Source organism: Streptomyces sp. NPDC085866 (assembly GCF_044541035.1).
Lineage (GTDB): Bacteria > Actinomycetota > Actinomycetes > Streptomycetales > Streptomycetaceae > Streptomyces.
In genome coordinates, this window is the sequence record NZ_JBITSQ010000001.1 from 349,702 (window position 1) to 532,619 (window position 182,918).

At 71.3% G+C, this 182,918-nt stretch carries 152 protein-coding genes, 3 tRNA genes and 4 pseudogenes (1 of these 159 running past the window's edge); 93 read left to right on the forward strand and 66 right to left on the reverse strand.

The window, feature by feature from the left end; translation table 11 throughout:
* The 4 genes from ACIF83_RS01580 to ACIF83_RS01595 form a co-directional block, all read left to right on the forward strand.
* Positions 1-2,613: the 3' portion of a CocE/NonD family hydrolase gene (locus ACIF83_RS01580; protein WP_399722725.1), read on the forward strand. It extends 75 nt beyond the left edge of the window; 2,613 of the gene's 2,688 nt are visible here — the last part of the coding sequence; the start codon falls outside the window, past its left edge; its stop codon occupies positions 2,611-2,613.
* Positions 2,610-3,473, forward strand: coding sequence for an ABC transporter permease (locus ACIF83_RS01585; RefSeq protein WP_393464439.1), 864 nt, complete (start codon positions 2,610-2,612; stop codon positions 3,471-3,473). Before ACIF83_RS01580 ends, ACIF83_RS01585 begins: the two co-directional genes overlap by 4 nt.
* Positions 3,474-3,630: 157 nt before the next feature.
* Positions 3,631-5,163, forward strand: coding sequence for a von Willebrand factor type A domain-containing protein (locus ACIF83_RS01590; RefSeq protein ID WP_399722727.1), 1,533 nt, complete (start codon positions 3,631-3,633; stop codon positions 5,161-5,163).
* Positions 5,164-5,249: 86 nt separating this feature from the next.
* Positions 5,250-7,169 (forward strand): AMP-dependent synthetase/ligase, encoded by a 1,920-nt coding sequence (locus ACIF83_RS01595; protein ID WP_393464444.1) that lies wholly within the window; start codon positions 5,250-5,252, stop codon positions 7,167-7,169.
* Positions 7,170-7,226: 57 nt separating this feature from the next.
* Here ACIF83_RS01595 and ACIF83_RS01600 read toward each other — a convergent pair whose 3' ends face one another.
* Complete coding sequence (locus ACIF83_RS01600; protein WP_399722730.1) at positions 7,227-7,637, reverse strand: rodlin; 411 nt, start codon at positions 7,635-7,637, stop codon at positions 7,227-7,229.
* 227 nt (positions 7,638-7,864) lie between these two features.
* Entirely contained in the window at positions 7,865-8,275 is a 411-nt protein-coding gene (locus ACIF83_RS01605) for a rodlin (RefSeq protein WP_145878170.1), read from the reverse strand.
* 261 nt (positions 8,276-8,536) lie between these two features.
* Between ACIF83_RS01605 and ACIF83_RS01610 the strand changes: the two genes are divergently transcribed.
* From ACIF83_RS01610 to ACIF83_RS01620, 3 genes are all read left to right on the forward strand, one after another.
* Positions 8,537-8,947, forward strand: coding sequence for a rodlin (locus tag ACIF83_RS01610; protein ID WP_398138910.1), 411 nt, complete (start codon positions 8,537-8,539; stop codon positions 8,945-8,947).
* 290 nt (positions 8,948-9,237) lie between these two features.
* Entirely contained in the window at positions 9,238-9,465 is a 228-nt protein-coding gene (locus ACIF83_RS01615; RefSeq protein WP_393466899.1) for a chaplin, read from the forward strand.
* Between the two features lie 121 nt (positions 9,466-9,586).
* On the forward strand, positions 9,587-10,387 hold the full coding sequence (locus tag ACIF83_RS01620; protein WP_399722732.1) for a chaplin family protein: 801 nt from the start codon (positions 9,587-9,589) through the stop codon (positions 10,385-10,387).
* Positions 10,388-10,474: 87 nt separating this feature from the next.
* Here the strand turns inward: ACIF83_RS01620 and ACIF83_RS01625 are convergent.
* A pseudogene (locus ACIF83_RS01625) lies at positions 10,475-10,899 on the reverse strand (dimethylaniline monooxygenase); the annotation flags it as partial.
* Positions 10,900-11,556: 657 nt separating this feature from the next.
* On the opposite strand from ACIF83_RS01625, the gene ACIF83_RS01630 reads away from it, so the two are divergent.
* From ACIF83_RS01630 to ACIF83_RS01665, 8 genes are all read left to right on the forward strand, one after another.
* On the forward strand, positions 11,557-11,796 hold the full coding sequence (locus ACIF83_RS01630) for a chaplin (protein ID WP_393464453.1): 240 nt from the start codon (positions 11,557-11,559) through the stop codon (positions 11,794-11,796).
* 169 nt (positions 11,797-11,965) lie between these two features.
* Complete coding sequence (locus ACIF83_RS01635; protein ID WP_399722735.1) at positions 11,966-12,799, forward strand: hypothetical protein; 834 nt, start codon at positions 11,966-11,968, stop codon at positions 12,797-12,799.
* A 191-nt stretch (positions 12,800-12,990) separates the two neighbouring features.
* Positions 12,991-13,284 (forward strand): hypothetical protein, encoded by a 294-nt coding sequence (locus ACIF83_RS01640; RefSeq protein WP_393464459.1) that lies wholly within the window; start codon positions 12,991-12,993, stop codon positions 13,282-13,284.
* A 104-nt stretch (positions 13,285-13,388) separates the two neighbouring features.
* Complete coding sequence (locus tag ACIF83_RS01645; RefSeq protein ID WP_398138907.1) at positions 13,389-13,889, forward strand: DUF5949 family protein; 501 nt, start codon at positions 13,389-13,391, stop codon at positions 13,887-13,889.
* Positions 13,889-14,473: a vitamin K epoxide reductase family protein gene (locus tag ACIF83_RS01650; protein ID WP_393464464.1), complete on the forward strand. Its 585-nt coding sequence runs from the start codon at positions 13,889-13,891 to the stop codon at positions 14,471-14,473. The genes ACIF83_RS01645 and ACIF83_RS01650 overlap by 1 nt, the downstream gene beginning before the upstream one ends.
* A gap of 147 nt (positions 14,474-14,620) precedes the next feature.
* A complete protein-coding gene (locus ACIF83_RS01655; protein ID WP_398138906.1) occupies positions 14,621-15,133 on the forward strand; it encodes a hypothetical protein in 513 nt (170 codons plus the stop codon).
* A gap of 112 nt (positions 15,134-15,245) precedes the next feature.
* A complete protein-coding gene (locus tag ACIF83_RS01660; RefSeq protein WP_398138905.1) occupies positions 15,246-15,740 on the forward strand; it encodes a tyrosinase cofactor in 495 nt (164 codons plus the stop codon).
* Entirely contained in the window at positions 15,724-16,590 is an 867-nt protein-coding gene (locus ACIF83_RS01665) for a tyrosinase family protein (protein ID WP_393464473.1), read from the forward strand. The genes ACIF83_RS01660 and ACIF83_RS01665 overlap by 17 nt, the downstream gene beginning before the upstream one ends.
* 65 nt (positions 16,591-16,655) lie before the next feature.
* Here ACIF83_RS01665 and ACIF83_RS01670 read toward each other — a convergent pair whose 3' ends face one another.
* Positions 16,656-17,195: a chaplin gene (locus ACIF83_RS01670; protein WP_399722739.1), complete on the reverse strand. Its 540-nt coding sequence runs from the start codon at positions 17,193-17,195 to the stop codon at positions 16,656-16,658.
* A gap of 183 nt (positions 17,196-17,378) precedes the next feature.
* Here ACIF83_RS01670 and ACIF83_RS01675 point away from each other — a divergent pair, with 183 nt between their 5' ends.
* Positions 17,379-17,957 (forward strand): DUF2087 domain-containing protein, encoded by a 579-nt coding sequence (locus ACIF83_RS01675; RefSeq protein WP_393464478.1) that lies wholly within the window; start codon positions 17,379-17,381, stop codon positions 17,955-17,957.
* A gap of 51 nt (positions 17,958-18,008) precedes the next feature.
* On the opposite strand, the gene ACIF83_RS01680 is transcribed toward ACIF83_RS01675, so the two are convergent.
* Positions 18,009-18,968: a D-2-hydroxyacid dehydrogenase family protein gene (locus tag ACIF83_RS01680; protein ID WP_398138901.1), complete on the reverse strand. Its 960-nt coding sequence runs from the start codon at positions 18,966-18,968 to the stop codon at positions 18,009-18,011.
* Between the two features lie 196 nt (positions 18,969-19,164).
* On the opposite strand from ACIF83_RS01680, the gene ACIF83_RS01685 reads away from it, so the two are divergent.
* The 3 genes from ACIF83_RS01685 (at position 19,165) to ACIF83_RS01695 (ending at position 22,687) form a co-directional block, all read left to right on the forward strand.
* Positions 19,165-21,183 carry a hypothetical protein gene (locus ACIF83_RS01685; protein WP_393464484.1) on the forward strand — a complete coding sequence of 673 codons (2,019 nt, stop codon included), beginning with the start codon at positions 19,165-19,167 and terminating at the stop codon, positions 21,181-21,183.
* A gap of 254 nt (positions 21,184-21,437) precedes the next feature.
* Positions 21,438-21,890, forward strand: coding sequence for a GNAT family N-acetyltransferase (locus ACIF83_RS01690; protein ID WP_399722741.1), 453 nt, complete (start codon positions 21,438-21,440; stop codon positions 21,888-21,890).
* Between the two features lie 305 nt (positions 21,891-22,195).
* Positions 22,196-22,687, forward strand: coding sequence for a VOC family protein (locus ACIF83_RS01695; protein WP_399722743.1), 492 nt, complete (start codon positions 22,196-22,198; stop codon positions 22,685-22,687).
* A gap of 87 nt (positions 22,688-22,774) precedes the next feature.
* Here ACIF83_RS01695 and ACIF83_RS01700 read toward each other — a convergent pair whose 3' ends face one another.
* Positions 22,775-23,440, reverse strand: coding sequence for a class I SAM-dependent methyltransferase (locus ACIF83_RS01700; RefSeq protein ID WP_393464493.1), 666 nt, complete (start codon positions 23,438-23,440; stop codon positions 22,775-22,777).
* 196 nt (positions 23,441-23,636) lie between these two features.
* On the opposite strand from ACIF83_RS01700, the gene ACIF83_RS01705 reads away from it, so the two are divergent.
* The 3 genes from ACIF83_RS01705 (at position 23,637) to ACIF83_RS01715 (ending at position 26,927) form a co-directional block, all read left to right on the forward strand.
* Positions 23,637-23,888, forward strand: coding sequence for a hypothetical protein (locus ACIF83_RS01705; protein ID WP_393464496.1), 252 nt, complete (start codon positions 23,637-23,639; stop codon positions 23,886-23,888).
* Between the two features lie 694 nt (positions 23,889-24,582).
* Positions 24,583-25,098 carry a hypothetical protein gene (locus ACIF83_RS01710; protein ID WP_399722746.1) on the forward strand — a complete coding sequence of 172 codons (516 nt, stop codon included), beginning with the start codon at positions 24,583-24,585 and terminating at the stop codon, positions 25,096-25,098.
* Between the two features lie 554 nt (positions 25,099-25,652).
* Positions 25,653-26,927, forward strand: coding sequence for a peptidase S8 (locus ACIF83_RS01715; protein ID WP_399722748.1), 1,275 nt, complete (start codon positions 25,653-25,655; stop codon positions 26,925-26,927).
* Positions 26,928-27,408: 481 nt separating this feature from the next.
* Here ACIF83_RS01715 and ACIF83_RS01720 read toward each other — a convergent pair whose 3' ends face one another.
* Positions 27,409-27,876, reverse strand: coding sequence for an NUDIX hydrolase (locus tag ACIF83_RS01720; protein WP_399722750.1), 468 nt, complete (start codon positions 27,874-27,876; stop codon positions 27,409-27,411).
* Positions 27,877-27,894: 18 nt separating this feature from the next.
* Between ACIF83_RS01720 and ACIF83_RS01725 the strand changes: the two genes are divergently transcribed.
* From ACIF83_RS01725 to ACIF83_RS01745, 5 genes are all read left to right on the forward strand, one after another.
* Positions 27,895-28,674 carry a GntR family transcriptional regulator gene (locus tag ACIF83_RS01725; RefSeq protein ID WP_389174924.1) on the forward strand — a complete coding sequence of 260 codons (780 nt, stop codon included), beginning with the start codon at positions 27,895-27,897 and terminating at the stop codon, positions 28,672-28,674.
* Between the two features lie 139 nt (positions 28,675-28,813).
* On the forward strand, positions 28,814-29,170 hold the full coding sequence (locus tag ACIF83_RS01730; RefSeq protein ID WP_399722753.1) for a hypothetical protein: 357 nt from the start codon (positions 28,814-28,816) through the stop codon (positions 29,168-29,170).
* A 2-nt stretch (positions 29,171-29,172) separates the two neighbouring features.
* Positions 29,173-30,525, forward strand: coding sequence for an FtsK/SpoIIIE domain-containing protein (locus ACIF83_RS01735; protein ID WP_399722755.1), 1,353 nt, complete (start codon positions 29,173-29,175; stop codon positions 30,523-30,525).
* Positions 30,526-30,607: 82 nt separating this feature from the next.
* Positions 30,608-30,880 carry a hypothetical protein gene (locus tag ACIF83_RS01740; protein WP_384462486.1) on the forward strand — a complete coding sequence of 91 codons (273 nt, stop codon included), beginning with the start codon at positions 30,608-30,610 and terminating at the stop codon, positions 30,878-30,880.
* A gap of 64 nt (positions 30,881-30,944) precedes the next feature.
* A complete protein-coding gene (locus tag ACIF83_RS01745) occupies positions 30,945-32,015 on the forward strand; it encodes a tyrosine-type recombinase/integrase (RefSeq protein ID WP_399722757.1) in 1,071 nt (356 codons plus the stop codon).
* Positions 32,016-32,102: 87 nt separating this feature from the next.
* On the opposite strand, the gene ACIF83_RS01750 is transcribed toward ACIF83_RS01745, so the two are convergent.
* A tRNA-Arg gene (locus ACIF83_RS01750) sits at positions 32,103-32,178 on the reverse strand.
* Positions 32,179-32,449: 271 nt separating this feature from the next.
* Between ACIF83_RS01750 and ACIF83_RS01755 the strand changes: the two genes are divergently transcribed.
* The 9 genes from ACIF83_RS01755 (at position 32,450) to ACIF83_RS01795 (ending at position 44,770) form a co-directional block, all read left to right on the forward strand.
* On the forward strand, positions 32,450-34,057 hold the full coding sequence (locus tag ACIF83_RS01755) for a dynamin family protein (protein WP_393464628.1): 1,608 nt from the start codon (positions 32,450-32,452) through the stop codon (positions 34,055-34,057).
* 3 nt (positions 34,058-34,060) lie between these two features.
* Entirely contained in the window at positions 34,061-36,355 is a 2,295-nt protein-coding gene (locus ACIF83_RS01760) for a GTPase (protein WP_399722760.1), read from the forward strand.
* Between the two features lie 356 nt (positions 36,356-36,711).
* On the forward strand, positions 36,712-37,182 hold the full coding sequence (locus ACIF83_RS01765; protein WP_398138896.1) for a single-stranded DNA-binding protein: 471 nt from the start codon (positions 36,712-36,714) through the stop codon (positions 37,180-37,182).
* 370 nt (positions 37,183-37,552) lie between these two features.
* Positions 37,553-38,905, forward strand: coding sequence for a Cys-Gln thioester bond-forming surface protein (locus tag ACIF83_RS01770; RefSeq protein WP_399722762.1), 1,353 nt, complete (start codon positions 37,553-37,555; stop codon positions 38,903-38,905).
* 52 nt (positions 38,906-38,957) lie between these two features.
* Positions 38,958-39,503 (forward strand): putative immunity protein, encoded by a 546-nt coding sequence (locus tag ACIF83_RS01775; RefSeq protein WP_393464639.1) that lies wholly within the window; start codon positions 38,958-38,960, stop codon positions 39,501-39,503.
* A 287-nt stretch (positions 39,504-39,790) separates the two neighbouring features.
* Positions 39,791-41,812 carry a hypothetical protein gene (locus ACIF83_RS01780; protein WP_399723139.1) on the forward strand — a complete coding sequence of 674 codons (2,022 nt, stop codon included), beginning with the start codon at positions 39,791-39,793 and terminating at the stop codon, positions 41,810-41,812.
* A 199-nt stretch (positions 41,813-42,011) separates the two neighbouring features.
* Entirely contained in the window at positions 42,012-43,676 is a 1,665-nt protein-coding gene (ettA, locus tag ACIF83_RS01785) for an energy-dependent translational throttle protein EttA (protein ID WP_145878239.1), read from the forward strand.
* A gap of 6 nt (positions 43,677-43,682) precedes the next feature.
* A complete protein-coding gene (locus ACIF83_RS01790; RefSeq protein ID WP_386581202.1) occupies positions 43,683-44,096 on the forward strand; it encodes an acyl-CoA thioesterase in 414 nt (137 codons plus the stop codon).
* Positions 44,093-44,770 carry a hypothetical protein gene (locus ACIF83_RS01795; protein WP_399722765.1) on the forward strand — a complete coding sequence of 226 codons (678 nt, stop codon included), beginning with the start codon at positions 44,093-44,095 and terminating at the stop codon, positions 44,768-44,770. Before ACIF83_RS01790 ends, ACIF83_RS01795 begins: the two co-directional genes overlap by 4 nt.
* Before the next feature lie 20 nt (positions 44,771-44,790).
* On the opposite strand, the gene ACIF83_RS01800 is transcribed toward ACIF83_RS01795, so the two are convergent.
* The 4 genes from ACIF83_RS01800 to ACIF83_RS01815 all read right to left on the reverse strand — a co-directional run bounded on the left by ACIF83_RS01800 (position 44,791) and on the right by ACIF83_RS01815 (position 52,395).
* Positions 44,791-45,747, reverse strand: a complete 957-nt coding sequence (locus ACIF83_RS01800; RefSeq protein ID WP_399722767.1) for an ABC transporter ATP-binding protein — start codon at positions 45,745-45,747, stop codon at positions 44,791-44,793.
* 29 nt (positions 45,748-45,776) lie between these two features.
* Positions 45,777-48,473, reverse strand: a complete 2,697-nt coding sequence (locus ACIF83_RS01805; protein WP_399723141.1) for an FtsX-like permease family protein — start codon at positions 48,471-48,473, stop codon at positions 45,777-45,779.
* A gap of 10 nt (positions 48,474-48,483) precedes the next feature.
* Positions 48,484-51,837, reverse strand: a complete 3,354-nt coding sequence (locus ACIF83_RS01810) for an FtsX-like permease family protein (RefSeq protein WP_399722769.1) — start codon at positions 51,835-51,837, stop codon at positions 48,484-48,486.
* Positions 51,838-51,990: 153 nt separating this feature from the next.
* Positions 51,991-52,395 carry a globin gene (locus ACIF83_RS01815; RefSeq protein WP_393464656.1) on the reverse strand — a complete coding sequence of 135 codons (405 nt, stop codon included), beginning with the start codon at positions 52,393-52,395 and terminating at the stop codon, positions 51,991-51,993.
* Between the two features lie 101 nt (positions 52,396-52,496).
* Between ACIF83_RS01815 and ACIF83_RS01820 the strand changes: the two genes are divergently transcribed.
* Positions 52,497-53,474 carry a methyltransferase domain-containing protein gene (locus tag ACIF83_RS01820; RefSeq protein ID WP_393464659.1) on the forward strand — a complete coding sequence of 326 codons (978 nt, stop codon included), beginning with the start codon at positions 52,497-52,499 and terminating at the stop codon, positions 53,472-53,474.
* A 22-nt stretch (positions 53,475-53,496) separates the two neighbouring features.
* On the opposite strand, the gene ACIF83_RS01825 is transcribed toward ACIF83_RS01820, so the two are convergent.
* The 7 genes from ACIF83_RS01825 to ACIF83_RS01855 form a co-directional block, all read right to left on the reverse strand.
* A complete protein-coding gene (locus tag ACIF83_RS01825; protein WP_399722772.1) occupies positions 53,497-55,071 on the reverse strand; it encodes an FHA domain-containing protein in 1,575 nt (524 codons plus the stop codon).
* 49 nt (positions 55,072-55,120) lie between these two features.
* Positions 55,121-56,464, reverse strand: a complete 1,344-nt coding sequence (locus tag ACIF83_RS01830; protein ID WP_399722774.1) for a VWA domain-containing protein — start codon at positions 56,462-56,464, stop codon at positions 55,121-55,123.
* A 101-nt stretch (positions 56,465-56,565) separates the two neighbouring features.
* Positions 56,566-57,873 (reverse strand): PP2C family serine/threonine-protein phosphatase, encoded by a 1,308-nt coding sequence (locus ACIF83_RS01835; RefSeq protein WP_399722776.1) that lies wholly within the window; start codon positions 57,871-57,873, stop codon positions 56,566-56,568.
* A 3-nt stretch (positions 57,874-57,876) separates the two neighbouring features.
* The gene (locus ACIF83_RS01840; RefSeq protein WP_398140922.1) at positions 57,877-60,345 is read right to left on the reverse strand and encodes a tetratricopeptide repeat protein; all 2,469 of its coding nucleotides are present in this window, start codon (positions 60,343-60,345) and stop codon (positions 57,877-57,879) included.
* On the reverse strand, positions 60,342-61,652 hold the full coding sequence (locus tag ACIF83_RS01845) for a hypothetical protein (RefSeq protein WP_399722778.1): 1,311 nt from the start codon (positions 61,650-61,652) through the stop codon (positions 60,342-60,344). The genes ACIF83_RS01840 and ACIF83_RS01845 overlap by 4 nt, the downstream gene beginning before the upstream one ends.
* A gap of 57 nt (positions 61,653-61,709) precedes the next feature.
* Positions 61,710-62,741: a glutamate ABC transporter substrate-binding protein gene (locus ACIF83_RS01850; RefSeq protein WP_393464677.1), complete on the reverse strand. Its 1,032-nt coding sequence runs from the start codon at positions 62,739-62,741 to the stop codon at positions 61,710-61,712.
* A 14-nt stretch (positions 62,742-62,755) separates the two neighbouring features.
* A complete protein-coding gene (locus tag ACIF83_RS01855; protein WP_399722780.1) occupies positions 62,756-64,180 on the reverse strand; it encodes a hypothetical protein in 1,425 nt (474 codons plus the stop codon).
* 212 nt (positions 64,181-64,392) lie between these two features.
* On the opposite strand from ACIF83_RS01855, the gene ACIF83_RS01860 reads away from it, so the two are divergent.
* Positions 64,393-64,803, forward strand: a complete 411-nt coding sequence (locus ACIF83_RS01860) for a VOC family protein (protein ID WP_398140925.1) — start codon at positions 64,393-64,395, stop codon at positions 64,801-64,803.
* On the opposite strand, the gene ACIF83_RS01865 is transcribed toward ACIF83_RS01860, so the two are convergent.
* The 7 genes from ACIF83_RS01865 to ACIF83_RS01895 all read right to left on the reverse strand — a co-directional run bounded on the left by ACIF83_RS01865 (position 64,788) and on the right by ACIF83_RS01895 (position 72,592).
* Positions 64,788-65,771: an N-acetylglucosamine kinase gene (locus ACIF83_RS01865; RefSeq protein WP_399722783.1), complete on the reverse strand. Its 984-nt coding sequence runs from the start codon at positions 65,769-65,771 to the stop codon at positions 64,788-64,790. The genes ACIF83_RS01860 and ACIF83_RS01865 overlap by 16 nt on opposite strands.
* Positions 65,762-67,027, reverse strand: a complete 1,266-nt coding sequence (locus ACIF83_RS01870) for a 6-phospho-beta-glucosidase (RefSeq protein WP_399722785.1) — start codon at positions 67,025-67,027, stop codon at positions 65,762-65,764. Before ACIF83_RS01870 ends, ACIF83_RS01865 begins: the two co-directional genes overlap by 10 nt.
* A 6-nt stretch (positions 67,028-67,033) precedes the next feature.
* Positions 67,034-67,927: a carbohydrate ABC transporter permease gene (locus ACIF83_RS01875; protein WP_399722787.1), complete on the reverse strand. Its 894-nt coding sequence runs from the start codon at positions 67,925-67,927 to the stop codon at positions 67,034-67,036.
* A 2-nt stretch (positions 67,928-67,929) separates the two neighbouring features.
* Positions 67,930-68,898, reverse strand: coding sequence for a carbohydrate ABC transporter permease (locus tag ACIF83_RS01880; RefSeq protein ID WP_393464706.1), 969 nt, complete (start codon positions 68,896-68,898; stop codon positions 67,930-67,932).
* 2 nt (positions 68,899-68,900) lie between these two features.
* The gene (locus tag ACIF83_RS01885) at positions 68,901-70,244 is read right to left on the reverse strand and encodes an ABC transporter substrate-binding protein (protein WP_399722790.1); all 1,344 of its coding nucleotides are present in this window, start codon (positions 70,242-70,244) and stop codon (positions 68,901-68,903) included.
* Between the two features lie 58 nt (positions 70,245-70,302).
* Positions 70,303-71,514, reverse strand: a complete 1,212-nt coding sequence (locus tag ACIF83_RS01890) for an ROK family protein (RefSeq protein ID WP_393464712.1) — start codon at positions 71,512-71,514, stop codon at positions 70,303-70,305.
* Positions 71,515-71,764: 250 nt separating this feature from the next.
* The gene (locus tag ACIF83_RS01895) at positions 71,765-72,592 is read right to left on the reverse strand and encodes a hypothetical protein (RefSeq protein ID WP_399722792.1); all 828 of its coding nucleotides are present in this window, start codon (positions 72,590-72,592) and stop codon (positions 71,765-71,767) included.
* A gap of 197 nt (positions 72,593-72,789) precedes the next feature.
* On the opposite strand from ACIF83_RS01895, the gene ACIF83_RS01900 reads away from it, so the two are divergent.
* Together ACIF83_RS01900 and ACIF83_RS01905 are read left to right on the forward strand one after the other, a co-directional pair.
* Positions 72,790-73,329 carry a hypothetical protein gene (locus ACIF83_RS01900; RefSeq protein ID WP_399722794.1) on the forward strand — a complete coding sequence of 180 codons (540 nt, stop codon included), beginning with the start codon at positions 72,790-72,792 and terminating at the stop codon, positions 73,327-73,329.
* Complete coding sequence (locus tag ACIF83_RS01905) at positions 73,326-73,964, forward strand: hypothetical protein (protein WP_393464721.1); 639 nt, start codon at positions 73,326-73,328, stop codon at positions 73,962-73,964. Before ACIF83_RS01900 ends, ACIF83_RS01905 begins: the two co-directional genes overlap by 4 nt.
* Here ACIF83_RS01905 and ACIF83_RS01910 read toward each other — a convergent pair.
* Positions 73,933-75,033: a mechanosensitive ion channel family protein gene (locus ACIF83_RS01910; RefSeq protein ID WP_393464724.1), complete on the reverse strand. Its 1,101-nt coding sequence runs from the start codon at positions 75,031-75,033 to the stop codon at positions 73,933-73,935. The two genes, ACIF83_RS01905 and ACIF83_RS01910, sit on opposite strands and share 32 nt — an antisense overlap.
* Positions 75,034-75,350: 317 nt before the next feature.
* Between ACIF83_RS01910 and ACIF83_RS01915 the strand changes: the two genes are divergently transcribed.
* Positions 75,351-75,887 (forward strand): HNH endonuclease, encoded by a 537-nt coding sequence (locus ACIF83_RS01915; protein ID WP_393464726.1) that lies wholly within the window; start codon positions 75,351-75,353, stop codon positions 75,885-75,887.
* Between the two features lie 98 nt (positions 75,888-75,985).
* On the opposite strand, the gene ACIF83_RS01920 is transcribed toward ACIF83_RS01915, so the two are convergent.
* From ACIF83_RS01920 to ACIF83_RS01930, 3 genes are read right to left on the reverse strand one after another with little or no spacing between them, the layout of a single operon-like run.
* Entirely contained in the window at positions 75,986-77,365 is a 1,380-nt protein-coding gene (locus tag ACIF83_RS01920) for an ABC transporter permease (protein ID WP_399722797.1), read from the reverse strand.
* Positions 77,362-78,060, reverse strand: coding sequence for an ABC transporter ATP-binding protein (locus ACIF83_RS01925; RefSeq protein ID WP_393464732.1), 699 nt, complete (start codon positions 78,058-78,060; stop codon positions 77,362-77,364). The genes ACIF83_RS01920 and ACIF83_RS01925 overlap by 4 nt, the downstream gene beginning before the upstream one ends.
* Positions 78,057-78,590, reverse strand: coding sequence for a PadR family transcriptional regulator (locus tag ACIF83_RS01930; protein ID WP_393464735.1), 534 nt, complete (start codon positions 78,588-78,590; stop codon positions 78,057-78,059). Before ACIF83_RS01930 ends, ACIF83_RS01925 begins: the two co-directional genes overlap by 4 nt.
* Before the next feature lie 185 nt (positions 78,591-78,775).
* On the opposite strand from ACIF83_RS01930, the gene ACIF83_RS01935 reads away from it, so the two are divergent.
* From ACIF83_RS01935 to ACIF83_RS01945, 3 genes are read left to right on the forward strand one after another with little or no spacing between them, the layout of a single operon-like run.
* On the forward strand, positions 78,776-79,030 hold the full coding sequence (locus ACIF83_RS01935) for a hypothetical protein (RefSeq protein WP_393464739.1): 255 nt from the start codon (positions 78,776-78,778) through the stop codon (positions 79,028-79,030).
* Positions 79,031-81,112, forward strand: a complete 2,082-nt coding sequence (gene malQ / locus ACIF83_RS01940; RefSeq protein WP_399722800.1) for a 4-alpha-glucanotransferase — start codon at positions 79,031-79,033, stop codon at positions 81,110-81,112.
* 47 nt (positions 81,113-81,159) lie between these two features.
* Positions 81,160-81,426, forward strand: a complete 267-nt coding sequence (locus ACIF83_RS01945; RefSeq protein WP_398140932.1) for a hypothetical protein — start codon at positions 81,160-81,162, stop codon at positions 81,424-81,426.
* Between the two features lie 492 nt (positions 81,427-81,918).
* Here ACIF83_RS01945 and ACIF83_RS01950 read toward each other — a convergent pair whose 3' ends face one another.
* Entirely contained in the window at positions 81,919-82,515 is a 597-nt protein-coding gene (locus ACIF83_RS01950) for a TetR family transcriptional regulator (RefSeq protein ID WP_399722803.1), read from the reverse strand.
* A gap of 114 nt (positions 82,516-82,629) precedes the next feature.
* On the opposite strand from ACIF83_RS01950, the gene ACIF83_RS01955 reads away from it, so the two are divergent.
* From ACIF83_RS01955 to ACIF83_RS01965, 3 genes are all read left to right on the forward strand, one after another.
* Positions 82,630-84,102 carry an FAD-dependent monooxygenase gene (locus ACIF83_RS01955; RefSeq protein ID WP_399722805.1) on the forward strand — a complete coding sequence of 491 codons (1,473 nt, stop codon included), beginning with the start codon at positions 82,630-82,632 and terminating at the stop codon, positions 84,100-84,102.
* Between the two features lie 704 nt (positions 84,103-84,806).
* On the forward strand, positions 84,807-85,553 hold the full coding sequence (locus ACIF83_RS01960; protein ID WP_393464754.1) for an IPT/TIG domain-containing protein: 747 nt from the start codon (positions 84,807-84,809) through the stop codon (positions 85,551-85,553).
* Between the two features lie 575 nt (positions 85,554-86,128).
* Complete coding sequence (locus tag ACIF83_RS01965) at positions 86,129-87,874, forward strand: beta strand repeat-containing protein (RefSeq protein WP_399723143.1); 1,746 nt, start codon at positions 86,129-86,131, stop codon at positions 87,872-87,874.
* Positions 87,875-88,180: 306 nt separating this feature from the next.
* Here the strand turns inward: ACIF83_RS01965 and ACIF83_RS01970 are convergent, their stop codons facing one another.
* Positions 88,181-88,699, reverse strand: a complete 519-nt coding sequence (locus ACIF83_RS01970; RefSeq protein ID WP_393464762.1) for a MarR family winged helix-turn-helix transcriptional regulator — start codon at positions 88,697-88,699, stop codon at positions 88,181-88,183.
* Between the two features lie 107 nt (positions 88,700-88,806).
* On the opposite strand from ACIF83_RS01970, the gene ACIF83_RS01975 reads away from it, so the two are divergent.
* From ACIF83_RS01975 to ACIF83_RS01990, 4 genes are read left to right on the forward strand one after another with little or no spacing between them, the layout of a single operon-like run.
* Positions 88,807-90,105 (forward strand): MFS transporter, encoded by a 1,299-nt coding sequence (locus tag ACIF83_RS01975; protein ID WP_399722808.1) that lies wholly within the window; start codon positions 88,807-88,809, stop codon positions 90,103-90,105.
* 34 nt (positions 90,106-90,139) lie between these two features.
* Positions 90,140-91,069, forward strand: a complete 930-nt coding sequence (locus ACIF83_RS01980; RefSeq protein ID WP_393464768.1) for an EamA family transporter — start codon at positions 90,140-90,142, stop codon at positions 91,067-91,069.
* Between the two features lie 28 nt (positions 91,070-91,097).
* Entirely contained in the window at positions 91,098-92,015 is a 918-nt protein-coding gene (locus ACIF83_RS01985; protein WP_399722810.1) for a DMT family transporter, read from the forward strand.
* 56 nt (positions 92,016-92,071) lie between these two features.
* A complete protein-coding gene (locus ACIF83_RS01990) occupies positions 92,072-92,986 on the forward strand; it encodes a LysR family transcriptional regulator (protein ID WP_399722812.1) in 915 nt (304 codons plus the stop codon).
* Positions 92,987-93,235: 249 nt separating this feature from the next.
* On the opposite strand, the gene ACIF83_RS01995 is transcribed toward ACIF83_RS01990, so the two are convergent.
* The gene (locus ACIF83_RS01995; RefSeq protein WP_393464777.1) at positions 93,236-93,712 is read right to left on the reverse strand and encodes a DUF1203 domain-containing protein; all 477 of its coding nucleotides are present in this window, start codon (positions 93,710-93,712) and stop codon (positions 93,236-93,238) included.
* Between the two features lie 171 nt (positions 93,713-93,883).
* Between ACIF83_RS01995 and ACIF83_RS02000 the strand changes: the two genes are divergently transcribed.
* Entirely contained in the window at positions 93,884-95,155 is a 1,272-nt protein-coding gene (locus ACIF83_RS02000; protein WP_399722814.1) for a M14 family zinc carboxypeptidase, read from the forward strand.
* An 81-nt stretch (positions 95,156-95,236) separates the two neighbouring features.
* On the opposite strand, the gene pepN (ACIF83_RS02005) is transcribed toward ACIF83_RS02000, so the two are convergent.
* The gene (pepN, locus tag ACIF83_RS02005; protein ID WP_399722816.1) at positions 95,237-97,837 is read right to left on the reverse strand and encodes an aminopeptidase N; all 2,601 of its coding nucleotides are present in this window, start codon (positions 97,835-97,837) and stop codon (positions 95,237-95,239) included.
* A gap of 163 nt (positions 97,838-98,000) precedes the next feature.
* Entirely contained in the window at positions 98,001-99,020 is a 1,020-nt protein-coding gene (locus ACIF83_RS02010) for an aspartate-semialdehyde dehydrogenase (RefSeq protein ID WP_393464786.1), read from the reverse strand.
* Between the two features lie 333 nt (positions 99,021-99,353).
* Between ACIF83_RS02010 and ACIF83_RS02015 the strand changes: the two genes are divergently transcribed.
* The gene (locus tag ACIF83_RS02015; RefSeq protein WP_393464790.1) at positions 99,354-99,899 is read left to right on the forward strand and encodes an RNA polymerase sigma factor; all 546 of its coding nucleotides are present in this window, start codon (positions 99,354-99,356) and stop codon (positions 99,897-99,899) included.
* Position 99,900: 1 nt separating this feature from the next.
* The gene (locus ACIF83_RS02020) at positions 99,901-100,767 is read left to right on the forward strand and encodes a hypothetical protein (protein ID WP_399722819.1); all 867 of its coding nucleotides are present in this window, start codon (positions 99,901-99,903) and stop codon (positions 100,765-100,767) included.
* 49 nt (positions 100,768-100,816) lie between these two features.
* Here the strand turns inward: ACIF83_RS02020 and ACIF83_RS02025 are convergent, their stop codons facing one another.
* Positions 100,817-104,119 carry a S8 family serine peptidase gene (locus ACIF83_RS02025; RefSeq protein WP_399722821.1) on the reverse strand — a complete coding sequence of 1,101 codons (3,303 nt, stop codon included), beginning with the start codon at positions 104,117-104,119 and terminating at the stop codon, positions 100,817-100,819.
* 157 nt (positions 104,120-104,276) lie between these two features.
* On the reverse strand, positions 104,277-104,819 hold the full coding sequence (locus ACIF83_RS02030; RefSeq protein WP_399722823.1) for a CGNR zinc finger domain-containing protein: 543 nt from the start codon (positions 104,817-104,819) through the stop codon (positions 104,277-104,279).
* Positions 104,820-104,925: 106 nt separating this feature from the next.
* Between ACIF83_RS02030 and ACIF83_RS02035 the strand changes: the two genes are divergently transcribed.
* The 6 genes from ACIF83_RS02035 to ACIF83_RS02060 all read left to right on the forward strand — a co-directional run bounded on the left by ACIF83_RS02035 (position 104,926) and on the right by ACIF83_RS02060 (position 111,533).
* Positions 104,926-105,372, forward strand: coding sequence for a VOC family protein (locus ACIF83_RS02035; RefSeq protein WP_393464803.1), 447 nt, complete (start codon positions 104,926-104,928; stop codon positions 105,370-105,372).
* 2 nt (positions 105,373-105,374) lie between these two features.
* Positions 105,375-106,352 (forward strand): pyridoxamine 5'-phosphate oxidase family protein, encoded by a 978-nt coding sequence (locus tag ACIF83_RS02040; RefSeq protein WP_399722826.1) that lies wholly within the window; start codon positions 105,375-105,377, stop codon positions 106,350-106,352.
* Positions 106,353-106,361: 9 nt separating this feature from the next.
* Positions 106,362-106,850, forward strand: coding sequence for an NUDIX hydrolase (locus tag ACIF83_RS02045; protein ID WP_393464809.1), 489 nt, complete (start codon positions 106,362-106,364; stop codon positions 106,848-106,850).
* Between the two features lie 199 nt (positions 106,851-107,049).
* Complete coding sequence (locus ACIF83_RS02050) at positions 107,050-108,804, forward strand: TIGR03767 family metallophosphoesterase (RefSeq protein WP_393464812.1); 1,755 nt, start codon at positions 107,050-107,052, stop codon at positions 108,802-108,804.
* Between the two features lie 94 nt (positions 108,805-108,898).
* A complete protein-coding gene (locus tag ACIF83_RS02055) occupies positions 108,899-110,014 on the forward strand; it encodes a serine hydrolase domain-containing protein (protein ID WP_393464815.1) in 1,116 nt (371 codons plus the stop codon).
* Positions 110,015-110,165: 151 nt separating this feature from the next.
* Positions 110,166-111,533, forward strand: a complete 1,368-nt coding sequence (locus ACIF83_RS02060; RefSeq protein WP_399723145.1) for a glycosyltransferase — start codon at positions 110,166-110,168, stop codon at positions 111,531-111,533.
* On the opposite strand, the pseudogene ACIF83_RS02065 reads toward ACIF83_RS02060, so the two are convergent.
* The 3 genes and pseudogenes from ACIF83_RS02065 to pepN (ACIF83_RS02075) form a co-directional block, all read right to left on the reverse strand.
* A pseudogene (locus ACIF83_RS02065) lies at positions 111,483-111,890 on the reverse strand (GNAT family N-acetyltransferase); the annotation flags it as partial. The gene ACIF83_RS02060 and the pseudogene ACIF83_RS02065 overlap by 51 nt on opposite strands.
* Before the next feature lie 68 nt (positions 111,891-111,958).
* Positions 111,959-112,996, reverse strand: coding sequence for a hypothetical protein (locus tag ACIF83_RS02070; RefSeq protein WP_393464818.1), 1,038 nt, complete (start codon positions 112,994-112,996; stop codon positions 111,959-111,961).
* A gap of 207 nt (positions 112,997-113,203) precedes the next feature.
* Positions 113,204-115,783: an aminopeptidase N gene (pepN, locus tag ACIF83_RS02075; RefSeq protein ID WP_393464821.1), complete on the reverse strand. Its 2,580-nt coding sequence runs from the start codon at positions 115,781-115,783 to the stop codon at positions 113,204-113,206.
* 139 nt (positions 115,784-115,922) lie between these two features.
* Here pepN (ACIF83_RS02075) and ACIF83_RS02080 point away from each other — a divergent pair, with 139 nt between their 5' ends.
* A complete protein-coding gene (locus ACIF83_RS02080) occupies positions 115,923-116,585 on the forward strand; it encodes a DsbA family protein (protein ID WP_393464824.1) in 663 nt (220 codons plus the stop codon).
* Between the two features lie 51 nt (positions 116,586-116,636).
* Here the strand turns inward: ACIF83_RS02080 and ACIF83_RS02085 are convergent, their stop codons facing one another.
* From ACIF83_RS02085 to ACIF83_RS02120, 8 genes are all read right to left on the reverse strand, one after another.
* Positions 116,637-118,064 carry an FGGY family carbohydrate kinase gene (locus tag ACIF83_RS02085; RefSeq protein ID WP_399722830.1) on the reverse strand — a complete coding sequence of 476 codons (1,428 nt, stop codon included), beginning with the start codon at positions 118,062-118,064 and terminating at the stop codon, positions 116,637-116,639.
* Between the two features lie 208 nt (positions 118,065-118,272).
* A complete protein-coding gene (locus tag ACIF83_RS02090) occupies positions 118,273-119,295 on the reverse strand; it encodes a 2-hydroxyacid dehydrogenase (protein WP_393464830.1) in 1,023 nt (340 codons plus the stop codon).
* Positions 119,292-120,368: an ABC transporter ATP-binding protein gene (locus ACIF83_RS02095; protein WP_399722832.1), complete on the reverse strand. Its 1,077-nt coding sequence runs from the start codon at positions 120,366-120,368 to the stop codon at positions 119,292-119,294. The genes ACIF83_RS02090 and ACIF83_RS02095 overlap by 4 nt, the downstream gene beginning before the upstream one ends.
* Complete coding sequence (locus ACIF83_RS02100) at positions 120,346-121,170, reverse strand: DeoR/GlpR family DNA-binding transcription regulator (protein WP_393464836.1); 825 nt, start codon at positions 121,168-121,170, stop codon at positions 120,346-120,348. The genes ACIF83_RS02095 and ACIF83_RS02100 overlap by 23 nt, the downstream gene beginning before the upstream one ends.
* Positions 121,170-122,261, reverse strand: a complete 1,092-nt coding sequence (locus tag ACIF83_RS02105) for an ABC transporter ATP-binding protein (protein WP_399722834.1) — start codon at positions 122,259-122,261, stop codon at positions 121,170-121,172. The genes ACIF83_RS02100 and ACIF83_RS02105 overlap by 1 nt, the downstream gene beginning before the upstream one ends.
* Complete coding sequence (locus ACIF83_RS02110) at positions 122,258-123,088, reverse strand: carbohydrate ABC transporter permease (protein ID WP_393464842.1); 831 nt, start codon at positions 123,086-123,088, stop codon at positions 122,258-122,260. Before ACIF83_RS02110 ends, ACIF83_RS02105 begins: the two co-directional genes overlap by 4 nt.
* Positions 123,085-123,966, reverse strand: coding sequence for a carbohydrate ABC transporter permease (locus ACIF83_RS02115; protein ID WP_398140953.1), 882 nt, complete (start codon positions 123,964-123,966; stop codon positions 123,085-123,087). The genes ACIF83_RS02110 and ACIF83_RS02115 overlap by 4 nt, the downstream gene beginning before the upstream one ends.
* A 5-nt stretch (positions 123,967-123,971) precedes the next feature.
* Complete coding sequence (locus ACIF83_RS02120; RefSeq protein WP_399722837.1) at positions 123,972-125,408, reverse strand: ABC transporter substrate-binding protein; 1,437 nt, start codon at positions 125,406-125,408, stop codon at positions 123,972-123,974.
* Positions 125,409-125,589: 181 nt separating this feature from the next.
* On the opposite strand from ACIF83_RS02120, the gene ACIF83_RS02125 reads away from it, so the two are divergent.
* Together ACIF83_RS02125 and ACIF83_RS02130 are read left to right on the forward strand one after the other, a co-directional pair.
* The gene (locus ACIF83_RS02125) at positions 125,590-127,032 is read left to right on the forward strand and encodes an FGGY-family carbohydrate kinase (protein WP_399722839.1); all 1,443 of its coding nucleotides are present in this window, start codon (positions 125,590-125,592) and stop codon (positions 127,030-127,032) included.
* The gene (locus ACIF83_RS02130) at positions 127,029-127,637 is read left to right on the forward strand and encodes a histidine phosphatase family protein (protein ID WP_399722841.1); all 609 of its coding nucleotides are present in this window, start codon (positions 127,029-127,031) and stop codon (positions 127,635-127,637) included. Before ACIF83_RS02125 ends, ACIF83_RS02130 begins: the two co-directional genes overlap by 4 nt.
* Before the next feature lie 175 nt (positions 127,638-127,812).
* On the opposite strand, the gene ACIF83_RS02135 is transcribed toward ACIF83_RS02130, so the two are convergent.
* The 8 genes from ACIF83_RS02135 to ACIF83_RS02170 all read right to left on the reverse strand — a co-directional run bounded on the left by ACIF83_RS02135 (position 127,813) and on the right by ACIF83_RS02170 (position 136,346).
* A complete protein-coding gene (locus ACIF83_RS02135; protein ID WP_399722843.1) occupies positions 127,813-128,460 on the reverse strand; it encodes a superoxide dismutase in 648 nt (215 codons plus the stop codon).
* Between the two features lie 120 nt (positions 128,461-128,580).
* On the reverse strand, positions 128,581-129,972 hold the full coding sequence (locus ACIF83_RS02140) for an amino acid permease (protein WP_393464860.1): 1,392 nt from the start codon (positions 129,970-129,972) through the stop codon (positions 128,581-128,583).
* A gap of 122 nt (positions 129,973-130,094) precedes the next feature.
* On the reverse strand, positions 130,095-130,985 hold the full coding sequence (locus tag ACIF83_RS02145) for a TauD/TfdA dioxygenase family protein (protein WP_393464863.1): 891 nt from the start codon (positions 130,983-130,985) through the stop codon (positions 130,095-130,097).
* Between the two features lie 25 nt (positions 130,986-131,010).
* On the reverse strand, positions 131,011-132,342 hold the full coding sequence (locus ACIF83_RS02150; RefSeq protein ID WP_399722846.1) for an LLM class flavin-dependent oxidoreductase: 1,332 nt from the start codon (positions 132,340-132,342) through the stop codon (positions 131,011-131,013).
* Positions 132,339-133,073 carry an ABC transporter ATP-binding protein gene (locus tag ACIF83_RS02155; RefSeq protein WP_398140960.1) on the reverse strand — a complete coding sequence of 245 codons (735 nt, stop codon included), beginning with the start codon at positions 133,071-133,073 and terminating at the stop codon, positions 132,339-132,341. Before ACIF83_RS02155 ends, ACIF83_RS02150 begins: the two co-directional genes overlap by 4 nt.
* A complete protein-coding gene (locus tag ACIF83_RS02160) occupies positions 133,049-133,897 on the reverse strand; it encodes an ABC transporter permease (protein ID WP_393464872.1) in 849 nt (282 codons plus the stop codon). The genes ACIF83_RS02155 and ACIF83_RS02160 overlap by 25 nt, the downstream gene beginning before the upstream one ends.
* Positions 133,894-134,937 carry an ABC transporter substrate-binding protein gene (locus ACIF83_RS02165; protein WP_399722848.1) on the reverse strand — a complete coding sequence of 348 codons (1,044 nt, stop codon included), beginning with the start codon at positions 134,935-134,937 and terminating at the stop codon, positions 133,894-133,896. Before ACIF83_RS02165 ends, ACIF83_RS02160 begins: the two co-directional genes overlap by 4 nt.
* Before the next feature lie 209 nt (positions 134,938-135,146).
* Entirely contained in the window at positions 135,147-136,346 is a 1,200-nt protein-coding gene (locus tag ACIF83_RS02170; protein WP_399722850.1) for an ROK family protein, read from the reverse strand.
* A gap of 443 nt (positions 136,347-136,789) precedes the next feature.
* Between ACIF83_RS02170 and ACIF83_RS02175 the strand changes: the two genes are divergently transcribed.
* Positions 136,790-137,371, forward strand: a complete 582-nt coding sequence (locus ACIF83_RS02175; protein ID WP_399722852.1) for a biotin transporter BioY — start codon at positions 136,790-136,792, stop codon at positions 137,369-137,371.
* Here ACIF83_RS02175 and ACIF83_RS02180 read toward each other — a convergent pair.
* Both ACIF83_RS02180 and ACIF83_RS02185 read right to left on the reverse strand, forming a co-directional pair.
* Positions 137,358-138,610: pseudogene (locus tag ACIF83_RS02180) on the reverse strand (FAD-binding oxidoreductase). The gene ACIF83_RS02175 and the pseudogene ACIF83_RS02180 overlap by 14 nt on opposite strands.
* Before the next feature lie 173 nt (positions 138,611-138,783).
* Positions 138,784-139,458: an LPXTG cell wall anchor domain-containing protein gene (locus tag ACIF83_RS02185; RefSeq protein ID WP_399722854.1), complete on the reverse strand. Its 675-nt coding sequence runs from the start codon at positions 139,456-139,458 to the stop codon at positions 138,784-138,786.
* A gap of 294 nt (positions 139,459-139,752) precedes the next feature.
* Between ACIF83_RS02185 and ACIF83_RS02190 the strand changes: the two genes are divergently transcribed.
* Positions 139,753-141,399 carry a serine/threonine-protein kinase gene (locus ACIF83_RS02190; RefSeq protein ID WP_399723147.1) on the forward strand — a complete coding sequence of 549 codons (1,647 nt, stop codon included), beginning with the start codon at positions 139,753-139,755 and terminating at the stop codon, positions 141,397-141,399.
* A gap of 57 nt (positions 141,400-141,456) precedes the next feature.
* Here the strand turns inward: ACIF83_RS02190 and ACIF83_RS02195 are convergent, their stop codons facing one another.
* Positions 141,457-142,884: an amino acid permease gene (locus tag ACIF83_RS02195; RefSeq protein ID WP_393464892.1), complete on the reverse strand. Its 1,428-nt coding sequence runs from the start codon at positions 142,882-142,884 to the stop codon at positions 141,457-141,459.
* A 203-nt stretch (positions 142,885-143,087) separates the two neighbouring features.
* On the opposite strand from ACIF83_RS02195, the gene ACIF83_RS02200 reads away from it, so the two are divergent.
* Together ACIF83_RS02200 and ACIF83_RS02205 are read left to right on the forward strand one after the other, a co-directional pair.
* On the forward strand, positions 143,088-143,573 hold the full coding sequence (locus ACIF83_RS02200; protein ID WP_393464894.1) for a ribose-5-phosphate isomerase: 486 nt from the start codon (positions 143,088-143,090) through the stop codon (positions 143,571-143,573).
* 164 nt (positions 143,574-143,737) lie between these two features.
* Positions 143,738-144,547, forward strand: a complete 810-nt coding sequence (locus tag ACIF83_RS02205) for an Fpg/Nei family DNA glycosylase (protein WP_399722856.1) — start codon at positions 143,738-143,740, stop codon at positions 144,545-144,547.
* A 10-nt stretch (positions 144,548-144,557) separates the two neighbouring features.
* Here ACIF83_RS02205 and ACIF83_RS02210 read toward each other — a convergent pair whose 3' ends face one another.
* The gene (locus tag ACIF83_RS02210) at positions 144,558-145,799 is read right to left on the reverse strand and encodes a GNAT family N-acetyltransferase (protein ID WP_399722858.1); all 1,242 of its coding nucleotides are present in this window, start codon (positions 145,797-145,799) and stop codon (positions 144,558-144,560) included.
* A gap of 175 nt (positions 145,800-145,974) precedes the next feature.
* Between ACIF83_RS02210 and ACIF83_RS02215 the strand changes: the two genes are divergently transcribed.
* The 4 genes from ACIF83_RS02215 (at position 145,975) to ACIF83_RS02230 (ending at position 151,602) form a co-directional block, all read left to right on the forward strand.
* Positions 145,975-147,150, forward strand: a complete 1,176-nt coding sequence (locus tag ACIF83_RS02215) for a PP2C family protein-serine/threonine phosphatase (protein ID WP_393464902.1) — start codon at positions 145,975-145,977, stop codon at positions 147,148-147,150.
* 134 nt (positions 147,151-147,284) lie between these two features.
* Positions 147,285-148,043, forward strand: coding sequence for an ABC transporter ATP-binding protein (locus ACIF83_RS02220; RefSeq protein WP_399722861.1), 759 nt, complete (start codon positions 147,285-147,287; stop codon positions 148,041-148,043).
* Positions 148,044-148,633: 590 nt separating this feature from the next.
* Positions 148,634-151,126 carry an ABC transporter permease gene (locus ACIF83_RS02225; RefSeq protein ID WP_399722863.1) on the forward strand — a complete coding sequence of 831 codons (2,493 nt, stop codon included), beginning with the start codon at positions 148,634-148,636 and terminating at the stop codon, positions 151,124-151,126.
* Positions 151,123-151,602: an HD domain-containing protein gene (locus ACIF83_RS02230; RefSeq protein WP_393464908.1), complete on the forward strand. Its 480-nt coding sequence runs from the start codon at positions 151,123-151,125 to the stop codon at positions 151,600-151,602. The genes ACIF83_RS02225 and ACIF83_RS02230 overlap by 4 nt, the downstream gene beginning before the upstream one ends.
* Here the strand turns inward: ACIF83_RS02230 and ACIF83_RS02235 are convergent.
* Entirely contained in the window at positions 151,599-152,693 is a 1,095-nt protein-coding gene (locus tag ACIF83_RS02235) for an acyltransferase family protein (RefSeq protein WP_393464911.1), read from the reverse strand. The genes ACIF83_RS02230 and ACIF83_RS02235 overlap by 4 nt on opposite strands.
* A 532-nt stretch (positions 152,694-153,225) precedes the next feature.
* Between ACIF83_RS02235 and ACIF83_RS02240 the strand changes: the two genes are divergently transcribed.
* Together ACIF83_RS02240 and ACIF83_RS02245 are read left to right on the forward strand one after the other, a co-directional pair.
* Positions 153,226-153,420 (forward strand): hypothetical protein, encoded by a 195-nt coding sequence (locus ACIF83_RS02240; protein WP_145878385.1) that lies wholly within the window; start codon positions 153,226-153,228, stop codon positions 153,418-153,420.
* Between the two features lie 56 nt (positions 153,421-153,476).
* On the forward strand, positions 153,477-155,609 hold the full coding sequence (locus ACIF83_RS02245; RefSeq protein ID WP_399722866.1) for a PQQ-binding-like beta-propeller repeat protein: 2,133 nt from the start codon (positions 153,477-153,479) through the stop codon (positions 155,607-155,609).
* Between the two features lie 466 nt (positions 155,610-156,075).
* Here the strand turns inward: ACIF83_RS02245 and ACIF83_RS02250 are convergent, their stop codons facing one another.
* The gene (locus ACIF83_RS02250) at positions 156,076-156,759 is read right to left on the reverse strand and encodes an alpha/beta hydrolase (RefSeq protein WP_361300724.1); all 684 of its coding nucleotides are present in this window, start codon (positions 156,757-156,759) and stop codon (positions 156,076-156,078) included.
* Between the two features lie 518 nt (positions 156,760-157,277).
* Between ACIF83_RS02250 and ACIF83_RS02255 the strand changes: the two genes are divergently transcribed.
* Positions 157,278-158,015, forward strand: a complete 738-nt coding sequence (locus ACIF83_RS02255; RefSeq protein WP_399722868.1) for a dienelactone hydrolase family protein — start codon at positions 157,278-157,280, stop codon at positions 158,013-158,015.
* A 271-nt stretch (positions 158,016-158,286) separates the two neighbouring features.
* Here ACIF83_RS02255 and ACIF83_RS02260 read toward each other — a convergent pair whose 3' ends face one another.
* Positions 158,287-158,769, reverse strand: a complete 483-nt coding sequence (locus ACIF83_RS02260) for a transcriptional regulator (protein ID WP_393464921.1) — start codon at positions 158,767-158,769, stop codon at positions 158,287-158,289.
* A gap of 57 nt (positions 158,770-158,826) precedes the next feature.
* On the opposite strand from ACIF83_RS02260, the pseudogene ACIF83_RS02265 reads away from it, so the two are divergent.
* Together ACIF83_RS02265 and ACIF83_RS02270 are read left to right on the forward strand one after the other, a co-directional pair.
* Positions 158,827-159,012, forward strand: a pseudogene (locus tag ACIF83_RS02265) (excisionase family DNA-binding protein); the annotation flags it as partial.
* A gap of 183 nt (positions 159,013-159,195) precedes the next feature.
* On the forward strand, positions 159,196-159,783 hold the full coding sequence (locus tag ACIF83_RS02270; protein ID WP_399722870.1) for a tyrosine-type recombinase/integrase: 588 nt from the start codon (positions 159,196-159,198) through the stop codon (positions 159,781-159,783).
* Between the two features lie 163 nt (positions 159,784-159,946).
* On the opposite strand, the gene ACIF83_RS02275 is transcribed toward ACIF83_RS02270, so the two are convergent.
* Positions 159,947-160,017, reverse strand: a tRNA-Gly gene (locus tag ACIF83_RS02275).
* Positions 160,018-160,180: 163 nt separating this feature from the next.
* Between ACIF83_RS02275 and ACIF83_RS02280 the strand changes: the two genes are divergently transcribed.
* From ACIF83_RS02280 to ACIF83_RS02305, 6 genes are all read left to right on the forward strand, one after another.
* Positions 160,181-160,257 (forward strand) — tRNA-Pro (locus ACIF83_RS02280).
* A gap of 179 nt (positions 160,258-160,436) precedes the next feature.
* Positions 160,437-161,825, forward strand: coding sequence for a trigger factor (gene tig / locus ACIF83_RS02285; RefSeq protein ID WP_393464927.1), 1,389 nt, complete (start codon positions 160,437-160,439; stop codon positions 161,823-161,825).
* Positions 161,826-162,206: 381 nt separating this feature from the next.
* Entirely contained in the window at positions 162,207-162,812 is a 606-nt protein-coding gene (locus ACIF83_RS02290) for an ATP-dependent Clp protease proteolytic subunit (RefSeq protein ID WP_145878692.1), read from the forward strand.
* A 67-nt stretch (positions 162,813-162,879) separates the two neighbouring features.
* Complete coding sequence (locus ACIF83_RS02295) at positions 162,880-163,545, forward strand: ATP-dependent Clp protease proteolytic subunit (RefSeq protein ID WP_393464930.1); 666 nt, start codon at positions 162,880-162,882, stop codon at positions 163,543-163,545.
* A gap of 183 nt (positions 163,546-163,728) precedes the next feature.
* Positions 163,729-165,015 carry an ATP-dependent Clp protease ATP-binding subunit ClpX gene (clpX, locus tag ACIF83_RS02300; protein ID WP_067003552.1) on the forward strand — a complete coding sequence of 429 codons (1,287 nt, stop codon included), beginning with the start codon at positions 163,729-163,731 and terminating at the stop codon, positions 165,013-165,015.
* 189 nt (positions 165,016-165,204) lie between these two features.
* The gene (locus tag ACIF83_RS02305; RefSeq protein WP_398140975.1) at positions 165,205-165,492 is read left to right on the forward strand and encodes a hypothetical protein; all 288 of its coding nucleotides are present in this window, start codon (positions 165,205-165,207) and stop codon (positions 165,490-165,492) included.
* A gap of 69 nt (positions 165,493-165,561) precedes the next feature.
* On the opposite strand, the gene ACIF83_RS02310 is transcribed toward ACIF83_RS02305, so the two are convergent.
* Positions 165,562-166,527 (reverse strand): hypothetical protein, encoded by a 966-nt coding sequence (locus ACIF83_RS02310; protein ID WP_398140976.1) that lies wholly within the window; start codon positions 166,525-166,527, stop codon positions 165,562-165,564.
* 137 nt (positions 166,528-166,664) lie between these two features.
* On the opposite strand from ACIF83_RS02310, the gene ACIF83_RS02315 reads away from it, so the two are divergent.
* The 11 genes from ACIF83_RS02315 (at position 166,665) to ACIF83_RS02365 (ending at position 182,339) form a co-directional block, all read left to right on the forward strand.
* Positions 166,665-169,316, forward strand: a complete 2,652-nt coding sequence (locus tag ACIF83_RS02315) for a valine--tRNA ligase (RefSeq protein WP_393464937.1) — start codon at positions 166,665-166,667, stop codon at positions 169,314-169,316.
* A 367-nt stretch (positions 169,317-169,683) separates the two neighbouring features.
* Positions 169,684-171,198 carry a bifunctional folylpolyglutamate synthase/dihydrofolate synthase gene (locus ACIF83_RS02320; protein ID WP_393464940.1) on the forward strand — a complete coding sequence of 505 codons (1,515 nt, stop codon included), beginning with the start codon at positions 169,684-169,686 and terminating at the stop codon, positions 171,196-171,198.
* A gap of 9 nt (positions 171,199-171,207) precedes the next feature.
* A complete protein-coding gene (locus ACIF83_RS02325) occupies positions 171,208-171,564 on the forward strand; it encodes a DUF4233 domain-containing protein (protein WP_393464943.1) in 357 nt (118 codons plus the stop codon).
* Positions 171,565-171,627: 63 nt separating this feature from the next.
* Positions 171,628-172,041, forward strand: coding sequence for a nucleoside-diphosphate kinase (ndk, locus tag ACIF83_RS02330; protein ID WP_386571770.1), 414 nt, complete (start codon positions 171,628-171,630; stop codon positions 172,039-172,041).
* Positions 172,042-172,353: 312 nt separating this feature from the next.
* On the forward strand, positions 172,354-173,373 hold the full coding sequence (locus ACIF83_RS02335) for a rod shape-determining protein (RefSeq protein ID WP_031158632.1): 1,020 nt from the start codon (positions 172,354-172,356) through the stop codon (positions 173,371-173,373).
* A gap of 163 nt (positions 173,374-173,536) precedes the next feature.
* Positions 173,537-174,478 (forward strand): rod shape-determining protein MreC, encoded by a 942-nt coding sequence (gene mreC, locus ACIF83_RS02340; RefSeq protein WP_393464947.1) that lies wholly within the window; start codon positions 173,537-173,539, stop codon positions 174,476-174,478.
* Positions 174,479-174,491: 13 nt separating this feature from the next.
* Positions 174,492-175,169, forward strand: a complete 678-nt coding sequence (gene mreD, locus ACIF83_RS02345) for a rod shape-determining protein MreD (protein ID WP_067003571.1) — start codon at positions 174,492-174,494, stop codon at positions 175,167-175,169.
* A gap of 80 nt (positions 175,170-175,249) precedes the next feature.
* Positions 175,250-177,499: a penicillin-binding protein 2 gene (gene mrdA / locus ACIF83_RS02350; protein ID WP_393464950.1), complete on the forward strand. Its 2,250-nt coding sequence runs from the start codon at positions 175,250-175,252 to the stop codon at positions 177,497-177,499.
* Complete coding sequence (gene rodA, locus ACIF83_RS02355; protein WP_393464953.1) at positions 177,496-178,692, forward strand: rod shape-determining protein RodA; 1,197 nt, start codon at positions 177,496-177,498, stop codon at positions 178,690-178,692. Before mrdA ends, rodA begins: the two co-directional genes overlap by 4 nt.
* A 112-nt stretch (positions 178,693-178,804) precedes the next feature.
* Positions 178,805-180,304, forward strand: coding sequence for a CHAD domain-containing protein (locus ACIF83_RS02360; RefSeq protein WP_393464956.1), 1,500 nt, complete (start codon positions 178,805-178,807; stop codon positions 180,302-180,304).
* A gap of 73 nt (positions 180,305-180,377) precedes the next feature.
* The gene (locus ACIF83_RS02365) at positions 180,378-182,339 is read left to right on the forward strand and encodes a TIGR03960 family B12-binding radical SAM protein (RefSeq protein ID WP_399722877.1); all 1,962 of its coding nucleotides are present in this window, start codon (positions 180,378-180,380) and stop codon (positions 182,337-182,339) included.
* 273 nt (positions 182,340-182,612) lie between these two features.
* Here the strand turns inward: ACIF83_RS02365 and ACIF83_RS02370 are convergent.
* On the reverse strand, positions 182,613-182,918 hold a 306-nt coding region (locus ACIF83_RS02370; RefSeq protein WP_399722879.1), incomplete at its 5' end, for a tectonin domain-containing protein.

Here is a 182,918-nt window from a genome sequence, read left to right on the forward strand (position 1 = left end):
TTGAGAGCCTGGGGGACGGCCGCCGCGGCCGCCGTCGTGGTGCTCGCCGGCGCCGGTACATGGACGGCCGTCGCCTCCGACGACGCGCCGCCGGTGCACCGGAGCGACCGGGTCATGACCATGGCCGACGGGACGCGCATCGACACCTCGTACTTCACGGGCGCCGCCGCCGGCCGTCGCCCCGCCGTGCTGCTCGGCCACGGCTTCGGCGGCAGCAAGGACGACGTACGCCGGCAGGCCGAGGACCTCGCCCACGACGGATACGCGGTACTGACCTGGTCCGCGCGCGGCTTCGGCCACTCCACCGGGAAGATCGGGCTGAACGACCCGAAGCACGAGGTCGCCGACGTCTCCCGGCTCATCGACTGGCTGGCGAAGCAGCCCCAGGTCCGCCTCGACAAGCCGGGCGACCCCCGCGTGGGCGTGGCCGGCGGCTCCTACGGCGGCGCGATCTCCCTGCTCGCCGCCGGACACGACCACCGCGTCGACGCCATCGCCCCGGCCATCACCTACTGGAACCTGGCCGACGCCCTGTTCCCGAACGGCGTGTTCAAGAAGCTGTGGGCCGGCATCTTCTTCAACACCGGGGGCGGCTGCGCCAGGTTCGAGCCGGAGCTGTGCCGGATGTACGACCGGGTCGCCGAGTCCGGCACCCCGGACGCGGCCGCCCGCGAGCTGCTGGAGCAGCGTTCGCCGTCCGCGGTGGCCGACCGCATCAAGGTGCCCACCCTGCTGGTGCAGGGCCAGACCGACTCCCTGTTCACCCTCGCCCAGTCCGACGCCGCCGCGAAGGCCATCAGGTCGAACGGCGCGCCGGTCGACGTCGACTGGATCGCCGGCGGACACGACGGCGGCGACCTGGAGAGCGGCCGGGTGCAGGGGCGGGTCCGGACCTGGTTCGACCACTACCTCAAGGGCGACGCGTCCGCCGACACCGGCCCGGCCTTCCGGATCACCCGCACGGGAGGCGTCGACTCCACCGACGGCGCCGCCCAGTTGCGCGGCGCGAGCGCCAAGAGCTATCCCGGCCTGCACGACCACCGACGGACCATCGCCCTGACCGGCCGCGAGCAGCGCTTCGCGAACCCGGCCGGCGCCAGCCCGCCCGGCGTCTCCGCCCTGCCCGGCCTCGGCGGCACCGGCGGCCTCGCCCAGCTCTCCGCGCTCGGCGTCGGCGTCTCCCTCGACTTCCCCGGCCAGTACGCGAAGTTCGACTCGGCACCCGTGACCACCGACCTCAGGATCACCGGCTCGCCGACCGTGACGGCCCACGTCACCTCCACCAGCCAGGACGCCGTCCTGTTCGGCAAGGTCTACGACGTCGGCCCCGACGGCACCCAGCAGGTGCTGCCCGCCCAACTCGTCGCCCCCCTCCGGGTCACCGGCGCCCGCACCGGCAAGGACGTCACGATCACCCTCCCGGCGATCGACCACGCGGTCCAGAAGGGCCACCGGCTGCGCCTGGTCCTCGCCTCCACCGACCTCGGCTACGCCTCACCGGCCGCCCCGGCCACGTACACCGTCTCCCTCCGGGGAGACCTGAGCGTGCCGACGGCCCCCGCCGTCACCACTGCGGCGGCCCCCCTGCCCGCCTGGGTGTGGTGGCTGCCCCTGGCCGGAGCCGTGGGTGCGCTCGCCCTGCTGTTCACCGGCCGCCGCCGTGCGAACGCCCCTGCGCCCGACCCGGCACTCGCCGAAGTCCCGCTGCAGATAACGGACCTGAGCAAGCGGTACGCCAGGTCCACCGACCGGTACGCGGTGCGCGAGCTGTCCTTCCGCGTGGAGAAGGGCCAGGTCCTTGGCCTGCTCGGGCCCAACGGCGCGGGCAAGACCACCACCCTGCGCATGCTGATGGGCCTGATCAAGCCGGACGGCGGAGAGATCCGCGTCTTCGGCCACGCCATCCGGCCCGGCGCGCCCGTGCTGTCGCGGGTCGGCGCCTTCGTGGAGGGCGCGGGCTTCCTGCCGCACCTGTCCGGCCGGGAGAACCTGGAGCTGTACTGGCGGGCCACCGGCCGCCCGCCCGAGGACGCGCACCTGGACGAGGCCCTGGAGATCGCCGGCCTCGGCGACGCCCTCGCCCGCGCGGTGCGCACCTACTCCCAGGGCATGCGCCAGCGCCTCGCCATCGCCCAGGCCATGCTCGGCCTGCCCGACCTGCTCATCCTGGACGAGCCCACCAACGGCCTCGACCCGCCGCAGATCCGCGAGATGCGCGAGGTGATGATCCGCTACGCGGCCGCCGGCCGCACGGTGATCGTCTCCAGCCATCTCCTCGCCGAGGTCGAGCAGTCCTGCACCCACCTGGTGGTGATGGACCGCGGCCGCCTCGTCCAGGCGGGCCCGGTGGGCGAGATCGTGAGCTCAGGCGGCACCCTGCTGGTCGGCACCGGCACGCCGGTGGAGGAGCCGGTCGTGGAGAAGGTGGCCGCGCTGCCCGGCGTCGCCTCCGCCGTGCGCACCGAGGACGGGCTGCTGGTCCGCCTCGAAGCCGGCGGCACGGCCGAGCGGCTGGTCGTGGAGCTGGTGCGCCTGGAGGTGCCCGTCGCCTCGGTCGGCCCCCACCGGCGCCTGGAAGACGCCTTCCTCACCCTGATCGGAGGTTCCGCATGAGCACGCTCGCCGAGCGCACCGAGACGGCCTCCGGCTACCGCGCGGGCCGCACCCTGCCCCTGCGCGTGGAGCTGGTCCGCCAGCTCAAGCGGCGCCGCACGCTGATCATGGGCGGGATCCTGGCCGTCCTGCCGTTCGTGCTGCTCATCGCCTTCGCGATCGGCGGCGACCCGGCAGGGCGCAACGGCCGGGTCACCCTGATGGACACGGCCACCGCGTCCGGCGCCAACTTCGCCGCGGTCAACCTGTTCGTCTCCGCGGGCTTCCTGCTGGTGATCCCGGTCGCCCTGTTCTGCGGGGACACGGTCGCCTCGGAGGCCGGCTGGTCCTCGCTGCGCTATCTGCTGGCCGCGCCCGTGCCCCGGGCCCGGCTGCTGTGGTCCAAGCTCGCCGTGGGGCTCGGGCTGAGCCTCGCCGCGATGGTCCTGCTGCCGGTCGTGGCCCTCGCGGTCGGCACGGCCGCCTACGGCTGGGGCCCGCTGCAGATCCCCACCGGCGGCGCGTTGGACTCCGGTACGGCGGCGCAGCGGCTGGTGGTGGTCGTGGCGTACATCTTCGTGTCCCAACTGGTCACCGCCGGACTGGCGTTCTGGCTGTCGACCAGGACGGACGCCCCGCTCGGCGCGGTCGGCGGCGCGGTCGGTCTGACCATCGTCGGCAACGTCCTGGACGCGGTCACCGCCCTCGGCCACTGGCGCGACTTCCTGCCCGCGCACTGGCAGTTCGCCTGGGCCGACGCCGTCCAGCCGCACCCCGAGTGGTCCGGCATGATCCAGGGCACCGCGATTTCCATAACGTACGCCCTGGTGCTGTTCGCCCTGGCCTTCCGGGGTTTCGCCCGCAAGGACGTGGTGTCCTAGGTCACCGGAAGATCACCCGCCGGTCTCGACGGGCCCCGGCCGTGGCCGGTTCGAGACGCATCCGCAACACCCTGGGGCGCACGTTTCGGCATCCCGCGCCGTCACAGTCGGCAGAGGTCGCACAAGCCGACGTCAACCGACGCAGGGGGAACGTGAGATGGAGCGGAACCGGACACAGCGATCACGGCGAATACACGGCACGCTGCTCGCCCTCACGGCGGCGGGCAGCCTGCTGCTGACGGCCTGCGCGGCGGGCGGCACCGGGGACCACACCAACAACGCCGACAAACACGGCCTGCCCGCCCCCGCCCCCGGTCAGCACGACCGGGGCGACGACAAGGGCTTCGAGACGGCCCCGTCCGACGACCACCTCTCCACCTTCGCCCTCGACGTCGACACCGCCTCCTACACCTACGCCCGCCGCACCCTCGCCGACGGCCGCACACCCGACCCGTCGACCGTCCGCCCCGAGGAGTTCGTCAACAGCTTCCGCCAGGACTACCGCCGCCCCGACGGCAACGGCTTCTCCGTCACCGTCGACGGCGCCCGCACCGCCAGGCCGGACTGGTCCCTGGTCCGCGTCGGCCTCGCCACCCGGGCCGCCGAACCGGCACAGAAGCGCCCCCCGGCCGCGCTCACCTTCGTCGTCGACGTCTCCGGCTCCATGGACGAACCCGGCCGCCTCGACCTCGCCCGGCAGTCCCTGGACACCATGACGGACCGGCTGCGCGACGACGACTCGGTGGCCGTCGTCACCTTCAGCGAACACGCCGAGACCGTCCTGCCGATGACCCGGCTCGGCGGCCACCGCGGCGAGGTCCACGACGCCATCGACGGCCTCGAGGCCCAGTCCTCCACCAACCTCGGCGCGGGCGTCGAGACCGGCTACGCCACCGCCGTCGCGGGTCTGCGCAAGGGCGCCACCAACCGGGTCGTCCTCGTCTCCGACGCCCTCGCCAACGAAGGCGAGACCAGCCCCGACGCGATCCTGCGCCGCATCGACTCCGCCCGCCGCGAGCACGGCATCACCCTCTTCGGCGTCGGCGTCGGCAGCAACTACGGTGACGCCCTCATGGAACGCCTCGCCGACAAGGGTGACGGCCACACCGCCTACGTCTCCGACACCGACGAGGCCCGCAAGGTGTTCTGCCAGCAACTCCCGCAGAACATCGAGCTGACCGCCCGCGACGCCAAGGCCCAGGTCGCCTTCGACCCGCACACCGTCGCCGAGTTCCGCCTCGTCGGCTACGACGACCGCAAGGTCGCCGACGACAACTTCCGCGACGACCGCGTCGACGGCGGCGAGGTCGGCCCCGGCCACACCGTGACCGCCCTGTACGCGGTGCGCACCCGGCCGGGCGCCGACGGGCACCTGGCCACCGCCACCGTCCGCTGGCTCGACCCCACCACCCGGTCCCCGCACGAGGAGACCGGGGCCCTGGAGACCGGAGCCCTCAAGGACTCCGTCTGGGAGGCGAGCCCCCGCTTCCAGGTCACGGCGGTCGCCGCCTACTTCGCCGACGCCCTGCGCGCCGGCGGCACCGACCACGGCCCCGCCCTCCCCGGCGCCCCGAGCCTCACCCGCCTCGCCGCCCGGGCGGCCACGCTGGCCGACGTCACCGAGGACCAGGACGTCCAGGCCCTCGCCGACGCGATCCGGGAGGCGCACGACACGGACACCGGGGACTGAGACACCGCACGTCCCATTGACCGTTCCTTACTTCGGAGTAAGTTGACGTCCCGGCAGGCACCGTCGAGCCACCACCGGGAGCCGTCATGGGCGTACGCAGGGATCTGAAGCGGGCACGGCAGCGCACCGACCTGGCAGCCCGTGGCTCGGTCGAGATCGTCAGGGACACGACGGGCGCCGTGCGCGAGGTGCGGGCGGCGCCCCTGGCGCCGCCGCTCGCCGTCGGCTCCCTGGCCGACCTCCCGTTCACACACGCGGCCGAGACCCCGGACGCGGTGCTGCTGCGCCGCCGTACCGAGGGCGCCTGGCGCCCGGTCACGGCGGCCGCCTTCGCCACCGAAGTCTCCGCCGTCGCCAAGGGGTTGATCGCCGCCGGACTCGAACCGGGCGGCCGGGTCGCCGTGATGTCCCGCACCCGCTACGAGTGGACCGTCCTGGACTTCGCGATCTGGGCGGCCGGCGGCCAGTCCGTGCCCGTCTACCCGACCTCCTCCGCCGAGCAGGTGGAGTGGATCGTCCGTGACTCCGGCGCCCGGTACGTCGTCACCGAGACCGCCGAGAACACCGCCACGGTCACCACCGGCACCGCGGGTCACCCCCGGCCACCGCGCCTGTGGCAGCTGGACGCAGGCGCGGTGGCCGAACTCACCGCTCTCGGCGGCGATCTGAGCGACGAAGAGGTCGCCAAACGGCGCGCCACCCTGGCCCCCGACACCACCGCCACCCTCTGCTACACCTCCGGCACCACCGGGCAGCCCAAGGGGTGCGTCCTCACCCACGCCAACCTGCACGCCGAGGCCGCCAACACCCTCGAACTGCTGCACCCGGTCTTCCAGGCCGTCACCGGCCGGACCGCGTCCACCCTGCTCTTCCTGCCGCTCGCCCACATCCTCGGCCGCACCCTGCAACTCGCCTGCCTGACGGGCCGGATCGAGACCGGCCACTTCCCGAGCGTCAAACCCGACGAACTCCGGCCCGCGCTCAAGGAGTTCCGCCCCACCTTCCTGGTCGGGGTGCCGTACCTCTTCGAGAAGATCCACGACACCGGGCGCGCCACCGCCGAGAAGATCGGCCGCGGCGCCTCCTTCGACCGCGCCGAACGGATCGCCGTGCGCTTCGGCGAGGCGTACCTGAGGAAGTTCCTCGGCACCGGCAAGGGCCCGGGGCCCGGCCTGTACGCCGCCTGGGCCCTGTACGACCTGCTGGTCTACCGGCGCATCCGCACGGAGCTGGGCGGCCGTATGCGGTACGCCATCAGCGGCGGCTCCCCGCTGGACCGCAACCTCAACCTGTTCTTCCACGCGGCGGGGATCGTCGTCTACGAGGGCTACGGCCTGACCGAGACCAGTGCGGCCGCCACCATCGTGCCCCCGCTCGGTCCCCGCCCCGGCACGGTCGGCCTGCCGATCCCCGGTGTGTCCGTGCGCATCGCCGACGACGGGGAGGTGCTGATCAAGGGCGGGGTGGTCTTCGGGTCGTACTGGAACAACCCGGCGGCCACCGACGCCGTCCTCGCCGAGGACTGGTTCGCCACCGGCGACCTCGGCTCCCTGGACGAGGACGGCTACCTCACCATCACCGGCCGCAAGAAGGACATCCTCGTCACCTCCGGCGGCAAGAACGTCTCCCCGTCCGTGCTGGAGGACCGGCTGCGCAGCCGCTCGCCGGTCGGCCAGTGCGTGGTCGTCGGGGACAACCGGCCCTTCGTGGCGGCCCTGATCACCCTCGACCCCGAGGCGGTCGCCCACTGGCTGGCGGTGCGCAGGCTGCCCCCGGACACCCCGCTGTCCGAGCTGGTCCGTGACGAGCGGCTGCGGGCCGAGGTGCAGAAGGCGGTCGACTACGCCAACGAGGCCGTCTCGCGTGCCGAGTCGATTCGTGCCTTCGCGCTCGTCGAGGGGGAGTTCACCGAGGGCAACGGGCTGCTGACCCCGTCCCTGAAGGTGCGGCGGCACGCCGTGACGGCGGCCTACGCCGAGCGGATCGAGGAGCTGTACCGGCGGTAGCGCACGCGAACGGCGAGCCACCGGAGGAACCGGTGACCCGCCGTTGGGGGAGTCTGCTCAGCTGTTGGAGTTGCCGTTCGCCGACAGGGCCGAGATGTCGTCCAGGATGTGCGAGGCCGGCTCGTCGCCCTTGGCCTGGGTCGAGTTCTCCGCGCACTGCTGGTTCTGCGGCGCGGACAGGACCGGGACGTCCTGGACGCCGACGTTCGCGATGAGCGCGGCCACCGACTGGACGTTGACCTTCGCCGGCAGGCCGACACAGGGCTTGTTCAGCGAGCCCTGGACCACTGACAGCTGCGGGCTCTGGTCGCCGAGCGTGCCGGAGTTGCCGAACGAGGACTGGGCTTCGTTGCCGCTCAGGGCCGTGGTGCCGTGGTCGTTGCCGGTGGCAAGGGCCTGGGGGGCGGCCGCACCCGCGAGACCGGCGACGGAGGCGGCGACGGCCGCGGTTGCCCACAGCTTCTTCATGTTCGTTCCCTTTCGAAAGGCGGACTCCGGGAAGGAGTTGCGTGATCGTCAACGGCCCGAGCCGCGCCGGAGTTGCGGACTCTGCCCCGATCGGCGTAGCGCAGTCCGATGAGGTAATAAACGCCCCGCCTTTGACGCATCCGGGTGGGCCGGAACAGGCCGACGGGCCGCCGAGAAGTCGGCGGCCCGTCGGGGAGGGCCCGTGCAGGGCCGGGGCGATCTCCGGATCAGTTGTTGCTGGTGCCGTTGGCGGACAGCGCGGAGATGTCGTCCAGGATGTGCGAGAGCGGCTCGTCACCCTTGGCCTGGGTGGAGTTCTCGACACACTGCTGGTTCTGCGGCGCGGACAGGACCGGGATGTCCTGCACGCCGACGTTGGCCAGGGCCAGGATGGACTGGGCGTTGACCTTGGCCGGCAGTCCGATGCAGGGCTTGTTGAACGAGCCCTGGATGAGCGCCAGCTGGGGGCTCAGGTCCCCGCTCGTGCTGGAGTTGCCGAACGACTGAACGGCGTCGTTGCCGCTGAGGGCGGTGGTGCCCGTGTCGTTTCCGGTGGCGAGGGCCGGCGACGCGGCGGTGGCGGAGAAGCCGACGACGGAGGCGGCGACCGCGGCGGAGGCCAGAACCTTCTTGATCACTTGCAATTCCCTTCTGGAGAAACCCCGTCCATCGGAGCGTCCTGGTCAACTGCCCATCAGACGATGGGTTGCTGTCCTTCACTCTGATGGCCTACAGCGGGGCCTTGGCACATGCGCAGGGGGTGAACGGCAGGGGAATTCCACCGAATCCCCGGAGCCGAACGATCCGATCGGGTGATGCCCCGCAACCAATCGGTACGGGCGCGGTTGATGCGGGGCAGGAACGCGCGTCTTGGCGAGCAGTGAGGAAAGGAAAGCGAAATGCTGAAGAAGGCAATGGCCGCGGCGGCGGTCGCCGCGTCCGTGGTCGGCGTGTCGGCGGCGGTGGCCCCCCAGGCGCTTGCCATCGGCAACGACACGGGCACCACCGCCCTCAGCGGCAACAACGCCCAGGAGGCGTTCGGCAACTCCGCCACGGGCGGGAACATGAGCCCGCAGGCCACGCTGGTCCAGAGCTCGCTCAACAAGCTGTGCGTCGGCCTGCCGGCGAAGGCCAACGCCCAGTCCGTCCTCGCTGCCGTCAACGTCGGCGTGCAGGACATCCCGGTGCTGTCCGCTCCGCAGAACCAGCAGTGCGCCGAGAACTCCACCCAGGCCAAGGACGACGAGCCGCTGTCGCACCTCGTGGACGACGCATCCGTCCTGTCGGGCAACGGCACCGGCAACGGCTGATCCGGTCCGGTCCCAAGGCCGCTCGGGTGGCGCGCGGAGTTTCCCGCCGCTGCCCGGGCGTCTTTCGTCGTCGTTCGCCACCTTTCTCGAAGAAGCGTTTCTCCACGTATACGCCAACTTGTCAATTCTCTGGCGGCGTTCGGGTGAATTCCAGGATGACGCGCGTTCCGTAGTTTCTTCGCCCGTCTATCCCTCGTTTTACAACCTGCCGGTCATGGTGCGAGCCGTTCAAGCTGTGCTCGCTCGGTTTCGGCCGTCATAGGGGCATGACCGCAGAGAAGGGAAAGTCCATGAAGAAGAGCGCTGCCGTCGTTGCCGGCGCCATCCTGGCCCTGGGCGGGGCGGCTCCCGCGTTCGCCGACTCCGGGGCCACGGGCACCGCGACCAACAGCCCCGGCGTCCTCTCCGGGAACGTGATCCAGGTCCCGGTCCACGTGCCGGTCAACGCCTGCGGGGACACGATCGACGTCATCGGCCTGCTGAACCCGGCGTTCGGCAACGCCTGCGTCAACGGCTGACGCACGTAACGCAACACACCAGCCCACCGGCTGTGCCCTGGCCGGCCTCGGACCGTCGATCCTTCGATCTCTTCGTCCCGAGGCCGGCCTTCCCACTTCTTCGAGCAGGAAGACAACGAGATTGCGACAGACCCTCAGCAAGGGCGTGGTCGTGGCCGCCGCCGCGACAGGCATGCTGTCCTTGTGCGGCGGCCATGCGCTCGCCGACACGGGCGCCCAGGGTGCCGCCCAGGGCTCGCCCGGCGTGCTGTCCGGCAACACTGTCCAGGTCCCGGTGGAGGTCCCGGTCAATGTCTGCGGCAACTCCGTGGACGTGGCCGCCGCGCTGAACCCGGCGTTCGGCAACTCCTGTGCCAACACGCACGGTTCGACGAGCAACGGCGGCGTCCGGGCCCCGTCTCCGCGCAGCGGCGGCAGCCACACGACTCCGTCTCCGCACGGCGGTGGCAGCCACACCACTTCGCCTCCGCACGGCGGCGGCAGCCACACCACTTCGCCTCGCCATGCCGGCGAGGATCACAGGACTCCGTCTCCGCACGGCAGCGGTGGCACCAAGGCTCTGCCTCCTTACGGTGGCAGTGGTGGTCCTTCGACTCCGCCTCCTTACGGTGGCGGTGAGCACTCGACTCCGCCTCCTTACGGTGGCGGTGAGCACTCGACTCCGCCTCCTTACGGTGGCGGTGAGCACTCGACTCCGCCTCCCTATGGCGGTGGTGACCACTCGACCCCGCCCCCTTATGGCAGCGGTGACCACACGCCCCCGCCCCCCTACGGCGGCGACCACCACCCGGGGCAGCCACCCAGCCTGGCGCACACCGGTGGTGACGTACGGGCCATGCTGGCGACCTCGGCCGCCAGTGCCGCTCTGATCGCGGCCGGGACGGTTCTGTACCGACGCGGCCGGACGGCCTCCGGTCGGTAGCGCGCGGGGTGTCGGACCCCAGTGCCCGGCACCCCGCGTCTCCTGCCACACGCAGGCGCCCTCCGCAGTGGCGCCGTACCGCATCCTTCAGTTCCGCACCGTCTCCAGCACCTCGCCACGCCGTGCGGCCCGGATCCGCCAGCCCGCCGGCCCCGCGCGCAGCCGTCGCCGTACGCCGCGCACCAGCGCGCCCGCCGTGAAGGTCGCGCCGTGCACGAAGCGCATCGCCGGGCCGAAGCCCGACGCCGTGACCAGACCGGCCAGGAACAGGCCGGGGTGCGACGACTCGAAGTCCATCCCCACCTCCGGAGCGCCGTCGGCCGCCGTCGCCGGCAGGGCGTGCAGCTCGGGGGAGGGCAGCCGCAGCCCGTCGCCGTGATGACGTGCCCGGTCTCCAGCGTCCGCGTCCCGCACTGCCGGGCCACCGTCTCCAGGCGCAGCCCGCCCGGCACCTCACGCTCCGCCGCCACCTCCAGGCCTCGAACGACCAGGTGTGCGGCTGGAACACGGTCGGGATGCGCCCGCGCACGGCGAGCCCCGCCTTGCCGCTGTGTGCGTGTATCGGTTCGGGCCGTACCTCGTCGACCATCCGTGCGAGCTGCCGTACCTCGCCGGCCGGCCCCGGACCCGGCGACCGCCCGGCCCGCCACTCGCGGACCCCGGCGCCCAGGTCCCGCAGGCCCGCGGCGAGTTCGCCGCCGGGACGGTCGACCGTGACTCGCAGACCGGCCGCGAGCCGGGCCCGCACGAGGTCCAGTACGCCCCGGGCGACCCCGCCGTCGACGGGTTGCGCGAGATGCAGGACCCGCGGCCGGAAGTCGGGTGCCGACTGGTGCATTTCGCGGGTTACCTCGCTCATGGGGGCGCTCGGGTGCATACGGGTGGGTACGCGCGTCATGCCCGCGCGTCCACGGTGACGGAAGAGCGCGCCGGTACACGGCGCGTCCCGGCCGGGACGCGAGCCGGAAGCCCGGCTGGTCACCACCGCGGCACGCGGTTGCTGAGCGCGACGGTCGTGGTGAAACCCGGACATATGTGCTGGAATCGTGAAGGCTACTTCTGGAGGGGATCACCCCTTTGGCGGCACAACCGCCAAGGGCTGCCGTGCGTTGACACAGCGCCGGGTATCCCGCCCGGATGTTCGTGTCGATTCCAAGGAGCTCTTCTCCATGTCGCGTATCGCGAAGGGTCTGGTTCTGACCTCCGCCGCCATCGCGGCCGTCGCCGGCGGTGCCGGTGTGGCTGCCGCCGACTCCGGCGCGCTCGGCACCGCCTCCGACTCGCCGGGCGTGGCGTCGGGCAACGTCGTCCAGGTCCCGGTCCACGTGCCGGTCAACGTCTGCGGCGACAGTGTCAACGTCATCGGTCTGCTGAACCCGGCGTTCGGCAACAACTGCGCCAACGGCTGACGTCGGGGCGCAGCCCTTCGGGCCGGCCGTCCACCCGCGCATCGTCCGCGGGTGGACGGCCGGTTCAGGTCTCCCTCGGATGGTTCACGCCAGGTAGGCGAGCGGTTGCGGAACGTCACGGCTGGTTCAACGGTGGGCTCAGGCCCCTGCCCCACCGAAAGGAACCCCCATGCGTGTGCTGCCCGTGCGGCGTCTCGCGTCCACCACCCTCTGCGCCGCCCTCCTGGTCGGCATCGCCGGCCCCGCCGCCGTCGCCGCCGACTCGGCCAGGGAGCGCACCCACGCCGGCTCCCACTCGGCGATCCCCGGCGCCGATGCGCTGCTCGCCCAGGTCAGGTCCCTGCGCAATGTCGACCCCGTGCTCAACCCGGTCGTCGACCTGCTCGACCAGTCCCTCCAGAAGGGCCGGCTGACCCCCGACCAGGCACGGAAGCTCGGCGACGCGGCCAAGGAGGCCATCGCGAAGGCCGCCGCGGCAGCGCCGACGACGCCGGCCACGCCCACCTCCCCGGCGACTCCCACGGCTTCGGCTTCGCCCACCTCGCCGACGACTCCCACGGCCCCTGCGACGAACACCGCTCCGGCCACACCGAATACGTCCGCCTCGCCGAGCACGTCCGCCTCGCCGAGCACGTCGGCCTCGCCGAGCCAGCCCGCCGCCCCGTCCCTGCCGGTCGACCCGAGCGTGGGCGCGCCGACCGTGCCTGCCGCACCGAGCATGCCTGCCACACCGAGCATGCCCCCCGCCTCGGCCGCGCCCCTGCTGACCACGTTCGCCAAGAGCGACGTCAAGGCCACCCAGGCCCGCGACCTCACCGACGACCTGCAGAACGCGATCGATGCGTTGCTCCAGGCCGTCACCTCCAACCTCGACGGGCTGCTGGCCACCGCCACCGGAGCCGTGAGCGACCTGGTCGACCTGATCGCCTCGACCCTCGACGGCCTGCCCCTGCCCCTGCCCCTGCCCAGCCTGCCGGCGGACCCGGCGCTGCCCACCGGCTGATCCGCGCGACCCCCGCTGCCTCGGCCGTCGCGCCCGTCGTCACCGTCGGGCACGACGGCCGAGCGCTGTCCACCGGCGGGAAGGGGATCTCATATGTCTTCTGGGCGCGGGGTTTCCGGCCCGGAGGGAAGTCGTTAGGCACGGCGTCAGAATTCCCTGGGGTGACCTGAGTCGCCGAAGAAAGGAACAGGATGAAGTCCCTGAAGGCTGCCGCTGTCGTTGCCGGTTCCGTGGCCCTTGTCGGCGTCGCCGCGCCCGCGTTCGCCGCCCACAGCACCGCCGACCTCACGCCCACCAGCCTCAACGGCGCCGTGAACACGCTCTCCAAGGGCGGCTTCACCCTGAACGACGTCATGCCACTGAAGCACCAGTCGGACGCGCTCAACACCGAGAACAAGGACTCCGTGCTCAGCACCGTCAAGGGCGCCACCAATGCCCTGAACCAGCACAACCCGTTGCTCGGCGGCCTGCCCCTGCAGAGCTGAGGTTCGAGACCCCTTCCCTCGATCGTGTGGAGCGGCCCCGGGCGCTGGTCCGTATGAGTGAGAAGCCGCCGGGCCGCGCCACACCCCGTCGATAAGGTCGCGCGGTGACCTCAACCTCAAGTGAAGCCCGCCCCTTCCGCGCCGCCGCCCTCGGCACGCTCGTCGTCCTTCCCTGGAGCGGCGAGGCACCCGACGGCAGTGACATGCCCTACCTGCTGGTCTACTCCCTCGGGGACGCCGAGGGCGGCCCGGAGGCCACCGCCGCCGCGGTCGAGCGGCTGCTGGAGGACAACGGCCTGCCGGTCGGCGGTGACCTGGTCGACGGCACCAGCAAGCCGAGTCTGCCCGTCACCCTGCTCGTCGAGGCCGGCCAGGCCGTCCTCAACATGCCGCAGCTGGTCGCCCAGGCCGACGCACCGCCGGAGTGGCTCGCCGCCGTGGCCAAGCGCGGCCACGCCTACCTGGTCTTCACGACCCGCGCCTGGCCCGAGGGCCAGCCCGGCAAGCCCGTCGAGCCCGCCGCGCTGGCCGCCTTCGCCGGTGCGGACGAGACCCTGAAGGCCGCCGCGCACATCGTCCTGCCGGCTCGCAGCCTGCGCCGCTGATGCCCCGGACCCTGGCCGGCGGCAGGGGGTTCGGGCTGCTGCTGGTGATCACCGGGGCGGCCGGACTGCTCGCTTCCTGGGTCATCACCCTCGACAAGTTCAAGCTGCTGGAGAACCCGAACTTCGTCCCCGGGTGCAGTCTGAACCCGGTGGTGTCCTGCGGCAGCGTGATGAAGAGCGACCAGGCCTCGGCCTTCGGGTTCCCCAACCCGATGCTGGGCCTGGTGGCCTACGGCATCGTCGTCTGCGTCGGCGTGAGCCTGCTGGCCGACGCCCGGTTCCCCGGCTGGTACTGGCTGCTGTTCGAGGCCGGGTGCCTGTTCGGCGTGGGGTTCTGCACCTGGCTGCAGTTTCAGTCGCTGTACCGGATCAACGCACTGTGCCTGTGGTGCTGTCTGGCGTGGGTCGCCACGATCGTCATGTTCTGGTACGCCACCTCGCTCGTCTTCGAAAACGGGTTCCTGCCCGCCCCCGGATGGCTCAGGACCTTCTTCGCGGAGTTCACCTGGCTGCTTCCGCTCCTGCACGTCGGTGTCGTCGGAATGCTCGTACTGACGCGATGGTGGGACTTCTGGACCAGCTGATGAATGACGAGCTGATGAATGAACGGCTGATGAGTGACGAGCCGACAATTGCTGCGCCCGGGCGAAATGTGCGCTGATGGCGTTTTCCGGCTCGTTACGCGGTACGGACGTCGAACCCTCCGCATCCTGAAAGGGCCCGTACCTGCAATGAAGTCGACCACCCGAGGAACCCTTGCCGCAGTCGTCACGGGCGTCGCGGCCGTCGTGGGGGCCGCCGGCCCCGCCGCCGCGGTCGGTGCGGTCCCCGTCCCGGTGCCGCTGGAAGGCGTCTCCGACTCCCTGAACATGGAGGTGCCCAAAGCCGGTCTGGAGGTACCGCTGCTGACGCCGGGCGCCCCCGACGGGCCGCGGTACGTCACCGGCCGGCTGCTGCCCGAGCGGGCGCTGCCCCAGCTGCCGGTGACCGGTGCCCTGCCGGGCGCGGACCTCAGGACACCCCTGCCGCACGTCCTCGGTGACGGCCTCGACCACGTCGGCGTGGGCGCACCCGCCTCCGACCTGCGCACCCTCGGCCCCGGCCTGGCGCTCGACGCTCCCCTGACCCAGCCCAACCCGGACAACTTCGGCCTCCCGGACCTCAAGCTCCCCCAGGCCGGCGTCATCGCCCCGGCCCTGCAGACCGTCCCCGGCGCCGACCTGGGCACGGGCTCGGGCCTGTAGCCGACGGTGCGGAGACCGTCGCACCCACCACCGGATGGCCCTGTGCCGGTGACCCCGTCCGTGTTCCGACGGTTATCCGTACGGACATCTGATCCCGGACGAGGAGAGCGCGATGGTCGTCGGTGTCGATGGCGTGGCGGTGGGGACGGAACAGCAGGTCAGAGCGGGCGCGGGGAGAGTGACGCGGAGGGAGATGACGCGGGGACTGCTGGCCTCGGCTGCCGCCCTGGCGCTGGCGCCGGTCGTCGCCGCCTCCCGCCCGGTCCCCTCGGCGGACGGCTCCGAGGACTGTTCCTTCGACGAGACCTACCGGGGCCGCCGCATCCTGGGCATCCTGGTGCCGCTCGCCGGACGTGCCACGCCCGAGAGCGAATGGCAGGTGACCGTCGACGGCCGCCCGCTGCATCTGATGCGCCGGGCCGACGGCACCTGGCTGAGCATGGTCGACCACTACAGCTCGTACCGCACCCCGCTGGAGGCGACCCGCGCCGCCGTCGACGAGATGGGCCCCGGCCAGCGGCTGCGCGACCTCGCCCCGGGTCCGGTCGGTGGTGCGCCGGCGGCGGGACATCTGGACTTGGGGGGTGTGTATGGCGTACGTGCGTAAGGACGTCCGCACGCTCACCCGCACCGAGCGCCGACGGTTCGTGAACGCCCTGCTGGAGCTCAAACGGCGCGGTGAGTACGACGAGTTCGTGCGCCTGCACATCGACTACTACACCGTCGACGGCGAGGACGGCCTGCGCACCGCCCACATGGCCCCCTCCTTCCTGCCCTGGCACCGCAGGTTCGTGCTGGATCTGGAACGGGCACTGCGCCGCGTGGACTCCTCGGTGACGGTGCCGTACTGGGATTGGACCCGGGACCGTACGAAGACGTCCGTGCCCTGGACGAAGGATCTGCTCGGCGGCAACGGGCGGCGCTCCGACCGGCAGGTGATGACCGGTCCGTTCGCCTACTCGGCGGGCCACTGGACCATCAAGGAGGGGATCACGGACGGCAGGTTCCTCACCCGGGACCTGGGCCGCTCCGCCGCCCCCATCGCGCTGCCCACCAAGAGCGAGCTGAAGTGGGCCCTCGACGACCCCGTCTACGACGTCCGGCCCTGGGACTCCACGGTCACCCGGGGCTTCCGCAACAAGCTGGAGGGCTGGGGGACCGGCAGCGGCAGCACCTCCTGGCGCAACCACAACCGGGTGCACCGCTGGGTCGGCGGCGCGATGCTCGGCGGCGCCTCGGTCAACGACCCGGTGTTCTGGCTGCACCACGCCTTCCTGGACCTGCAGTGGTACCGGTGGCAGCGCGCCCACCGCAGCCACCGCTATCTGCCCGCGGACCCGCCCGGCCCGGCCGACCGGCAGCACCAGCGGATCGTCTCCCGGCATCAGAAGCTGCCGCCCTGGAGTGTGACGCCGGACGGGCTGGAGGACATGAGCCGGATCTACCGCTACGTGTGAGCCGTGTGGCGGCATGGAGAGGCCCCGGCGCTCGAGATGCCGGGGCTCTCCTCCGTGCGCTCGGCTCAGTTGCCGTAACTGCCGGGGGCCGGGGCCTTGGGGGTGCCCGGGGCCTTGGGGGTGGTGGGCGTGGTTGGAGCCTTGGGGGTGGTCGGGGCCTTGGGGGTGGTCGGGGTGGTGGGGGTGCCAGGGGCCTTGGGGGTGGTCGGTGTGGCGGGGGTGCCCGGGGCCTTGGGGGTGGTGGGCGTGGTCGGAGCCTTGGGCGTGGTCGGAGCCTTGGGGGTGGTGGGCGTGCCCGGGGCCTTGGGGGTGGTCGGAGTGGCGGGAGTGCCCGGGGCGCCCGGGGTGCCCGGGGTGGTGGCGTTGTTCGGGTTGGCGCAGCCGTTGCCGAAGGCGGGGTTCAGCAGGGCGATCAGGTTGACCGTGTTCCCGCACAGGTTCACGGGCACGTGGACGGGAACCTGGACCACGTTGCCGGACAGGACGCCGGGCGAGTCGGCGGCCCCGCCCTGGGCGCTCGCGTCGGCCAGGGCCAGACCGGCCCCGCTGATCACCACGGCACCGGCGCCGAGAGCGACGGCGGCTGCTTTCGCGATGCGAGACATCACGTTCTCCTTTTGTTGCTCGGTGGATGCGGTGGCAGGACCAGCCACCGCACTTCGCGTTCAACGGCGCGGTCCTGGGCTGGTCACGGTGATCAACGGGGGATCACTCTTTTAACAAGAGGAGCGGTTCAGGCCAGAGTTAATGGGAGGCGTCCGGTGCGGCCGTCCCCCTAACCTCCGGTCATGACCACCGACATCGACACCGATACCGACGCCGGCGCAGACACGACCGAGCGGGCCCGGCAGTTGATCGGGCTGCTGGCCGAGAGGAGCCGGCTGCGCGTCCTCGCCGCCGTGGCACTGGGCGCGGACAGCCCCGAGCGGATCGCCGAGGTGGCCGGGCTGTCGGCGAAGGACACGGCGCTGGCGCTGCTGCGGCTGCGCGAACAGGGCGTGGTGACGGACGGCGCGCAGGGCGGACCGGCCGTCTCCTACGACCTGTTCCGCGAGGTGGCCCGCCGGGAGCGGCCGACGCCACGGGCCGGGGACGGGACGGACTCCGTCCTGGACACCTTCGTCCGGGACGGGCGGCTGGTACGGCTGCCCGCCCAGTGGACCCGGAAGAAGCTGGTACTGCGGCACATCGCCGAGCGGACCTTCGAGCCGGGCGTCGAGTACCCGGAGCGTGTCGTGAACGAGCGCCTGCGTGCCTGGTGCGAGGACTCCGACGAGATCGACCATGTGACGCTCCGACGCCATCTGGTGGACCTCCACCATCTGCACCGGAGCGAGGGGATCTACCGGCGTCCGGTGACTGGTTGACGGTGCGTCAAGCGCTGGTCCGTGCCGGTCCGGCCGTCGTGCGACGGGACGTCAGGGCAGCCGTCGTACCGGAGAACCCGCGAGGTAGGCCTGGATGTCCTCCACCGCCTGGCCGTAGTACGTCGCGTAGTTGGCCCGGGACACATAGCCCAGGTGGGGTGTGGCGAGGAGGCGGGGTGCGGTGCGCATCGGGTGGTCCGCGGGCAGCGGCTCGACGTCGAAGACGTCGACACCGGCGCCCGCGATCCGGCCCTCGTGGAGCGCGGCCAGCAGGGCGTCCTGGTCCACGATCGCCGCGCGGGAGGTGTTGACCAGGTAGGCGGTCGGCTTCATCAGAGCCAGTTCGGCGGCGCCGACGAGGCCCCGGGTGCGGTCGCCCAGGGCCAGGTGCACGGAGACGAAGTCGCTGGTGGTCAGCAGGTCCTCCTTGGAGGCGGCGAGTTCCACGCCCACCTCCCCGGCCCGTTCCTTGGTCAGGTTCTGGCTCCAGGCTGCGACCCGCATGCCGAAGGCGAGCCCGACCTGCGCCACCCGGCCGCCGATCTTCCCGAGCCCGAGCAGCCCGAGCCGGCGGCCGTGCAGGTCGGCGCCGACGGTGGACTGCCAGGGCCCGCCGGAGCGCAGCGCCTCGCTCTCCTCGACGATCCCGCGGGCCAGGCCCAGCAGCAGCGCCCAGGTCAGCTCCACGGGAGGCGTCGACGCACTCGCCGTACCGCACACGGTGACGCCGTGCGCCTCGGCGGCGGCGTAGTCGATGACGCTGTTGCGCATCCCCGAGGCGACGAGCAGCCTCAGCCGCGGGAGGCGGGCGATCAACGAACCGGGGAACGGGACGCGTTCGCGCAGGGTGACGACGATGTCGTAGTCGGCGAGGGCCGTGGCGAGGGCGTCCTCGCCGTCGAGGTGCTCGCGCAGTGCGACGACCTCCACCTGATCCTCGATCACCGACCAGTCGGCCGACTCGGTGGCCACCCCCTGGAAGTCGTCCAGTACCGCGCAGCGAAGTCGCACGTCGTCTCTCCCTTCCCCGCGGCGACTGTACCGGCAGGTCCGGAGCGGGAGCCGGGCGCCGTACACCAGCCAAACGGAACGTGAACTGCTTCTTTCTTCCTGGTGTACAACTCTTCACCCTCTTCTTACGTCGAACTGGCGAACAGCGGCGTTTGCCCCACCACGCGCCTGCCATCCCGGAAGAGGAATCCTGCTCATGACGATCCGTCGGTTGTGTGGTGTCCTGCGCGTGCGCGGGGCGGCCGACCTGCTCCTCGTACTCCTGCTCGGTGCCGGCTTCGCCGCGCTGCCCGTCTTCGCGCTGCTGCCGTCCCTGTGGGGCTTCGCCGCGGCGTCGGCGGTGACGTATCTCGCGGACGAGGTGCTGCACTCCAGGGCTCCGGGCTTCGTGCGCAGGCTGGCGACGCTGCAGCTCACCCGCCCGCTGCGGTTCGCCGTCCGCACGGTGATGCTGCTCGCGCTGGCCAGCCGGATGGATGCGCCGGACGAGGTGCTGGTGGCCGCGCTCGCCGTCTTCAGCGCCCACTTCGCGATGATGATGCTGTACACGGCGGTGCATCACGCGATCCGCCGGCGCCGGGTGCTGCCGCTGGTCGTGCGCAACCTCGACATGAGCGGGCTGCCCGTCCCGAAGCAGCCGCCCGCCGTCCTCTACCGGCGCTTCCTGCGCAAGCTCCTCCACCTGGACCTGCCCGCCCACGCCGGCCTCCTCGCCGCGCTGGCCGCGGGGACCTGGGAACCTGCGTACACCGGCTTCGCGCTCACCGTCGGTGTGACCGTGGCGGGTGTCCTCGCGCTGCTGGGCCAGTACCGCAGGGTCCGCCGCATGCCCGCCCGGGACGAGGTGTTCGCCGAGGTCAACCGCCAACTCGACGGATACCGGCCCGAGGTGGCGCTGTACTTCAGCTTCGCCTCCGTCTCCCGGGACTTCATGTACCAGGTCAACATGTGGATCGAGACGCTGGAGCAGCTCGACCTGCGCCCCGTCATCATCCTTCGGGAGCGGGCCTCGTTCCGCTATCTCAGCCGCACCTGGATCCCGGTGGTCTGCGTCCCCAAGGCCGACGACCTGGCCGAACTGGAGCTGTCCGGCGTCCGGGTCGTCCTCTACCCGGGCAACGCGGGCAAGAACGTGCACATGCTGCGGGTGGCCGAGGCCAAGCACGTCTTCATCGGTCACGGCGACAGCGACAAGCTCGCCAGCAGCAACCGGGTCAGCAAGGTGTACGACGAGATCTGGGTGGCCGGCCGCGCGGGCCGCGACCGCTACCAGCGGGTCCGGCACGCCATCAGCGACAGCGCCATCGTCGAGGTGGGCCGCCCGCAGCTCTCCCCGATCCGCCTGCACGCCGAGCACACACCCGGACCGCTCCCCGTCGTCCTCTACGCGCCCACCTGGGAGGGCTGGAGCGACGACGACTGCCACACCTCGCTGATCCCGATGGGCGTACCCCTGATCGAGCAGCTCCTCGCGCAGAACGTCCGGGTCGTCTACAAGCCGCACCCGCTCACCGGCAAGCGCTCCGCCGAGGCGGCCGCGGCCGACAAGGCGATCCGCGAGCTGCTGCGGGCCGACAACGAGCAGCGCGGCGCAGCGGAGGCGGAGGCCGCGGTCGCCGCGGCGAAGCCCCGGCTGCAGGAGATACAGGCCCGCCTCGACGAGCTGGCCGGCCGGCTCGGCGGCGACGACGCCGAGCAGCTGCGCGAGGCCCGGGTGCCCGACCGCGCGGGGGCGGCCGAGTGGCAGGAGCTGCGCGCCGAGTGGCACCGGATCTTCTGGGCGAGCCGGGGCCCGGTCCGCCACAACGTGATCCTCAAGCAGCTGCCCGCCCTCTACGAGTGCTTCGACCAGGCGGACATCCTCATCAGCGACGTCTCCTCGGTCGTCGCCGACTTCGTGGCCAGCCTCAAGCCGTACGTCCTCACCAACGCCCACGACCTGCCCGACGACGAGTTCCGGGCCGCCTACACCACCGCGGGCGGCGCCTACCTCCTCGACCGCGAGTGCACCCGCCTCCCGGAGATCCTGAACGCGGTCCGGGCTCCGTACACCGACCCGATGACCCTCGACCGCCGCACCCTCAAGGAGTACGTCCTCGGCCCGGACCACCCCACCTCCATGGAGCGCTTCAACGCGGCGGCGAACGCACTGGCGGCGCGGGCGGCGGCGGAACGCGCGGAAGAGGACGAGGGAGGCGCGGAACTGGCGGCCTGAGCGGAGGCCGAGCCGTATCTGAGGCTGTGTCGCCCTGAGCGGGGGCCGAGCCGTGTCCGGGGCCCGCCCGGCGCCGCCTCGGCCGCCGGCACCCGCTGCGGGTGCTCGACGCGGCGGTGGTGCGGGTGGTGGGGACGGAGCTGGTGACGGTGCGAGTGGGTCTCGGGTGGGAGGCCCGGGCGGATGCTGAGGCAGCCCAGGCCATCGCTGCTCCGTCAGAACCGTGCAGTGCGGCGCGCGATAGCCTGGTGATCATGGCGGACTGGGAGATACGACCGGCGTCGATGGCGGACGTCGAGCCGCTGGCCGAGCTGCGGGCCGTGGTGATGCGGGCGGATCTGGAGCGGCTCGGGCGCTACGACGAGCGGCGGGTGCGGCAGCGGCTGAGGGACAGGTTCGTGCCGGCGCACACCTGGGTGATCGAGACGGGCGGCGCGTTCGCCGGCTGTGTCGCGCTGCGCCCGGCCGAGGACGCCCACTGGCTGGAACACTTCTACCTGGCCCCACGCCTGCAGGGCAGCGGCATCGGCGGGGCCGTACTGCGCGAGCTGCTGGAGCGGTGTGACCGTGACGGCACCCCGGTCCGGCTGCAGGTGCTGCAGGGCAGTCCGGCCCGGCGGCTGTACGAGCGGCACGGCTTCACCCTCGAGACCGAGGACCCGGTCGACGTGTTCATGCTCCGCGAGCCGGCCTCGGCCGCGTCCTGACTGTCCCGGGCGTCCCTGAGTGCCCCTGAGCGTCCTGAGCGGCGCAAAGCCTTCCCGATGCCCCGTCCGGGGCACGACCGTGCTGACGAGGAATCTCTGCCGGCCGCTGATCCCACCGGCGCGCTCCCGGCAGGACTCGGCCTTGGGCTGGTGTAGTTCTCACCTGCGCCGACGGTCCGCAGACGTCCGTACTCGTCCGCTGCTGTCTGCTGTTCGGGCAGCCGGCGAAAATCCACCGATGAGTTCCGCCGGCCGGGCCGGTCTACCAGGACGTACGCCATCGAGCTACTGACCGGAGACCCACCATGACCACTTCCGCGCACCCCGGCCGCATGCTGTTCGTGAACATCCCCGTAGCAAACCTCGAGCGCAGCAAGGCGTTCTTCGCGAATCTCGGATTTGGCTTCAACCCGAAGTTCACCGACGAGAGCGCAGCCTGCATGCCGGTCGGCGAGCACGCCTTCGTCATGCTGCTCAGCCGCGAGAAGTTCGCGGAGTTCGCGAAACTGCCGCTGGCCGATCCCACCACGCACACGCTGGCGCTGTACTGCTTCAGCATGTCATCCCGCGATGAGGTCGATACGGTCAGCGCCGCTGCACTCGCGGCGGGCGGCTCCAAGGCGGATGACGCCGAGGACTACGGCTTCATGTACTCACGCAGCTTCTTCGACCTCGACGGCCACGGCTGGCAGGTCATGTGGATGGACCCTGCGGCGGCGGAGCAGGGCCCCGAGGCGTTCGCGGCCTCTGTCCAGGACGCCGACGACCCGGCGTCTTCGCCTGCTGCAACCTTTTGATCCGTAGCTCTTCCCCGTGGTTACAGCGTTACGCGGCCGGGTCAGTGCCGTCGACGGTGATGTCGGCTGCGGGGATCGGGACGGCGCTCACCGGGGCAAGGTCTGCGTGACGCGCCACAGGCGGCGGGGCAATTCACCTTCTTCGAAATCATGCACCTCGTTGAGAGTCCATCCCTCAGCGAGCGAGTCGACAAGGTGACGGGGGAAGAAGTGCACCGCGAAGCCGCCGTGCTCGAAGATGTCGTCACCGTGCGGGGTGCCGGCACCGTAGTGGGCGTCGCCGGTGTGACGGACGGTGTAGACGAATACCCCGCCCGGCCTCAGTACGCGGCTGACCTCGCCGACCAGGGCATGGATCTCCTTGGTCGACAGGGCCATGCACAGCAGCATGTGCGCGAAGACTGCGTCCACCGACGCGTCGGACAGCGGCAGCGGATCCCGCACGTCGTGCACGGCGGTCGTCACCCGATGCTCGACTCCTTGGGAATGGGCGGCGTCCCGCATTTGCTCCAGTCCGACGGGGCTGAAGTCGGTGGCCTGGACGGTGAAGCCCTCACGAGCGAAGAAGAGGGCGTCGCGGCCCTGTCCGGCTCCCAGCTCCAGCACGTCATGAGCTCCGGCCGATCGGAACGTCTCGGCAGCGTGGACAGCGGCCGTGGAAGGCTGATCGCCGTACATGCCCGGATGGGCGGTGTAGGTGTTCTGCCAGTGCTGCCACTGCACGTCGGCAAGCTCCTGCGCGTCGTCGCTCACATCTCTTCGCTCCGCTTCCCGGCTTGCGCCGGACTACGCTGAACAGCCTAAAGGGCCTTGGTCGACAGCGAGGCGCCGCACAGCTCCTCCTTCTCGCAACCCACGCCACTCACGGCCGGTACTCGCGAACGGCGCACGCCTTCTTCGCCACCCTGTAGTACTGCGGCCCACGCCCGAGGAAGTCATGGCCATATGCGTGAAGGACGTGACGCTGCCCGGCCCGGATGCCGACGATCAGTGGTGCGAGCTGTTGATCCACACGGCGACCCCAGAGATCGGCAAGCAGCTCGACGACGGCATCCCGCCCGCGTCGAGGGGCAGCTTCCTGATCTCAAGCGTCGGCTCGAAGCCGCGGGTGATCTCCCCGAGCTGCCGGACGCCGGCTGACTCATTCCCGGCCGAGAACTTCGGCACGTATTCGCCACGGCCACCCGCGAAAACCCGGTGACAGCCGGACGGCCCCGGAGTCTTCCCTTGATCGTCGTGGGAGTGCCCGGGGCTTCGCCGTGTCGGCTGGAACCCGCGCTGACCAGCAAAAAGCCCTCCCGAGCGGGAGGGCGAGGGGTGGCGCCCCCGGCAGGACTCGAACCTGCGGCCAAGCGCTTAGAAGATGTGGGCACGCCTTGGTGGGGCGGTCCGATCGTCCTATGCCGGCCCCGTGCCCGGCCGCCGAGTGCCGCTGCCGTCCGCCGTCGTTGCCGTCAGCACTGCCGTCACCGCCGTCGGCGGCGCCGCCGTGTGACCACCGCATTTGGAGTTCGATTCAAGCCAGCTGCGACTGCGGCCGTCGACTGGTGCCACGGTCGAGCAGAACCGCCGGTGTGCGCCTCCGTTCGGTGCCGTTGATGTCACCCTTGGATGTCAGAAGCCTTCTGATCCGTAGCTCTACGGGGATCGGTAAACGGAGGTCATACAGGTTGATCGTGAGAGCTGATATGGGGCGCTCGCTGTTGGGGGCGCAGTACTTCGCTGCTTTACAGCACGGTCCGATCGTGTCGTGGGGGTCATGGAGCAGGGGTGCCGGCAAGAGGGCAGCATTCACTGGCGTCGCGTACACCCCACGGGCTGTGCAGCTGAATCTCGCCTCTTGGTGGAGAGCCCTTTCCTCCGGGACACTCCTTCGGGGGAGGGAGGGGCTCGATATGTACAACGCCTTGTCACTCGCTATTTCGCTTGTAGCATTAGGGCTCTCGGGATTCGCCACGCTTTGGCAGCTACGCCAGGCACGCTCAACCAGCCACATGACCATGCTGCTTGATGTGGCCCTGCATAACATTCGGGACAGAGATTTCCAGAGAGACCAGCATTACGTTCTGACGCGGCTTGCACAGGAGCATGAGCCTGTTGTTGGCATGGATTCTCTGCCCGAGCCGGTGCGTACGATGACACGCAACGTGGCCTTCAGCTATGAGTACATTGGAGCAATGGTTGCCCTTGGCCTGGTCGACTCAGATTTGGCGCTTAGCGTTTTGCATTTCCGCGTCAGGCAAGTTTGGACAGCACTGGAACCGTATGCGCGCGCGGAGAGGGAAATAAGGAATGCTCCCTTCCTCCCCTTCTTCGAGAATCTCTATCTGGTGTCATTTGCGAACCCCACTGCCGATTTCTTGCGCTCTCTCAATTTGCGCACTTCTGACGGAAATTCACCCTCCCAATAAAGCGTCTGTAAAGTCTGGGTAGGAACCATCGGCGGGCAGTTCATTGATTTCGGGCGTTTACCTAGATCGGCTCGTCCGAGCCTCAGCAGTGAAGTGACGATTGCTGAGGCTCATCTGTTGTTCCTCAACATGGCTTCGCGGATGAACACCTTCGGTGGTACCCGATGCGGCACCTCTGACCAGTGGGAAAGCCGTCGTCGTCTGTCGTTGTTGGCTGCCCTCGCACGGCCCAGAGACGGCCCCGGAGAATGCCGGATCATGGCCCTCGACGCCAGAGGAGAGAGCTTCATCCCCCGCCACCGGAGCTGCCTGCCGGACGTGCGCGTATTGCCGTCTGCCGTACGGGTGGATCAGTGCGTCATTCGACGGGCCGTCAAGTGTCGTTCGCGTTCCGTGCGGTGGACGTCTGATGACAGTGGATCCGCGGCAGACGCCGTGACGGGGTGCGCGGACCGGTGGTGACACCGCGACGGGACGGGTGGCGCCGCGGACCCGGATGTTCGGCGGCGACAGCCTGCCTGAAAGGGGACACCGTCCGGCCCCGGAGGAATGCCATGCATGGTTCCCGTGCGTTCCGGGTGCTGGCGGCCGTGGTGCTGACCTTGACGGGCCTGGCGGCCGCGCCGGTGACCGCGCACGCCCGCCCCTCGGCCAAGGATTCCCGGCCGACTTCCCGGCTCGTCTGCACCCAGCACTCTTCTTTCGACCAAGCAAGTTGTCTGGCGATGGTCCGCACCGATCTGAAACCCCTCCCGTCCCTCCTGCCGAGGGCGAAGCCGCCCGGCCTCAGCCCTGATGACATCCGCAGCGCCTACGAACTGTCCGGCAGCGGTCAGCGCCGTACCGTGGCGATCACCATCGCCCACCATGATCCCAACTTGGAGAGCGACCTGGCCGTCTACCGCCGCCAGTTCCATCTGCCGGCGTGCACCAAGACCAACGGCTGTCTCCGGGTGATCAACCAGCGCGGCGGAACCACCCTGCCGTCCTCCTTCGACCCGACTTGGGCGTTCGAGGAGTCCATCGACGTGGACGCGGTGAGCGCCGCCTGCCCGAACTGCCGCATCCTGGTCGTCGAAGCGGACAGCGCCTTCGCCTCCGACCTGTTCCCCGCGGTCGACCAGGCCGTCGCCCAGGGCGCGAAGTTCATCTCCAACAGCTGGGTCTTCCCCGAGGCCTCGTTCGAGACGAACTTCGATTTCCACTTCAACCACCCCGGCATCGCCTTCACCTTCGGTTCGGGTGACCACGGAGGCGTAACGCAGTACCCGCCCGCGTCCCCCTATGTCACCGCGGTGGGCGGCACGACGCTGACCCGCGCGAACAACCGGCGCGGATGGACGGAAAGCGCCTGGAGCGGTACCGGGTGCGGCTGTTCTCTCTTCGAACCGAAGCCGCCCTTCCAGCACGACACCATCTGCCCCAACAACCGCACCATCGCCGACGTCTCCGCGGTCGCGGATCCCGCCACCGGCCTGGCTGTGTACGACACGGCCCCCACCCCCGGCGGTGGCACGGGCTGGTTCGTCGCCGGCGGCACCAGTGTGTCCGCCCCCCTGGTCGCCGGCATGTATGCCCTGGCCGGAAACCCCGCCCCCGGCACCTTCCCCAACACCTACCCCTACGCCCACCCTCGGGACTTCCACGACATCACCACCGGCAGCGCGGGCTCCTTCTCAGCGGGCCCGGGCTACGACGCCCCCACCGGCATCGGTACGCCCAACGGCGTCGACGGGCTGCGGTCGAGTGACCCCTACGGCTCGCACCGGCGCGCCCCAGAGCCGCTCCGGAAGGTGGAAACGGCAGGCCAGCCACGTAGGTCGGCGTAGCGGCTCTGGGCTGCAGTCCCAATAACCGAGTCAAGCCGACGGGCTGCCGCCCTCGATACCGCAGACGACCGACTTCCTCACACACCCCCTCCCCAGCTCCCATCCCGTACGCCGTCGACCCACACACCGTGGAGCAGGCGTGGTTCATGGCGTCCAGGTGGAGCGCGCCACTGTACGAACGACCTGGACGCCATGGGCCGCGTCTGCTCGGCTCTGCCTGGGTCGATGGCGTACGGGATGGGAGCACCCCGCGCACGCCCCTACGGACCCGCAGCCGGGGACGGCGCCCCCTCCAGCCCGGTGTCGGCCGATCCCCCGCCGGAGGCATCGTTCCGACCGTGGCCTTGCCAGTCCAGGTCTCGACTCAGGGCCGTAGCTCGCTGCGGCCCCAGGGGCCGGCCCCTGCGCCGAAGGCGTGTGGGGGCCGGCCCAAGGGGCCAGCCCGCGCCTCGCGCGGGCCCTTGATGAAGTAGGGAAACTCTTATCCCGCTGGGATGAGCCGCCGTCCGTCATGGCTCCTCACGTGCGGGCCGTTGCCGTCCAGGGCATCCAAGAGCCGGACTGCGAAGACCTCGGACATGCGCTCTGCGACCTCTTCGGGCGTGAGCCAGTCGACGGCTGTCGACTCATTGGACGTGCGCTCGGTGCCGCCAGAGGGCTTGCACCTGAAGACCAGGGCGACGATGCCTCGGGTCGTGTTCTTGTACACGCCAGTGAGTTCGTCCACCTCGACGTGGATGCCGGTCTCCTCCAGGACCTCGCGGGTGACGCCGGCCTCCGGGGTCTCCTCGAGTTCGAGTACACCGCCGGGCAGCTCCCAAGTGCCGTTGTCCGCACGGCGAATCGCCAGGAGTCGGCCGTCTTCGCGTACCACGACCCCGGCGACGGACACGGAGTGCAGTGGCGTTGACTGGCCTTCCTGGGCGCTGTTACTCATGTACAGGAGCATAGGAGGAAGAGAAGGACTATGGGAACCGCGGTAGGAGGTGAGAGGTCCGTACCTCGGTACGTACAGATCGCCGAGGAGATCGTGCAGCAGATCCGGGCGGGTGTCCTCAAGCCTGGTGAGATGGTGCCGAGCGAGTCCGAGCTGGTCGAGCGCTACGGCGTCTCGGGCGGCACGATCCGCAAGGCCATGGTTGAGGTGCGTGCGAGCGGGCTCGTGGAGACCCGGCACGGCAAGGGCTCGATCGTGAAGGATCGCCCGCCGGTGCGGCATCGGTCCTCCGATCGCTTCCGGCGCTCGCATCGCAGGGGCGGCAAGGCCGCCTACCTCGCTGAGTCCGAGCAGTCCGGCGCCACGGCCAAGGTGAGCGTCCTGTACATCGGCCCCATGGAGGCCCCCGAGGATGCAGCCCGGCGACTGGCCGTCCCCGCCGGCACCCAGGTGCTTGCCCGCCGTCGCCTCTACTTCCGCAACGGCACCCCCGTCGAGACGGCGACGTCGTACCTCCCATGGGACGTCGTGAAGGACATCCCTGAGCTGTTCGCCGAGAACCCCGGCGGTGGTGGCATCTACGCCCGACTCGAAGACCACGGGCACGAGTTCGCCGAGTTCGTTGAGACCCTCCAGGCGCGTCCGGCCTCGAAGGCGGAGGCCTCGGAGCTTGCGCTGAGCGCTGGTGCTCCACTGGTTCATCTGATCCGTGAGGCTCGTACGACCGAGGGGCGCGTGGTCGAGGTCTGCGACACCCTCATGGCTGCTGACCAGTTCGTTTTCGAGTACCGGATCCCCGCCGAAGACTGACACGCAGTCAACTCCACTCAGCCCGCCGCGAGTTCTTCTTCGTGGCGGGTTGACTCATGTACAGGAGTGGTGCACTCTTCTTCATGTCACTCATGTACATGAGTGGTGGAGTTCAGCCCCTATAGAGGAGTGATCCGCTGTGCGCCAGATCCCCGTCGATACCTCCGCCGCGACCGTGATGGTCGCCAAGACCCCGCAGATCAAGCTCAAGGACCGCCGTAGCGGCGAGATCGCCACCGACGCTGAGACCGGCGCGAAGCTGATGACCGTGGACGTGATGTTCGCGGCGAACGACGAGGTCGAGATCCTGTCCATCACCGTCCCCGAGCCCGGTATCTCCGGTGAGCTGACCATGGGCACGCCGGTCGCGCTCACCGGGCTTATCGCCCGCCCGTGGGAGAACGACTTCAACGGGCAGAAGCGGCACGGCATCGCCTTCCGCGCCGTCGCGGTCACCTCGCTCGCCGCCGCTGCCGCGAAGCCCAAGGTGGCCTGACCATGACCGGCTTCACGGTCGCTCTGGTGCTGGTTGTCGCCACTGCGGGTCTCCTGCGGTGGCGGCGTCCCGCCTGGTACTGGCTGACCTTCGGCGTCACCCTCGCCGCGCTGCGGGTCCTGGTCCACTACGGCTCCGTCATGGACGCCTGCGGCTTGACCGTTCCGCCGTCGCGTTGGCGGCTGGCGTTAGCCCGCATGACGAACCGGCCCGTGCCGGAATCCCGGCCGCCGCGCATCCTCCGGTTGCGGCCGACCCGGACCGGCCTGGTCCTGCGGCTCAAGCTCCGGCCCGGCCAGGATGCCTTCGATATCGCCGCCGCCTCCGACCGGCTGCGGCACTCGTTCTCGATGTACGGCGTCACCTGCCGGGAACTGCGCTCCGGCGTCGTAGAGGTTCGGATGACCGGCTACGACGTCCTCAAGCGGGTGCAGATGCCCCCCAAGGTCGAAGTCCGTCCGATGCGGGTCCCGGTCGCCCTGCGTGAGGACGGCTCCGTGCATTACCGCGACTACCGGGCGATACCCCACGCGCTGACCCTGGGGGCCACTGAGTCGGGCAAGTCCGTCTACCAACGCAACCTCGTCGCCGGGCTCGCCCCGATGGACGTCGCTCTGGTCGGGATCGACTGCAAGCAGGGGGTGGAGCTGTTCCCGCTGGCCCGCCGGTTCTCCGCGCTCGCCGACAACCCCGACACCGCCGCCGAACTCCTTGATGCCCTCGTGACCCGCATGGAGGACGTCTACCAGCTCATCCGCGCCGAGCAGCGCATCACCTCGGCCGTTCCGGACGCGGAGATCGCCGCCGACATCTGGGACCTGCCCGACCACCTTCGCCCGACCCCGGTCGTGGTCCTGGTCGATGAAGTCGCCGAACTCGCCCTGAGCACGAAGAAGAACGACCCCCGCCGCGATCGGATCATTAGGGCCCTGGTCCGTCTCGCGCAGCTCGGCCGGGCCGCCGGCATCTATCTGGAGATCTGCGGTCAGCGCTTCGGGTCCGAACTCGGCGACGGCATCACCATGCTCCGCGCCCAGCTCACCGGCCGCACCGCACACCGCGTCAACGACGAAGCCTCAGCCAAGATGGCCTTCGGCGACATCTCCCCGGACGCCGTCCTGGCCGCGATCCAGATCCCCGCCGAGATGCGAGGGATCGCCATCGCCGGAGACTCCACCGGCGGCTGGCACCGCATCCGTGCCCCGCACACCTCCCTGCGCCAGGCGGTCAACATCTGCAACCGGCACGCACAGCGCACCCCGGACCTGCCCGAACTGGCCCCCTTCCGGCCCGAGCTGACCGGGACCTCTGGAACTCCGGCGGCGCTGTCCAAGACGGCTCCCGCCGCCGTCTGACCTCCTCGCTCCACGGTTGGCGCGACCAGCTTTCGCGCCAGGTCCCTACCCCTGCCATGCCTGAAGAAGGAGAGGCCCTCTCATGCCCCAGTCACTGACAGCGCTGGATGACCTCCTCCCCGACGACTTCCTCGGTCAGCTCGCTGCCCTGCGGGAGGCACGTGATCAGTTGGACCAGCAGATCCGCGCCTACCTGGCCTACGGACGGGAGTTCACCGGCCCCCGGCCCTACACGCTGGCCTCACTGGCTGAAGCGGCCGGGCTGTCGATCTCCGGAGTCCGTACCGCCTACACAACCGCCGACCGCGACGCCGTGGCTCGCGCCCTGGGCCGAGGCCCCCGGAGCCGGTCATGAGGATGTCCGCCCGCCCGCTCCGCCTGGACGCCGTCCTCGTGCAAGCCGTCATCGCCGGAGCCCGATGCTCGCGAAGAGCGATCAGGGCATCCCTGCGGCAGACACGACGGAAAGCCTTGGCACCTACCTGACCTACTGGCTTGAGCACATCGTGAGCCACAAGGTGCGGCCGTCGACGGTTTACAGCTACAGCAAGTGCGTCAACGCGTACATCATCCCTCGGCTCGGCAAGAAGAAGCTGGCCCGGCTCACCGCCAAGGACGTGCGCCTCTTCCTCGACTGGGCTCGGCAGGCATGCCAGTGCTGTGCTCAGAAGCGCGACGCCGCCCGTCAGGCCGCTACGCGCCGCTGCTGCGCCGCCACCCCCAAGCGGTGCTGTGAGCGTCGGCTGTCTCCCCGCATGGTCCAGTACCTTCACGCGGTGCTGCGGAACGCCCTCCAGCACGCGGTGCGTGAAGAGCTGGTGCAGCGCAACGTCGCCAAGCTCGTCCAGGTACAGACTCCCCGGTACCGAGTCGGCCGCGGCCTGTCCGTCGCCGAGGCCAAGATGCTCCTGGGCGACGTGCGTGATGACCGCCTGAGTGCGGCCTACGTGCTGGCCCTGTACCTGGGGCTGCGGCGCGGTGAGTTGCTGGGGCTTCACTGGTCGGATGTCGACCTGGATGGGGGATCGCTGGAGATCCGTACGGCTCTGCAGCGGGTCAATGGTGAGCTGACGCTGACCGCGCCCAAGACGCGTCGCTCGGAGAGGCCCGTACCGCTTCCCGTCGTGTGCGTCGACGCGCTCCGCCGGCACCATGCGCGCCAGGCCGAGGAGCGCCAGGAAGCGGGGGAGCAGTGGCGGGAAGCCGGTCTGGTCTTCACCACCAGGCGGGGGACCCCGATCGAGCCCCGGAACCTGAACCGACACTTCTACCCGATCCGTGAGCGGCTGGGCCTGGGGGTGCGTTTCCACGACCTTCGGCATACCTGCGTGACGCTGCTTCTCGGCCTCGGTATCCCGCCGCACATCGTTCGCGACATCGTCGGGCACAGCGCCCTGGAGGTGACCATGAACATCTATGCGCACGCCGACATGACCGAGAAGCGGGCCGCTCTGGATCAGCTGGGAAGTCTGCTCGCCGACGACGAGTGACGGGCCCGTTGCCGTCAGCGTTGCCGTCAGAGACACGAAACGCCCTGGAGGGGAGATCCCCTCTGGGGCGTTTTTGCTGGTGACGGCTGGCGCCCCCGGCAGGACTCGAACCTGCGGCCAAGCGCTTAGAAGGCGCCTGCTCTATCCACTGAGCTACGGGGGCCTGGTGCGGGACAAGGATAAAGCTCCCCGTTCCTTGACCCGGATGCTTCGCCTCCGTGGCTCGATGTGGAGGTTCGGTGAAGCGGTCCTGATAATCGCAGGCAGGTACGAATCGTGCACCGCTTTTGGCCCCTGACGCACAGGGTGTTGTGCACTCGTTATGCCTGGACTGTGCCCGTGTCCCAGTCATCCCTTACATCCGATGTGTTCCATCGGCGCGCTGAGATGTCCATATGCTTCAGAATTCCCCTAAAATTGGGCATTCTTCGCATGTGGTGACCTTGGACGTACGGCCTCAGCTGCTCGACACACTCTCCGCGCTGCGCGACCGTGTCGACGCCGCACGCTTTCCGCTGCCCCTGGCCGGGGCCCCACGCGCGCGTGCGAACCGCGACGAACTCCTGGCGCAGCTAGACGACTACCTGCTGCCCCGGCTGCGGGAGCCCGATGCGCCCCTGCTGGCCGTCGTGGGCGGCTCCACCGGGGCCGGCAAATCGACCCTCGTGAACTCCCTTGTGCAGCGCCGGGTCAGCGAGGCGGGCGTGCTGCGGCCGACGACCCGCACACCGGTGCTGGTCTGCCATCCGGAGGACCATCACTGGTTCAGCAGCATGCGTGTCCTCCCCGACCTCACCCGCGTGTGGGTGCCGGACCAGGAGGCGGGCGACGACCTCCTGCTCTCCGGCGAGAACCACGCGCGCGTGCTGCGCGTCGAGACCGCCGACACCCTCCCGCGCGGGCTCGCCCTGCTGGACGCCCCCGACATCGACTCCCTGATCGCCGACAACCGTGTCCTGGCCGCCCGGCTGATCTGCGCCGCAGATGTCTGGGTCATGGTCACCACCGCCGCCCGCTACGCCGACGCCGTCCCCTGGCATCTGTTGCGCACCGCCAAGGAGTACGACGTCACCCTGGTGACCGTCCTCGACCGCGTGCCCCATCAGGTCGTCTCCGAGGTCTCCCGCCAGTACGGCGCCCTCCTCACCAAGGCCGGCCTCGGCGACGTACCCCGCTTCACCGTGCCGGAGCTGCCGGAGTCGGCCTGGGGCGGCGGCCTGCTCCCGGCCACCGCCGTGGCAGCTCTGCGGACCTGGCTCGTCCATCATGCCCAGGACTCGACGGCCCGCCAGCGCGCCATGGCCCGTACGGCGTACGGCCTCCTCGACTCGCTGAAGTCGCGGCTGCCCGAGCTGGCCAGTGCAGCCGCAGCCCAGTACGCGGCCGCCCTCCGGCTCACCTCCGCCGTCGAGAGCGCGTACGACAGCGAGCACGCGCGCGTGCGCGGCCGGCTGCAGTCCGGGGCCGTGCTCGCCGGGGACGCCCTCAAGCGCTGGCGTGCCTTCCCTCTCGACTGCACTCCCGGTGAGCTGCTGGACTCCCTGGTGGAGAGCCTGGCCGCGCTCCTCCTGTGCTCCGTCACCGCCGCCGACGAGCGCGTCGACGAGGCCTGGCGGCGCGAGCCCGCCGCGGGCGCCGCCGGGCTCGCCGACCGGCAACCCTCCCTGGAGAACGCCGAGCACCGCATCGGGCTCGCCGTACGGCGCTGGCGGCGCGAGTTGGAGGAGTACGCCGAGGACGAGGTACGGGAACTCGAGCGCAGCATCGCGCCCGACGCCGAGGTCGTCGCCGCCCTGGTCGCCACCGCGCTGCTGGGCGGGCGCCGGGCGCGCAACGCGGGCGAGGGGCTCGCCGAGCGGATCAGCGCCCACGGCGCGCTGCGGCTGCGCGACCGGGCCGGACGCCTGCTGGCCGAACACGTCGACCGCGTCATCCACGCCGAACGCGAGCGGCGCCTCGCCCCGCTCGACGCCCTGGACGTCCAGGCCGAGCCCCAGGCCGAACTCATTGCCGCGCTGTCCGTACTGCAGAAGGAGAGGTGACCGGTGACCGCCGTCACTGACCACGACCACACGGACCACATGGATCACATGGAACGCATGGAGCACGCGGAGGGGGCCGGGGGAGTGGAGCCCGGCCTCGGGGGCAAGGGCGAGCTGGGCGACAGCCTCCCGCCGGCGGCCGGCGGTTCCGGGGACGGCCTTCCGGGACAGGGCGGCCCGGCCCCGGAGGGGCACAGTGCCGAGGCGGGTGCCGGTACGGACGCCAAGGCCGAGAGCGAGTCCGAGTCCGAGGCCGAGGCCCATGCCGGGGCCGGGGGCCAGGGCGGGGCCGCGGAACGGGACGCCGAGACGGGCCGCGGGCTGCACGCGCGCGTACCCGAGAAGCGCGCGGAGAGCGACCCGCACGTGCGCGTACCCGAGAAGCGCAAGGAAAGTGAGCCCCCCGCGCGCGTACCCGAGCCGAACAGGGACGGGGAGCCGCACGCGCGCGTGAAGACCCCCGAAGCCTATGCCGGCAGTGGGCCGCACACCCGTCCCAAGGACGGCGGCACGCCCGACCCGGCCCCCGGCCCAGCCTCCGACGCGGATCGCGACTCCGACCCCGACACCGAATCCGAGGGCGCCTGGGACGACGGACTCATCGCCCGGCGCGTGACGGAGAGCACCGCCGCCGCCCTCGCCGCCGAGCGTGCCTCCGTACTGGACAGCCCCTCGCGCAGCTCGGGCAGCCACATCCCCGCGCCCCTGGCCTACGACGGCCCCCTGCGCTCCCGTCTCGACGCCCTGCGCGAACTCGTCGGGCTCTCCCGCACCCGCCTGGACGCCCGCACCCTCGCCGAGGCGGGCCGGGTGCTGGACGAGGCGACCGCCCGCCGCAAGCTCTCCGGGCGGCACACCGTCGTCGCCATCGCGGGCGCCACCGGCAGCGGAAAGTCGCAGCTGTTCAACGCGCTCGCCGGAGTGGCCATTTCGGAGACCGGCGTACGACGCCCGACCACCGCGGCCCCGATCGCCTGCAGTTGGAGCGACGGCGCGGCGAGTCTCATCGACCGGCTCGGCATCCCGGGCCGGCTGCGCAGGCGCCCCGTGCAGAGCGCGGAGGCCGAGGGGCAGCTGCGCGGGCTGGTCCTGATCGACCTGCCCGACCACGACTCCGCGGCCGTGGAGCACCGTACGCAGGTCGACCGGATCCTGAAGCTGGTCGACGCGGTCATCTGGGTGGTCGACCCCGAGAAGTACGCGGACGCCGTGCTGCACGAGCGCTATCTGCGGCCCATGGCCGGCCACGCGGAGGTCATGTTCGTCGTCCTCAACCAGATCGACCGGCTGCCCGGGGAGGCCGCCGACCAGGTCCTGGACGATCTGCGCCGGCTGCTCGACGAGGACGGCGTCGCGCTCGGCGAGTACGGCGAACCGGGCGCCACCGTGCTCGCGCTGTCCGCGCTCACCGGCGACGGCATCGGTGAACTGCGCGAGGTGCTCGGCGAGTTCGTGACGGAGCGCGGCGCGGCGGCCCGCCGGGTCGCAGCCGACGTGGATACCGCGGCGGAGGAGCTGCGGCCCGTCTACGCCACCGCTCGGCGCGTCGGCCTCAGCGAGGAGGCACGGGAGGAGTTCGCCGCCCGGCTCGCAGCCGCCGTGGGCGCCACCGCGGCCGGCGAGGCCGCCGAACGCGCCTGGCTGCGCAACGCCAACCGCGCCTGTGGCACGCCCTGGCTGCGGCTGTGGCGCTGGTACCAGGACCGTGGCGGACCCACGACGGGCCGGGTCCGGGTGCGCGCCCAGACGGACGAGGAGGCCACGGCCCGGCAGCGGGTCGAACAGGCGGTCCGTACGGTCGCCGACCGGGCCTCGGCGGGTCTGCCGACGCCGTGGGCGGCGGCGGTGCGCGAGGCGGCCGCACGCGGCTCCCAGGGGCTGTCCGAGGCGCTGGACGAGCTGGCGGCGCGGGCCGGGATGCCGCCGGGGCGGCCGCCGCGCCCGGGGTGGTGGCCGGTGGCCGTGCTGGTCCAGGCGGCCATGACCCTGCTGCAGGTCGTGGGAGGCCTGTGGCTGGCGGGCCAGATCGCCGGCTTCATGGCACCCAACCTGGGGGTGCCGGTACTGCTGATGGTGTGCGGGATCGTCGGCGGGCCGCTCGTGGAGTGGGGCTGCCGGATGGCGGCCAGAGGGCCGGCACGCCGGTACGGCACGGAGGCGGAACGGCGGCTGCGGGAGGCGGCGTCCAGCTGCGGCCGGGCCCGGGTGCTCGATCCGGTGGCGGCGGAGCTGCTGCGGTACCGGGAGGTGCGGGAGCAGTACGGGCGGGTGGTCCAGACCGGGGCCGGGACGGTGTGAGGCCGGCCGGGGCGGCAGTGGTGTGAGGTCGGCCGGGGCGGCAGTGGTGTGAGGCCGGCGGGGGTGGGTGAGGGGATGGGAACGACGTGGGCCACTCGTTCGGGTCACGGGAGTTTCCACAGGCGGGTGGCCGTCCACAGCGCTCAGCGGGCTCGGCCCGGCGGAGGCAGTCTGGTCCCACGGCGATCGCGCCGCACGTCCGGCGAGTGGAGGGCGGGCGGCGCAGGCGATCGGCGTGGCGTGGCGTGTGACGGCGTACCCGGATCGGGTGCGCCGGCACGGCAGACGCAGCCGTACGGGAGGGGCCCGTACGCGTGTCCGCCCGGTCGAAGGGCCGGGCGAGGGAGGGGTTCACGATGAACGAGACCGTGGTGTGCGTGGTGGGCAACGTGGCGACGCAGCCGGTGTACCGGGAGCCGGCGGCAGGCCCGTCGGCGCGGTTCCGGCTGGCAGTGACCTCGCGGTACTGGGATCGGGAGAAGAACGCCTGGACGGACGGGCACACCAACTTCTTCACGGTGTGGGCCAACCGCCAGCTCGCCGTGAACGTGGCGGCGTCGGTGGAGGTGGGGCAGCCCGTCGTCGTCCAGGGGCGGCTGAAGGTCCGCTCGGAGGTGCGCGAGGGGCAGCAGAACTGGGCGTCGGCCGACATCGACGCGGTGGCCATCGGCCACGACCTGGCGCGGGGCACCGCGCTCTTCCGCCGCGCGGCCAGGCCGGAAGCGCCGGCGGCGGTACGTCCGGAGCCGAACTGGGAGACACCGCCCGCCGAAGCCCCGGCCGACGATCCGGCCCAACAGCGCCCGGAACCAGCGGCGGTGACGTGACGTGAGCCGAGCCGTCGGCTCCGTCGACCGCTCCGTCTCCGCCGACGGTGCCCCGGCCTGAGCCTGCACCGAGCTGCGGCTTGTCGGGTCGTCACTTCGAACACCCCGAACGAATCAGTGGATTTGTCGATAAGCCCAGCTCGTGTCCCGTCCGGGCGATAACGATTCCGGATCGGATCGGCTGTCAGACGATCTGACCGGCCGGGCGAGGTCCGCGTGATCCATAGGATGCCGGGCATGCCCTTCGGGGCCGCCGATTCTGCTGGTGGGACCGTCCCCCACGTCCAACGGGTCCTGCTCGAAGGGGAATTCTGTGCTTGCTGCGTTCTCTGGGTTGCCTCGATCCGCCCAAGTGGCCCGCCTCGGCGCCGTGACGCTGGTGTCCGGTCTGGTGGCGGCGAGTGTGCTGGCCGGCTCCGGCGTGGCCGCGGCCGACGGGACACCGCAGACCCAGGGCGGCGCGACGGCCACGATCAACGGTCTGAAGACCTACGGCGAGGCCGTGATCCACGAGGACGGCGGCGACCAGCGGGTGGCCGCGGGTCTGTTCGAGATGTCCGTGGACGGCGGCGGCACCCTGCAGACGTACTGTGTCGACATCCACAACCCCACCCAGCGCGACGCCCGCTACCAGGAGACGCCCTGGAGCGGCACCTCGCTGGGCGCCAACAAGGACGCCGGCCGGATCCGCTGGATCCTGCAGAACTCCTACCCCCAGGTCAACGACCTCGCCGCCCTCGCCCGGAAGGCGGGCGTGAGCGGACTGACCGAGCAGGACGCGGCGGCAGGCACCCAGGTGGCCATCTGGCGCTACTCGGACGGGGCGAAGGTCGACGCCGTCGACCCGCAGGCCGAGAAGCTCGCCGACTACCTGCAGAAGAGCGCCCGCGGCAGCGCCGAGCCGCAGGCCTCGCTGACCCTGGACCCGCCCGCGGTCTCCGGTCGCCCCGGTGATCTGCTCGGCCCGGTGACCGTGCACACCAACGCGGACGGCGTGACGGTGAGCCCGCCCGCGGACCTGGCCGGCAGCGGGGTACGGATCATCGACAGGACCGGCAAGGTGATCACCTCGGCGAAGGACGGCAGCGAGCTGTACTTCGACATCCCCGAGGACGCGGATGACGGGTCGGCCCAGCTGACCGTGCAGGCGTCGACCACCGTGCCGGTGGGCCGTGCCTTCGCCTCCGAGAGCCGCAGCCAGACCCAGATCCTGGCCGGCTCCAGCGAGTCCACGGTCTCCGCGACCGCGAGTGCCACCTGGGCGGACAAGGGCGCCATACCGGCGGTGTCGGCCCGGAAGAACTGCGCCAAGGGCGGCGTGGACATCACCACGGCCAACAAGGGCGACCAGCCCTTCACCTTCGAGCTGATGGGAGCCGAGCACACAATCCCGGCGGGGGCCACCCGCACGGTGACGGTCCCGCTCCAGGAGGACCAGCCCTACGACTTCACGATCACCGGCCCGAACGGCTTCAGCCACCGCTTCACCGGCGTCCTCGACTGTCGGACCCAGGGCGCGCTGACCACCAAGAGCACCCAGACCCTCAGCGAGCCCAGCCCCGCCACGGTCGGCGGCAACACCACCCCGCCGGACACGGACCTCGCCGCCACGGGCGGCTCCGCGATCACCCCGATGATCGCCGGAGTGGCCATCGGCCTGGTGGTGATCGGTGGCGCCGTCCTGGTGATCCTGCGCCGCAAGGAGACGCCCACGGGGGAGTGACGGGCCCCACGGCCTGCCGCGCCCGCCCAGGGGCCTGCGGCAGGATTGAGCCGTGCCAACCAAGTCGGACAAGATCGAGCTGAGCGAAGACGAACTTCGTGAGATCACGGGCTACGCGGCCGAATGCGCGCGCAGGGCGCTGTCGATCTTCGAAGAGAGCCTGCCAGCCGACACCCGCCCCCGCGACGCCATCGACGCGGCGGACGCCTTCGCCGGGGGCGGCCGGCGTACAGGGGCTCTGCGGCAGAGCGCCTGGGCGGCGTTCAGGGCGGCTCAGGAGGCCGATTCACCCGCCGCGGTCGACGCGGCCCGAGCGGCCTGCCATGCGGCCGGTGCGGCGTTCCTTCATCCCCTGGCGGACGCTCATCAGGTGAAGCACATCCTCGGCGCGGCGGCGCATGCGGCGCGAGCCGAGGAGCTGGCATCAGGGGAGCTGGCATCCGAGGAGCAGTCCGTCTCCGCGGGGACCCTTGAATGGGCGCGTCGTCACGCACCGGCGGCGGTCACCGTGGTGCTCGGCAGGCTGCCCGCGGCGCCTCCCGGAGGCGGGCGTGTGGGAGAGTTCATCCGCGATCTCGACGCCGCCCTCCGCTCCTGAGAAACCCCCAGGTCAGAGCGCTCCGCCTGATCGACTTTCCCCGCAGGGCCGGCCGCCTGCGCAAAGCGGGAGGGTGTTCCAGGCCACCCCCGCGGCAAAAGTAGCTGACGCACAGGTAAAGTCCGACCACCTATTTGGAGAACATCCGTGGGCATCGGCTTCCAGTCCGCGGTCATCCGACCGCGCCGGTCAGCGAGTCCGTGCTCAGGGATGTTGAGTTGCCTGGAGCCCGCGAAGTGTCATCGCCCTTGCCCGCTCGGTTGCGTACCGCTGCGGCACGTCTCCTCCTGCCCACGGTGCTCGCTCTGTCGTACGCCGGCCAGGTGGTCGGCGCCCTCCTGTCGAGTGTTCCCCTGCTCGTGGCCTCCGCCGTTGCCGGACTACTGGCTGACATGGCCATGCACCGTTGGCAGCGGGGCATGGCCTCGGCCCTCGGGAAGCTGCATGCGACTGTGTTCGTGCGCCACGTCGTGCGGGATCTTCTGCTGGTGGCCGGTCTGATCCGTATCGAGGACCAGGACTACGAGACGAAGTACCTGGTTCTCGTCTGCGGTCTGCTGGCCTTCTACTCCCTGCACTTCGCCTGCCAGGCGCTCGCGATCCTCGTCCGCCGGTCCCGCACCCTGCCCGTGGTGACCCGGAACATCGACGCCTCGCCGCTGCGGCTGAGCCCCGCTCCTCCGGCGCTGCTGATGAACCGCGCCGGGCAGCGGCTGCTGATGTTCGGTCTGCCCTCGACGGCCGGCCTGCTGGCCACCGCGGCGGGCGTCTCGGCCTGGTCCGCCGCCGCTGGCATCGCCGTGTCCGGCGCCTGCGCGGTGGTCGCCGTCGGCCTGCTGCTGGTGCGGCTGCTGCCGGCCCGCAGGCCGGTGACGAGCGAGCAGGCGCTGGAGTGGTTCGAGGCCTGGCTCGCCGAGTACCGGCCGACGGCGGGCATGTACTTCTCCGGCGGCACCAGCTCGGCCTACCAGGCGAACATGTGGCTGGAGCCGCTGGCCCGGCTGGAGGGCCGTCCGCTGATCGTGCTCCGTGAGCGCTTCATGGTGCGGAAGATCGCGTCGACCGACATCCCGATCGTGTGCCTGCCCAAGGTCGCCGACCTGATGCGGCTCGAGCAGTCCACGCTGAAGATGCTGATCCACCCGTCGAACTCGGGCAAGACCTCGCAGGTGCTGCGGATCCCCACCATCAAGCACGCCTTCGTCAACCACGGCGAGAGCGACAAGCTGTCCAGCTGCAACCCGTACGCGAAGGCGTACGACGAGGTGTGGGTGGCCGGTCCCGCGGCACGCGAGCGGTACGCCCTGGCCAACGTGGGCGTCGACGACCGGGACGTCGTGGAGATCGGACGCCCGCAGCTGGACGCGATCGCGCCGTACGCCGGTGCGCCCACCGGCCTGTACACCACGGTTCTCTACGCCCCCACGTGGGAGGGCTGGGACGGCAACCCGGGCAACACTTCGATCATCGAGGCCGGCGAGAACATCGTCCGCGCGCTCCTGGCCGATCCGGGGGTCCGGCTCCTGTACAAGCCGCACCCGCTGACGGGTTCGGTCGTTCCCCAGGCGGGAGCCGCGAACGCCCGGATCCAGGAGATGATCCGCGCCGCGAACGCCGTCCGTGCCGCGGAGCACGCCCATGAGCGACCGGCGCCCTCCGCGGCGGCGGAGCTGGCCGGCCGGACCGCCGAACTCGACCGGCTGACCACGTCCTCGTTCCGGGCGAGCGCGGACGACGCGGAGCGGATGCTGCTCCAGTCGGTCCCGGAGCCCGGCCGGGCCGCGGCCGTGACCGCCGCGACCGCCGCCTGGGAGACCGCGTTCTGGGCCTCGTTCCCCGCGTGGGAGCACCAGATCGTCACCGGGGCGCGGCCGAACGTCTACGCCTGCTTCAACGTGGCCGACGTGCTGGTCAGCGATGTCTCCAGCGTCATCTCCGACTATCTGGAGAGCGAGAAGCCCTACGCCGTCGCCAACACCAGCGGCCTTCCCGAGCAGGACTTCCGCGCGGCCTTCCCGACGGTCCGGGCGGGCGCCGTCCTCACTCCGGACGCGGCCGGCATACCGGCCCTGCTGGAGTCCGTGCGCCACCCCGAGAAGGACACCTACGCCGAGGCCCGCACCGAGCTCAAGCTGCACCTGCTGGGCCCCTCCGACCCGCCGTCCGTCGTCCGCTTCAACGAGGCGGCCCGTGCGCTGTGCGCGGAGGCCGACGAGCACCGGGCGAGCATGGCGGTGCGCGCCCTCCCGGTGATCCCGACGCAGCGGGACGCCGGGGCGACGCTGGACAACGAGCACGCCAAGGGCTGAGTCCCCAGGGCGGCTACGCCGGACCATCCGGTCCGAGGGGCTGTCACACCCGGGTCCCCGGGTGTGACAGCCCCTCGGCCGTTCCGGGAAACCCCAGGTCAGCGGCGCCCGCTCGCACTGGTTTCCATCCAGGCCTAGCGGTCAGGCAAGATGGGGTGTATCTGCCCACTGCCAGATTCAAGCTGCCGGACGGTTTCTCTTGGCTGAGTTCATTTACACCATGCGCAAGGCGCGCAAAGCGCACGGCGACAAGGTGATCCTCGACGACGTCACCCTGAGCTTCCTGCCGGGAGCGAAGATCGGTGTCGTCGGCCCGAACGGTGCCGGTAAGTCGACCGTGCTGAAGATCATGGCTGGCCTTGAGCAGCCGTCGAACGGCGACGCGTTCCTGTCGCCGGGCTACACCGTCGGCATCCTGCTGCAGGAGCCCCCGCTGAACGAGGCGAAGACGGTCCTGGAGAACGTCCAGGACGGTGTCGCCGAGATCAAGGGCAAGCTCGACCGGTTCAACGAGATCGCCGAGCTGATGGCGACCGACTACTCCGACGCGCTGCTCGACGAGATGGGCAAGCTGCAGGAGGAGCTGGACCACGCCAACGCGTGGGACCTCGACGCCCAGCTGGAGCAGGCCATGGACGCGCTGGGCTGCCCGCCCGGCGACTGGCCCGTCACCAACCTCTCCGGTGGTGAGAAGCGCCGCGTCGCGCTCTGCAAGCTGCTGCTGGAGCAGCCCGACCTGCTGCTCCTCGACGAGCCCACCAACCACCTCGACGCCGAGTCCGTGAACTGGCTGGAGCAGCACCTCGCCAAGTACCCGGGCACCGTCGTGGCCGTCACCCACGACCGGTACTTCCTCGACAACGTCGCCGGCTGGATCTGCGAGGTCGACCGCGGCCGCCTGCACGGCTACGAGGGCAACTACTCGAAGTACCTGGAGACCAAGGCCACCCGTCTGAAGGTCGAGGGCCAGAAGGACGCCAAGCGGCAGAAGCGGCTCAAGGAGGAGCTGGAGTGGGTGCGGTCGAACGCCAAGGGGCGTCAGGCCAAGTCCAAGGCCCGTCTCGCGCGGTACGAGGAGATGGCCGCCGAGGCCGACAAGATGCGGAAGCTGGACTTCGAGGAGATCCAGATCCCGCCGGGCCCGCGTCTGGGCAACGTCGTCGTCGAGGTCGACAAGCTGAACAAGGCCTTCGGTGAGAAGGTCCTCGTCGACGGGCTGAGCTTCACCCTCCCGCGCAACGGCATCGTCGGTGTCATCGGCCCGAACGGCGCCGGCAAGACCACGCTGTTCAAGATGATCCAGGGCCTGGAGACCCCGGACTCCGGCGACATCAAGGTCGGCGAGACCGTCAAGATCTCCTACGTCGACCAGAGCCGCGAGAACCTCGACCCCAAGAAGACGCTGTGGGAGGTCGTGTCCGACGGGCTCGACTACATCAACGTCGGACAGGTCGAGATGCCGTCCCGCGCGTATGTGTCCGCCTTCGGGTTCAAGGGGCCGGACCAGCAGAAGCCGTCCGGTGTCCTCTCCGGTGGTGAGCGCAACCGCCTCAACCTGGCGCTGACCCTGAAGCAGGGCGGCAACCTGCTGCTCCTCGACGAGCCCACCAACGACCTCGACGTCGAGACCCTCAGCAGCCTGGAGAACGCGCTGCTGGAGTTCCCCGGCTGCGCCGTGGTCGTCTCCCACGACCGCTGGTTCCTCGACCGCGTCGCCACGCACATCCTCGCCTACGAGGGTGAGTCGAAGTGGTTCTGGTTCGAGGGCAACTTCGAGTCGTACGAGAAGAACAAGATCGAGCGGCTCGGACCGGACGCCGCGCGCCCGCACCGTGCCACCTACAAGAAGCTGACCCGGGGCTGATCGAACTTGCGTCACATCTACCGCTGCCCCCTGCGCTGGTCCGACATGGACGCGTACGGCCATGTCAACAACGCGGTCTTCATCCGCTACCTGGAGGAAGCCCGGATCAACTTCCTGTTCCGCCCGGACAAGGAGTTCAAGCAGGGGTCCGTGGTGGCGCGCCACGAGATCGACTACAAGCGGCAGCTCGTCCACCGGCACCACCCGGTGGACATCGAGCTGTGGGTCACCGAGATCAAGGCCGCGTCCTTCACCATCACCTACGAGGTGAAGGACGAGGACGTGGTCTACGTACGGGCCTCGACGGTGGTCGTGCCGTTCGACTTCGAGGCCCAGCGGCCGCGCCGGATCACCCAGGAGGAGCGGGAGTTCCTCGAGGAGTACACGGACGCGGCCGACGAGGAGGCCGTCGCCGCATGACGGTGCTGCACCTGGCCGACGAGTCGGAGGCGGCGGACCTCGCCGCCTTCCTCTCCCGGCTGCTCCACTACGACCGTGGAGCCGCGGTGCGCCTGCAGGCGTCCGGAACCGCACTCGCCGTGTTCGGACGGCCGCCGTCCTTCGAGGTGCTGGCGGTCCGCGCGGTGCGCCTGGCGAAGCCGTACGAGAACGGGCTCGAGGTCACGCTCGACGTGACCGTCTCCGCCGGTGAACTCCTGGAGTCCGTGGACGAGCGGGCCGCCACGGCCGCCGTCCCGGCCGCCGTCACCGGGCCGCCGTGGGCCGGTGTGCTGCCGCCGCGCGGCGGCTGGCAGCCCGAGCCGGGGCTGCCCGTACCGGACACGCTGCGTACGACCGTGGCCGCGGCCGTCGCCGAGTTCCGGTCCCGCACCGAGGAGTTGGCGCCGGAGCGGCGTACGCGTACGGAGCTGGACCGGATCGGACGGGACATCTGGTCCCGGGAGATAGGGGAGACCCGGCTGCCGGTGCGGGCCGTGCACGCGGCGCAGTCGCTGGGCTTTCTGCGGCCGGGGACCGGCGCGGCCGAGACCGGGCTGTTCTCCTCCGGGGCGTGGCTGAGGCTGCGCACGCCGTACGGATCCGTCGCGGTGCGGCGGGCCGGGCTCGGCACCCTCGGCGTCAGCGTGCGCTGACCCGGCTTCCTGCTTCTCCGCTACTTCTCCGCGCTGTCGTCCGGCCACACTCCGATGTGGTCCGGCTCCAGTTCCAGGGCCACCCGGTCGCGCATGTTCAGGGCCCTCGTGTACTCCGCGGGCAGCTGGAGGCGGCCCGCGCGGTCGAGCATGGCGTACTCGCGGGCGACCACGGTCTCGTGGCCGGTCGCGGCGTCCACCTCGCTGCGGCGCAGCACCTCGGTGGAGGTGCGGCCGTCGCGGATGGCGACCGTGCGGCGGACCTCTCCGGCCACCGCCTGGTCGTGGGTGACGATCACGATGGTGGTGCCGAGCGTCTCGTTCGCGGTGCGGAACGCGTCGAAGATCTGCGCGCCGGTCTGGGAGTCGAGTTCGCCGGTGGGTTCGTCGGCGAGGAGGACCGCGGGGGCGTTCGCGAGGGCCACCGCGATCGCGGTGCGCTGCTGCTGGCCGCCGGACATCTCGTGCGGGTGGCGGTCGCGGCAGTCGGCCACCTGGAGCAACTCCAGGAGTTCCAGGGCGCGTTCGGCGCGGACGCGGCGGCGGGTGCGGGCGCCGGACAGCTGGAGCGGGAGGGCGACGTTCTGGGCCGCGGTGAGGTAGGGGAGCAGGTTGCGGGAGGTCTGCTGCCAGACGAAGCCGACGACCTCCCGGCGGTAGGCGAGGCGGTCCTTCGCGGTCATCGTGAGCAGGTCGCGGCCGGCGACGCGGGCGGCGCCCGCCGTGGGGGTGTCCAGGCCGGCCAGGATGTTCATAAGGGTGGACTTGCCGCTGCCCGAGGCGCCGACCAGGGCCATCAGCTCGCCCTCACGGACGAGGAGGTCGAGGCCCTGGAGGGCCTGTACCTCCACGCCGTCCGCGGAGAAGATGCGGACGATGCGGTCGCAGGTGATGAGGGCGTCGTGGCCGTAGGCGGGCTGGTTGCGGCTCTCGGTGACCTGGTTGGCGAGGTCGGTGAGGGTGGGATCGGCTGTCATGGGGTCTCCTGGGTGGTTGCCCTGAACGCTCATCGCCCCTCCCCCGCCCGCAACTCCCGTACCGACCCCCGTCTCCCCGTCCACCACGCCTGAGTCCCCGCGACTCCCACCGTCAGCACGACCACCGTGATCGCCGGTGCCGTCAGTGACCAGGTGTCCGGGTGCAGGGTGGCCGAGTTCACGCCGGGCTGGGCGGAGGGCAGGGCGATGGTGGTCAGGTCGATGCCGGGGGAGAGGAGGTGGATGGCGGTCCAGCCGGTCAGGGTGCCGCCGGCCGCGGCGAGGAGGGCCTGGGGGAGGGACTCCAGGACGAGGAGGCGGCGGCCCTGGGCGCGGGTGAGGCCCATCGTGCGCAGGCGGGCGAGGAGCGCGGTGCGTTCGGGTGCCGCCCGCAGCAGCGCGAGGAGCAGGGCGAGGACGGCGAAGCCGGCGCCCGCGGCCACCGCCGCCGTGTAGACGTGCCCGGCGCCGGTCTGCAGGGGCGAGTCGGCGTACCGGGACCGCACCTCGGCCAGGGTCTGCACCGTGACCGAGGCGGGGGACGCGCGGCGCAGCGCGTCCGCGTCCAGGTGGGCGCCGGTCAGCAGCAGTGTCGTGGGGCGGACGGCCGAGTCCGGGAGCCCGGCGCGGTTGACGATCAGGAAGTCGGCGCCGGGCACGGCCGGGGTGCGGTCGAGGACGGTGGTGATCCGGACGGTGACCGCGCTGCCGTCCCCCAGCCGTACCGGGAAGGGGCGCCGGGTGCCGTACGCGTGGGCGATGGAGGGGGAGGCGAGGGCGGGGAGCGTCTTCGCATTCTTCAACTCGCCTGCCGGGAAGGTCCCGAGGCCGGTGTCGGCCGCCAGCCGGCCGTACGCGGCCGGGTCCACCCCGACCAGCGGTACCGTGTCCTCCCCGTCCAGCGGCTTCGCCTCGTACGTGATGCTCGCCGCAGCCACCCCGTGCACCCCGGGCAGCCCGCGTACCCGGGCGGCCAGGTCCGCCGGGAGCGCGGCGGTCGCGTCCATGCGGGCGTCGGCCCCGACCGTGAGCAGGGCCGCACGGTCCCGGGCCTCGGCCACGCCGGCCAGGACCGAGCCACCGAAGGCCGCCGTGGTCAGCGCGGTCAGCAGGGCCAGCAGAGGCAGTACCGCGGAGGCCTGGGCGCGGCCCGCGCGGGCCAGGGACAGATGGCCCACCGCCCCGCGCAGCCGGCCGGCCGGGCGGGCGAGGCGGCGCAGCAGCAGAGGGTGGAGGCGGAGCAGCAGCAGGGCCGCGATGACGCCGGCCAGCACCGGGGCCAGGGACACCAGTTGACCGGCCGACGTGCCGCTTCGGCGCAGGGTCGCCACCGCCCCGGCCGCCAGTGCCAGCAGGGTCAGCTCGGCCACCGTGCGGCGCCGGGAGGGGCGTACGGCCGTCACGTCCTCCCGTGCGGCCGTCACCCGTACCGCGCGGTGGGCGAGCGCGGCGCGCAGCGGGAGGGCGGCGCAGGCGGTGAGCGTGACGGCCAGGGCGGCGGCCACGGCGGGACCGGTACGGGCGCCGGGGAAGAGGAGGAGCGCGACGGCCAGGCCGGCCGCGCCCGCAGGTACGGCGACCACGGCGGTCTCGGCCAGCAGCCGGCCGGTGAGGCCGGGCAGGGAGGCGCCCCGGGCGCGGAGCAGGGCGAGTTCGGTGCGACGGCGGTCGGCGGCCAGGCCGCCCGCCATGAGCAGGACGACGACGGCGACCGTGGCGGTGCCGGCGGCTGCCACCGCGACCAGCGGGGAGATGCCCGAGCGCAGCCGGGAGAACGCGGCGAGGACGTCGTCCAGGCCGGTGCCGACATCGGCGTTCTGGCCCACGGTGGTGCGGGCGTGCTGCAGGCCGGGGCCGGACTCCAGGGAGGCGACGGCGGACCCCAGGTGGTCCAGGTCGTGACCACGCAGACCGCCGAGGTCCGGGGCGAAGTACCAGTAGCGGGCGGGTTCTCCGCGCGTGTTCAGCAGGGCGGGGGCTGCTTCCGGGGACAGCAGGAGTGCGCCGAGCCAGTAGGTCTGCGGCGGGCCGGGCGGGGGCAGCGGGACCAGGCTCGGCGTGCGCAGCAGCGGGACGGTCGACCAGTAGGCGCCGGAGGGGTCGCGCGGGGTGAGGATGCCGGTGACCCGGACGGCGAGCGGGTCGCGGCCGACACAGGGCACGTGGATGACCGAACCCACTTTGATGTGCAGGCTCTTGGCGGTGGCGGCGGTGACGGCGGCCTCCACCTCGGGCGCCATCGGGTCCACCGGGCCCGCGGCGCGCGGCAGCCGGCCCTCGCGGATGCCGGCGTGCCCGGCCAGGCCGCTCTGCGCGACCAGCTGGACATGGGCGAGCAGACCGCTCGGACGCGGGATGAACGGATCGGGCACGGCCGCGTCGGTCTGGGTCGCGATGCCGTACGCCGACTGGCCGCGGTCGACGGACAGTGCGCCGCCGACCGTGCCCAGCAGCTTCTCGTACTGCCGTTTCAGCACGTCTGGGCTGAACATCGTGCCAGGGTCGTCGCCGAACAGGGGCAGCGGCGCGCTCACCCGCAGGGTGGTGCGCTCGGGGCGGGCCTGGCGGAGGGTGTGCACCAGACCCGCGTCCTCGTACCGGTCGACCGCACGGGGAAAGGCCCCTGCCAGACAGGCGGTCACCACGACCAGCAGCGCGAGCGCGAGCGCGGCACCGGGCGCGGCCCGCAGCCGGGTACGCACCCAGGGAGCGACCACGGCGGGCACGTAACTCACCTCACTCACCTCTCTGTTCGCGCAGTGCCCGCGCCGGGGCCGCGCGGTGCACGGTCGCCGTCGCCGCGACCGCCAGCGGAGCCGCGGCGACGGCGGCCAGCAGCAACGCCACACGGACGGGCGGAAGTTGGACCAGCAGGCCGGGCACGGGCCGGGTGGCGTCACCGGTCAGGACGATCAACGGGAGCACGCCACGGGCCAGTACGGTGCCGAGGGCGACGCCGACCGCCAGGGCCAGGCCCACCAGGACGGCCTGTTCGACGGCGACCGTGCGGGCCAGCCGGCGGCGTGGGGCGCCGAGGGCGCGCAGCACGGCGAAGTCCGCCTCGCGCGCCCGCAGCGACCCGGCGGCGCCCACCGCGAAGCCGACCGCGGCGAGGGCCGCCGCCACCACGGCCGCCGCGGCGAACGCGGCCGTGGGCCCGGCGCCGAAGGGGTCGTCGCGCAGTTCGGCGGCGATCTCGTCCCGGACCACCACCTGCCCCGGGTCGAGGACGTCCGGCAACGCCCGCACCTCGCCCACGACCTGGGCCGCACGGCCCGGAGCCGTGCGCAGCCACCACTCGGTGGGTGTGAGGCTCTCCCCGTACCGCGCCTGCAACACCCGGTTCGCGGCCCGCAGATCGACCAGGACGGCGCCGCCGTCATGGCTGCCCGAGCCGCCGGTCGTGGGCAGCGCGCGCACCGCCCGGACGATCCGCACCGGGATGCTCTGGTCGCCGATCTGCACGTCCACGCGCTGCCCGGTGCGGGCGCCCGACGAGTCCAGGAACCGGTCGGTGGCGACGGCCGTCACCTCGGGCGGCGCGGGACGCGCCACCTGGAGCTGGACGGACAGCGTGGCGACCGTGTCCGCGTCCGCGTCCGGGGAGTATCCGGTGCGGTAGGAGACGGTCAGCGGCCGGGTGGAGACGATCCGGGGCCGGGTGGGGTTGGTGGCGGGGGTCGTGACAGCCGCGCCGCCGGTGTGCACGGCCGTGGTCCAGGACGGGGGCAGCGCCAGCGGGCGCCGGGTCCCGTCGGTCCCGTCGGCGGTCAGATCGCGGAACGTGAGCCGGTGTTGCTCGGCCCGCGCGGACGGCTGGGGCATGTCCAGCTGGAGTGCGGTGAGGAGCGCCGGGCCGGGGGCGGAGCCCAGGTCGAGGGTGAGGGTGTGCGGGCGGCCGTCGGCGGGGAGCCGGCCGAACGGCACCTGGTACGGCACCCCGGACCGGTCCTCGAGCCCGACCGTGACGTCGGCGGCCGTCCCGGGTCCCGCGGAGCTGTGCAGGCTCGCCGTCAGCCGCAGCCGCGCGGTGTGCGCCGGTACCCGGGTCCCGGCCGGGGAGTCCTTCGGCGTCAGCGCGGCCAGCAGCGGCCGCACCGGTACGGCCGCCAGGTCCGGGCGCATCAGCATCGCGTCGCCCGCGTGCGCGGTGTCCGCGGCCAGCACGGTCGCCGTACGGTCGCCGGACAGCGGCTCCTCGGCGCGTGCGGCGGGGACCACCCCGCGTACGTGCGGCAGCGCCGCGTACACGTCCGTACGGCCGAGTTCGCCGTCCCCCGCGGACAGAACCCGCATCGGCGCTCCGGCGCGGAAGTCGGCCTGGTCGTCCTGCGAGCGGTCCCAGGAGGACGCCTGCCCGATGGCCAGCATGCCGAGTGCGACGGCCAGCACGAGCAGCAGCACCGGACCCGCGGCGCGTGCGGTACGGCGGCTGAACTGCCAGCCGGCCAGCGCCGTCGGCAGTCCCCGCCCGGCCGCCGCCCACCGCTCGGCGAGCCGCGCCACGGGCGGCAGCAGCCGCAGCGTCAGCACGGTACCGGCGAGCAGCGCCAGCGCCGGCGCGGCCACCAGCAGGGGATCCACCCCGAGCGTCCCCGACCGGTCGGCGGCGACACTTCCCGAGTCCTGCTGCGCCAACTGCCAGTAGGCCACCGCAGCTACGGCGAGCAGGCCCAGGTCGCCTCCGGCGCGCAGCGGGGTGGGGAGCAGACCGGCGCCGGTGCGGCGGGCGCGAGGGCGGGAGCCGCCGGGCGAGGCTCCCGAACGGCCCTTCCCGAAGCGGGAGACGAGCGGCCGTCGTGCCCGGCCCGGCTCCGCCCGCCGTGCACGCCGCTCCGTCTCCGCCCCCGTCAGCGCCGGTGGTGTCACCGTCAGCGCGCAGCCCAGGGCCACGGCGGCGGCCACCAGCCAGACTCCGGGGCTGCCGCCGGGCGGGAGGTCGAGCCGCAGGTCGAGCCGGGCCAGCGGGCCGTGGGCGGTCAGCAGGGTGGTGAGCGGTCCGGCGAGCAGGGGCGCGCAGACGGCGGCCGGGAGGGCGAGCAGCAGCGACTCGGCCGCGGCGAGGGCCGCGATCCGGGCACGAGAGGCGCCCCGAGCCCTCAGCAGCCTTGTCTCGGCCGCCCGTTCGGCGCCGAGCAGCCGGGCCACCAGCAGCAGCGCGTACCCCGCGAGCAGCACCAGCTGGAGCGCGACGATCAGCAGGGTCGAGCGGGAGACCAGCAGCGACCGGTCGGCCCGGTCCAGGACGTCCGGCAGCGAGGTCGCCGACGCGGTCACCCCGCTCAGGGCGTGGGACGTGCGCAGCGCCGTGCTCCCGGTCCGCGCCGCGTCCCGCAGCGCCCCGATGCGCCCGGTCGTCACCGAGCCGAAGTCGGCCGACGCCAGCCAGGCTGTCGGCCCGGTGCTCACCCGTCCGCCGGCGAGCACCGAGGGGTCGGCGAGCAGCGGCCCGTACGTCGTGAAGCCGGACTCCTTCACACCGCGCCCGAGCAGGTCGTCCAGCTGCCAGTACGGCGCGTTCGCCGACGCGGGCCGGTACAGCCCGCTGATCCGTACCCGGACCGTCCCGTCGCCCAGCCGGTCGGCCAGGGTGAGGCGGTCGCCGGGCTTCAGGCCGAGCGGCCGGGCGGCCGCCTGGGGGAGTGCCACCTCGATCTCGCCGCCCGTCCGGCCGGGAAGCCGGCCGGCGACCGGCCGCACCTGCGTGCGGTCCAGCGCGGCGAAGAAGGCCAGATCCGGGTTGCCCGACCGCTCGGCGGGCGGCCGCAGCGAGCGGGGCAGCGCGTACGGGCCCGAGCGGCGCAGCGTCCGCACGGTCACCGGTAACCCGTCGAAGGTCCGGCGCGCGCCCTGTCGTACGGCGGTGTCGGCGGCGGCGCGCCCGTCCGCCGGCACCTCGGCCTTGACGATCAGCGAGGTGGCGGTCGCGTTGCGCGGGTCGTTCAGCACATGGCGCAGCGCCGCGTCCCCGATCGCGCCCGAGTACGCCGTGAGCGTCGCCAGCACCGCGGTGGTGAGCAGCACCGTGAGCACGGTGGAGCCGAGCAGCAGGCGATGTGCCCGCGCGCGTGCAAAGACGAACCCCGTCACCCTGCCCCCGTGTCGTCCGGACTTCCAGAACTTCCAGACCTTTGGGTGATGCTGGCAGAGGTGACAGCTCGCGGGTAAGCGTTTCTCGATCGGTCTATACCGGATCGTGACCGGATTCCGGCGTCAGACGACCGGAATCCGGCGTTCAGCGGGTCATTCGGGGGTGTTCACCATCGACTGGGCCGCGTACGTCAGGTAGTTCCACAGCGTCGTCCCGTGCTCCTCGGAGAGCCCCAGTTCGTCGACGGCCACCCGCATGTGCCTCAGCCAGGCGTCGTGCGCGGCCCGGTCCACGGTGAACGGGGCGTGCCGCATCCGCAGCCGGGGGTGGCCGCGGTTGTCGCTGTAGGTGGTGGGGCCGCCCCAGTACTGCATCAGGAACAGGGCCAGCCGCTCCTCGGCCGGGCCCAGGTCCTCCTCCGGGTACATCGGCCTGAGCAGCGGGTCCTCGGCGACTCCCTCGTAGAAACGGTGGACGAGCCGGCGGAAGGTCTCCTCCCCGCCGACCTGCTCGTAGAAGGTCTGCTCCTGAAGCGTGCCGCGCCGAATCTCTTTCACCCGTCCATGGTCTCAGACGGGGTGACCCAGGACTCAAGGCTTAGGACCGGCTCCCGCCGGGACAGCCCCGCCGCGGGCAGCGGCAGCCCTACTGTGGGCACATGGGCGCCTACGACACCGAGATCGACGTGCTCGCCGCCGTGGCGCGGGCCGCGCTGGTGCGGGAGATCGACGCCGAGGGGGTCTGGGCCGAGGAACCGGTGTGGCGGGAGGCGTTCTCCGAGGTGCCGCGGCACCTGTTCGTGCCGTACTACTACGTCGGCGTCCGGGACGGTTACGAGCGCCGCTGGCGGGAGAGCCCGGACCCCGAGGACCGCAGACGCTGGGTGTTCGGTGCCTACGCCGACACCCCGCTGGCCACGCGGCTGCGCGACGGCGAGCTGCTCTCCTCCAGCAGCCAGCCCTCGCTGATGGCGAGGATGCTGGTCGCCCTGCGGGTCGAGGACGGCAACCGGGTCCTGGAGGTGGGGGCCGGGACGGGGTACAACGCGGCGCTGCTCGCCCACCGGCTCGGCGACGACGACCTCGTCACCACGGTCGACCTGGAGCCGGAGATCACCGAGTCGGCCCGGCAGCACCTGGCCGTGGCCGGGTACCACCCGGCGGTCGTCACCGGCGACGGCGCGCGCGGGGTGCCCGAACGCGCCCCGTTCGACCGGATCATCGCCACCTGCACGCTGTCCACGGTGCCGCGCGCCTGGCTCGACCAGTGCCGCCCCGGCGCCCGCATCCTGACCCCGTTCGCGACCGGGCTGCTCGCCCTCGACGTCTTCGACACCGGGCACGCCGAGGGCCGTTTCCTGTCCACGGCCGCCTACTTCGTGCCCCTGCGGGGCGCGGGCCGGGTGGAACCCGGGGCGGTGTCCCTGCACGGGGTGCCGCGCCCGGCCCGCGAGCACGAGCTGTTCCGCTTCCTGCTCGCCCTGACCCACGGCGCCTTCGACCCGCAGGAGGCCTACGCCCTGTGGGAGCGCGAGGGCAGACCGGAGCGCGCACGGTACGGCGTCACGGTCAGCGGCGAGCGCGTGTGGGCGTGGCTGGACGACCCGGAGGGGCCGTACACCTGGCCCCTCCCCTAGCGCCTGTCGTCACATTCCCGGCTCAGCCCCGGCGGACGGTGATCGTCGTCCAGGCGCCCACGTGCACCCGGTCGCCGTCCTGCAGCGGTACCGGCACGAACGGCTGGATCGGTTCGTCCGAGCCGTTGACCGTGGTGCCGTTCGTCGAGTTCTGGTCGACGACCGCCCAGGTGCCGTCCGGCTGCTGGACCAGCACCGCGTGCTGGTGCGAGACGCCCGGGTCCTCCGGCGGCACCGACAGGTCGATGTCGGGGGTGTCGCCGGTGGAGTGCCGGCGGCGGCCGATGGTGACCTGGTTGCCGCTGAGCGTGCGCTGCTGCTCGGGCGAGTACGCGGGCAGGTTGAGGCCCGCGGCCTCGGGACCCGAGCGGTGCATCATCGCCATGAAGTACTCGCGGTCCGGGCCGATGGTCGCGATCCACGTCGTCGGACCCTGTGGCGCCGACGGGAAGCCGGAGCCGGGCGGGGCCTGGGTGACGCCGGGCGGCGGGTAGCCGTAGCCGCCGCCCTGTCCGGCGCCGGGACCACCGGGGCTTCCGGCCGACGGCGGGGAGAGCACCCAGTCGTCTTCACCGCCGCCGAAGGCCGGACCGCCGCCGAAGGCCGGACCGCCGGCCGGGGGCCGGCCGGTCTCCCGCGGGAACGCGGGCGGCGCGGGCGGGCCGGACTGCTGGAAGGCCTGCGGCGCACCGCCGGCCGTGCCGCCGGGACCGCCGGCCGTGCCGCCGGGACCGGCGGGCGGGGTCGGCCCGGGCGGCGGCGGAACCGGACGCGAGGGGTCGCCACCGAAGCCGGAGGGGCCGCCGGGACCACCGGGGCCACCGGGACCGGAGGGTTCACGGCCGAAGGGCGGCGGGCCGGAGGGGCCACCCTGGCCCTGCGTACCGCCGAAGCCCGAAGGACCACCAGGGCCGCCGGGGCCCTGTCCCGGGCCGCCACCGAAGCCGGACGGACCGCCGGGGCCGCCGGGACCGCCCTGGCCCTGCGCACCGCCGAAGCCCGAAGGACCGCCGGGGCCGCCAGGACCGCCCTGGCCCTGACCCGGACCGCCGCCGAAGGCCGACGGGGGACCGGAGGGACGCTGGTTGCCGCCGAAGCCGCCCGGGCCGCCCGCGGTGGGCGGCGGGCCGGACGGGCCGCGCTCGCCGGCGAACGGCGTCGGGCCCGAGGGCTCGCTGCCGAACGACGGGATCGGCTCGGCGGGACGGTTCACCTGCGAGGGCCGCGAGCCCTGGTACTCGTACGAGTCACCGCCGCCGTACGTCGCGCTCGGCGGCTGGAAGCGCGGCTGGGCCGGCCGCGGCGCGGCCGGGGTGTACGAGGTGGCCGTGTTGGTCAGGAAGTTCCACCGGCACTCCTCGCAGAAGGGCGCGCCGCCCTCGCGGGGCGTACGGCACTGCGGGCACAGCTCGGGCTCGGGCGCACCGGCCCCCTGCGGGCGGCCGCCGGCCTGGGTGCCCTGCGGGGGCGGGAAGCCGTAGCCGCCGGCGGCCGGTGGCGGTGGCGGGGGTGGAGGTACGGCACCGGCCATGCGGTGACCGCAGACCTCGCACCAGTCGTCGGAACCCGACTGGTGTCCGTTCGGGCAGGTCGGCATGTCGGCGCTTCCCCCTCTCCTTCAGGTCCTACTCGGTACTGCTGGGTCACTACTTCTTTACACGAACAGTCTTTGTGGACCGTGTCTCGAGAGTCATCTCGTCGGCCTCTTCGACCTTCGCCTTCAGTCGCACAGTACCCGTCGCTGCATCGACCACGTCCACCACCTTCGCAAGCAGTTTCGCAGTATCGGCGTTCCCGGAGGCACTCGCGAGCTGAACAGCGCGGCCCAGTTTGGCCGTTGCTCCATCGAAATCGCCCGCTTTGCGGAGATCGAGCCCCTGCTGGATGGCTTGTGCCAGTTCGGCCTGCCCGGTGTAGTGGGCGACTTGGGGGTTGATCGAGGTCGAGGCCGTCATGTCGTCGGTCCATACGGCCCGTACGAGCCCCTGGGCGCCGAGGTTCTGTACCGATCCGTCCGGTTGTGGGACGATCAGCGAGACCCGGGCGGCGAGCATCTCCTGGCCGAGACCCGCCGCCGGGACCTCGACGCACAGGTGGTAGTCGCGGGACTCGTCGCCCCAGGACCCGGTGGGGTAGTCCCCGGCCCGGGGCCCGGCCTCCGTGCGCCGACCGGTCAACTCCTCCACCGTGGGTGCGACTTGCTTGACGAACCTGATGGTCGTGCCGACCGGGGTCCACACCCGCAGGGCGACGTCGGCGACCTCCTTGCCCATCGCCGCCTCCATCATCTGCGTGAAGTCGGCGGCCAGGCCGGCCGGGTCGGCGACGATGTCGGCGGTGCCGAGCAGTGCGGAGGCGATGCCTGTGACTTCTTTCACTTCCCAGTCGGTGCCCACACCGCGCGCGTCACAGGTGAACCGCCCGGCACACTCGTCCAGCGCGGCCCGCAGGTCCTCAGGCGACTCGTGCTCGTTGCGTCCGTCGGTGAGCAGGATGCCGTGCCGGATGGCCACGTCCGCCGAGGACAGCAGCCGGTCGGCCAGCCGCAGCCAGGTGCCGATGGCCGTACCGCCGCCCGCGCTGAGCCGGCGCAGCGCCTGCTTGGCCTCCTCGCGGGTCCGGGCGTCGGCGACCGCGAGCCGTCCGCCGCCCGGGTAGACCTCCTTGGCGACGTGCGTGCCGCCGATCACCGCGAAGCGGGTGCCGTCGCGCAGGGTGTCGATCGCGGCGGCCGTGGCGTCCCGGGCGTTGCGCATCTTGGTCGGCGGGTAGTCCATGGAGCCCGAGCAGTCGACCATGATCGCCACGGCGGCGGAGGGCCCGTGGCCCGGTGCGTACACGGGCGCGGCGACCGCGCTCCCGATCGTGCCGCCGCCCGTCGCCGTCACCGTGACGATGGCGTTGACCTCACGGCCGCCCTCGGGCAGGTACTCGTTCTGGTAGACGTCGACCGAGAACTGCGGCGCGTGGGACTTCGCGAAATTGGCCATGTTGGTTCAGATCCCCCTCGGACACCCCGCCGGAGCGGAGCAATGCGTGTGGACGGACCGGTCCCCTCCGGTCCGTCGAGGCTTCCCCGTTTTGTACGGCCTCAGGCCGATCCTGCCCCCTGCGAGGGCGCCGGGAACGGCAGGACGGCCACTGTTACGTTGTCGTGGCCCCCGCCGTCCAGGGCGTGGCCGACCAGAACGCGGGCGCTGTGCAGCGGCCGCTCGGCCGCGTCGGCCGGTACCGCCTCGGACATCTCCTCGGCCGTCTCCGCGTAGTTCCACAGGCCGTCGGTGCACACCACCACGACACCGGGCCGGTCCGGCTTGAAGGAGGCGGTGTGCGGCTCCAGTTCGTAGGCGTCCGCGCCGAGCCAGCCGGTGATCGCGTGGGCGCGCTCGTCGGCGTACGCCTCCGCCTCGTTCATCAGGCCGGCCGCGACCATCTGCGCCGCCCAGGAGTCGTCCTCGGTCAGCCGGGCCGCGGGCGCGCCGCGGTCCGCCGGCACCCAGTAGGCGCGGCTGTCACCGACCCAGCCGACCACCAGCAGCCCGGAGGTGACGATCGCGCCGACGATGGTGCACGCCGGGGCGTTCTGGTGCGGGGCGTGCTCGCGGTCCGCGGCGGGCTTCTCGACGAGCGCGTTGACGGCCTGGGCGGCGGCCACGATCGCCTCGTGCATCGCCTGCTGCGGGTGGGTGCCGCGCGGCAGGGCGGCCAGCAGGGTGTCACCGGCCGCCTGCGCGGCGGCCGTCGAGGCCTCGTCCGGGCGGGTCGCCGAGGACACGCCGTCGCAGACGATCGCCAGGGCGGCGGGCGCGCCGTCGGGCAGCGCGGTGTGGCCGACCGTGAAGGCGTCCTCGTTGCGGTGGTGGCGCAGGCCGCGGTCGCTGACCGCGGCGACCGGGCCCGACTCCCGCTCCATGTGGTCGCGTTCGCGGGGCTGGGCGTGCCCGCAGTTCTCGCAGTAGCCGTCGCTGTCCACCCGGCCCGCCCGGCAGGCCACACAGACCGGCTGGGGCTCCTCCGGCACGGCGGCGGCCGCCGCGCGCGGGTCCGGTGCCTGCAGCGGGTACTCGTCGGGCTCCGGGGGCCGGTCGAAGCGGACGCCGGGCGCTGCCGGCTCCTCGGCGTGCAGGGGCTTGCCGCCCGAGTCGGTGCCGGGCAGATCGGCCGGCAGATGCACCTCGCCCGGGGTGCTGCCGGAGCCGGTCGGCTCGGGTGCGGGCCAGTCCACGCCGTCCCCGGGCGCGGGGGAGCCGGTCATGGTGAGCGTCGGATGGTCCTGCGGCGGGACGGGCACGACGGACAGGTCGTATCCGCACGCGCCGCAGAAGAGGTCACCCGACTCCAGCGGCTCCGCGCAGCTCGGGCACTTCGACGGTGCGGCCTGCTGGGGCATCTGCGACATCAACTACACCCACGTCCGGGGGCGGTAACGGTTGGCCCGTTCCACCAGTTCGATCCTCTCCTCGCCGCCGGGCGCCAGCCGGGCCAGCGTGCGGTACGCGCGCTCCAGTCCGAAGCGGAGGCCCCGCTCGTCCAGACCGCTGCCGAGCAACACCCGTCCGCCGGCGGCGGGTCGGTCGGTGCCCTGGCCTGTGGAGAGTATCCAGTCCAGCGCGCTGCCGAGCACTTCGGCCGACAACTGCTCGCGCCGGGCCGGGTCCAGGCCGTAGGCGTCCAGCGCCTCGACCTGGCCGGCGGCGGCCGTCAGGTCGTCCAGGAACGGTACGTCCGCGGCGCTCGCGGTGCGCTGTCTGAGCCGCGCCCGGACCGCGGCGACCCGGGCGGCCGTGTAGTGGATGGAGGACTCCGGTACCGACTCCAGGGTCCGTACGGCACCGCGCCGGTCCCCGGCCGCGAGCTGCACCCGGGCCAGCCCGAAGGCCGCGCTGACGAAGCTCGGATCGGTCGCCCACACCAGGCCGTAGTACTCGGCCGCGTTGTCCAGCTGGCCGAGCACCTCCGCGCACAGGCCGAGCGCCAGCTTGGGCGCGGCCTCGCCGGGGAAGGCGTCGTAGATCGCGTCGAAGGACAGCGCCGCGCCCTCGAAGTCGCCGGTGACCAGGGCGGCCACGCCCCGGTACCACACCACCCGCCAGTCGTCGGGCCGTTCCTCGTCCAGCTTGGCCAGCGCCATCAGCGCGGCCTGGTGGTCGCCGCTCTCCAGCCGGGCCCGGATCTGCCGCAGCCGGGTCTCGACGGTCTGCGCGGGCGCCGCGTCCAGCGCGCTGATCAGCTCGGCCGGCGCGGACGCCATCAGGCCCGCCAGGAAACCGGCGTTGGGGTCGGCCGGGTCGACCAGCGGGACGGGCAGGGCGAGGGCGGCTGCGGGGGTCTCGACGGGCTTGACGATCGACGCCGGGGGCAGCGCGGGGACGGGCTGGGTGGTACGCACCTGCCGCGCCCCGAGCCGGGACACGTCCCCGTCCAGCTTGGGGAACAACTCGGTGTCCGTGACCTTCACTTCGGGCCCGAGCAGCGTCGACAGCGCGGGCCGGGCCTGCCCGGTCTGCAGCGAGACGACCTCGCGCAGGACCCCGGTCAGCTGCTCGGCCATTTCCTGCGCGGAGCCGAACCGGCGGGCCGGGTCGGGGTCGGTGGCGCGGACCAGGAGCCGGTAGAAGGACTCGTAGCGGTGGAAGACCTCGATGTTGTCCGGGTCGGGCAGGGAGTCCACGAAGACGTTCGTGTAGCCCTGGAAGTCGAAGGTGAGCACCGCGAGCGTGCGGCCCACCGTGTACAGGTCGCTCGCCACCGACGGGCCGACCTCGGCGACCTCGGGCGCCTGGTAGCCCACGGTGCCGTAGATCGCCGACTCGTCGTCGTCCATGCGGCGCACCGCGCCCATGTCGATGAGCTTGAGCTGGTCCTCGGTCTGGATGGCGTTGTCGACCTTGAAGTCGCAGTACAGCAGGTTGCGGCTGTGCAGATGGCCGAGCGCCTCAAGAGCTTCGATGCCGTACGCGCACGCCTGTTCCACCGGCAGCGGATCGCGCCGGCCGTCCGGTGTGCGGCGGGCGTTGGCGATCTCCTTCAGCGACTTGCCGCCGACGTACTCCATGACGATGTAGCCGTCGAGGGAGCCGGTGCGCTGGTCGAGGTGCTCCACGAAGTTGTAGATCCGCACGATGTTGGCGTGCTCGATCTCCGCGAGGAACCGCCGCTCGGAGATCGCGGCCGCCATCGCGTCCTGGTCGCCGGTGTCCAGCAGACCCTTGAGCACCACCCACCGGTCGGACACCGCCCGGTCCACGGCGAGGTAGATCCAGCCCAGGCCGCCGTGCGCGAGGCAGCCCGCGACCTCGTACTGGCCGTGCACGATGTCCCCGGCCTTCAGCTTCGGCACGAAGGAGTACGGGTGGCCGCACTTGGTGCAGAACCCCTCCGTGCGCCCCGGCCGGTCACCGCGCGCCCGGCCCACGGGAGCCCCGCAGTCGGACCGCGAGCAGAACCGCTTCCGCTCGGGCACCTCCGGGTTCTCCAGCACCATGGCGCGCGGGTCGGGCCGCGGCACCTGCGGCACCGAGACGAGACCGGCACCCAGCCGCCCCCGGGCGGAGGCACCGGAGGAGGAGCCGGAGCTGCGCACGGACACCGAGCGGCCGGTGGACTTGCCGGACAGGGACCGCGAGAGCCGCCCGGACACCGAGCGCCGCGACCTGGACGACTGCGACGACGTACGCGAGCTGCGTGAACTGCCGCCGCTCGCCGAACCCCTGCCGCCACTGGTGATCCCGGTGGGCGGCGACCCGACCATGCCGGTCGCCGAGACGACGGGGGCGAGGCCGCAGGTGTCGCAGTACAGCTCACCGCCGCCGACGTCCTCGTACGTCCCCTCGCAGCCCGGCCGCTGGCACGCCCGCTGTGCCTGACTCATGACGACTCACTCCTACGGTCCTGAGGCTCGCCCTGCTGGGGAATCCTCGATGCGCCGAGCTGTTCGGCCGCCGCCTGCTGGAAGCGCAGTACGGCCTGTTCGGCCACCCTCAGATCGCAGGGCGCGCTCCACAGCATGCGCCGGGCGCTGTCGTACCGCTCCATCAGCAGGGGGTCCTCGGCCAGCCCGTGCCGGGCGACCTTCGCCTTGTACGCGTCCAGGCGGCCGCGCAGCTCGGCGCGGACCGCGAGCGGCGCGGTGACGGCCGTCAACGACTCACGGGCGCGCATGAGTTCGTCCTCGGCCTTCTGCTCCAGGGACTCCAGGAGCGGGGAGAGCCGGTGCCACTGCGCCTGCCGCCGGTACTCGGCCGCGGTCGCCAGCTGTTCCTGCAGCGCGGTCGGCGGCCCGCTGACGACGGGCACCTCGGTCGCGGCGATCTTGGCGAGCACCTCACCGCGTGCGGTGCGCGCCTCGGCGAGGGTGCGGTCCGCGCGGGAGAGCACGTCCCGCAGCCGGATCAGCCGGGCCTCCGCGTCCTGGCGGACGGTCAGCACGGCGTCGATCTCCCGGCGTACGTCCTCCAGGGCACGCGCCTCACGGTCGTACACCGTGGTGTCCGGGCGGCCGCCGCCGGGCGCCGAACTGCCCTCCGCCGGTACCCAGAAGGCGAGCGGGTCCGAGACCACGTCCTCGCGCAGCCTGGTCAGCGTGCGGGTGATGCGCTCCAGGTCGTCGCCGGCCGGGTGCTCGCCGGGGCGTACGCCCACGGAGTGCGCGAGCTTGCGGGTGCGCCGGAGTTCCGCGGCGAGTAAATCGATCCGGGCGGGCAGCGCCGACCAGACCGCGTCGGCGGTGACGACCAGGTCCAGCGAGGACGCGTACAGCTCGTTCATCCGGTCGACCAGGGTGCCGAGCGAGAAGCTCTCGCTGAGCTTGCCGGCGGCCGCGAGCGTGGCGGCGCCGCCGGGCACGGTGACGGAGTCGCCGCGCAGCAGTTCGGTCAGCTCCACCAGGTCCTCGCGGCTGGACCAGCGGCGCCGGGCGCGGATCTCCCGGGCGGAGCGCAGCGCGGCCGTGTACGCGTCGAAGTACGCCCACAGCAGGGTGATCGACGCCTCCGTGGCCGCCCAGCGTTCCCTGGTGACGCCGGTGAGTTCGGCGCCTTCGAGGAGTCTGCGGCCCGCGTGGTCCTGGAGGGCGAGCAGCGAGGTCTCGATCGCCTCGTGCTCGGCGCCGAGCCGCGCCAGCGCACGGTCCACCTCGTCCCGGTCCATCACCGGCCCGGCGGGGTCCGTGACGCCCATCGATCACCTCTCGCTGCTGTGTGGTTGGCCTTGGACGGGTTCTGGTCGGGGTGGGGGTCAGCTCTTGCGCAGGTACTCCGGGGCCGGCGGCTTGGACGCTCCCGAGTCCTTGCCCAGTGTGGCCGACAGCCATCTGTCGTACGACGTCTGCCAGCCGCTCGCTCGGTAGCCGACCAGGATGCGATTGACCCGGCGTACCAGATCGTCGGCGTCCTTCTTCATCGCCACGCCGTAGTACTCGGTGGTGAACGCCTCGCCCTTCAGCTCGACCGTCGGGTCCTGGGCGGCCTGGCTCGCGGCGAGCGCGCCGTCGGTGACGACCGCGTCGACCTCGCCGAGCTGCAGCCGGACCAGGCAGTCGAGCTGGTTGGGGACGGTGGTGGAGATGTCCGTGGAGGCGGGCAGGGTGCCCTTGTCCCGGTCGGCCTTCAGCTTGAGATAGGCGGTGGAACCGGACGCCGTGCAGATCTTCTTGTGCGCGAGCGTGTCGTCGTACCCCGTGATCGACGAGGACTTGGGTGCCAGCACCTGCTGCCCGGTCTTGAAGTAAGGGGCGGAGAAGGCGACTTCGTCGAGCCGCGGGCAGGTGATGGTCATCGTGCGCACGACCATGTCGACCCGGCCGTCCTGGATGGCGGGGATGCGCTGGCTGGTCGGTATCGCCTTGAACTGCACCGCGTCCGGGTCGCCGAGGATGTCCGCGGCGATCCGGTGCACCAGGTCGATGTCGAAGCCCTCCAGCTCCGCGCCCTCGGTGTTCGGGTTGCGGTAGCCCCAGTGGTAGCTGTTCTGGTCGACGCCCACGACCAGCTTGCGCTTGGCGCCCGTACGGGACTTGATGGCGTCGATCGTCGGCCCGTCGGCGCCGGACGGCGACAGCGTCTGCTTCTGCGCGTCCGAGTCCTTGCAGTCCGAGGCCCGGGCCTGGGTGGCCTCGGCCACTCCGGGGCCGGCCGTGCGCCCGTCCTGGCGGGCCTGCTGGGTGCGCGGCAGCAGCAGGACGAACGCCAGCGCCAGGGCGCAGAGCACCGCCATCGCGCCGACCCCGCCCCAGCCTCGCAGGGAGGCCCGTGCACGTGCTGCGTACATCGTCCTGTCCCCTGTCACCGGTACTCCGAAAGCCTGCGGCCGATGCCGGCGACCGCGCCCGCGGCACCGAGGACCGCCAGGACGGCGGCGCCGATGGGCAGCCCGGTCATCGCGTCCCGTCCGTCCCCGGCGGCCTGCTTGAACTCGGCCTGCTCGTGGTCGATGGCCAGGGCGAGATTGCGGTCGACGCTGTCGAAGCACTCACCGGTCGCGCCCTTGCCACCGATCACCATGTCCAGCGCCTGCTGGTAGTTGCCGTTCTCGTCCTCGGTACGGGCGGAGGTGTGGCGCTTCTTCCACACCGCCATGTTGCCCTCGGCCGCCTTGACCGGCTCGGTGCCCGTCCGGTCGTCGGCGAGCCGGTCGGCCTCGGTGAGGCCCTTGCCGAGCACGGTCATGTCCTTGTCGAAGTCGTAGTAGTACGCGTCGTACGTCTGTCCGCCGACCGTGACCGTCTCGGCGCCGCGCGCCACCAGGCTCAGGTTCTCGTTGCCGCGCGCCTTCAGGGACGCGATCCGCGCGTCGTGCAGGACCTTCAGCGAGCGGATGCCGTGGTCGTACGAGCCGCCCAGGCCCGAGCGCGCGACGGCGTGCCCGACGACCAGCCACAGCAGCACCACGGTGGTGGCGGCGGTGGCGGCGACCAGGCCGTGGTTGAGGACGCGGTTGGTGTGCCGGTACGTGCGCTGCTGGGCCCAGCCGAGCGCGGCCAGCGCGAGCACACCGAGCGCGATCGCCACCCACGGATACGGCGTCGCGTTCCCGTAGTCGGCATCGAGCCGCTGGTTCTCCTTCGTGTAGAGATCCTCCGCGGCCGGGAGCATCTCCTTCTGCATCTTCTCGTTGGCGTACCGCAGGTAGGCGCCGCCGACCGGATATCCCTGCCGGTTGTAGGTCCGGGCGCGCTCGATGAGGCCCTTGTACTCGGGCAGCAGCCGGTTCAGCTTGGCGATGGTCGCCTCGGAGGGGGAGCCCGGTTCCGCGTTGGCGGCGGCCGTGACGAGCCCCGCGGCGGCCGTACGGATGTCCTTCTCGTACCGGTCGCGCGAGGCCGCGGTCTCCTGCCCGCCGGCCAGGAACCCGCTGGAGGCGGCCGTGTTGGCATCGGCCAGCGAACGGTAGATGCCGGCCGCGCCGGAACTGAGCGGCTGGCTGCGGTGCAGCACGTCGTCGGCGGCGGCCGCCCGCTCGGAGGCCTGCCAGGCGGTGACCGCGCCGAACGCGACGACGAGCAGCGCGAGGACGGCCCCGATGATCCGCAGCCGCCCCGGCTCGGTGGTCGCGGCGGCGCGCACCTGCTCGACACCTTCGGCGAAGGCGGTACGGCGCGGGGCCGGGGGCGGACCCACCCGCGTGGGCGAGCCGGGCTGAGAGGGGATCGCGGGCACGGCGGGACCCGCCGGTGGCGGCGCCGCGCTGCTCTTCGGCGGGTGTGTCACTTGACCTCCCCCATGGTCATCCGTTCGCCGCCAAGTATCACCGCCCGGACCGGCATCCGCACCAGCCTTCACTCGATCTTGATCGGATCGCAGCGCAACCCACGGCGTGACGGCGCGGGGCGCCGGCCGCACCACCCCCCGCTGATGAACACGCCGGGTGCGGCGGATCGGTTCCCCCGCAACCCCCGGCACCGCTTGTACCCTTCGCCGACATGCACGGACGACCGAGCCACGACCCCGGCTCCCCCCGCATGTCACGCCACGACTGGTGGGGGGTGGTCCTCGAAGCCCCCGACCCCCACGCCCTCGCCCGCTTCTACTCCGAACTCCTCGGCTGGGAGATCGCCGAGCAGGACCCCGACGGAGCGGCCATCACCCCACCGGAAGGCGTCGCCTACCTCGCCTTCCAGCGCGCGGACGACTACGTGCCCCCGGTCTGGCCCGCCCGCGACGGCGCCCAACACATCACCATGCACCTCGACTTCGAGGTGGCGAACCTGCCGTCCGCAGTGACCCACGCCCTCGAACTCGGCGCCCGAGAGGCCGACCACCAGCCCCAGGACAACGTCAGGGTGCTGCTCGACCCGGCCGGGCATCCGTTCTGTCTCTACCTCGACCAGTAGGCCCGAGCCCGCTCCCCCGCCCCCACCCCCGCCCCCAGGCGGTCCAGGCCCAGGAGGGTCGCGCCCAGGACCGGGCTGGCCGTGACCACGTGGACGGCGGCCTTGGGGGCGCGGGAGGAGAGGAGGTCGTGGATGGTGTCGTTCAGTTGGCTGTGGCCGGCGGTCAGGACGCTGCCGCCGAGGAGGACCGGGGTCTCCTCGGTGAGGAGGTCCAGGCGGGCGAGGGCGACCGTGGCCATCGTCGCGACCTCCTCCGCGAGGCGGTGCACGATCGAGCGGGCGACCGGGTCGCCCTGTGCGGCCGTCCCGAAGAGGACCGGGGTCAGTTCGTGGCGGCGGCCGTGCTCGACGTGCTCCAGGTGCAGGGCCTCGATCAGGGCGTACATGGAGGGGAGGCCGAAGTGGGCGGGGAGGGTGCGGGACAGCGCGGTGGGCTCGCCGCGGCCGTCCTCGGCGCGGGCGGCGTACCAGAGTGCCTCCTCGGCCAGGCCCCAACCGCCGCCCCAGTCGCCGGAGATGCGGCCGATCGCCGGGAAGCGGGCGGTGCGGCCGTCGGGGCGCATGCCGACGCAGTTGATGCCCGCGCCGCACACCACGGCCACGCCCCGGGGCTCGGCCACGCCCGCCCGCAGGATCGCGAAGGTGTCGTTGCGGACCTCCACCGAGCTGCCCCACGCACGCGCGTGCAGCGCGGTCGCCAACTGTTCCTCCTCGACCGGCAGATCGGCGTTGGCCAGGCAGGCGGAGACGTGCGAGACGGCGGGCAGGCCCGCGTCCGAGAGGGCCCGGGCGACCGGGTCGGCGAGGGCGTCCATCGCCGCCTCCACGCCCACCGCCGGCGGCCGGAAGCCGCCGCCGCGGGCGGTGGCCAGGACCTCCCCGTCGGCGGTGACCACGGCCACGTCGGTCTTGCTGTTGCCCGCGTCGATGGCGAGAACACTCCCGGATTCAGGTGCGGTCAGGCCCACGCCAGGTGCTCCCGGTTGTGCGCGACGAGATGGTCGGTGAGGGCTTCGGCGTACTCGTACTGGCCGATCAGGGGGTGGGCCAGCAGGGCACGGAAGACGCGGTCCCGGCCGCCGCGCAGCGCCGCCTCCAGGGCCAGGTCCTCGTACGTCGTCACGTTCGCCACCAGGCCCGCGTACAGCGGGTCCAGGTCCGGGACCGGCAACGGCACCGGGCCCGTCGGGCCGACCGCCGCCTGGACCTCGATCACCGCGTCGTCCGGCAGGGACGGCAACGTGCCCTTGTTGAGCGTGTTCACCACCTGGTACGGGCTTCCCGCGCCGCCCAGCAGGGCCGCCGCCAGGTCCACCGCGGCCTCCGAGTAGAAGGCGCCGCCCCGCTTGGCCAGCAGTGCCGGCTTCTCGTCCAGGGCCGGGTCGCCGTACATCGTCAGCAACTCGCGCTCCATCGCGGCGACTTCCTCCGCCCGGGAGGGCTTGGTGCGCAGTTCTCGTACCACCGCGTCGTGCGCGTAGTAGTAGCGCAGGTAGTACGAGGGGACCACGCCCAGGCGGTCCAGCAGGGGGCGGGGCAGACGCAGGTCGTCGGCGATGGCGTCGCCGTTCTCGGCCAGGAGCTTGGGCAGCACGTTCGCGCCCTCGGGGCCGCCGAGGCGCACCCCCGTCTCCCAGGTGAGGTGGTTCAGGCCCACGTGGTCCAGGTGGACGTCCTTCGGGTCGGTGCCCAGCATCGCCGCGAACTTGCGCTGGAAGCCGATCGCCACGTTGCACAGGCCCACCGCACGGTGGCCCGCCTGGAGCAGGGCGCGGGTGACGATGCCGACGGGGTTGGTGAAGTCGATGATCCAGGCGCGGGGGTTGGTGCGGCGGACGCGTTCGGCGATGTCCAGGACGACGGGGACCGTGCGCAGTGCCTTGGCGAGGCCGCCCGCGCCGGTCGTCTCCTGTCCGATGCAGCCGCACTCCAGGGGCCAGGTCTCGTCCTGTCGGCGGGCCGCCTGTCCGCCGACGCGCAACTGGAGCAGCACGGCGTCGGCGCCCTCGACGCCCGCGTCCAGGTCGGAGGTGGTGACGATCCGGCCCGGGTGGCCCTGCCTGGCGAAGATCCGGCGGGCCAGGCCGCCCACCAGCTCCAGGCGTTCGGCCGCCGGGTCCACGAGCACCAGTTCCTCGATGGGCAGGGTGTCCCTGAGGCGTGCGAAGCCGTCGATGAGTTCGGGGGTGTAGGTCGAGCCTCCGCCGACCACAGTGAGTTTCATGTGTGGTTAACCCTTCACTCCGGTGAGCGTGACGCCTTCCACGAACGCCTTTTGGGCGAAAAAGAACACGAGGATCACGGGGGCCATGACCAGCACGGTCGCGGCCATGGTGAGGTTCCAGTCGGTGTGGTGCGCGCCCTTGAAGGACTCCAGGCCGTAGGAGAGGGTCCAGGCGCCGGGGTTCTCCGAGGCGTAGATCTGGGGGCCGAAGTAGTCGTTCCAGGCGTAGAAGAACTGGAAGAGGGCGACGGCGGCGATGCCCGGTCTCGCCATCGGCAGCACGACCCGCAGCAGGGTCCGCAGGTCACCGCAGCCGTCCACCTTCGCCGCGTCGACGTACTCGTTCGGGATCGTCATCAGGAACTGGCGCAGCAGGAAGATGGAGAACGCGTCCCCGAACGCCATCGGGATGATCAGCGGCCACAGCGTGCCCGACAGGTCCAGCTGCTTCGCCCAGAACAGGTACATCGGGATGATGACCACCTGCGGGGGCAGCATCATCATCGAGATCACCAGCATGAGTGACAGGTTGCGGCCCCGGAAGCGGAACTTCGCGAGCGCGTACGCCACCGGGATGGACGACACGACGGTCAGCACGGTGCCGAGGCCGGCGTAGAGCAGCGTGTTCTTCCACCAGGTCAGAAAGCCGGGCGTGTCGAAGACCTTCTTGTAGTTGCCCCACTCCCACGTGTGCGGGACCAGGTCCCGGCTGAGCGCCTGGGTGTCGCTCATCAGCGAGGTCAGGAACACGAACACGAAGGGGAGTGTGAAGAACAGCGCGGCGGCGATCCCCAGGGAGTGGATCGCGATCCATTCGAGCAGCGCCCTGCGGCGGGCGGTCCGCTCCGCCCCGGACACCTGCGGAGCCAGCTTCACCGGCTGGTCCAGTACTTGGGTCATGGTCAGTCACCTGCCTGGATGAGACCGCCCCGGCGCCGCATCAGGAACGCGGTGAACACCATCGACAGGGCGAACAGCACCAGAGCCACCACACAGGCCGAGCCGTAGTCGAAGCGCTGGAAGCCGAGGTTGTAGACGAGCTGGGGGAGGGTGAGCGTGGACTTGTCCGGGTAGCCGGGCTCGAACTGGGTGCCCGCGCCCTGGATCACGCCCGAGGCGACCTTCCCCGCGATCAGCGGCTGCGTGTAGTACTGCATCGTCTGGATCACGCCGGTGACCACGGCGAACATCACGATCGGGGAGATGTTCGGCAGGGTGACGTAGCGGAACCGCTGCCACGCCGACGCGCCGTCCAGCTCGGCCGCCTCGTACTGCTCCGTCGGTACGTCGAGCAGCGCGGCCATGAAGATGACCATGAGGTCGCCGATGCCCCACAACGCCAGCAGGGTCAGGGCCGGCTTGGACCAGGCGGGGTCGTTGAACCAGCCCGGCGCCGGGACACCCATCTTCTCCAGGATCGAGTTGACCGGTCCCGTACCGGGGTTGAGCAGGAAGGCGAAGGCCATCGTCGCCGCCACCGGCGGGGCGAGGTAGGGCAGGTAGAAGAGGGTACGGAAGACGCCCGCGCCGGTCTTGATCTTCGTGATGAGCAGGCCCACACCGAGTCCGAAGACGACCCGGAGGGTCACCATCACCAGTACCAGCCACAGGGTGTTGCGCAGGGCGGGCCAGAAGAGCGGGTAGTGCTCGAAGACGTATGTCCAGTTCTTCGTTCCGCTCCACGTCGGCGGCCTGAAGCCGTCGTAGTGCATGAACGAGAAGTAGACCGTCGAGATCAGCGGGTACGCGAAGAAGACCGCGAAGCCGATCAGCCAGGGCGACATGAAGGCGGCCGTACGCAGTGCCTGTTTCCGCTGCTTCGCAGCGAGGCCGGCGCTGCGGCGCTTCGAGGCGAGCGTGATCGTGTTCATGGCTACTTCGCCTGCGCGATGTCCGTGTCGATCTGCGCGGCCGTCTTCTTCAGACCGGCCTTCAGATCGGTGGCCCTGCCGCTCTCGTAGTCGTAGCCGAACTGCTGGATCGTCACCAGGTACACACCGCCGTTGATCGAGGCGGGACTCGTGGTCGAGTCCGGGTTCGCGGCGATGTCCAGGAAGGTCTTGAACCGCGGGTCGTACTTCAGCTTCGGGGACTTCAGCGCGGCCAGCGTGGAGGGCACGTTGTGGATGTCGTTGGCGAAGCCGACCACCGCGTCCGTGTTCGTGGTCATGTACTTCACCAGCTCCCAGGCCGCGTTCTGCTTGTGGCTGGTGGCCGCGATGCCCGCGATGGTGCCGGTGATGTAACCCTTGCCGTACTGGTCGGCCTGGTCGTCCGGTACGGGCAGCGGGGCGACGCCGATGTCGAACTTCGGTTTGGCGTCGAGCGCCATCCCGAGCCGCCACTCACCGTCCATCTGCATGGCCACCTGGCCGGTGTGGAAGGGGTGCTTCGGACCCCACTCGTCGCCGAGGGTGGCCCGGAACTTCTCCAGCTTCTGGAAGCCTCCGAGTTCGTCGACGAGCTTCTTCTGCAGGGTGAAGCCCTTCTCGAACGCCGGGTCCTTGGCCACGTCGGACTTGCCGGCCTTGTCGAAGTACGTCGGCGAGAACTGCCCGAAGTAGTGCTCGGTCGTGGACTCCCAGCCGTGGTAGTCCGGCATGAAGCCCAGCTGCTTGTAGCCGTCGCCCTGCGGGATCGTCAGCTTCTTGGCGTCGGCCTCGAACTCCGACCAGGTCTTCGGCGGGGCCGTGATGCCCGCCTTCTCGAACGCCGTCTTGTTGTAGTAGAGGCCGTACGCGTCGCCCAGCAGCGGCACCGAGCAGCGGTTGCCGTCGAACTGGGTGTACTCGTTCATCGCCTTCGGGAAGGTCGTCTGCGGGTCGATGCCCGACTTCTTGAAGAAGGGGTTGAGATCCACCAGCGCGCCCGACGAGCAGAACTTGCCCACGTTGTTGGTGGTGAAGGAGGAGATCACGTCCGGGGCCTTGTCACCGCCGGAGCGCAGAGCCTGGTTGATCTTGTCGTCCGTCATGTTGCCGACGACGTTCACGTGGATGTTGGGATGGGCCTTCTCGAAGCCGGCGACCAGGGACTTGACCCCCTTCACCTCGTTCGGCGCGCTCCACGCGTGCCAGAAGTTGATCGTCGTGTCCTTGGAGGCGTCGTCGGTGGCGCCGGAGTTGGACTGGCCGGTACAGGCGGTGGTGAGCAGGGCGAGCGACGCGGTTACGGCAAAAGCCGTCTTTCGGGCAGCAGAGGGTATGACTTCGGACATGACGAGGTCTCCCGGGGCAGGGGTGGGTGAGAAGAGAGGGACTGCGGGGGGGCGGGGCTCAGTGCGAGGTGTCGAAGACCTCGTCGCGGGTGGTCGCGAGCGCGGACTCCAACGCGCCGCGCAGCACAGGGTGTTCACGGACGTCGCCGACGACGAGCCGGGGGCGGGCCGCGGCCAGCTCCTCCAGTTCGGCCTGGACGAGGGTGCGCAGCACCTCGCCGCCGGCCGTCAGGGCGGAGCCGCTGAGGACGACGAGTTCGGGGTCGAGGACGGAGACGAGCGAGGCGAGACCGGTGGCCAGCCGGGTCGCGTAGGTGGCGAGCAGCTCCCGGTGGGGCCCGCTCACGTGGTCGGCCGCCCGGGCCAGGAGTTCCGCGGCGGCCTCGGTGTAGGGCCCCGACGGCACGTCCTCGACACCGAGTTCGCGGGCCAGCTTCGGTACGGCCTGGGAGCCGGCCAGCTCCTGGTAGCCGCCGCTGTTGGCCTTGGTCACCTGGCGCACCAGCGGGGTGCCGGGCACGGGGAGGAAGCCGACCTCGCCGGCGCCGCCGGTCCAGCCGCGGTGCAGCCGGCCGCCGAGGACCAGGGCGGCGCCGAGGCCCTCCTGGTTCCACAGCAGCACGAAGTCGCTGTGGCCCCGGGCCGCGCCGAGCCGCTGTTCGGCGAGGGCGACGAGGTTGACGTCGTTCTCGTACTCGACCGGCATCGGGAGCGCCGCCGCGAGGTCGTCGAGCAGCGCGGGGGAGTGCCAGCCCGGCAGGTGGGAGGCGTAGCGCAGCCGGCCGGTGTTGGGGTCGAAGGCGCCGGGGGTGCCGATGACCAGCCGGTGGACGTCGTCCCGGGCCAGCCCGGCGGACTTCACGGCGCCGTCGAGGGCGTCGGTGACCTGCCGGACGACCGGGTGGGCGGGGCGGCGGCCGGGAGTGGGCAGTTCGTACTCGCCGACCGTGCGGCCCGTGATGTCGGCGACGGCGGCGCGGATGCGGTTCGGTGTGACGTCGAGCCCGGCGGCGTACGCGGCCGTGGGGTTGACCGCGTACAGCTGGGCGTTGGGGCCCGGCCGGCCCTCGCTGGTGCCGGTGACCCGGACCAGACCGGCCGCTTCCAGGCGGGCCAGCAGCTGGGAGGCGGTCGGCTTGGACAGGCCGGTGAGCTTGCCGATCCGGGTGCGGGACAGCGGCCCGTGCTCCAGCAGGAGATCCAGGGCGGCGCGGTCGTTCATGGCGCGCAGCACGCGAGGGGTGCCCGGCGTACCGGCGGTTCCTGCCATGGGGGTCGACACCTGCCTTTCCAACTGCCCAGCTTCCCAGTGACCTGGTCATGACGTCCAGTCTTGATCAACGGGCCGCCCGAAGATCACTGTTAGGAAACTTTCCTATTCGGGTGGGAGGAACGTAAGCCCAGGACGAAGAGGGCGTCAATAGACAACGCCCCCGAGGCAACAGAGTCGTTACCTCGGGGGCGTGCCGTGAGGGGGGTGCCGGCCTGCTCGCAGGAGTGCCGGCTCGAAGCGGGTGCCGCTACCTGACCGTCACGTGGTCACCGGCGGAGGTCTTGGCCGCGGTGGTGGCCGTACCCGTGAAGACGAAGCGGTAGGTGCCGCTCTTGCTCGCCGTCACCGTGGTGGACAGGGCGCCCCCGGTGCCGGAGGTGATCGCCTTGACGTTCTTGTACGAACCGCCGTCCGCCTTGAACTGGAGCAGGACCGTCCGGCCCTGGTAGCCCGTGTACTTCAGGCTCTCCCAGTTCGCCCGGGTCAGCTTGCCCTTGACCGTGAGCGTCCTGCCCTTGGACACGGGCTCCGGGGCGGCGTTCGCGGTCAGCTGGGCGGCGCGCCGGACCGTCAGCGGGGCGAGGTTGCCCCACAGGGTCACGTCGGTCTCGTTGTGCAGGTAGTCGTCCGAGACGGTGCCCTCGGCGTGGGCGTACAGGCCCGCGGCCTTCCAGGTGGTGGCGTCCGCCGCCTCGTACAGCGAGTCCTGCGGGTCCACGACGATGGTCTCGGTGCAGCTCTCGGTGACCGTCGTGTCCGTCGTGGCGGTGGTCGTGCAGCTGGGCGCCGTGTCCGGGTCCAGCTCGTTGCCGATGTTCCGCAGCGTGCCGCGGTAGAGGACGACCGCCTGGAACGTCTTCTTCTGGTCGATGACCAGGTCCTTGGGCCGGGTCAGGGTGTACGACACCGGCACGGTCACGGCCTTGCTGATACCGACGACGAGCGGCTTGCCGTTGTTCACGGTCACGCCGGCGAAGGTCAGGTCGGGCGTGCCGGACGCGGAGGCGACGGGCGCGGCCAGGCCGGTCAGAGCCAGGGCACCGGACAGGGCGGCGCCTATGGCGAGCTTTCTCATGTGTATCCCCACATTCGAAACGGGCCCCCGGGCGGCGTCGCGCTCCAGAACAAGGGCCCGTCGTGCAGGCGACACTAAAGGATCACCGGATGCGGAGGGAACGCGGGGTTCCTGTGAAGACGATCTGAATCCTTGATCCGTCACGGGTGCGTCACGGACCTGGTTTCCGCTGGTCAGAGCGCCTAGATTCACCGTTCGTGCCCGACGGAAGACTGGTGCTGCGGCTGTGGCTGAGCGAGTTCGTGAGCTTTGTGCCCTTGATGGTGACCATGGTCCTGGTCCTGGTCCAGGTCGTCGACGACGGCTTCGCCCGGCCGGCGTTCGGTGAGGTGGCTCCCGTCCCCGTCGTATGGGCGGTGCTGGGTCTCCTCGCGGCCCTCTACGTGTACGGGGCCCTGACGCGACGGGCCCGGGGCACCGGGATCCCGGTCACCGTGGAGGCCCTCGCACAGACACAGGAGCACACCTTTCCCGCCGGGCGGGCCGCGCGGCTGAGGGCCGTGCTGGACAGCTCCGAGCGGGCGTTCGCCGTGGTGGGCAGGGAGCGGCTGGAGTTCCGCTGGCGGCCCTTCCGCGGCCGGCGGTCCGTCGCCGGTTCGGTGACCTTCGACGCGTCCTCGGGCGAGGCGCGCGTGCGGATCCGGGCGGGGGAGGGCCTGACGGGCCTGCAGGGGGTGCTCCGGGCGAGTGCGTTCGTGGCGCTGTGTCAGATGGTGAGGATGGTGGGGGCGGAATGAGAAGGCGTCACATCGCGACGGCGGCGCTACTGCTCGGGGCGGTGGCGTGCACGGCGCAGGAGAAGCCGGTCGCGCACGCGACGCCCTCCGCGTCCGCTCCCTCCTGCCGGTCCGGGGTCATCCACTGGCGGACGACCGCGACGGAATGGCGGCTCACCGAGGTCTCCCCGGTGGTGACGGTCGGCAGGAGCGACGTCAGGGCCGGGAAGTACGCGCACTTCGAGTTCCCGGCCGTCCACGTGCGCACGGTGACGGCGAGCGTGGAGACCAGCGCGCCGAGCGTCTCGGACCGGCGCGTCCTGGCCTCGCTCGCCGACCGCCTCGGCGTGGACGTGTCCATGCTCGGCAGGCCCGGACGGACGACCGTGAACCGGAAGCGGGACCTGGTCACGGTCGACCTCCGTGGAGTCCCGGGCCGCTTCGTCGAGGCCGACGGGGTCCACGTCGTACAGGCCGGCTTCACCGTCACCTGCCCCGGCCGTGACGCGGACCTGTACGGCAGCGTGACCACCTGGGACGGCGACGGCAGCGCGCTCCTGCGCTGCGGAAAGCACCCCGGCAAGGACGCCTGGGTCCGCGAGGGCTACCGCCTGGCCTGCGGAACTACTTCGACGCCGGCCGCTGCTGCGGAGTGATCGGCGCAGCAGCCGTCGACTGGGGCGAGTCCGCGTTGGAGTACACCGAGGGAGCCGCGACCGAGGCCGTCGGGTCCGGGGTGTCCTCGATGTCCACCACAGCCGTCGCCCCGCCCACGATGCGGATGCTGGCCGCGTCGAACGCCCGCTTGATGCGCCAGCGCAGCTCGCGCTCCACCGCCACCGACTTGCCGGGCATGGTCTTGGCCGAGACCCGGACCACCATGGAGTCGATCAGCACGCTGTCCAGGCCGAGCACCTCGATCGGCCCCCACAGCAGCTCGTTCCAGGGCTCTTCCTTGGACATCTGCTCGGCGACCTCGTCCAGCGTGGCCTTCACCCGGTCCAGCTCCTCGCCCGACCGCACGGTCACGTCGACGCCGGCGGTCGCCCAGCCCTGGGAGAGGTTGCCGATCCGCTTGACCTCGCCGTTGCGGACGTACCAGATCTCGCCGTTGTCGCCGCGCAGCTTGGTCACCCGCAGCCCGACCTCGATCACCTCGCCGGAAGCCACGCCCGCGTCGATCACGTCACCGACGCCGTACTGGTCCTCCAGGATCATGAAGACACCGGAGAGGAAGTCCGTGACCAGGTTCCGGGCACCGAAACCGATCGCCACACCGGCCACACCGGCCGAGGCCAGCAGCGGCGCCAGGTTGATCTTGAAGGTGGACAGGATCATCAGCGCGGCCGTGCCGAGGATCAGGAAGCTCGCCACCGAGCGCAGTACCGAGCCGATCGCCTGTGAGCGCTGCCGGCGCCGCTCGGCGTTGACCAGCAGCCCGCCCAGCGTGGTGCCGTCCACCGACTCCACGGTCCGGTTCATCCGGTCGATCAGCTTGGTGATCGCCCGCCGCACCACCGCTCTGAGCGTGCCCGCCACGACCACGATCAGCAGGATCTGCAGGCCCATCGCGAGCCAGGTCGACCAGTTCTGCTCCACCCAGCTCGCCGCGTTCGTCGCGCTCTCCTGGGCGTCCTGAAGCGTCGGCACGGCCGGGGCCGTCGACCCCGAGGGAGACGGGGTCGGCGTCGCACCGGCGGCCAGTAGGACGACGGGCAAGGACACGGCAGGTACCTCCAACGTGCTGCGCGGTCCGCTCCGGCGGGGCGGTCAAGGTCACGAAAAGGTCACCGGACGGACAGGACCACCACACTAACGGGGCATTGTGTGTGCACCACCCCGTTCCGCACAGGAGGGCCACAGGAGAGACCGGTCTCACCCTGGCTTGAACAGGCCATGATCCGGGGGATGAATCAGGTGTGGTCGAAAACACTCCCAGCCCGTTACCGGGACATGGTGGCGCTTCCACCAGGCATGAGGGGAGACTGACTGCAGATCGTCCCGGCGCGAGCCACGCGCCGCCGACGCCCAAGGAGGCACCCGTGCCGCATGTCCTGGTCCTCAACGCGTCGTACGAGCCCCTCGGCGTCGTACCGCTCCGTCGCGCGCTCGTCCTCGTCCTGGAGAACAAGGCTGTCTCCCTCGAGGAATCCGGCGCCTATATGCACAGCGCAACCGTCACAGTCCCCGCACCCAGCGTGGTCCGGCTCAAGCGATTCGTCCGGGTTCCCTATCGGGGGCCCGTTCCTCTTACCCGCAGGGCGCTGTTCGCCCGCGACGGGGGCCGGTGCATGTACTGCGGTGGCGTCGCAACCAGCGTCGACCACGTCGTCCCGCGCAGCCGCGGGGGCAAGCACGCCTGGGACAACGTGGTGGCCTCCTGCCGCCGCTGCAACCACGTGAAGGCCGACAAACACCTCGTCGAGATCGGCTGGCGGCTGCGCCACAAACCCGCCCCGCCCACCGGTCTGGCCTGGCGCATCATCGGGACCGGCCATAGGGACCCGCGCTGGCTGCCCTACTTGCAGCCGTACGGCGCGGACGACGCCATGGCCCGGATCGACGGCATCTCAGCCTGACGATCCGGGCCTTCGTGTACCCGGGGCGGCACCCCGGGCGCCTGCGTGGTCCGGCCTCGGGGACCCCCGTGCCCCGGGGCCGGACGTTCCTGCGGCGGTCAGGCGTAGCGCAGCTCCGCCGGGTGCACCGAGCGGCGCAGCAGGGGCAGCGAGCTGGCCGCCGCCAGCAGGCAGCAGGCGTACACGCCCACCGGGACCAGCAGCGCGGCGTACGGCACGGCCTGGGTGACGTAGTCCTGGGTCAGCGCGCCGTACCAGATGCCGATCGCCATCCCGCCCGCGCCGGCGAGCGCGACCGCGGGAGCCAGCGGCAGTGCCGTCTCCAGGAGCAGCGCCCGGCCGAGCACCGCCCGCGGCACCCCGGCGGCGACCTGTGCGGCCAGGCCGCGGCGGCGGTTCGCCAGGGACTCGGCGGTGCCGACGGCGAGGCCGGAGAGGGTGATCGCGAGGGCGACGAGGATCGCGGCGCCGGTCAGGTCGATGCCGGTCGTGTAGAAGGACACGGACATGCCGAGCTGGTTCCGGCGGCTCATCGCGTGCAGGTCGGCGAGGAACGCCTGGCGGACGCCGACGAAACCCGTGCCGACGATCGTGACCAGCAGGACGGCCGCGTGGGTGCGGGCCGCGGCCCACGGGTCGTCGCGCAGCCGCTCCGCCGCGATCAGCGTCGCCGCGGACCGGGCGCGGCCCGCCAGCACCCGCCCGACCAGCCCGGCGGTGCCCCCGGCCAGCCACACGGTGCCCGCCCCGACCGCGATGACCAGCCCGAACACGGTCAGCGGCAGCTGCCCCCGGTCCGTGCTGGAGGTGTTCGCGACCGCCCAGAGCGCGAGGAGCAGGACGCCCAGCACTCCGCCGACGAACAGCAGCCCAGGCCCCCGCCCGCTGCTGGGCCGCACCCGGCGCACCCACCCGAGCGGCGAGGCCACCACCCGGCGCAGCGCCAGCGTGCCGGTCACCGCACCCAGCACCGGCACCCCGAGGGCGACCAGTGCGAGACCGGCCCAGGCCGCGGCGGTCGGGCTGTCCCACTGGCCCAGCAGGAGCGGCACCGCGACGGCGGTGGCGAGGACCGAGCCCAGCAGGCAGGCCAGCCCCGTCTCCAGCGCGGCGATCCGGCGCACCTGGGCCGGTCCGGCGCCGGCCAGCCGCAGCCCGGCCAGCCGCCGGTCGCGGTGCACGGCGCCGATCCGGGCGCACTGTCCGAGGAACCCCAGCACCGGCACCAGGAGAAGCAGCAGAGAGGCGATCACCCCCGAGCGCTCGCCGGGGTTGTCCAGCAGACCGTTGCCGAAGGCCACCCGGTGCTGCCCCCGGAGCGAGGCCAGGGCGACGGCGGTGAGGGCGAACCCCGTCGCCAGCGCGGCCCCGGCGGCGGTGAGCCCGGCCCGCCACCACTCCTGCCGGTCGGAGCCACGGGTGAGCTGCCAGGCGAGGCGCACGTCGGCGGTCACGGTGCCGCTCGTACGGGTCGTCACACCGCCACCTCCGCCGGCACCGCGAGTCCGTCGCTCATCCGCGTCTCACGGTCCGCGTACGCCGCGACCTGGGCGTCGTGCGTGATCAGCAGCACCGCCGTGCCCGCCTCGCGGGCCGTGTGCACCAGGGCCGTCATCACCTGCTCGGTCGCCAGCGAGTCCAGGGCGCCCGTCGGCTCGTCCGCGAAGACCACCTTCGGGCCGGTCACCAGTGCCCGGGCCAGCGCGACCCGCTGTGCCTGGCCCCCGCTCATCTCGCCCGGCCGCAGCTCCTCCTGTCCGCGCACCCCGAACCGCTCCAGCCATGCGCCCGCTCGTTCCCGGGCCCCGGCGCGGTCGGCGCCGGCCAGCATCAGCGGCAGCGCGACGTTGTCCACGGCCGTCAGCTCGGGAATCAGCTGCCCGAACTGGAACACCACGCCGAAGTCGGTACGGCGCAGCTCGCTCAGCCGGTTCTCCGGCAGCTGGTCGAGCCGCTGCCCGTCGTAGGCCACCGCGCCCTCGTCCGGCCGGACGATCCCGGCCAGACAGTGCAGCAGCGTCGATTTTCCGCTGCCGCTGGCGCCGGTCACCGCGAGGATCTCGCCCGCGCGCAGTTCGACCGAGGCGCCGCGCAGCGCCTGAGTCCTCCCGTGCGCCTTGACCAGGTCCCGGCCTGCCAGAAGCGGCACCGAGGAGTCCTCCCTGTTGCTCATGCTGCGTCGACCTCCGCGGTCAGAGTGATCAGCCGGGCCGCCGTGGTGTTCATCCAGCGGAGGTCGGCGTCGAGATGGTTGAGGGCGTAGTCCGCCGAGAGCACGGTCGCCAGATCGGCGCCCGGGTCCGTCTTCACGGCCGTGAGCTGCCGCATCCGCTCCATGTGCGCGGCGCGCTGGGCGCGCAGGTAGGCGGCCGGATCGCCGCCGGAGAGGATCGAGACCACGACCTTGGCGAAGATCTCGTTCGCCACGAAGGGCGCGGGCGGTGCGATCTCCCCGGCCCAGCGGGCCAGTTCGCGCGTTCCGTCCTGCGTCGACCGGTACAGCGTCCGCTCCGGCCCGCCGTCGGCGTCGGTTCCGCCGACCTCCGCGAGACCGTCCCGGACCAGGCGCTGCAGGGTCGTGTAGACCTGCCCGTAGGCCAGCGGACGAGCCTGGGGGAAGCGTTCGTCATGGCGCCGCTTGAGGTCGTAGCCATGGCTCGGCCCTGCCTCAAGCAGCCCCAGAAGGATGTGCCGAGTGCTCATGCAGATCAGTATGCACTGGATACATGTACTGAGTGAATAGTGATCGCCGAACACCTGGCGGGAGTGGCCGGTATGTCGGAAGAAGCACGTTGCTCGTCCGTATAGGTCTGGCATCGCGCCCACGGGGTAGGCCTGCTCTCATCCGCAGACCCGGCAGCACCCGACGTAGCGACAAGGAGGCCCCCGTGGCCGCACCGGCTCATCTCTCGATCCCGGCCCAGTGGAAACCCGTGGCGGAGCCGTCCGCCGAGACCCAAGAGGCGTCCGTCGGTGTCTTCGGCGTATTCAGCGCGGAGAGCGCGAGCGCCGAGGCGCCGCTGACCAGCGAGCCGCCGCTGCCCGACGCAGAGCCCCTCACCAGCGAGCCGCCGCTCGCCGACGCCGCCCCGCTGACCAGCGAGTCCGACCCGGTCCCGGACTTCTTCGGCGCGGGGCTGTAGATGGCCGCGGCGCGCGAGGACGAGGAGCTGTCCCGGCTCGCCGGGCTGCACGGGGTCGCCACTTCCTACAGCCCCGCCCCGGACCGTACGGTCGCGGTCTCCGCCTCCGCCGTGGCCGCCGCCCTGGCCGCGCTCGGCGTCGACGCGAGCACCCCGGACGCCGTCCGCTCCGCACTCGCCGAACGGGAGCGCGAACTACGCGCGCGGCTGCTGCCGCCGACGGTGGTCCAGTGGGCCGGCACCAAGGGGCCGCCCGCCGCCTTCGCCGCCTTGCCGCCCGGCACCCGGCTGCGCGTCGAGACCGAGCAGGGAGAGGAGCGGGACGGGATCGAGGGGCTGCCCACGGGTGTGCACCGGGTGAGCGCCACCGCACCCGACGGGCGCACCGGACACGCCCATCTCATCGTCGCCCCCGACCGGCTGCCCGCCCCCGCCACCCGCTCCTACGGCCTCCTCGTGCAGCTGTACTCGCTGCTCTCCCGGCGCTCCTGGGGCATGGGCGACCTCGCTGACCTCGCCGAGCTGGCCGGCTGGGCCGGGCGCAGTGCCGGAGTCGGGTTCCTGCAGGTCAATCCGCTGCACGCGGCCGTACCCGGGACCCCGACCGACCCGTCCCCGTACCGGCCGTCCTCGCGCCGCTTCCCCGACCCCGTGCACCTGCGGATCGAGGAGATCCCCGAGTTCGCGTACATCGAGGACCAGGGCCGCGTCCGCGCGCTGCTGGAGCGCGCCGAGCGGCTGCGCGCCGATGTCCTCGACAAGGGCGCCCTCATCGACCGGGACGCGGTGTGGGAGCTGAAGCGGCAGGCCCTGGAACTGGTCGTCCGGGTCCCGCTCGGACCGGGACGGCAGGCCGCGTACGACGCCTTCCGCGCCGAGGAGGGGCAGGCGCTGGAGGACCACGCCACCTGGTGCGCCCTCGCCGAGACCCACGGCCCCGACTGGCACGGCTGGCCCGAGGGGCTGCGCGACCCGCGCTCCGCCGAGACCGCCCGCGCCCGCGCCGAACTGGCCGACCGGGTCGGCTTCCACGCCCGGCTCGCCTGGCTCACCGACGGCCGGCTCCGCGCCGCCCAGCGCGCCGCCCGGGAGGCCGGCATGCCCGTCGGGATCGTCCACGACCTCGCCGTCGGCGTGCACCCCGGCGGCGCGGACGCCTGGGCCCAGCAGGACCACTTCGCCGCCGGCATGTCGGTCGGCGCCCCGCCCGACGCCTTCAACGCCCGCGGCCAGGACTGGGGTCTGCCGCCGTGGCGCCCCGACCGCCTCGCCGCCTCCGGCCACGCCCCCTACCGCCACCTCCTGCGCGCCCTCTTCCGCTATGCCGGCGCCCTGCGCATCGACCACGTGATGGGCCTGTTCCGGCTCTGGTGGGTGCCCCGGGGCTGCCCGCCCACCGAGGGCACCTACGTCCGCTACGACGCCGACGCCATGCTCGCCCTGCTCCTCCTGGAGGCCTCCCGCGCCGGATCCGTGGTGATCGGCGAGGACCTGGGCACCGTGGAGCCGGGGGTGCGCGAGACGCTGCAGCGGCGCGGGGTGCTCGGCACCTCCGTGCTGTGGTTCGAGCGGGACTGGGAGGGCGACGGCCGCCCGCTGCCGCCGGATCGCTGGCGCGCCGACTGCCTGGCCACCGCCACCACCCACGACCTGCCGCCCACCGCCGCCCGGCTCACCGGCGACCACGTCGACCTGCGCGACCGCCTCGGCCTGCTGACCCGCCCGGCTGCCGAGGAGCGCGCGGAGGCGACCGCGGACACCGCGGAGTGGCTCGCCCTGCTGGGCAGCCTGGGCCTGCTCGACAGTCCGGCCGCCGGGCCCCCGGGATCCGACGAGGAGGCGGAGATCCAGGGCGTGTACCGCTTCCTGCTGCGCACCCCGGCCCGCCTGATCGGCGTCTGGCTCCCGGACGGCGTCGGCGACCGCCGCCCGCAGAACCTGCCGGGTACGTGGGACCAGTACCCGAACTGGCGCCTGCCGATCGCCGACGCGGAGGGCAGGCCGGTGCCCCTTGAGGACCTGACGGCCTCGCCTCGACTGCGGGCACTGCTGGAGGCGCTGAGGGAGGGCGGGTCTGCATAGGGCACCCCGGACGCGCGGCCTTCCTGGGCGTTCGCTAACTTGAGAGCGTGGACAAGAAGAACGCCCTGCGCGCCGGCGCCCTGGCCGCCGGTACGACGCTGATGATGCTGCTCATGTCGTCCCCCGCGCTCGCGCTGACCCGCGACGACGGTGACGACCCCGGCACGGGCCTGAGCGTCGGCGCGACGCTTGGCCTGTATGTGCTGCTGCCGCTGGCACTGTTCGCGGGTATCGCGGGGCTGGTGATGCTCCTGGACAAGTCCAAGATGCGCGTGGTCAAGCCCAGTGCGGCGAAGGCCAAGGCGAAGGCCTGAGCGCGGACCTGATCTCTGCCGGGGGCGCCGTCCTGCCGCATGTGTGCGGTGGGACCGGCGCCCTCGGTGCTTTTTCCGGGCCGACATCTGTTTCACGGGGATTGCCGAGCCGTCTCCTGTGCACGCAACGCAGAAGGGATCGTCTGCGGCCAGACCGAGTTCGGCACCTGGCGGCAGAGGGGCGACGCCCGCATCCTCAGGCATCGCCGTCATCGCCGTCATCGCCGTCGACCCGGCCTACGATCCGGCGCAGCGGCAAGGGCCCCCGGAGTTCGCCCGGCAGAACAGCGTCGTCGTGAACTGGATCGCCTGCCCGCCGTGCACGTGAGGCGCGGGACCGCTGGGCGCTGACCCACCCCGCTCCACCGGGCCTCCGCTCCACCGGGCCTCCGCTCCACCCGGCCTCCGGCCGCCCACGCAGCCGCGGTTCGTACGACGTGTGCGAGCCGCGGCTGCCGTGCGTCGTCCCGGCCGGCTCGGCCCGGAGCCGGCTCAGGGGCTGGGCGCCGTCAGGTAACGCTGCACCGTGGGCGCGAGCCACGCCACGATCTCCTCGGGGCGCAGTGCCACGGTGGGCGGCAGGCGCAGAACGTAGCGGGTGAGGGCCAGCCCGAGCAGCTGCGAGGCGCAGAGCGCGGCCCGCGTGGGCACCTGCTCGGGGTCGGGGCACACCTGCAGGGCCACCGGCAGCAGCTGGTCCCGGAAGATGCCCTGCATGCGTTCGGCCCCGGCCTGGTTGGTGGCGCCCACCCGCAGGACGGCCGTGAGTTCCTCGTTCTCCTCCCACAGGTCGAGGAAGTGGGTCACGAGGGCCCGGCCGACCTCGTCCCGCGGTACCTGGGTCAGGTCCGGCAGCCGCAGGTCGAGGGCGACGGCCGCGGCGAACAGGCCGTCCTTGTTGCCGAAGTACCGCATCACCATCGACGGGTCGATGCGTGCGTCCTTGGCGATGGCGCGGATGGTGGCCCGCTCGTAGCCGTCGGCGGCGAAGCGCTCGCGGGCGGCGGTGAGGATCGCGGTGCGGGTGGCGTCGGAGCGGCGGCGGGCGCCGGGACCGGAATCTGTGCTGCTGCTGTCACTGCCGTTCATGCCAACGAGCGTAGGCCAACATTCGTAGGCCAACAAGCGTTGACACTTCTGAGGGGGCGTCGCTAATCTCGTCAACGAGTGTTGGCAAACAAGCGTTGGCGGCAGGAGGTCATCATGAGCGGCACCAACAGCACCCCGAGCCCCGTGGTCATCGTCGGCTCCGGCCCCACCGGCCTCCTCCTCGCCGGCGACCTCGCCACCGCCGGCGTCCCGGTCACCGTCCTCGAAAAGCGCCCGCACAAGATCAGCAACCTGTCCCGCGCCTTCGTCCTGCACGCTCGCACCCTCGAGCAGCTCGATGTCCGCGAACTCGCCGACGACCTGGAAGCCGTCGGCCAACCCCTGGACCGGCTGCGCCTCTTCGGTCGGCTCACCATCGACCTCGGCGCCCTCCCCTCCCGCTTCAACCACCTCCTCGTCCTCCCGCAGTACGAGGTGGAGAAGGTGCTGGAGCGGCGCGCGGTCGAGGCGGGCGTCGACTTCCGGTACGAGACCGAGCTGACCGGCCTCACCCAGGACGCGGACGGTGTGACGGTGCAGGCCCGCGGACCCGGGGGCCGGACGGAGAGCCTGCGGGCCGCGTACGTCGTCGGCGCCGACGGCATGCGCAGCGCCGTACGGGACGCGATCGGCCTGCCCTTCCCGGGCAAGTCGGTGATCCGCTCCGTCGTCCTCGCCGACGTGCGGCTCGCCGAGAAGCCCCCGACGCTGCTCACCGTCAACGCCGTCGGTGACGCCTTCGCCTTCCTCGCGCCCTTCGGCGACGGCTACTACCGGGTGATCGGCTGGCACCGCGGCCGCAACGTCCCCGACCGGGAGCCGCTGGACCTGGCCGAGGTCAAGGAGATCACCCGCCTCGCACTCGGCAGGGACTTCGGGATGTACGACGCCCGCTGGATGTCCCGCTTCCACAGCGACGAGCGTCAGGCGCCCGCCTACCGGGTCGGCCGGGTCTTCCTCGCCGGAGACGCCGCGCACGTGCACACCCCGGCCGGCGGTCAGGGCATGAACACCGGGCTGCAGGACGCGGCCAACCTGAGCTGGAAGCTCGCCGCGGTCGTCACCGGCCACGCGGACCCGGAGCTGCTCGACAGCTACCAGGCCGAGCGCCACCCGGTCGGCAAGGCGGTGCTGCGCAGCAGCGGCGGCATCGTCCGCCTCGCCATGGCCAAGCGCCCCTGGACGCTGGCGGCCCGCGCCGCGCTCACCGCGTTCCTCAACGCCGTGGGCCCGGCCCGCCGCAGGGTCGCCGGCCAGGTCACCGGCATCGGCTACCGCTACCCCGCGCCCCGAGGCGCGCACCGCCTCACCGGAACCCGCGTCCCGGACGTCGTCCTGGCCGGCGGCGGCCGCCTCTACGAAGCCCTGCGCGGCGGCCGGTTCGTCCTGGTCACCCCGGAGCCGTACGAGAGTGGGCGCGGGGGGCGGCTCACCGTGGCGCGGTGGGCGAGCGACCGTCGTACGACGGTGCTGGTGCGACCCGACGGATACGTGGCCTGGGCGGCGGACGCCGCGGACGCGGCGCGGATCGAGATGGCCGTGGACGAACACGTCGGCGGGCCTTCGGACGCAGGGGATTTCCGTTGATCGAGCCGCCTATGGGGCGTGTGCCGAATGTGCTGGTCACAACAACTCGTTGATGGCCGCTACCAGGGGCGCGGCCGGCTGTGCGGAAGGGAATGCGCCGAGCCGCAGGAAGAACAGCGGCCGAAGAGCCCGCTCCTTGACGGGGCGTCTCCGCAACACCATCTCCCAGGCGTGTGGCGGGAGTTCGGTCCGCCTTCGAGGAGAGCGCGACTTGCCTCTTCGTCCGGAGTCGTTCCCTGTCGCCGCTGTGTTCGGGGAGGGTACAAGGATGCATATGACGAATAATCATTTCGTCATATTCACCACTTGAACCATCATGTACGCCCTTGTGTGTCAATGGCATATTCGCTGTACTCGAATCGGGCGAGATGAACCCCTGTTCCGGAGGCGGTTCTCGTGGAACGCCCAACGAGCTTCCGCCCTGCACGGGCGGGGAATCGACGGCCCTTTCTTCTGGTCACGGAGCGGGATCCCCAACGTGACTTCTCGGTGGAAGACCGTACCGGCCGCCGCCCGAAACGACCCGACGATCAGCACCGGCACTGTGAGGACATGGTGTCCCCGCGGCCGCGCGACGGAAGGGGCCTCGCCCGGGCGGGCTTTGGGCGGCCTTGTCTCCAGGACCCCGGGCATTCCGCACCCGATTCAGACTTTCTTCCGTCGGCAGGCGGCGGAAGACGAGCACCCGCGAAGGAGCAAGTCCCATGGCCATCAGCATCAGCCCGAACCAGGGCCCGCAGGGGGGCGGCACCACCATCACCATCACCGCCACCGTCGCCCTGCCGCTCACCGGCATCACCGTGTACGTCAACGGCACGTCAGTGGCGTTCACGAGGGTCGACAGCACGCACATCACGTTCGTCCTGCCGGCCGGCTGCGGCGTGGCGACCGTGTACATCCACACGGCGGGCGGTGACAGCAACAAGGTTCCCTTGTACTACATCTCTCCCCCCATCGAGACGGCCATCACACCCAGCACCGCGGCGGTGGGGAGCACCGTCGCCATCACCGGGTACAAGCTGCTCACCGTGACCGGGGTGACGTTCGGCGGAACCGCGGCGACCGGTGTGAGCGCATCGGACGACAACACGATCAGCGCCACGGTGCCGGCGGGCACCGGGACCGTCCCGGTCGACGTGACCACTCTGGGCGGCTCCACCGACGGTCTCAACTTCGAGTACCTGGCGGGAATCCCGACGGTCGCGTCCATCACGCCGACGTCCGGCTCGGCAGCCGGCGGCAACACGGTGACCTTCACCGGGACCAACTACACCAGCACGACGGGCGTGGACTTCGGCACCGGCAATCCGGCGACGGCCTTCGCCGTCGTCAACGACACCACTCTGACCGCAACCGCCCCGGCGGGCACGGGAACCGTCGACGTCCACGTCACCAACCCCGCCGGTACCAGCACCGACGTCGTGACCTACGACTACATCGCCGGCCCGTGAGCCCGGGCGGCGAGCCCGGCGACCGTCACCGGGCCCGGACTGCGGGCCGCTCCGCACACTGAGGGAGGAGCGGCCGCAGCCGCTCCTCCCGTCCCCGGACGACCGTCGGATCCGGGCCGATCCCGGCCCGGATCCGAAACCTCCCGCTGTACCGAGCCGTCCACCAGGCCCGGACGGCCATAGCGCCCGACCCCCGAGCAGGGGTACCCGCCGCCCGTGGCCGGGAGCCGTCACGACATCCCGAGGGCACCGCCCGCACCCGCCGCAGGCCCTGGCAAGGAGGCACCATGAACATGTCCCACGACCCTCGCCCAGAGGCAGGGATTGTCCCACCCAGGCCCATGTTGGCAGCCGTCAGGGCCGATCAGCGGTGCGGCCCGGAAGGTGTCGCGGTCAGCCTCCGCGGGAGTGGTTTGACCGGTGCGACAGCGGTGAGGTTCGGTGCCGCCGACGCTGCGTCGTTCAACGTTCTGTCGGACACGGCCATCCGCGCAGTGTGCCCGGCAGGCGGTGGAACCGCGCGGGTCACCGTTACCGGTCCGGGCGGTACGAGCAACCCGGTCCTGTACGCGGACCTGGCGGCGCCGGCCCTCACGTCCCTGGCTCCCGGTCAGGGGCCGACCTCGGGTGGGACCGTGGTGACGCTGACCGGCAGCAACCTGACCGGGGCGACAGCGGTGGCCTTCGGTGCCGTGGCGGCCGTGTCGTTCACGGTGGTCTCCGCCACCCAGGTCACCGCCACCGCGCCGCAGGGAGCCGCAGGCCCCGTCAACGTCACGGTCACCACTCCCGGCGGTACCAGCAACAGTCTCTCCTACACCTACGTCGCGGCGCCGGCCCTCACGTCCCTGGCTCCCGGTCAGGGGCCGACCTCGGGCGGGAGCGTGGTGACGCTGACCGGCAGCAACCTGACCGGGGCGACAGCGGTGGCCTTCGGTGCCGTGGCGGCCGTGTCGTTCACGGTGGTCTCCGCCACCCAGGTCACCGCCACCGCGCCGCAGGGAGCCGCAGGCCCCGTCAACGTCACGGTCACGACCCCCGGCGGTACCAGCAACAGCCTCACGTACTTCTTCGTCGGCGCGCCGACCCTCACCGCGCTCACTCCGAGCCTGGGCCCCGGCGGGGCGGTGACGCTGACCGGCACCAACCTGACCGGGGCGACCGCAGTGACCTTCGGTGCCGCGGCGGCCGTGTCGTTCACGGTGGTCTCCGCCACTCAGATCACCGCCCTCGCTCCCGTCGGCAGCGGCGTCGTCAACGTCACGGTCACCACCTCGGGTGGCACCAGCAACAGCCTCTCCTACACCTACGTCGCGACGCCGACCCTCACCGGCCTCGTTCCGATCCAAGGGCCGACCTCGGGCAGGACCGTGGTGACGCTGACCGGCACCAACCTGACCAACACCACCGCCGTCAAATTCGGCACCGCGGCGGCCGTGTCGTTCACGGTGCTCTCCGATTCCCAGGTCACCGCGGTCTCGCCACCAGGGCCCGTGGGCCCGGTCCAGGTCACGGTCACCACCCGTGGCGGCACCAGTGGTGGTCTCTCCCACTACTACGTCGGCGCGCCGGCCCTCACCGGGCTCGCTCCGAGTCAGGGGCCGACTTCGGGTGGGACCGTGGTGACGCTGACCGGCAGCAACCTGACGGGGGCGACAGCGGTGGCCTTCGGTGCCGTGGCGGCCGTGTCGTTCACGGTGGTCTCCGCCACCCAGGTCACCGCCGTCGCTCCGGCCGGCGGCGCGGGCCCGGTCCAGGTCACCGTCACCACTCCCGGCGGTACCAGCAACAGCCTCGCGTACTTCTTTGTCAGTGCGCCGGCCCTCACCGGGCTCGCTCCGAGTCAGGGGCCGACCTCGGGTGGGAGCGTGGTGACGCTGACCGGCAGCAACCTGACCGGGGCGACAGCGGTGGCCTTCGGTGCCGTGGCGGCCGTGTCGTTCACGGTGGTCTCCGCCACCCAGATCACCGCCACCGCGCCGCAGGGAGCCGCAGGCCCCGTCAACGTCACGGTCACCACCTCGGGTGGCACCAGCAACAGCCTCTCCTACACCTACGTCGCGACGCCGACCCTCACCGGGCTCGCTCCGAGTCAGGGGCCGACCTCGGGTGGGAGCGTGGTGACGCTGACCGGCAGCAACCTGACCGGGGCGACAGCGGTGGAGTTCGATGCCGTGGCGGCCGTGTCGTTCACGGTGGTCTCCGCCACCCAGGTCACCGCCACCGCTCCGGCCGGCGGCGCGGGCCCGGTCCAGGTCACTGTCACCACCCCCGGCGGCACCAGCAACAGCCTCACGTACAACCGGATCCAGTCACCCTGAGCTCGGGACGGATCACAAGGTCTACCAAGCCACGCCCAAGGCCTGTTCGGCCGACTCTCGAACGGGCGACGGCGACCGTACGAATCTCGCACCATCGTGGTCAGGGCTCAGAACTGCGCCAGCACCTCCCGCTCGCCGATCTTCGGGTCGCCCGGCGACCACGGCACCGGCATCCCGGCCGGGGTGCACAACAGGTACGGCCGCAATCCCCGGAAGAACCACGCTCAAGCCGCGTCAACGCTCCTCCTTCTCCGCAAGGCGAGCGTGTCACGACAAGATCGATGTCAGACACGGCCCAGTGCTGGCCTAGTGCTCCGCGCCCCGCGTCCCCGCCAGCAACTCCCTCAGCAGGCCGGCCAGTTGGTCGGCCTGTTCGGCTTCGAGGGAGGACAGGGCCGCGGTCTGGACGGCGAGGCCCGCGCCGACCGCCTGGTCGATGACGTCCAGCCCCTTCTCGGTCAGCGTCACCTGGAGGCCGCGGCGGTCGTGGGGGTCGGGGGAGCGGCGCAGCAGGCCGGCCCGTTCCAGCTTGTCGAGACGGCCGGTCATGCCGCCGGTCGTCAGCATCAGCGTCGCCGAGAGCTGGCGCGGGGAGAGGGTGAACGGCTCGCCGGAGCGGCGCAGGGTCGCGAGGACGTCGAACTCGCCGCGCGAGATGCCGTAGGGGGCGTAGGCCTTCTCCATGCGGTCGCCCATGGCGCGGGAGAGGCGGTAGATCCGCCCGAAGACCTCCATCGCCTTCGTGTCCAGGTCGGGCCGCACCCCCGCCCACTGGTCGATGATCGCGTCGACGGGGTCCCTGTGCTGCTGCCGGCCTGCGCTCATGTGCCGAGTATCGCCGTCCGGACGGTCACCCGCAAGAAAGTAGCTTGACGAAAAGTAGCTTAGAGCTAAGCTACTTCCCATCAAGTCATTTCGAAGGGGGAACCGTCGTGAAGAGGAAGCGCGGGGAGAGCGAGCGCATAGCAGGGGAGTGGGCCCTGCCCGTCGCCGCCGCGGTCAACGGCGTCGGCACCGGCATGTACATCCCGTTCACGCTGGTGTTCTTCCACTACGTCACCGGGCTGTCCTTCACGGTCGTGGGCGCCGTGCTCACGGTCACCGGTCTCGTGGGCATCGGCGCCCTTCCGCTCGCCGGGACGGCCGTGGACCGGTACGGCGCGCAGCGCGTGCTGTACCTGCTCTACGGCGTCCGGGTCGTCGGCTTCGCCCTCTTCCCCTTCGTCCAGTCCCTCGCCGCCTTCGCCGCCGTGGCCCTGGTCACCGCGGCCGCCGACCGTGCCTTCCCCGCCGCGCAGCAGTCCCTGATCGGTGAGGTGGCACGCGGGACCGGGCGGGACCGGCTGCAGGCGTCGACGCGCGCGCTGCAGAACGCCGGCAACGGAGCGGGCTCGCTGCTGGCCACGCTGGTCATCGCCTTCGCGGGCAGCACCGGATACACCTACGCGGCCTGGGGCAACGCCCTCTCCTTCGCACTGGCGGCGCTGCTGCTGCGCCCGCTGAGGCCGGTGCCCGCGGCCGACGAGGCCGAGGCCCCGCTCCCACGCCGGTCCGGCGCCGGATACCGGCTCGTCCTCGCCGACCGGCCCTTCCTGGTCGTCACGGGCGCCAACTTCCTGAACGCGCTGAGCTATTCGGCCCTCTCCGTACTCTTCCCGCTGTTCGTCGTGGAGTGGCTGCACGGGCCCGCGGTGTTCACCGGTGCCGCGTTCACCATCAACACCGTGCTGTGCGCGGTGGCCGGCGTCTTCGTCGGGGCGCGGGTCCGGCGGGCGGGCGCCCGGCGCACCCGGGCCGCGGCGCTGGGCGGGACCCTGTTCGCGGCCGCCTTCGCCGCGCAGATGGTGCTCGGCACCCTGCGTCCGAGCTCGGGCACGGTCCTGGGCGTCGCCCTGGTCGCCGTGGTCCTCCTCTACACCCTCGGCGAGCTGATCCACAGCCCGGCGGCCGCGGTGCTCGCCGTGTCGGCGGCGCCCGAGGCGGTGCGCGGGCGGTACATGGCGGCCTATCAGATGTCCTGGTCGCTGGCGAAGGCGGTGGCGCCGTCCCTGTTCACGTCCCTGCTCGCGCTGGACGGCCGGGCGCCGTGGGCCGTCCTGGTCCTCACCTCGGCGGTGGCCGCCGCCCTGCTGATCCGGGTGGAGCGCCGACTGCCGGCGGAGGCGGTGCGCCCCCAGCCGGTGACCGTGACCCACGGCGGCGCCCCGGCTCCCTCGCCCGTCACGGCGTAACACCCACCTCTCCCGAACCCGAAGGGACTCGGCCATGAAGCGCCCCGTGACCATCCTGCTCACCGCCCTCGCCCCCGTCTCCTGGGGCACCACCTACGCCGTCACCACCCAGTTCCTGCCGCCGGACCGCCCCCTGTTCACGGGGCTGATGCGGGCCCTGCCGGCAGGGCTCGTCCTGCTGGCGGCGACCCGGGTGCTGCCGCGCGGCATCTGGTGGGCGAAGGCCGCCGTGCTGGGCGCGCTGAACATCGGCGCCTTCTTCCCGCTGCTGTTCGTGTCGGCGTACCGGCTGCCCGGCGGGATGGCCGCCGTAGTCGGCTCGGTCGGACCGCTGTTCGTCGTCGGCCTCTCGGCGCTGCTCCTGGGGCAGCGGCCCGCCGCGCGCACGCTGGTCGCCGGGGTGGTCGCCGCGTTCGGCGTGAGTCTCGTCGTACTCAAGGGGGCCGGCGCCCTGGACGTGATCGGGGTGCTCGCGGCCGTCGCCTCCACCGCCTCGATGGCCGCCGGGACGGTGCTGACCAAGCGGTGGGGCCGCCCGGACGGGGTCGGCCCACTGGTGCTCACCGGCTGGCAGCTCACCGCGGGCGGCCTGCTCATCGCGCCGGTCGCCTTCCTGGTCGAGGGCGCCCCGCCCGCGCTCGACGGCCGTGCGGCCGGCGGCTACCTCTACCTGGCACTGGCGAACACGGCGCTCGCCTACTGGCTCTGGTTCCGCGGCATCGGCCGGCTCAGCGCCACCCAGGTCGGCTTCCTCGGCCCGCTCTCCCCGCTGACCGCCGCCGTGGTCGGCTGGGCGGCCCTCGGGCAGGCGCTCACGCCCCTCCAAGTGGCCGGCATGGCGCTGGCGTTCGGGGCGACGCTGGCCGGGCAGCTGGGCACGGGACGACGCCCGTCGTTCAGCTCTACTGAACAAACTGCTCCAAAAGATTCGATGGACCTGACTGGTCGGGCGCTGCGACGGTAGGTGCACACCCACCACCGAAAGGACCTTTGTGGCCACGGCCTCGCACCAGACCGCCACCACCCCTGTCACGCACCCCCGGAAGGCCGCCGCCCCCGTGCTCGGCCTCGCCCTCGCCGCCCTCGCCACGGTCGTCTGGTCCGGCAGCTTCGTCACCTCCCGCGGACTGGCCGACAGCGTCCCGCCGATCCAGCACGCGTTCTGGCGCTGGGTGATCGCCCTGGCGGCCGTGGCCCCCTTCGGCGCCCGCCCGGCCTGGCGGCAACGGAACCTGATTCGACGCCACCTCGGCCACGTCCTCCTGGCCTCCCTGCTCGGTGTCGCCGTCTACAACACCCTCGTCAACCAGGCGGGCCTGACCACCCCGGCTGCCACGATGGGCATGATCATGGCCGCCTCGCCGGTCCTCATGGCGGTGTTCGAGCGACTGGGCGGCGTACGGCTCGGAGCGCGGCGGACCGCCGGACTGCTGACCGCCTGCGCGGGCGTGCTGCTGCTCATGGGCGGTGGCGCGAGCTTCGGCGCCGGTGACCTGTGGATGATCGCCGCGTCCTGCTGCTTCGCCGCCTACAGTGTGCTGCTCCGCCGCAGGCCCGCCGAACTGGACGGTACCGGCTTCCTGTTCACCACGTTCCTGATCGGTGCGGCCCTCCTGCTGCCCGTACAGGCGGCGAGCGTGGCCGTCCAGGGCGGCTTCGCTCCCAGGCCCGCTACGGTGCTGCCCCTGCTGTACGTCGGCGTGGCCTCCTCCGCGATCGCCTTCTTCGCCTGGAGCAAGGCCATCGCCCTGATCGGCGCCGCCCGCGCGGGCATCGTCTACTACCTCCAGCCCGTGTGCGTGGCCGTCCTCTCCTGGGCCCTGCTCGGCGAGAACACCGGCCGGCCCCAACTGCTGTGCATGGCACTGATCCTGGGCGGAGTGATGCTGGGCGCGGCTTCCCGTAGGTGACGGCCGGGTCCGCCCGCCCTCCGGTCGCGCCTGAGGCCGGCGTGTAACGTGCCGGCATGACCGAGTGGGACCTGAGGAAGCTGCAGATCCTGCGCACCCTCCGGGAGCGGGGCACCGTCACCGCGACGGCCGAGGCCCTGCACATGACCCCCTCCGCGGTCTCCCAGCAGCTCACCAACCTCGCCCGGCAGCTCGGCGTAGCCCTGCTGGAGGCACAGGGGCGCCGGGTCCGGTTGACCGACGCCGCCCGACTGGTACTGCGGCACACCGAGCCCGTCTTCGAGCAACTGGAACGCACCGACGCGGCGTTGGCGGCCTACGCGCAGGGCGAGGCGGGCGAGGTACGGGTCGGTGCCTTCTCCACGGCGGTGCCCGCCCTCGTCGTACCGGCCGTACGTTCCCTGCGGGCGACACACCCGGGAGTGACCGTACGCGTCCGGGAGGCGGAGGCCGCCGAGGCCTACGACCTCCTGTCCGCCGGCGAGGTCGACCTGGCTCTCTCCCTCGCCGCCCAGGCCCCGAGCGCGGCCGACCCCCGCTTCACCCGCCTGCCCCTGCTGACCGACCCCCTGGACGTGGCCCTGCCCCCGGACCATCCCCGGGCCACCGCCCCGGAGTTGACCCTCGCCGACCTCGCGGCCGAGCCGTGGATCTTCGGCGGCAGCGGCCCCTGGTCCGACATCACCCGCCGCGCCTGCGAGTCCGCCGGCTTCAGCCCCCACCAGGGCCACTCGGCCTCCGGCTGGACCGCGATCCTGGCCATGGTGGAGGCGGGAATGGGCGTCGCCCTGGTCCCCCGCATGGCCGCGGCCCGCCGCGAGGGTGTGGTGATGCGCGAACTGGGTGCGGACCGTCCGGTACGGCACGTGGTGGCGGCGGTACGGAAGGGGGCGGAGGAGGGAGCGACGGTCGGCAGGGTGCTGGACGCCCTGCAGGCCGCGGCCGGTCCGTCGGCGGTCGCTCGGGTGTGAGCTCGTACCGCGGTTCGTGGAGGTTGCCGGCCTGCGCCTTCAGGACCGTGCTGGCCGGTCGGCGATCAGCAGGGTGATGCCGGCTGCGCGGAAGCCCAAGCGGGTATGGATACGGGCGACGCTGTCCTCCGCGTGGGCGAGGAAGACGGTGCGCCCCCCCGTGGTCGCGAGCGTGGCGGCCCAGGGCTGCCGTCACGGCTGCGCCCGAGAAATGACCGGCCGGCGCAGAGAACGGCTCGCCACGGCCTGTCAAGGCCGCCGCACCTCGTACAGGAAGCACCCGAACTCCACCGCCCGCACGTGCACGAGAGCCACCTCGGGGTCGGCGAACGCCTCCGCGAACGCCGGCTCGAAGGCGGTCGCGTCCTCGACCAGGCGGCCGCCGAGGATGCGGCCGTCGGTGGAGTAACGGCGCACCGTGCGCCGGGCGTTGGTGAAAGGCAGGGTTTCGGTGTCCGGCCCGGAGCACTCGTCGGCGTGGATGAAGACGGGGCCCTGCTCGTCGTAGGCGCCCGGCTCGGCGCCCGTCTCGGCCGCCCAGCGGCGCAGGGGTGCGTACGAGACCAGGGCGATGCGCTCGCCGGGCGTGCTGCGGCGCAGGCAGCAGCGCAGGGGCGCGTCGCCCTCGTCGTCGATGAAGGGGCGCAGGGGGCGGCCCGCGTCGTCGGAGGTACGCAGCTGCTTGAGGGCCGGGGGCGTCAGCGGTCGTGCCGTGTACGTGGTCATGTGTCCAGCGTCCTGCACCGCCGCGTCGCCCACCGGCGGGATTCGGACCTCGCGCCGACCAAGGCCGGGCGGTGTCCCCCCGTCGCTTCTGGCGCGTCGGCCGCTCTTGACGGGGTCTGCCGCCGACGATCCCATGGAGTCGCTCAACGTTCCTACGAAGCAGGTGAGTTGATGATGGAGATCGTCGGTCTCGGCAACTCCCGGGGCTCGCTCTATCCCGGCGTCGACGAACTGGAGCGGCGGGCCCGTGCGCTGGTCGCCGCGGCCCCAGGGGTGCTGCGGCTGCGCGCCGTCGGCGAGAGCCGGGCCGGCCGGCCGCTGTGGCTGCTGTCCGCCGGGCACGGCGAGCGGCAGATCCTCACCGTCGCCGGGGCGCACGCCAACGAACCGGTGGGCGGGGCCTCCGCACTCCGGCTCGCCAGGCTCCTCGCTCACCGGCCGGAGTCTTTGGAGGCGCTCGGCTGCACCTGGCACTTCCTGCTCTGCCTGGACCCGGACGGGGCCCGACTCGCGCACGGCTGGCAGCCGGAGGAGCCGGTCCCCTCGCTGAAGGAGTGCCACCGGCACTTCTACCGCCCCGAGTTCGCCTGCCAGCCCGAGTCGCTGCCCGTCCCCGGCTCGGGCCGGGACCAGCTGCCCGAGTCGGCGACACTCGTGCGGCTGCTCGACGAACTGCGGCCCGCGGTCCAGTTCACCCTGCACGGCATCGAGGTCGGCGGTGCCTTCACCCTGCAGACCAGGAAGGTGCCCGGTGCCGCGCGCGCCTTCCGCGAGACGGCCGCACTCCTGCGCATCCCGCTCGACCACCGTCCCTACGACGCTCCCGACTGGGAGCCGGACCCGCCCGGCGTCCTGCGGCTCCCGGACGGGAACACCGGGAACGAACGCGACCCGAGCGGCTACGTCGCCGAGAGCACCTGGCTGTACCCGTGGCGCTACGGCACCCTGACCGTCGTCGTCGAGGCGCCGGCCTGGTCCGCCCCCGCGGTGAGCGACCCGCGGCCCACCCCCGACCCGCGGGGGGAGGTCGCCAGGGCGGCCGAGCTGATGCTGGGTCGCACCGGGGAGATCACGGCGCTGGTCGGTGACACCCTGGCCGACGACGTGCCCGAGGACCTGCTGCCCCTGCACACCGCCGCCCGGGAACTGCTGGCCGTGGCGCCTTCGATCGCCGCCACCTGGGACGAGGAACGCGACGGCTCCCGGGGCCACTTCGCCACCCTCGGCGTGGCCGCCCGCCGTATCCCGCTGCGCGTGGCGGCCATGCTGCGCCGGGCCCTGGCCGACACCGCCCCCGGGACCGCCTGCGCCCTCACGGAGCTGGTGCACGAGTGGTGCCGGGAACTCGAGAAGACGTACGAGCCGCGGTGGATCCCGGTGTCCGCGCAGACCGGACTGCACGTGCGGACCATGCTGGACGTCGCCCACCGGGTGTGCGGCTGAGCAAAGGGAGAGGGCGCCCGGTGCACTCGCACACCGGGCGCCCTCGGCGCCGTACGACGACTACGACGGCCAGGCCGACTGCTACTCGGCCGCCGCGTCCGCCGCCTGGGCCTTCAGCGCGCGCTCGACGCCCGAGCGGGACTCCGAGACCAGCCGGCGCAGGGCCGCGTTGGGCTCGGCCGCAGCCAGCCAGGTGTCCGTCTTGGCCAGGGTCTCCTCGAACACCTGGACCGACGGGTACAGGCCGATCGCGATCTGCTGGGCGATCTCGTGCGAACGGGAGTCCCAGACGCCCTTGACGACCTCGAAGTACCTGTCCGTGTACGACGCGAGCAGCTCACGCTGGTCGGTCTGCACGAAGCCGCCGATCACGGCCTCCTGCACGGCGTTCGGCAGCTTGTCGGAGTCGATGACCGACGCCCACGCCTCCGCCTTGGCCTCCGGGGTCGGACGGGCCGCACGGGCGGTGGCCGCGTGGCGCTCACCGGCCGCGGTCTTGTCCCGCTCGTACTCGGCCGCGATCTCCGCCTCGTCGAAGCGGCCGACCGCCGCGAGCCGCTCCACGAAAGCCCAGCGCAGCTCGGTGTCGACGGCCAGGCCCTCGATGGTGTGGGTGCCGTCCAGCAGGCCCTCCAGGAGGTCCAGCTGCTCCGGCGTGCGGGCGGTCGCCGCGAAGGCGCGCGCCCAGGCGAGCTGGTGGTCGCCGGCCGGCTCGGCGGCCCGCAGGTGGGCCAGCGTGGCGTCGGTCCAGCGGGTCAGCAGGGCCTCGCGGGTCGACGGGTCGGCGTACAGGTCGATCGCCAGCTTGACCTGGCGGTGCAGCGACTGCACCACGCCGATGTCGGACTCCTTGGCGATGCCGGACAGGACGAGGGACAGGTAGGCGCGGGCGGGCAGCTCCGCGTCACGGGTCATGTCCCAGGCCGACGCCCAGCACAGCGCACGCGGCAGGGACGCCTCGAAGTCACCCAGGTGCTCGGTGACGACCTTCAGCGACTCCTCGTCCAGGCGGACCTTGGCGTACGACAGGTCGTCGTCGTTGAGGAGGATGACGGCCGGGCGGCGCCTGCCGTCCAGCTGCGGTACGGCCGTCAGCTCGCCGTCCACGTCCAGCTCGATGCGGTCGGTGCGGACCAGCTTGCCGCTCGCCTCGTCGACGTCGTAGAGGCCGACCGCGATGCGGTGCGGGCGCAGCACCCCACGCGGCGGAGCCGCATCATCGGACACAGTGCCCTTGGCGCCGGTGGGCAGGGCCGGGGCCTCCTGGCGGACGGCGAAGGAGGTGATGACACCCTCGGCGTCGGTGGCGACCTCGGGCCGCAGGATGTTGATGCCGGCCGTCTCCAGCCACTTCTTCGACCAGGTCTTCAGGTCTCGGCCGGAGGTCTCCTCCAGGGCGCCCAGCAGGTCGGACAGGCGCGTGTTGCCGAACGCGTGCCGCTTGAAGTAGGCCTGCACGCCCTTGAAGAACTCGTCCTCGCCGACGTACGCGACGAGCTGCTTCAGCACGCTCGCGCCCTTGGCGTACGTGATGCCGTCGAAGTTGACGAGCACGTCGTCCAGGTCGCGGATGTCCGCCATGATCGGGTGCGTGGACGGCAGCTGGTCCTGCCGGTACGCCCAGGTCTTCATCGAGTTCGCGAACGTGGTCCACGAGTGGGGCCACTTCGAGCCGGGCGCGGAGGCCTGGCAGGCGATGGAGGTGTAGGTGGCGAACGACTCGTTCAGCCACAGGTCGTTCCACCACTCCATGGTGACCAGGTCGCCGAACCACATGTGGGCCAGCTCGTGCAGGATGGTCTCCGCGCGCACCTCGTACGCCGCGTCGGTCACCTTGGACCGGAAGACGTACTGGTCACGGATGGTCACCGCGCCCGCGTTCTCCATCGCGCCCGCGTTGAACTCGGGCACGAACAGCTGGTCGTACTTCGCGAACGGGTAGGCGTAGTCGAACTTCTCCTGGAACCAGTCGAAGCCCTGCCGGGTGACCTCGAAGATGGCGTCCGAGTCCAGGAACTCGGCGAGCGAGGGACGGCAGTAGATGCCGAGCGGCACACTCTGCCCGTCCTTCTCGTACACGCTGTGCACGGAGTGGTACGGGCCGACGATCAGCGCCGTGATGTACGACGAGATGCGCGGCGTCGGCTCGAAGGCCCAGACGTCGTCCTTGGGCTCCGGCGTGGGCGAGTTGGAAATGACCGTCCAGCCAGTCGGTGCCTTCACCGTGAACTGGAAGGTGGCCTTCAGATCGGGCTGCTCGAACGAGGCGAAGACCCGGCGGGCGTCCGGCACCTCGAACTGGGTGTAGAGGTAGGCCTGCTCGTCGACCGGGTCGACGAAGCGGTGCAGGCCCTCGCCGGTGTTGGTGTAGGCACAGTCGGCGACGACCCGGAGGACGTTGCGGCCCTCCAGCAGGCCGGACAGTGCGATCCGCGAGTCCGCGAAGACCTCGGCGGGGTCGAGTGCGTCGCCGTTCAGGGTCACCTCGTGGACCGCCGGCGCGACCAGGTCGATGAAGGACGTGGCGCCGTTTTCGGCGACGTCGAAGCGCACCGTGGTCACGGACCGGTAGGTACCGCCCTCCTGCGCGCCGGAGAGGTCGAGATCGATCTCGTACGAGTCAACGGTGAGCAGCTTCGCCCGCTGCTGCGCCTCTTCGCGAGTCAGGTTTGTGCCAGGCACGCGGTCATCTCCTCGTTAAGTGTGCGTTCGGCCATCCTTCCACGGGACCTGCGCGCAGGGCGACGTCCTGCGGCTGCGCGGCGCAGCCCTAGGGAAAGCCCTATGGGCCGGAAACAGAAGGGCGGCCACCCGGAGGTGACCGCCCCTTTTCAGAGCATTCGCGTTACTTCGCGGACAGCTCGGCCGCCACCAGCTCCGCGATCTGCACCGCGTTCAGCGCGGCGCCCTTGCGCAGGTTGTCGTTGGAGACGAACAGGGCCAGGCCGTTCTCCACCGTCTCGTCGCGGCGGATGCGGCCGACGTACGACGGGTCCTTGCCGGCCGCCTCCAGCGGGGTCGGGATGTCGGACAGGACGACTCCCGGGGCACCCGCGAGCAGCTCGGTGGCGCGCTCCGGGGAGATCGGGCGGGCGAAGCGGGCGTTGACCTGGAGGGAGTGGCCGGAGAAGACCGGGACGCGCACACAGGTGCCGGAGACCTTCAGACCCGGGATCTCCAGGATCTTGCGGGACTCGTTGCGCAGCTTCTGCTCCTCGTCGGTCTCGTTCAGACCGTCGTCGACGATCGAGCCCGCCAGCGGGAGCACGTTGAAGGCGATGGGCCGCTTGTAGACCTGCGGCTCGGGGTAGTCGACCGCCTCGCCGTCATGGGTGAGCTTGTCGGCCTCGGCGACGACCTTCTGCGCCTGCCCGTGCAGCTCCGCCACGCCCGCGAGACCGGAGCCGGACACCGCCTGGTAGGTCGCGACGACCAGCGCCTCGAGCCCCGCCTCCGCGTGCAGCGGCCGCAGGACCGGCATCGCGGCCATCGTGGTGCAGTTCGGGTTGGCGATGATGCCCTTGGGGCGGTCGGCGATCGCGTGCGGGTTCACCTCGGAGACCACCAGCGGGACCTCGGGGTCCTTGCGCCAGGCCGAGGAGTTGTCGATCACCACGGCACCCTGCGAGGCGACCTTCTCCGCCAGCGCCCTGGAGGTCGCGCCGCCGGCGGAGAAGAGCACGATGTCGAGGCCGGTGTAGTCGGCGGTCGTCGCGTCCTCCACCGTCACGCCGTCCAGCACGGTGCCGGCCGAGCGGGCCGAGGCGAACAGGCGCAGCTCGGTGACCGGGAAGTTCCGCTCCACGAGGATCCTGCGCATGACCGTGCCGACCTGACCGGTGGCTCCGACGATTCCGACCCTCACGGCGACTCCCTCTACGTGTCTCTTGCTGTGTGCCTCTGCATGACCGGGGCTTTTCCATCATGCGGCCGACCCCGGTCCACCTGTCCAATTCTTTGCGATGTGTGCCCGAGGAGTGGGACACGATCACCCGGCCGACGGTTCCCGACGTCCGCCGCACCCCCCGCTGAGCTGGAGATGTTCCCTTGCGGAGGGCCGCGTACCGGAAGCTGTGCTGTCCCGCCCCTGCCCGCGCGGCCCCCGGCCACGCGCGGTGTGACGTACGCCTCTGCGAAAGGGGCCGAACGTTTCCGCCCCCTGCGGCGTCGTAGGGGCAAACGCAGGAGGGGGTGGCTTGTGCTGCGCGGAGGGGCACGCCGCGAGAAGGGGGCGTACGCCGGTGCCGACCAGGCCGGTGACGATCCCCTGGACGCGGCCCAGGAACGCCGGGTGCGGGCGGTGCTGGCGCTCGGCGGCGTGCCGCAGGCGGACCTGCCGGACGGGGTGCAGCAGGTCCGGCTGCGGCTGCTGGAGCGGGCCGCGAGCGGGCGCGAGGCGCCGCGGGACGTGTCGGCGTGGGCGGCGGTGGTCGCCTCCAACCTCGCCATGGACTGGCACCGGGCCAAGCGGCGCCAGGAGCGGCTCGGGGAGCGGCTGGCGTCGCTGCGCGAGCCCGTGCACCCCTCCGGCGAGGAGACCAGCCTGCTCTCCCTCGCCGTCGCCCGGGGCCTGGACGAACTGCCCGACGCCCAGCGGCAGGTGGTGATCCTGCGCTTCTTCGCCGACCTGCCCGTGCGCGGGATCGCCGAGGAGCTGGGCGTTCCCGAGGGCACGGTCAAGAGCAGGCTGCACACGGCGGTCCGCGCGCTGCGCGAGAGGCTGCACGAGGACGAGGTGGTGTGACGTGACCGCCGAACACGAGGGCGCGGGAGAGTACGCCGGCATGGACGCGCTCATGGCCGCGATCACGGGCGAACCCCTGTCGGAGGAGGCCCGCGAGGACGCCGCCTACCTGAGCGAACACACCTCGGCCGAGGCCGATGTGGCGGTGCTGAAGGAGCAGCTGACCTGGCTCGCGGAGGCACTGACCGGGGAGGAGCGGACGGCGGCACCGGCGGTCGGGGAGAACGGGTCCACGGTGGGGCCCGCTCGGAGTGCTCAGCCCGGGAAACGCCCCCGGAGTGCCACCCGCCCCACCAGTCCCGCCCGCCCCCCGCGCCCGGGGCGCCCGTCCGGCCCGCGCCGGGCGCTGCGCATCGCGCTCGGCACGCTCGTCGGTGCGGCGGCCTTCGGCATGGTCTTCGGGCTCGGCCGGCTGGTCGTGAACTCCGGGGCGAACGACTCGATGGGCGGCAGCAGTGCCGACGCGAAGAGCGAGGGCCACGCCCCGATGTACAGCGGCGACGGCGGCCGGCCCTCCGACCCGGCGCTGTCCCTGGCCTGCTACCGGCTGGTCGTGGAGGGCACCGTCGCCAAGGTGGAGCCGAAGCCCGAGAACCCCTGGACCCTGGTCGTGCTGAAGGTGAGCCGTTCCTACAAGCCCGCGCACCAACCGGCCGAGGTGAGCTTCCTCCTCGACGGCGGTGCGAAGCCGGCCCCGCGCAAGGGACAGCACGTGCTGATCGGGGTCGGCCAGGGCCAGGACAACGCCAGCCTGTGGGCAGTGGGGGACAGCCGGGTGGCCGTCGACCGGGCCTGGATCACCGAGGTGCTGCCCGAGGCCCGGCACACCACGTGCCCGTCCGAGGAAGCACCGACCGACAAACCGTGAGGGGCGGGTGTCCTCCCGGACACCCGCCCCTCACCTCAGGCCCACCGCGTTACGGCGTGACCTTCTCGATCTTCACGCTGCCGGTGCCCGCGACCGTGCCGCGGGCGTTCACCAGCTGGACCTGGCCGAAGAACTCGCGGCCCGCGGGGGCCTCGGCGGCGGCCGTGACCTGGCCGGTCACCGTGGCCGAGTCGCCCGTGCCGAGCTTGACCGGGGTCGAGTCGTCGACCGTGACGGTGCCGAGCGTGGAGGAGAAGAACACGTCCCGGTAGTTGTAGTCGGTCGAACCGGACGGGACCGAGTAGCCCACGACCTTGATGGTGTACGTGCCGGCGGCCGGGGACGGGACGGAGACCGCCTCCTCCGAGTCGCCGTCCGCGGACTGCGCGATCTGCTTGCCGCTCGCGTCGTACACGGTCAGGTCCAGGTCGGCGGACGCGTCGGAGACGCCTCCGATGGCCACGTCCAGGGACTTGGCGCCGGCCGGGACGTCCACCGTGGTGGTCTGGGTCTCGCCCTCCTTGATCGCCGGGCGGGCCGTCTTGGAGGAGCCCAGCGGGCCGCCGACCAGCTTGCCGTCGAGGGCCGCGTACTTGTTGGTCACCTTCCAGGAGGCGGAGGCCGGGGTGCCGACCTTGGCCTCGGGCACGGTCACGGTCTCCGGGTCGAAGGCCGCGCCGAGGACGGACACGTCCAGCGTGTACGGGTTGTCGAGCAGCGGCGAGGTACGGCGCGACTCGACCTCGATCTCCCAGACACCGGCCTGCGGGTCGGCGAAGGAGCGGACGTCCGGCTTGCAGCCGTTGCCGTCGAGGTAGTTGTTGTAGCAGTACGGGGTGCCGGTGTTGTCGACCGGAGTGCCGTACGGGTGGATCGCGATGAACCGGGTCTGGCTCTTGTCCTTCAGGCCGCTCATCGCGACCTCGAGGGACTTGGCGCCCGCGGGCACGTTCAGGAAGTACGACTGCGTGCTGTTGCGCTGCACCGAACCCGACGTGGAGTAGGTGTAGTTCACCGGGGCGGAGACCACGACGGTGGTGAGGATCTGCTTGTCGATCCCCTCGGTCCGCGGGTCGTCGACCTCCAGGATCGCGCTCTTGATGCCCGCGGAGCGCGGCGCCGCCTGGACCTTGACGGTCACCGGCTGGTTCAGCGGCAGCCGCACGACGTCGTCGCCGAGGATCCGGAAGGTGTCACCGGCGTTGTTCTCGAAGTGCAGCTCGTGCCACACGGCCTTGTCCGGGCCGGAGGTACGGGTGATGGTGACGTCGTACGTCTTCTTCTGGCCGGCCTTCAGGCCGCCCTCGCGGTCGTACAGGCCGGTGCCGTAGCCCGGGGTCTTGAGCGCCTGGTCGAGCGCGGTGTCGACCGGGGCCTTGACCGTGTAGTCGTGCGAGGTCGCATCGTCGCGGATCGCGTCCCACGCGTCCACGATGTTGATGCGGCCCGCGCCCTCCTCGTACGCCTGCACACCCTTGATGTGGTCGGCGGTCGAGGTCAGTGCCGTGCGCAGCATGGCGGGCGTCAGGTCGATGCCCTTCCGCTTGGCGGCCGACAGCAGCAGCGCGGAGGCGCCGGTGGCCTGCGGGGAGGCCATCGAGGTGCCCTGGAGCATCGAGTAGCCGGCCGGCAGCGAGTAGCCCGCCTCGGCGACCGGGGAGCCCGGCAGCCAGGTCTGGGTGGTGTTGATCGCGGCACCGGGCGCGACCAGGGTCGGCGTGAAGCCGCCGTCCTCACGCGGGCCGCGCGAGGAGAACGGCATCATCGCGTACCGCTTCTCCACCTGCGAGCCGTAGTTGGCGGCCCAGGTCTGCCTGGAGATGGCCGCGCCGACCGAGATCACCTTGTCCGCGAGGCCCGGGTCGCCGATGGTGTTGGCGCCGGGACCGGAGTTGCCCGCGGAGATGACGAGCTGGACGCCGTAGGTGTCGATGAGCCGGGTGTACAGCTCGGCGCGCGCGTTGTTGCCGTCGTTCAGCGCCGGGAGGCCGCCGATCGACATGTTGACGATGTCGACGCCCCGGTTGGTCACCAGGTCGATCATGCCCTCGGTGAGGGCGACATTGGTGCAGCCGCCGGTCCAGGTGCAGGCACGGGACGAGACGATCTTCGCGCCGGGGGCCGCGCCGTTCATCTCGCCGCCGAACAGGCCGTTGGCGGCGGTGATGCCGGCCACGTGGGTGCCGTGCTCGGACTCGATGACGCCGATGTTGACGAAGTCGGCCTTCTTGCCGACCCAGGACCCGCCGTAGGGGTCCATCGGGACGTCCTTGCGGATCTGCACGACGAACGGCACCCGCTCCACGACGTCCGTCTTGGGGTCGTCGGTGCCGAAGTAGCCGATCTGGTAGCCGTCCTTGTACGGCTTCATCGGCGTGTCGTCGGTGAAGTCGTGGTTGTTGTTCAGGTCGAGCGTGACCGTGCCGGCCGCCGCGTCGTACAGGACGCCCCAGCTGTCGGTGGTGTCGCCGTCCCGGTTGAGGTCGCCCTTCTCGTCGCCGCCGGTGGTCGCGGACTCCTTGAAGGTGCTGATCCCGTACGAGCCCGCCGGCGCCGTCCAGGTCTGGCCGCCGTAGCCGAAGCTCGGGCCGGAGACCGAGGTGACCATGGGCCGCCAGGTGGCGTCGCTGTCCAGGATCGGGTCGGTCGAGGTCACCCAGTCGACGATCTTGCGCTCGCCGGTCGTGGTCTTCTGCAGCGCCGGGTGGCCGAGGTCGACGCCGGAGTCGAGGATGCCGATGGTGACGCCCCGGCCGTCCGCCTTCGGGTGCTCGTCGACGAAGTCGACGGCGCCGGTCTCGAAGGACGGGTTGTACGGGTTCTCGGCGGGCGTGTCCTTGCCGGGACCCGGGTAAGTCGTCGTGGACTTGGCCGACTTGGCGGTGTCCGCGTTCGGCGTCGGGTCGTCGAGCGCGATCTCCTGGCGCAGGTCGATGGCGTGCACCGAGGACAGCTTCGCGGCGGCCGCGATCGCCGAGTCCGCCTTGGCGGTCGGGACGGTGGCACGGACGTAGCCGAGCTTGTCGTAGGCGCGGCCCACCGAGCCGCCCTTGACCGCGTCCAGCTCCTCGGCGACCTGCTCGGTCTTCCCGGGCGCGGTCGCGATCATCATCGTGACGGTCTTGTCGCCGTCCGACTTGGCCTCGGCGAGCAGGTCCGCGTCGTCCGAACCGAGCTTGTCGTGGGCGGACTTGACGCCGGGGTCGGTGGCCGTGGCGGGCGGCGCGTCCGCGGCGAGGGCCAGGGGTATCGGCCCGGTCGCACAGAGAGCGGCCACCACGCCCACGGCCAGGCCTATGCGGGCCAGGCGTCTGTGGCCGGGTATCGGATCGCGCTCGGGGGTGTGGGTCATCGGCATCCCTTGTAGGTAAAGAATCCAGTGCCGGACGAGGGCACAGCTTTACCCAAGGGCCATGAATTTGGGGACCGTTGACCGAATCGATATGGATGTATGGGGAAAACCCGCGATGGGGTTTGAGCGGATTGGACCCGTCTGGTTCGGGATTCGCTCAGTTTTCCTTGGAGCGGGCGTAATGACGGGACGCCTTCGCCCGGTTGCCGCACGCGGCCATCGAACACCAGCGGCGGGTGCCGTTCCTGGACGTGTCGAAGAAGTGCAGGATGCACGTCTCGTGGGCGCAGCTGCGGATCCGGTCGGGGGCCTGTGCCAGCAGCTCCAGGTAGTTCCGGGCGGCCAGCCAGGCCGGACCCCAGGCCGGGTCGGCGAACTCGGGCTCCTCGGCCGCCCCCCGCTCGGTCAGCCGGGCCCGGATGCGCCCGTGCGCGAGGACGGCGTCGACGAGCGGTGCCCCCTCGGCCGGTGACCCGTCCACCACGGCCTTCAGTGCCTCCCGCGCCTGACGTACATGGACCAGCACGTCCTCGTCGGCCGCGTGGGCGCCGTCCAGCCCGTTGCTCGCGAGCCACACCGCGAGCCCCTCGGTGTCGGCGAGCAGGTCCTGGGTGACGCCCTCCCGGTTCCAGCGGGTGTTGATCAGGTCGAGGGCGAGGGGCTCACCGGTGAGCGGGCGGGGATCGCGGGCGGCGGACATCGGGCACTCCTTCTCGGCTAACCACTCAAGAGTACGTGACTGGTTGCACCTCTGTCTCTAACCCTCTACTCTGACGTCAACGGTTACAAATCCCGATGGGGGAGCCATGACTCTGCGCACCGGCCACACCGGCCTGAACGTCACCGACATCGACCGCTCGCTCGCCTTCTACCGGGACGTCCTCGGATTCACCCTGCTCGCCGAGGGCAAGGAGGACGACCGGCGCTACGCGTTCCTTGGCGACGGCGGCGAAGGCCCCGTCCTCACCCTCTGGCAGCAGGCGCGCGAGGCGTACGACGGCGGCCGGGCCGGACTGCACCACCTGGCCTTCACGGCCGACTCGGTGGACCGGGTCCGGGAGTACGAGACGGCGCTGCGCGGCGCCGGGGTGGAGTTCGCCCACGAGGGCGTGGTGGCCCACCGGGAGGGGGCGGCCTCGGGCGGGATCTTCTTCCACGACCCGGACGGCACCCGCCTGGAGATCTCCGCGCCTCTGGGTGCCGAGACCGCCCCCGCCCCGCACGCATCCGCTCCGACCTGCGGTTTCTTCTAGCCATGAGCGTGTATCACGCCGGTTCGCGCGCCCTGCAGGACCTGGTCGGCGTCCGGGACCGCGCCGACCATGTCGGCCGCTCCCTCGGTCAGGACATCAAGCCGGTCGCGGCGGCCTTCCTGGACATCCAGCCTCTGCTGGTCGTGGGCGCGGCGGATCCGGAGACGGGCCGGGTATGGGCGTCCGCCCTCACCGGCACACCCGGTTTCGTCCGGGCCACGGGTCCCCGCCAGATGTCCGTGGTCGTGGACACCGCTCCCCTCACCGGCCGACGGCAGAACGGCCGACCTCAAGGGGCGCGGGGAACTGCGCGAGCAACCACAGACGGCCGGCACCCGAACGACGACCTGATCGACCCCCTCGCCACGGCCCTGCACATGCCCGGCGCAGCCATCGGCACCATCGCCCTGGATCCCCGCACCCGCCGCCGGATGCGCCTCAACGGCCGGCTGCGGCCCACGGCCCGGGGCTTCGCGGTCGAGGCCGACCAGGTGTTCTCCAACTGCCCGAAGTACATCCAGCGCCGGGAGTCGTACGAGACGGTGGCCGACCGCGAGCCGGGCACACCGCGAACCGGGACTCGACTCACCCCCGCACAGGCCGAGTTCGTCACGGCGGCCGACACCTTCTTCCTGGCCACCGTGCACCCCGGCGGAGCCGACGTCAGCCACCGCGGCGGCAACCCCGGCTTCGTACAGGTCCGTTCACCGCACGAACTGAGCTGGCCCGACTACTCCGGCAACGCCATGTTCCTCACCCTCGGCAACCTGCGCACCGACCCGCGCGCCGGTCTGCTCTTCCTGGACTGGACGACCGGCACGGTGCTGCAACTCACCGGCGAGGCGCACACCGAGTTCACGGCCGACGGCGAGCGAACGGTCCGCTTCACCGTCACCGAGGCGATCGAGACCCCCGCCGCCCTGCCGCTGCGCTGGTCCGCGCCCGAATATTCACCGGCCAACCCGGAGCCCACCCGCTAACGTCCGTCCATGCGACGGAAGCTGAGGGTGGCGGCCTACGCCGTGTGCGTCCGCGACGGACAGATCCTGCTCGCCCGCTCGCCGGGCCTCGACGGCACCCCGGAGTGGGTGCTGCCGGGCGGCGGCATGGAGCACGGCGAGGACCCGTACGACACCGTCCGCCGCGAGGTGACCGAGGAGACCGGCTACCGCATCCGGGTGACCGGTCTGCTCGGCGTGGACTCCAGCAGCCGCGTCTTCCGCGGCGGACGCCTGCGCCGCCTCGCCGACCACCAGGGCGTGCGGATCCTCTACGAGGGCGAGATCGCCGGCGGTGAACTCCGCCACGAGGTCGGCGGCTCCACCGACTTCGCCGCCTGGCAGGACCTGGACGCCCTGTCCGGCCTGAACCGGGTGCGTCTGGTCGACGTGGCGCTGCGGCTGTGGCGGGAGCGGCCGGCGGCCGGACACCTGGACCCCGGGGCCCCTCCCGTACCCCAGGAGATGAACGAGGAGTAACCGTCCTCCGGCCGCGCGCAATCGACTCCGTGACCGCACCTCTACCCCGAGATCCACGTACGGTGATCGGCGCTGCGCGTTGCTGTCGTGTTCACGCACAGGTCATCCCCGATGCCAAGCATCCAGAGCGAGCGGGTTGTTCGCGAGAGCGATCGCCCGCGACCACTGCCGACGCGTTCGCACTCGGGGAGATCGCGCCATGTCGCGCATACGCTCTGTCGCCACCTCCGCACTGGGGGTCCACCGCCGTACCGTCCTCGCCGCCGCCGGGGCGGTCTCACTCTCCGCGGGCGTCGGCTACGCCCTGCGCCCCACCGACAGCCAGGCCGCCGCCAGAACCGCCGAGGCGCCCGTCGCCCACTCCCGGCAGGCCGCCGCGGCGACCGCACTCGCGCCCTACACCAAGGGCACCACCCTCTCCTCCGTCGCCGCCCCCCGCACCAGCTCCGGCTACCGGCGCCTCGGCGACGGCGCGGGCTGGAAGCGGGTCGTGCGCAGCGAGCTGGCGGCCCCCAAGTCCGGCCGCGCCTCCCGCCGTACGCCCCTCGCCGCGTTCGTGCAGTTCACCGACCTGCACCTGCAGGACGTCCAGCACCCGCTGCGTCTCGAGTACCTGCGCTCCACCGACCCGCACGCCTGGCGCCCGCAGGAGGCACTGACCGTGCAGGGCGCCATCTCGCTCGTCGAACGGGTCAACGCGCTGCGCGGCGCCCCCGTCACCGGCTCGCCGCTCCACTTCGTCATGACCACCGGCGACAACACCGACAACAACGCCCACTCCGAACTGGAGTGGTTCATGAAGGTGATGAGCGGCGGCCGCATCACCCCCAACTCCGGTGACCCGCGGCACTTCGAGGGCGTGCAGAACAGCGGCCTCAAGCTGTACTGGCAGCCCGACTCCACCACCCGCGACGGCGACAAGGCGCTCGGCTTCCCGTACCTGAAGGGATTCCTGGCCGCCGCGATCCGCGAGGTGCGCAGCCCCGGCCTCAACCTGCCCTGGTACTCCACCGTCGGCAACCACGACGCCCTCCCGCTCGGCTGCTACGGCTCCCACGGCGACCCCTACCTTGCCGAGGCGGCCATCGGCGGCAAGAAGCTGATGAACGTCACCGCCGCCGAGGCCAAGAAGCTCCAGGACGCCATCAAGCAGGCCACCGACCCCAAGGGCGTCGGCTACCGCGACTTCCTCAAGGCCCACGCCCGCTCGATGCGCTCGGTCACCCCGGACGAGAAGCGGGCGCCGTACACCTCCGCGGACTATCTGAAGGCCCATCTGGACCCCGCCCACCAGGGGCTCGGCCCGGTCGGCCACGGCTACTCCTCGGCGAACCTGGACGCGGGCACCCAGTACTACGCCTTCCGCATCTCCGAGGACGTCATCGGCATCAGCCTCGACACCACCGACGCCGGCGGTCACTACGAGGGCTCCGTCGGCACCGCACAGCTGAAGTGGCTGGAGAAGACGCTCAAGGACAACAAGGACTCCTACGCCGTCGTCTTCAGCCACCACACCAGCAAGACGATGACCAACACCCGCCCCGACCCGGCCCACCCGGGGGAGCGCCGCCACAACGGCGCCGAGGTGGTCTCGGTGCTGTCCGCCCACGCCAACGTGCTGGCCTGGGTGAACGGCCACATCCACAAGAACGTCATCACCCCGCACCAGGCGTCCGGCGGCCGCTCCTTCTGGGAGATCTCCACCGCCTCGCACGTCGACTACCCGCACCTCGCCCGGATCATCGAGCTGGTGGACAACAAGGACGGCACGATCTCCCTGTTCACCACCCTGATCGAGTCCGCGGCCCCGCACCGCACGGACTTCGCCGACCTGTCCCAGACCGGCCTCGCGGCCCTCTACCGCGAGCTGGCCTACAACGCCCCAGGCGCCAGGACGACCCTCGCCGGCGCAGCGGCCGACCGGAACACCGAACTGGTGCTCAATAAGGGCTGATATTCACTCAACCGGCCTACAGACAGGCAACCTTCGCACACCACCACCAGGTCCCTTCCCCCGACCGAACCGAACGGCACAGTTGGGGGAAGACATGCGCGCACGTACGACCCTGGTGGGCGCCACCGCCCTGCTCCTGTCGGCGGCCCTGGCGGGCCCGGCGTTCGCGGCCGGCCCCGCCACGGGCGGCCACTCCGCCACACGCAAGGCGCTCGAGGCGGCCGTCCAGGCCGGCGTGCCCGGCGTGACCGCCACCGCGAAGGACAGCCACGGCACCTGGTCCACGACGGCCGGCGTCGGCGACACCCGCACGGGCGAGCCGCGCTCGACGGCCGACCGCTACCGCGTCGGCAGCATCACCAAGACGTTCGTCTCCACCGTCCTGCTCCAGCTGGAGGCGGAGGGTCGGCTCTCGCTCGACGACGCGGTGGAAACGTGGCTGCCCGGGGTGGTGCACGGCCACGGCCACGACGGGAGCCGCATCACCGTCCGTGAGCTCCTCAACCACACCAGCGGCATCTACAACTACACCTCCGACGAGGACTTCGGCCGCACCTACTTCACCAAGGACGGCTTCTACGCACACCGCTACGACGCGATCACCCCGCGTGATCTGGTCTCGATCGCGATGAAGCACGAGCCGGACTTCGCGCCGGGAACCTCCTGGCAGTACTCCAACACGAACTACGTCCTGGCCGGCATGGTGGTCGAGAAGGTGACGGGCCACTCGTACGCCGACGAGATCACCCGCCGCATCATCGCCCCGCTGCACCTCACGGCCACCTCCCTCCCCGGCACGCGGGTCACCGTCCCGCGGCCCAGCAGCCGTGCCTACTCGAAGTTCACGGAGGCGACGGGCCCGTCGTACGACGTCACGAAGCTCAACCCCGCCATCGCCTCCTCGGCCGGCGAGATGATCTCGAACTCCGCCGACCTGGACCGCTTCTACAGCGCCCTCCTGCGCGGCAGGCTGCTCCCGCCCCGGCAGCTGAAGGAGATGAAGACCACAGTGAAGGACACCGGGTACGGCCTCGGCCTGGCGGACTACACGCTGAGCTGCGGCGTCCACGTCTGGGGCCACGACGGCGGCATCCACGGCTCCGCCTCCGCGGCGGTGACGACCGCGGACGGCCGTCACTCCCTGGCCGCCAATTTCAACGGGGACTGGACCGGGGACATGATCGCCGTGGTGGAGGGGGAGTTCTGTTAGTCAACGTTTCATTCGCGTAGTTCTGTGTTAACCCGCACGTAATGTCCGTACCGCCTCATTTTGGCTAACCCGCTATGGACGGGGTTGGCTCGATCTTCTCGATCATTTATGCAAGGCGGGTGGTCGTGTGCGCACGAGGCACGGACTGCGTGTGCTGTCGGTCTACGAGGGCTTCTTCTCCGGAGGAGCCAGGATCGTGCACAGTGACGTCGTACTGGGACTGGCCGAGGGCGGCCAGTCCCACCAGGTACTCAGCATCCATGGTGAGGTCCACCGCGAGGCCACCAGGCAGCGCATGGAGGACGACCACTGCTACCGCGCGCTGACGGCCGGCGAGATCGGCGTCACGTCGCTGGGCCGCACCGCGGGCCTGGTGGACGGCTCGGTCGCGGCGTCTGTTTTCAGCGGACCGGAGCTGGCCGAAACCGCCCGGGCCATGGCCGGGGCGGACGTGATCCTCTCCCTCAAGGAGCAGCCGCTCGCCCTCCTGAACCAGGCCGGGCTGCCCCGCCGCCCGGTGGTGGTCTGCCTGCACCGCTCCGACCCCGAGAACCAGGGCCCCGCCCTGGACGAGCTGAAGGCGGCGATCGCCGACGGCACGGTGGCGGCGTGCGTGTGCTGCGCCGAGTCGACGCGGTCCGCCTACGAGGCCGCCGGCATCCCGGCCGAGCTGCTGCACGTGATCCCCAACGGCGTCGACCTGCTCCGGTTCCGCCCGGACGCGGCGGCCCGGCTGGCGTTCCGCAGGTCCCTGGGCATCCCTGCCGCCGCCCCGGTGGTGGTCTTCGCGGCCCGGTACGCGCACATGAAGAACGTCCCGCTCTTCCTCCGGGCCGCCCGGACCTGGCTCGCCCGCGAGGGCGGCGGCCACGTGGTGATGTGCGGGGCCGGGATGACGGACGCCAACCCCGCCCTGCGGGCGGACCTGGAGGCCGCCTTCGCCGGGGAGCCGGGTCTCGCCGGCCGGGTGCACCTGCTCGGCGTGCGGCACGACATGGAGGCCGTCTACGCGGGCTCCGACGTCGTCGCCCTGACCTCCGTCTCCGGGGAGGCGGCCCCGCTGTGCCTGATCGAGGGCATGATGTGCGGCGCCGTCCCGGTGACGACGGACGTCGGCGACAGCGCGGCGATCGTCACCGGCCACGGCTTCGTCACCCCGCCCGACCCCGGCGCGATCGCCCTCGCCTGGTCGGCCGCGATCGCGGGCCGCGCCGAGCTGGCCCCCGCCCTGGAACGCAGCCGCGAGCGCTTCAGCCGCACCCGGATGATCGCCGCGTACGCCGCGCTGCTCGACGAGGTGTACGCCTCACACGTGAGCGGGCAACTGGTCGCCGCGCAGCACGCTGTAGGCGACGCCGTCCCGCCACTTCCCGTCCCGGAAGACGATGCCGCGCAGTACGCCCTCGCGAGTGAAGCCGGCCTTCTCCAGGGCCCGCTGCTCGGCGATGTTCTCGGCCTCGGTGTCCGCCTCGATCCGCATCACGGGGGTGTGGGCGAAGAGGTGGCGGACGAGCTGTAGCTGGGCCCGGGTGCCGATCCCGCGCCCGCAGGCCTCGGGCAGCAGCTGGGCACCGATGTTCCAGCAGTGGGTGGAGGGCGAGACCACGCGCTTGCGCCAGGCGACGAACCCGAGCGGGTCGGCGGCGGCCACCATCAGCAGGCCGCCGTCCTCGCCCAGCAGCCCGTTCTCGGCGAAGCGGCGCCGGAACCGGCCGGGGTCCGACCAGCCGTACCACTGGAACGGTCCGGCGGTCTCCGGCTCCAGCAGGAACCGTTCCAGCACGGTCAGGTCGTCCTCGCGAGCGGGACGCAGTCCTACGGCTTCATCGCTCATCTCGTCACAGTAACGCGCCTGTGGGCAGCGGGAATTGGGCATGAGTAGGGGCCACCGGCGTCGGCCCGGTGGCCCCTCCTCTCCCCTCCTGATGTCTGCCCGGTCCGTCACTACCGGGGCAGCACCACGACATAGGCGGCCGGGTCGCGGTCGCCGGATGCCATCAGGGCCGTGCGGATCACCGTCGCCTGTTGCCCCAGGGACTCCCGCAGCTTCTTGGGGGTGATGTAGACGACCGTGATCCCCAGGCGTTCCAAGTGCTCGCGCTTGCGCGCGTATTCCGACCAGAGGGCGTCGTCGTCCTGGCGGGGGGCCCGGGTGTCCAGCTCGACCGCGACCGCCTGCTCGGGCCAGTACGCGTCCAGGCCGCCGAGGTGGGGGCCGCCGGGCAGGCGCAGGTCCACGTTCCAGACCGGGTCGGGCAGGCCGTACTCGGCGACCATCCGGTAGAGGCGGTCCTCGGCGATCGCCCGGCCCTCGGCCAGCAGCGAGTCCACCGCGTCCACCACGTGCGGGCGGTTCAGCAGCTTCGCCTGGGTCAACGCCCTTACGACCGCCGCCGGTTCGCAGTGCCGGGCGCGTACCGCCTCGGTCAGCAGCCGGCGTACCGCGTCCGCGTCCGTCAGCTCCGCCACCGCGTCCGCCAGCGCGCGCGGCACCGGCGCCACTGGCAGGCCCGTCACCGCGCAGGGGGTGGGCAGGGAGGGGGTGCGCAGGACGCGGACGTACCCGCTGGAGCGCAGCCGGCGCAGGCGCGGGATCAGGACGTCGACGCGGGCCAGGGAGAGGAGCGGCGGGGTGGAGGAGAACCCGTGCAGGGTGAGGGCCGCGAGGCCCGTGATGACCGCGTCCGTGTACACCGGGCGGTGCGGCTCGTCGGCCGTGGGCTGGGCCGGGACGCCCGGGGTCGACTCCCGCGCCGTGTACAGCAGAGCCCCGTGCAGCCGCTCCTCGCTCGTCGCCGGGCCGGGGTGGAGCAGGACCACGCCGGGCAGCAGCTGCTGCCAGGGGCCGCCGGAACGGCACTGTTCGTTCAGCTCGGCCGTGGAGACGCCGTGGGAGCGGAGCTGGCCCGCCGTCAGAACACGGCGGTGGACCTCGGAGAGGTGACGGAGGGGGCGGGGGGAGAGCGGGGTGTTGTGCGTCATGGCGTCGGGATTCCCGCGCTTCGCCCCTCCTTTAACCGCTGTTACACGGCCGTCGATGAATGCGGACAAGGCGGTACTAAAGGACGCGTGTTCGGGTGCCGAGTAGGCAGGGAAAACCCCTGGTCCAATCGGGTGTGGACCAGGGGTTACGGCTGCTATTGCCTGAATTCCGTAACGGTCACCGACCGGGAAAGCTCAGGCCAAGGATCACGCTCCGGCGGCCGCCGTGTCGCACGCCTGTGCGCGCAGCGAGCGCGCCAGGTCGTCCCGCGCCTCCAGCACCAGCCGGCGCAGCGCGGGCGCCGCGTCCGCGTGGGCCGCAAGCCACGCGTCCGTCGCGTCCAGCGTCTCCTGCCGGTCCTGGAAGCCGGGGAACAGGCCCCGTACGACGTCCATGCCGATCTGGATCGACCGCTCCTGCCACACCCGCTCGATCGCCGCGAAGTACTTCTCGGCGTACGGCGCCGTCAGCTCCCGCTGCGAGGGCCGGTCGAAGCCCGCGATCGTCGCCTCCACCAGCGCGTTCGACAGGGCGTCGGACTCCACGACCTGCGCCCAGGCCTGCGCCTTGACCGCCGCCGACGGGCGCGCGGCCAGGCAGCGGACCTGGTGGCGCTTGCCGGACGCCGTGTCGTCACGGGCCAGTTCGGCCGCGAGGACGGACTCGTCGGCCACCCCGTGGGCCGCCAGCGGCTCCAGGAACGCCCAGCGCAGCTCCTGGTCCACCTCCAGGCCCTCGACCGTCTCCGTGTCGTCGAGCAGGCCCTTCAGCAGCGCCAGATCCGTCTCGCCGGCGGCGACCGTGGCGAAGAACCGGGCCCAGGCCAGCTGGTGCTCACTGCCGGGCTCGGCCGCCTGCAGCTCGCGCAGCGCGCCCTCGGCGAGCAGTTCCTCGCCGGTGGCCCGCCACTCGGGGGCCGCGTAGTGCACCAGCGCCGAGTCCGCCCAGGCGTGCAGCATCTGCAGCACGCCGATGTCGGACTCCCGGCCCGCGAACCGCAGCACCAGGTCCACGAAGTCCCGCGCCGGCAGCAGGGCGTCCCGGGTCAGGTTCCACAGCGCCGACCAGCACAGGGCGCGGGCCAGCGGGTCGGTGAGCGCGCCGAGGTGCTCGCGCAGGGTGGCCAGCGAGGTCTCGTCGAAGCGGATCTTGCAGTAGGTCAGGTCGTCGTCGTTGACCAGCACCAGCTCCGGGGCCTCGGCGCCGGCCAGCTCCGCCACGACCGTGCGCGGACCCTCGACGTCCGTCTCCACGCGCGCGTACCGCTCCAGGGCGCCCTCGGGCGTACGGCGGTACAGGCCCACCGCGACCCGGTGCGGGCGCTCCTCGGGGTGCGACTCCGGTGCCTCCTGCACCACCGCCAGCTCGGCCACCCGGCCCTCGGCGTCCAGCAGCACCTGCGGGGTCAGCGAGTTCACCTCGGCCGTCTGCAGCCAGGAGCGGGCCCACGCGGACATGTCCCGGCCGCTGGTCTCCGCCAGCACCGACAGCAGGTCGCCGAGGCGCGTGTTGCCGTACGCGTTCCGCTTGAAGTAGCGGCGGGCGCCCTCCAGGAACGCGTCCTGGCCGACGTACGCCACCAGCTGCTTGAGCACCGAGGCGCCCTTGGCGTAGGTGATGCCGTCGAAGTTGAGCTTGGCGTCCTGCAGGTCGCGGATGTCCGCGGTGATCGGGTGCGTGGAGGGCAGCTGGTCGGCGCGGTAGGCCCAGGCCTTGCGGCGGTTGGCGAAGGTGATCCAGGCGTCTGTGAAGCGGGTCGCGCCGACGTTCGCGAACGTGCCCATGAAGTCCGCGAAGGACTCCTTCAGCCACAGGTCGTCCCACCACACCATGGTGACCAGGTCGCCGAACCACATGTGCGCCATCTCGTGCAGGATGACGTTGGCCCGCGCCTCGTAGGAGGCCTGCGTCACCTTCCCGCGGAAGATGTACTCCTCGCGGAAGGTCACCATCCCCGGGTTCTCCATCGCGCCCAGGTTGTACTCGGGCACGAACGCCTGGTCGTACTTCCCGAACGGGTACGGGTAGTCGAAGTGCTCGTGGAAGAAGTCCAGGCCCTGCTTGGTGATCAGGAAGACGTCGTCGGCGTCGAAGTGCGGGGCGAGACCCTTGCGGCACATCGCGCCGAGCGGGATCTCCAGCTTCGTCCCGTCCTCGAGGATCCGCTCGTAGGAGTCCGTCACATAGTGGTACGGACCCGCCACCACGCACGTGATGTACGTGGAGATCGGCTTCGTCTCCGCGAACCGCCAGACGCCGTCGGTGAGTTCGCCGGCGCCGTTGCTCCACACCGTCCAGCCCTCGGGCGCCTGCACCTCGAAGCGGTACGGCGCCTTCAGGTCCGGCTGCTCGAAGTTCGTGAAGACACGGCGGGCGTCGGCCGGCTCGTACTGGGTGTAGAGGTAGACCTCGCCGTCCTCGGGGTCCACGAAGCGGTGCATGCCCTCGCCGGTGCGGGAGTAGGCGCACTGCGCGTCGACCGTCAGCTCGTTCTCGGCCGCCAGGTCGTCCAGCGCGATCCGGGTGCCGTCGAAGACCTCGCCCGGGTCCAGATCCTTCCCGTTCAGCGTGACCGACGTCACGCTCGGGGCGACCAGATCGGCGAACGTGGACGCGCCCGGCTCGTTGCAGCGGAACCTGATCGTGGTCACCGAGCGGAACGTGCGCGGTCCCGCGTCCCCGTCGCCCACGGCGGAACGCAGGTCCAGCGCCACCTCGTACCCGTCGACGGACAGCAGGGCGGCCCGCTCCCGGGCCTCGTCGCGGGTCAGATTCTCACCGGGCACGGGCGGCACTCCCTCGTGATCGCTTGGATGGGATGGATCAGGACCGATCCTGCCACGCACTCCTGACACGGGACACCAGGGAATGAGGATGGTGAAGGGAATGTTGACCTTTCAAAAGCCCATTCCGCTGAGGAGACGCATGTCCGAGACCGTGACCACGAGCGGCAAGACCCCCGTGGACTTCTGGTTCGACCCGCTGTGCCCCTGGGCCTGGATGACCTCCCGCTGGGTGCTGGAGGTGCAGAAGGTCCGCGAGATCGAGGTCCGCTGGCACATCATGAGCCTCGCCGTCCTCAACGAGAACAGGCTGGACGAGCTGCCCGAGGAGTACCGGGAGATGCTCGCCGTCAAGGCATGGCAGCCGGTGCGCGTGGTCACCGCGGCCTGGCAGAAGCACGGCGCGGACATCCTCGGCCCGCTCTACACCGCGCTCGGCACCCGCTTCCACAACAACGGCGAGGGCGCGACGCCGGAGGCCATCGCCGGTGCGCTCGCGGACGTCGGCCTGCCCGCCGAGCTGATCGAGTACGCCGAGCAGAAGGACTTCGAGTTCGACGCCGAGCTGCGCGCCTCCCACAAGGAGGGCATCGAGAAGGTCGGCCAGGACGTCGGCACCCCGGTCATCGCGGTCCCGGGCCCCGACGGCGAGCAGATCGCCTTCTTCGGCCCGGTCGTCACCCCCGCCCCCAAGGGCGAGGAGGCGGCCCGCCTGTGGGACGGCACCCTCGCCGTGGCCTCCGTCCCCGGCTTCTACGAGATCAAGCGGACCCGCACCAAGGGCCCGGACTTCAGCAACCTGTAGGTCCTGAACCTGTAGGTCCTGAACCTTGTGAGCCCTGCCGAACGGGCCCGGTCAGCGCCGGGCCCGTTCCCGCGCCTCCGCCAGGCGCCCGAGGTGCTCCTCGTACCCCTTCGCGTAGTACGCGGCCCGGTCCGCGTCCGGCTCGACGACACGGGTGGGCTCGGTCCAGGCCGCCGTGTCCAGGGCCGTGCCGAACCGCTCGGCCGCCGCCAGCACCGCGCCCCGCGCGCCCACCTCGCCCTCGACCACGCGCAGCGGGCGGCCCAGCACGTCCGCCAGGAGCCGCATCCAGGCGGGGCTCCGGGTTCCGCCGCCGCACACCGCAAGTGTTCCGGTCAGGCCCGCCGCCGCCAGGCAGTGCCGGGCCGCGTAGCCGATCCCCTCGCAGGTGGCGCGGATCAGGTCGGCGGGCGTCGACTCCAGGGAGACGCCGGTGAGTTCGGCCCGCAGCCGGGGCTCCACGAAGGGAGCGCGCTCGCCGGAGGGCGCGAAGTACGGCAGTACACGCACCCCGTGGGCGCCCGGCGGGGTGGCGGCCAGCAGGGCGTCGACCTCCTCGTGCCGCACGCCCGTCGTGTTCAGCACCCAGTCCAGGGCCGCCGTGCCGACCATCGCGGGCATCGCGCGCAGCCAGTGACCGGGCCGGTCGGTGGAGATGTACAGGCCGGCCGGTTCGCCGCCGAGGTCCAGGTCCGTGGTGGCGACCAGGGCGGCCAGGCAGGTACCGACGATCAGCAGGCCGTCACCGGGCGCGGTGACACCCGCGCCGAGCGCACAGGCCGGCAGGTCGTACGGCCCGTTCGCCAGCCGGGTGCCGGGCGGCAGCCCCGCGCCGCGCGCCGCGCCCGTCGCCACCGGATCGCTGACCGGCGCGAGCAGGCCCCGGCGGTGGGTCAGGCCGAGCAGCTCCACGACCCGGTTGTCGTAGGACCGGGTGCGCGGGTCCAGGAACGGCATCGACGCGTCCGACACGTCCGTCACCGCCCGCGCCGCGCCGGTCAGCCGCTGGAACACCATGTCCTTGCAGTAGACGGCCGCAGCGGCCGCCTCCAGGGCCTTCGGCTCGTACCGGTCGAGCCACGCCAGCAGCGGGCCCGGGCAGCCCGGGAACATCGCGCTGCCGGTGCGCCGGAACACGGTCTCGAAGGTGCCGTCCGCCAGCCACTGGTCGACCAGTTCATGGGCCCGGCCGTCCATCCAGGAGGCCGCCGGCCGCACCGGTCGGCCCGCCCCGTCCACCAGCCACACCCCGTCGCCCTGCCCGGTCAGCCCGGCCAGCTCCACCGGCTCCGGCACCCGCGCGGTCAGCGCCCCCAGTACGGCGACGACCGCCCCATACACCTCCTCCATGTCCTGCTCCACGGCCCCACCGCGCAGGTCGAGCCCCACCGGCCGTGCCTCGACGCCCAGTTCGCGCCCCCCGCCGTCGAACGCGGCGGCCTTCACCATGGACGTGCCCACATCGATCCCGACGAACATGCGGTTCCCCTTTTTTGGCTTCGTTCGCCTACGGGGGCGCCTCAGCCGGTGTCGAGAGCGCGATCGTGTTCAGCCCTTCGGGCCTCCGCGCTCCCCCAAGCTCTCGGCTTCGCTCGAGCAGGGGGCTCCCATGCACTCTCGACACCGGCGCGCCCCCTCCGGCTCTCTTCGCGGCCGACGCGTCGGCACACCGTGCGTGGGTGGGCCGTTACCGGAGGCAGTGCGCGAGCGGCTCCCCGCGCACCCAGCGGCCCACCTCGGCGGCGGCGATCCGGGCCGCCTTCTCCGCCACCGCCCGGCTGGCCCCGCCCAGATGCGGGGTGAGGACGACACGGTCGGCGAGACCGGGCAGCCGGGAGTCCGGCGGGAGCGGTTCGCGGGCGTAGGTGTCCAGGGCCGCCGCCGCGAGCCGCCCGCCCTCCAGCGCGTCGCACAGCGCGTCCTCGTCCAGCAGCGGCCCCCGGGCCGCGTTCACCACCACCGCCCCGGGCGGCAGCAGTGCCAGTTCGCGGGCGCCGATCAGACCGCGGGTCTCGGCGGTGAGCCGGGCGTGCAGGGTGATGACGGCGGAGCGGCGCAGCAGGTCGTCCAGCGCGGACACGCGCAGCCCGTGCACCTCCCCGCGCACGTAGGGGTCGTACACCATCACCCGAGCCCCGAAGGCGCACAGTACCCGGGCCACCCGGCTGCCCACCGCGCCGTAGCCGACGAGTCCGACCGGCAGGTCCTCCAGCTCCAGACCGCTGTGCTGGTAGGTGTAGTACGCCGATCCGGCCCAACTCCCCTCGCGGGCGAGGAGTTCATGGGCCTGGGGGATGCGGCGCAGGGCGGCGAGGAGCAGGCCGACGGTGAACTCGGCGGTGGCGGCGGCGTTGCGCCCCGGCGCGAAGCACACCCGGACGTCGTGCCGCTCGGCCGCCTCCAGGTTGACGTTGACCGGTCCGCCCCGGCAGACCACGACCAGCCGCAGCTCCGGGCAGGCGCCGAGGACGCGTTCGGTGACCGGGCCCATCTGCGTGACGAGGACCTGCGCGCCGGCGAGGGCGCCGATCAGCTCGTCCTCGGCGTCACTGGCCTCGCTCACCTCGGCGACGGGACCGAAGGGCTGCAGGGGCCAGCCGAGGGTCAACTCCCGTACGTCACAAGGGGCTTCCTTTCCGAGCGCGGCCGTGATGAGGGACGGCAGGACGAAGTGGTCGCCGGCGGCCACCACACGCACACTGGAGGTCATCGCAGGGTGTCTCCCGTCTCGGCGTCGAAGACATGGGTGAGTCCGGCCGCCACCCGGACCCGCTCGTCGTGCGCGAGGCGGACCTCGGGCCCGGTGAGCACCACCAGGTGCCGCTCCACCCCGTCGAGGGCGAGCGTGGCGATGCCCGACTCCAGCAGGGGTTCGTGGGCCACGACCCGGGCGGCGACGCCGTCGGCGCCGCCGGTCAGGCGCAGGTCCTCGGGGCGGATGCCGACCATCAGGGCCCGGCCCTCGGCCACCGGCACCGGCAGCGCGATCCGCACCCCGGCGGACAGGCGGGCGTGGCCGTCGGAGGTGGCGGTGCCGGGCAGCAGGTTGACCGCGGGCTCGCCGACGAAGTCCGCCACGAAGGCGGAGGCGGGGCTGTCGTAGATCTCGTGGGGCGTGCCGAGCTGCTGGATCACACCGTCGCGCATGACGGCGATCCGGTCGGCGAGGGACAGGGCCTCCTCCTGGTCGTGGGTGACCAGGATCGTGGTGTGCCCCAGGTCGCGCTGGATGCGCTTGAGCTCCCGGCGGGTGGTGTCGCGCTGGGCCGCGTCCAGATGGGACAGCGGCTCGTCCAGGAGCAGGACGTCCGGTTCCCGGATCAGCGCGCGGGCCAGGGAGACGCGCTGCTTCTGCCCGCTGGACAGTCCGGCCGGGCGGGCGTCGAGGACATCGGTGAGGCCGACCCGCTCGGCGATCTCGGCGACCTTGCGCCGCACGTCCCCCCGATGGCTTCTGCGGCGGGCCTTCAGCCCGAAGGCCAGGTTCTCCGCGACCGTCAGCGGCGGATACAGCGCGTAGTTCTCGAAGGCGACCCCGATGTTCCTCTCCTGCGCCGGACGGCCGACCACCGAGGCGCCCCCGACCAGGATGTCCCCGCCGGTCACCGCCTCCAGACCCGCGATCATCCGCAGCGTGGTGGACTTGCCGCAGCCCGACGGGCCCAGCAGCCCGAGGAGTTCACCGGACTTCAGACTCAGGTCCAGGCCCCGGACCGCCTCCACCGCCGGACGGCCCCGCGACCGGTAGGTCTTGCGCAGCTCACGCAACTCCAGCGCGGTCATCGCCCTCCCTCGGATCCGTGGCGCACACCTCGTAACGCACCTTGTGCTCGTCCAGATCGCGCAGCGCGTCCGGCGACGCCCCGTCGTCCACCAGCAGCAGGTCGAAGCGGGCGAGCGGGGCGACCCGGTGCAGGGCGACCCGGCCCAGCTTGGTGTGGTCGACCAGCAGCACGTTGCGCGCGGCCGCGTCGAGCATCGCCCGCTTCACGGAGACGATGTGCTGCTCCTGGTGGTAGGCGTAGCCGCCGTGCACGCCCGACGTCGACACGAAGCCCACGTCCACCCGCAGCTGCTCGACCGCCTCCACGCAGGACACCCCGAGGAAGGAGGAGTGCAACTGGTCGTAGTCGCCGCCGAGCGCCATCAGATGGATGCCCCGCCGGCCCGCGAGCAGGTTGATCGCCTCCAGGAAGTTGGTGACGACCGTGAGCGGGGTGATCTCGCCGAGTCGCAGCCGGCGGGCTATCTCCAGGGTGGAGGTGGAGTCGTCGAGGAGGATCGCCATGCCGGGCTCTATGGACTTCAGCGCCCGCTCGGCGAGCGCGGCCTTCTGCGGGCGCATGGTCTTCAGCCGGTACTGCACGTTCGACTCGAACACCCCGGACGGCTGCGCGGTCACCCCGCCCCGGAACTTCCGTACGATGCCCTGCCGTTCGAGTTCGTCCAGGTCCCGGTGGATGGTCATCAGGCTCACGCCGAAACGCTCGGCCAGTTCGGCCGCGGAGGCCGAGCCCTCGGCCAGCACGAGTTCGGCCATGGCGGCCTGCCGGGCCGCGGGTCCCTGCTGTGCACCTGTGCTCATCACGTGCTCTTCCCGATCCGTCGTCCTGGACGCCCTGGCCGGTCGGCCTCGAACACCAGCAGGTTCTCAGGCCGGACGGCCGGGCGGACCGGTTCGTCGGGACGCGGCGCGGCCCCCTTCCCCCGGGGTGCGACGAGCGACAGGTACTGCGCGCCGATCCGCACGGTGACCTCTACGAACCGGCCGAGCACCTCGGTGACGTAGACGGACCCGGAGAGCCGGTGGCCGTCCCCGGCCAGGGAGACGTCCCGGGGTCGTACCCCGACCAGCACCTCGCTGCCGGCGGGCACCGGCACGGGAAGCGGCAGTTCGATCGCGCCGTCCGCCGACCGGAAGGCTCCGGTCTCCGTCACCGCCCCCGGCAGCAGATTGATCCGGGGCCGTCCGAAGGCCCGGGCGACCTCGGTGTCGCAGGGGCGGTACCAGATGTCCTCCCGGGTGCCGGTCTGTACGATCCGCCCGTCCCGGATGACCCCGATCCGGTCCCCGAGCGCCAGCGCCTCGACGGAGTCGTGGGTGACGTACAGCGTGGTGGTGCGCCGGACGGCCCCGATCGCCTTCAGCTCGGCCCGCATCTGCTGGCGCAGCTTGGCGTCCAGGTGGGAGAGGGGTTCGTCGAGGAGGAAGGCGCGGGCCGGGCGGACCAGCACCCGGCCGAGGGCGACCCGCTGCCGCTGCCCGTTGGACAACTGCCCCACGGACCGGTCCAACAGGCTGCTGATGCCGAGCAGTTCGGCGGTCGCCCCGACCCGTTCCCGGGCCTCGGCGGCGGGCAGCCGGTGCCGCGGGGAGCGCAGCGGCGAGACGAGGTTGTCGTACACCGAGCGGTGCGGATAGAGGGCGTAGCTCTCGAAGCACATGGCCACACCCCGGTCGTACGGCTCCACGTCCCGCACGTCCCGCCCGTCGATCTCGACGGTCCCCGAATCCGGCCGCTCCAGACCGGCGACGGTCTTCAGCGTGGTGGTCTTGCCGGCTCCGGACGGCCCGAGCAGACAGAAGAACTCACCGTCCTCCACCCGGAGTTCGATCCCGTCGAGGGCGGTCGTACGGCCGTAGGACCTGTGGACGTCCCGCAGCGCGACGCTCACGACTTCACCGCCCCGAACGACAGCCCGCGCACCAGATACCGCTGGATGGTCAGCGCCAGCAGCAGCGGCGGTACGACGGAGACCAGCGCGGCCGCGGCCGTCAGGTTGTACTTGGGCCGGTCGCCGCCCAGGAAGGACAGCGCGCCCACGGTCACGGTCTGCGCCGAGCTGGAGGTGAGGATCAGCGGGAAGACGAAGTTGTTCCAGGCGAAGATGAACGCCAGCAGCGACACCGCCGCGATGCCCGGCTTCACCAGGGGCAGGGCCACCTTGAAGAATGCCTGCTTGCGGGAGTAGCCGTCGAGCAGCGCGGCCTGCTCCAGCTCCGGGGTGAGATCGGCGAAGTACGACCGCATGATCCACACCACCAGCGGCAGCGTGACCAGCTGCAGCACCCACACCATGCCGACGTACGTGTCGAACAGCCCCAGCTTCTGGTAGAGCACGAACAGCGGGATGATCACCGTGAGTTCGGGCGCGAACCGGAACGACAGCAGCGTGAACATCAGGTTCTCCGAGCCCCGGAACCTCCAGCGCGCCGAGGCGTACGCCGCCGGCAGCCCGACCACCAGCGAGAGCGCGACCGCGCCCACCGACACCACCAGGCTGTTGACGAAGAACCGCACGAAGGGGATGCCCTCGCTGCCGCCCAGCACGGTCCGGTACGAGTCCAGCGTCGGGGTGAACGAGAAGTAGGTGCTGAAGAGCTGGTCGGCCGGCTTGAGGGACAGGATCACCATCCAGGCGACCGGGAAGAGCGCGAAGAGGAAGTAGAGGACCAGGGCGGCATCGGCCAGCCACCCCGACAGGCGTTTCTTGTACGTCACTTGACCTCGGCCGCCTTCCGCTGGATGCGCCCCAGATGCCGGACGAGGATCATCGCGGCCAGATACACCACGGCCCACAGCACGATCGTGTAGCTGATCCCGAAGGAGTACCGCTGGAAGCGGATCGCCTCCAGATACGCCCGGATCTGCAGGACGACCGTGGAGTCGCCGGGGCCGCCCTCCGTCAGGGCGTAGATGATGTCGAAGACCTTCAGCGAGTCCATGAACCGGAAGATCACCGCGACCAGCACGTACGGCCACAGCATCGGCAGGGTCAGCCGCCGGAAGGTGTACCACCAGCCGGCGCCGTCCACGGCCGCCGCCTCGAACGGGGAGGCGGGCAGCGACCGCAGACCGGCCAGCGCCAGAATCGCCACGAACGGGGTGTAGACCCAGACGTCCACGGCGATCGACGACAACAGGGCGCCGGTGGGCGTGTCCGTCCACTGCACTCCGCCGAGCCCGAAGGGCCTCAGCAGGTGGTTGACCACGCCGACCGACGGCTGGAGCATCAGCTTCCAGATGATCGCCGCGATCACCGGGGCGATCATCAGGGGCAGGATCAGGATCTTCTCCAGGACCCGGCCGACCAGGGACGAGCGGTGCAGCAGCAGGGCGACGGCGACCCCGAGCACGGTCTCCACGGCGGCCGCGCCGACCGCGTACAGCACGGTCACCCAGGCCGAGTTCCAGAAGGCGTCCTGCGTGAAGACCGTCTCGTAGTTGTGCAGCCGGACCATGTCGGGCTGCGGCTTGCTCGCCGAGAAGTCGAACAGCGTGTAGTACAGACCGAGCGCGAACGGGTACAGAATCCCGCAGGTCAGCAGCAGCGCCGGGACGACGAGGACATACGGCCGCAGGGCGACCCGCCAGCCCATCGCCCTCAGCCCACCTTGGACTTGAGGTCGCCCGCCAGCCCGTTCAGCACGGACCCGGCGTCCTTCCCGCCGTAGATCTCCTGGAGCGCGGCGGCCCAGCTGGTGGTGGCGTCGAAGAACTGGGCCTGCGGGGTGAACTGGATCTTCGTCTGGTCGACGACCGTCTCGAAGGTCTCGATGAAGCCGGGCAGGTGCCGCATCTTGTCCTTGTAGGCGCCGTCCTGGCTGACCGACTTCCGCACGGGGTCGATGTGGTTGTTCGTGAGGGCGGCCCGGCGCAGGTGCTCCTTCCCGGTCGCCCACTGCAGGAAGAGCCAGCCGGCGCTCTTCCGCCTGCTCCTGGCGTTCATGCCGAGCGACCAGATCCACATGTTGGTGGCGAGCGACCCGTCCGGTCCCTTGGGCCCGGGGTGGAAGGCGATCTTCCCGGAGGCGGGCGAGGCTCCCTTCACGGCCTGGAAGTAGGCGGCCGTGTCCGCGTCGAACAGCATCGCGGCCTTCTTCGCGCCGAGGTCGCTGGAGCACTGGTACCAGGTGTACGACGTCCAGGACGGCGGCCCGCCCTGCTTCACCATGCCGGCCCAGTCCTCGGTGAAGGCGACGGCCTTCGGGGTGTTCATGGCGGGCGTGAGCCTCCCACCCTCGACGGTGAAGTCGTGCAGCCCGTTGCGGGCGTACATGGTCATGAACCCGGGGTGGATGGTGGCCCAGCTCCTGGACCCCCGTACGGCGATCCCGTACATACCGTCGAACCCGGCACCCGGAGCCTTCTTCTTGATCACCCCGGCCAGTTCGCGCAGCTCGTCGAAGCTCTCGGCCGGCTTCAGCCCCAGCTTGCCGAACACCTCGGTGTTGTAGGCGACCACGTTGGTCTCCCAGCCCCACGGCAGCGCGTACTGCCCGCCCCGGCCGAGCGGGGCGCCCGCCTTCAACGACCACTGGTCGGCCTGCAGGAGGTTCGGGAAGAAGTCGGCCTGGTCCCATTCGGCGCCGGTGGCCGAGGAGTTGCGCATCCACGGCCCGAGGTCCTCCAGCCACCCCGGTGGCCCGTACTGCCACACCATGTAGGCGCCGAGCATGAAGACGTCGTAGGAGGCGCGCCCGCTGGACAGGTCGACGGTGAGCTTGTCGAAGTAGTTGTCCTCGGGGAAGACGTCGTACTTCACCTCGATGCCGGTCTTCTCGGTGAAGGACTTCAGGTCGGCGATCAGGGCGTCGGTGTACGGGTGCTTGTTGAGCAACGCCTTGACGGTCGTGCCCTTCTCCCGCCTCCAGTCGAAGGAGCCGGTGACGTCGTCCGCGGCCGAACCGCCGCCCTTGTCGCTGTCGTCGCCGCCGAAGCCGGTACCGCAGGCAGACAGCAACGGGGCCGCGACGGTGGCGGCGGTGAGGGCTCCGGTGAGCGCGAGAAAGCGCCGGCGGTCGTGCACGTGCCTGTTCATCCGTGACCTCCGTCGGTGGGGCGGTGGGGTCGGGCGGGGTTAACAGCGCGAGTCGACTCGATAACAGAGGGTGTAACGGCAAAGGGAGGCCGTCAATCCCTTGCGCGCGGGGAAATCAGGGGGAAATCTCGGAGAGAGGTGGGAAGTTCACAGATACCTTCGCTATCTGCGGGAGGTCCGGATGGGGTTGGCGTGGCTCGGGATCGACCTCGGGACGCAAGGGGTGCGCGCCCTGCTGGTGACGGCCGACGGCGGTGTCCTCGGCAGCGGTGCGGCGCCCCTGCGGCGCGGGCGGCGGGAGGGGGTGCGGCACGAGCAGGACCCGGAAGAGTGGTGGGAGGCGGTGTGCGCGGCCTGCGGGCGTGCGCTCGACGGGGTGCGGGTGGGCCTCGGCGGGGTCGCGGTGTGCGGGACCTCCGGGACCGTACTGCTCACCGACGGCACCGGCAGCCCGGTGAGTCCGGCGCTGATGTACGACGACGGGCGGGCGGCGGCCGAGGCGGGTCGGCTGCGGTCGGCGGGGCTCACGGTGCAGGACACCTGGGCGCTGCCGAAGGTGCGCTGGCTGGTCGACCGCCACGGACCCGGCCGGGTCGCGCACCAGCCCGACCTGGTCACCGCGCGGCTCGTCGGCGGGCCCGTCCCCGCCGACTCCAGCCACGCCCTGAAGACGGCGTACGACGTGGAGCGCGACCGCTGGCCGGACCTCACCGGCCTGCCCGCGGGAACCCTCCCGGACGTCGTACACCCCGGCACCCGGCTCGGTGAGGTCTGCCCGGCCGCCGCCGAGGCCACCGGCATCCCGGCCGGCACCCCGGTCATCGCGGGCATGACGGACGGCTGCGCGGCACAGATCGCCTCGGGTGCGCTGCGGGAGGGCGCGTGGAACTCGGTGCTCGGGACGACCCTGGTCCTGAAGGGAGCCGCCGCGGCCCCGGTCTACGACCCGACCGGCGTGGTCTACAACCACCGTGCGCCCGACGGCACTTGGATGCCCGGCGGCGCCTCCAGCGTCGGCGCCGGTGTGCTCACGGCCCGCTTCCCGGGCGCCGACCCGGCCGTGCTGGACGCCGAGGCGGCCGCCTTCGAGCCCTCGAACGCGGTCGCCTACCCCCTCGTCTCCCCGGGCGAACGCTTCCCCTTCCACACCCCGCACGCCACCGCCCTCCTCCTCGGCGTCCCGGAGTCGGACGCCGACCTGTGGGCCGCCCTCCTCCAGGGCGTCGCCCTCACGGAACGCCTCTGCCTGGACTACCTCCACCACCTCGGCGCCCCCCTGCACGGCCCTCTCACCTTCACCGGTGGCGCGGCCCGCAGCCCCTACTGGACCCAACTCCGCGCCGACGTCCTGGGTCGCCCGGCCAGGGTTCCGCAACAGCCCGAACCCGCCCTGGGCATGGCCGCACTGGCCGCCCACGGCACCGGCGCCGCACGCACGCTCGCCGACGCGGCCGAGCGCATGGCCCGCCCCGGCACGACCGTCGACCCGCGCCCGGACCGTTCGGCCCGCTTCATCGAGCCGTACGCCCGGTTGGTGGGCGAGCTGGAGTCCCGGGGGTGGCTGCCGAAGGAGGTCGCCGCACATGCGCGGGCGCGGCTGGCCCGGGATACTCCGGGCTCATGAGTACGACCCTCCTCCTCGCCCGCCACGGCCAGACCGTCTGGCACGCCGAGAACCGGTACGCCGGGGTGAGCGACGTGGCCCTGACCGATACGGGGCGCGCCCAATCCGAGGCGCTGGGCCGCTGGGCCGCCGCCCACCCCGTGGACGCGATCTGGACCTCACCCCTCTCCCGGGCGATCGCCACCGCCGAGCCGGCCTGCCGTGCCCTCGGCCTCACCCCGCACCGCGAAGTCGACCTGCGGGAATGCGACTTCGGCGTGGTGGAGGGCCGTACGCTCGCCGAGTTCGAGGCCGAGAACCCGCAGGCGGCGGAGGCCTTCCGCGCCGACCCGGTGGCGCACCCCTTCCCCGGCGCCGAGGACCCCCGCGCCGCCGCAGCCCGAGGCACGGCCGCCCTGCGCCGGATCGCCGCCGCGCACCCCGATGAGCGGGTCCTCGTCGTCGCCCACAACACCCTGCTCCGACTGGTGCTGTGCTCGCTCCTGCACATCCCGGTGGCGGAGTACCGCCGCGTCCTGCCGAGGTTGCGCAACGCGGCGGTGAGCGAGATCCGCGTCACGGAGCACAGCGCCGCGCTGCTGTCGCTCAACATCCCCTGCGCGTGACCGGTCACGGGCGTGGCAGCAGCCCCCCGCTCCGCCCACCCGGTGGAACTTCGGGTCAGTCGTTCGATGGACCCTAGGGGTGGGGAAGACCCCCGCAAGTCACGTCCTTGCGGGGGTCTTCTCTCATCCGCCTGCCGGCGTGAAAGGTGAGAAGACGATCACGAGGCAGGACGTCTCAGGGGGCGAGCAGGAGCACGTCCGTGCGGGACCTCGCCGCCGCGTAACGCCTGGCCACGTCCTGCCAGTTGACCACCTGCCACATCGCCTCCACGAAGTCCACCTTCTGGTTGCGGTACTGGAGGTAGAAGGCGTGCTCCCAGGCGTCGAAGACCAGGACGGGGGTCGCGCCCTGGCCGACGTTGCCCTGGTGGTCGTAGACCTGTTCCACGATCAGCCGTCCGCTGAGCGGCTCGTAGGCGAGGACGCCCCAGCCGGAACCCTGGGTGGTGGCCGCCGCCTTGGACAGCTGCGTCCTGAACGCCGCGAAGGACCCGAAGGACTCCCTGATCGCCTCCGCCAGCTCGCCCACCCCGTCCTGCGCCAGCGGCTCGCCGCCGCCGTCCTTCGGGCCGGTCATGTTCTGCCAGTAGATGCTGTGCAGGATGTGGCCGGAGAGGTGGAAGGCCAGGTTCTTCTCCAGGCCGTTGATGGCTCCCCACGACTCCTTGTCCCGCGCCTCGGTGAGCTGCTCCAGCGTGTCGTTGGCGCCCTTCACATAGGCCGCGTGGTGCTTGTCGTGGTGCAGCTCGATGATCTCGGGGCTGATCACGGGGGCGAGCGCGGAGTAGTCGTAGGGCAGGTCGGGCAGCGTGTAGACGGGCATGGGGGGTCCCCTTCGAACCTCTTATTGCAAAGAGCTTGCAACTACACGCTAGCAACAAAAAGACCCCCGCGGGTGCACCGCGGGGGTCTTTCGGGAGGGGCTCGAAGCGGAAGGGCGAGGTCAGGACCTGGCCCGCACCCGCTGCCGCACGTACCCCACGACCGCCAGGAACAACGTCATCCCGCCGGTCGAGTACAGCTGAACCCGAGTCCCCTGCTCCCGGGCCATCAGTACGAAGATCGCCGCCATCCCCGCCAACGCGACCCACGTCAGGAACGGGAACGCCCACATGCGGACGGCCAGCTTCTCCGGCGCCTCCCGCTCCACGCGCCGCCGCAGCAGCAGCTGGGAGACGGCGATGAAGATCCAGACGACCAGGATGACCGCGCCGATCATGTTCAGCAGCCAGGGGAAGACGTCGTCCGGCCGCCAGTAGCTGAGCAGCACGCACACGAAGCCGAAGACGGAGGAGGTGAGCACGGCGATGCGCGGCACCCCGTCGGAGGCCTTCGCCAGGACCTTGGGACCCTGACCGCGCTCCACCAGCGAGTAGGCGATGCGCGAGGAGCCGTAGATGTTGGCGTTCATCGCGGAGAGCAGGGCGACCAGCACGACGACCTTCATCACCTGGCCGGCGCCGGGAATGCCGAGATGGTCGAGGGCGGCGACGTACGGCCCCTTGTCCGGATTCGCGATGTCCTTCGAGTCCCACGGGACCAGCGTGACCACGACCGCCATGGAGCCGACGTAGAACAGCGCGATGCGCCACATCGCCGTACGGACCGCGCCCGCCACGCCCTTGACCGGGTTCTCGGACTCGGCGGCCGCGATCGTGACCGTCTCCAGGCCGCCGTAGGCGAAGACGGAGGCGAGCAGACCGACGACCAGACCCTCGCCGCCGTGCGGGAAGAAGTCGGTGAGGTGGGAGGTGCCCGGGGCGTCCGTGCCGGGGAGCACGCCGGCGATGGCCAGCCCGCCCAGGACCAGGAAGAGGCTGATCGCGCCGACCTTCAGCGCCGCGAACCAGAACTCGAACTCGCCGAAGTTCTTCACCGCGGCCAGGTTCGCCCCGCAGAACACCAGCATGAACAGGGCGACCCAGGCCCACTGCGGGGTGCCCGGCAGCCAGCCGGTGACGATCTTCGCGGCGGCGATGCCCTCCAGGCCGACGGCCGTGCACAGCAGGACCCAGAAGGACCAGCCCGCCGTGAAGCCCGCCCAGGGGCCCATCGCCCGCTCGGCGTGCGCGGAGAAGGAGCCCGACGACGGGTGGGCGGCGGACATCTCGCCGAGCATCCGCATCACCAGCATCACCAGGAGGCCGGAGAGAGCGAAGGCGATCACGATGGACGGTCCGGCCGCGGCGATACCCGCGCCGGAGCCGACGAACAGGCCCGCGCCGATCACACCGCCGAGGGCGATCATCGACAGGTGGCGCTGCTTGAGACCGTGGGAGAGGGAGGCGCCGTCCTGCTGCTGCGGTGGCGTCTCGGTGGTGGTGTTGCTGGGCATGGGCGCGGCTCGTCCAGTCCATGAGGGTGGGCAAAAACGCCCACAGTCTGGGCGGCCCGTCCGCTCACACGGACAGGCGGCCCAGTATGCGGACACCCGCTTTACGCAGGGTGAGTCCGTGGTTACGCGGCCACGGGTGTGTAGTGCGAGGCGTCGCCCTCGATCGAGTAGCTCTCCTTGCCCTCGATGCCGACCGGGATGTCACCGGCGACGGTCACCCGGTGCAGACGGCGCGGCCGGCCGTCGTAGTTGTCGATGGCGTAGTGCTGGGTGATGCGGTTGTCGAAGAGGACCAGCTGGTTCGGGGACCAGCGCCAGCGCAGGATGTTCTCCGGACGGGTGACGTACGCCTGGAGCAGGTCGAGGATCCTGCGGGACTCGCCCACCGAGAGGCCGACGATCCGCTGCGCGAACCCGCCGATGAACAGTCCGCGTTCACCGGTCAGCGGGTGGACGCGGACCACCGGGTGCGCGGTGCGGTACGTGATGGACGTGAACTGGGCGCGCTGGGCGGCCTTCTCCTCGTCGATCTCCTCGGCAGGCACCGCGTAGTCGTAGTCGTTGGTGTGCTCGGCCCACAGGGTGTCGGCGAGCCGGCGCAGCGGCTCGGGCAGGTCGCGGTAGGCGGCCGCCGCGTTGGCGATCAGGGTCTCGCCGCCGTACGGCGGGACGGTGATCGAGCGCAGGGTGCTGGCCTGCGGCGGGTTGAGGACGAAGGTGACGTCCGTGTGCCAGTGGTTGGCGCGGCCCCGCTCGCTGTCCACGGGCAGCACGTTCGGGGCGCCCTCGACGGCGCCGACCGTCGGGTGGGCGGTGGTCAGGTCGCCGAGGTGGCGGGCGAAGGCCTGCTGGCCCGCGTCGTCGAGGTTCACGTCGTCGAAGACGAGCGCCTTGTGGACGTTCAGGGCCTCGCGGATCGCGGCGACCTGCTCGGGGGCGAGTGGCCGGGAGATGTCGACGCCGGAGACCCGGGCGCCGATGCGTGCGGTGACCTTGGTGATCTCGATGGACATGCTCGTCGGTCCTTTCATGCGAGGGTCATACGAGGGATGCGGTGTACTGGTTGGCGGGGCGGGGGAGGCCGTAGCGCTCCCGCAGGGTCTGGCGGGGGCTGTACGCGGTGCGGAGCAGGCCGCGCGTGCGCAGGATCGGTACGACGTGTTCGACGAACGCCTCCAGACCGGAGGGCAGCACGGCCGGCATGATGTTGAAGCCGTCGGCGGCGCCCTGCGTGAACCAGGTCTCGATCTGGTCGGCGACCTGCTCGGGCGTCCCGGCGAAGGTGAGGTGCCCGCGTCCGCCGCCGAGCCGCCCGACCAGCTGCCGTACGGTCAGCCGCTCGCGCCGGGCCAGCTCCACGATGAGCGTGTAGCGGCTCTTGGCGCCCTCGATGGCCGACTCGGGAGGGAGACCGGCCGGGAGCTGTGCGTCCAACTCCAGCGTCCCCGAGGGAAGTTGCAGCAGGCTCTCCAGGCGGCTCACCCCGTGGTCGTACACGATGTGGTCCTCCAGCAGCCGCTCGGCCGTTCGCGCCTCGGCTTCCGTCGAGCCGACCACCGGGACGATGCCGGGCAGCACCTTGACGTGGTCGGGGTCCCTTCCCGCCTGTGCGGTGCGGGACTTGAGGTCGCCGTAGAAGGCCTGCGCGTCCTGCAGTGTCTGCTGGGCGGTGAACACCGCCTCCGCGTACCGGGCCGCGAACCCTCTGCCGTCCGCCGAGGAGCCCGCCTGCACGAGCAGGGGGTAACCCTGGGGTGTGCGCGGCACGTTGAGCGCGCCCTCGACGCTGAAGTACGTCCCCCTGTGCCGGGGCGGATGGATCTTGGCGTCGTCGCCCCAGACTCCGGCCGCCTTGTCGGCGACGATCGCGTCGTCCTCCCAGCTGTCCCAGAGCTTGAGGGCCACGTCCAGGAACTCGGCGGCGCGGGCGTACCGCTCGGCGTGCGCGGGTTCGCCGTCCAGGCCGAAGTTGCGGGCGGCCTCGGCGCCCGCGGTGGTGACGATGTTCCAGCCCGCCCGGCCACCGCTGATGATGTCCAGTGACGCGAACTTGCGGGCCAGGTTGTAGGGGGAGTTGTAGGAGGTGGACGCGGTGGCGATCAGACCGATGTGCTCGGTGGCCGTCGCGAGGGCGGTGAGCAGGGTGAGCGGTTCCAGGGCGCCGGCCGGGCGCTGGGCGACGCTGCCCCACAGCTGCGGGCCGTCGGCCAGGAAGAGGGAGTCGAAGGTGCCGCGCTCGGCGATGCGGGCGAGCCGCACGTAGTGGTCCAGCTCGACGTGCGCGTACGGGTCGCTCTCCGGCAGCCGCCAGGACGCCTCGTGGTGGCCGGTGTTCATCAGGAACGCGTTCAGGTGGAGCCGGCGGGTCATGCGTGGTCCTCCGTGACACCGAGCGCGGCCAGCAGCCGCTCGCGGTATTCGGTCAGCACCGGCTCGCGGTAGGAGCGCGGGTGCGGGCGGTCGATGGCCAGGTCGAGGCCGATCCGGCCCCGGTCCAGGACGAGGACCCGGTCGGCGAGCACGATCGCCTCGTCCACGTCGTGGGTGACGAGCAGCACCGAGGGCCGGTGGCGCTCCCACAGCTCGCGCAGCAGGTGGTGCATCCGGATCCGGGTCAGCGCGTCCAGCGCGCCGAACGGCTCGTCGGCCAGCAGGAGTTCGGGTTCGCGGACCAGGGAGCGGGCGAGTGCGGCCCGCTGCGCCTCGCCGCCGGACAGCTCGCCCGGCCAGGCCCGCTCGCGGCCCTTCAGGCCGACTTCGGCCAGCGCCGAACGGCCGCGCTCGACGGCGTCCTTGCCGTCCAGGCCGAGGAGTACGTTGTCCAGCACCCGGCGCCAGGGCAGCAGCCGGGAGTCCTGGAACACGACCGAGACCCGCTCGGGCGCGGTGAGCCGCCCGCTGCCGGCAACCCCGTGGTCGAGGCCCGCGACGGCTCGCAGCAGGGTGGACTTGCCCGAGCCGCTGTGTCCCAGCAGGGCTGTGAACTGGCCGGCGGGCAGGTCGAGGTCGATGCCGTCGAGGACGGTACGCCCCTCGAACGACCGGGTCAGGCCCCGCAGCCGGACGGCGGGCCGGGTCAGCTGCTCAGTGTGCGGCGCCACGACAGCACCCTCCGTTCGATCAGACGGACCACGCTGTCGGAGACCAGGCCGAAGACGCCGTAGATCAGGAGGCCGACCAGGATGACGTCGGTCTGGCCGTAGTTCTGCGCCTGGAACATCAGATAGCCGAGGCCGCTGGTGGCGTTGATCTGTTCCAGGACCACCAGGCCCAGCCAGGAGCCGGTGACGGCGAGCCGGAGTCCCACGAAGAATCCGGGCAGCGCCCCGGGGATCACGACCTGCCGAATGAAGGCGAACCGTGACAGGCCCTGCACCTCGGCGAGTTCGACGTAGCGGCTGTCGATGCCGGACAGCGCGGCGTGCGTGTTCAGGTAGAGAGGGATGTAGACGACGATCGCGATGATGGCGATCTTGAAGGTCTCCCCGATGCCCAGCCAGAGGATGAACAGCGGGATCAGACCGAGGGTCGGGATCGCCCGGTTGAGCTGCACGGTCCCGTCGATCAGTGCTTCACCGGCCCGGCTGAGCCCGGCGGCGAGCGCGAGGGCGACCCCGGCGGTCAGACCGATCGCGAAGCCGTACGCGGCCCGCGTCAGCGAGGTCAGGATGTCGGTGGGCAGCGTGCCGTCGGTCCACAGGTGGGCGCCCGTTCTCAGCACGGTCCAGGGCGCCGGGATCGCACCCGGGTCCAGCCGGCCGGCGGCCGAGGCGGCGGCCCACAGGGCGAGCAGCAGCAGCGGGCCGGCCAGCCGGGCCGCGGGCAGGCGGCGGCCGGGGGAGAGGCGGCGGCGCCGGCGGACCTGGGGGAGTTCCCCGGCGGCCGTGGCCGCCACGGCGGTCGTCGTCGTGGTCACGGCGCTCACCTCCGGTACTCCGCCGGTACGGCCTTCGCGGCGAGGGACTCGAAGCGGTGGTCGAAGAGCGAGGAGACGTCGAACTTCTTCACGAAGCCGCCCTCGGCGAGCAGGTCGGCCGTCTCCTGCTCCCACTTGATCGCCTCGTCCCAGCTGGGCGGGAAGAGAGGCTTGTTGGCGAGCTTGCTGATGCCCCGGGCCTGGTCGAGGGTCAGGTTCTGCGTCTTCACGTAGAACTCCTCGTTCCACACGTCCGCGTGCTCGTACTGCCACACCTGGCCCTTGGCCCACTCGGGGATGTAGGCGGCGATCGCCGCGGCCTTCGCCGGGTCGTTCAGCACGGACTGCGGCGCCCACAGCAGGTTGAGCAGGTCGACGACGTCGGTGGGGATGGTGTGGGCACCCTTGCCCTCGTACTGCTTGAGGTAGGCGGGTGCCTGGCTGTTGGCGAGCGGGGCGATGTCCACCTGCCCGGACTGCAGGGCGGTCAGGAACTGGTTGCTGGTCAGCGGGACCAGCTTCACCTCGTCGTACTTCAGCCCCGCCTGCTTCAGCGCCCGCAGGAGTACGACACCCTGCGCCTGTCCCTGGGAGAAGGCGAGCTTCCTGCCCTTGAAGTCCGCGACCGTGCGGATGTCGCTGCCCGGCTTGGTGGCGAAGAGGTAGTTGGGCTTGCGGGTGATGTTGATCGCGACGATCTTCGCGTCGAAACCCTGGTAGTGCGCCTGGATCGGCGGGATGCCCGCGTTGTTGGCGAGGTCCAGGGACTTGGCGCGGAACGCGTTGATGACGTCCGGACCGGCCCCGATGTTCACCCAGCTCGACACCGTGAACGGCAGCGCGGGCAGCTTCGCCAGCCTGAACTGCAGCTGCTGCGTGCCCTGGTACGAGGCGATCTTCAGACTGGTGCCGGACGGGACCTTGTCGGCGAGTGGCTTGGTGGCGGCGCCCCTGGTGTCGGCGGCGGCGCTGCCGTCCGCGCAGCCGCTGAGGCCGGTGACGGCGGCGGACGCGCCGAGCAGGGACGTGAGAAAGACACGACGGTGCATGGGAGGACTCCCGGGGAAAAAGAGCGAGCGGAAAGGCAGGAGGAATTCCGGGAAGGCAAGCCGGAGCAGGAAGAACTCACGCAGCAGGAAACACGCGCTTCATGCGCGGCAATGTGTCAGCAACAGAGGGTGCGACAGCTCGTGAGAGGGCTCATGACCAGGATGTTCCCGGCCATGAGCGACCCCTGTCAACATTCCGAGTTTCTGAATTAAATAGCCTCAGATGACGCACCCAACGGATCCCGGAACAGCACATCCAGCAGCACAGAGCCGCCCGCCACCGCCAGCACGGAATCCGGGAAACTCGTCGGCAGCACGGCCGCGGACCGGTGATTTCCGGCCGCTTCCCGCAGCGCGGCCAGGCAGTCCTCCCGGTGCATGACACCCACCTCGGTCACGACCACCGTCTCGGGATTGAGCACGTCCAGCAGCAGCCCCGCCGCCCGCCCGGTCATCCGCGCCCGTTCCACCAGCAGCCGTATCGCCACTGCGTCCCCGGCCTGCGCCGCCGCGAGCACATGCATCGGGTTCACCCCGTCGATCACCCCGGCCTCCCGGGCCCGCCGGCACAACGTCCGCTCGCTCAGCTCCACCTGGAGGCAGCCGGTCCGCCCGCAGTCGCACGGCTCGGTGCCGCCCGGCACCGGAAGATGGGCGATCGCACCGGCCTGGGAACGCGGCCCGTGGTGCACCTCGTCGTTGGTCGCGAAGGCCGCGTCGACCACGTTGCCGACGAACAGATGCAGCACGCTGCGGCTGCCCCGGACCCGCCCGAACAGCCGCTCGCCGTTGACCAACGCCCGCGCGTGCCCGTCCACCTGGACCGGCAGTCCGGTGCGGGCGCCGAGCAGCTCCCGCACCGGCACCTCGCGCCAGCCCAGCAGTTCGTGCTCGACGACGGTGCCCGTTTCCCGGTCGACCCAGCCGCCGACCGCGACCCCGACCCCCAGTGGCCGGCGGCCCGGCGCCTGCGCGAGCAGCGCCTCCAGGCCCTCGGCGGCCCGGGCCAGCACCCGGCCCGGATCGGTCCGTTCGTGCTTCAGCCGCCGCTCGGCCACCACGCGGCCGCGCAGGTCCAGCAGCGCCACGGTGGTGTACGGCACGGCCACGTGCACCCCGCCGACCACGAATCGCTCACGGTCGAGGTCGACCGGCACATGCGGCCGGCCGACCCCGTTCGAACGGCGGGGCGCCGCTTCCTCACGGATCAGCCCGAGCCCGGCCAGCCGGGCGCAGTGCTCGGTCACCGATGCGGGTGACAGCCCGGTCAGCCGGGCGATGGTGCTGCGCGCCACCGGCCCGTGCTCCAGCACGGAGCGCAGCACGACGCTGGCACTCGTACGCCGCCGATCGCTGTCGGCGGCACGGGGAACGGGGGAGACAAGGGTGGATGCCGCGGTACGGGGCATGGAGAACCGTCCTCGGAAACGGGGCCGACACGTCTCGGAGAGGAGCGGCACGCCGCAGAGCGCCGCTACCCCGGGCGGCGACAGGTGGCCGTGCCCTGGCGTCGCAGGTCGACGTAGCGACGCGACGTGAAGTACCGGGCCTGGGCAACCATGCGTTCGAAGCTAGCAAAGCGTCCGCGCGCTGCCCAGACGGCGACCGACGGGCGAGACGGCCACCGGGGCATTGGTGGAACCCTACAGACGCGGCGTCAGGTCTCCCCGTACCATGCACCACTTCACCTCAGTGACCGGCATCACGCCGTACCCGGTGTAACTTGCAGCCTTTGTTCGGAGCCCACCAAGGGCCGGTTCCCGCCTTTGTCGAGCACCGACGGTGATCGGCGTGCGGCGGCCGGGATAGCGTCACGGTGTTCCCACGTGCCCACACCACTCGCGGAGTCCCCATGAGCACCGCCACCGTCGCCGCCCGCCCCGGCGCCGTCCTCGCCGACCTCCTTCCCGCGTCCCGCGTGCGCGACGCCGCCCTCGTCCTCGGCGGCGCGGCGCTCACCGGTCTCGCGGCCCAGCTGTCGGTTCCGGTGCCCGGCTCCCCGGTTCCGGTGACCGGCCAGACCTTCGCCGCGCTGCTCGTCGGCACCGCGCTCGGCGCCCGCCGCGGCTTCCTCTCCCTCGCCCTGTACGCCGTCGCGGGTGCCGTCGGCGTGCCGTGGTTCGCGGGCGGCACCTCCGGCTCGGGCGCCGTCTCCTTCGGCTACATCCTCGGCATGCTGCTCGCCTCCGCCCTGGTGGGCGCGCTGGCCGCCCGCGGCGCCGACCGCTCCCCGCTGCGCATGGCGGGCACGATGATCCTCGGCGAGGCCGTCATCTACGCCGTCGGTGTCCCCTACCTGGCCGTGGCCGCCGGCATGTCCGCCTCCCAGGCGATCTCCCTCGGCCTCACCCCGTTCCTCATCGGTGACGCCCTGAAGGCCGCCCTGGCGATGGGCCTGCTGCCCACCGCCTGGAAGTTCGTCAGCAAGCGCTGACGCCGTAGTTCCTGCGGAAGAGGTTCGCCGGGTCGTACCGCTCCTTGAGCCCGGCGAGCCTCTTTCGCGTCTCCGGGCCGTAGAGACCCGCACTCCGGTCCCCGGCCCCGAAGGCGAAGTTCAGCGCCCGGCCGAGGGTGTCGTCGGCCGGCAGCGCGAACGCCGGGTCGAGCACGGCCCGCGCCTGCTCCCGCTCGCCGACCGTCAGCAGCCGTACCAGGAACCGTCCTTCGCGGTACGGCACCGCGTTCGGCGCCGGCCGGCCGAGCGCCCCGCCCAGGTGGTTGACCTGGACCACACACATCCGGGGCGCGTCCGGCCCGGTCCGCCGCAGCAGTTCCCCGGCCCGCTCCACGTCCAGCTCCCGCAGCACCGCGCTGTCGCCGTAGTAGGCGTGCGGGAAGTCCGGGTCGCTGTGGATGGTGTGGCTCTCGGCGTACGGCATCACACGCAGCGAGTCCGCGAGCACCGGCCCGATCTCCCGCAGCGGCGCGACGCGTTCGTCGCCGTCGGCGCCCGTGTGGGCCACCCGGATCGAGACGACGTACCGTCCGCGCAGATGATGCGGCAGCGCGGGCAGGTCCGGGTACGGCACGGCGGCGAAGGACGAGGTCAGCCCGTCCGGCACCGTCCGCGTCCATTCCTCGTACGCCCGCAGCGCCTCCGCCGGGTCGACCACCCGCCCGTCGAAGGAGACCGAGCCGCCGTACAGCGTCCGCACCGGTACGAGGCCGATCTCCAGCTCGGTGACGATGCCGAAGTTCTGCCCGGCGCCGAGCAGCGCCCAGTACAGGTCCGCGTCGGAGTCCGGGGTGACCCGGCGCAGCTCGCCGTCGGCGGTGACGACCTCCAGCCATCGCACATGGTCGGCCGCGTACCCGAACTCCCGCGCCAGGATGCCGAGTCCACCGCCGAGCGTGTACGACACCGCGCCCACGCCCGGCGCCGACCCTCCCCCACTGCCTAAAGCGTGGGAGGTACCCCCATCCGCGGTGCCAGCCCGTACGGCTCGGCCGCCGCGACCACCTGCCCCCAGCGGACCCCGACCTGCACCCGCACGGTACGGGCCTCGGGGTCGACGGTGATCCCGTCCATCCGGCGGGTCGTGACCAGCACCCCGCCCTCGGCGGCGCCGGGCAGCCCGTGCTCGGTCGCCCGGACGCCGACGGGCAGGTTCTCGGCGGCCGCGTACCGCACCGCCGCCACCACGTCGGCGGCCGAGCGGGCGGCCACGACCACGGCGGGCCGCTGGGTGAAACCGAGCTGGAATCCGGCGAGTTCGTCCGCTTAGCCCAAGTCGCCCGAGCGGAGGAGGACCAGGTCTGTGCTGTCGTCCACGAAGGTCATGACGCACACGATGGCCGCATAACCTGACAGCGTCCGTCAGGTTATGCGGCCGGTGTCCGTGCCGCTCAGGCCTCCTGCCGCCGGCGCTGGGACCACCACACCCCGGCCGCGCCGGCCGCGATCAGTGCGACGCCCGCGGCGCCCAGGGGCAGCACGTCACGCCCCACACCGGTCTTCGGCAGCTCGTCGCCGCCCGGTGCGACCGGCTTGTTGTCGGTGCCGAGGAGCAGCGGGGTGGCCGGGGCGTTCGGCGACGGGTTGGTCGTGCCGAAGGGCACCGGGCCCTGCTGCCAGAAGGTCTTCTTCCCGTCCGTGGTCTGCACGGGCAGACAGATCTTGCCGGCCTTGCTCAGATCGTAGGTGGCCTGGACCGCGTACGACTTGGACTGCCCCGCCGCGAGCGTGCCGACCGGGCAGCTGAAACCGCTGTTCGAACCTTCCGGCAGGTCCTTTTCCGCGATGGCCGAGCAGCCCTGAACGCCCGTGATCTTCAGCGCGTCGAATCCGACGACCAAAAGCCGAATGTCACCGCTGTCCTTGCTGCCGCCGTTCTTCACGACGGCGGTAATCGCCGTCTTTTTCGAACTGTTGTCGACCGAGATCTTCTCCGGCAGCAGCGTGCGCAGCTTCACGCCCGCCGGCGCCTCGTCGACCGCCTTTCCTCCCTTGTCGCTGCCCGTTCCCTGGTCATCGGCGGCGGCCGTGCAGGCGAGGGCCAGCACGGCCGAAAAAGATGCCATGACCAGCGATCCCGCGATGCTCGCCCTGTGACGAGAACTCATGTTCGCCCCCCTTGCAACCCCCTGGACTGCGCCTGAATCCGCAGTACTTGAAGAGGTACCACAAGATTTCCCCGCACTATGCTGGTACGGCTCGAAGTGTGACCGTTGTGTTTCAGCAGAGACGGTCGTTGAGGGGGGTGCGACGCATTGCCGGGAAATATGGGGGAAGCGGGAGAACCGGTGGCGGGCGGGATTCCGGGGCTGCTGGTGAACGCGCGCTATCGGCTGGTCGAAAGCATCGGGCAGGGGGGAATGGGGCGGGTGTGGCGGGCCGTCGACGAAATGCTCGACCGGCTGGTCGCGGTGAAGGAGATACGCATCGACGGGCAGGCCGCGGAGGACAGCCGCACACACCGCGAACGCACTCTGCGCGAGGCGCGGGCGACGGCCCGGATCGACCACCCCAACGTGGTGCGCGTGTACGACGTGGTGGACGAGGGCCAACGCCTCTGGATCGTCATGGAGTTGGTCGCCGGCCGCTCACTGGAGCGGATCATGACGGAGGAGGGCCCACTGAGCCCGCGCGAGACCGCGCGGATCGGCCTGGGCCTGGTGGCCGCGCTCCGCCAAGTACACGCCGGCGGCGTCCTGCACCGGGACATCAAACCGGGAAACGTCCTGGTGGAAACCGGAGCGGGCCGCGTGGTCCTCACCGACTTCGGCATCGCCGCGATCCAGGACACCAAGGCCCTCACCATGGTGGGCATGCTCGTCGGCTCCCCCGACTACATGGCCCCCGAACGCGTCTCCGGCCGCCGCCAGGGCCCACCGTCCGACCTGTGGTCCCTGGGCGCGACCCTCTCCGCGGCCCTGGCGGGCAACTCCCCGTTCACCCGCGACACCACCCTGGCCACCCTGCACGCGGTCCTCTACGAGGAGCCCCGACTCCCGCCGTCAGCAGGCCCGTTGCGCGACCTCCTCGCCGCCCTCCTGGCCAAGGACCCGTCGGCCCGCCCCGGCCTCGCGGAGGTGGAGCAGGCCCTGCGATCGGTGGCGTATCCGCCGGTACCGACCCTCCCCTTCAGGGAGGTGCCGACGGTGGAGGGCGGGTCCGTGGAGAGCGAGCCGGTTCAGCCGACCGAGACGGGCGAGCGGGTGGGGAACGGGGGTCTGGGGGCGGAGTCCCCAGGGGGCGGTGGTCCCGTTCCCGCCCCGACCCCCTCCGTCTCGCTCGCGCGTGCTCAGGCGGTGACCCAGTGTCGTGTGGACGCGCCGGCCGAACCGGCCGCGGAACCCGGGACCGCCGTCGGCCCACACCCCCGCCGGACCGTGCTGCTCGCCGTGCTCGGGGTCGTCGCTGTGGGTGTCGTGGTCGCCGTGCTGGCCGCCACGTCCGGCGGTGGCGGGCGGCGGGAGGGGGCAGGTGGCGGTACCGCCGTGGCGTCGTCGCCCACGACCTCCTCTTCCACGGCAATCTCCCCCGGCTTCTCCCCGACGGTCTCCCCGACCGTCGACGGGACCTCGCGGCCGCACAGTCCGCCGCCCGGTGCCAGGACGGAGGCGGGCGGGTTCGCCTGGGTGCCGCCCAAGGGGTGGCGGCGGGACGTGAAGACGGGGGCCGAGGTGCACTACACCTCGCCGGACGGGCGGCAGGAACTCGTCGGCAAGTCGTCGCTGGCCCGGGGCGACCTCCTGGACAGCTGGAAGCGCTCGGAGAGGGACGCCCAGCAGGGGCGCGACTACGTCAAGATCCGGCTGGCGGAGACCAGATTCCAGGGATACCCGGCGGTCGTCTGGGAGTACACCTTCACCCTCAGGGGCACCCCCTGGCACGCCCGCCTGCTCGGCTTCGACGCGGAAGGGAAGTCGTACCAGATCAACACCTGGTACCAGCCGGAGATCGAGAGGCAGGCCATCAGCCTCTACGACCGCGTCAAGGACAGTTTCACGGTCCTGTGAAACGCGAGGGAGGGAGCCCCGAAGGACTCCCTCCCCGAAACGCGGCCGTGGGCCGGATCAGCCGACGCTCACCTTGTCGACCGGCTCCGCCTCCGCGGCGGGAACCGACCGGCGACCGACGACCTTCTCCTTGATCACGGCGATGGCGACCACGAGCGCCGCGACCAGCACGGACAGCAGCACCGTCGTACGACCACTGCTCTCGCCCTTCGTGTCCGTCAGCATGTAGCCGAGGACGAACACGATCAGTGCGGCCGTCGCCCAGGTCAGGTAGGGGTAGAGCCACATCTTGACGACCAGCTTCTCCGGCGCCTCCCGCTGGATGATCCTCCGCATCCGCAGCTGCGAGAAGCAGATGACCAGCCACACGAACAGAGCCACCGCACCACTGGAGTTGACCAGGAAGAGGAAGACCGAGTCCGGGAACTTGTAGTTGAAGAAGACCGCGGCGAAGCCGAAGAGGACGGAGGCGATGATCGCCGCCAGAGGCACGCCCCGGGACGTCGTACGGGCGAAAGCCTTCGGCGCGTCACCACGCTGACCGAGCGAGAACGCCATCCGGGAGGCCGTGTACAGGCCCGAGTTGAGGCAGGACAGCACCGAGGTCAGCACGATGAAGTTCATGATCTCACCGGCGTGCGGGATGCCCAGGGAGTTCAGGGCGGCGACGTACGAGCCGTCCTTCGCGATCGAGGGGTCGTTCCACGGCAGCAGCGAGACGACGACCAGGATCGAGCCCAGGTAGAAGACGCCGATGCGCCAGATGATGCTGTTGGTCGACTTGGTGACGGCCCGCTGCGGGTCCTCCGACTCGCCGGCCGCCAGCGTCGCGATCTCGCTGCCCATGAAGGAGAAGACGACCAGCAGCACACCCGTGAGGATGGCGCCGGGTCCGTGCGGCAGGAAGCCGCCGTGCGAGGTCAGATTGCCGAAGCTCGCCTTGTCGGCGTGCACGCCCGGCAGGACACCGAAGATGGCCAGCAGGCCGACGACGATGAACGCGCCGATCGCCACGACCTTGATGCCGGCGAACCAGAACTCGAACTCGCCGTAGGAGCCGACCGAGACCAGGTTGGTCGCGGTCAGGACGGTCATCACGATGAGCGCCCAGCCCCACTGCGGTACGGCCGGGATCCAGCCCTCGAGGATCTTCGCGCCGGCGGTGGCCTCGACGGCCAGCACGACGACCCAGAAGAACCAGTAGAGCCAGCCGATGGAGAAGCCGGCCCAGCGTCCGAGCGCGCGGTCGGCGTGCGCGGAGAAGGAACCGGAGGTCGGGTTGGCGGCGGACATCTCGCCGAGCATGCGCATCACCAGCACCACGAGCGTGCCGACGAGGGCGTACGACAGGAGAATGCCCGGTCCCGCGGTAGCGATACCGGAACTGGAACCGACGAAGAGGCCGGCTCCGATGACGCCACCGATCGCGATCATCGTCAGATGGCGGTTTTTGAGTCCTGCTTGGAGGCCCGAACCAGGGGTCATGGACGGATTTCCTTTACGCCAGGGGGAGCAGCTCGCACGAGCGGTGTACGAGCCGGTCCAGTGAAACCGAGGCGAACGGATCCGGGAACCTCTGAATCCAGATCGTTACTTGAGGTTTCCTTGAGGTTCTATGGGTTCAGTCACATTTTCCGGGCTCGACACCCGAGGCTGCTGCCCCGAAACAGGCGTGTCACACTCGTCCCATGCGCGTGTATCTCGGCTCCGACCATGCGGGCTACGAACTCAAGAACCACCTCGTCGAATGGCTCACGGCGGCGGGGCACGAGCCCGTCGACTGCGGGCCTCACATCTATGACGCCCAGGACGACTACCCGCCCTTCTGCCTGCGTGCCGCGGAGAAGGCGGCCGCGGACCCCGAGGCTCTCGGCATCGTGATCGGCGGCTCCGGCAACGGGGAGCAGATCGCCGCGAACAAGGTGAAGGGCGTGCGGGCGGCTCTCGCGTGGAGCGAGGAGACGGCGGCGCTGGGGCGGCAGCACAACAACGCGAACGTCGTGGCCGTGGGTGCGCGGATGCACAGCACGGAGGAGGCGACCAAGTTCGTCGAGGTCTTCCTCAACACGCCGTTCTCCGGTGACGAGCGTCACCTCCGCCGCATCGACATGCTGTCGGCGTACGAGACGACGGGCGACCTGCCCCCGATCCCGCCCCACCACCCGCAGCAGTAAACCTGGGGGCTCCGCCCGCAGGCCCCCGCGCTGCCCACCCACCCGACTAGGTCGGCCGAAGAGGGTGGGCAGGGCGGGATTCGCTGTTCCCGCTCGTCACCCGTCCCTCTGCCGATCGAGACGGGTGGGCGGGTGGGAAAGTCACGGTAGGAAAGGACACAGCCGTGCCAGAAGGGCACACCATCCACCGGCTGGCCCAGGACTACGCCGAGTGCTTCCAGGGCACCGCCCCACGGGTGACCAGCCCCCAGGGCAAGTTCTCGGACGCGGCCGACCTGCTGAACGGCGCCCTCCTCACCGGCACCGAGGCCCACGGCAAGCACCTCTTCCTCCGGTTCCGCGACACCGACTGGGTCCACATCCACCTCGGCCTCTTCGGCAAGGTCGACTTCGGCCCCACCCCCGCACCCCCGCCCACCGACACCGTCCGCCTCCGCCTCGCGAACGCCACCGCGTACGTCGACCTGCGCGGCCCGACGACCTGCGCGCTCATCACGGACCACGAGAAGCGGGCGATACACGACCGCCTCGGCCCCGACCCCCTCCGCACGGACGCCGACCCGGGCGCGGCACACCGGAGGATCTCCCGCAGCCGTACGACGATCGCCGCGCTGCTGATGGACCAGAAGATCATCGCCGGCGTGGGCAACGTCTACCGCGCCGAGGTCCTCTTCCGGCACCGGATCGACCCGTACCGCGCGGGCCGGGACATCACCCCGGCCGAGTGGGACGCCGTCTGGGCCGACCTCGTCGCACTCATGCGCGAGGGCGTGCGCAACAACCGCATCGACACGGTCCGCCCCGAGCACACCCCGAAGGCGATGGGCCGCCCGCCCCGCGTGGACGACCACGGCGGCGAGGTCTACGTCTACCGCCGTGCCACCCTGCCCTGTCACATCTGCGGCACCGAGATCCGCACCGCCGACCTCGCCGCCCGCAACCTCTTCTGGTGCCCGACCTGTCAGAAGCCCTGAACGGGAGCCGTCAGAAGCCGTGCGGCAGCCACGGGACCACCGGTGAGGCGAACGCCACCGACGCCTCCGTCAGCGCCCCGTCCCGCAGTTCCCGTACCCGGCCGGCCGCCGCCAGCGACAGCAGGCTCACACCGCCGAGGTAGGCCGCGCCCAACTCCCGTACGGACAGGGTGAGATCGGCCGCGTCGGTCGTACGTTCGCAGGACGCGCCCTTGGTGTCGCCGGTCAGTCGCCAACGCCCCGCGTTCCAGGGGCAGAAGTCGTCCGCCACTTCGAACACGACGTCCACCGGCGTCTGGTAGGTGCGCGCCGCCAGCGCCGCACCGACGTCGACGAGACGGACGTAGCACGAGTCCCGCAGTCGCGGCACGCAGCGCCGGATGTCGGAGACCAGGTACTGCCACGCATCGTCGACCGGCCGCCCCCGCACGGTCAGGTTCGTCATCAGGTCGATGTCGAACAGGAAGCGCCACAGCGCCGCATCGGTCGCCGGGTCCAGTGCGGCGAGGTCCTCCAGCGACACCGTGCCGTTGTGCCCGGTCGGCCCCCAGCCCAGCTTGGTGCGGAAGCGGGCGTACCCGGTGACCTCGCCGTCCCGCTCGGCGACCACGCACTGCAGCGCGGACGCGCCGTCCCGCTCGCTCTCCGGGTCGAGCAGCGCCACCCGCTCCCAGCCGGGCCGGCGGGCCAGCATCCCGGGCCGGCGCGGCACCAGCGCCGCGTACACCGCCTCGCACTCGGCGAGGACGTCGGCGGGCTGCGCGTACCGCAGCCGTATCTCCTCGGTACCGGCCGGCAGGGCCGGCTGCACCCGGCTCGTGTCGATCTCGGCGTGCAGCTGGAAAGTGGCGGCGCCGTACCCGAAGCGGCCGTAGATGGCCGGCTCGGAGGCCGTCAGCACCGCCAGCGGCTCGCCCAGGGCGCGCACGTCGTCCAGCTGGCGCCGCATCATCGAGGTCAGCACGCCGCGCCGCCGGTGCGTGGCGGCCACGCTCACCATGGTGACGCCCGCGGCGGGTACCAGGGACCCGCCCGGCACGGTCATCCGGAAGCTGAACGCCCCCGCCGTCCCCACCAGCTCGTCCCCGTCCCAGGTGGCCAGGGAGCGGTCGAACTCGGTGAGCGATTTGTCCAGTTCACGCTCCTCGGACGACGTCTGACCCGCGCCGAAGGCACGGATCAGGTTGTCCCACCATCCGTCCCACTCCTCGGGGCGCAATACCTTCAACTCGGTCGTACGGTCAGTCGCCATGAGCCATGCCTATCAGGGCATTGCGGGACGAGCCAGTGAATTTCTCCCGGGCGGCGGCGCGATGGCCCTCCGTGCCGTTCACTGTGTAGTTGAACCGCGAAGTTAAGCCTCTCACGGGGGACAAGTGGGACCTCCCGTGCCAAGCGGCTGGTCCGATCGATAGGGTCCCGAACTAATGGCAGCAGGACGAGAGCGGCGCGCGAAGGCCGAGACGTTCACGGCCCGGTGGAAGATGCAGTGGCACCGGGTCCGCGTCGGCCTGCGCAGAAGCGCCGTGGACTACTTCCGCGGCGACGGCTCGGACTGGATCGCGCTCGCCGGTCTGCTGCTCACCATCCCCGTTCTGGCGGCCATGACCCTCGCCAACTCGGTGTGGTGCTCCCCGGGCACCCTCGTGCTGCCGATCGTCGCGGGCGGCCTGCTGCTGCGCCCGGCGAGCCTGCTCGGCCTGTACGCGGCGGCGGCCACCGCGCTGATCGTGGAGTCGGTGCGGCTCGGCCCGTACACCGAGGGGCCCTCACGGGTCACCCCCGGTGTGGTCCTGGTGGTCGCCGCGTGCGGCTTCTTCGGTCTGCTGACCGCGCAGTTCCGCAGCCGGGTCGGCGTGCCCTGGCGGCGCGGCGGCACCATGCTCTTCGACCTGCGCGAGCGGATCCGGGTGCAGAGCAAGCTGCCGAAGCTGCCGCTCGGCTGGCACCACGAGATGGCGCTGCGCCCGGCGGGCGGCCAGTCCTTCTCGGGCGACTTCGTCGTCGCGGCCCGTACGAACAGCGGCCGCACCCTGGAGGTCGTGCTCACGGACGTGTCCGGCAAGGGCATGGATGCGGGATCGCGTGCGCTGCTGCTGTCGGGCGCGTTCGGGGGACTGCTGGGCTCCCTCGCCCCGCACGCCTTCCTCCCGGCCGCCAACGGCTACCTGCTCCGCCAGGACTGGGACGAGGGCTTCGCCACCTCCATCCACCTGGTGCTGGACCTGGACTCCGGGGACTACGAGCTGTACTCGGCGGGCCATCCGCCGGGGCTGCAGCTGAGCGCCGGCAGCGGCCGCTGGGAGGAGAAGGCGGCCGAGGGCCCGCTGCTGGGTGTGTACGACGGCGCCCAGTTCGACTCCGTGAAGGGCTCGCTGCGCCCCGGGGACGTGTTGATGCTGTTCACGGACGGACTGGTGGAAACCTCCGACCGCGACATCGTGGAGGGCATCGACCGCCTCACCGGAGAGGCCGACCGCTATGTCGCCGGCGGCTTCCACGGCGCCGCCTGGCACCTCATCGAGGCGGTCGCGAAGGACGTCAACGACGACCGGGCCCTGCTCCTGATCTGCCGCCAGGCAGCGCCTGCGACAGCCCGCTGAGCCACCCCTCGGGAACGCCGGGGGTGGGGTTTTCCCCCGCCCGGATCCGCCAGCCGTCCGCATGGTCCGGCCACCCTCCGTATCCGTACGGTCGAGACACGTCACCGAACGCCCACGGACCGGAGGGACCCCCCATGCCAAGCGACTGGGCCGTAGAGCTGCACGGAGTAACGCGCCACTACGGCCGCGGAGGCTCCGCCGTGCACGCCCTGCGCGGCATCGACCTCGCCCTTCCCGCCGGCACCTTCACCGCGGTGATGGGGCCCTCCGGCTCCGGCAAGTCCACGTTCCTGCAGTGCGCGGCGGGCCTGGACCGTCCCACCGCGGGCCGGGTCGTGCTCGGCGGCACGGACATCACCGGGCTGAGCGAGAACAAGCTGACCGCACTGCGCCGCACCCGCCTCGGCTTCGTCTTCCAGGCCTTCAATCTCCTCCCCTCCCTCACGGTCGAACAGAACATCGTCCTGCCCACGCGGCTGGCCGGCCACCGACCCGACCGCCGCCGCTCGGCCGAGGTGCTCGCCCAGGTCGGCCTCGCCGACAAGGCCCGCCGCCGCCCGAGCGAGCTGTCCGGCGGCCAGCAGCAGCGCGTGGCCGTCGCCCGGGCCCTGGTCACCCGCCCCGACGTCGTCTTCGCGGACGAGCCCACCGGCGCCCTGGACACCAGCACGGCCGGCGAGATCCTCGCCCTGCTCCGCGATGCCGTGGACACCCAGCGCGCCACGATCGTCATGGTCACCCACGACCCGTCGGCCGCAGCCTGGGCCGACCGAGTCCTGTTCCTGGCCGACGGCCAACTGGTCGACCACCTGGACCGAGCCCCCGCAGCCCACATCGCGTCCCGCATGACGGCCCTCACCAGCCACGCCGCCCGCACCCGCCCCGCCGCCTGACGCCCCGCCCACCGACGGCGAGCACACTCCCAGATCCCACCCGCCCCCGCCGACGGCGCCCCGCCCCGCGGGGTCCACACGCCCGCACCGACGCTTCGAGCCCGCCCCACCCCCGCCACTGACCGACGTCCGGCACGGGTCGACGGTGCATCCGCCCCGTGGGGTCCACGTGCCCGCCGCACCCACGCCACTGACCGACGCCCGCCACCCGCCGACGGCGCATCCGCCCCGCGGGCTCCACGTGCCCGCCCCACCCGCGCCACTGACCGACGTCCGGCACGGGCCGACGGCGCCCCGCCCCGCGGGGTCCACACGCCCGCGCCGACGCTTCGAGCCCGCCCCACCCCCGTCACTGACCGACGTCCGGCACGGGTCGACGGCGCCCCGCCCCGCGGGGTCCACACGCCCGCGCCGACGCTTCGAGCCCGCCCCACCACCGTCACTGACCCACGTCCCGCACCCGCCGACGGCGCATCCGCCCCACAGGGGCCACCCGCACCCGACGACGAAAGCAGTACGGGTGGTGCGGGTGGGAGACACATCCCCGCCGAAGGCGAAGCCGAGGCGGACCGACCCCGAACGGCACCCAGATGCGCCCCAACGGCCTGGCAAGAGCATCCCTCCGCTTCAAGCCCTCCACCTTCATCGGCACTTTCATCGCCCTCGCCCTCGCCGCGATGATCGTGGCGGCCTGCGGGATCCTCCTGGAGACCGGCGCCCGCGCCAAGGTCCCACCTCAGCGCTACGCCCACGCCCCGGTCGTCGCCGCAGCCGACCAACGCGTCCGCCCTGGCCACGCCGACGACGGCGACAACCAGCCCGTACCGGACCGAGCCCGCCTCGACGACGACCTGACCGCCAAGGCGGCCACCGCCCCCGGCGCCCGCACCGCCGTACCCGACATCACCTTCCCGGTACGCGGCCCCCACGGCGCCCCGTACACCGCCCACAACTGGACCTCCACCACCTTCACCGGCGAGCACCTCACCACCGGCCGCCCACCCGCCTCCGGCGAAGTCGTACTCGCCCACGACAGCACCGACAGCACCGACAGCACCAAAAACACCGAAACCACCGAAACCGGCGAAGTCACCCACACCGTCGGCGACCACATCACCCTCACCACCCCCGACGGCACACACACCACCTACCGCATCTCAGGCCTCACCCAAGCCCCCGACACCACCGTCTGGTTCGCCGACCCCGACGCCCTACGGCACTCCGGGCACCCCGGCCGAGTCGACGCCATCGCCGTACCCCCGAAGCCCGGCGTCACCCCCGCCACCCTCAGGTCCCAGGTCGCCCGCGCGCTCGGCCACCACGCCCTCGTGCACACCGGCGACGACCGAGGAGCCGTGGAGGACCCCTCCCTCGCCCAGGCGCGAGAACTGCTCGCCGGACTCGGCGGCTCCTTCGGCGGCATCGCCACGCTGGTCGCCCTCTTCACCGCCGCCGGCACCGTCGCCCTCGGCATCGGCCAACGCGCCCGCGAGTTCGCCCTGTTGCGAGCCATCGGCACCACCCCGCGCCAGATCCGCCGCACCATCGCCACCGAGGCCCTCCTCGTCGCCCCGCCGGCCGGCGCGGTCGGCTGCCTGCCCGGCATCGCGCTGGCCCACTGGTGGTTCGGCCAGCTCCAGGACAAGGGGGCCGTCCCGCACGCCGTACGACTCTCCGTCTCCTGGATCCCGCTGCTCAGCGCGGTCGGCACCGTCTTTCTCACCGCCCTGTGCGCCGGCTACCTGGCCGCCCGCCGCAGCTCCCGCATCAAGCCGGGCCAGGCGCTCGGCGAGGCGTCCGTGGAGCGGCTGCGCATCGGCTGGATCCGCACCCCCCTCGGCCTGGCCGCCGCCGTGGGCGGCTGCGTCTGCGCGGGCCTCGCCTCCTCGCTGAACGGCGAGGACGCGGCCAACGCGGCCCTCGGCATCGTGTGCCTGTTCATGCTCGCCGTCGCCCTGCTCGGCCCGCTGGTCGCCCGTGCCTGCGCCGCCCTGTTCGGGCTGCCGCTGCGCGGTGCCGGCGCCCCGGCCGCGCTCGCCGCCGCCAACTCCCGCACCAACGCCCGCCGGCTCGCCTCCGCGATCACCCCGATCGTGCTCGCCATGGCCTTCGCCTCGGTCCTGGTCTTCCTGCAGACCAGCGAGGACAAGACCACCGCCGACCAGCAGCGCGCCGGCGTCACCGCCGACCACATCGTCACGGCCGAGCCGGGTCTCGCCCCCGACGCCGTACGCCGGGCCCGATACACCCCCCAGGTCACCGCGGCCGTCGGCCTGTTGCGCAGCTCGGTCCTGGTCCCGGTCGCCGGCTCCCTGCGCTCCGCCTCCGCCCAGGGCGTCACCGGTTCCGTGCGCGACCTGGCCGCCGTCCAGGACCTGGACGTCCGGCACGGGCGCCTGACCCTGCGGCCCGGCGAGATCGCCGTGGACGCCGGTCTCGCCCGCGACGCCCATGTGCGCGTCGGCCGACGCCTGCGCCTGTACCTGCCCGACGGCACACGGGCCGCCCCGCTGGTCGTGGCGACGTACGGCCGCGGCATGGGCCTGTCCGAGCTGACGATGAGCCGCGCCGACCTCGCCGGCCACGTCACCTCCGCCTTCGACACACAGCTGTGGACGAAGGGCGGTACGACGGCCGGGCTCGCCCCCCTCGGCACGGTGCTGGACCGGGCCGGCTACTCCGCCGCCCAGTCCCTGGACCGGCAGCTCAACGCCTGGGCCAACGCCGTGATGGCCGCCGTACTCGGCGGGTTCGCGGCCGTCGCCGCCGGCAACACGCTGGTGATGACCGTCCTGGCCCGGCGCCGCGAACTCGGCACCCTGCGGCTGATCGGCTCCACGCGGCGGCAGATCCTGCGCATGATCCGCTGGGAGGCCCTGCTGGTCACCCTCGCGGGCATCGCGCTCGGCACCGCCATCGCGGTGGCCACGCTGGTGCCGATGACGAACGGGCTGACCGGACAGGGCCCGTACATCCCGCCCGTGGTCTACGGCGCCTTCGCCGGCGGCATCCTGCTGCTCGGGCTGACCGCGGTCACCGTCCCGGCCCGCGCGGCACTGCGCCGGGAGACACTGGACGAGTGACCGAGACACCACTCACCCTGGCCGAGGTCGAGAGCCTCGCCCGCACCGCGCACGCGGGGCAGACCGACAAGGCGGGACGGCCGTACGCGGAGCACCTCGCGGCCGTCGCCGACGGGGTGCGCGCCCGCGGCGGGGACCCCGAGCAGATCGCGGCGGCCTGGCTGCACGACTCCGTCGAGGACGACGCGCTGAGCGAGGAGTGGCTGACGGCAGCCGCCCTGACCCCGCGCACCAAGGCCATCGTGCGTGCCGTCACCAAGCGGCCGGGGGAGGAGCCGGACGCGTACGCGCGCCGGATCCTCGCCACCCCGGGCGCGCTGCTGGTGAAGCAGGCCGACCTGGCGCACAACGCCGACCCGGAGCGGCTCGCGGTCCTGGACGAGCCGACCCGGAAACGACTGACCGAGAAGTACGCACGGATGCGCGCACTTCTCGGTCCGGAGCAGCGAGGCCAGACGTTCGAGCAGCGGAGCTAGACGCCGACCTTCTGGCGCTCGCGCTCCTTCTGCTGGCGCTCGCGGGCCAGTTCGGCCGCGTCCTGCTTGAACGCCCACTCCATCTTCGGCTCCATCGCGAACCGGAAGACCCGCTGCACGGGCCGGGTGCAGAGCAGCGTGACGACGGCGGCCGCGACGACGGTCACCGCGATCTCGCCGAGCGGGTGGTGCAGCCAGGTGTGGTCGAACCAGCCCCGGTAGTCGGCGAGCTTCACCAGGAAGCCGTGCAGCAGATAGCCGTACAGGGTGCCCGCGCCGAGCGCCGTGAACCACATCTTCCGGCGCGGCACCCAGGCGAAGAAGCAGGCCGTCAGCACCAGCGAACAGCCCAGCATCGCGAGCACCATCACCGGGCCGCACCACCACGGCGCGCCCAGCTCCTGCGCGGAGTCGCGGTGGTAGAACCAGGCGGTGTTCATGCGCGGCACCGCCCACCAGCCGACCGCCAGCGCGACGGCGAAGACGGGCACCGAGGCGATCCGCACCGAGCGGCGGCGCACCAGCTGGAAGTGCTCGGGCTTCATGCACAGGCCGAGCACGAAGTACGGCAGGAACTGCAGGACGCGCTGGAGGTCGAGGTCGTCCCCGATGCTCGGCGTGATGCTGGCCAGCATGGCGAGGCCGACGGCCAGCGGCAGCGGCCGGCGCACCAGCTTCCAGATCGGTGTCGTCAGCCGCCAGACGAACAGCGCTACCAGGAACCAGGTCAGGTACCAGGGATCGAGGAGGCTGATCGGCTCGTGGGAGCCGTCGACGGCGTTCTTGAAGAGCGGGTACGCGGTCTCGAAGAGGACGTACGGCACGGCGACACCGGTGATGAGCCGCTTCAGCCGGTCCGGGCGCATGTCGAAACTGCGCGAGAAGAAGCCGGAGATGATGATGAACGCCGGCATGTGGAAGGTGTACACGACGGTGTACATGCCCTCCAGGATCCGGCTGTCGCCCTTCAGCGGTTCCCAGGCGTGGCCGATCGCGACGAGCACGATCGCCAGGTACTTGGCGTTGTCGAAGAACGAGTCGCGCTGTTTGCCCGGTCTGTCCGTGGGCGGCTGCCGCTTCTGCGTACTCATCGGGGTACGCGGACTGGGCACTCCGTCCGCCGGCGACTGTGCCGGGGGGAGCGGCCTGCGGCTGTGGCCGGGGGACGAGGCGGCGTCAAACATCTCAGGCACCCTAGCGTCGACTGTGGGATTTCGTAAAACCCCCGTGGTCATTCCTGGTTATCATCTTCGGATACCCACTGATTTACATGTCTTGCCTCCCCTGTCCACGTGATGATGGGCACAGCCAACCCCTCCGTTCAGCCTCAATGTCCCGATTCATCCCGACTAATTGGGGCATAGTGCGCCCCTGTGTCATCAATTCGAATTCCCTGCGCACATGATGTGTGGACACCGAAACGAAGCTGCGCAATTCCCTGTGGAGTCAGGCGCCGGTGTCCCGTCGAATTACCGTGCGGGGCATCGCCCGCCGCGGGTGCTTGTCCAACGTTGCGTCACGAACCGCATACAGCGGCCGGGTTGGTGGCACGATGGTTCTGGCGGGGGTGCGGGGCCGTACCCCCGGGCCGGGAGAGCGGACCGACCGAGGGTGTGATCAGTTGTGGCCATTTCACTGTCTGTGGTGCTGCTGTTGGCGATCATCCTTGTGGTGCTGATCCGAGGCGGGAGCATCAAACCGGGCCCGGCCATCGTCGCCGTCCTCTTCGGTTTCTTCCTCGCCTCCACCGGCATGGCACCCTCCATCAACCGGTTCCTGAACTCGATAGCGGAGACCATCAACCAGATCAAGTTCTGACGCCGGCGGGGGGCCGGCGGAGCTGGACAACTGAAACAACGGGGGGATGTACGGGGATGGCGCTGCGCGACTCGGATCCGCGAGAAGTGGGCGGCTACCGGATCGAGGGCCGTCTCGGCAGCGGCGGCATGGGAGTGGTCTACCTGGCCCGCTCCGCCTCCGGCCGCCGGCTCGCCGTGAAGGTCGTCCACGGCCAGTACGCCGACGACGACGAGTTCCGCATCCGCTTCCGCCGCGAGGTGGCCGCCGCCCGTCAGGTCAGCGGCGCCTTCACGGCGCCCGTGGTGGACGCGGGCGCCGACGCGCCGCGCCCCTGGATGGCCACGCTCTACATCCCCGGCGAGGACCTCGGCACCCACGTCCGCCGCCACGGACCCCTGCCGCCCCACCGGCTGCGCGCACTCGCCGCCGGCCTCGCCGAGGCCCTGCGCGACATCCACCGAGCCGGCGTGGTCCACCGCGACCTGAAGCCGGCCAACGTGATGCTCGCCGACGACGGCCCCCGGGTCATCGACTTCGGCATCTCCCGCGCGGCCGAGTCGGCCGCCGCCGACGCTCTCACCCAGACCGGGCGCGTGATGGGCACCCCGCCCTTCATGTCGCCGGAGCAGTTCTCCTCCCCGCACGAGGTCGGACCGGCCGCCGACATCTTCTCCCTGGGCGCGGTCCTGGTGTACGCCGCCACCCGGCACGGCCCCTTCGACAGCGCGAGCCCCTGGGAGACGGCCACGAAGGTCGTCGAGGGCGAGCCCGAACTCGACGGCCTGCCGGACGATCTGCTCCCCTTCATCCGGCTCTGCCTGGAAAAGCACCCCAAGTCCCGGCCGACCCCCGACGAACTCCTGACCCTCCTGCGCGAGGGCCGCCTGCCGGACCCGCGCCCGGAGCCCGAGCCGCAGGAGAGCGCGCCCACCCGCCCACGCACCCGGCGCCGCAAGCTCTGGCCGGCCGCGACCGCGGGAGCCCTGGTGCTCGCGGCGGCGGCCTCCGCGACCGCACTGCGACTGACGGGGGGAGAGCACGGCCCGCCCGGTGACCTGCCCCCGGGGTGGCACGCCTGGCAGGCCCGGGAGACCGACAAGAAGACCACCCCGAGCGGGGCGTTCACCTCGTGCACCGCGCTCGACGGCGGGCTGGTCTGCGCCGGTGACGGCCTCAAGGCCGTCCGCTTCTCGCTGGCCACCGGCAAGGTCGCCTGGAGCCTCCCGGAGGACGACCACCCCGACCGGAGCACCAGCGGCGGCGGCTACCCGGACAGCGGAGTGATCGGCACGCACGGACACGATGTCTACACCGTCGCCGACACAAGGGTCCGCTCGGACCAGAACAGCCACTTCGTCTTCCAGGCCGTCGACGCCCGCACCGGAAAGATCCGCTGGAACAGGCCCCTCGGCGAGGTGAAGCCCACCGCGGTGGAGGGCACGGTGACGGTCACCGACGACGGGCCGATCGTCACCTACGGCAAGGACGGCAAGACCTACTCCCTGCTGGACACCGCCCGCGGCACCCCCCGCTGGAAGCGCACCATGCCCACGAACGACACCTGCGGGCTGCGCAGCGCGGACGGGAACGGCTACCTCGTGTGCGTCGACGGCAACAGCACGCACACCACGATCACCCGGATCGACCCCGCCCACGGCGCGGCCCGCTGGACCACCGAGGTGGCCGGCCCCCTCACGCTGGCCGGCCAGACCGGCCACCGCCTGGTCCTCATCACCTCCCCGGACTCCCCCGTGGGCCCCGACGAGTCCAAGATTCCCCCCTACCGGCGCATCACCCTCCTGAACCTCGCCGACCGCTCACCGCACGTGGTCCCACTGGACCGCTCCGTGCCCTGGGCCGCCACCCCCACCATGGCCGACGGAACCCTCTACTTCGTCCTCGACAGCGGCGAGGTCCGCGCCGTCGCCCCGGCCACCGGCCACACCCTCTGGGACACCCCCTCCTCCGTCGAACGCCCCGGCGCCCCCGCCGTCTCCGGGACCTACGTCCTCCTCTCCTCCCCGGGCGGCCGCCTCGCCGCCCTGGACCGCCGCACCGGCAAGGAACTCCACAGCGTCCCCGGCCGCAGCACCAGCCTGGAACCCTTCACCAGCTACGCCGGCACACCCCCGGTCCTCCGGGGAGACGCCGTCTACGTCGCCTACGGCACCCGCTCGGTGTACAGCGTGAACATCAGGACCCTGTGACAGGTGGTGGTCGAGACCCCGGGAACGACTGAAGGCCCAGGGAGAGGAAAACAACCTCTCACCTGGGCCTTCGGCATCCAGAGCGGGCGACGGGAATCGAACCCGCGTAGCTAGTTCGGAAGAGTCCGGTTGTGGCACTCTGCTGAGCTGGCAGTCTGCTGACCTGCGGTAGCGCGTCGCTCCGGCCGTGATTCACCGTGACTCCCCGGAAGTTCCCGCCCGATCGGGCACGCGACGGGCACGCCGTGTCCGCAGCGACCTCGACGCCGTCGCGGCGGCTCCCAACGCGCGCCCACGCAAGACTCTCGGGTGGAGACTGCAGCAGGACTTCCCCCCAGCAGCGTAGAAACCCGCTGTCCAAGATCAAGGGGGAACTTCATACCAGCTAGCGATCCCGACGCACTCGGATCGCGGCCGGCGGCGACGCGCACGGATCCGAAGGCGGCATGCCCCGCGGTCCTCGGCCTTACTCCAGGGTCTTCGCAGCGTTGCGGATGACCTCGAGGACAGCGTTGGGCTGGGAGAGCATCGGGACGTGGCTGCTGTCGAGGCTGACGGTCGTGGCCTTCATCCGTTCGGCGGAAGCGCGCTCCCGGTCCGGGTTCACCGTGCGGTCCTGGGTGCCCACGATGTACCAGCTCGGCTTCGCTCGCCAGGCATTGCCGGGTACCTGCTGGTCGAAGAGGTCCGCGATCGGCGGGTTGGCGGTCGCCAGCACGAGCTTTTGTTCCTCCAGCGGCAGGTCGCCGCAGAAGTCGCCGATGCCCGACTCCTTGAGGTAGATGCGGTTGTCGGTGACCTCAAGGTGCTCGAAAACCGGCGAGCTGGGAAACGCGGCCAGGTGCTGCTGCGAGGTCTCGTCGTCGTCCGGGGCAAGCGCGCAGATGTACACCAGGGCGCCCACCCGGTCGTGCACGCCCGCCTTGGTGATCAGCGTGCCGCCGTAGGAGTGGCCCACGAGCACGACCGGGCCGGGCACGTGGTTGATCGCGCGGGTTACGCAGTCAACGTCGCCTGCGAGCGAGTCAAGCCCATGCTGCGACGCGAAGACCTCGCGACCCTCGGCCTGGAGTGCGGGGATGAGCTTTGCGAAGCACGAGCCATCGGCCCACAAGCCGTGGGCCAGCACGATGCTGGCTTTTCCGGCCATGAGTGCCTCCTTTGTCGCTACGTCGCTACCTGTAGCGGAGATCCACTTCGTTTGATCCTCTTTGTTCGACCCTAGGTGGGAACTACAGGTGCCGCTCACCCACCACTCACCCCAGCTCCCATCCCGTACGCCGTCGACCCACACACCGTGGAGCGGGCGTGGTTCCTGGCGTCCAGGCGGAGCGCGCCACTGTACGAACGACCTGGACGCCAGGGGCCGCGTCTGCTCGGCTCTGCCTGGGTCGATGGTGTACGGGATGGGAGCCTCCAACATCGGCCACGATCGACCCGCGGGCGGCGACGGCGCCCTCACATCCCGGTGCCGGCCGATCCCCCGCCGGAGGCACCGTTCCGACCGTGGCCGGGGTGTGACCGAGATACGCGCCAAAGGGGCAACGGGATGATCTTGAAGTCCTGAGCGCCGGGTCCCTCGCCGTATTTCGGAGGGACACCCGCGCTGTTCTGCCAGCGACAGAACACCGGCCGGACCGGGCTCGACGATCACTACAGTCCGGTCTCATGACGACGATTACGACGCGTACGGTCGAGTACCCGGCCGACGGTTTGACGATGATCGGGCACCTCGCGCTCCCGGCCGGTGTCGACCGCCGGCCCGCGGTGCTGCTCGGACCAGAGGGCATGGGGCTCAGCGACGTCGAGCGCCGCCGGGCCGATGCTCTCGCCGAGCTGGGATATGTAGCGCTGGCCTTCGACCTTCACGGCGGGCGCTATTTGGGTGACCCCGAGGAGATGCTGGCCCGTTGCATGCCACTGCTCGCTGATCCCGACCGGATGCGGGGCATCGGCCATGCGGCGCTCGACGTGTTGCGCGCCGAACCGCGGACCGACCCCGACCGGATCGCCGCCGTCGGCTACGGCACCGGGGGCGCCGTCGGGCTGGAACTCGGGCGCGACGGCGTCAGCCTACGCGCGATCGGGACAGTCAACGCACTGACCACGGGCCGACCGGGCGAGGCGGCGCGCATTCGCTGCCCGGTGTGGGCCGGGGTCGGGTCGGAAGACCCGATCATGCCGCCCGCGCAACGGAACGCGTTCACCGCCGAGATGCAGGCCGCAGGCGTCGACTGGCGCCTCACGGTCTACGGCGGAGCCTTGCACGCCTTCCACCACCCACCGGTCGACCACACCGTGGTTCCCGGCGTCGGCTACCACTCACGGCACGCACAGCGAGCCTGGCGCGACGTCGTCGACCTGCTCGCCGAGTGCCTGCCCGTGACGGAGGATCTGGGGGCATGACCCATGTAAGCATGCTGGCGCCGGGCCTGGTCGGCGTCGGGCACTGACAGTCCCCTCCCCTCAAGTCCGCACAGCAGAACCGCATTCGGGCGGATGCTCGGTCGCGGAGACGCGTTCGCAACTGCCGCAGTAAATACCTGATTTACTGCGACGGAGCCCTGGTCGTGATCGTCGCGACCTGCGGCGGACCGTTCCGGCTTCCAGGGCGAGATGTACGCATTTGCCGCGGCGTCACTCTGCTGACCACGCGTGAAGCCGCATCAAGATCTACTCATTGCCCCCTTGACGCGTATTTCGGCTGAACCCCTAGCCGCGCCAGCGCTTCAGCCGGCAAGAGCGCGGCTGTTGCCTCACCGACGTGTCGCCGCTGCGCGTGTGCTCGCGCCACGTCAAGCAGGAAACGTGACTGCCGCCCGGGGGAGAGGCCCGATGGATCGACTTCCTTGGCCACCTCCAAGGCGAGCCCTGCATCTCCCAACTCGACCGCCGTGCTTACGGTGTGGATCTCGACGTTCGTCGGCCCGAACTCCGTGTCGAAGTCGTTGCGGTCCTCACCCAACCGCGCTGCGATCTCTCGCGCCCGGTCAATGTGTTCATGGGTCCGCCCTCGGTGGCCCTCCTTTGCGTTGATCACTGCAAGAACCAGGTTCATGGCGCCCAGCAGGGACAGTTCTTCCGGTGGGCATGCCGGCGTCTTGGCCCTCGGCGCCATGACAGCCACAGCGGATTTCGCTGCTTGTTCGGCCTGCTCCATGTCCAACCGCGAAACCGCCCGCGAAGAACTGTCCGCCGATCCGGGGGAGGAATGGACATGGCCGACCGCTTGCTGACGGTCGCGCAGGTCGCTGAACGGCTCGGCACCTGGGAGGAGAGCGGGGAACGCTTTCCGCGCCGATGGATCGAAGAGCGCCGCATCGCGTACGTGAAGGTCGGCCGTTACGTCCGCATCGCCGAGAGCGTCGTTGACGAGTACATCGCGGCCAACACGGTGCAGCCGCGTCGGCGTGGGTGTGCCCTCCGGGGGTGGCTGCCTGATGGCTGGCAAGCGTCGACAGTTCGGCCGGGTCCGCAAGCTCCCGTCCGGCCGCTATCAGGCCCGCTACGTCGGCCCTGACGGGTTCTGCGGCCCGCGCCCGACACATTCCGAACGAAGCGCGAGGCGGATGACTGGCTCGCCGACATGCAGACAGAGCTGCGGCAGGGCGACTGGCGGGACCCGGACGCGGCCAACGTGACCACGGTCGCCAAGGCCTACTCCCTGCTCCGCACGATCATGGGCACGGCCGTAGAGGACGGCCTGATCCGCCGCAACCCGTGCCAGATCAAGAACGGCGGCACGGTGAACACCCCGGAGCGGCCCACGGCCACGGTCTCGGACGTCTTCGCCATCGCGGATGCCTCACAGCCTCGCTACCGTGCCCTGGTCCTGCTCGGAGCGTTCTGCGCCCTGCGCTGGGGCGAGCTGGTCGCACTGCGCCGGCGGGACGTCGACGTGGAAGCAGGCATGATCCGGCGCCGCTCGGTGTCCGAGCTGAACAGCGGGAAGCACCTCTACAAGGCGCCGAAGAGTGAGGCGGGCAAGCGGTCCGTGGCCATCCCGCGTTCGATCCTGCCGGTCGTTTTCACCCATATGGAGCAGTTCGCCGAGCCTGGCGCGGACGGCCGGGTCTTCGTCGGCGCGAAGGGCGCCACGCCTCGCCCGAACCACTTCAACGGGTTGTGGGACCCGGGCGGCGCTGATCTATCAGCACACCTCGGAGAGTCGTGAGCGGGAGATCGCCGACGGCGTGGACGCTGTGATCGTGGACGCTCTGAAGCGGCGCCGCCGGCCGAAGGGGCACGCGGGGGACACGAAAGGCTGGGAGACCCCGGGAACGACTGAAGGCCCAGGGAGAGGAAAACAACCTCTCACCTGGGCCTTCGGCATCCAGAGCGGGCGACGGGAATCGAACCCGCGTAGCTAGTTTGGAAGACTAGGGCTCTACCATTGAGCTACGCCCGCAACAGTGCGCCGCAGGTCGGTGACCTCGGCACTGCTGAGCATCGTAGCGGGTCGCCCGCCGCGGAGGCCAACGTGTTTGGACTGCGGCGATGTCACGCGCGCGGCAGTCGGCAAAGCAGCCGACGGATCCGGCCGGGGCATGTACCCTACGTGTCGCACCAGACGGGGTGTGGCGCAGCTTGGTAGCGCGTCCGCTTTGGGAGCGGAAGGCCGTGGGTTCAAATCCCGCCACCCCGACCACCGGCTCGCGGCACCGCGATGATCGCCTTTTGGGGCGCTGACCGGCTGCGGTTACTATGCAAGCTGCGCGCCCGTGTGTCCCGGCCCACTCGGCCTACGAACTCCTCCGGGCGGCGAAATCCGCCGGACCAGTCTGGCTCCGGCAGAACCCAAGAAGTCAGCCACAAGGAGACCGAACCGTGAAGAGCGCCGTGGAGACCCTGAACCCGACCCGGGTTCGGCTCACTGTCGAGGTGCCCTTCGAGGAGCTCAAGGACAGCCTCGACGCGGCGTACAAGAAGATCAACCAGCAGGTCACGGTGAAGGGCTTCCGCAAGGGCAAGATCCCGGCCCGCGTCATCGACCAGCGGTTCGGCCGCGGTGCGGTGCTGGAGGAGGCCGTCAACGACGCGCTCCCGAAGTTCTACACCGAGGCGGTCAACGAGGCCGAGCTGAGCCCGCTGGGCCAGCCCGAGGTCGACATCACCGAGCTGAAGGACGGCGAGACGCTGAACTTCACCGCCGAGGTCGACATCCGCCCGGCCCTGGAGATCCCGGACTACTCCGGCATCGAGGTCGAGGTCGACGCCGTCGAGGTGACCGACGAGGACATCGAGAAGTCGGTCGAGCAGCTGCGTGAGCGCTTCGCCTCCACCTCCCCGGTCGAGCGCGCCGCCGAGGACGGCGACGTCGTCACGATCGACCTGCAGGCCAAGGTCGAGGGCGAGGTCCTCGAGGACGGAGTCGCCGAGGGCGTCTCCTACACCATCGGCTCCGGCGAGCTCCTCGACGGCATCGACGACGCCGTGAAGGGCCTGGAGGCCGGTGGCGAGGCCACCTTCACCTCCGAGCTCAAGGGCGGCTCCGCCGCGGGCAAGGAGGCCGAGGTCACCGTCAAGGTCACCCAGGTCGCCGCCCGTGAACTGCCCGAGCTGGACGACGAGTTCGCGCAGCTCGCCTCCGAGTTCGACACCCTGGACGAGCTGAAGGCCGACAGCCGCAAGCGCCTGGCCAACATGAAGCAGTTCGACCAGGCCACCCAGGCGCAGGAGCGCGTCCTGGAGAAGCTCCTCGAGCTGGTCGAGGTCCCGGTCCCCGAGAAGCTGCTCGAGGACGAGATCAACACCCGCAAGCACAACCTGGAGCACCACCAGCTCGGCCAGATGGGTCTCACCCTCGAGAAGTACCTGGAGATCCAGGGCAAGACCGTCGAGGAGTTCGAGACCGAGACCCGCGAGGCCGCGGTCAAGGGCATCAAGACCCAGTTCGTCCTCGACGAGCTGGTCAAGAAGGAGAACCTCAACGTCAACCAGGAGGAGCTCACCGAGCACCTCATGCGGCGTGCGGCCTCCTCCGGCATGTCCCCCGACCAGTTCGCCCAGGCCGTCGTCGAGGGTGGCCAGGTGCCGCTCCTGGTCGGCGAGGTCGCCCGCGGCAAGGCCCTGGCCGTCGTGGTCGAGGCCGCCACGGTGAAGGACACCAACGGCGAGGTCATCGACCTGGACGACGAGGACGAGACCGAGTCCGCCGAGACGGTCGAGGCCGCCGAGGGCACCGAGGACGCGGCCGAGGAGAAGACCGAGGGCTGAGCCCCACGGCGTCTCTGACGACGTAGACGGGCCCCTGGGGACCTTCCCGGGGGCCCGTTTGTCGTACCGGCCTGGACCGGCCAACCTGAAGGGGTGCGGACCGTATCCCTGTACGGCTCCGCCGTGGGGCGTGACCAGCCCCCACACACCCGCAGTCCGACGATCTCCGCACCACCACCCACAAACCGCATCGGTCAAACCGGCGGAGCCCTCCGCTACGCCCCCGGCGAACACCCGCTTCTCCGGGATTCCCCGAAGCGGCCTGAGCGTTAGGGTCCATGAATACGAGGGCAAGCTGGAGTTCCCGCTAAGCCCCGGCAGGACTACGTGAGACGGCCCGGCGCCGTCGCAAGACGAGCAGGTGGATACGTGACGAATCTGATGCCCTCCGCCGCCGGCGAGCCTTCCATCGGTGGTGGCCTCGGCGACCAGGTCTACAACCGGCTGCTCGGCGAGCGGATCATCTTCCTCGGCCAGCAGGTTGACGACGACATCGCCAACAAGATCACCGCTCAGCTGCTGCTCCTTGCGGCCGACCCCGCCAAGGACATCTACCTCTACATCAACAGCCCCGGCGGCTCGGTGACGGCCGGCATGGCGATCTACGACACCATGCAGTACATCCCGAACGACGTGGTCACGATCGGCATGGGCATGGCGGCCTCGATGGGCCAGTTCCTGCTCACCGGCGGCACCGCCGGCAAGCGCTTCGCCCTGCCGCACACGGACATCATGATGCACCAGGGCTCCGCGGGCCTCGGCGGTACGGTCTCGGACATCAAGATCCAGGCCCAGTACCTGCTGCGCACCAAGAAGACCATGTCCGAGCTGACCGCGCTGCACTCCGGCCAGACCGTCGAGACGATCGTCCGCGACGGCGACCGCGACCGCTGGTTCACCCCGGAAGAGGCCAAGGAGTACGGTCTCATTGACGAGATCATCACGCACGCCTCGGGTGTTCCGGGAGGCGGCGGCACCGGTGCCTGACCGGCCCGGCCACGCCAAGCACCGCCGAGACCCCAGCCCCCCGAACGCCACCAGGACGGTGAACCCCATGAGCAACTTCCACGGCGCCGCCAGCGGCATGTACGAAGGGCCCCGCCCCGACAGCCGCTACGTCATCCCGCGCTTCGTCGAGCGCACCTCCCAGGGCATCCGCGAGTACGACCCGTACGCGAAGCTCTTCGAGGAGCGCGTGATCTTCCTGGGCGTCCAGATCGACGACGCCTCCGCCAACGACGTCATGGCGCAGCTGCTGTGCCTGGAGTCGATGGACCCCGACCGGGACATCTCGATCTACATCAACAGCCCCGGTGGCGACATGACGGCCCTGACGGCCATCTACGACACCATGCAGTTCGTGAAGCCCGACATCCAGACGGTGTGCATGGGCCAGGCGGCCTCCGCCGCGGCCATCCTGCTCGCGGCCGGTACGCCGGGCAAGCGCATGGCGCTGCCGAACTCGCGCGTGCTGATCCACCAGCCGGCCGGCTCCACCGGCCGCGGTCAGCTCTCCGACCTGGAGATCATCGCCAACGAGTTCACCCGGATGCGCGACCAGCTGGAGACCATGCTGGCCAAGCACTCCAACCGACCGATCGAGCAGGTCCGCGAAGACATCGAGCGCGACAAGATCCTCACGGCCGAGGAGGCGCTCGAGTACGGCATCGTCGACCAGATCATCTCCACCCGGAAGATGAACAACGCCTCGGTCCGCTGACGCGGGTCGACGTCTTCGGCGACGTATTCTCTGCCCCTCTTGGCACGGTGCACGTCAAAGTGAACCCTGCCAAGGGGGGCCCGAACACAGGGCCCGGCAAGGTACCGTCGGACATAAGGCAGCACCAGGAGCCGCTGGATTCGAAAGCGTCCAGGCGTCTCCCAGGCGAAGGGGAAGCACACCGTGGCACGCATCGGTGACGGCGGCGATCTGCTCAAGTGCTCGTTCTGCGGCAAGAGCCAGAAGCAGGTCAAGAAGCTCATCGCAGGGCCCGGTGTGTACATCTGCGACGAGTGCATCGATCTCTGCAACGAGATCATCGAGGAGGAGCTCGCCGAGACGAGCGAGGTGCGCTGGGAGGAACTCCCGAAGCCCCGCGAGATCTACGAGTTCCTGGAAGGCTACGTAGTCGGCCAGGAAGCGGCGAAGAAGGCCCTCTCCGTCGCGGTGTACAACCACTACAAGCGGGTCCAGGCAGGCGAGAACGGCGGCGCCCAAGGCCGCGACGACGCCATCGAGTTGGCGAAGTCCAACATCCTTCTGCTCGGCCCCACGGGCTCCGGCAAGACCCTCCTCGCGCAGACTCTGGCGCGCATGCTCAACGTCCCGTTCGCCATCGCCGACGCGACGGCGCTGACGGAGGCGGGCTATGTGGGCGAGGACGTCGAGAACATCCTGTTGAAGCTGATCCAGGCGGCGGACTACGACGTCAAGAAGGCCGAGACGGGGATCATCTACATCGACGAGATCGACAAGGTCGCGAGGAAGAGTGAAAACCCTTCCATCACCCGCGACGTCTCGGGCGAGGGTGTCCAGCAGGCCCTGCTCAAGATCCTCGAGGGCACCACGGCCTCCGTCCCGCCCCAGGGCGGCCGTAAGCACCCCCACCAGGAGTTCATCCAGATCGACACGACGAACGTGCTGTTCATCGTGGGCGGTGCCTTCGCGGGCCTGGAGAAGATCATCGAGTCCCGGGCCGGCGCGAAGGGCATCGGCTTCGGCGCGACGATCCGCTCCAAGCGCGAGCTGGAGGCCAAGGACCAGTTCGAGGACGTCATGCCCGAGGACCTGGTCAAGTTCGGCATGATCCCGGAGTTCATCGGCCGCCTGCCCGTCATCACGAGCGTCCACAACCTGGACCGCGAGGCCCTGCTCCAGATCCTGGTCGAGCCCCGCAACGCGCTCGTCAAGCAGTACCAGCGCCTCTTCGAACTCGACGGCGTGGAGCTGGACTTCGAGCGCGAGGCCCTGGAGGCCATCGCCGACCAGGCCATCCTCCGCCAGACCGGCGCCCGCGGCCTGCGCGCCATCATGGAGGAGGTCCTCATGTCGGTGATGTACGAGGTCCCGTCCCGCAAGGACGTGGCGCGGGTCGTCATCACGGCGGATGTCGTCCACTCGAACGTGAACCCGACCCTGATCCCGCGGGACGCCCGCGGGCGGGGTTCGGGGGAGCAGAAGACAGCCTGAGCTTCTCGGCGCCGACGGGCAGGCACCCTGTGTTGGGTGCCTGCCCGTCGGTGTGTCAGACCAGTGCCGATCGGATCGAGCCATCGTTCCGGCGGCAACTGGAGCCCTCCCTGTTTCCGTGATCAAATTAGCCCGACCAGGTCAGACGTGTGTTCGAATGTCTGGCTGTGCAAAACGGGAGGACTCCGAATGACTTTCCAGAGGGCGAAGCGCATGGTGGCCGCGGCCGGTGTGGTGGTGGCGGCAGGGGCTCTGCCGATCCTCGTGGCCTCGCCGGCGAGCGCCACGCAGGGCGACTGCTCCAACTACGTGGCCACGCATGGATACCGCGCCGGCGTGAAGGTGAAGGCGGCGTGCGGCAACAAGGCAATGCCCTTCCCTGGCGGCCCCGACATCGCCAATCCGTACTGTATCCAGGGTCTGGTGGCCCTCGGCGTGAGTATCGGCGTTGCCGACGAGGCGTGTGTACGAGCCTGACCATGCAGAGAAGGCGGCTCGGTGCCACCGAGCCGCCTTCTGTGATGCGGGAGCCCTGCTACGGGGTCCTCAGGCCTTGACGCGTACATCCTTGCGGAGCTTGGCAGTGATCTCCGCGGCGTCGCTGATGGACATGCTCTTGCCCGTCATCGCGCTGGCCACGTCGGCGTTGATGGTCACGCCGAGGGTGCTGTGGTCGCCCCAGATGCACACGGGCATGATCATCTGCTTCGGGCCCGAGGAGCTGGACCCCGATCCAGTCATGTCCAGCTTCACGGACTGGCACTTCATTACGGCGCCGTCGAGGCCCGCCGGCTCCTGCTCCTCGGGGCTGCCGACCAGCGTGCCCTTGGTGTCGTCGCCGCTCTGGTCCTTCTCGGACTCCTTCTTCATGTTGGCGAACATCGCGTCGACGACGGCAGCGGGGTCGTCGATCTGGCCGTAGACGCCGCCGAACTTCAGCATCTTCATGGCGAGGGGGTTGCTCTTGTCGCCGGACTGGTACTCCGCGCCCACTGACTTGGCGTTCTTGACGCCGGCCTTCCGAGCAGCCGACACATCGCTGTCCGTCATGGCGTCGTCGTTGGAGCTGGCACCCTTCTGGTACTCACCGTTGATCACGCTGGTCGGAGTGATCAGCTTGTGCGGGCCGTCGTCCGCGACGTCGCTGCTGCCGCTCTTGTTGAGCAGGAAGGCCGCGGCCACCGCGACGGCCGCGACGACCGCCACGGAACCGATGATCAGGCCCGTCTTCTTCTTGCCGCCGCCCGCGGCCGGCGGCTGCGGGACGCCGTAGGGCTGCTGGCCGTACGGCGGCTGCTGGCCGTACGCGTTCGGCTGCTGCGGCACGCCCTGCTGCGGGTAGCCGTACCCGGGCTGCGGCGGGGCCGGAGGAGCCTGCTGGGGGTAGCCGTAGCCGGGCTGGGGTGCCTGCGGCTGCTGGCCGTAGGGGCCCGGCTGGCCGTAGGGACCAGGCTGCCCCGGCTGGCCGTAGGGCGGCTGCTGGCCGTACGGGCCCGGCTGGTTGTTGCTCATTTCTGGGTTCCCCTCCAGATGCTTATGTGTTCCTGACATCCTGGACCAGGCACAGGAAGCACACGGCACCGGGGGCCGCACCGTTACACAACAAACGCGTTTCGGGACCACCCCGTGACACCTCTAAACTGACCCCCGTGACCGAGAACGCTCAGCAGCAGCCACCCGCGCCCGACACCGAACTGCCGACCCAGTACGCGCCGGCCGATGTAGAGGGGCCGCTGTACGAGCGCTGGGTAGAGCGGGGTTACTTCGAGGCGGACGCGAAGAGCGACAAGCCGCCGTACACGATCGTCATCCCGCCGCCGAACGTCACCGGCAGCCTCCACCTGGGCCACGCCTTCGAGCACACCCTCATCGACGCCCTGACCCGCCGTAAGCGCATGCAGGGTTACGAGACGCTGTGGCAGCCCGGCATGGACCACGCCGGCATCGCCACGCAGAACGTCGTCGAGCGCGAGCTGGGCAAGGAGGGCAAGTCCCGCCACGACCTCGGCCGCGAGGCGTTCGTCGAGCGTGTCTGGCAGTGGAAGGGCGAGTCCGGCGGCCAGATCAGCGGCCAGATGCGCCGTCTGGGTGACGGTGTCGCCTGGTCCCGTGAGCGCTTCACGATGGACGAGGGCCTCTCCCAGGCCGTCCAGACCATCTTCAAGCGGCTCTACGACGACGAGCTGATCTACCGCGCCGAGCGCATCATCAACTGGTGCCCCCGCTGTCTGACGGCGATCTCCGACATCGAGGTCGAGTACCAGGACGACGACGGCGAGCTGGTCTCCATGAAGTACGGCGAGGGGGACGACACCATCGTCGTCGCCACGACCCGTGCCGAGACCATGCTCGGTGACACCGCCGTCGCCGTTCACCCCGACGACGAGCGGTACAAGCACCTGGTCGGCAAGCTGATCCGCCTGCCGCTCACCGACCGCTCCATCCCGGTGGTCGCCGACACGCACGTCGACCCCGAGTTCGGCACGGGCGCCGTCAAGGTCACCCCGGCCCACGACCCGAACGACTTCGAGATCGGCCAGCGGCACGACCTGCCGTCCATCACGATCATGGACGAGCACGCCGTCATCACCGCCCACGGTCCCTTCCAAGGCCTGGACCGGCTCGAGGCCCGCTCCGCCATCGTCGCCGCGCTGCGCGCCGAGGGCCGGATCGTCGCCGAGAAGCGGCCGTACGTCCACAGCGTCGGCCACTGCTCGCGCTGCAAGACCACCATCGAGCCCCGCCTGTCCATGCAGTGGTGGGTCAAGGTCGGCCCGCTGGCGAAGGCCGCCGGTGACGCCGTCCGCGACGGCAGGGTCAAGATCCATCCGCAGGAGATGGAGAAGCGGTACTTCGACTGGGTCGACAACCTCCACGACTGGTGCATCTCGCGGCAGTTGTGGTGGGGGCACCGGATCCCCGTCTGGTACGGCCCGAACGGCGAGGTCGTCTGTGTCGGCCCCGACGACGAGGCCCCGACCGGCGAGGGCTGGCACCAGGACACCGACGTCCTCGACACCTGGTTCTCCTCCGGCCTGTGGCCCTTCTCCACGCTGGGCTGGCCCGAGCAGACCGAGTCGCTCGCGAAGTTCTACCCGAACTCCGTCCTGGTCACCGGCTACGACATCCTCTTCTTCTGGGTCGCCCGGATGATGATGTTCGGCCTGTACGCGATGGACGGCACCCCGCCGTTCCACACCATCGCCCTGCACGGCATGGTCCGCGACCAGTTCGGCAAGAAGATGTCGAAGTCCTTCGGCAACGCGGTCAACCCGCTGGACTGGATGGACAAGTACGGCAGCGACGCACTGCGCTTCACGCTCGCCCGTGGCGCCAACCCGGGTGTCGATGTCCCGATCGGCGAGGACTGGGTCCAGGGCTCCCGCAACTTCGCCAACAAGATCTGGAACGCGACGCGCTTCGCGCTGATGAACGGCGCGACGGTGGACGGCCCGCTGCCGGACGCCTCCGCCATGTCGGCGACGGACCGCTGGATCCTCTCCCGCCTCAACTCCGTCATCGCCGAAGTCGACGCGCTCTACGACGACTTCCAGTTCGCCAAACTGTCCGACGCCCTCTTCCACTTCGCGTGGGACGAGGTCTTCGACTGGTACGTCGAGCTGTCCAAGACGACGTTCCAGGCGGGCGGTGAGGCGGCCGAGGTCTCCAAGCGGGTCCTCGGCGAGGTCCTCGACGTCACCCTCAAACTGCTGCACCCGGTCGTCCCGTTCGTGACAGAGACCCTCTGGACCACCCTCACCGGTGGCGAGTCGGTCGTCATCGCGGACTGGCCGACGGCTGTGCTGGTTCCTGGTGCTGACGCACCGGGCGGCTTCCGTGACGCGGCCGCCGAGCGCGAGATCGAGTCGCTCCAGGCGGTCATCACCGAGGTCCGCCGCTTCCGCGCCGACCAGGGCCTCCAGCCCGGCCAGCGCGTCCCGGCCCGCCTCACCCTCGACGGCACGGCCCTCGCTCCCCACGAGGCCGCCATCCGCCAGCTCCTGCGCCTGCAGCCGGAGGGCGAGTCCTTCACGGCCACGGCCACCCTGCCGGTCGCCGGTGCCGAGGTCGCCCTCGACCTCTCCGGCACGATCGACGTGGTCGCGGAGCGCAAGCGCCTCGCCAAGGACCTGGCCGCCGCCGAGAAGGAGAAGGCCCAGGCCACGGCCAAGCTCGGCAACGAGGCGTTCCTGGCGAAGGCCCCGGACCAGGTGGTCGACAAGATCCGCGGACGCCTTGCCAAGGCCGAGGAGGACATCACCCGCATCCAGTCCCAGCTGGAGAAGCTGCCGCAGGCGTAGCTGCTCATACGGTGACGAAGGCCCCGGAACTGCGAGGTTCCGGGGCCTTCACGTACCCGGGGGTGGGGACGCTTGCCCGCGCCGGCAAGGTGCCGCTGCGCCCACCCGTGCCGCCCCAGCGGCACGACTGCCCGCAGCTACGTGAGGGCGACGAGCCCGCGGTCGGCTGTGGCTGCGTGGCTACGGCGCCCATGCAGCGGACGGCGCCGCAACTGCCCAGGGGCGCGGGGCTGTATCGATTTGCGGCTCCGCCGCGTGGGCGCGACAAGCCACGACGCACCCGCACCCGAACGGCAGGCCGAGCCACCCCGAACCGGCCAAAAGAGCCACCGCACCCTTTGTCGGCGCGGCTCCGTAGACTGGCCCTGTGAGCGACCTCCCGCACGAAAACGACCAGCCCGACCCCCTCGACGCCTTCGAAGAACTCGTCGCCGAGGAGACCGACCGCGACCCCGACCTCGCGGTGATCGAGGCCGGCAGCCGTACCCTGCGGACCCAGGGCGGCCCGCCGCAGGCCGACGTGCCCGCGCGGCCGGCGGATCCCGAGGTCGACCGGGCCCTGCGCGAGGTCGAGGCGGAGCTGGCAGGCCGCTGGGGCGAGACCAAGCTGGAGCCCTCCGTCAGCCGTATCGCCGCGCTGATGGACGTGCTGGGCGAGCCGCAGCGGTCGTACCCCTCGATCCACATCACGGGCACGAACGGCAAGACCTCCACCGCTCGCATGATCGAGGCCCTGCTCGGCGCCTTCGAGCTGCGCACCGGCCGGTACACCAGCCCGCACGTGCAGTCGGTCACCGAGCGGATCAGCCTGGACGGCGCCCCGATCTCCGCCGAGCGGTTCATCGAGACGTACCAGGACATCAAGCCGTACGTCGAGATGGTGGACGGCATGCAGGAGTACCGGCTGTCGTTCTTCGAGGTCCTCACCGGCATGGCGTACGCCGCCTTCGCTGACGCCCCCGTCGACGTCGCCGTCGTCGAGGTCGGCATGGGCGGCAGCTGGGACGCGACGAACGTGATCGACGGTGACGTCGCAGTGATCACCCCCATTGCCCTCGACCACACCGACCGGCTCGGCGAGACGCCGGGCGAGATCGCCGGTGAGAAGGGCGGCATCATCAAGCAGGACGCGACCGTGATCCTGGCGCAGCAGCCGGTGGACGCGGCGCAGGTGCTGCTGAAGAAGGCCGTCGAGGTGGACGCGACCGTGGCCCGGGAGGGGCTGGAGTTCGGCGTCGTGGCCCGGCAGGTCGCGGTCGGCGGGCAGCTGGTCACCCTGCGTGGCCTGGGCGGCGAGTACCCCGAGGTGTACCTGCCCCTGCACGGCGCCCACCAGGCGCACAACGCGGCCGTGGCGCTCGCCGCCGTGGAGGCGTTCTTCGGTGTCGGCGCGCTGCGCGCGGAGCCGCTGGACATCGACACCGTGCGCAAGGCCTTCGCTGCCGTGTCCTCGCCGGGCCGGCTGGAGGTCGTACGGCGCTCTCCCACGATCGTGCTGGACGCGGCGCACAACCCGGCGGGCGCCGAGGTGACCGCCGAGGCCGTGCGGGAGGCGTTCGACTTCACCCGGCTGATCGGTGTGGTCGGGGCGAGCGCCGACAAGAACGTGCGGGGGCTGCTGGAGGCTTTCGAGCCGATCTTCGCCGAGGTCGTCGTCACGCAGAACTCCACGCACCGCGCCATGGACGCCGACGAGTTGGCCGCGATCGCCGTCGAGGTGTTCGGCGAGGAACGGGTCCAGGTCGAGCCGCGGCTGCCCGAGGCCCTGGAGGCCGCGATCACGCTGGCCGAGGAGGAGGGCGAGTTCGCGGGCGGCGGGGTGCTGGTCACCGGTTCGGTCATCACGGTGGGCGAGGCCCGCCTGCTGCTGGGGAAGGGCTGAGGTTCCGTCGTGCGTACGCTCTGTTCATCGACGCTGATCGGTGAGTTCTGCATCATCGGGTTCGCCGGACTCGTGGCCATGAAGGACCCGGACCTGTCCACGTCGACGGTGTGGCTGGTCAGCGGTATCGCCATGGCTCTGTGCGTGCTGCTGTGCGGCATGGTGACCCGGCCGGGCGGTGTCGCCCTCGGCTGGGCCCTGCAGCTCGCCCTGATCGCCTCCGGTGTGTTCGTCCCGACGATGTACTTCATGGGCGCGGTCTTCGCGGCGCTGTGGTGGGCGTCGGTGCACTACGGCAGAAAGGTCGACGAGGCCAAGGCCCGTTTCGCGGCGCAGGCCGAGTCCTCTACACCTGACGCTGCGTAACAGCGACACGGACACGCCCTGTAACCTCGTCCCACCGCACACGTCAGTCGTAAGGAGCCCCCCGTGAGCCAGCGCACCCTCGTCCTGCTCAAGCCCGACGCCGTCCGTCGCGGCCTGACCGGCGAGATCATCAGCCGTATCGAGCGCAAGGCCGGCTGGCAGATCACCGCGCTGGAGCTGCGCACCCTGGACCAGGACACGCTGGAGCAGCACTACGGCGAGCACAAGGGCAAGCCCTTCTACGAGCCGCTGGTGGAGTTCATGTCCTCCGGTCCGGTCGTCGCGCTGATCGTCGAGGGTGAGCGGGTCATCGAGGGGCTGCGCGCGCTCGCCGGCCCGACCGACCCGATCGCCGCCGCGCCCGGTTCCATCCGGGGTGACTACGGCGTGATCGTCCGCGAGAACCTGATTCACGCCTCCGACTCGGAGGAGTCCGCCGAGCGTGAGGTGAAGATCTTCTTCCCGGGGCACGCCTGAGCACCATCCTGCGGATTTTCCGCTAATTTTTCTGAGGGAGTGTCAGCTCCGCTCGGAGTCCTGACCAGGGGCGGCCGTACGTTTTCGGCCGTCCTTTGGCATATGCGTTGCCGATCGGGGGAACGTGTGCCCCCGATGGACCGTCTCCACAAGCGAGGCGGCGCGCCATCTGCTGACAATGGCGAAGACCCTCGCGCAGTGTTCGTGCAGGCGCGTTTACGATGGAAGCCTTCACGTCACAGCACCCGCCTCGCCGACCTGATATGCCCTCAAAAGCTTCGGAAGGCCAGATGAATCCGGATGGGGAACTCAATGTCGTTCATCGGCCGTGACATGGCTGTCGACCTCGGGACCGCCAACACGCTGGTGTACGTCAGGGGTCGCGGAATCGTACTCAACGAGCCGTCCGTCGTGGCGATCAACACCAATACCGGTGGCATCCTCGCGGTCGGTGCCGAGGCGAAGAAGATGATCGGCCGCACGCCGGGCAACATCGTCGCCGTGCGTCCGCTCAAGGACGGTGTCATCGCCGACTTCGAGATCACCGAGCGGATGCTCCGCTACTTCATCCTGAAGATCCACAAGCGGCGGTACCTCGCCCGGCCCCGGGTCGTCGTCTGTGTGCCCTCCGGCATCACGGGCGTCGAGCGCCGCGCCGTCATCGAGGCGTCCTCCCAGGCGGGTGCCCGCCAGGTGCACATCATCGAGGAGCCCATGGCGGCCGCCATCGGCTCCGGCCTGCCGGTCCACGAGGCCACCGGCAACATGGTGGTGGACATCGGCGGCGGCACCACGGAGGTCGCGGTCATCTCGCTCGGCGGCATCGTCACCGCGCAGTCCATCCGTGTCGCGGGCGACGAGCTGGACAACGCGATCATCCAGTACATCAAGAAGGAGTACAGCCTCCTGCTGGGTGAGCGCACGGCCGAGCAGATCAAGATCACGATCGGTTCGGCGTACGACCTCGACGCCGACGAGCACACCGAAGTCCGCGGCCGGGACCTGGTCTCCGGGCTGCCGAAGACCGTCGTCATCTCGGCCGCCGAGGTCCGCAAGGCGATCGAGGAGCCGGTCAACGCGATCGTGGACGCGGTCAAGACGACCCTCGACAAGTGCCCGCCGGAGCTGTCCGGCGACATCATGGACCGAGGAATCGTTCTGACCGGCGGCGGAGCGCTGCTGCGCGGCCTGGACGAGCGGCTGCGCCGGGAGACCGGCATGCCGATCCACATCGCCGAGGACCCGCTGGACAGCGTGGCGCTCGGCTCCGGAAAGTGCGTCGAGGAGTTCGAGGCGCTCCAGCAGGTCCTGGACGCCCAGCCGCGCAGATGAAGTAACTCTTCGATTCCGCCGTACGAGATGATCTCCTCTCGTACGGCGGATCGTTGGTATAGAGGCATAAGCTCCCACAAATGGGCCCCTTGGGTTCGCGCTTCGCCAGTGGCGCCTTGAGGGGTCCCCGAATTCCTACTGAGGAAGGGCACGGCCGCCGCACGTGAGGGACACGAAAGAGAGCCGGCTGCTCCTGGTCCTGCTGATCGCCATCGCGTTCGCGTTGATCACGGTGGACATCCGCGGAGGCCGGAACTCGCCGGTCGACGGTGCCCGGCAGGCCGCGGCAGCGGCGTTCGGCCCGATCGAGAACGGGCTGTCCTCGGCGGTCGATCCCGTCGGCGACGCCGTCTCCGCCGTCCGTGACTCCGGCAGCCGCCACGACCGGCTCGCCGCGCTGGAGAAGGAGAACGCGGCCCTCAAGGCGAAGCTCGGCAGCGACGACCGCAACCGCAGCCGCCTGGGGCAGCTCGACAAGATGCTGAAGATCGCCGGCGACGGCCAGTACGGCATCAAGGGCGCCCAGGTCATCGCCATAGGGTCGGCGCAGGGCTTCTCCTGGACCATCACCATCGACGTCGGCGCGAACGACGGCATCAAGCGGGACATGACCGTCCTCAACGGGGACGGCCTCGTCGGCCGCGTGACCACGGTGGGCCCCGACACCTCCACCGTGCTCCTCGCCAACGACCCCGACTTCACCGTCGGCACCCGCATGGAGGGCAGCGACGAACTCGGCTTCGCCTCCGGGCAGGGCGACCGCCCGCTGCGCGTCGAACTCCTCAACGGCAAGGCCGAGGTGAAGAAGGGCGACCGGCTCGTCACCTTCGGCTCCCAGGCCGACAAGCCCTTCGTGCCGGGCGTGCCGGTCGGCGTGGTCTCCCGCGTCGACCCCTCCGGCGGCGGCCTCACCCGCACGCTCTACGTCACGCCGTACGTCAGCTTCACCCAGCTCGACATCGTCGGCGTGGTCGTCGAGGCCCCGAAGAAGGACCCGCGCGACGAGGTCCTGCCGACCAAGCCCAAGCCGACACCGACACCGACGGTGACCGTCACGGTCACACCGTCCGCCGACGCGAACGCCACCGACGAGCAGCAGCAGTAGGAGCTGAATCCCCATGCGTGTCAACCGGATCCTGCTCTCCAGTGCGCTGGTCGTCGTCGCCCTGGTGATCCAGGTGAGCGTCCTCGCCCGCCTGCACCTGCCCGGCGCCGTCCCGGACCTGCTGCTGCTCACCGTCCTCGGTCTGGCCATGGTGTACGGCCATGTGGGCGGCGCCCTCGTCGGCTTCGGCGCCGGCCTGCTCGCCGACCTCGCCCCGCCCGCCGACCACGCGGCGGGCCGCTACGCCCTCGTGCTGTGCGTCATCGGCTACGGCGCCGGACTCATCAAGCCGGAGAACGGCCGCCTGAAGTCGGCGACCGGCCCGATGGCGGTCGTGGTCGCCGCCGCCGTCGGCTCCACCCTGCTGTACGCGGGTGTCGGTGCCCTGGTCGGCGACACCGCCGCCCGCCATGTCGGCCTGACCGGGCTGCTGTTCTCGGCCGCCCTGTACGACCTGCTGCTCGCGCCCTTCGTGGTTCCCGGGATCATGTGGCTGGCCCGCCGCTCCGACAACGACCCGCTCGCCGAGACCAGCCCCGCCGCCAAGGCCGGCGACATCTCCTCCGGTTGGCTCTCCTCCGGCACCGGGCTGCGCATCGGCAGCCAGCGCGGCGGCCTCGGCGCCCTCAAGGCCAAGGCCCGCACCCGCTCGACCCGGGTCGGCCGCATCAAGGGGGTCAAGCGGCTGTGAGCACACGGGAGTTGCTCCGGAGCACGCACAGCTTCGTCGTATATGACACGTACACGCACTGAGAGGGGGAGACAGCCGCAGTGACCAATATTCCCGAGACCGGACGGACCCCAAGGGTCCAGACCCGGCTGGTCGTGATCCAGATCCTCGTCCTCTCCCTGCTCGGAACGCTCGGCGGCCGCCTGTGGTACCTGCAGATCCGGGAGGGCGCGGAGTACCAGAAGGAGGCCTCCGGGAACCACGTCCAGCAGGTCGTCGACCCCGCCGTGCGCGGCGACATCCTGGACGCCCGGGGCGTGCCGCTCGCCGACAACGAGACCCGTCTGGTCGTCTCGGCCTCCCGCACCGACCTGCTCAAGCAGAAGGACGACGGCAAGGCCGTCCTCGCCAAGCTGGCCGGCGTCCTCGGCATGAAGCCCGAGGAGGTCAGCCAGAAGGTCCGGCTGTGCGACGCCAAGACCCCGCAGCCCTGCTGGAACGGCTCGCCGTACCAGCCGATCCCGATCACCGACGAGGCGACGCCCAAGCAGGCCCTGCAGATCCGTGAGCGCGCCGAGGACTTCCCCGGCATCACCGCCGAGCCGGAGGCCGTGCGCCGCTACGCGGGCCCGGGCAAGTCCAACACCGCCCAGGTTCTCGGCTATCTCTCGCCGGTGACCGACGACGAGATCCAGAAGGCCAAGGACACCGACTCGCCCTACCTGCGCTCCGACATGGTCGGCCGCTCCGGCCTCGAGCGCCAGTACGACAAGGTGCTGCGCGGCAAGGCCGGCGTCACCCGCTACGAGGTGGACAACCTCGGCCGGGTCATCGGCAAGGCGAAGTCGGACGCCGCCGAGTCCGGTTCCAACCTGGTCACCAGCATCGACTCCCGGGTGCAGCGGGTCGCCGAGTACGAGCTGGACAAGGCCATGAAGAAGGCCCGTCAGCAGTTCGACAAGATCACCGGCGAGAACTACAAGGCCGACTCCGGCGCCGTCGTGGTGATGGAGGCCAAGACCGGCCGGATCGTCGCCATGGCCTCCGCCCCGACCTACGACCCGAACGTGTGGGTCGGCGGCATCTCCGGCAAGGACTACAAGGCCCTCACCGGCAAGGACAGCGACTACCCGCTGCTCAACAGGGCCATACAGGGTCAGGCGGCGCCGGGTTCGACGTTCAAGGTGGTCTCCACGGCCGCCGCGGTTCAGGCGGGCTACGAGTGGGACGGCGGTTACCCGTGCACCAGTTCCTACTCGGTGGGTGGTCAGGTCTTCAAGAACTTCGAGGGGGAGAGCTTCGGCCCCATCTCCCTCGGCCGCGCCCTGGAGGTCTCCTGCGACACGGTCTTCTACGGCCTCGCCGACCGGGAGTGGAAGAAGGACGGCGGCATCAACCCCAAGAAGGGCCGGCCCAAGGACTGGTTCTTCAAGACCGCCCACCAGTTCGGCCTCGGCAAGGAGACCGGCGTCGACCTGCCCAACGAGGTCACCGGCCGCGTCCCCGACCGCCAGTGGAAGCTGGACTACTGGAAGGCCAACAAGGACGCCTGGTGCAAGTCCGGCAAGAAGGACGGCTCCTACGTCGAGAAGATCGCGTACGAGAACTGCCTCGAGGGCAACAAGATGCGCGAGGGTGACGAGATCAACTACTCCATCGGCCAGGGCGACACCCTCGTCACGCCGATCCAGGAGGCCGTGATCTACGGCGCCGTCGCCAACGGCGGCACCATGTACCACCCGACCATCGGCAAGGCGGTCATCAGCGCGGACGGCAGGACGGTCACGCCGATCAAGCCGAGGAAGTCCGGGAAGCTGCCGGTCAGCCAGGCCACCCTCAAGGGCATGAACGACGCCTTCGCGGGCGTCATCACCCGCGGTACCGCCGCCTGGAAGTTCGGCGGCTGGCCGCAGGACAAGATCGCGCTGCACGCCAAGACGGGTACCGCGGAGGTCTACGGCAAGCAGACCACCGGCTGGCTGGCCACGTACACCAAGGACTACTCGGTGATCATGACGATCGCCCAGGCGGGTACGGGTTCCGGTTCCTCCGGTGAGGCCGTGCGCAACATCTACAGCGCGCTCTACGGCGTCCAGGGCGACGGCTCGATCGACAACAAGAAGGCCCTGCTGCCCGAGCCCCAGAAGGGCCTGCCGAAGGTCCGCACGGACGGCACCATCGCCGCCCCCAAGGTCACCGGCGACCCGGCGAAGGACGTCGAGGCCTCCCAGCAGGACAACCCCACGAACGACGATACCCAGCAGCCCGCCACCAGCCCCTCGCCCAGCACGGGCAACAGCAACACCCGCAGGCGGCCGCGCCGGAGGGGGAGCCGGAGGATGCTCACATGACCGGCAACAGCTTCTCCGTCTCCGGGTACGGGCCCGAGCGGGCCGGCTGGACCAGGATCTTCGCCCGCGACTCGCTGACACGCAGGCTGGACTGGCCGATGCTGCTGGCCGCCCTCGTGCTGTCGCTGCTGGGCTCGTTGCTGGTGTACTCCGCGACCCGCAACCGTACCGAGATCAACCAGGGCGACCAGTACTACTTCCTGGTCCGCCATCTGATGAACCTCGGCATCGGACTCGCCCTGATGATCGGCACGATCTGGCTCGGTCACCGCGCCCTGCGCAACGCCGTGCCGATCCTCTACGGCATGTCGCTGCTCGGGGTGCTGCTGGTGCTCACCCCGCTCGGCGCCACCATCAACGGCAGCCGCAACTGGATCGTGTTCGGCGGCGGATTCTCGCTCCAGCCCGCCGAGTTCGTGAAGGTCTCGATCATCCTCGGCATGGCGATGATACTGGCGGCCCGGGTCGACGCCGGGGACAAGCCGTACCCCGACCACCGCACGGTCGTGCAGGCGCTGGGCCTGGCCACCGTGCCGATCCTGATCGTGCTCCTCATGCCCGACCTCGGCACGGTCCTGGCCATGGTGGCCATCATCCTGGGCGTGCTGCTCGCCTCCGGCGCCTCCAACCGCTGGATCTTCGGCCTGCTCACCGCCGGTGTGCTCGGCTGTGTCGCCATCTGGCAGCTGCACATCCTGGACGAGTACCAGATCAACCGCTTCGCGGCCTTCGCCAACCCGGACCTGGACCCGGCGGGCGTCGGCTACAACACCAACCAGGCCCGCATCGCCATCGGCTCGGGCGGCCTCACCGGCGCCGGGCTCTTCCACGGCTCGCAGACAACCGGCCAGTTCGTGCCCGAGCAGCAGACCGACTTCGTCTTCACGGTCGCGGGGGAGGAGCTGGGCTTCGTCGGCGCCGGCCTGATCGTCTTCCTGCTGGGCGTGGTGCTGTGGCGCGCCTGCCGCATCGCCCGCGACTCGACCGAGCTGTACGGCACGATCGTCGCCGCCGGCATCGTCGCCTGGTTCGCCTTCCAGGCCTTCGAGAACATCGGCATGACCCTCGGCATCATGCCGGTCACCGGTCTGCCCCTGCCGTTCGTGTCGTACGGCGGATCGTCGATGTTCGCGGTGTGGGTGGCGGTCGGACTGCTGCAGTCGATCAAGGTGCAGCGGCCGATGTCCGCGTGAGGACGTCCGCCGGGTGGGCGGGGTCGTTCACCGGGTGGATGGCGGGAGTTTTCCCGCCATTCACCCTGGTTGGCCCCTGCCCTCCCGACCGTTCTGCCACTAGATTCAATTCATGGCGGATGCGAAACGCGAGATCGAGCGCAAGTACGAATCCGACGACAGTGGCCTGCCCGACCTGACCGGCGTCGGCGGGGTGGCGGACGTCCTGGACAAGGGCCTCGTCGAACTGGACGCCACCTACTACGACACCGCGGACCAGCGGCTGGCCGCAGCCGCTCTCACCCTGCGCCGCCGCACCGGAGGCTCGGACGCCGGCTGGCACCTGAAGTTCCCGGTCGCCCCCGGCGTCCGCGACGAGATCAGGGCGCCGCTGTCCGACACCGTCCCCGACGAGATCGCCGCACTGGTCCGCTCCCGGGTCCGCCACACCGAACTGGTCCCCCTCGTCCGGCTCCGCTCCGCCCGCGACGTACGCCACCTCGTGGACGCCGACGGTGCGCTGCTGGCCGAGGCGAGCGTGGACAGCGTGACCGCCGAGCGGCTCTCCGGCGAGGGCGGGACCGCCCAGTGGACCGAGATCGAGGTCGAACTGGCGGACGACGGCGATCCGGCCTTCCTCGACAAGGTGGAGAAGCGGCTGCGCAAGGCCGGCGTACGACGCTCGAAGTCACCGTCGAAGCTGGCCAGGGCGCTGGAACAGACCGGCGGCCGCCGGCCCGGCCCCGGGCGGCGCGCCAAGCCCGTGACCGCAGGCGACCACGTCCTCGCCTATGTGCGCACCCAGCGCGAGGCGATCCTCGAGTACGACCCGGGGGTCCGCCGGGACGTACCGGACTCCGTCCACCAGATGCGGGTGGCCACCCGCCGCATGCGCAGCACCTTCCGCACCTTCGGCACCGTCCTCGACCACGCCGTCACCGACCCGATCGCCGCCGAGCTGAAGTGGCTGGCGCGCGAGCTGGGTGTGGGCCGCGACCAGGAGGTGCTGGCGGAGCGCCTGATCACCCTGCTCGACACCCTGCCGCCGGCCCTGGTGTCCGGCCCCGTGCACGAACGGCTCACCGCCTGGGCGGGCGCCAGACACGACAGCGCCCGCAGCCACGTCGTCGCGATCCTGGACTCCGACCGGTATCTGTCCCTGCTCGACACCCTGGACGCCGTGCTCGCCGACCCGCCGCTCGGGAAGAAGGCGGCGGGCAAGCCGGAGAAGGTGATCGCCGAGGCCGTACGCAAAGACCTCGCGAAGGTCTCCCGCCTGGTCACCGCGGCCCTGGACCAGCCACCGGGTGAGGAACGCGACATCGCCGTCCACGAGGCCCGCAAGAAGGCGAAGCGCACCCGGTACGCGGGGGAGGCGGCCATCCCGGCCCTGGGCCGCCCTGCCCGCTCCCTGGCCAAGTCCATGAAGTCCCTGACCAGCCTGCTCGGCGAACACCAGGACAGCGTCATGGCCCGCCAGACCCTGCGCGAGCTGTCCGCGGTGGCGCACGCGGCGGGGGAGAGCGCGTTCACTTACGGGCTGCTGTACGGCAGAGAAGAGGCGGCCGCGGCGGCGGTGGAGGCGGAGCTGCCGGGCCTGTGGCGGGAGATCACAGCCGGGGTATCCGTCTGAGCGTACGGGGGAGGCCCGCGATCAGGTTACGCTTGATGGTCACCCCTGCCAGCTCACGAAGGTAACCCCCGCGATGTCTGTCGAGTCGGTCTTCCCACAGCTCGAAGCTCTGCTCCCGCATGTGCAGAAGCCGATCCAGTACGTGGGCGGCGAGCTGAACTCCACCGTCAAGGAGTGGGACAGCTGCGACGTCCGCTGGGCGCTCATGTACCCGGACGCGTACGAGGTCGGCCTGCCCAACCAGGGCGTCATGATCCTCTACGAGGTACTCAACGAGCAGGAGGGCGTCCTCGCCGAGCGCACCTACAGCGTGTGGCCGGACCTGGAGGCCCTGATGCGGGAGCACGGCGTCCCGCAGTTCACGGTGGACAGCCACCGCCCGGTGAAGGCCTTCGACGTGTTCGGCCTGTCCTTCTCCACGGAGCTGGGCTACACGAACATGCTCACGGCCCTGGACCTGGCCGGCATCCCCCTGGAGTCCAAGGACCGTACGATCGACGACCCGATCGTGCTGGCGGGCGGCCACGCGGCCTTCAACCCGGAGCCGATCGCGGACTTCATCGACGCGGCGATCATCGGCGACGGCGAGCAGGCCGTGCTGGACATGACGAAGATCATCCGCGAGTGGAAGGCGGAGGGCTGCCCCGGCGGCCGCGAGGAGGTCCTCTTCCGCCTGGCGAAGACGGGCGCGGTGTACATCCCGGCGTTCTACGACGTCGAGTACCTCCCCGACGGCCGCATCGGCCGCGTCGTCCCCAACAAGTCGGGCGTCCCGTGGCGCGTGTCGAAGCACACGGTCATGGACCTGGACGAGTGGCCGTACCCGAAGCAGCCGCTCGTCCCCCTGGCCGAGACCGTCCACGAGCGCATGTCGGTGGAGATCTTCCGCGGCTGCACCCGGGGCTGCCGTTTCTGCCAGGCCGGCATGATCACCCGCCCCGTCCGCGAGCGCTCGATCACGGGCATCGGCGAGATGGTCGACAAGGGCCTGAAGGCGACGGGCTTCGAGGAGGTCGGCCTCCTGTCCCTCTCCTCCGCGGACCACTCGGAGATCGGTGACATCGCCAAGGGCCTGGCCGACCGCTACGAGGAAGACAAGATCGGCCTGTCCCTGCCGTCGACGCGGGTGGACGCCTTCAACGTCGACCTGGCGAACGAGCTGACGCGCAACGGCCGCCGCTCCGGTCTCACCTTCGCCCCCGAGGGCGGCTCCGAGCGCATGCGCAAGGTCATCAACAAGATGGTCTCGGAAGAGGACCTGATCCGGACGGTCTCGACGGCCTACGGCAACGGCTGGCGCCAGGTGAAGCTGTACTTCATGTGCGGCCTGCCGACGGAGACGGACGAGGATGTGCTGCAGATCGCCGACATGGCGATGCACGTCATCCAGAAGGGCCGCGAGGTGTCGAGGTCCAACGACATCCGCTGCACGGTCTCGATCGGCGGCTTCGTCCCGAAGCCCCACACGCCCTTCCAGTGGGCGCCCCAGCTCTCCGCCGAGGAGACGGACGCCCGCCTGGAGAAGCTCCGCGACAAGATCCGCGGCGACAAGAAGTACGGCCGCTCGATCGGCTTCCGCTACCACGACGGCAAGCCCGGCATCGTCGAGGGCCTGCTGTCCCGCGGCGACCGCCGCATCGGCGCGGTCATCCGCGCGGTGTACGACGACGGCGGCCGCTTCGACGGCTGGCGCGAGCACTTCTCCTACGACCGCTGGATGCAGTGCGCCGACAAGGCCCTGGCTCCCTTCGGCGTCGACGTCGACTGGTACACCACCCGCGAGCGCACCTACGAGGAGGTCCTCCCCTGGGACCACCTCGACTCCGGCCTCGACAAGGACTGGCTCTGGGAGGACTGGCAGGACGCCCTCGACGAGACCGAGGTCGAGGACTGCCGCTGGACTCCTTGCTTCGACTGCGGTGTGTGCCCGCAGATGGATACGGCCATACAAATCGGCCCGACCGGGAAGAAGTTGCTGCCTCTGACGGTCAAGAACGCAGGTCCGACGCCTGCTTCGAGTGGTCACGCGCACTGAGGTGGGCGAGGCACTCGATCGGGTGGTTGAGGCGTTGGCGGGGGTGAGCGAGGAGGAGGTGGCCGCCGCGTTGGCTGCGGTCGGCGCCTCGTGTCCTCGCCCGCCGGCGCCGTCGGCTTCCCTCCGGACACCGCTGCCGGGCCCTGGAGGTACCTCTCAGATCGTCTCCGAGGTGGAGTGGGTCTGAGTTTTGATCCTCCAGTCAGGGAGAGGGGTGCGCCGCGGTGCCGGTGGGCGTGGCGCGGCGCACGGATCTCTTCGTCGGTGAACGGGTCAGCCGGGGAGGTCGCCGGTGTAGCGGTAGATGTTGCCGGCTGAGTTGACGCCCCAGACGGTGCCGTCGGCGCCGGCGCCGATGTCGGTGAGTGCTCCGGGGATCTGTACCCAGGGGCTGGCGTCGTTGTTCGTGTAGTGATAGATGTTCCCGCCCGCGTTCGTGCCCCATACCGTGGTGCGGGAGCCGGCTGCGATCGCCTTGAGTCCACCGCTGATCTGCTTCCAGTGGCCGGTGTCCTGGTCGCCGGTGTAGCGGTAGATGTTGCCGGCTGAGTTGACGCCCCAGACGGTGCCGTCGGCGCC

What these genes read in the sequence shown, in the direction of transcription:
- ACIF83_RS01800 (WP_399722767.1), bottom strand. Translation starts at nt 45,747, where the DNA reads ATGACAGCCGATCCCACCCTCACCGACCTCGCCAACCAGGTCACCGAG.
- ACIF83_RS01895 (WP_399722792.1), bottom strand. Translation starts at nt 72,592, where the DNA reads ATGAGAAAGCTCGCCATAGGCGCCGCCCTGTCCGGTGCCCTGGCTCTG.
- ACIF83_RS01925 (WP_393464732.1), bottom strand. Translation starts at nt 78,060, where the DNA reads ATGAGCAACAGGGAGGACTCCTCGGTGCCGCTTCTGGCAGGCCGGGAC.
- ACIF83_RS02200 (WP_393464894.1), top strand. Translation starts at nt 143,088, where the DNA reads ATGCGCGTGTATCTCGGCTCCGACCATGCGGGCTACGAACTCAAGAAC.
- ACIF83_RS01845 (WP_399722778.1), bottom strand. Translation starts at nt 61,652, where the DNA reads ATGGGCGTCACGGACCCCGCCGGGCCGGTGATGGACCGGGACGAGGTG.
- ACIF83_RS02095 (WP_399722832.1), bottom strand. Translation starts at nt 120,368, where the DNA reads ATGACCGCGCTGGAGTTGCGTGAGCTGCGCAAGACCTACCGGTCGCGG.
- ACIF83_RS01840 (WP_398140922.1), bottom strand. Translation starts at nt 60,345, where the DNA reads ATGAGTCAGGCACAGCGGGCGTGCCAGCGGCCGGGCTGCGAGGGGACG.
- ACIF83_RS02195 (WP_393464892.1), bottom strand. Translation starts at nt 142,884, where the DNA reads ATGACCCCTGGTTCGGGCCTCCAAGCAGGACTCAAAAACCGCCATCTG.
- ACIF83_RS02235 (WP_393464911.1), bottom strand. Translation starts at nt 152,693, where the DNA reads ATGAGTACGCAGAAGCGGCAGCCGCCCACGGACAGACCGGGCAAACAG.
- ACIF83_RS02295 (WP_393464930.1), top strand. Translation starts at nt 162,880, where the DNA reads ATGAGCAACTTCCACGGCGCCGCCAGCGGCATGTACGAAGGGCCCCGC.
- ACIF83_RS01860 (WP_398140925.1), top strand. Translation starts at nt 64,393, where the DNA reads ATGCACGGACGACCGAGCCACGACCCCGGCTCCCCCCGCATGTCACGC.
- ACIF83_RS01690 (WP_399722741.1), top strand. Translation starts at nt 21,438, where the DNA reads ATGGCGGACTGGGAGATACGACCGGCGTCGATGGCGGACGTCGAGCCG.
- ACIF83_RS02035 (WP_393464803.1), top strand. Translation starts at nt 104,926, where the DNA reads ATGACTCTGCGCACCGGCCACACCGGCCTGAACGTCACCGACATCGAC.
- rodA (WP_393464953.1), top strand. Translation starts at nt 177,496, where the DNA reads ATGACCGGCAACAGCTTCTCCGTCTCCGGGTACGGGCCCGAGCGGGCC.
- ACIF83_RS01885 (WP_399722790.1), bottom strand. Translation starts at nt 70,244, where the DNA reads ATGTCCGAAGTCATACCCTCTGCTGCCCGAAAGACGGCTTTTGCCGTA.
- ACIF83_RS01970 (WP_393464762.1), bottom strand. Translation starts at nt 88,699, where the DNA reads ATGAGCGCAGGCCGGCAGCAGCACAGGGACCCCGTCGACGCGATCATC.
- ACIF83_RS02025 (WP_399722821.1), bottom strand. Translation starts at nt 104,119, where the DNA reads ATGACCCACACCCCCGAGCGCGATCCGATACCCGGCCACAGACGCCTG.
- ACIF83_RS02150 (WP_399722846.1), bottom strand. Translation starts at nt 132,342, where the DNA reads ATGACCCGCCGGCTCCACCTGAACGCGTTCCTGATGAACACCGGCCAC.
- ACIF83_RS02225 (WP_399722863.1), top strand. Translation starts at nt 148,634, where the DNA reads ATGCGCCCCAACGGCCTGGCAAGAGCATCCCTCCGCTTCAAGCCCTCC.
- ACIF83_RS02080 (WP_393464824.1), top strand. Translation starts at nt 115,923, where the DNA reads ATGTCCGAGACCGTGACCACGAGCGGCAAGACCCCCGTGGACTTCTGG.
- ACIF83_RS02255 (WP_399722868.1), top strand. Translation starts at nt 157,278, where the DNA reads ATGACGACGATTACGACGCGTACGGTCGAGTACCCGGCCGACGGTTTG.
- ACIF83_RS02070 (WP_393464818.1), bottom strand. Translation starts at nt 112,996, where the DNA reads ATGACGCACAACACCCCGCTCTCCCCCCGCCCCCTCCGTCACCTCTCC.
- ACIF83_RS01880 (WP_393464706.1), bottom strand. Translation starts at nt 68,898, where the DNA reads ATGAACACGATCACGCTCGCCTCGAAGCGCCGCAGCGCCGGCCTCGCT.
- ACIF83_RS02125 (WP_399722839.1), top strand. Translation starts at nt 125,590, where the DNA reads ATGGGGTTGGCGTGGCTCGGGATCGACCTCGGGACGCAAGGGGTGCGC.
- ACIF83_RS01630 (WP_393464453.1), top strand. Translation starts at nt 11,557, where the DNA reads ATGTCGCGTATCGCGAAGGGTCTGGTTCTGACCTCCGCCGCCATCGCG.
- ACIF83_RS02220 (WP_399722861.1), top strand. Translation starts at nt 147,285, where the DNA reads ATGCCAAGCGACTGGGCCGTAGAGCTGCACGGAGTAACGCGCCACTAC.
- ACIF83_RS02045 (WP_393464809.1), top strand. Translation starts at nt 106,362, where the DNA reads ATGCGACGGAAGCTGAGGGTGGCGGCCTACGCCGTGTGCGTCCGCGAC.
- ACIF83_RS02145 (WP_393464863.1), bottom strand. Translation starts at nt 130,985, where the DNA reads ATGTCCATCGAGATCACCAAGGTCACCGCACGCATCGGCGCCCGGGTC.
- ACIF83_RS01830 (WP_399722774.1), bottom strand. Translation starts at nt 56,464, where the DNA reads ATGGCCAATTTCGCGAAGTCCCACGCGCCGCAGTTCTCGGTCGACGTC.
- ACIF83_RS01595 (WP_393464444.1), top strand. Translation starts at nt 5,250, where the DNA reads ATGGGCGTACGCAGGGATCTGAAGCGGGCACGGCAGCGCACCGACCTG.
- ACIF83_RS02335 (WP_031158632.1), top strand. Translation starts at nt 172,354, where the DNA reads ATGTCGTTCATCGGCCGTGACATGGCTGTCGACCTCGGGACCGCCAAC.
- ACIF83_RS01590 (WP_399722727.1), top strand. Translation starts at nt 3,631, where the DNA reads ATGGAGCGGAACCGGACACAGCGATCACGGCGAATACACGGCACGCTG.
- ACIF83_RS02030 (WP_399722823.1), bottom strand. Translation starts at nt 104,819, where the DNA reads ATGTCCGCCGCCCGCGATCCCCGCCCGCTCACCGGTGAGCCCCTCGCC.
- ACIF83_RS02260 (WP_393464921.1), bottom strand. Translation starts at nt 158,769, where the DNA reads ATGGAGCAGGCCGAACAAGCAGCGAAATCCGCTGTGGCTGTCATGGCG.
- ACIF83_RS02170 (WP_399722850.1), bottom strand. Translation starts at nt 136,346, where the DNA reads ATGCCCCGTACCGCGGCATCCACCCTTGTCTCCCCCGTTCCCCGTGCC.
- ACIF83_RS02115 (WP_398140953.1), bottom strand. Translation starts at nt 123,966, where the DNA reads ATGGGCTGGCGGGTCGCCCTGCGGCCGTATGTCCTCGTCGTCCCGGCG.
- ACIF83_RS02215 (WP_393464902.1), top strand. Translation starts at nt 145,975, where the DNA reads ATGGCAGCAGGACGAGAGCGGCGCGCGAAGGCCGAGACGTTCACGGCC.
- ACIF83_RS02310 (WP_398140976.1), bottom strand. Translation starts at nt 166,527, where the DNA reads ATGAGCAACAACCAGCCGGGCCCGTACGGCCAGCAGCCGCCCTACGGC.
- ACIF83_RS01710 (WP_399722746.1), top strand. Translation starts at nt 24,583, where the DNA reads ATGTACAACGCCTTGTCACTCGCTATTTCGCTTGTAGCATTAGGGCTC.
- ACIF83_RS01995 (WP_393464777.1), bottom strand. Translation starts at nt 93,712, where the DNA reads ATGACCACGTACACGGCACGACCGCTGACGCCCCCGGCCCTCAAGCAG.
- ACIF83_RS02190 (WP_399723147.1), top strand. Translation starts at nt 139,753, where the DNA reads ATGGGGCGGGTGTGGCGGGCCGTCGACGAAATGCTCGACCGGCTGGTC.
- ACIF83_RS01670 (WP_399722739.1), bottom strand. Translation starts at nt 17,195, where the DNA reads ATGTCTCGCATCGCGAAAGCAGCCGCCGTCGCTCTCGGCGCCGGTGCC.
- ACIF83_RS01905 (WP_393464721.1), top strand. Translation starts at nt 73,326, where the DNA reads ATGAGAAGGCGTCACATCGCGACGGCGGCGCTACTGCTCGGGGCGGTG.
- malQ (WP_399722800.1), top strand. Translation starts at nt 79,031, where the DNA reads ATGGCCGCGGCGCGCGAGGACGAGGAGCTGTCCCGGCTCGCCGGGCTG.
- ACIF83_RS01655 (WP_398138906.1), top strand. Translation starts at nt 14,621, where the DNA reads ATGAAGTCGACCACCCGAGGAACCCTTGCCGCAGTCGTCACGGGCGTC.
- ACIF83_RS02050 (WP_393464812.1), top strand. Translation starts at nt 107,050, where the DNA reads ATGTCGCGCATACGCTCTGTCGCCACCTCCGCACTGGGGGTCCACCGC.
- ACIF83_RS01640 (WP_393464459.1), top strand. Translation starts at nt 12,991, where the DNA reads ATGAAGTCCCTGAAGGCTGCCGCTGTCGTTGCCGGTTCCGTGGCCCTT.
- ACIF83_RS02100 (WP_393464836.1), bottom strand. Translation starts at nt 121,170, where the DNA reads ATGAGCACAGGTGCACAGCAGGGACCCGCGGCCCGGCAGGCCGCCATG.
- ACIF83_RS01930 (WP_393464735.1), bottom strand. Translation starts at nt 78,590, where the DNA reads ATGAGCACTCGGCACATCCTTCTGGGGCTGCTTGAGGCAGGGCCGAGC.
- ACIF83_RS01635 (WP_399722735.1), top strand. Translation starts at nt 11,966, where the DNA reads ATGCGTGTGCTGCCCGTGCGGCGTCTCGCGTCCACCACCCTCTGCGCC.
- ACIF83_RS01795 (WP_399722765.1), top strand. Translation starts at nt 44,093, where the DNA reads ATGACGGTGCTGCACCTGGCCGACGAGTCGGAGGCGGCGGACCTCGCC.
- ACIF83_RS02000 (WP_399722814.1), top strand. Translation starts at nt 93,884, where the DNA reads ATGATGGAGATCGTCGGTCTCGGCAACTCCCGGGGCTCGCTCTATCCC.
- ACIF83_RS02085 (WP_399722830.1), bottom strand. Translation starts at nt 118,064, where the DNA reads ATGTTCGTCGGGATCGATGTGGGCACGTCCATGGTGAAGGCCGCCGCG.
- ACIF83_RS01675 (WP_393464478.1), top strand. Translation starts at nt 17,379, where the DNA reads ATGACCACCGACATCGACACCGATACCGACGCCGGCGCAGACACGACC.
- ACIF83_RS01725 (WP_389174924.1), top strand. Translation starts at nt 27,895, where the DNA reads ATGGGAACCGCGGTAGGAGGTGAGAGGTCCGTACCTCGGTACGTACAG.
- ACIF83_RS01820 (WP_393464659.1), top strand. Translation starts at nt 52,497, where the DNA reads ATGGGCGCCTACGACACCGAGATCGACGTGCTCGCCGCCGTGGCGCGG.
- ACIF83_RS01735 (WP_399722755.1), top strand. Translation starts at nt 29,173, where the DNA reads ATGACCGGCTTCACGGTCGCTCTGGTGCTGGTTGTCGCCACTGCGGGT.
- ACIF83_RS01825 (WP_399722772.1), bottom strand. Translation starts at nt 55,071, where the DNA reads ATGCCGACCTGCCCGAACGGACACCAGTCGGGTTCCGACGACTGGTGC.
- ACIF83_RS02165 (WP_399722848.1), bottom strand. Translation starts at nt 134,937, where the DNA reads ATGCACCGTCGTGTCTTTCTCACGTCCCTGCTCGGCGCGTCCGCCGCC.
- ACIF83_RS02360 (WP_393464956.1), top strand. Translation starts at nt 178,805, where the DNA reads ATGGCGGATGCGAAACGCGAGATCGAGCGCAAGTACGAATCCGACGAC.
- ACIF83_RS02140 (WP_393464860.1), bottom strand. Translation starts at nt 129,972, where the DNA reads ATGCCCAGCAACACCACCACCGAGACGCCACCGCAGCAGCAGGACGGC.
- ACIF83_RS02250 (WP_361300724.1), bottom strand. Translation starts at nt 156,759, where the DNA reads ATGGCCGGAAAAGCCAGCATCGTGCTGGCCCACGGCTTGTGGGCCGAT.
- ACIF83_RS02365 (WP_399722877.1), top strand. Translation starts at nt 180,378, where the DNA reads ATGTCTGTCGAGTCGGTCTTCCCACAGCTCGAAGCTCTGCTCCCGCAT.
- ACIF83_RS01665 (WP_393464473.1), top strand. Translation starts at nt 15,724, where the DNA reads ATGGCGTACGTGCGTAAGGACGTCCGCACGCTCACCCGCACCGAGCGC.
- ACIF83_RS02290 (WP_145878692.1), top strand. Translation starts at nt 162,207, where the DNA reads ATGCCCTCCGCCGCCGGCGAGCCTTCCATCGGTGGTGGCCTCGGCGAC.
- ACIF83_RS01720 (WP_399722750.1), bottom strand. Translation starts at nt 27,876, where the DNA reads ATGCTCCTGTACATGAGTAACAGCGCCCAGGAAGGCCAGTCAACGCCA.
- ACIF83_RS01765 (WP_398138896.1), top strand. Translation starts at nt 36,712, where the DNA reads ATGAACGAGACCGTGGTGTGCGTGGTGGGCAACGTGGCGACGCAGCCG.
- ACIF83_RS01660 (WP_398138905.1), top strand. Translation starts at nt 15,246, where the DNA reads ATGGTCGTCGGTGTCGATGGCGTGGCGGTGGGGACGGAACAGCAGGTC.
- ACIF83_RS01695 (WP_399722743.1), top strand. Translation starts at nt 22,196, where the DNA reads ATGACCACTTCCGCGCACCCCGGCCGCATGCTGTTCGTGAACATCCCC.
- ACIF83_RS02185 (WP_399722854.1), bottom strand. Translation starts at nt 139,458, where the DNA reads ATGGCATCTTTTTCGGCCGTGCTGGCCCTCGCCTGCACGGCCGCCGCC.
- ACIF83_RS01960 (WP_393464754.1), top strand. Translation starts at nt 84,807, where the DNA reads ATGGCCATCAGCATCAGCCCGAACCAGGGCCCGCAGGGGGGCGGCACC.
- ACIF83_RS02090 (WP_393464830.1), bottom strand. Translation starts at nt 119,295, where the DNA reads ATGACCTCCAGTGTGCGTGTGGTGGCCGCCGGCGACCACTTCGTCCTG.
- ACIF83_RS02305 (WP_398140975.1), top strand. Translation starts at nt 165,205, where the DNA reads ATGACTTTCCAGAGGGCGAAGCGCATGGTGGCCGCGGCCGGTGTGGTG.
- ACIF83_RS02120 (WP_399722837.1), bottom strand. Translation starts at nt 125,408, where the DNA reads ATGAACAGGCACGTGCACGACCGCCGGCGCTTTCTCGCGCTCACCGGA.
- ACIF83_RS01740 (WP_384462486.1), top strand. Translation starts at nt 30,608, where the DNA reads ATGCCCCAGTCACTGACAGCGCTGGATGACCTCCTCCCCGACGACTTC.
- ACIF83_RS01585 (WP_393464439.1), top strand. Translation starts at nt 2,610, where the DNA reads ATGAGCACGCTCGCCGAGCGCACCGAGACGGCCTCCGGCTACCGCGCG.
- ACIF83_RS02270 (WP_399722870.1), top strand. Translation starts at nt 159,196, where the DNA reads ATGCAGACAGAGCTGCGGCAGGGCGACTGGCGGGACCCGGACGCGGCC.
- ACIF83_RS01615 (WP_393466899.1), top strand. Translation starts at nt 9,238, where the DNA reads ATGAAGAAGAGCGCTGCCGTCGTTGCCGGCGCCATCCTGGCCCTGGGC.
- ACIF83_RS01850 (WP_393464677.1), bottom strand. Translation starts at nt 62,741, where the DNA reads ATGTACGCAGCACGTGCACGGGCCTCCCTGCGAGGCTGGGGCGGGGTC.
- ACIF83_RS02130 (WP_399722841.1), top strand. Translation starts at nt 127,029, where the DNA reads ATGAGTACGACCCTCCTCCTCGCCCGCCACGGCCAGACCGTCTGGCAC.
- ACIF83_RS01875 (WP_399722787.1), bottom strand. Translation starts at nt 67,927, where the DNA reads ATGACCCAAGTACTGGACCAGCCGGTGAAGCTGGCTCCGCAGGTGTCC.
- ACIF83_RS01835 (WP_399722776.1), bottom strand. Translation starts at nt 57,873, where the DNA reads ATGTCGCAGATGCCCCAGCAGGCCGCACCGTCGAAGTGCCCGAGCTGC.
- ACIF83_RS01870 (WP_399722785.1), bottom strand. Translation starts at nt 67,027, where the DNA reads ATGAAACTCACTGTGGTCGGCGGAGGCTCGACCTACACCCCCGAACTC.
- ACIF83_RS01600 (WP_399722730.1), bottom strand. Translation starts at nt 7,637, where the DNA reads ATGAAGAAGCTGTGGGCAACCGCGGCCGTCGCCGCCTCCGTCGCCGGT.
- ACIF83_RS01715 (WP_399722748.1), top strand. Translation starts at nt 25,653, where the DNA reads ATGCATGGTTCCCGTGCGTTCCGGGTGCTGGCGGCCGTGGTGCTGACC.
- ACIF83_RS02135 (WP_399722843.1), bottom strand. Translation starts at nt 128,460, where the DNA reads ATGCCCGTCTACACGCTGCCCGACCTGCCCTACGACTACTCCGCGCTC.
- ACIF83_RS01955 (WP_399722805.1), top strand. Translation starts at nt 82,630, where the DNA reads ATGAGCGGCACCAACAGCACCCCGAGCCCCGTGGTCATCGTCGGCTCC.
- ACIF83_RS02040 (WP_399722826.1), top strand. Translation starts at nt 105,375, where the DNA reads ATGAGCGTGTATCACGCCGGTTCGCGCGCCCTGCAGGACCTGGTCGGC.
- mreD (WP_067003571.1), top strand. Translation starts at nt 174,492, where the DNA reads ATGCGTGTCAACCGGATCCTGCTCTCCAGTGCGCTGGTCGTCGTCGCC.
- ACIF83_RS01980 (WP_393464768.1), top strand. Translation starts at nt 90,140, where the DNA reads ATGAAGCGCCCCGTGACCATCCTGCTCACCGCCCTCGCCCCCGTCTCC.
- ACIF83_RS01745 (WP_399722757.1), top strand. Translation starts at nt 30,945, where the DNA reads ATGCTCGCGAAGAGCGATCAGGGCATCCCTGCGGCAGACACGACGGAA.
- ACIF83_RS01650 (WP_393464464.1), top strand. Translation starts at nt 13,889, where the DNA reads ATGCCCCGGACCCTGGCCGGCGGCAGGGGGTTCGGGCTGCTGCTGGTG.
- ACIF83_RS02210 (WP_399722858.1), bottom strand. Translation starts at nt 145,799, where the DNA reads ATGGCGACTGACCGTACGACCGAGTTGAAGGTATTGCGCCCCGAGGAG.
- ACIF83_RS01685 (WP_393464484.1), top strand. Translation starts at nt 19,165, where the DNA reads ATGACGATCCGTCGGTTGTGTGGTGTCCTGCGCGTGCGCGGGGCGGCC.
- ACIF83_RS02055 (WP_393464815.1), top strand. Translation starts at nt 108,899, where the DNA reads ATGCGCGCACGTACGACCCTGGTGGGCGCCACCGCCCTGCTCCTGTCG.
- ACIF83_RS01610 (WP_398138910.1), top strand. Translation starts at nt 8,537, where the DNA reads ATGCTGAAGAAGGCAATGGCCGCGGCGGCGGTCGCCGCGTCCGTGGTC.
- ACIF83_RS01990 (WP_399722812.1), top strand. Translation starts at nt 92,072, where the DNA reads ATGACCGAGTGGGACCTGAGGAAGCTGCAGATCCTGCGCACCCTCCGG.
- ACIF83_RS01890 (WP_393464712.1), bottom strand. Translation starts at nt 71,514, where the DNA reads ATGGCAGGAACCGCCGGTACGCCGGGCACCCCTCGCGTGCTGCGCGCC.
- ACIF83_RS01950 (WP_399722803.1), bottom strand. Translation starts at nt 82,515, where the DNA reads ATGAACGGCAGTGACAGCAGCAGCACAGATTCCGGTCCCGGCGCCCGC.
- ACIF83_RS02245 (WP_399722866.1), top strand. Translation starts at nt 153,477, where the DNA reads ATGGCGCTGCGCGACTCGGATCCGCGAGAAGTGGGCGGCTACCGGATC.
- ACIF83_RS02175 (WP_399722852.1), top strand. Translation starts at nt 136,790, where the DNA reads ATGAGCACCGCCACCGTCGCCGCCCGCCCCGGCGCCGTCCTCGCCGAC.